This window comes from Methylocystis sp. (genome assembly GCF_046349115.1).
Lineage (GTDB): Bacteria > Pseudomonadota > Alphaproteobacteria > Rhizobiales > Beijerinckiaceae > Methylocystis.
In genome coordinates, this window is sequence record NZ_JAXMCX010000001.1 from 850,218 (window position 1) to 1,074,405 (window position 224,188).

Here is a 224,188-nt window from a genome sequence, read left to right on the forward strand (position 1 = left end):
GGCTCGACGAACTCAAGGGCGCCGGCCTCTTCGACGGGCGCCTCCCCAAGGGCTTCGGCGTGCCGCAGCCCTCGGATGACGCCGCTTTGCGGGACGACGAAGAGCCGCTCGAGGACGAAGCGCCGGCGCTGCTCGAGATGGAGTTTCCTGACGAGCCCGAGTTGCTGGAAGCGCCCGAGGAGCCGGACGACGACGAGCTTTGAAGGCGCCGGGGCGTGGCGCGCCCAGGCGATGAACCCTCCTGCATATTGTTAGACGCGAGCGGCGCAGCCGGCAGCGCTTCCAGTCCTTGTTTTTAAGGCAGTAGGCGCATAGTTTCCGGGCAAACGCCGGCCGTGCCGGTTTTCTCTCAAAAAAAGGATGCGCGCCATGGGCGGTCTGTCGATCTGGCATTGGATCATCGTCGGCGCCGTCGCCTTCATTTTCTTTGGCGGCAAGTTCAAGATTTCCGACGTGATGGGCGATGTCGCCAAGGGCATCAAGGCCTTCAAGAAGGGCATGGCGGAGGATGACGTCGCCGATGTGAAGGAAACGCCAAAGTCGCTGCAGCATCAGGCGGCGGAGAAAATCGGCGAAGAGAAGTCCTCCGAAACCAAAAAAGTTTAGCGTTGACTCCCTCCCCTTGAGGGGGAGGGTCGCGCTGAAAGCGCGGAGTGGGGCTAAAGCGCCCCTAAACCTCGCCGTCGTCACCCCACCCCGAAGCGCTTCGCGCTTCGACCTTTCCTCTCAAAGGGAGGGCGCAGGGCCCGAGCCACACGCATGTTCGATCTTGAACCCGGCAAGCTGATCGTCATCGCCATCGTCGCGCTGATTGCGATCCCGTCGAAGGATCTGCCGCGCGTTTTGCGCACGCTCGGCCAGTTCACCGGAAAGATGCGCCGCATGGCCTCCGAGTTTCAGGGTCAGTTCATGGAGGCGATGCGCGAAGCGGAACTCGACGATTTGCACAAGGAGGTCAGCGGGATGCGCGACGCCATCAAGGAGAGCGTGAAGCTCGACGCGGTGTTCGATCCGATGGCCGAGGCCCGCAAGCAGATCGTCGGCGCGATTGAAGGCGCGCCGCGCAGCGGCGTTGCGACGGACGACGACGCGTCCTTCGAGACGCGTCCTCCGGCCGCTCCTCAGGCTGAGCCCGTTGAATTTCCTGAAAACCACCAGTCGGATTTGTCGAAGAAGGCCGGCGCATGAACGAGGCCGACGAAGCCGAAATCGAGGCCAGCAAGGCGCCGCTGATCGAACATCTGATGGAATTGCGCGAACGCCTGATCAAGGCGCTGCTCGCCTTTCTGGCGATGTTCGTGATCTCCTTCTTCTTCGCCAAGGACATCTACAATCTGCTGGTCATTCCCTACACGCAGGTCGCCGGTCCCGAGGCCCGGCTGATCTATACTGCGCCGCAGGAATATTTCTTCACCCAGATCAAGGTGGCGCTGTTTACGGCGGCCTTTCTCTCCTGTCCGATCGTGTTCGCGCAGATTTACGCCTTCGTCGCGCCGGGACTTTATCGGCACGAACGCGCCGCCTTTCGGCCCTATCTTTTCGCGACGCCGATATTTTTCGCGCTCGGCGCGCTTGTCGTTTATTTTCTGGTGATGCCCAATCTGCTGCGCTTCTTCCTAGGCATGCAGCAGGCGAATGAGCCGGGCAGGGCGCAGATCGAATTGTTGCCGCGCGTCTCCGAATATTTGTCGCTGATCATGACGCTGGTGCTTGCCTTCGGCATCGTGTTTCAGCTGCCGGTGGTGCTGACTCTGCTTGGGCAGGTCGGCATCGTCACCTCGGAGTTTTTAAAAGAGAAGCGGCGCTATGCGATCGTGCTGGTCTTCATCGTCGCGGCGATATTGACGCCGCCCGACATTTTCTCGCAGCTCGCCCTCGCGCTGCCGGGCGTGCTGCTTTATGAGGCGTCGATCTACGCCGTGCGCATGGTCGAGAAGAAGCGCGCCGCGGCGCGCGCAACGTCATAGCGTGCAGGCGCCAGAGAGGCGAATGCCCGCTCCGCAAGGAGGAGCGGGCGTAACGTCATCCGCTAAGCGCCTCACTCGCAGGTGGCGCTGCAGCCCGAATTGCCGGTGCTCGCCTTGACCGAGCCCTTGCCTTCCGCGTCGATGCCGCCCGACAGCGTGTAGTTGCAGCCTTGGCTCTGACCGAAGGTCGAGTTTTTCAGTTTGCAGGTGATGCCGTCGATGACCAATGTGTGATGACCGCCCTGGCCGCCGATCGACCCATTGATCTGCACGGCGTCGATCGAATCCGCAAAGGCGGGTCCGCCAAGAAACGTCAAAGCCAGGATGGCGCGATTAAGCTTATTCATCTGATTTTCCTCCAAATTGCTTTCGCGGAAGCCGGAACTTGGATTTGCAGCCGGCCGCCCGCTTTGCCTGGACTGGCCGGCGGCGATGTAGACGGCGCCCGGCCATGAGCAGGAATACAACCATCGGTTGTAGTATTTGTGTCGAAGCCATGAGCGCGTCGGCGGTTTCTCGGCGCTTGACCGCCTCTCGCGCCTGCGGGAGAAGGTGGCGCGCTGAGCCTCCCGCGTCATGCCCGCGCTTGTCGCGGGCATCTACGCGGCGCCGCTGCGCATATTCCGTCATTTGACCGAAGCCGCTCGGCGTGGATGGCCGAGACAAGCCCGGCCATGACGGCCCGTTGTCACTCGATCACTGCCGAAGAGCCATGTACGACATCAAGTGGATTCGCGAGAACGCTGAAATTTTTGATCGCGGCCGCAAGCGGCGCGGGTTGGAGCCGCTGTCGGCGCAGCTTCTCGCGTTTGATGACGCCCGCCGCGCGGCGATCGGCGCCTTGCAGAAGGCGCAGGAGCGGCGCAATGCGGCGTCGAAAGAAATCGGCGCGGCAATGAAGGCGGGAGACAGCGCCAAAGCTGAAGCGCTCAAAGCTGAAGTCGCGTCGATCAAAGAGAACTGGCCGGCGCTTGAGGACGCCGAGCGCTATGCGATCGCCGAACTCGACAACGCGCTGGCGAGCATTCCCAACATTCCGCTCGATGAAGTCCCGGACGGCGCCGACGAGAACGACAATGTCGAGGTCGCGCGCTGGGGCGCGCCGCGCAATTTCGACTTTACGCCGAAAGAGCATTTTGAAATCGGCGAAGGTCTGTCGCTGATGGATTTCGAAACGGCCGCGAAAATTTCCGGCGCGCGTTTCGTCGTCAACAAGGGCGGTCTGGCGCGGTTGGAGCGCGCGCTCGCGCAATTCATGCTCGATCTGCACACGAACGAGCATGACTACATGGAGGTCAGCCCGCCGCTGCTGGTGCGCGACGACGCGATGTTCGGCACGGCGCAATTGCCGAAGTTTCGGGAGGATCAGTTTTCTGCCGGGCGAGGAATTTCCAATAGCGAGTTTTACACAAAGTTGGATGAATTAGCCCGAGAGGAAGCTGCTGCGGCGCTGGGAAAAAAAGCTAACGAAGTTGCGCTTGAGGAGAAGGTTAAATTCTACAACACGGTCGTTGAGCGGGTGCCTGCACAGGAGCAGTTCTGGCTTATCCCCACGGCCGAAGTGCCGCTCACCAATCTCGTGCGCGAATCCATTCTCGACGAAGCGCAATTGCCGATGCGTATGACCGCCGGCACCTATTGCTTTCGCGCCGAGGCGGGCGCCGCCGGCAAGGATACGCGCGGCATGATCCGGCAGCATCAGTTCTACAAGGTCGAACTGGTGTCGATCACGACGCCGGAGCAATCGCTCGTAGAACATGAGCGCATGACTGAATGCGCCGAGAAGGTGTTGCAGCTTCTCGAACTGCCCTATCGCAAGGTCGTGCTCTGCACCGGCGACATGGGCTTCGCCTCGCAAAAAACATATGACCTTGAAGTGTGGCTGCCGGGGCAGGGGAAATATCGCGAGATTTCCTCCTGCTCGGTCTGCGGCGACTTCCAGGCGCGGCGCATGAACGCGCGTTATCGCCCCGCTGAGAGCAAGGGGCCGCGTTTTGTCCACACGCTCAACGGCTCCGGCGTCGCGGTCGGCCGCGCCATGGTCGCGGTGCTGGAGAATTATCAGCAGGAAGACGGCTCGGTCGACGTGCCGCGCGTGCTGCGGCCCTACATGGGCGGCTTGTCGCGCATCTCGCGGTGAACGGTCTTGCGCTTGCCGCAGCGACCGCGTCGCGCGCCTCCACATTCGGGCTCGGGCGAGCTCCCTAAAACAGGCGTCCAGCCATAGCCGTAATCCGTGCGCGGCGCATAGCCGTCGCTGAGCAGGCCCGGCGCGGCGATGGGCAGCGACAGCGGCGCCGTCGGATCGGCGGGATTGGGCGGCGGCGCGCCGGGAATGACCAATTCCGCCGGGACATAGCCCGCCGTCCCGCCATATTGCACTTGGCACCAGCGGCCGCAGCCCATCACATTGAAGGGGATATTCGCGCCCAAGGTCGTCACCGGCCGCGCCTCGACATTGGGGCTTATCTGCAGCGGCATGTCCGCCGCCACATAGGCCTCGAAAGCGGCGGCGCGGCCTGGAGCGGCGGCGAGCAACGCCGCAATCATTAGCGACAGTCTTAAGCGCATCAAAAACCCCCCGGAGAATGAGGCTGAGCAATTTGGACCATTGTGGACGTTCGGCGTCGAATCGTCCAAAGAAACCTGGGCTTCGTCGGGTCGCCCCAAGCGCGAGCGGAACCGCTAAAACATGCGCATTCTCATCACCAATGACGATGGCGTTCACGCGCGCGGTCTGGCGATCGCGGAAGCGATCGCGCGCCACTTCTCCGACGACATTTTTGTGATCGCGCCGGAATTCGAGCAGTCCGGCGTCTCGCACTCGCTCTCGCTCAACGATCCGCTGCGGCTGCGCGAGATTTCGCCGCGACACTTTGCGGTCAAGGGCACGCCGACCGATTGCGTGATCATGGGCGTGCGCAAGCTGATGCTCGATCATCCGCCCGATCTCCTGATTTCCGGCGTCAACTGCGGCCAGAATGTCGCCGAGGACGTCTCCTATTCCGGCACCATCGCCGGGGCGATGGAGGGCACGATTCTCGGCATTCCGTCGATTGCGCTCTCGCAGGTCTATGATTTCTTCGCGAGCCGCCGCACCATCCACTGGGAATGCGCCGAGGCGCATGGCGCCGATGTCGTGCGCCGCCTGCTCGCCGCGGGAATCCCGAAGAACGTGCTGATGAATGTGAATTTCCCCCATTGTCCGCCGCAGGACGTCGCGGGAGTCGCGATCACCATGCAGGGCCAGCGCAGCAGCGACATTATGAGGATCGAGGACCGCAAGGACGGTCGCGGCAATCCCTATCACTGGATTTCCTTCCAGCGCGGCGACTTCAAGCCGGGCCGGGGCACCGATCTGATGGCGCTCGAGGAAAGGAAAATCTCGATCACGCCGCTGCAGCTCGATTTCACCGATCACCCGACCGTGACGCGGCTCGCGGCGGCGTTCGAGGACGAAAGATGACGGGCGAGCGCGGCGCGCAGAACGCCGTCGAATTCGAGGAGCGCGCGGCGCTGATGCTGACGCTGCGCCAAGGGGGCGTGCGCGATCTTTCGGTGCTGCGCGCGATGGAGGCGACCCCGCGCGAGGCCTTCGCGCCCTATCGGTTTCGCGATCTCGCCAATCGCAACCTTTCGCTGCCGATCGGCTGCGGCCAGACCATGTCGCGCCCGGTCGAACTCGCGCGAAGGCTGGAGGCGCTGAAGACCGGCCGCGGCCATCGGGTGCTCGAGATCGGGGCGGGGTCCGGCTATGGCGCGGCGGCGCTGGCGCAGCTCGCCCGCGAGGTCGTCAGCCTCGAGCGCTTCGAGACGCTGGCGATTGAAGCCTCGCGGCGCCTGGCCGTTCATGGCGCGGCCAACGCCAACGCCATTCATGCCGACGGACTCGATCCGCCTGCGGGGCTCGGGCGCTTCGACCGGATCATCGTGCAGGCCTCGGTCGGCGCCGCGCCGGCGGCGCTGATCCAATTGCTCGCGCCGGGCGGGGTCATGCTCTTCGCCCGAAAGGCGCATGCGATGGCCGGCGCTCGGGCGAAGGAGAGATTAATCAAACTTGATCTTAGCGAGGACGGCGAGTTGCGGGAGACCGATTTAGGCCCGTGCCGTCTGGGTTCGGCCATTCCCGGACTGGCGCAGGCGCTCTGAATTCCCGTCCGAATGCTGAAAATTTTCATAGTCGGCGACGTTTCGCGTTCATCTTAAACGCCTCCTTAACCGCCGCGCTGTAACCCATGAATGGTTCAATGTTGCGTTCGGGTGGGTCGCGTCATGGCTATCAAGCGTCGATTTGCTAATTCCCGCGCCGCTGTGCGCTTGCTGGCCGCCGCAGGCGTCGCCGCCCTTGTCGCCGGCTGCTCCGACGCTTCGCGTTTCGCGGGCGATCCCTTCTCCGATCCCTTCACAGGCTCGACCAAGACCGCGGCGCTCGGCGTCGACCGGGCGCCGGTCGGCGCCATCGCCAGCGCGCCCGCTCAGAGCGCGCCGTCGAGCGCGGTGGAATCCCGTCCGCTGCCGGCTCCTGTCGCCAGCGCCTCGGCGCCTCGCGCCCCTGCACCCGCCGTTCCGCAATCGCCGGGGCGCGTCGCCGCCGCTTCCGGCGCCGGCCATTGGAGCGCCGAGGGCGGCACCCCGATCGTCGTCGCCCAGGGCGAGACGGCGGGATTGATCGCCACCCGCTACGGCGTGCCCGCCGACGCCCTGCTGCACACCAACGGCTTCAATGTCGCGTCTCAGGTTCGGCCCGGTTCGCGACTGGTGATTCCGGTCTATCGCGCCGGAGCCGTTCCGGCCGTCGCGGCGCATGCGCCCGCGGCGCCGACGAAAGCGGCCGCCGTCGTTCCGCCGACCGCCAAATCCGCGACCGCGAAGACTTTGGCGCCGGCGAAGCCGGTGCGCAAAACCGAAGCCGAGCCGCTGAAGTCGAAGCCGGCAGAGGCGAAGCTCGCGGCAAAAGCCGCGCCTGAAAAGGCGCCGACGAAGGCCGAGGCGCGCGCCGCCGCCACAACGCCGGCGCGCGTCGTCAAGACCGAGCGGATCGCGCGCGGCGCGCCGGTCGAAGCCGAGGCGAACGCGCCCGCGGCGCCGGCGGAGGCCGCAAGCGCCCGCAAGGTCGATTCAACCGCGACCGCCTCCATTCCTCCGGCCAATGAGCCGAAAGCCGTCGCCTCCGACGAGGGGCGTCCGGAATTCCGCTGGCCCGCCCGCGGCCGCATCATTCAGGGCTTCTCGACGGGCGGCAATGACGGCATCAACATCGCCGTGCCCGAGGGCACGCAGGTCAAGGCGGTCGAAGGCGGCGTCGTCGCCTATGCCGGCAACGAGCTCAAGGGCTACGGCAATCTGGTGCTCATTCGCCACCCGAACGGATTCGTCTCCGCCTACGCCCATAACGGCGAGATCGATGTGAAGCGCGGCGATCAGGTCAAGCGCGGGCAGACGATCGCCAAGTCCGGCCAGTCCGGCAATGTCGGTTCGCCGCAGCTGCATTTCGAGCTGCGCAAGGGTTCGACGCCGGTCGATCCCACGCGCTATCTTGCCGGGCTGTAAGCGCTAAACGCCAGAACCCTCCGGCGTTCGCGAGACAAAAGACGCCGGAGTTCGGAGCGGCGGGTCCAAGGAAAGGCCCGCCGCTCTCGTCTTTTGATGCGTCTCGACCGACGAAAGTGCTATAGGCCGCGGGTCATATCCCGGAGGAACCCGCAAAAGTGACCTATCGTCTTGCTTTCGTTTTCCTAATCGCCGCAACGCCCGCCTTCGCCGTCGATCCGACCGGCGTGCCGCAATGCGACGCGCTGCTCAAGCGCTATGAGGCTTGTTCGGGACAATTGTCGCCGCGTCAGGTGCATGCGGCGCAAAAGGAACTGCTCGACGGCGCCATGGGCATTCGCGCCGCGGCGGCCGATCCCTCGAAACGCGCCGATCTCGAACGCTATTGCGTCGATCGTTTCGAACAGATGAAGCGCGAAAGCGACATCAAGGAATGCATGTCGAAGCCATGATCGGCGCGCGCGCCTGGACGTATTCCTTGCCGCGCATTTCGATCAATCGGGACGCGGCGCGTTCGAATTCGCGCGCCTCCGCGCCGAAGTCGCCCTGGTAGAGATCGCAAGGTTCGGCCGCGGCGGAAATGATCAGCAGAATGCGCGCCTCGTAGAGAACATCGATCAGCGTGATCAAGCGACGCGCTTCATTGCGCTGCTCGGGGGCGAGAATCGGAACGTCCTCGATGATGATCGCGTCGAACCTCTCGGCGAGCGCCATATAGTCGGTCGCCGACTGGGGCTGACCGCAGAGCGCCGAGAAGCTGAAGCGCGCGACGCGGCCGGCCGCCTGCGGAATGTCGATGCGCCGCCGCTTGACTTCGATCGTCGTCGGCGACTGGGGCGCGCCGTCGGCGAGCGTCTCATAGAGCGCATCGATCGCCGACTTGGCGCGCGAGTCGGCGGGGGCGAAATAGACCTGTCCGAGATCCTCTCCTCGCCGCCGATAGTCGCCCGACGCGTCGAGACGCACAATATCCATGCGTTCCTGCAACAGGGCGATGAAGGGCAAAAAGAGATCGCGGTTGCGGCCGCCTTCATAGAGCCGCGAAGGTTCGACGTTGGACGTCGCGACGACGATCACGCCCGACGCCAGCAGCGAAGAAAACAGCCGCGCCAATATCGTGGCGTCGGCGATGTCGTTCACGGCGAATTCGTCGAAGCAGAGCACGCGCGCTTCCTGCGCGATCTCGCGAGCGACGCAGGTCACGGGATCGGCGTCGGGGCCACGCGGGTTGCGACGCAGCCGATGCAGCCGGTCATGCACATCCGCCATGAAGGCATGGAAATGCGCGCGGCGTTTCCTGTCGAGCGTAAGTTCGCTGAAGAACAGATTCATCAGGAACGTCTTGCCGCGCCCGACCTGTCCCCAGAGATATAGCCCGCTCGGGCGCTGGCCGCGACGGCGGAAACTCGCAAGCAGCGCCAGAGTCGCACGGCTGCTGATCGGCCGGCGGCCGGATAACGCATCGGCGAGCGCCTGAAGCTTCTCGACGGCGGCGCGCTGCGACGCGTCGCGCTCCAACGCGCCTTTGGCGACGAGCGCGTCATATTTCTCGACGATGGGTTGCGCGCGCGGCGTCACAGGCGCCGCATCCGGCCATTGGTCTCGGCAAGCGCGCCGGGACGCAGTTCGAAATAGAGCAGGCGGTCGGGATCAACCGGCCCGGGCATTGTGATCTTGCCGCGCGGCACGCGGGCAAAGCCCAGCCGCGCGTAATAGTCCTCGTCGCCGACGAGCAGCACGAGGCCGTGTCCGGCGTCCCGCGCTGCGTCGAGCGAATATTTGACTAGCGTCTCTCCGACCCGCTGCTGGCGAAACGCCGGCTCGACGGTCAGCGGTCCCAGCAGCAGCGCCGGCGTCGATCCGACGAGGATCGGGGTCATGCGATTGACCCCGACGAGCAGCGTGCCGATCCGCGCGACGAAGGACAGCGAGCGATCCGGCTCGACGCCTTCGCGCAGCCGATAGGCCGTGCGCGCATATCGGCCCGGCCCGAACGCGCGTTCGTCGAGCTTCTCGATAGGCGCGTCATCGGCGGCGGAGAGCGGCGCGAATTTTACGGCGAGATCGATCATATGGCGGCTTGACCTTAGGGCGCAGGCCATATCACGCGTTGACGGCGCCGCAAAACGCCAGGTTGCGGCGCGATAAGCCGCATGCGAGCCTGCCTGACGGGGAGAAGCCCATGGCGGAATATTGTGTGCGCCGAGCGACCCTGGAGGACGCGCCGGCGATCGCCGGGGTCAACGCCGCAGCCTGGCGCGAGACCTACGCCGGTCTCATGCCGGCGGAAGCGCTGGCAGGCATCGACCTCGACGATTGGGCGCGGCGCTGGCGGGAGAGGATCGGTTCGGGTGAAATCGGCCAGGCCGTCTTCGTCGCTCTCGCGGACGGCGCGTCGGTCGGCTTCGCGCGCTGTAGCCGCCAGACCAACCCGAAGCTCGTTCCGCTCGGCTTCGACGGCGAGATCGACTCGATTTATCTGCTGCGGCGCGTTCAGCGCCTGGGGTTGGGCAGAGGCTTGATGGCGCGGCTCGCCGAACATCTGATGTCGGTCGGTTGCGCGAGCGCTGCGGTGTGGGTGCTCCGCGACGCGCCAAAGGCGCGCGGCTTTTACGAGGCGCTCGGCGCGGAGCCGCTTGGCGTCGAGGGCGTCTGGGAAGTTGCGGGCGTCGTCCTTCCCGATCTCGCCTATGGCTGGCGCGACATACGACTCTTGGCCGGCGTCGCCGACGCCCGGGAGACCTCACCAGTAAGGTGAAATCGGCGCCTGCTCCAGCGCCTCGGCGAGGCGCGCCCTCGTCGCGACGGTCGTCTCCGCCGGCAGCGCGTCGAGCGCGAAGAATCCGGCCTCGGCGATTTCGCGATCGGGCGCGCGCGGCGCGGTGATGCGATAGGAACGCGCCACGTAAAGCGCGACATGGTCGCGAACAGAGAAGCGGCGATTGAAATAGACGCCGAAAAGTTCTGGCGGCTCCTCGAGCAGGACGTTGGCTTCCTCATGGAGTTCGCGCTTTAACGCGTCGACTAGCGTTTCGCCGGTTTCAACGCCGCCGCCCGGCAGATAGAAACCCTCGACATAGGTGTGCCGGACGAGCAGCACGCGGCGCTGATCGTCGAGCACAAGGCCGCGCACGCCCAGCGTCATGGGACGCTGAAACCGCGCGCTAAAGGCGATGAACCTGCGCGTGAGACGAGATCGCGTCGAACGCCCTTCTTCCGTCTGCGCCTGCTCCGTCAAAATCGACTCCGATCGCTGAAACTCTGGCAAATGAATTGCGGAGGCCCTACTAATCGCCACCCCATCCTAGCAGGAAAGCGCCGCGGCTGAACGGGCGTGGAGGGATAAGAGGCTGTCTTGAATTTTCGGCTCGCTCATCTCTCCGACGCGCACATCGGTCCGATTCCGCGGCCAAATCTCGCCGAGCTGCTCGGCAAGCGCGTCACCGGCTATGTGAACTGGCTCTATAAGCGCGGCGCTCAGCACGACATGGGCGTGCTCGGCAGGATCGTCGCCGACATCAAGGCGCAGGCGCCGGACCATGTCGTCATGACCGGCGATATCGTCAATATCGGACTACCCGCCGAAATCGCGCTGGCCAAAGACTGGCTCGCCGCGCTCGGGGGGCCGAGCGACGTAAGCTTCACGCCCGGCAATCACGACGCCTATGTGGCAAGCGTGACCGATCTCGTTCACGAGGTTTTCGCGCCCTGGACGAGCAGCGAAGCAACAGCCGCGGGCTTCCCCTATTTGCGCCGGCGCGGCGGGATTGCGCTGATCGGTCTCGACACCGGCGTGCCGACCGCGCCTTTTGTCGCCTCCGGCCGGCTTGGGGAGGCGCAGCGCGAGGCGCTCGCGGCGTTGTTGGATTCCTCGAAGGCGGAAGGGCTTGCGCGCGTCGTCTGCCTCCACCATCCGCCGCATGTCGGCGGCGCGAGGCTGTTGCGCGGGTTAGAAGACGCGGCGGCGTTTGAAAGCGTGATCGCCCGCCATGGCGCCGAGCTCATCGTGCATGGGCATAATCACAAGCCGAGCCTATGTCGTCTGCCGGGCCCCGACGCCACGGCGCCGGTGGTCGGCGTCGCCTCGGCGTCGGCGCGCCCCGGCGGGCATTATCCGGGCGCCGCCTACAACCTCTACGACATCGCGCGCAAGGACGACGCGGTGAGCATCATTCTGCGCAGGCGCGGATTGAACGAGGCTGGAGAGATCGTAGAGCTTGAAGCGGTCGAATTGTGAAGCCTAGCTATGCGAAATAGGTCTGATAGGCCCAGGCCGCCAATACGGCCAGCAGCGCGAAGAAAGCGGCCGCGCCGAAAAATTCGGCGATGAAGGCCGCGGCGCGAGAGACTTTGCCTGAGAAGGATGCGTCGGCGTCGCGCGCTGGCGTCTTTTCGCGCGCCGCGGCGGCCCTGACGGCGAGCGCCTGCGCCGCGCCGCCGCTCGCATAATCGATCGCCAGCGCCTTTTCGCGTTCGATCAAACGATGCGCGATATAGGCGGTGATCGCCTCGACGAGATCGTCGGCGCTGTCGCTTTCGCAAAGCCCCACCCGGCCGTGGCGCGTGTCCTGAAGAAAACGATAGGTGCGCCGGTCGCGATCCATCTCGACAAAGCCGATCTGGTCGATGAACAGGCGTGGCCTTTCCCCAGGCGCGACGCCAACGTCGAAAATGTCGCAGTCATCGGGCAGCTGCGCCAGCACCGGCGCCAGCGCATCGGCGAGCATTTCCAGGCGGGCGATTTCCGCAGCCCGCAAATCAGAAATCGCGGCCGAGCGCTCGGCGTTCTCGAGCCGCGCGCGGCGCAGCGCGCCGGCAAGGCTCGCTATGCGCTCGTCGAGCGGACCCGCGTCCTTGCGGGCGAAGCGCTCACGCTCGACGCGCAGCGAGAGCCGTTCAGCGGGCGTTGGATCGGATGCGCCCTTCCGCTCGTCGTCACGAGTGTCGGCCGGCGGCGCGGGCAGGGGCTCTTCCATCTGGTCCACTCGCTGAAGCCCTCGTGACGCCGGGGCGATAAAGCATTGTAGACTATAGCGGCTCTCGACGGCGGTGCGAAGCGCCAGGGCCGCCCGGGCGAGGCGGGAGTCGACTTTTTCCCCCGCCTCCGGCAAGGGACTCCTTACGATCGCCGCTGATTCCGGCCATTAACGATAAAAACGCCGGATGCGACAGAGGCGCGGAGGGGATAGATGGCCGTCAATCGTGGCGAATCGGACGTGAAGAGCGCCGTGTTCGAACGCATCATCATCGGCGCCGGCTTCGCGGTCTTCGCGGCGCTGGAGGCGGCGGGCGGCGGCGAGCATGCGATCGTCGCCGGCTTTTTCGCCGGCGCCACGATTTTCATGCTGCGCCGCTCGTCCGAGAGCATGCGTCAGGCGGCCGATTTCGCCGTGGATTTCCTCGTCGTCGCGATTTTTACGCTGCTCTGCGACCGCTCGGGCGCGTTGTGGCGCGCGCCGGAAAACTTCGCCGAACTGTTCCGCTTTTCGCCTGTAGGCGCGGGGACCGCCACCATTCTCTATCTCGCCGGGGTGGTCACGCTGAGGGCGCGTTCACGCATGGCGGTGCGCGCGGCGCTGTTCGTTTTGCCGCTGCAGTTCTGCCTTCTGCTCGCGCTCGGCTCGCCAGTTGTCACAAAGATCGGCGACGCGCTGCTGCTTGGCCTCGACGTCCCGGAGGTTTTGAAAAAAACCGCTGGCCGAACGCTGGTGCTGTTTCTGCTCAATGAGTCGATCGTGGTCGGCGTGCCGCTGGCGCTTGGCCGGTTCCTTCCGCGACAATGGCGCCCGCACGGCATTCTCTTCGCTTCCGCCTTCGTCGCGTCGCTGACCCCCTATATCGCGACCTCAGTTTCTTACTTCGTTGCGCCTTATCTTCCCTATCCGGCGACGGCGGCGGTCGCGGCCGTGGCGGCGGCGCTCGCGCAGGCAGGCTTATGGGGCCAAACCTATCTCGTGACTCAGGCGATGGCCGGTCTATTGCGGGCGACGCCGTCGCTGCAGGTCGTGGTGTTTCATGACTGGCGATCAGGCGCCGAAAAGGGCGCCGTCTATGGCCTGGTGTTCATGGCGCTGCTTCTCGCGGCCGGACTGGTGGTGTCTTTTCCGCCGGCGATGGCGGTGATTTCCGCCTCGGGTCCGATCGGCGGCGCGTTGATCGGCGCGGCGCTGTTCCCGCTGGCGCGCGCGATCGTGGAGAGCACCGACTCGACGCCGCCGTTCTTTGCGCGGGTCGAAGAGCTTTATCTGCATCCGTCCAACTATTTTCGCGGCGCCGTCGCCGGCGCGGCCGTCGCGCTCGCCGCGATGATCGGGCTTCCGGCGGCGAGCGGCGGCAATCGGTTTCTGTTCGGCGCCGTCGCGGGCGCAATCGCCTATGCCGGCGTCGACGCGGCGATCGATTTCGCCGCGTTGACCAAAGGTCGCCGCCAGCATCTGCGCAGCTGGCGAGTCTATTCGCTCGGCGCGCTCCTTGGCGCGCTCGTCGCCGGCGCGATCGCCTGGTATCTCGACGCGGGTCAGGTCGAAACGATCGTCTCGAAATTCTTCGCCTATACGTCGCTCGACTATGCGGCGGACGGTCGTCCGATCAACGACTATGTCGTTCGTCCGCTCTTCTCCAAATGGGGCGCGACCGATCTCGGCAAAGTCGACGGCGGCGTGAGGCTGTTCTTCGACGAGTCGTTCTCCGGCGTCATTCAATGGGTGTTCGCGGCGCCGCTGTTTTCGATCAATCTGTTTTTCCTGACGGCGCTCGTCGAGCGCAGCCTGCGACCGCTTCGCACGCTCGCGAGCTGGCAGGGCCTCGACATGCTCGTCGAAAACGCCGTGCGGGTGTTGCGCTGGGGCCTGTGGATGGCGCCGGTGATCTATTCCTTCCTCAAGGCGTCGCCCGATCCCACTTGGTACAATCAGGACGGGTTGATCAGAACCGGAGTCGCGAGCTGGATGAATTACATCCTTCCCGACTCCGATTTCCGCGCCTGGAGCCTCGATATTTTCACCGCGCTCCTCGCCTATGACGCGCTGCGCGTGCTGATCTGGTTCGACCATATGGGCTTGCGGGTGGCGACGCTGGTCAATCTTTCTTTCGTCGGCGGCGACGTGGCGGACGAAAAAGCCGCGCGCTTTCTCGGCAAGTCGCAAACCAGCCGCGCCATTCCGGAAGGGATTCGCCGCTTCGGCACTTGGGCGCCGCTGTTGCTTCCCTTTTACATTCCGCGCGGCGCCGATTGGGACGGCGCATGGAGCGCCTCCGAGCAATTGGCGCATACGCGGCCGCCCTCATACGCCTATCTCGTTAGCGGCTATCTCATCTACGCCGGACTCGTCGCCTTCGGCCTGGTCATTTTCCTTCTCGGGCGGCTGGCGCGCGCCCAGAAAGTGACGATCAAAGGCATCACCGGCGCCGGCGGCGTGCCGGGCTCGCGTCCCTTGAAACTGACCAATGGGCTGATGACGAGCGAATGGTTCGAGGACGGGCAGGGCGCTATTCGCATCGAGGGCGTGGCGCGCGGCGGACCGCCGATCGATCTCACTCGGCGGCCGGACGATCACGCCCATCCGCGCGGGCGTTTCCTGTTTTTGCGCGAAGACGGCGGCGAGCTTTGGTCGATCGGCGAGGCGCCGACGCGCTGCAAAGCCGCTCAGGCGTCGCTCACCGACGCGGGCGAGAATTGCCTGTTCTTCATGGCGGAGCGCAATGGATTCGCGGTCGAAGCGCGGGTCTCGCTCGCCGCCGACGAAGCGGTCGAGATCACCCGCCTAAAAATCGTCAATCTCGAACAGCGCCACCGTAAACTGGCGCTGGCCTCGTTACGCGAATGGGTGCTCAACGAGACCGGCGTCGAGCTTCGCGACGCGGCTTACAACGCCATTCATGTCGGCACCTGGTACGTGCGCTCGCTCAATGCGATTTTCGCGCAGAACCGTTTGCTAAAGGGCGGCGCGCGCCGCCACTCCGATCGCCGGCTGTCGCCCGAAATCGGCTTTCACGCCATTGGCGGCGCCGCCGACGCGAAGATTTCAGTCCTCGGCTATGAGGACGTGAAGTCGCGCTTCTATGGCATGGGCTCGGTTCATGCGCCCGACAGCCTGCTCGGATTGGCGGCGCCGCGCGATCCGAAAGACGAAGGCCTGCTCTATGGCTTCGAGCCTTGCGCCAGTCTGCGCGTCGAAGTCGAACTCGCCGCCGCCGGCGCCACCGAACTGATCATCGTTGACGGCTGGGCCCGCGACATGGGCCGGGCGACCGATTCCATCGCACGTCATCTCGGCATTGCGCCTGCTGCGCCAGAAACGCTGAACAAGGCTCTGTCGCGCCGGCGCGGGCTCGTTCTGCCGCCGCCGCCCAAAAAGCCGCGCTACGCTTTTTCGCAAGATGGACGAAGCGTCACGCTCACGCCGGGCACGCCGCGTCCCTTCGCTCATGTCATCGCCAACGCCTTCGGGCAGGGCGCGGTGCTCACCAATGACGGCGATATTTTTTCCTTCCACGGCAATTCGCGGCTCAACAGTTTCACGCCGTTTCGCATGGGCGAGGGCCGCATGGCGCCGGCCGGGCAGAAGTTCTACGTCTATGATCTTGCCCGAACCGACGCGCATAGTCCGACCTTCGTGCCGCTGCGCCGCCGCGACGCCGACTATCAAGTGACATTTTCGCCGGGCGTCGCGGTGTTTCGCGCCGAGCGCGACCGTCTCGATCTCGAGATGACCGTATTTGTCAGTCCGACGCAGCCGATTGAGTTCAAAATTCTCAAGATCCGCAATAAGAGCGATCATGAGCGGCTATTGCAGATCACGCCTTCGATGGAAATCGTCTTGGCGGAAACGCCGAACGAAAGTCTCGGCGCGCTGGAGTCGGTCATCGACGAGAATGTCCGCTCCATCTACTTCCGCAACCCGCGCAATAATTTTGTGCGCGGCTGGGCCTTTGTCACGACCTCGATGCCGGCCGAATTCGCCGAGACGTCGCGCCGTCGCTTTCTTGGCCATGAGAGTCGCGATCCTTATTTGCCATACATGGTCGAGCACGGCCATCCTGACGCCGGCGCCCCCGCGCATGAACGAAAGGTCGCCGCTTTCAGCGCCGCCATCGACGTGCCGGCAGGAGAAGAAGCCGTCGTCGTCGTGGCGCTCGGACAGACGACGACGATCGAAGAAGCAAAACGGCTCGCCGATTACGCGCGCGAGCCTCAGCACGCCTATGCCGAACTCGCGGCGAACGCCCGCGCCTGGGACGATCAGCTGTCGGTGCTGCGCATCAAGACCAACCGCCCCGATTTCGACCGCATGATCAATGACTGGCTGCCCTATCAACTGCTCGCGGCGCGTCTCTGGGGACGCACCGGCCCCTCGCAGCGTTCCGGCGCGACCGGCTACCGCGACCAGCTGCAGGACGTCATTCCGCTGATCCATCTCGCGCCCGAGCGCGCCCGCGCGCAAATCCTCTTGCACGCCGCGCATCAATATATCGAGGGCGACGCGTGCAAATGGTGGCACCGCGCGCCCAATGGCGGCACCGGCCTCGCCGACCGCACCCATGCGTCGGACCCGCATCTCTGGCTGCCCTATGTGACGATCCGCTACGTCCGCGGCAGCGGCGACTACGCCATCCTCGATGAAGTCGAGACCTTCCTCGAGGCCAATCCGGTGCCGAAGGATCAGGAAGGTGAAGCGACCGTGCCGCTCACCTCGCGCGACAAGGACACGCTGCTCGGCCATTGCGCGCGCGCCATCGAATGGACTCTGGACCGCTTCGGCGCGCATGGCCTGCCGCTGATGGGCACGGGCGACTGGGACGACGGCATGAATCTCGTCGGCCACGAAGGCCGCGGCGAAAGCGTGTGGCTTGGCTTCTTCCTGCACGGCATTCTTCTCGACATCGCGCCGCTCTTCGAGGCGAAAGGCGATTCCGAACGCGCCGAGCGCTATCGGGCGCGCGCCGAGAAGCTTCGCGGCGCGCTGGAAGGCTGCTGGCGCGGCGACCGCTATATTCGCGCCTATGCCGACGACGGCGGGGAAGTCGCGCCGATGAGCGCGATGACCTCGTCATGGCCGACGCTGACCAACGCCGTCGACGCCGCGCGCGGCCGCGAGGCGATCGAGAAAGCCCTCGCCGTTCTCGGCCTGGGCGACAGGGTGCTGCTCGTCGCGCCGCCATACGACGAACATTCGCGGCCCTATCCGGGACGCAGCGCCGAATATCCGCCCGGCGTGCGCGAGAACGGCGGGCAATATTCGCATGGCGTGTCCTGGTTCGTCGACGCATTGGCGAAGCTCGCCGCGCAGGCGCAACAAGACGGCGATTCACGCGCCGCCGACGAATTGTTTCGTTCAGCGTTCGAGACATGGATCGCGATCTCGCCGATTTCCAAGCTCACGACGCCCGAGGCGGCCGACATTTACGGCCTGCCGCCGCATCAGCAGCCGGCCGACGTCTATAATGGCGAGGGCTATTACGGACGCGGCGGCTGGAGCTGGTACACCGGCGCGGCGGCCCGCATGTTGTCAGCGGCGTATGCGCTGCTCGGGCTCGAATTCGAGAATGGCGAATTGAAGCCGCGCCCTGACGCTTTCCATGCCAAGGGCGATTTGCGGCTGGAGAGCGTAGTCTATCTCGGCAAGACGTTCGAAGCGGAGAAACGTCGTCGCGTCTGGTAGCATGACTGGAGGCGCGGAGGACATGGCTGATCTCGTCGTCACGCTCAACGCCGGGTCGTCTTCGGTGAAGTTCGCTCTCTTCGCCGCGGATGCAGAATGGCCGCGGCTGATGGTCTCCGGCGCGGTCGAAGGGCTCGGCGCCAGGCCGCGCTTTCGCGTCGAAATCGTCGACGGAAAGGCGAGCGAGAGAAAGCTCGACGCGACGCTCGGTCACGGGCAGGCGATTGCAGAGATATTCAATTGGGTCGAAGATTCCTACCCGGCGGCGACGGTCAGCGCGATCGGCCATCGCGTCGTGCATGGCGGGCTGCGCTACTCCGCGCCCGTTATCATCGATGCGGAAACGCTCGCCGAGTTGAAGGCGCTCATCCCGCTCGCGCCATTGCACCAGCCGCACAACATCGCCGGCATCGAAGGCGCCTGCGAGGCGTTTCCGCATGTGCCGCAGGTCGCATGTTTTGACACCGCCTTTCATCGCGGACATGCTTTCGTCGACGACGCCTATGCGCTTCCCTATTCCTATTACGAGCAGGGATTGCGTCGTTTCGGCTTCCATGGCCTGTCCTATGAATATATCTCCCGGCGTCTGCGGATCATCGATCCGATTCATGCCGAGGGCGGCGTCATCGTTGCGCATCTCGGCAATGGCGCGTCGCTTTGCGCGTTGAAAGGCGGCCGCTCAATCGCCACCACCATGGGTTTCTCGGCGCTGGAAGGCCTCCCCATGGGCACGCGCTGCGGCGAGATCGATCCCGGGCTGCTGCTTTATTTGCTCCATAGCGAAGGGATGACTCCCAGCGAGCTTTCGCATCTTCTCTACGAGCGCTCCGGCCTTCTTGGCCTTTCCGGCGTGTCGCATGACATGCGCGTGCTAGAGGCGTCGAAGGAGCCACGCGCCGCGGCGGCGATCGCATACTTCATTCATCGGATCAAAATGGAGATCGCCGCGCTTACGGCGGTCATCGGCGGGCTCGACGCGCTGGTTTTCACAGCCGGAATCGGAGAGCGCTCGACGCGCATTCGGGCCGGCGTGGTCGACGGGCTCGGCTGGTTGGGGCTGGCGCTCGACAAGACGGCGAACGCGCGTCACGAATCGCTCATCTCGGCGCCTCAATCGCGCATTCCGGTTTTCGTGACGCCGACCGACGAGGAAGCGATGATCGCTCGCCATACGATTGAAGCGGCGGGATTGTCGGTCGCCGCCAGATAAAGCCGAGGTGGTCGGTTGAGGGTCAATTCGAGAGATGAATACAATCGTCCCGGCGCATGCGCGACAGACCCCCAAACCGAACGTTGAACGGTCAAAGCCCACAATTGAATAAAATCAATTGACCGAGCCGGCGCAAATCGCCAAGATGCAAACGATCAATTCCTTTTAAGGCATGGTTTCCCGTGGCGGCGCGGGTTCAATCCAACCGCGCAATTCGCCGTCAGTGTGACTGGCGCAGTGACGAGGTCTAGGTGCCGAACGTCAGAGCACATGCAAGCCAGACGTACGAAGAGGGCGGCCTGGTCGGCGCCATTGCTGGAAGAATTCCCGAAGTCATATCCCCCAATCATCTAACCTTCGTAGGGCTGGCCGGCGCGGCTCTCGTCGCCGCCGGCTTTATCGCAACCCGCTGGTCAAACTGGTTTTTGGCGCTCGTCGCCATTGGGCTCGCGATCAACTGGCTCGGCGAGAATCTGGAACGCGCCGTTTCTGTGCGCCGTGGCGTCAACTTCCATTACTATGGCTATTTCATCAATAATTCCGCCGACCTCGTCGCGCAAACGCTGATGATCATGGCGCTTGGGTTCTCGCCCTATTTCACCATTCCGTCGGCGCTGCTCGTACTATCCCTTTATCTGTTGCTCAGCTCGTATAAATATTTGCTCGTGGTGATCCATGGCGACGGCTATCCGCGCGGCGGATTCGAGCCCAAAGGCGTTCGGCTGCTGGTGATGGGCTGGTCGCTCTCCGCGGCGTTGATCGGACATGAACTCGCCGCGCAACGCATTCTCTCCTTCGCCGCGCTCGACGTCGTCGTCGGGGGGCTGTCGATATTCGCCTTTATCGTGTTCATTTTGATCGTTCGACGAGATTTGGCGCTGGTTCGGCTTCAGGAACAAGACGCCGCGGACGACGAATTATCGTTCGATCAGGACGAAATGAATTCGGACCAGGGCGAGATTACATCGGACCAAGACGAGAATTTTCCGATTGCCCCGCAATTGGCTTCGGTGCGCAACGGCCCTCCGGCGCGAGGCGACCGGAAAATATCGGCGGGCTAAGCCGCGCGTTGCGCCTGGGCTTCAGCGGCGCGCGTCTCGGCGAATACAGCCGGCGACGCCTCGCGGCGAACGGCCTTCCGCGCAAAATACGCCTCGAGCGATGGCGCTCATGCGCGCGGCGTCGGCGGCTCGCCGCGCCCACGCTGCACCGATCTCGCGCGCTCTCATCATTGCGCGAAGCGCAGCGGTTTCATCCTGCGTCGCTGGCGCTTGCGGGTGCGGTTTTTCTTACGGCTTCCTTTTGTTTGCCGTAATTCTGTAATTGACGTGCGAGACGGAAGAGAAAAATTCGAGCGTTTCTTGCTGGTCAAAGCTGAGGTGCAGGTTAACAGGAGTAGGCCGTGACGTACCCCAACAATGCAAAGCTTTCGACTGACAATCGGACCGTGGCGTTGCTTGAAGAGGCAGCGAACAAGTTTCGAACCTATTTCGAGCGGCAAGTGCTTGCCGTGCTGCCGGAATTCGCGCGCCGCGAACTCGAAAGCGAGTTGAACGCATTATCCGATTTGTCGGAGTCCGATCAGATTCCGGCCCTGGCGGAAACATCGCTCATTCGCGCCGAGCAATGCGCTCATGATTTGTTGAGCATGAACTATGACGGACCCGCCGGCGTGTTCCTTCGGCGCTCGGTGCGCGAAGCGGCGGCGGACATCAAAGGCGCGGTGATCGCCGCATCGCGGCAGAGCGGGAATGTCATCAACTTTCCGCGTAGAGTTTCCTGACCGAGAGGCCCCGCTCGCCGAGTCGGTCCCTGCCGACGCCATATTTCTCGGCGCCTTGATGAGTTCATATGCGCCACGCCGATGCGGCGGCGATCGGCGACCTGCCATATTCCGCTCGATGGCGGCCGTTCGACACAGTCTTCCTGGTCGAAAAATGAGCGGAGAAATAGTGAAATGCTGACCTCAATCGCCGGCCGGTCGGTCATCGTCACGGGCGGGAGCCGGGGCATCGGACGCGGAATCGCCCGCGTCTTTGCCGCAAAGGGCGCACAGGTGCTGGTCGTCGGCCGCGACCTCGCTCAGGCGGAGGCGACGGCGGGCGCGATCCGGGCGGAAGGGGGAGCAGCCAGCGGTTTCGCCGCCGACGTCGGCGATCCGGGCGATGTCGACCGCATGGCCGCCGCCGCGCTGGAGCGGCACGGCGGCCTCGATATTCTCTGCGCCAACGCCGGCGTCTTTCCGGCCGCTCGGCTGATGGAGATGACGCTCGAGCAATGGAACGAGGTGCTGTCGACCAATCTCGCCGGCGCGTTTCTATGCGTTCGGGCCTGCGCGCCGGCTCTGGCGCGCGGCGGCCGGGGTCGGATCGTGCTCACCTCCTCGATCACCGGCCCGATCACCGGTTATCCAGGCTGGTCGCATTACGCGGCGAGCAAGGCGGGACAGCTCGGCTTTATGCGGACGGCGGCGCTGGAGCTAACGCCGCTCGGGATTACGATCAACGCCGTTCTGCCGGGCAATGTGCGAACCGAGGGGCTCGACGCGCTCGGCGACGCCTATGCGGCCAAGATGGCGGCCTCGATCCCGCAGGGCCGTTTGGGCACCGTCGAGGACATCGCCAACGCGGCGCTGTTTTTCGCCAGCGACGAAGCGCGCTACATCACCGGCCAGACTCTGGTGGTCGACGGTGGGCAGGTTCTGCCCGAGTCGTTGATGGCGCTGCAGGAAATGGGGGAGTGAGGGGCGGCGCCCGCTCCAGGATTGACGGCTCGACGAGACCTGCGGAGGGATCAATGGCCGCCAGCGCAAGCCCCTGTCCAGTGGCGGATACCCCGCGCGGCCTCAACCGGACTGTTGGTCTGGAAGCAGTCGCCGGCGTGGCGCGTGGCGGCGCCCGAATCCGTCGCCGAGGGCGCCAGGGCATAAAACTCGGAGTAGCGGGCCTGGGCGCGTTCCGCCCGGCTAGCGGCCGCCGCCGGCGCGATCGCGGCGGCGAAGCCGACGATTGCAAAGGCCAGGGTTGCCGGACGGAGGAGGGCGCTTTCGATCATTTCATTCCCCTTCTCAACGGAAGTCTGCCGCTTCCATGAACAATTTGAGCCTACTGAATAATCAGTATGCATAATAAATATTCACGAGCTTTCGCTCGGCTAAAGAGCCACGCGGGGAGAAAGTGGTGAGGCCAACGCGAGCGGGGCAGGCTGCCGAGTCATAGCGGAGTTAATTGTTCATAATAATAACAATTATTTGTTGATTGGCGGTGGTCGATTTTGGGAGATTCGCACCGTTGGTCAGCGTTCTTGCGACAGGTGATCGATCTCGAACGAGGTGAAAACGCGCTCTGCCCATTTTCAAGGCGCCAAGACGCGCTGGCGGCGGCGCCCGCAATGCTTCAAGGAGAGCGGCGAAAAGGAGTCGGCGGATCATCGAGCGCGATGATCCGGTGATTCAGCTTTTTGGTTTAAGTCGTTGATTTTTATGGTGCCGCAAGAGGGATTCGAACCCCCGACCCCATCATTACGAATGATGTGCTCTACCAGCTGAGCTATTGCGGCGATTGCGTTGCGCGAAGCGCGCGCGGCGCGTCACTCTTATCGGCGCGCGGCGGCTTTTTCAAGCAGCCCGGCGCCTCGCGGGGCGGCGGCGCTCAGGATTTAAGGCGCGAAGGCGCGAAGGCCAAATAGGCCAGTGCAATTGCGCTAGCAATGTCGGGCGTCGCGTTGAAGGGCGCGCGCGCCCAGTCCTCCAGCCCGCCGCGCCACAGGCGGATGGCGCCGGCGTCGGCGAGCGCCGTGAGATAGGCGTCGATCCTGCGGGCGCGGCGCGGCGGCGCGACGACATAAACGGGGGCGCAAGTCGCGACCGCCTCTCCCACCATATTGACGCTGTCGCCAGTCACGAGGATCGCATCGGCGCCCGCCAGCATCGAGAGATAGGGGTTCTCTCGCTCGCCGTCCCAGAAGAAGCCGCGCGGCGCGCCGAGCGTCTTCTTCAGCGCATCGCGCAGTGCAACCGGCGTGCGGCGCGAAGCGGTGGCCATCACGGAGCGCCCGCTGGCGAGCAGCGAAGCGGCGATCTGCGCCAGTTCGGCGATCCGCGCGGCGCCATAGGCGCCATGCCGGCTGTCGCCGCCGATGAGCAGCGCGACGCGCGGGCGGGGCAGGGCGGCGACGCGCGGGTCGGGCGCGGCGCGCGCCTGCGCCAGGCGCTCCGGCTTTAAGCGGTTCGCCGGCGTCAGCGGCGAAAGCACATTGTCTCCGGAAAGTCCGTCATGGCGCGGCGCGATGATCAGATCGGCGGCGCCAAGCCCATTCGCCGGCCTGTTCACATAGACCGTGAACGTCCGCTCGCCCGAAGCGCGCTTCAGGCGCTGGAGCGCGGGGATCGTGCGGCGTCCGGCGGCGATGGCGATGTCGGGGCAGGGCGGCGCATAGGCGCGCGCGTCGCGCGGATCGGGCGGCGCGAAAGGCGCGAGCGCTGCATAGAGCGGGCGCGGCGCGACGCGGCGGATGTCGGGCGTCAGGCCCAAGGCTTCGGCGAGGCCGAGGGTTTGAGCCTCATGGCCGATGCGACCGTCGGAGAGGATGCGGAGCGTCGTGTGCGGCGGCAGGGCGGGGATGCTCGAAGCGCCCCCTCCCCAGCCCTCCCCCGCTTCGCGGGAGAGCGGGTTCGGTTCAGGCCCGTGCAACAAACCGCACAACCTTCGTGGTTAGGGTTCCCTCTCCCGCTTTGGCGGGGGAGGGACAGGGAGTGGGCGACGCCGCCCCTCACCCAAAGGCGACCTTGAGAATCTCGTAGTTCTTGCCGCCGCCGGGGGTCGTGACCTCGACCGTGTCGCCGACCGTTTTGCCGATCAACGCGCGGGCGATCGGGCTCGTGATCGACACCCGGCCGCTCTTCACGTCGGCTTCGGCCTCGCCGACGATCTGATAGGCCTTCTCCTCTTCGGTGTCCTCGTCGACGACGGTGACCGTCGCGCCGAATTTGATCGTCGAGCCGTTGAGCTTCGACACGTCGATGACTTCGGCGCGCGACAGCTTGTCCTCAAGCTCGGCGATGCGGCCTTCATTGAGCGACTGCGCTTCCTTGGCGGCGTGATATTCGGCGTTTTCCGAAAGGTCGCCGTGGGCGCGCGCTTCAGCGATCTGTTGAATGATGCGCGGACGGTCTTCCTGCTGCCGGCGACGCAATTCTTCGTTGAGCGCCGCGTAGCCGGCGGCGGTCATGGGCACCTTGTCGACCATTGCTCTCGCTTTTCGCCTTTCTTCAGTTTGGTCCGTGATGGGGAGACGGCGCAGTTGGCGCGCTGGTCGGCGCAGCCACGGATCAAGATCAAGTCGTCCGATCGCGGCTAAAAGTCGGCGCGCGGCCGACTGAGTCGCGGAATTCCTCAATGTTCAGTTGGTCGCGCTCGGCGGAAAATAATCCTGCAGCGCCCGGACCTTAAGGTCCCCTGAAACATAGGCGCGTATCCCCTGGGCCGCCGCGACCGCCCCTGCCAGGGTCGTGTAATAGGGAACCTTATGCAGAAGCGCCGCGCGGCGCAAGGAGCGCGAGTCGGCGAGCGCCTGCGCCCCCTCGGTCGTATTGAAAACAAGCGCGATCGAGCCATTCTTGATCGCGTCGACAATATGCGGCCGGCCTTCCGAGACCTTGTTGAGCTTCTGGGCGGCGATTCCGCGCTCAACGAGATAGCGCGCCGTGCCGCCGGTGGCGACGACGGAAAAGCCGACTTCCTTCAACAGGCGAACCGCCGGAATTATGCGGCCCTTGTCCGCATCCCTGACCGAAACGAACACCACGCCCTCGCGGGGGGCCTTGGTCCCGCCGCCGAGCTGGCTCTTGACGAAGGCGGCGTCGAACGAACTGTCGAGGCCCATGACTTCGCCGGTCGAGCGCATTTCCGGGCCAAGCACGGTGTCGACGCCGGGAAAGCGCGCGAAGGGAAAGACGGCCTCCTTCACGCCGACATGCGCCGGCTTCGTCTCCAGAGGATCGAAGTCGGAAAGCTTCGCGCCGGCCATGATCTGGGCGGCGATCTTGGCGATCGGCCGGCCGATGACCTTGGCGACGAAAGGCACGGTGCGGGACGCGCGCGGATTGACTTCCAATACGTAGATTTCGCCGTTCTTGAGCGCGAACTGCACATTCATCAGCCCGACGACGCCGAGCGCCTTGGCGAGGCTCGCGGTCTGCGCCTCAAGCGCGGCGATGGTTTCGGGGGCGAGCGAGCGGGGCGGCAGCGAGCAGGCGGAATCGCCTGAATGAATGCCCGCCTCTTCGATATGTTCCATGACGCCGGCGATGACCGCCTCCTCGCCGTCGGCGAGACAATCGACGTCGACTTCGATGGCGTCGGTGAGATAGCGGTCGAAGAGCAGCGGATTCTTGCCGAGAACCGTGTTGATCTGCCCGGTCTTGTCGTTGGGGTAGCGCGCCTTGACCTCGGAAGGCACTAGGCTCGGCAGCGTGCCGAGGAGATAATCGTCGAGATCGCTCTGGTCGCGAATAATCGCCATAGCGCGGCCGCCGAGCACATAGCTCGGCCGCACGACGAGCGGCAGGCCGAGCTCCTGCGTGACGATGCGCGACTGTTCCACCGAATAGGCGATGCCGTTCTTGGGCTGCTTCAACCCGAGCTTGTCGAGCAGCCGCTTGAACCGGTCGCGATCCTCGGCGAGGTCGATCGAATCGACCGGCGTCCCGAGGATCGGCGCGCCTGCCTGTTCGAGGCCATGCGCAAGCTTCAGCGGCGTCTGGCCGCCATATTGGACGATGACGCCAACAAGCTGGCCGTTGGACTTCTCGACGTCGAGGATTTCGGCGACGTCCTCATTGGTCAGCGGTTCGAAATAGAGTCGGTCGGAAGTGTCGTAATCGGTCGACACCGTCTCCGGATTGCAATTGATCATGATCGTTTCGAAGCCGGCTTCGCCAAGCGCGAAACAAGCGTGGCAGCAGCAATAGTCGAATTCGATGCCCTGGCCGATGCGGTTCGGGCCGCCGCCGAGGATGACGATCTTGTTCTTGTCGGTGGGGCGCGCCTCATTCGCCGGAACGCCGATGAAGGGCGCTTCATAGGTCGAATACATATAGGCGGTCGGCGAAGCGAATTCGGCGGCGCAAGTGTCGATGCGCTTATAGACGGGACGCACGTCGAGACGATGGCGCAAGTCGCGCACGTCCTCTTCCTCGAGGCCGGCGAGGGTCGCAAGACGGCTGTCGGAAAAGCCCGCGAATTTGAGCTTGCGAAGATTCTCGGCGTCCTCGGGCAGGCCGTAGCTCTTCACCTTCTTTTCGAGCGCGATGATTTCGGCGATGCGCTCAATGAACCAGATGTCGATCTTGCTGGCTTCATGAATGGATTCGGTCGTCATGCCGAGCCGCAGCGCCTGGCCGACGACGAGCAGCCGGTCTGGCGTCGCCGTGCCAAGCGCGCCGCGCAGCACATTCATGTCGTCGCCCTTGCCGAGGCTTTCGATCTCGATCTCGTCGAGGCCGCACAGTCCGGTTTCGAGCGAGCGCAGCGCCTTTTGCAGCGACTCGGCGAAATTGCGGCCGATCGCCATAGCTTCGCCGACCGACTTCATCGCTGTCGTCAAGATCGGTTCGGAGCCCGGAAATTTCTCGAAGGCGAAACGCGGAATCTTGGTGACGACATAATCGATCGTCGGCTCGAACGACGCTGGCGTCGCGCCGCCAGTAATGTCATTGGCGATTTCGTCGAGCGTGTAGCCGACCGCGAGCCGCGCCGCGACCTTCGCGATCGGAAAGCCGGTGGCCTTCGACGCGAGCGCCGAGGAGCGCGACACGCGCGGATTCATCTCGATGACGATCATCCGACCGTTCTTCGGATCGACCGCGAATTGCACGTTGGAGCCGCCGGTCTCGACGCCGATCTCGCGCAACACCGCGATCGAGGCGTCGCGCATGATCTGATATTCCTTGTCGGTCAGCGTCAGCGCCGGCGCGACGGTGATGCTGTCGCCGGTATGCACGCCCATCGGATCGACGTTTTCGATCGAGCAGACGATGATGCAATTGTCCGCTCTGTCGCGGACGACCTCCATTTCATATTCCTTCCAGCCGAGGACGCTCTCCTCGACCAGAACTTCATTGGTTGGCGAGGCGTCGATGCCGCGCTCGACGATCTCGATGAACTCCGCTTTGTTGTAGGCGATGCCGCCGCCGGTGCCCCCTAAGGTGAAGGACGGGCGGATGATCGCGGGGAGGCCAATGTCATCGAGCGCGTCGAGCGCTGCGGCGAGCGTCTTGACGTGATGCGAGCGCGGCGTTTCGAGACCGATCTTGGTCATCGCCTCGCGAAACAATTCGCGATCCTCGGCCTTGTCGATGGCGTGGGCGGTCGCGCCGATCATCTCGATGTCGAACTTCTTCAGCACGCCCATTTTTTCCAGGCTGAGCGCGCAATTGAGCGCGGTCTGGCCGCCCATTGTCGGCAGCAGCGCGAAGCCGCCGGGCGCCGCATAGCGCTCCTTCTCGATGATCTTGGCGACGATGTCCGGGGTGATCGGCTCGATATAGGTGCGGTCGGCCATGTCCGGATCGGTCATGATCGTCGCCGGATTGGAGTTGACCAGGACGATCCGGTAGCCCTCGGCCTTCAGCGCCTTGCAGGCCTGGGTGCCGGAATAATCGAATTCGCAGGCCTGGCCGATGACGATCGGGCCGGCGCCGATGATCATGATTGTGGAAATGTCGGTTCTTTTCGGCATGTGATCCTAATGGCCGCCAGCCAAGCTGGGGAGCGCGCATAAAAAAGGGCCGCGATTCCGGCCCCTGGACCGGAACGCGTCCCGAACTTGCCCGTCATGTCGTCGGCGGACCGCTGATGCGGGCGGCGAGCGGGTCGCGCCCGGCTCGAAAGTCGCCGCCTGTCTAGACGAGAATGACGGTGATGTGAAGGGCTGGGATCAAGTGACGGCGAATTGCGCTATCATTCCCTTCCGCGCCCTATCGAATCGAACGCCATGCGAATTTCGGCCTGTCTCATTTCGATCTTGCTTCTCGTTCCGAGCGCGAAGCGCGCCGATGCCGGCGATGTGTCAGAAGTTCTGGCGCAATGCGCGGCCTGCCATGGCGTCGAGGGAATCGCCAAAAGCGCCGACGTGCCGCATCTTGCCGGACAGCAGGAGCTTTACCTCTTCAATCAGATCAAAGCCTTCCGTTCCGGCGCCCGGCCGCATAAGGAGATGCGCTATATGAGCCGCCAGCTCTCGGAGGCCGAGATGCGGGAGATCGCGCGCTATTACGCCGGGATGCGGCGTTGAGCATGTCGACGGCGCGACAGCTTGCCGCTTATGCTTCGGTCGGCGCGGTCGCGACGGCGGCGCATTACGTCGTTCTCATCGGGCTGGTCGAAAACGCCGGCTGGCGGGCCGTGCCGGCGACGCTCTGCGGCTATATGGTCGGCGGCGTCGTCGCCTATGTCCTCAACCGCCGCCACGTCTTCGCGAGCGACCGTCCGCATGCCGAGGCGACATGGCGTTTCGCGCTGGTCGCCTTCATCGGCTTCTGCGTCACTTTCGTGTTGATGAGTCTCTTCGTCGATCGCTGGGGCGCGCCCTATCTGCCGGCGCAGCTTGTCACGACGGTCGCCGCCATGTTCGCGACTTTCGCGCTGAACCGGCGATGGACATTTGGATGACATGTTAGCCCGCGACAGGCGAGGGCATGCCGCGGCTGAGACGAAGAGCGCGCGCCTCAACCCGCGATCGATTTTCGGTTGAGTTTCGCGCCCGCGCCCGACCTTTTGGAAAGCGAGTTCCCATGCCCATCCCGATGGACATCCAGCATGCAACTGAAGAGTTCGAAGCCTTCCTCGCGGATGCGCGCGATCGCTCGGGCCTCACGACGCGCAATCAGACCTATACGATGGCGCAGGGCGTGCTGCAGACCTTTCGGCGTCGGCTCTCGATCGCCGACGCCATCCGCTTCGCCGGCGCGCTGCCGCCGGTGCTTAGGGCGATTTTCGTCGCCGATTGGGACCCGGAGGAGCCGCAGGCGCCCTTCGGCGATCGCGCCTCGATGATACGCGACGTTCAGGATTTGCGGCGCGATCATAATTTCTCGCCGGAGACCTGTATCGACGATGTCGCCGCCGCCTTGCGCGCGCGCGTCGACGAAGCAGAGTTCGAGCGCGTGTTAGCTACGCTTCCCGCCGGCGCGGCGGCGTTTTGGCGGGTCTAGGGCCACTCGCCAGCGGCGGCGCTGAGAAGAGGATCGGGTGGATGTCGCCGCCGGTCTTTAGTCGGCGCCGCGAATTAAATGCGCCAATAATGCGAGCCTCCAGGCTCGCCGAAGCTCCAGCGACCGATAGAGTTTTTTCATGGCGTCGCTTTAAAGCGGAGATCATCGCGGGCGCGCTATCGACAAGCACTGCTTTATTGAATCAGCCGCTCGATTGTCTCGAAATGCCATTCGGTGCCGCTGCGACGCATCTCGACGCCATCCTTGCCGTCCATGAACACGATCTGCTCGGTGTAGGACACGCGAGTCCGATCGCCGTCAGGTTGAAGGTCGAGGCTGGACAGTGTGACGGAGTGAAGCGCGCCGGAAAGGTGAAGATCATAAACATAGATAAGGCGGCTGTTCGGTTCGACGACGTGATAGCGAGCCTCGAAAAGCGTCGTAACGCCATTATCGAAACGCCCTTCAGCGACTTCGAGACCGCCGACGCGAACATCCATCGAGCGGCGCACTTCAGTCCATTGCTCGGGCGGCCCACGAAACCATTGCGCCTTCACTGCCGGATCAGACCATGCGCCGAAGATGCGTTCCGGCGTCGCCGTCCAGGAACGCTTTATCGTAAATGTGCCGTGAAACAACGGAAGCGCAGTCATTTCTCGCCTTTCTTCGTCGCGGATCTGGAATGCTTGGAATCGACCGGGTTTCCTTCGCTTTCGAGCAATCTTTCGAGCTGGTCGAAACGGCGCTCCCACAATTGTCGGCATTCGCTGAGCCAATGTTCCACGCGCAAGACGGCGTCGCTCGAAATGCGGCACTCGCGCGTGCGGCCGCGCTTTTGCGTGACGACCAGACCGCTCGCTTCGAGCACTTGGACGTGCTGTTGGATCGCCGCGAGCGATGACGCATAGGGCTTCGCCAACTCGCTGACGGAAGCAGGTCCGCGCGAAAGCTGCTCGAGAATGCCGCGTCGCGTCGCATCCGCCAGCGCGTGGAAGGCCCGATCCAGTTCGTTAGAATACTCAACCATGCGCTTGAGCATCGGCGCCGCGCACTGAAAGTCAAGTGGTCACTTAAGTGTTCAGAAAAACCGCGCGCGCATATATGGCGGCGGCGCGACCTTTGCCCGAAATGCAAGCCGATCGAAATTTAGTGGTCCGCAATTCCTGGGGCGAGTTGAAGATTGACCGGGAGTCGTTCCGCCAAAGTACATGGACTTGCCCTATTTTCGCTCACCCATCGCTTTTCGCCGACGGATTCGAATGGGGGAGGCAACTCGCCTTGAAGAGACCACAAATCGAAAGGCGTCTCATCGATGGAGATTTCCCAGTCGTATCCCCGATCCTTGACCCAAGGAGCGATGACTTCGTCGAGAGTCCTGATCCACCATTCTCTGAGGATGGGGCCGGGAACCGTCCTCGCGATTTGATCGATCTTGAAACGAACGAACTTGTTGTGGACTTCGCCGCCCACGAAGCAAGAGCCCGACGGAATCTCTTCAAAAATGATCACCGCATAAAATTTAGGAATCGGCACGCTTGCATAGACGGACGTGATGCGCTCAGCCAAAGCCTTTTTGTCTTCAGCGGTAAACGCCCCGACAGGGTGATAAATTTTCCATAGCGGCATTTTCTCGGTCCTCGTCGTCTTCACAGCCGCCTGCGCCAGGGGCTCGCGCGGTCAAGAGTTTAATAAGTCTGTTCATTGAACCGACAATAGATGATGACGAGTTCATTGACAAGACCTATCTTCGATCTTGGCGCAGAACTCTGCTATGTTTCGAACGGAGGCTTCGCGCACGCAGGTTCTCGCGCGAATGTCAGTGACGCGCCTCTCGGCGCGGCGACGGCTCGCTGGCCGAAGTCAAATGTTCGAATATTGACGAAGGGGGAATCAACCTTCATGGCGTTGGCGCAAAATTACGATCAGCAGGATTGTCCCGTTGCACGTGCGCTCGAACTTATAGGTGAGCGATGGACTATGCTTATCATTCGCGACTGCTTTTTGGGTGTTTCGCGGTTTAATGATTTCCTCGAACACCTCGACATTCCAAAAGCGACGCTCAGCTCACGCTTGGCCAAGTTGGTCGATTCTGGCGTGCTGAAGCGCAAAGAGTATAGAACTGGACAAAGCCACTATGTGCTGACCAAACAAGGCGAGGCCTTGTGGCCGATCTTGTACGGTCTCGCCGCATGGGGCGAAGCGTATCACGCGCCGCGACGTGGGCCGCGACGGATTTTCTCTCACGCCATTTGCTCAACTGTTCTCGACAGCTCGGGCGCATGCCCGAGCTGCAAAATCATTCCAGCCGCGAGCGATGTCGTAATTCAGCCCGGACCGGGCGCAATTCTAAATTTTCGAGACGACGCGGTCGAGCGAGCGCTACAGAAGCCGCATCGTTTTCTATCAAGACTGGCAAACTCGGAGCCGACGGCAAAGCGTCGAGAGTGACGACGGAGGTGGATGCCGCTTTGGGTCGACATGCATACCTGCGCCTCGCATCATCGCTTTTACGGCCACTTCACCAGCGGCGGCATCGAGGAGAGGATTGAATCGACATTGCCGCCGGTCTTCAATCCGAAAATCGTGCCGCGGTCGTAAAGCAGATTATATTCGACGTAGCGGCCGCGCCGCACGAGCTGCTCGTCGCGCTGCGCTTCGCTCCACGGCTTGGCGAAATTGCGCCGCACGAGCTCGGGATAGATGTCGACAAAGCTTTCGCCGACATCGCGGGTGAAGGCGAAATCATCGTCCCACGCGGAATTCCCCGCGTCGCCAGCGCTGTTGAAATAATCATAGAAAATGCCGCCGATTCCGCGCGGCTCATTGCGATGGGCGAGGAAGAAATATTCGTCGCACCATTGCTTGAACCGCGCATAGTCCGCGACCTTATGGCGCTCGCAGGCGCCGCGCATCGCGGCGTGAAAGGCGATCGTGTCTGGGTCGTCCTGGGTGCGGCGCGCGTCGAGCACCGGCGTCAGATCGGCGCCGCCGCCGAACCATGCTTTCGTCGTCATGACGAAGCGCGTGTTCATATGCACGGCGGGAACATTGGGGTTCCAGGGATGCGCGATCAGCGAAATGCCGGTGGCGAAAAAGCGCGGGTCTTCGGCGGCGCCCGGAATCTGCTTGGCGAATTCTGGCGCGAAATTCCCGAACACGGTCGAGCAATGCACGCCGGCCTTTTCGAAGACGCGGCCGTGGATCATCCCCATGCGGCCGCCGCCGCCCGGCGCGCCGCCGATGTTTTGAGCGGCGCTTCCTGAAGTCGCTTCGCTGAGATCCGTTCGGTTCCAGGGGGTGAGCTTGAACCGCCCCGGCCCCTCGGCGTCGGGCGCGAACGGCCCCGGCGCCTCATCCTCCAGCGCCTCGAAGGCGGCGATGATGCGCAGCTGCAGAGATTCGAACCAGGCGCGCGCGGCGCTCTTGCGGGTTTCGAGCTGATCCTGCGCGGCGTTCATGACGTTCTCCTTGAACGCCGCTTCATCACGCCAGCGCCGCGCTATGTCAATTTGGCGGACGCCTATCGGGCGATATTGGCGACCTTCAGCTTCGAACCGTCATGCGGCGCAGCCGGCGCTGCCGCCGCGGCCGCAAAGCCGGCGCGCAGGAACTGCACGAGCGCGGTCTTGACGTTTCTGCCGCGCTCGGTGAGCTCGGTGACGTAGCAGGCGCGGGGCTCGCCGTTCGGCCATTCATGATTGCGCGCTTTCGCCTGGCGCATCTCTTCGAGCACTTGCGCCTTTACTTCGCGCGAGTCCTTCATGGTGATCAGCCCATCGGCCGCCAAATGGCGATCGGCGTTAAGGTCCTCGCTCATTTTCTGATTGGCGAATTCGAAGTCGCACAGCTTGCCCTGATCGCCGACATAGAGAATGCGTTCCACCCAACCGGGCCGAAGCGACAAAATATCGTCGGGCAGCATTTCTTTCATATCCGCCGGCAAAGCCTGATAGATCGCCGACGACTCGGCGATCTGATCGACCTTGAACGCCGCTTTCACATTGAACCCTTCGATGCTTTCGATCTGGGTGAATTTGTCGAAGAGTTTGCCGGCGGCGCCTTCGGCCCGCGAAAAATTGGTCACCAGCGCATAAAGCCCGACGCAGAGAAGTCCGGTGAACAGCGCCGCGTTGAGAGATTTGAGCAGCTTGTCCCAGAGCGCCAGCGAGACGCGAATTGTTTGATGTGTCATGTCGCCCCTCCAGAAATTCATTAACATCGCCTTAAAAACTGGCGATGAATTCCAAAATGGAGGGTCTTTTTATAACGCGCTGTGCGACGCCGCACCTCATCAAAACGTGCGAAGCTGTCGCAACGCCTCGCTCATGACGATTCCCGCGGCCACGGCGACGTTGAGCGAACGCAGACCGGCCCGAATAGGAATGCGCAAGGCCAGATCGGCGGCGGCATGGACCTCTTCTGGCGCGCCGGCGGACTCCCGGCCGACAAGCAGAATATCGCCGTCGCGGTAGTCGCAATCGAGATAGGATACGCTCGCCCGCGTGGACAGCAACAGCAGGCGGCGCGTTTCGCCCGCCCGGCGGCAAGCGGCGCGCCAGTCCTGAAAGGCCGCGAAGGACGCATGTCGGTCAATCATCACGCGATCGAGATAGTCCATGCCGGCGCGCCGGAAGTCGCGGTCGCTGATCGGGAAGCCCGCCGGTCCGATAATCGCCGCGGCGACGCCGAGACAGGCGCAGCTTCGCAGCATGGTCCCGGCGTTCTGAGGGATGTCGGGCTGGTACAAAGCTAGCATTAGAGGAGCCATGCGCGCGTTCCGTCCGATGACATGGGCGAATTTGCGGCATATCGCCGCGAATGCCGCTTTGTCCTTGTGCGCCCGAGGGAATAGCCAAATTTCCCAGGCGCGGCTTGTGGACAGCGGCGGAGATTCGCGTAAAACGGTCGCCTTGGGCGCAGCCGCCGCCTCGGCCGCGAAGACTTGAGAGCGTTGGGAGAGGTTCGAGCGTGACAAGCAAAGACGCCGCCGTGAAACCGGCGGAGCCGAACCGGCGCGACATTCTCTATGTCGCGACGGGCGTCGCCGCCGCGGGGGCCGTGGCCGGCGTTGCGTGGCCGCTGATCGCGCAAATGAATCCCGACGCGTCCACCCTGGCCTTGGCTTCAACGGAAGTCGACCTGTCAGCGATTCCCGAAGGACAGATCGTCACGGTGAAATGGCGCGGAAAGCCTGTCTTCATTCGGCACCGCACGCCAGCCGAAATCAAGGCGGCCGAAGACGTTCCCTTGAGCGAACTGCCCGATCCTGAGCCCGACGCGAAACGCGTGCAAAAGCCTCAATGGCTCGTCATTGTCGGCGTCTGCACGCATCTCGGCTGCATCCCGACCGGCAAGGAAGGCGAATATAACGGCTGGTTCTGTCCTTGCCATGGTTCGGTCTATGACCTCTCGGGACGGATTCGCAGCGGCCCGGCGCCGACCAATCTGGAAGTGCCGCCCTACGCCTTCATCGCCGAAAACAAGATCAAAATCGGCTAGCCAGGCCAAGCGCCTGTTCGTTTTTTGCGCGAGATTGCGAGAGCACAAAGCCCATGGAAGGACATTCCCAATACACGCCCAAAAGCGGCTTCGCGCGCTGGTTGGAGCGCCGGCTGCCGATTCTGAGCTTCGTGCATGATTCCTTCGTCGCCTATCCGACGCCGAAGAACCTCAACTACATGTGGGTGTTCGGCGCGATATTGAGTTTCATGCTCGTCGCCCAGATCGTGACCGGCGTCGTTCTCGCCATGCATTACACGCCGGAGACGACGCTCGCCTTCGATTCCGTCGAGAAGATCATGCGCGACGTGAATTGGGGAACCTTTCTGCGCTACGCGCACGCCAATGGCGCGTCGATGTTCTTTCTCGCCGTCTATATCCATATCTTCCGCGGCATGTATTACGGCTCCTACAAGGAGCCGCGCGAGGTGTTGTGGATTCTCGGCGTCATCATCTTCATGCTGATGATGGCCACCGGATTCCTCGGCTATGTCTTGCCCTGGGGCCAGATGTCGTTCTGGGCGGCGACGGTCATCACCAATCTCTTCTCCGCTATTCCCGTCGTCGGCACGTCGATCACCACCTGGCTGCTCGGCGGCTATTCGGTCGACAATCCGACGCTGAACCGCTTCTATGCCTTGCACTATCTTGTGCCGTTCATCATCGTCGCCATCGTGATCCTTCACGTCTGGGCGCTGCATGTGACGGGCCAGAACAATCCGTCGGGCGTCGAGGTGAAGGACATCAAGAAGGACACCGTTCCTTTCACGCCCTATGCGACGCTGAAGGACGCGGTCGGCATCGTCGCTTTCCTGGTCGTCTATTCCTGGCTGACGTTTTTCGTTCCGAACTATCTCGGCCATCCGGACAATTACATTGAAGCCAATCCGCTGGTGACGCCGCCGCACATCGTGCCGGAATGGTACTTCCTGCCGTTCTATGCGATCCTGCGCGCGATTCCGAATAAGCTGCTTGGCGTCATCGCGCTCTTCTCGTCGATTTTGATCACCGCGGCCTTGCCATGGCTCGACACGTCGAAGGTAAAATCGGCGTCTTACCGCCCGCTCTTTCGCAAGGAATTCTGGCTGTTTCTGGCGGTGTGCATCGGCCTCGGCTATCTAGGCGCGCAGCCGGCCGAAGGCGCTTTCCTTTGGTTCGCGCGCGTGTTCTCGGCCTATTACTTCCTGCACTTCCTGGTGATTTTGCCGGTCCTCGGCAAGATCGAGAAGCCGGAGCCCGTGCCAGAGTCGATCGACGCTTCGATTGTGAGAGGGGAAACCTCCCATGTTTGAGGCGCATGAAATATCGCGCCGCTTCATCGCTTCGATGAAGCGTGGGGCGCTCATTCCCGTCGCCGTGGCCGCGACGCTGGCGCTGCTCAGCCCTGCCTGGGCGCAGGACGAGACGCCGCCAACCGCCGCTGATCAGAGTGCTGAGCCGTCCGCCGCCGATCAGGACAAAGCGCCGCCGGCGAAGGAAAGCGATCAGACCGCCGAGCCTTCCGCGAAGGAAGCCGACAAGGCCAACGAGCCTCCGGCCAAGGAAGCCGACAAGGCTGCCGAGCCTCCAGCTAAGGAAGCTGAGAAGACCGCCGCGCCACCAGCTAAGGAAAAGGAAGCGCATCACGAGGGCGTCAAGCATGAGGAGAAGCCCAAGCGCTTCGACTGGAGCTTCGCCGGCGCCTTCGGCCGCTACGACAAGGCGCAGCTGCGCAGAGGCTTCAAGGTCTATAAGGAGGTCTGCTCCTCCTGCCATTCAATCAAAATGCTCGCCTTCCGCAATCTCTCGCAGCCGGGCGGGCCCGAGTTCTCAGAAAAGGAAGTCGAGGCGCTCGCCGCGAGCTACAAGGTCAAGGACGGACCCAACGAGTCGGGCGAATATTACGATCGGCCGGCGCGTCCGAGCGACCGCTTTCCGCCGCCATTCGCCAATGAACAGGCGGCGCGCGCCGCCCTCGCCGGCAATTATCCTCCGGACATGTCGGTTCTTGCCAAAGCGCGCGGCTATTCGCGGGGATTTCCGCTGTTCTTGCTCGACGTCCTGCCGGGCTTCTCCTATCAGGAACACGGCGTCGACTACATCGTCTCGCTCATGGAGGGCTATGAGGACACGCCGCCAGACGTCAAAATGCCGGACGGCCAGTTCTATGATCCCTATATGCCGGGCCGGCGTCTCGGGATGCCGCCGCCGCTCTCAGACGGCGTCGTGACTTATGACGACGGGGCGCCGCAGACCATCGACCAATACGCCAAGGACGTTGCGGCCTTCATGATGTGGGTCGCCGAGCCGCATCTCGAATCCCGCAAGCGCGTCGGCCTCGGTGTCGTGGCCTTCCTGCTCGTCTTCGTTGGCCTGCTCTATTACACGAAGCGCAAGATCTGGACGGACGTGCCGCATTAAGGGGCGCGCTGTCCTGCGTGGGGCGCCGTTCAGCGGCGGCGCCGACATCGGCGATTTCTTGATCGAAGGCGCCAAATCGGGCACAAGGCGCTACGTCCTTTAGGCGTCGATTGCTCGCCGTTTTTCCCGGAAAGGTTGCAATGTCGGAGATTATGCGCGTCGGCATCGCGGGGCTCGGCACCGTCGGCGCGGCGGTGGCGCGTCTGCTCCGCCGGCAGGCCGAGGCGCTGACCGCCCGCACCGGACGGCGCATCGTTTTAGCGGGCGTTTCCGCGCGCGACGCCGCCAAGGAGCGCGACGCCGATCTTTCCGGCGCGGAATTTTTCCATGATCCGGTCAAGCTCGCGGCCTCGCCCTCGATCGACCTTTTCGTCGAATTGATCGGCGGCTCGGAAGGGCCGGCGCGCGCCAGCGTCGAAACGGCGCTCGCCCATGGCAAGCCGGTCGTCACCGCCAACAAGGCGTTGCTCGCTGCGCACGGCCTGCATCTCGCGTCGCTCGCCGAGGAGAAACACGCCGCGCTCGCCTTCGAGGCTTCGGTCGCGGGCGGCATCCCGATCGTCAAGACGCTGCGCGAAGGCCTCGCCGGCAATTCGATCGAACGCGTCTACGGCATTCTCAACGGCACCTGCAATTACATCCTTTCGCGGATGGAGCAGGAGCAGCTCTCCTTCGAGGAATGTCTGACGGAGGCGCAAAGGCTCGGCTACGCAGAAGCCGATCCGACCTTCGATATCGGCGGTTTCGACACGGCTCATAAGCTTGCGATCCTCACCTCGCTCGCCTTCGGCACGCGCATCGCCGCCGACGCCATCGACATCGAAGGCATTGAGAATGTGACTCTCGCGGACATCGACGCGGCGGCCGAGCTTGGCTATCGCATCAAGCTGCTCGGCGTCGCGCAGCGCACCGTTGACGGCGTCGAGCAGCGCGTCCATCCGACGATGGTCAGCAAGAAATCCTCCATCGCCCAGGTGATGGGCGTCTCGAACGCGGTCACGATCGACGCTGACGCGGTGCATGAGCTGACCCTCGTCGGCCCAGGCGCGGGCGGCGACGCGACGGCTTCGGCGGTCGTCGCCGACATCGCCGACATCGCCAAGGGCGTGCGCTCGGCGCCCTTCGGCCTGCCGTCGTCGAAGCTCGCCGAACTCACGCGCACGCCGATGCGCCGCCATGAGGGCGGCTACTACATCCGCATGTCGGTGCGCGACGTGGCCGGCGCTTTCGCCAAGATCGCGACGCGCATGGCCGAGCGGCGCATCTCGCTCGAGAGCATCGTGCAGCGCGGCAAGCGCGGCGCGCCAGGCGATTGCGTCGACGTGATCCTCATCACCCATGCGACAAGCGAACATCTCGTGCGCGAGGCGCTGGACATGATCTATCAGGACGGCGTCATCGTCTCGCGCGCCCAGGTCATCCGCATCGAACGCGAGTAGCGCGACATGACGCAGCAGCCCGAAACCGACGCGTCGCAGATCGACCGCTATCTGACCTTGGAGCTGGCGCGCGCCTCAGAACGCGCCGCGGTCGCGGCGGCGAGGCTACGCGGTCGCGGCGATGAAATGGCCGCCGATCTCGCGGCGGCGGCGGCGATGCGCGAGGAACTGGCGCGGCTTCCCGTGCGCGGGCGCATCGTGATCGGCGAGGGCGACGAGGACGCCGCGCCGCTGCTCTATATGGGCGAAGAAATCGGCGCGGGCGTCGGTCCCCGCGTCGACCTCGGCGTCGCCGCGCTCGAAGGATCGACGCTCTGCGCCAAGGACATGCCGGGTTCGATTTCCGTCGCCGCCATGGCGCCGGCGGGGTCGCTGCTCCATGCGCCCGACGTCTATATGGACAAGATCGCGATCGGTCCGGGATATGCCGAGGGCACGGTCGATTTAGACCGCGATCCGGGCGACAATGTCCGGGCGCTCGCCATCGCCAAGGGCGTGCGGCCGAGCGAAATTACCGTGAGCATTCTCGATCGGCCGCGCCATGCCGACATCATCCGCGCCTGCCGCAACGCCGGCGCCTGCGTGCGACTCATCACCGACGGCGATGTCGCGGCGATCATTCTCACCACCCATCCTTCCGAAACCGGGGTCGACATGTATCTAGGCCGCGGCGGCGCCTCGGAAGGCGTGCTTGCCGCCTGCGTGCTGCGCTGCGCCGGCGGTCAGATGCAGGGCCGGCTGGCGCTCGAAACGCGCGATCAGATCGCCAAGGCGCAGCGTTTCGGCCCGATCGATCCGCGCCGCAAATATTCGGTCGGCGACATGGCGGCCGGCGATGTCGTCGTTTGCGTGACCGGCGTCACCGCGGGACCGCTGGTCGGCGGCGTATCGCTCGGCCAGACGACGATCGACACCGAGACGATCGTTTATCGCTCGGCGACCGGCACGATCCGCCGCATCCACGCGATGCACCAGGCGGTGGGGAAGTTCGATTGAGGCGTTGCAGCTGGTTCTCGACGAGACCGTCGCATTGCAGACGAAACCAATTCGATTGCGAAAGGTAGCAGCGCCGCGCCAATGACTCCCGCCGCCCATGTCTCCGCCGCGATCGAAGTGCTCGACGACATTGCGAGGCGCCGCCGGCCGGCGGCTGATGCGCTGAAGGATTGGGGCATCGCCCATCGCTTCGCCGGCTCCAAGGATCGCGCCGCCATCGCCAGCCTCGTCTTCGACGCGCTGAGGAAGCGCGCTTCGGCGGCCTTTGTCATGGGAAACGATACGTCTCGCGCGATCATGCTCGGCGCGCTGCGCGAGGCGCGCGGCTTTGAGGCCGCGGCGATCGCGGCGGTCTGCTCGGGCGAACGCCATGCGCCGGCGCCGCTCTCGGATGCCGAGCGCGAGAGGCTGGAGACGGCGTCGCTCGACGCCGCGCCGGACCATATGCGCGGCGACTACCCCGAATGGCTCGCGCCGCGTTTCGAAGCGGCCTTCGGCGCCCGCGCGGCGGAGGAGGGCGCGGCGCTCGCCGCCCGCGCGCCGGTCGATCTGCGGGTCAATCTTCTCAAATGTTCGCGCGAACAGGCGCTGGAAAAGCTCGCGCATCTTGCGCCGGCGCCGACGCCGCTCTCGCCAATCGGTCTGCGTATCGACGTTGGGCGGGGGCGGGGGCCGGCGCTGACCGCCGAGACCGCTTATGTGAAAGGTCTCGTCGAGCTTCAGGACGAAGCCTCGCAGCTTGCAGCGCTGCTCTGCGCCGCCGCGCCCGGCGAACAGGTTCTCGACCTTTGCGCCGGCGGCGGCGGCAAGACGCTGGCGCTCGCGGCGCAGATGCACAATCGCGGGCAGATCTACGCCCATGATTCCGACGGACGCCGCCTCGCGCCGATCCATGAGCGGCTGGAGCGGGCGGGGGTCCGTAATGTTCAGGTCCGGGCGCCGCGCGGCAAGGCCGATGTGCTCGCCGATCTCGACGCGCGCTGCGATCTCGTTGCGATCGACGCGCCCTGCACCGGAACCGGCGCCTGGCGTCGCCACCCCGACGCGAAGTGGCGCCTCGCGCCGGGCGCGCTCGATGCGAGGCTGAAGGAACAGGCGGCGCTGCTGGAAGCGGCCGTGCGCTTCGTGAAGCCGGGCGGGCGGCTTGCTTACGTCACCTGCTCGGTCCTGCGCGAGGAAAATGAGGACCGGATCGCCGCCTTTCTCGCGGAGCACTCCGACTTCGCCGCGCTTTCGGGCGCCGCATTGGCGGAAAAGGCTGGCTTGCCCGACCTCGCCCGCTTCGCCTCGCCGCATGGGCCCGGCATCCGCCTCTCGCCGGCGACAAGCGGCACGGACGGGTTTTACGTGTGCGTGATCAGGCGCGCCGATCGTTAGCGTCGCGCCCGGTCCAGAAGGGGGGGCGCTGAGCCTTGCCGCTTCCATCCCACGTCTATCAAGCCCATATTGGCGCCATGGCCAAAACCCCCGGAAAGCCCAGAGACCCGGCGCGGCCGACGCGCGCCAAGGCGTCGAAGCCGGTGGTCGCGCCGCTCGCGCCGCATCTCGCGCAGCTGCTCAATCCGGCGCTCACGCCGGGATTCGGCGAGGCGCCCCAGGCGCCCTACGACGCTTCTTCGGTTCAAGGCCTCGATGAGGCGGACATCGATAAATACGCCATTGGCGAAGGGTTTTACGCGGGCGGCGCGACATCGGGAAGCGCCGCCCAGAACACCGGCGGGGTGCAGGCGACGGCCGACCGACTCGCCGAACTGCTGCGGCTCGGCGATCCCAATATTCGCGACAAGCAGCCCTGGGTCCCGCATCGGCCCGAGCGCCCGGAGAAATCCGAAGGCGGCGTCAGATTCGAGCTGGTCTCGGACTATACGCCGAAAGGCGACCAGCCGGCGGCGATCGACGAGCTGGTCAAGGGAATCACCGCGCAGGAACGCGATCAGGTGCTGCTCGGCGTCACCGGCTCCGGCAAGACTTTCACCATGGCGAGCGTGATCGAGCGCACCCAGCGGCCGGCGCTGATTCTCGCGCCGAACAAGACTCTGGCGGCGCAGCTCTATGGCGAGTTCAAGAGCTTCTTCCCGAAGAACGCCGTCGAATATTTCGTCTCCTATTACGACTACTATCAGCCTGAAGCCTATGTGCCGCGCTCGGACACCTACATCGAGAAAGAATCCTCGGTGAACGAGCAGATCGACCGCATGCGCCATGCCGCGACGCGCGCGCTGCTCGAACGCGACGACGTCATCATCGTCGCCTCGGTCTCCTGCATCTATGGCATCGGCTCGGTCGAAACTTATACGGCGATGACCTTCTCGGTGACGCTCGGCGAAAAGCTGGAGCAGCGCCAGCTCGTCGCCGATCTCGTCGCGTTGCATTACCGCCGCGTGCAGGCGGATTTCACCCGCGGCACCTTTCGGGTGCGCGGCGATACGGTGGATATTTTCCCGGCCCATTATGAGGACCGCGCCTGGCGCGTCGGCTTCTTTGGCGACGAAGTCGAGTCGATTTCCGAATTCGATCCGCTGACCGGCAAGAAGACCGTCGATCTCGAATTCGTGAAGGTCTACGCCAATTCGCATTATGTCACGCCGCGGCCGACGTTGCTGCAGTCAGTCAAGGCGATCAAGGAGGAGCTGCGGGTGCGGCTCGACGAATTATATCGTTCGTCGCGTCTCGTCGAAGCGCAGCGGCTCGAACAGCGCACCCGCTTCGATCTCGAAATGATGGAGGCGACCGGCTCCTGCGCCGGCGTCGAAAATTATTCGCGCTATCTCACCGGCCGCAAGCCGGGCGAGCCGCCGCCGACTCTGTTCGAATATCTGCCCGACAATGCGCTGGTCTTCGCCGACGAGAGTCATGTGTCGATCCCGCAGATCGGCGCTATGTATAAGGGCGACTTCCGCCGCAAGGCGACGCTCGCCGAATATGGCTTCCGCCTGCCGTCCTGCATGGACAATCGGCCCTTGCGCTTCGAAGAATGGGACGCGATGCGGCCGCAGACCGTGGCGGTCTCGGCGACGCCGGGGAATTGGGAGCTCAATCAGACCGGCGGAATCTTCGTCGAGCAGGTCATCCGACCGACAGGGCTGATCGATCCGCAGGTCGAGGTGCGGCCGGCGCGCGCCCAGGTCGACGATCTCCTCGACGAAGCGCGGGCGACGGTGCAGATCGGCTATCGCTCGCTGGTCACGGTGCTGACCAAGCGCATGGCCGAGGATTTGACCGAATATCTGCATGAGAACGGCGTGCGCGTGCGCTACATGCATAGCGACATCGACACGATCGAGCGCATCGAAATCATCCGCGACCTGCGGCTCGGCGCCTTCGACGTATTGGTCGGCATCAATCTCTTGCGCGAAGGTCTCGACATTCCCGAATGCGGCCTCGTCGCCATTCTCGACGCCGACAAGGAAGGGTTTCTGCGCTCCGAAACATCGCTCGTGCAAACCATCGGCCGCGCCGCGCGCAATGTCGACGGCCGCGTGATCCTCTACGCCGATCAGATCACCGGCTCGATGAAGCGGGCGATGGACGAGACCAATCGCCGCCGCGCCAAGCAGGAAGCCTATAATCGCGAGAACAACATCACACCGGCGTCGATCAAGCGCGGCATCGCCGACATTCTCGGCTCGGTCGCCGAGCAGGATCATGTAACGGTCGACACCGGCTATGACATCGCGCCCGGCCACAATCTCGCGGCGACGATCGCCGATCTCGAGAAGCGCATGAAGGAGGCGGCGGCCGATCTCGCCTTCGAGGAGGCGGCGCGTATGCGCGACGAAATCCAAAGATTGCAGCGGGCGGAGCTGCTCGGCGAGGCGAGCCCGATGCTGCGCATCCAGCTCTCGCGTCAGGCCCGCGCGGGCCGTGGGGGAGGGGATGTTCCCGGCACGCGCGCGCGAAAGCCGACCGACGCCGACATGGGGCCGCATAATTTCGGCGGCGGCGAAGCGCGGCCGCTGGGGCGCGCGCCGCCGCCACGTCCGGTCGGCCGCTCATCCGGTGGCAAGCCCGGCACGCGCACGGTGAAGGGCAAGCCGAAGTGAGGCGCCTCCCGGCGGGGGCGATGGCGCGGCGTTACTCGACCGGCAAGGCGACGAAATGGGCGTCGCCCTGGCCGTTGGCGACGATCAGCAGCGCGGTCTTCTTGCCGTCGGTCTTCAGCGCCTTGACCTTCTTGACCACATCGGCCGGATCGCTGACCGCCTCCTGATTGACCTCAAGCAGCACTTCGCCGGGCTGAAGTCGCTTCTCCGCCGCATCCGAGCGCGGATCGACCGCGGTGATGACGACGCCGCCCTTGACGGCGTCCTTGATCTGGAACCGCGCCCGCAACTCATCTGAGAGTCGCGACAGTTCAAGCCCCAGCACGCTCTGCGACGATCCGCCCGGGCTGTCGGACTTCTCCTTGTCGCCGTTCTTCGACGCGACTTTCTCGCCATCCTCGAGCCTGCCGAGCTTGACGGTCTTGGTCTGCTCCTTGCCGCCCCGCACGATGACCAGTTCGACATCCTTGCCGACCGGAGTCGCGGCGACGAGCTTAGGCAAATCGCGCGATTCCTTGATCGGCTTGCCGTCGAATCTGACGATCACGTCGCCGACCTTCAGCCCGGCCGGCTTTGACGGTCCCTTGTCGTCGACGCCGGCGACAAGCGCGCCGCGCGTCGCTCCGAGATTGAGCGTCTCGGCGATTCCGTCGTCGATATTCTGGATGCGGACTCCCAGCCAGCCGCGGCGCGTCTCGCCGAATTGCTGCAACTGCCCGATGACCGGCTCAACCGTATTGGCCGGCGTCGCGAAACCGATGCCGACCGAGCCGCCGGAGGGCGACAGGATCGCGGTGTTGATGCCGATGACCTCGCCGTCCATGTTGAACAGCGGTCCGCCGGAATTGCCCTTGTTGATCGAGGCGTCGGTCTGAATGTAATTGTCGTAGGGACCGCTATCGATATTGCGATTGCGCGCCGAAACGATGCCGGCGGTCACCGACCCGCCGAGCCCGAACGGGTTGCCGACGGCGAGCACCCAATCGCCGACCTTGGCCTTGTCGCTGTCGCCGAACTTGACCGCCTTCAACGGCTTTTCGGGCTTCACTTTCAGGACGGCGACGTCGACTTTCTGATCCTTGCCGAGAATTTCCGCCTTGAGCTTCTGGCCGTCGTTGAAAATCACCGTCACTTCATTGGCGTCGGCGATGACGTGATTGTTGGTGATGACGATTCCCGAAGGATCGACCACGAAGCCGGAGCCCAGCGAACTTGACCTGCGCTGACGCGGAATTTCCGGCACGCCCTGGCCGCGCCGGCGGAAAAACTCCTCGAAGAGATCGTCAAACGGCGCGCCGGGTCCGACTCCCGGCGGCAGCTGCGGGCCCTCGCCGCCCTTGTTGTGCTTGGCTTCGAAAGTCTGCGTCGCGGAAATATTGACGACGGCGTCCTGAACTTTCTCGGCGAGTTCGGACAGGGAATCCGGGCCTTTCGCGGCGGCTGGCGTCAATAATATCAGCAGGGCCGCAAAACCAGCGGCCACATAAGCCTGGAGCACCTTCATCCGATATCTCCAAAGATGAGAGGGAGCAGATATAGGCGCAAACGCCTTCGACAAAAAGAGGCGTCTCGGCTGGAGCTTCGGCGCGCGCTTTTGAAGCGGATATCTGCTCATTTGCATTTCTGTGGGCGCGAATTTTGCGGCGGAGTCGCCCCCAAATCGCGCATATGAACGAGAGTCATTTTCCTTCGAGGCGCCGGTCGACGAAATTCTCGCTCTTGCGCGCAAGCTGATGTGATTGCGCGCCATTTACAGCGGACGACGACCGCGCTCACCGTCGTCGAGGCCCGCGTTTGCGTTTTACTTGCCTTTCTCCGGAGACGGTCTGTCCGCGCTCGGCGCGGCGCTCGCCTCCGGAGCCGAGAAAAAACGGAAGAATTCAGAACGCGGACTGATCAGGAAGCGCGTCTCGCCCGGCTTGAAGGCGTTTTCATAGGCTTGCATCGAGCGATAGAAGGCGAAGAAGTCGGGATCACGGCCAAAGGCTTCGGCGAAAATCCGATTACGCTCGGCGTCGCCTTCGCCCTTGGTCTGGTCGGCTTGGCGCTGCGCCTCGGCTTTCAGCACGATAACGTCGCGATCAGCCTTCGCGGTGATTTTTTGCGCCTGCTCCGAACCCTGGGCGCGATATTCCGCGGCTTCGCGCTGGCGCTCGGTCTGCATGCGCCCGAAGACTTTTTCCGAAATCTGCTGGGGAAGATCGACGCGGCGAATGCGGGCGTCGACGACCTGCACGCCGAATTTGCGCGCCTCGCGATCCGCCTGCTCCTTGATTTTCACCATCAAGTCGGCGCGCTCGTCGCGAACGATCTGCTGCTGATTGGCTTCGCTCAGCACGCGGCGGACGGCGGAGTTCAATACCGATCCGAGCTGATTATTCGCGCCCATGACGCTGTTGACGGTCTGATAAAAGCGCAACGCATCGATGATGCGATAGCGGATGAAGCTATCCACTTCGAGCCGCTGATTGTCGGCGGCGAGCACTTCGAGATTGGGACTCTCGACGTCGAGAATGCGATTGTCGAAGGTCACGACATTTTCGATGAGCGGCAATTTGAAGTGGAGGCCGGGCTGGGTGATGAGGCCGCGGCCGGCGACCGGTTCGCCAAGACGGAGCACCAGCGCCTGCTCGGTTTGCGAGACGGTGAACAGGGCGCCGGCCAGACCAAGGACGGCCAGGAGCGCGACGACGGCGAGCGTGAACAGCAGGCCAGACTTCATTTGCGGCCTCCCTGAAAGGCCGGGAAGGCGGGCAATGGCACAAATGGCGCGACGCTCGCGCCGCCCTTGGAGGGATCGTCCAGAACCACCTTGTCGGCGCCGCCCAACACGCGCTCCATCGTTTCGATATAAAGGCGCTGCCGCGTCAGCGCCGGCGCATTCCGGTACTGTTCGTAGATTTTCTCGAAGCGGGCCGCCTGTCCGCGGGCTTCGGCGACCGTCTGCTCGCGATAGGCTTCGGCCTCCTGGAGAATCCGCGCCGCCGCGCCGCGCGCTTCCGGCACCACCCGATTGGCGTAGGCTTCGGCCTCATTGCCGAGCCGCTGCAAATCCTGCTGGGCGGCGGTTACGTCGCGAAACGCCGCGATGACCTGTTGCGGCGGATCGACGGAAAGCAGCAGCACCTGCAGCACCAGAACGCCGGCGTGATAGTCGTCGAGCACCTTCTGCATCAGTTGCTGACTTGCCGGCTCGATCAGCTTGCGGTCGGCGGTCAGAATTTTTTGGATTTGCGACTGGCCGACGATTTCGCGCATCGCGCTCTCGGCGACGGCTTTCACCGTCAGCGGCGGATTGGCGACATTGAAGGCGTAGTCTTCAGGCTTTGATGGATCAATCTGCCAGATGACCCGAAATTTGACGTCGGCGATGTTCTCGTCGCCGGTCAGCATCAGGCTTTCTTCAGGCGCTTCCGGCCCGCGCGGGGCCGAGGGCGAGCCGCGGCGCCGACCTTCGAGGACGATGCCCGACTCCTCCCGGAAGCCGACATCGGTGATGTTGCGGTCGGTGACCGCCAGCTTGAGCACCGACCCGATCGGACCTGGGAGATTGTAGTTCAGGCCGGCCTGGGTTTTTCCCATATATTTGCCGAAGATCAGATTGAGGCCGATCTCGTTGGGTCCGACCGTGTAGAGGCCGGAAAGCAGCCATGCGAGCACGGCGACCAGCACGAGGATCGCGAAGCCGCGTCCCCCAAATCCGCTCGGCAGAATCTGCTTGAGGCCTTCCTGGCTGCGGCGCAGCATCTCCTCGAGGTCCGGCGGCTGGCCGCCTGGGCCCTGTCCCCATGGCCCTCCGGGCTGACCCCAAGGATTGTTATTCTGATTGCGCGGCCCGCCTTGATCGCTCCAGGGCATATCGTCTCGCAGAAGGGAATTGGGCGGCGGTCGCGCCGCGTCGCCAATGTTATAGGCATTCGCCGCCGCCGCGGCAATGATCGGTCGTTATGGCCGTTGCGTAAGGGAGAACAGAAATGATTCGCGATTACAACAATGTCGCGGCCAATGAGCGAACTTTTCTTGCCTGGGTTCGCACCGGCGTCGCGGTCATTGCGCTCGGCTTCGTCATCGAGCGGTTCAATCTGTTTCTCTTGAGCATCGCCGGCGCATTGGCGGAAGACGCCGACCGGCTGCGCATCCATCGATTCGATAATCCGGCGGGACGTTATGGCGGGACGGCGCTCGTCGCCGCGGGCGTGACGCTCATCGTGATATCGACCGTCCGCTTCATTCATACGGCGCGGCTGTTGTCGCGCGATGAGCCCTATACCGCGAATTCCACCAGCGTCAGCCTGTATGTCCTGGCGGCGCTGCTGCTCGCCGTCGCCGGCTTCAGCGCCTATCTCGCGGCGATTTGATCTTTATTTCTGTTCCAACCGCCAGCGGCCTTCCCATCTAACGGGGGGCGTCCACCTTGCGCTGAAACCAATGAGATCGCCGCTCTCGTCGCATGTCGAGGCCAGCGTTGGACTTGTCGCGGAGCGCATCGACGCGCCGAAGGCCTTACGTTGCGCACGCAGCCTCAGCAATCTATCAATCTCATCGTCGAGACGACGACGCGATCCCGCCATGAGATGCTCGAGGCCGCCGTCGATGCGCAGAGGGGCATTCGCTTGCCCGAGTTGACGCCTGCGCCATCTGGTCGACATAGAAAGATTGCTGCTAGACTTGCCTATCTACCCCTTTGGAGCGCGCCCATGAAGAAATATGTCGCCCTCGCGCTGCTAGGTCTTGCTCTCGCCGGCGGTGCGGCCAGAGCAAGAGCCGAAGGATGCTGCGTCAAGACTCCTAAACAATGCGTGCCGATCCTCCGCATACCGCCAGAAGACTATGCTTACGGCGCAGCGATTTTTATTCCGCCGAACAAGCCGGTTCCCTATTCGGTTTGGTACTATGCCTTCTATCAATCATTTTGCTCCGGCAAGCCGGCGGACCAATGTATTTGGGCGTGCGGAAAGCCGCCGCCGCTACGCGGCGCCGCTTTGCGCGTCGGGGGCTAACAGGCCGCGAGGCCGTGGCCGAGCGTTGCCGCAGAAGGCGAAGACGGCGGCGATCAGGCTCGTTTGCGGAACTTTGCGAATTTTGCTGGTTCCGAAGCGCGTTCAGGCATTCCTTGGCCCGCCGAATGTTGCTCCTTGCCTGTTCGTCGATAATATGTCGCCGCCGCCTCAGGCCGATTTGGAGACATCGCGAAGATGGTCCAACCAGCATCTTATCCGGGCATCTGCAATATATGCGGGACGAAGGGAGAATTTGTCCGTGGCGAAGGCCGCTCGATTCGCGAATCCTTCGCCTGTCCAGGGTGCCGCGCGGCCTTGAGGTATCGCGATCAGGCGGCGTTGATCGTGGACGAGTTCGCGCGCGGCCGCTCGATTTTCCTGCGCAACCTCGTCTCGTCGGGAATGCTCAATGAGGTCGCGATTTTCGAGGCGGCGCTGCGCGGACCGTTCGTCAACGCCTTCAAGGGCCTCAAGGGATATGTGAAGAGCTATTTCTGGCCCGACCGCCCGCTCGGGGAAATCAACGCCGACGGCGTGCGCAACGAGGATCTCACGCGCCTGACGCTGCCGGCGAACAGTTTCGATCTCGTCATCACCAGCGACGTCATGGAGCATCTCTACGATATTCGAAGCGCCTTTTCCGAGATCGCCCGGGTTCTCAAGCCCGGCGGCGTGCATATTTTTTCGATTCCCAATGACTGGCCGTTTCCCGAGCGCACTGAGCCGCGCGTCGCGCTCGTCGATGGCGTAGAGGAGCATATCAAGCCGGCGCGCCATCACGTCAGCGGCGACGGAACACCCTGTCTCGTTTACAATGACTACGGAGCGGACATCGTTGATATCATCGCGGAGTTTGGTTGCCATACGCAGGTCGTGCGGCGGCATTCGCCGCTTGACCCCTGCTATGTCAACGCAACCTTCCTCTCCCGGAAAACTCGGTCAGCGATTTGAACGGTGATGACGCCTTGACGGTCACGCTGACATGCCCGGCCTGCGGTTCGAATGAATTTCTCGCATTCAATGGACGTGAGAATGCGCGCTGCGGGCGCTGCGGCTCGATGGAGCGAACGCGCCTTCTTTGGATGATGCTAGAGAAATTCGATCTGTTCCGAATGGGACAGCGGGTTCTGCACATTGCGCCTGAACTGGCGCTGACGAAGCGCTTCTCCGAGCTGAGCGGCGACCGATATCACGGCTGCGACATTGATCCTTCGCGATATGCGTCCAGAATTGCGCCGATCAGATCGATCGATCTTTGCGTTGATCTCGCAAAAATGCCGAGCCGCAGCTTCGATTTGATCATCCATACCCATGTCTTGGAGCACATCGCCTGCGACGTTGAGAATGCGCTACAGGAAATGGAGCGCATTCTGGCGCCTGGCGGACATCATTTTTTCTCCGTGCCGATCCGGGGAGAAATTACGCGCGAGGACATATCGGAAGATCTGACGCCGCAACATCGCGCCCTGATGTTTGGCCAAGAAGATCATCTTCGCATTTTCGGCTCGAAAAGCTTGGCCGAGATGCTTTCCCGCGTCTGGGGCGATGCGGGGAACCCGCTCGTCACGCCGAGCGAGATTTTTTCAGAAGAGAAGTTGCGCACCGCCGCGATCCCGCCCGCGGCATGGTCTGGCTATTCGAGCCATTCGATATTTCATCATGTTCGTCCCATCGTCGATCGTGAGCCGTCGAGTCCCGCGCCCAAGCCACGTCAGCGCGCGATGGAAAAACCCGCGGAGCCGGGTGCGTCGGGGCGAAAGCTGTTGCTGAATATCGGCATGCCTGGCGCGCATTGTGTTGCGATCCAGAAATGGACGTCCGAGCAACATGCCCAATTGTCCGCCAGCGGCGTGGCGTGCTGGCGTCACCCCGATCGGGAAAAACTCATGTTCATGGGTTTCGCCAGCGACCGTCGTATCGCGTCTGGCGATCTGCCATTCGCCCGATCGTTGCGGCAGGGCGAGAGCCCGCCAACTCAAGAAGCCGCCCGTGAAGCTCTGGAGACATTCCTGGAAACGCTGGACGGTCATATTGGCTATGTCGACGCCGTGTCGTTGTGGTCCTTCACCGCCGACGAAGTACGATTGCTGCAATCGCAGCTTTCGACCTGGGGCGTTGAGGCGCATGTGCTTTGCTTCGTTTATAAGCCCGACGCTTATTTTACCGCTTTGATTGAACGTCAGACCCGCACTGCGGGCCTCGCGCTATCCGATCTCGGCGTTGGCGTCGCTCGCAAGCTGCGTTTTTCCTATTCGCGTCTCACCGCATGGGCGGAGGCGTTCCAAGATAGATTTTCGATCGGCGATGCGGCCGACCGGCCGACTTCGCGGATCAGCGACCTGCTGATTGGGATGGGCGCCACGCCGATCGATCGTCCGGGGGAGGCGAGCGCCTCAAGCAAAGCCGCGAGCCTCACGTCGATCAAGGCGCTGCTCGCTCTGAACGAGACGCTGCGCAAAAATGGAGAAACCTCCCCGCGTTACGCGTCGTTGCTCACGTCGGCGCTCGCGAGCATGGAGGGCCCGAGGTTCGTGCCGCCCGAAACCCTGACTTTGCGGATGCATTCGTTGCTGACACAGGAAAACGCGCTGCTCTATGACCGTTTCGGCTTGTCTTCCAAAGAGGAGAACGCGTCCGAGCGAATGGACGACCATCGGTTCCTCTATTGGACGCCAGAGGAAGTCGGCGAGTTGCTTTCCGCGATCAATGCGATGCTGCTTGAGCGGGAAACAAAGAACTAAGCGTCAGCCGTCGACCGGACGAGTTTCAGGCGCTTTGCTCGGCAAAAGCACCCACGATTGTCGTTGGTTTCGAATTTCGAGGTTATGTTCCCTCGCGAAGTCCTTGACATGTTCCTGCATCCGCATGACGCCCGTTTCGTCCGGCCATAGCCAATCATCGCCGCAGAGAACCGCCTCGGGAAACAATTCGTGTGCGATGTCCAGATCATCGCGTTTCTTGCCGGCGTCGATGTAGATCATCTGCGGCTTGATTTCGCGCGCATGGAGATATTCAAGCGCTTCAGGCGAACGTTGACGCACCGGAATGAACCGGCTCTTGTAAAGGCGCACATTATTGAGCGCGATCGCAAAATTGCCATGGCGACGCAGATTGGCGACGATCGCCGCAATCTGTTCGTCCGTGAGATGAAATACCGTGCGCATTTGCAGTGGATCGACGGCGAGACGCTCGATATAGGCGGCCCAGTTGCTATCCCAGGGATCGATTCCGATGACCGTCAACTTGTCGGACGCGCGAAGCCATTGGAGAGTCGAGCCGCAAAGGAAGCAGCCGACTTCCACCATCAGCTCGACCTTTCTTGCCTTTATCGTGTCGATAATCAATTCACGGCCGCCGCCCCATTCGCAGCCTGCCCGCCGACCGCCGTCGAGCGGGAGGAAAAACGGTTCGATCTCGCCATAAATGAACTCGGGCCAGGGATTGTCGCGCCGCAACGCGTTGAGACCAAACAGGATACGGGAGACGGGCGCGGCCGGCGCCGGGGCCGGGCACGCTTTTTCAGTTTCGACGCTCTTGTTGATGCTCACGCGAAGTCACTCCAAACCGCGGAAAGTCGGGAGAGCAGCGATGTCGCCGTCACATTCGGCTTTCGACGCAGTGACACGAGATTGGTTTGTTGTTCGACGATATCGGCGACATCGAGCAGGCTGCGATAATTCTTGCGGATCGACAGGGCGTCGTAAAAGTCGTGCATGAGGATGGCTGTCGTCTCGGGGCAGACCAGAAACGACGCGAGCCCGCAGGCCGTGCGGAAGCGGCCGTCAATCAGCACGACTTCAGGGACCCAGTCCAACTTTTCCCAGACCGGCAGGAAGTAATTAGGCCAGAGTTCCAGGCGGCTGCGATTGGCCGGCATGCCCCAATCCATCACGGGTCCGATGTCCACGCAATTGATCGTTAGACGACCGTTCGATTCCGCTTGGCGAATGACAGGGTTTTGCCGCAATTTATCAACCCATGCCGGATCGCTTTCAACGCTTAAGCAGCGGCGCGCGCCGCGTTCAAGTGCGAAAATGGTGCTGCCGCCCGAACCGAATTCGAGATAACTGACGCCGGAAACGAGGTGACGCGAGAGCATTTCGATTTCTTCAGGCGTCATTGCCACTTTGAAATCGGTGTCCGGCGTATTAGGAGCGTCGCTGTTCATCGCGTGTTAGTTCTCTCGCTGACGGGGCTGAAGGCGGAGCGGCAGCGTTGCGAATTGACGGATTTCCTGCTGCTCCATCAGGCGCGCCGGCGCCTCGCCGGGGAGGATGGAATATCGCTGCAACAGAACGGTCAGAAAGCGCCGTGCTTGTCGTCGCGCGAACACGGCGCCGACGCATAAATGCGATCCGGCGCCGAAAGCCAAAGTGGGCGGGCCCCGGCGGGCGATATCGAATCTGTCGGGGTCGGGATACGCCTCGGGATCGTGATTGGCGCTTTCGATGACGACATGTACGAGAGCGCCTTCGGGAATCATTGTGTCGCCGAGCCTCAAACCGCCTTCGCCAACGACCCGCGAGCGCTGGCGAATGGAGCCGCAAAAGCGAAGCGCCTCCTCGACGAAAGCGGATGCAACCTCGGGCTTGCCGCGAAGCATATCCTGCAAATCCGGCCGGTTCGCCAGAAGATGCAAGACATTCCCAAAAAAGGCGGCGATGGTTTCATTGGCGATCGCGATGAGGAAAAACACGGCCGATTCCCTCTGCCGCGCCGGCAATGACAGATCAATTTCGTCGAGCCGCGCCTTCCCGCCAAGAATCGGACAGCCGTGACTGGCCCAGCGCTCCGTGAGACGATCATGGACATAGAGCGACAGCGACTGTCGACGCTCATATTCACGAAGCGGCATCGCTGGCTGCCAGTCTTCGAGCACTTGTCTGCCCGCAAGACGCAGGTCGCGCAATTCGTCGCGAGAAAACCCCAACGACTCTCCGAGCAGCCCGTCGGGAAGGTCGTAGCAGAGTTCGGTCATGCCGTCGATTTCTCCGGCAGAGCGCTCGAATAGGCGCGACGCGGCGCGATCGATTCTCGCGTAGGAATATGCTTTCGACATTTCCCGGATGATGACGTGCAGGAAGTCGCGCGACGGTCCGTGTTCGGGGGGATTTTGCAAGATCGGCAGGCTGCCGACGAGCGCGGCAAGATTCTCGAAAGATCCGCCCATCCGGTCGGAGACGCGCGCGGCCAGCGTGCTGGCTCCGGCGGCGACCGACACGTTGGGCGCCCGCAGCGCGCCGATCGCATCCTCGTAACGCGTTATGATCCACGCGTTGTCCGAAGGCCTGCAATAGGGCTTGCCCACCGGTTGATAGTCGATCGAAACTGGCATGCGGGCGCTTGCTCTTTGCGAGGCTCGGTTGGAGAATACGGGCGAGCATATATTCTTTCGAACCGTACACCAATGACGCCATCCTCCGCCACACGGAATTCCGCGACGGCGCGCATCCTTCGCCATGCGTCACGCGCGCCTGATCGCGAGGCGATCATCTTCCTCGACCGAGGCGAAACGGTATCGACGCGCTTGACTTATGAAAGTCTTGTTTCGCAGGTGGGCGGCATGGCCCGTCGCTTGGCGGCCGAAGGGTTTTCCGGCAAGGCGATCGTGATTGCGCTGCCGGCAGGAATCGCTTTCGTGAGGCTTTTCCTTGCCTGTCTCTGGGCGCGCGTCATCGTGATACCGGCGCCGTACCCTAGCAATGCGCGACTTCTGAATCGGCTTCATGCCTTGGTCGCCGACTCGCGGCCTGTCGCGCTCGTCACGGACGCGAATGGCGTCGCGAAAATTCCGTCCCTGCCGCAGACGGGCGCGCCTTTGAGGATATTGGACATTTCATCTCTCGCGGATGAAAATCTCTCGCCGCTCGAGCCGCTCGCTGGAGCAGGCGACGCGCCGGCGATTATCCAATATACATCGGGGTCTACAAGCGAACCGCGCGGCGCGGTCATCACCCATGACAATCTTTTCGCCAATCAATGCATGATCCAGTCCGCCTTCGGCCACGACGAGCGTTGCGTGGGCGCCAATTGGCTTCCGCATTTTCACGACATGGGCCTTCTCGGCGTCATCCTTCAGCCTTTATTTGTCGGCGGATCGACCGTCCTCATGGACCCGCTTGCCTTCATCCAAAAGCCGATTCGCTGGCTTCGCGCGATCGACCGATTTCACGCGACGACGGCGGGCGGACCATGCTTCGCCTACGACCTCTGCGCGCGACATTGCGCGCCAGAGGACATCGAGAAGCTGGATCTATCCTCTTGGCGGGTCGCCTTCTGCGGCGCGGAGCCGATACGCCGCGCGACCCTCGACGCCTTTGCGGCGACGTGCGCCTCAGCGAGCTTCGACCCTCGCGCATTGACGCCCTGTTATGGCCTCGCCGAAGCGACGCTCATTGTTTCTTCGGCGAACCCCGGCAATGGCGCGCGAGAACTTCCGGCGTCGGGCCTGGGATCGAAGGGGACGACGACTTTGGCGGTCGGTTGCGGTTATCCGGCGCCGGAATGCAAAATTCTGGTGCGCGCCGCCGACGGCGCGCCATTGCCCGACGGGGAGGCGGGGGAAATCTGGGTCGCCGGGCCGCACGTCTCCCCCGGCGTCTGGAACGGAGAAGAGGGAGGCGTGAATCCCTTCAACGACTCCTTCGTCGATGAGGCGGGAGATCGTTACATCGCCACCGGCGATCTTGGGGCGCTGGTGAACGGCGAACTCGTGCCGCTGGATCGGCTGAAGGACATCATTATCGTCTATGGTCAGAAGCTCCATTCGGCGGATATTGAAGCAACCTTGCTGTCGCATCGCTTGTCGGCCGAACTGCTTGCGGCCTGCGCCTTTTCGATAGAGACGGCGAAGGGCGATCAGCTGGTCGTTGTTTGCGAGATGGATCGCAAGCGATTCCGGGAGGGAGCGGCACTTGAACTCGCCGCGCAACTTAAGAAAATCATAGCGGAGTCTTTTGGCGTCTTGCCGCAGTTGGCGATTGTTCCGTATGGTGCGTTGCCTCGCACGACCAGCGGAAAAATTCAGCGTTCCGTGAGCAAGTCCGAATGGCTCGCCGGCAGGATCGCGGAGGCGTCGAGGCTCACCAACGCGTGATTTTGGAAGAATGGAGGGGAGACATGCAGGATCCGGTCGTGACGCAAACGGATCGTGAGCGCATTGTTGATTGGATGGTGCGGCATATCGGCTCGGTTCTCGAAATGCCGAAAGACGACTTCCCGATCGAAGAGCGCTTCGACGCTTATGGGCTCGACTCCATCGAGGCGGTGATCATGGCGGGACTTATGGAGGAGGAATTCGGCGTCCCGATCGACCCGATGACCTTGTTCCAAAATCCGAGCGTCGCAAAATTCGCGGATTTCCTCGCGCCGGTCCTCTCCGAACGGCGCTGATGGCATGTCCCTTGACGCGCCGGAGATTTCCCTCGTCGTCGTCTGTTATGAAATGGCGCGAGAGCTGCCGCGCACGTTGCAATCTCTCTCCACTCCTTACCAGCGCGGCGTCGATCCCGGCCAATATGAGATCGTCATCGTCGACAACGGCTCCCGCTCTCCGCCGTCTCTCGCCGATTTTCCCGACATCGTCCCTCGGACGACGATTATTTCCTGTTCCCGCAAAACGACTTCGCCCGTGCCGGCGATAAACGAGGGACTGACGGTCGCGCGCGGAAAATTGATTGGCGTGTGGATCGATGGCGCGCGCATGGCCTCGCCGGGGTTGTTGCGATCCTGCCTTGAAGCGTCGCGCTTGCATTCGAGACCGATAATCGCGACGCTCAACTACCAGCTTGGCCCGGCCCGCCAGGCGATCAGCGCGGACCTGGGCTATGACGTCGCCGCCGAGGACGCGCTCCTTTCCGACATCGGATGGTTTGAAAACGGATATCGCCTCTTCGACATTGCGACCCCAGAGATCGCCGAGCCGACCGCGCCGATGCTCGAGAGCAACGCATTGTTTCTGCCGCGCGCATTGTGGGACGAACTTGGCGGGTATGACGAAGCCTTTACGTCCAAGGGCGGCGGCATGGCCAATCCGGACATATTTATTCGCGCCGTCGGTCTTCCCGCCGCACAGCTGATACGCATCGCCGGCGAGGGAACATTCCATCAAATCCACGGCGGATTGACCACGGCGGGACTGAAGCCGACTCTGGATTACGTCAAGGAAGCGAGCAGGGAATATCGCGCGATACGTGGTCGCGCCCTCGCGCCCATCCGCGCCCCGGGCTGGCTGTACCGATCCCCCGAAGCGGAGCGATGAGCGTCAAAGGCGGCGCCCGCCAATCGTCCTCTTCTTTCTCGGCGAACACGTTTGCTTCGTCGAGCCGGTGGGCCTCTAATTCAGATAGGGCCGAAGAAAGGTGAGAATTTCGTCGACCCGTGTTTTCCAGCTGATCTTGTCGAGGACGTCGCGATGGTCTTCCGCGTCGGCCTTTCGCGACGCCTTCGCCAGGCAGTTCTCGATCGCCGCGGCGAACTCCTCCGGTCCGTCGGCGGTGGAAATCAAATCGGCAAGCTCGTTCAAATTCGGAATCGCCGTCGATACGACCGGGACGCCGGCCGCGAGGTAATTATATACTTTGAGCGGATTCATCGAATTGGTCAGATCGTTCACCGTATGGGGAACAACGCCAACGTCGATCGAGTTTAGAAACGACGGTAGGTCATGATATTCAACAACGCCTAGAAACCTGACGTTTTCATACTTCGCGATTGAGGCGATATTCGAATTATTCTCCGCCGAACCTGCAAAAACGAACGACCATTCGGGTCGCATGCGCACGAGTCCTTCCAAGAGTTCCCAATCGATGCGGTCACGAAGATTTCCCACATAGCCAATGGTTGGCCGACCTGGCTGTGCAATACCCTCAATTGGGGCCAATTTGTCGGCGATGGCGTCGAAGCGTTCCGCACCATTCGGCACGATCCGTATCGGGTTCGCGACATAATTTTCGAAATTGGCGGCGACCGGCGCGCAATTCGCGAACGTCACCTGCGCGAAAGAAAGCGTCTGTCGGTAGATATCGTCCAGTCGCTTTCGGTAACCGTCGTCAATATCCCAGGATCGCTGGTCGTCGATGATGTCCGCGACGCACGTCTTGAAGCCAAGTTCCGAAAAGATTTGCGGGAACTGCCAGACCACCGGACACACCCAGGCGATCGTGTCTTTCGGATCAAAGCCCGCCTCCTGCATCTCTCGGGCGACGAAGGCGGGAAAATCCGCTTGTTCAGGCAAATCGCGCCCCAAAAGCCGCGATCGCGACGCGCTCTTGTGGATGAAACTTCGTTGCAGGAGACGGTCCGTGTCGAGGCGTCGTTCGAAACGCGCGATGGTGTTGCGCAAGACGAGCGCGGACTGATCCTGCGGCGCGGCGTTGGCATTCTGGGCGAGCGCGTCAAGAGTAGCGGCCCCGATTGGGGCGTCGAAAAACAGAATCCTGTCGATTTCGTCGGAAAGCAAAAGATGCTTGGCGATCATGTCGGATCGCCGGCCGTAAATCCCCGTGTCGTTCTGCTTCCAGAAAAAAACGACATTCGCGCAGGGCCGCGGCGATCTGGCGAGCGCCGGAATCGGAAAATGTGATTTAGCGGTGTGCGCGGCCGCTTCGCCGATCGCTTCCGACATCAATGCGCGCACGTCGTGAAACACTTGCGGCAACGGCTTGACGCTCTTGATTTCGCCGATTGCGAGCTGCAAGCGCGCCCTGTTCACGGCTTCGCTGAATTCAGTAAGGAAGCCGCTTCGAATTTTGCTCCTGTCGACTTCGTCTTTGGCAGCTTTCAGTTCGAGAAGTTTATCCTTCAGCGTTTCGTGACGAACTAGGTGAAGGCCAGGCAGTTCGCGCAGATCCAGCAGCGGCGGAACGTCGGTAATGAGCACGGGAACGCCCATCGCCGTCGCATCCGAAATCTTCGATGGAATTTGATAGGCGGCGACGGGATGGTCCGGGTCTTGAAGCAGCGGAATGCAGTCGGCCGCGCAAAGCAGCCATGGCAGATTGTCAAATGACCAGCTCGGATGCTGTACGACGCGCGTGCGCTGGAAGCGCTTCAGCATTTTGCCCAAATCCGCGGGCGCGCCGTCGCCGACGATATGGAGACTGATCTTGTCGTCGGCGATCTCGTCGATCGCCTGCAAAACTTCGATCACGCCCTTGTGCGGCCGGACCGTTCCGACAAAAATTAGCGCGAACTCGTCGTCGGCCACGCCCAGCTCGCGACGAACCGACGCTCGGTCGAAGCGCGTGGGGTCGAAGGCGTTCTCGTCGCGGGCGTGCCGAACGATCGAGCCTCCATAACGGTCTCGAAGCGCGACGTTCGAAACCGTCAGAACGTCAGCGCTTTCAATGAAATTTTCAGCAAAGCGCGTGGCGATCTCTTCATAAGGCTCCATCAGCGCGGCGGGGCCGGCGTTTCGGACCTCGGCAAGATCGGCGCGCAACCGGTTCTCGAAGAAGGAAAGTTCGTGGTCGTCGATGTCGAGGACGAGCGGGCATCCCGAGTGCTCCTTGATCAGGAAGCCGAGAAAGAGCGATGGCAGCCTCGGTTTCGAGACATATACGAGATCGAAGCGCTCTTTGGTCGCCTCCAGCGCCGCGCGCGGATAAAAATCCAGCAGCGTGCGGCACGGAAAGACACGCGCCTCTAACCCGCTCTCCACTAGCGGCGGCCACAGACCATTGCCGTAGCGTCGCCAACCAGGACCAATAACGACGGGACTCCAGTCTTGCGACAGAAGGCGCTGCAAGACATAGGCGCGCCCGACGGGGTTGTGTCCCATGTCCCAGGAGATGATCGCCGCGCGCCCTCCGGCAGAGGCGCGTTTGACCGCAGCGGCGTCGTTGTGCGCCCGGGCGACATTGGCGAGGCGCTCGGTTCGCGCCGATCTCAGGTCGTTTTCCAAACGCAGGATATGACGTTCGAGATCGTCGGCGTGGCGCATTTCGGCGCCAAGCGTCGACATCAGCAGTTCGATATTTTGTGAAAGCCGACGCCCCGCCAATTATACGGTCCTCTTGCGCCGCTTGGCGAGCAAGGGAATAACTCCTTCAAGCAGCCAAGGCGAAATCCGGCTCTCGTCGAGCAGGACGGAGGCGATCACGCCCAGAAGCCTGAGGTCGGACGAATTCGAATGGTCTTCGTTCGCGTCCGTGGAAATGCGGATGCGCCGCCTTCCGCGCTCAGGCCGGATCGGCGGCGGCTTCACGATCTCTCCGCGCGGAATGTCGACAGAAATTTGTCCACCCTCCCATTCGAAGGACACGACTTTGCCCGGCGCGTTGCGTTCCGGCAAATAAAGTTCGAATTCGACCAAGGTCGCATCGACAACTTCGATTTCCGCCTCGGTTGCGATCCATTGATCGTGAAAAGCGCCGTATAACCAGTCCGCGAAGGGCGCGTCGGCATAGTCGGACTTTAGTTCGATCATCTCGTCGATGTCGTGGGCGCACAGCCGCACCAGGGCTTTGGTTTCGTCTGTAAACATGACATCCGCAACGCCCTGAACCCGTTGCAGAGGATTGTTATTTCCACGCGCGTCGATCAGCGTTATCGGCACATAGGGCGCGAGACGCGACGCCGTCTCCGCCGAGGAAACCAGATAAAGCTTGTTCCTGAAGGACAAGAACGTCGAATGGGCGACCGGCGCCATGAGCAAACGTGCCGATGTGCAAGCGTCTTCCAAGCTCTTACCCATTCCGGCCGGCGAGGGCTTTGATCGTTAATCTCCTGCGACAATTTTTTTGTTAGTGGCCTCTTCAACGTCGGTCAATGGGCGAAAACTTAAGCGGCCCATGCGACTAGAGCCGCCTTATGGAAATAAGTCGTTGGCTGGAATTGAGAAAATTTCAGTTGGACTTGCCTGACCTCGAGGCGCGGACTGGAAATTTTGTTGCGAAAAAATTCAGGCGCGCCGTTTGCTCACTTCCCCCGAAACCATGCGCATCCATTTCCGAACGATATCTGGATGACGCTGCAGGGCGGCAGGATGAAATTCGTCCTCGGGCGCCGATTCGAGATCGAAGCCGCCATGGTCGCGTCCGCTCACGAGCGTCGCCGAAACGCGCTCGCTCCCGGTTTGCGTCAAGTCGCCGGCGATATAGCGAATGGCAAAGCCGACCCGGCGCGTCCCGCCGGCGTTTGGTTTCGAGCCATGAATCAACAAGAGATGGTGCAGCGACATTTCTCCCGGCCTCAGGATAATGTCGACGGCCTGCGATTCATCGACGTTGAACGCGATTTCTTCCCGGCCGGGCAGCATGTTCCACGCATCGTTGCTATCGCGGTGAGGCGCCGTTCCGGCATGGGAGCCGGGAAGGACCCGCATGCAGCCGTTCTCTGATCCGCTTGCGGAAAAAGCAACCCATGCCGTCAGGGCGCGCGGCTCGGAAAGTCCCCAATATGTTGCGTCCTGGTGCCAGGGAACATGCTGTGGCTCGCCGGGCTCCTTCATGAAGAAACTTGCGGCCCAGCACAGCAGATCGGGTCCAAGAATGTCCTGGACAGGTCGTAAGATGCGCTCGTCGCGCACCAGATCCCACAGTTGAGGGATCAGTAAGTGCGCCTTGATATTGAATGTTGGAGACAGCCGTCCGCCGCGCTTGGCCTGAATCGCGTCGAGCCGCGCCAAATGATCGGCCATTTCATCGGGCTCGAAGGCGCTCAGCGGAGTCAGATAGCCGTCGCGGCGGTAGGCCTCAATTCGGCCCGCGTCGAGTCGCGTCATTCCAGCCACTTGGTCCGATCCCTCTCTCCACTGAAAATCAGTCGCTGGCGCGGCTCTCCGTTTTGATGGCGCTGGGCGCGCCATCGAAGATGATTCTCATCCCGTCGCGGACGATGCCGATGTGACGAGCGACGGCGGCGGGATGAAATTCCCCTTCCGGCTCCTTCTCAAGCGCGAAGCTCCCGAGATTGCGGCCTCGCACGAGCGTCGCGGAGTTTCGCTTCCCGTCCCTCGGCATGGTTGCGCCGGACATATAACGTATCGCGAAGCCGACGCGGCGCAGGCGCGAATTGTTGCGCGCGGAGCCATGGACAGCAAGGCAATGATGCAAGGACATTTCTCCTGGCGCGAGCGCTAAATCGATCGCGTCGGAAGCTTCGACCTGCGCGACCATCTTTTCTCCGCGACCGAGCAGATTGGCGCTGTCCCCGGAGTCTGTGTGCGCCAAGCTGTGGCGATGGGTTCCGGGGACAGCCCGCACACAGCCGTTTTCTGGGACGCTCGGCGTCAGCGCCAGCCAGGCGGTCACCGCATCCGTCGTGCTTAGGCCCCAATAAGTGATGTCCTGGTGCCAGGCGACGTAGCGCGAACCGCCAGGCGATTTGGAAATGAAACTCGTTCCAAAACACAGAATATCCGGTCCAAGCAGAGCTTCGATTCGCTCGACAATTCTGGGGTCGTGCACGAGGTCCCACAGCCACGGGACGAGCAAATGCGGCTTGGCGTTGAAGACAGGCGAAAGCCGGCCGGCGCGCCGCGCTTCCATCGCTTCGAGCCGCGCCAGGCAATCGCTCGCTTCCTGGGGTTCGAGAACCTTGATCGGAAAAACGAACCCATCGCGCGAAAAGCGATCGAGTTCATCCTGGGTTAGACGATTGGCAACGCTCATTCGCCCTCTCCCTGCGATCGCCAATCCGTACCGACGCCATCATTGGCAAAAGCCGAGGCCCCGAGCACTCGCATGAAGTAAGGCTCCGATGCAATATGCGGATTCAGCTGGCGGCCTTGGCGTTCGATGACGGACTCACTTCCTGATCGCGGCAAAGTCGGCCGCACGGCGCACAACCGGCTGCATCGCCCATTGGGGGCCAAGTTCGCGGAGTCCAAAGGCGAATATCGCCGACAGGAAGCGCCGGCGCGCTTCCGAGAACTGTTCAGGGGTCGCGATGGCGTCTTCAATGCGCCGCCAGTGCCGATCAAGCGCGTCAAACGTCCTTTGGGGGATGCGGCAGGCGAGCGCTTCGCCCTTCCGGGCAGCGCCCGCGCCATACGCGGTCGCCCAGTCGCGCGCGAGATCTTCCATTCGATCGATGTGCTCCAGGAAACCGGCGAACTTACGATAGGCAGGCCTGGCGACGAGTATTCCCGGAACGCCATAGGCGGCCGCGGTGATATAGCCATGTAGCGACGCTCCAACATAAAATCTGGAAAAGGCAATCGCCGCGGCGACTTCTCGAAGGCTCGCGGGATCATCGAGCAAGATGTGCGGAATCGGGAGATGGAGAGAGATCGCTCGCGCCAAAACGTCGTCGTCATGGGCGCGCCCGATGGCGCTCAGGATCGGCGTAAGCTCCATTTCCTTGGCGAAGGCGGACAGCATCGCCGCGGCTTCCTGGGGCGTTTGCCCGGCGAGCGACCGGTTGCGAAAGTGAACCGCGACGAAGTTGGTTCGCCCTTGGAATCCCTTGCGCGCAAGGAAAGACTGGAAAGGTTCCTCGAGATCGCGCGTTGTCCAGAGTCGGCCGAGCTCCGCGATCGGATCGGGCACGATTTCGACCGGAAGGCCTTCCGGCGCCGCCAGGAGTTCTGCTCCGCCGCGGTCGCGCACCGAAACATAGGAAGATGACCTCAACGCGGCGTCGACGAGCGCGCGTTGCGATTGCGGGATTGGATGGGGCACGCCGGGGGCGTTCCAGGCGAGGGGAACATCGCGCAGAGCGGCGGCAAGCGCGGCGCCGAGCCACAGGCCGGCGCCGGCCCATTCTCCGACATTCGTTCCTTGATATTCGCGCAGAATATCCATCCGGTGCGTGTGAATGAGATAGCCGCCGCCGATGACGATGCCGTCGACCCTCAAGTCGCCGCTCAGCATTTCGGCGATGTCGAGAGGCGAAAGAGCGTCGGGCACGCCGGCATGCGCTTTCGTCGGCGCGATGGGAACAACCTCGACGCCGAGAGCGCTTAGGCGCCGCGCCGCGACCAGGGGGAACAGGAGATCACCGTAATTCTGCATGTCGAAGACGCCAGTCAGAAAAATTCTCTTGGCGCCGTTAGACGGGACAGGAGGCATCGAGCTCTTCCGGTTTGGAGCATCGCGATTCTACGTTATCATAGCCAAGGATTGCGGGTTCGGCGCGACGCCGCCAAAGCGGGCCCGTCACGCCTCGACTCATTCGCGCAAAATGAGGAGCCCAATGGACTGCACGGAATCCCCAAGCGCCGAAACGTCAGTAACCGCGGTCAAGGATCCGGAAGCAGCGAATGCCGAAATCGTCCAGGCGATGGAAGCGGGCGAGGGGGACGAGGCGACGCGGCTCATACGGGAGGCGTTGGCGCGCTGGCCAAACTACACCCGCCTCCAATTGACGCAAGGCGAGGTGTTCCACAAATTCGCCGGCGCCGCGCAGGCTTCGAATTATTATTCCACCCTTCTTGATGAGCGGCCCGCTCATCCTTGGGCGCTCGCGCGTCTCAAGGCGGTATTGAACGGCGAGGCGCTCTCGGCGCAGGACGCAACGCAGATCGCAGACGCGCTTTTCGCGGCCAAACTGGACGGCCCCGAACGCGATTCGGTTTTCGATGCGCTCGCAAAGGCGGTTCGTCCAGAAGAGAGGCGGGCTTTCCTGCGAACGGTAGCGCCACACTCGAAGGTTTTCCGTCTCGAATGGAAGCTCGCCGTAGCGGAAACCGAAGCGGCGGACGCCGAAGCGGCGATCCGCATTCTCTCTAGCGCATATGACGAGGGGCGTTACAACGAAGCCGCGATCTCACTTCTGTCGGAGCTTTTGGCGGTCTGCGGGCGTGAATCCGAAGCGGTCGAAGTGCTGTGTAAGGAAATCGCGCGCGCCCCCGACCGGCCAGACCCCTATCGAAAATTGGTGAGCCTTCTTCAGCGCATCGGCGCCTTCAAGAAGGCCGGAGAAGTCATGCAGGAGGCGCTTGAACGCTGGCCGTGCGACTGGCTTCTGCTTTTTCGACTGAACCGGCTTCCTGTCGAACCGAAGCGCCTGACGTCTATCTTTCACACGATCCGCACAGCGGCCGACGCTGAAGCGCTCCGCGATGAGCGATTCAGATATCATTATGCGCTCGCCTGCCTTCACGCAGGGGAGTTGGAGCGCGCGCGCGACTTGTTCTCGGCGCCGTTCGCGCCGCCGGTCGACGATCTCGCGGCCCCGGTCGCCAAGGCTTTCCTTTCGCGACCGATCGATTTTTGGAAACGCCGATCGCGTCTTATGGACGACCGCACGCTGGACGTTCAAATCACGCGGTCCAAGGGCGCGCGTTTGACTGTCGTGCTTCCGACCGGAATCGCCTTCGGCTTTCTGCCGCCCGCGATGATCGACGCTTTGTTCGCCGAGCACGCGATCAACGTCATTTACCTGCGAGATTTCCGCAAGCGGGCGTATACCAGCGGCGTCGCCAGTCTCGGGCGCGACGAGGCGGAAACCATCGGCGCGCTCAAGGAGATTGTCGCAAGCCTCGGCGCGCCTCGAATCGTGACCATTGGCGCTTCCATGGGCGGATTCGCGGCGTTTCGCTATGGCGCGTTGCTCGACGCATACGCCGCCTTATCCTTTGCAGGGCCGACAGAACTGCATTCCGTTTACGACACCGCCAAGAGTTCCGTTTGGAATCCGAGCTACTTCGTGAAGCTTCAATTGCAACGCGAAAGTGAGATGCCGGTCGATCTGGTTCCGCTGCTTCGTCGCGGCGGAAAGACTAAGTTTTTTCAGATTTTCGGCGAGGACGCCGCCGAAGACGCGCATCAGGCGCGACGTCTCAAGGAACTCGACAATGTCACCCTGATGCCGGTTCGCGGCGTAAAGGACCATTTGGTCATCGATCACGCGATCGCCGATGGGTCATTCGATGCAATGCTTCAGCTGTTGCAGGAATGAAAGCCGCGACCGAATTCGCGCGCGTAAGCTCGAATCGATGCCGGCCGCGCCGCTTCTTGGCGATCGACCATCCCGCGGATGCGGGTTTGGCCCCGGGCGTGGGTTTCTGAGCGCACGCTCTGGTTGCCGGTTTCGACAATGACTTAATCGTGGGCGAGGCGGCCACGCCGCGCGATTGTCGTCTTAACGCTATCGGATATCGGAGAACGAACCGATCCCTGAACGGTTGAGGTGCGTGATCTCAGCCCTGATTCGCGGCATTCGCTTTACGAGGGAAGACAGAGTTTCGCCGCAATGCTACCAGGGCGGCGGTCTTCGGCCCAATCCTTAAGCACGCGTCTAGGCGGCGATGCTGTCAAAGTCGTCGCACTCGGCAATTGCGCCGTTCGAAAACCCGCAGAGCGACGCTCAGTCGAAGCGTAACGGACGAACGATCGCGCGAATCGGAAACGTCGAGAAGCGCTCGACATGCATCTTCTGATGAGATGTTTTTCGAACGCGGCGCAGTCAGGGTTCTTGGCGGCTCCATAATCTGGCCGCCGATCGGAAATCGCGCAGTTCGTGATCCATAAATCCCTTCTACCCCTTCGTTTTCTCCCTAATGGCTTGATCCAAGCTATTGTCATGCGACGAGCAAAACGATAGAAGCCTAGCTGGCTAGACGAACGATTGAGTCGTGCCGGTTCTTGTGTCTTGAGCTTGAGTGCGATGCGTGCAATTGACTCGTTTAGAGACAGGGGGCCAGGGAGGCAACGTAATGCCGCGTCTACCGTTCAAGGTTCAGTTCGGCGCGTCTGGAGATTATAAGCTGTGGGCTGCGGATGGCTGGCATCACGACGCGAATGATCGCGAGCACACTTGGGCTAACCACCTCGCCAAGTTGCGGGTTATGCTTGAGTTCACCAACAATGACCTCCTACTGGAAGTCGATGTAATTCCGCTACGCGCAAGGGGCGTGGATCAAGAACTGTTCGTGTTCATGAATGGCGCGTTCGTGGCGTACTGGCCGGTGGCGCAGTCGGGCATAAAAAAGGCGCGAATCGAATCCACGTTCCATGGAGCCCGTGATAGCGTCATTTCTTTACTAATGCCAAAAGCATTATGTCCGCGCGACGTCGGCGTAAGCAACGACGAAAGAACACTTGGTTTGGCGTTTCGAACTCTGTCGATTTCTGCGATCGACTGAATCGGTACGCGAGGAGGCCCAATCCATCGCATTGAGGGCATGATGCAGGATCTGGAGAGACTTATGCCAGACCTCGTCGAAGCGACAGTTTGCAAGATTCGTGATTTTTGTGCGTTTAGTGGCGATCTTGTCCGCGGAAAGCAGGTGCGTGATGCGGCTTGCTGACCGAATATTGCGCTGGGCTTCCCGACTGCAAGATGAAGATGAAGCGCCGCGACAGCGCGACGATGAGGCGCCACGAGCGAAGACCAGTGGGGAACCCGCCCGATCTCGTAAACGAGCCGAGACGGAAGTCAGCCGACTGACGAAGGGCTATGCCGAGGAAAAAATCCGAGGGCTCGGCGGCCGCGAAGAAGCGCTCAACCCGCGGCGAGCGTTGACAGCGCAGGAGAGCGAAGCGCTCAAAGCGCTGGAAAATCTCGCCTGTGTTGAGCAGCAGCTGCTGACGGCAAATTCGCAGCTGGAAAAATATGAGTCGCTGTTCAGCCAGCAGCGCGACAGGCTGCGGCTGTTCGAGCGACAGCTGGGGATTGTTAACGCGAAGCACGCGGTCGATCTGCAATTGGTCAAAGCGGCGCGGGCGACGCGGAACGCTTTGTCCCAGGCCCCCCTCGGCCTTGTGATGCACCGCGGGCGTCTGCGCGCCATATTCGCCGCTCCCGCCCCCAGCAGGCCGCTAGATCGCGCCGATCGCAAGGAGATTGAGCGCAGTTATTTGTTCGATCCACAGTGGTATTTGGATCAGAATCCAGATGTCGCCAGGCACGGTATAGATCCAATGGCGCACTATGTGCGCAACGGATTCATCGAGGATCGCGACCCTCATCCGCTGTTCAACGCCGCTTGGTACCGCGCGATATATCGTCGTGAACTAGATGGCGTATCGCCGCTTATTCATTTCCTGCGCAACGGCGGCGGTCACAAACGCGCCGCGCATCCTCTGTTCGACTCGGCGTTCTATCTGCGTCAAAACAAGGAAGTCGCGGCGCGCAATCTCGACCCGCTCAAGCATTTTATCGAGGTTGGCGAAGCTGAGAGGCGCGACCCGCACCCGCTGATTTGGATGGATCGTCTGGCCGTTCAACCTGGCCTAGAAGGCGTCGATCGGCCATTACGAGCATATATCAGCGATTCCCGCTTTTACCTCGCCAGCGTTCATCCATTATTCGATGGCGACTTCTATCTCCATGAGAATAAGGACGTACGCAAGCACGACCTATGTCCGCTGCTGCATTATTGCGCGGTGGGCTGGCGCGAAGGCCGTCAACCGCACCGAGCCTTTGCCGGCGATTGGTATCTCGAACAAAATCTCGACGTTCTATCGGCGCAGATCAATCCATTGCTCCATTTCGTTACGTTGGGGGCATGGGAGGATCGCTCGCCGCATCCGCTCTTCGACACGAGGTTCTATCTGCGTCAGAATCTCGACGCACGCACTGGAAAACACGACGTGCTGACGCATTACGTCACCGTCGGAGCCGAGGAACGGCGCGAAACGACCGAGAAAATCAAAGTCGACGACATGAAGGAGATCGTGCCGACGGCATACTGGAATCGGTTTGATCCGATCTCCGCTTTTACTTTTTTTGGCGAGACGCGCATCTCGGTGCCAGCGCAGGTAGATATTGGCGGCGATCAGCTCGATTGTGCTTGGCCGCCATGTCCGGAGGTTGCTTATTGGCTCCCGCAGCAGCTACGCGATTACATCATCGAACGCTATGGCGAAGAGGAAATCCCGTTTTACCTCTATTTGATGTCGATCATCGACCGCTATGGAGATCGGCCTGAGGCTTTCGCGGAATCGAACGAGCTGGTTACGCTTAGAAGTCGGCTGCGGAGATGCTGCTCTCGCGCCAGGCGAGTCAAACAGCCAGACGTCTCGATCATCATGCCCGTCTACAATAATCTGGCGTTTACGCTTACGAGCGCCCTGAGTCTGCTGGAAAACAAGTCGCGCTACGCGTTCGAAGTCATCGTTGCGGACGATCGTTCCAGTGATCTGACGCAGGACGTGTTTTCGTCGGCTGGCCCGCCGATCGTCTATGTAAGGCAAGAGAAAAATCTTGGCTTCCTAGGCAATTGCAACGCTGCCGCACAACGCGCGAACGGCCGTTATGTCGTGATGCTCAACAATGACACCATCACGCTGCCCGGCTGGCTTGATGAATTGATTGCGCCGATGGAGAAAGACGCTCGCGTCGGCCTAACCGGCTCCAAGCTGATCAACGCGGATGGCACGTTGCAGGAGGCTGGAGGCATTTTCTGGAATGACGGCTCCGCCTGGAATTTTGGCCGCAACAGCGATGCCCGCCTTCCTGAGTTCAACTATCTCAAGGAGGTCGATTATATTTCGGGCGCTTCGATCGCCTTGCCGACGAAATTATGGAACGAGCTAGAAGGCTTCGATCCGATTTATTCTCCGGCCTACTGCGAAGATTCGGATATTGCGTTTCGGGTCCGAGACAAAGGGTTGCGCACGATCTATGCGCCCCGTTCGGCGCTCGTGCATCATGAGGGCAAGAGCCACGGCCGCGACACGAGCGGCGGCGTCAAGGCCTATCAGATCTCCAACCAGAAAAAATTGCTCGATCGCTGGCGAAGCGTTCTGGAGAAGGATCATTTCCCCAACGGCGAAAATGTCTTTTTGGCGCGCGATCGATCGCGCAACCGCCCACACGTTCTCGTGGTGGACCATTACATTCCGCAATGGGATCGGGATGCAGGGTCTCGCACTGTCTATCATTTTCTGCGCATGTTCATCGACGCCGGTTTTCAAGTGAGCTTCTGGCCCGATAATCTCAACGAGGATCGCGAATATTGCGCGATGCTCCAACAAGCCGGCGTGGAGGTGATCTATTCCGCCGCCTATGTCGATCGTTTTGACGCGTTCATGGCGGCGAACGGATCTTATATCGATTACGCGCTCGTCAATCGTCCGCATATCGCGCCCAAATATTACGATTCGATCCGCGCTAACTCGCGCGGCGTGATTCTCTACTATGGTCATGACATCCACTATAAGCGGCTCGAATCGGAACGACTGACCAGCGAGGATCCTCGACTTCCGCAAGAAATCGAACAATATCGCAGGCTGGAGCTTGAAAACTGGCGGAAGACGGACGTGGTCCTCTATCCCAGCGACGAGGAGCGCGTCGAAGTCGAAAAGGCATTGCCGGGCGCGGTGGCCAGCGCCGTGCCGATGCTTGGCTATTTTCCTTCAGAACTCGGCGTAGCGCACGCCAATATAGCGCAATTCGACGCTCGGGATTTTGATCAGCTGTTGTTCGTCGGCGGCTCTCATCCGCCAAACGTCGACGCGCTGCTCTGGTTCGCTAAGGAAGTCATGCCCCTGATCATCGCCGAGCGTCCGCGGACCAAGCTCAATATCGTCGGTTCGTCGCGCGTCCCTGAAATTGCCGCGCTGGAGTCGGAGGAGATCATCATCAAGGGGCGCATCAGCGATGAAGAGCTTGATAGACTTTATGCGACTGCAGGCGTCGCGATCATTCCGCTTCGTTTCGGCGGCGGGGTAAAGGGTAAAACCATCGAGGCGCTTTTCCACGCCATACCGCTTGTCGCGACGTCAGTTGGCATGCAAGGGCTCTATCCGCAACAGCCGATCGCCTATGTCGCCGATGAGGCGGAGAGTTTCGCCAAAGCGGTGATTTCAGCCCAGACAGATCGCCAGACCGCAAAATTGCATGCAGAGCGGGGCGCTTCCTTTATTGAAGAACATTATTCGCTCGACGCGATGCGGCGCGCTTTTTTGCCTTTTATTCCAAAACTGGGCGCGCGGGAGAAGACCGACGCGGCGGCGACGGCGCCGTAACGACCCAGAAGCTGGTGGGGGATGGGGAGGTAAATTAGGGATCGGACCGATGGGTAGAGGCGACGGAAAAAACGGGTTGATCCGCGCACGAGCGCCGCTTCGCCTTGGTCTCGCCGGCGGCGGCACGGATTTGTCGCCCTATTGTCAGCTCCACGGCGGCGCGGTTCTCAACGTCACCATCGACCGGCACGCATATGCTTTCATCTCATCGCGCAGCGACGGTAAAACCAGCTTCGCCGCGCTGGACATGGGCGTGGAAGAAATCTTCGATGTCGACGACTCTTGTTCGGCGTCCACCTCGCTGCTGTTGCATCAGGGCGTCTACCGAAGAATCTGCAAGGATTACCTCGGCGACGAAAAGCCGGCGTTGTCGATCCAGACGACGGTCGACGCCCCAGCCGGGTCTGGTCTCGGTTCCTCGTCCGCGCTCATGGTGGCGCTCGTCGAAGCCTTTCGCGCGCGCTACGAATTGCCGCTCGGCCGCTATGAAATTGCGCATCTGGCATGGGAGATCGAGCGCATCGATCTTGGTCTTGCCGGCGGTCGGCAAGATCAGTATGCGGCGGCCTTCGGCGGGGTAAATTTCGTCGAATTTCTATCCAACGATCGCGTCATTGTGAATCCTCTGCGGCTGGTTCCCGGCGCAATGGAGGAAATCGAGTCATCCATCGTGATCTGCTTTACCGGCCAATCGCGCAGCTCTCACGACATTATCCTTCAGCAGACGAGCGGAGTCGTCTCCGCCGACGCCAACGCCATGGAAGCCATGCATCAGCTCAAAGCGGACGCGCTCGAGATGAAATTGGCTTTCGTTCACGGCGACATGCCCCGAATGGCGGAAGTCATGCGTCGCTCCTGGATCGCCAAGCGCGCCACAGCCAAGGGCGTTTCCACCACCGCGATTGACAATTTCCATGCTTTGGCTGTTGAGAATGGCGCTCTGGCGGGCAAGATTTCCGGGGCCGGCGGCGGCGGTTTCATGATGTTTTTCGTACGCCCGGAGGATCGCCAGAAATTGGTCGTCGCCCTGCGTGCGGCCGGCGGCGACGCGAGCGCCGTGGCGTTCACTCATACGGGGAGCGTGACGTGGAAGGCGACAACTTGAGCCGCATCGAGGGTTATTTAGCCCGTTCCGTCGCAGCGCTCGACGCGGCGGCTCAGGACGAGAAATTTAAGCGGGCGTTGCTCGATATCTCGGACTGCATTGTCGCGAGTCTCAAGAACGGCGGCAAGGCGCTGTTCGCGGGCAATGGCGGCAGCGCGGGGGACGCGCAGCACATCGCCGGCGAATTTGTCTCGCGGCTCAATTACGACCGCGCGCCGCTCGCCGGATTGGCGCTTTCGACCGACACGTCGGTGCTGACCTCGATCGGGAACGATTATGGTTATGCCGACGTATTTTCTCGTCAGGTCAAGGGGCTCGGGCGAAAGGGCGACGTCTTTGTCGCCATCACGACCTCCGGCAATTCTAAGAATATTCTCGATGCGGTCGAGGTCGCGCGCAGCATCGGCGTCACTACCGTCGGTTTCACCGGAATGAGCGGCGGCAAGCTCTCCGGAGCCGTCGATCTCTGCCTGCACGCGCCGAGCGACTGGACGCCGCTGATTCAGCAGATCCATATTGTCGCGGCTCATATCATCTGCGGTCTGGTGGAAGACGCGATGTTTCCCGAAGCGGCGGAAAAATATCACGGCGCGGGCGGGTGATCCGACAGGCGGTCATACTCTGTGGCGGGCAGGGGACGCGGCTCGGCGCGCTGACGGCAAGCACGCCGAAGCCGCTGCTGCCGGTCGCCGGCGCGCCTTTCCTCGACGTGCTGGTGGAGGAAGTCGGTCGCTGCGGCTTCAACCGCGTGCTGCTGCTTGCCGGCCATCTCTCGCAGGAGATCGAAGCCTTTGTGCGGTCATCGGCCGCCGCGAAGCGGCGTAGCGTCGAGATCGACCTTTCCGTCGAGCCGCTACGCGCCGGCACGGGCGGGGCGGTGCGCTTTGCCGAAGCTAAGCTCGACGATGTCTTTCTGCTGATGAACGGCGACTCCTGGTTCGACGTGAATTTGCGGAGCCTCACGGCGTTTGCGCAGGCCCGCGGCGAAAGCGCGATGGTTCTGGCGCTGCGCGCGATGCCTGATGTTTCACGCTATGGCGCGGTGACGCTTGCCGGCGACAAGATCACGGGCTTTCGGGAAAAAGCGCAGGGTCTCGGCGCGGGGCTGGTCAACGGCGGCGTTTATGTGTGCCGCAAGGCCGCCTTGTTCGAAGCGATGGAGGCTTTGGCGCCGAACCGGGAGATGGCGCTGTCGCTCGAAACGGATGTCATGCCGGCGCTGTCCGCGCGCGGCGCGCTCGGCGGCCTGGCGTGCGACGGCTATTTCCTCGATATCGGCCTGCCCGAGTCCTATGCGGCGGCGCAAACCGAAATTCCGCGCCATCTGCGCCGGCCCGCCGCTTTTTTCGATCGCGACGGGGTCTTGAACGTGGACCTGCATCATGTCGGGACGGTCGATCGCTTTCGCTGGGTCGATGGCGCGATCGACGCGGTGCGCGCCTGTAATGATCGCGGCTTCCTGGTGTTCGTCGTCACCAATCAGGCGGGCGTGGCGAAGGGTCTCTATGAAGAGCGCGATGTCGATCGCCTGCATGAATTCATGCAGGAAGAGCTGGCGCAGGCGGGCGGCCATGTCGACGATTTCCGATACTGCCCCTACCATATCGAGGCGGCGCGGCCGGAATATCGCTCGGATTCGCCGTGGCGGAAGCCGGCGCCCGGCATGCTGCTCGATCTCCTGGCGCATTGGCCGGTCGATGTCGAAGGGAGCTTCCTGATCGGCGACAAGGACAGCGACCTCGCCGCCGCGCGCGCCGCGGGCGTTCCGGGCTATCTTTTCGAGGGGGGAGATTTACGCGCTCGGCTTGACGCCGTGCCGCAATTTGCGGGTTCGGCGCGTGGCGAGCCGGTTTCCCCCATCAGTGAAAAAGGTTAGAAAGACTGGCGATTAGCGCGCTGGCGGCGTCAACGCTCATCGTTCGAGCGGCCCCCTTGATCAACGAAAGCTGCGAATATGTCCGACTACCTTCCTGTCCTCGGCGGCAAGAAAAACGAATTGAGGGGCGGCCGTAATGTTTACGACGGCTATCAACGTGGTTGGGGCCTCGAGTTCGGCGACCTGAAAGCGCGCGTCAGCGAGGACCCCGACTATCGCTACGCGGCGGAGATCGCCAAGGCGCGCTCCGTGCTGCTGCTTGAGCGCATGATGAATCTTTTTCTGTTGTGCAAATTCTTCCTGCCGCGATTGCCCCATGGGCATATCGTCGAATATGGCTCGTTCCGGGGCGGCTCGGCGATGTTCATGGCGGCGTTGGCGCAGCGATTCCTGCCAGGCGCGCAGGTCTATGCGCTCGATACATTCGAGGGCATGCCGGCGACGGATCGCGCGATTGATGCGCACTCCGCCGGCGATTTCGCCAACACGAATATGGAAGAGATTCGTCAGGCGGCGGACAAGCTAGGCTTGAACAATCTCCACCTCGTCAAAGGCCTGTTTCAGGACACGGCGCCGACGCTTCTCCCGCAGATCGGTCCGATCGCTCTCGCGCATATCGACTGCGACATCTATAGCGCCGTGAAATATTCCTACGAAGTCTCAAAACCGCATATGCTCCCGATGGGCTATTATGTCTTCGACGACGCCACAACGTCGAGTTGCATCGGCGCGACAGAGGCGGTCGAGGCCTTCGTGATTCAGCGCGACGGGCTGTTATCAGAACAAATCTATCCGCATTTTGTCTTCCGCCATCCGCCGGCTTGACCCGACGTCAAATGCCGCAACTGCCGAAAATTGCGACTGACCCCAATCACCAAGCGAAAGTAGAGCAGCAACTTCGGCAATTAGCCGAAGGCTTCGATATACTCCGACCGCGAATCAGGCCGCCTTCTCTCCCTCCGAAGGACCGTATCCGAAGATTTCAAAATCCTTCCTATACCGGTTGCTAATCTTTTCGATAGAAGACTCAGATAACTGAATCGTATCTTCGGTCGTCTTGTTACTATGAATTGAAAGAGGAGCCAGATTTAGGCCGAGTCGGCAATTAAGTTCTTTTACATCAGCGCTTATTGCCTCGACCTTTCCAATATAGTTTGCTAAATGTACACCGCTTTCGTCATAGAGCCAGCGCCATTGTGGCTGAAATATTCTTTCAATCCCTGGGTTTTCCCAATATGGACTGCCTATCATATCATTGACATTATCGAATTGGCGAAACACATTAGCGTGCTCAACAAGCGCGCTACCTGGCAGCCACTTTTTGAGAAATTTAAAAGTAGAAATCGTCCTATCAAATGGGTTTCTAACGAAAGAGAACCTAAAATATTGATTGAAAACGCTCATACCAAGCGCTGTTTTGATTTCGAGCGCCGTTGCGTGTTTTGTTATTTTAAATCGTTTCATGTAGAATGCTTGGACAGCCTCACCCATAGCCGACCCGCCGATTTCAACATCGGCGATAGTTGAACACTGCTGGCTATAATATTGGGATAAAGATGTACCAGCAGCCTTGGGGATGTGAATAAATATAAACCGGTGGGTATTGTTGATGATTGCCACAGGCGCACTCCTCCTATTTCCTCTATATACCACGGACCCATGTCGTGGTGCGCGCTAGCCAACTTTGGTTATTCCATCATGCAGCCGTATGCTTGGCCATTGCGCCCGCCGCCGACAACCCAGCCCCATCCGCGGTCTTTAGCAACAAGTCCCCACCGCCCGTAGTTAACCACCTGCCCATCCGGCTCACCATTGGGCCCAGTACTTCCGGATGATCCGAGTGTCCAGCCATGCGAAGTATCCCACCAAGCTTCGGACCGTTTGATCGCCGGCCGTTCTTCTGCGCCCTTTCCATGCAAGCATGGGCTATGCGAAGGTCGGTCCAATGACACGGCATGCTGCCAAAAGAATCGCCTTCCGACCGTTACTCCGTTGGGCCTAATAATCTCTCCCCAGACCCGAAGACTATAGGGAGCCGACATCACGTCGTACAGTGCGTACGGTTGACCATCGGTACCACAACTTCCGCCACTTGTAATATCGAACCAACCTTCATTATTTACCTTGATTTCTGCCCTAGTGGTTCGAATTGCGAAGCGGTGACTCGTACTGTTATCGAGAGCTTCATTTCTGTAGGCATTTAGCCAGACAAAATTCGCCCCCCCAGCGCAATTACGCTTAATGGCCCACTCTTCGATCCTCTCTGGTTTGTTCGGGCTCCGAGGGTCCTCCCATATGACGTCCACAGTATCTGTGCCTGTCGGTTCAGTTCTCCATTTCGACATCGGACGTCCATCTTTGAGACTGAAAATAACCCCGCTCTCGGGCTTTCTAAGCGGGTAGTATTCGTCTAGCGTTTGTCCCGTAGGTTGCAAAAAATCGAAAGGTCTGATTCCACCGCTTTGCGCGGCCGCTGGGCAGATCACAACAATGCAAACCGCCAAGAGGCTGACTACCGTAGAAGGGCAGACATCCAAAATTGATTCGTAATTTTTCGTTGACGGCATTTCCGAGCGACCCGTTTCTTGCGGTACCTTTGGATCGTCGCGATGATCATTCCCGTAAGTTGGGGCGAGCCGGCACAGACCCATTGCGAAGTCAAAGATAGTCTACTTTCTTTGCGCCAGAAAAAGGAGAATACCGCATATCTCCGCGCCCAAAATCCCGTGCCGGCGTGACGATATGAATCTGATACGCGGGTCGGGAAAACCTGAGTTGCGCGCCTGGTCGAGAATGTCCCAGGCTGGAATGTTGAAGACAAGGCTTCCGCCCGAAGGATCGATTGGATTGCCGTGATATTCTGGCTCCGTTAGATGAACAATTTGACCGTCCCTTAGTTCGGCTTTCCTGACCGTTCTTGCCGACGCATACGCCATCGGGAACGTTCCAAAAAACAAGCCGCCCGGCGCGAGAATTCGATTTGCCTCAAGCAACGCGGCTTCGACGATCGGCACGTGTTCGAGCACTTCGTTTGTAATATAGGCGTCGAAACTGCCGTCAGCGAAAGTGGTCGCCATCACGTCTTCGTGGCGAATCTCCGGATGCTTGGCGCGGTCTTCCGGCGTCGGCAAATATTCGCTGCCCTGATAAGCCACGAATCTGCGCATGACATTCGCGAAAGGCGACACCCATTCGGAAGCGTAAACGCTCAGTCGCGGGCCTTTGACGAGCATTTCCTCGACGAGCGCCAGGCACACGGCGCGCAGCCGCGAATTCAGGCCTTCGGCGATCAATCCCTCGCGGTAATTGGCGCCGCCGATATCGATTTTATCCGGAGGAATATAGCCCCAAAGGGGATCGATCAGACCGCCGCGCCGGATGTCGGCGACAATATTCGCGATATGCTGACTGTCGATCGCCCAGGCATTGTCTCGCCGCCAGGCCATCCACTCGCCGAAAGAGCGAAACTCTAACGAAACTTCCATTGGGATCGTCGACGGAGCAGCATTCATTACTGTTTCTCCCCCACGCGTTCTTTCAGTTCGGCGAGCGGAAGATTGTCATAAGGGGCGCCAATGTCGATCGGCATTCTTGGGCATCCTGTTCAATGCGTCCTGACCGGTCGATGAGCGCCGACGTCAAGCTCTGTTCCTATAGTAAGCGACCAACCGCAAGGACGCCGGCGACGACATAGCCAGGTATCGCGGAATGCCTCCTCTTCCGCGATACCGTCGATAGCCGCAACTTCTGGTACATTCTCCGCCGGTAGACGATCGGCGCCGCTCTCTTAAGCGTCGCCGGCCGCGTCCAGCTGTCTAGCGAATTTCGTTCAAAACTCAGCGCCGTCAACATCAGTCGCGTCGAGCCTTGTAAGCGCTCCCCGGCGACCGGCGCTCGTCCATCTATAAAACTTTCCTAATCTCAGTTACTTGCATGTGTTTCTGGCGGAGACGGTGGGATTCGAACCCACGATAGGGTTTCCCCTATAACGATTTAGCAAACCGTCGCCTTCAGCCTCTCGGCCACGTCTCCGGCGTTCCGCGGTTTTCGGCGAAACGGCGCACGACATATGGCAAAGGTCCGGCGGGATGGCAAGCGAAGCGCCTTCGGCGGCGGCGCGGCGCATCGCCGGGATCGGCGCCATGCGCACGCCATATCTTTTCGATAATATTTGGAAAGTCGACGGTTCGCCGTCGCAAGCGAACGCCCCGACCTCGGATGTAAAGGCGGGGCGTTTTGCGTTGGACCGGGGCGCGCCGGTCGTCGCCGCCTCGAAAACAGAAAGGCGGGCCGCGAAGGACCCGCCAGGAGTTGGCCGCAGGCGACCGCTGCTTGGAAGCGACGCCCGCGGCGCGACGCACGATCTGAGTGCGCATCCTTGATAGCAGAGCCAGCTCTTGGCGGATTTGCTGCACTGTGTCTCGATTGTTGCCGACGCCGCCTTCGAGCGAAATCGCCGCTTTGCGCGCGAGCGCGATTACTCGATGCAGCGCGCCTGCGCGCCTGTGCGAAGATCCCTGAGTTGAGCGGTGACGCGTTCGCCGTCGTCGAGACGGAGGCTGACGATATTGTTGTAAAATCCCCAGCGGTAGTCGGTTTTCATCGGATACGACCGACCAGCGGAGACATAGAAGCAATAGGTGCTGTATTGCGGATTGGCGCGCAGTGAAATCGAACAATGGATCGAATAGCGCAGCGGCGCGCAGGTCAAGGCCACGTCTTTCGACGGCAGCATGAAATTATTGGCGCTCATCGCCCCGGCGGCGGCCGGTCCCGCCGTCATGCTCAGGGCTGCGCAAACCGCCGCGGTCACGGACATTTTTCGCATATGAGGCCTCCACGATGACGCGCTATGCCGACACAGCGCCGGCGACGGTCCCTCGCTCGGTCGAGCGCGCGCAAGCGTTGCGCTGGAAACCGATTCTGCTCCTCCCGGACGTTTCGAACAAGTCGTCGCCGCGCTCGAGCTTCGCGCACTGGCGGCGCGGAGCTGCCAGCCTGCTCGAATTATGCTAAAATCACTCTCTGGCGCGCCTCGCGCCGGGCAAGTCAGCCCGAGGGGGCGACGATGAAAAATGCGTTGTGTTCTTGCGTACCGCCGCCGGTTGGGTGGAGCGTCAACCGGCGAACGCATCCCGCGATCGCTCAAGCGATTTTCGCTCTGTCCAGCGACGCACGAAGTCCCGAAGCGATTTGGGAGACGCCGACGCCGGACGAATGGCGAAAGATTTCCGAACTCGTGGCCGAATATGTCGAGGATGGCGATTTCGCCTTCGACAATGGCAAATTCGCCTGGGGACCGTTCGAAACTCTTCGCCTATGGCCGATGCGGCGCGATGGTTGAGATAAGCCCAGTCGCCGGCGATCAGTAAGGCGGGAACATCGGCGGCGGCGGGAAGGGACGCGGCATGAATCCATTGAGCTCCCGAGCGAATTGACGCTGGCGCGGCGGCGGAGCATGCGACTGCCCATTTGCGTTCCCGATAATTTCGCCGCTCTCGGTGACGACGATCCAGCGGCCGGCGCGCTCCTTGATGGCGATGACGCGCCCCACGCCGGGCACGACTTCGCCGGGTTCGACGCCGATCATGCCGCTGTCGGATTCAATCAGCGCGGCGCCCTGAAATACGTCGCGCACTCTGTAGCCGCTCACCACTTTCGGGGCCGGCGCGATCGACTGGACGGGCGTCATGTCGATCTTGGCGCTCTCCAGCTTGGCGGCGCGAGCGACTTTCGCATCGGGCTTTTCTGACGGACGCTGCGGGGAGGCGGCCGCTTCCGACGCGCCGACGGCGGCCTTGTCCTGCGCAGGCGGCGGCGCGCTGGCGGCCTGGGCGCTGAGCCGGTCGGCCTGTTGCCGTTTCTCCACGGCGTCGAGTTTCGCGCGCAGCTCCTGCACTTCGCCCTGGAGAGACGCGATTCGATTTTTCGTCGCTTCGTCCAGCGCCGGAGTCGCCGCCTGGGGCGCACGCGCCTCGACTTTTTCGGTCGCCGGCTGTTTGGGACGGTCGGCGGGATAAAAATGCGTGGCGGCTACTCCGGCCAAGCCGATCGCAGCCGCGATCAGGCCATAGCGGAGCGGCCGACGCTGACGGCGATCGATGACGATTTCAACCGGCACTTTGGCCGGCGCGCGGCTCCCTTTCGGCTGCGGCGGCTCCGGCGGAATAATGAGGTCGTTCATACGCGAGTCCTGCCGTCGGAAACGAAGGAAATCGCAAGCTGCGCCTCAATCGCGGCGAAATGTCGTCAATCCTCGCCGGTGCGCGGCGAGCGGCGCGGCCGCGTATCGCCTGGCGATTATTTCACCGGATACGGGGCGGGCCGGGCGAGCGGCGGCGGACCCGGCGACGCCGTGATCACCGTCAGGAGTCGCTCCATGAAGCAGTGCGAATCATATGGCTCGACGCCCCGGTTGCAATCTGGATCGGGAATATAGAGCGGGGGCTGCAGCCTGTCGGAGAGGGCGGTGCAGACAGGGTCCGTATAGGGGCTTCCGACATTGTCCAACACGATCGGGTGGCCGCATCGGTCGACGGTCGGCGCCGGCGCCGCGCCTGCGGGCGTCGGCGCGGGGATCGCCTGCCTTTGCTTCGCCTCGGCGGCGCCGGACAGCGCGACCGCGAGCAGAATGGCGGCGAGCGCGCCGCTGTTGAGGCCGATCCAGGCGCCTTGAAGCTTGAGTCTTCCGACGCGCCCGGCCGAGGCCTTAAGTCGCGCGCGGTTCAGCGGGATGCTCATGACGCTCCTCTCGAAATCGCGCGCCGGTCAGGATCGGCGGCGCCGTTCTCGCTCAGCCAATATAGCCGATATTCGGCCGCGCCTCGTCAAGACCGGCCTCTCCTCGGCACGACGTCGCTGCGGCGCCAAAAGCGCTTCCTCCACGGGAGCGTCGACCCAGCGTCCATTGTTGCGCGGCTGCCACAGTCGCCCAGAAAGCGCGCTTGGGGGGCTAAAAACCAGTCATATCCTTTGACTGTGTAGCAGGTTTCTTTCTACCAACTTGGCCTCAGGCGAATCTCGCCGCGCGCTCAAATTGATAACTCATTAGGAGGAAGGTACATGAAAAAGGCAATCCTTGCTGCCTCGGCCTTAGCGCTGATAGCCGGATCGGCGATGGCCGCCGACCTTCCGTCTTACAAAGCGCCCCCGCCGCCCCCGCCGCCGCCGCTTATCACCTGGACGGGCCTCTATGGCGGTTTGAACTTCGGCGTCGGTTTTTACGATACCAATTCGTCGAATGCGTGGGGCGCCGGCTTTAACAATCATGGCGGCAGCCGCGCGGGCGTCGTCGGCGGCGGCCAGATCGGCTACAATTACCAGGTCACGCCGATGTTCCTCGTGGGCGTCGAGACCGATTTCCAGGGCACGAGCATCGGCTCCGGCGCCGGCGGCAACACCTACAACTGGTTCTTCGGCCTGCCTCCGGTGACGACGGCGACGCTGAACTGGTTCGGCACGGTTCGCGGCCGCGCCGGCCTGACGCTGCTCAATTCGAAGGTGCTGATCTACGGCACGGGCGGCTTCGCCTATGGCGAAGTGCAGCGCAACGGCTGGTGGAACCAGAACAGCGCGGTGCAGACGGGCTGGACCGTCGGCGGCGGCGGCGAGTGGATGGTCATTCCGAACTGGTCGCTCAAGCTCGAATATCTTTACACGCAGATCAGCGGCAACGGGAACAACAACGGCGGCTGGTTCTTCAACCCGGGCTGGGGCCTCAACAGCACCAACAACCGCACGCGCTTCCACACGATCCGCGCCGGCGTGAACTATCACTTCAACTTCGGCGCCCCGGCGCCGGTGCTGGCGAAATACTGATCGATTGCTTCGAGTAGATTGATCGAGGAAAGCCCGGCCCGACGGCCGGGCTTTTCTTTTGTCGACGGCTTTCTGTGAAGAATGGCGATCGTCGCGCCGCGGCCGGATTTCGAAAGGCCGCAGGCGGCAGCGACGAAGGCGGCCAATCTTGCGGGCGGGTGTTCACGGCTGCGCCGCTTTTTTTCCAGTGTCGACGACGGCGCCGCGCTCAGCCTGACTTGCGCGTTTCGAACTGCGCAAGCAATCGACGGCGAATCCTCTGACAACCGAAATGAATCACGACATTGGGCTTATTGCGCCGAATGGCGCGCCTGAGGCGCCGATCAACTCCGTTGTCGGGGGAGCTTCTCAGCAGATTAATTTGGACGACGCCAGCTCAGGAGATCGGCCGGATGCTGACCTCGATGCGGTCGTGCGCCCATGCGCGAAATCGAAAGACTTCATTGGGTTCGCGCATCGATGCAGCCGATGGAGCGTTCACGGCTTCCGGGCGCTGATCGATTCGAGTTCGAAGCGGGTAGTTCTGAAAAATCCCCTTCCTCCCGCACGCGTTAGATATTTTTGGCCGATGGCTGAGCAAAGCAATTTGAACCAATCATCTTCGCTCAAAAGGGGGGGAAGGTTGCTGATATGCCCGATCGATCCGTCCGGTCGGAAACGGATGTGAACAAGAACAGGATTGGCGGCCTCGCTCTCATCGCCTTTTGGTGCGGTTGGCGACGTCTCGGCGCTGACGCGAAGTGAGCTGATTGCAGCCATCTCGTGTGGTCTCCTACCGCGGCTCTCAACCGCCGCTCATCGTTAAGTAGTAAGTGTATATAACGATGCTCCGTAAACAAGCTTAATTTTTAGGCGGTTTGTTTCGTTTGAAGGGGAAAATGACGCGGGGATTCTTCTGTCGCAGCTCATCGTGGCGATCTTCTCGAAAAGCTGAGTTCCACCGGTCGGCCCTTGGATTGCCCGCCGTCGGCGCGTGCCGTCGAGCAATGATGTGGGGGGGGCCGTCTCGCACTTGCGAGTGAAAGACGCTCCGACCAATCGAAGCATCAGCAGCCCGTTGTTGCAGCGGTTCCGTGTCAGCTCTTCGCCGATCAATATTGAATCGGCGCTGACGCGACGGCCGATTCCTCGCGTCGAGTAAAACATGGGCGATTTGCCTGCGCGAACGACATAATGTTGCGGTTCGGCAACACTCATAAACAACTGAAAGAAGCTCGAATTATATGCTTGCGGCGCAGCCTCGGATCGCGGTGTATATATGAAATATATAGCGTATAATAAATACGCGACCGAGGGGCTCAAATGGTTCGCATCCGAAAACTCCGTAAACGCAATATCGGCGCCGTCGGGGCGGCCGTTTCGCTCGTGGCGCTGCTTTGCGCACAGGGCGCGAGGGCGCAATCGACTTTGCCGACGATCACCATCGGCGCGAGCGGCGGCGAAAACGACGCCGCTCCTGCGCCTCAGTCCGGGTCACGCGGTCCAACCCCGAAGCGAAGTCCGATTATCGGCGTCGCGCCGGAGTCGCCCTCGACGACCTATCGCGTCGATAGTCGGGGCATTCAACTTGCGACGGGCGGCGGCGGAACCAATCCAATCCGAGCGGTCGGCTATCTTCCATCCGTGGATGCGCCGCCGATCGATCCCTACGGACTTGCGAATCTACCCGGCAGCTTCAAAGGCATACGCATCCGCGGCGAGGTGAGCCAGCATGGCAACAGCATCACGCTCGTCGACGGACTGCCGATTAACGGCATCAATCCCGGACCTGGCTCGACGATGATGATCGACAGCGAAAATCTGTCGAGGATTGAACTCTACCAGGGACCCGTGCCGTCAAACATCAATTCCTACTTCACGCTGCCCGGGGTGATCGACACGCGCATCAGATGGAGTTCCGACAAATTCGGCGCCGAAGCCTCTCAGTCCGTCGGTTCGGTGAGTTTTCTGAGAACTTTTGCGCGCATCGACTCGGGGGCGTTCCTCAATGGCACGACCAAGTTCTTTCTTTCCGGCTCCTGGACGGACGCCCATGCCTGGCGCGGGCCGGGCAAAGCGCCGCAGGGAAAGGCCAGCTTCGCAGTGGGCATTGAAACGCGGCCGACCGATTTTTTCGAGGCCAAGGTCTTCATCGCCAAGAGCAATTATAACGCCAATACCTACGCCGGTCTGAACTACAATCAGGTGACCTTCCTCGGCGCCAACCGTTTCTATAATTTCCTTCCCGTATCAAGCAGCGTTCCGGCCTGGGCCGTCAACTACTACAACTACAATATGCAGTCCTTCGACAGTTGGACCGCGCTCGGCGAATTCACGGTGAGGTTCAATGATGCGACGCGTCTCGTCGTCAAGCCCTATTATTTCCGGGAGGATGGATACTATCTCGACGGCATGGCGAACGGCATGGTTCGCAATTGGCTGATCAATCACGACAGCTACGGGGTCACGAGCGAGCTGCAATCGCGCATTCTGGAAACGGACGTCACGATTGGCCACTGGTATGGCGTGCAGAACCTGCCAGGACCGCCGAACGCCTGGCAGATGTATGCGCCGAACGCGTTTGGCGGATTGACGAACCCAAATTGGTCAATCCTCGCCCAGCAGACGGGGTCTCATGTCAATAACTCGGCCTATGGCGTCGCTACGCGTAATTTCGGGCCGCTGCGCGCCACCGGGGGCTTCCGCTATAATTGGGAGACGATGGCCGGCATAGACGAGCGCACGGCGACGGGACTTGGCGCATTTCCCTACAATCTGGCGCTCGCTCTGTCGCCAAGCATCATTCCGACGCGCAGCGTCGACAGCTTCACCGTCGGAACGGCGCTGCCCTTCGGGGCGCTGAGCTACGACGTCACCGACAATCTGCAGTTCAGAGTAAGCGGCGGCGGCGGCTATGGCGGGCCCTCCTTCGATGTGTGGCCTGCCTATCAGCAGAACTCCGCCACTTTCCTCAAGAACGGATTAACCGCCAATCAGGTTTGGCGGTCGATGCGGCCGGAAACGGCGGCAATGGTCGACGCCGGCGCGCGTTGGACATTCGATGAATGGTTCGGAGCGGGCTATATCCAGCCGATCGCGTATTATTCGCGCAATCACCACAAGGCCGTCATCTACGACCCCGGCATCGGAACCCCATATGGGCAGAACGTCGGCGAAAGCGAAAATTACGGCGCCCAGGCCATCGGGCAAATTTCTCCGATCGAGGGAATCGACCTGTTCGGCTCCGTCGGCTATCAGCGCGCCGTCTTTGTCCAGGATCTTCCCTCCTTCGCGACCGCATCCTTGCTCACGCGCTTCAATAACCAGGTGAACGGACGGCAATTGCCTGACGTTCCCCACTGGATTTCAACGGTGGGCGGCAATCTGAGGTTTTTGGACTTTATCGTCACCCCGATCGTCCACATCGTCAGTTCGCGTTCCGGCGACACGACCGGGCTCCAGCCGATCGCCGGCTATGCGACGCTGGATCTAAATTTCGGCTATGAAAAGAACGTGGGCTTCGGGACGCTTAACGCCAGTCTGGCTGTCTTAAACGTCTTCGACACGGCCTATATCGGACAGATCAGCAACGGTTATTATCAGCAGACGTCGAGCTCGGGAATTTACTTTCCTGGCGCGCCGCGCACGATCATGGCGAAGATCGGATATCGCTTCTGAGGCGGCTCGTAGGGCGGCGAGCTCGACCAATGCGTGAGCCGGCGGCGCGGCAATGACCGCGCCGGCCTGCGGCGCCTAACGCAAGGCTGGGGTTTTAGACCGCGGACGCTTTGGTGTGAACGATCGTCCCGACATGCTCGCCGCGCAGCGCGGCGGTAAGTCGGCCCGGCACGAGACCGTTGACGACTTGCACATGTTCGAGGTGGCGAGCGGTCCGCATAACTTCGACGAGCGCCCGGTCGAATGGCAATGGGCCTTCCTGTTGCGCGAGCTGCGCGGCGGTCGTCTCGCGGAGCAACTGCGCCTTTTCCCCGCCTGGCCCCTTGGGATCGGTCGTGTAAACGCCGTCAACGTCCTCCACGATCGTCAGTCCGGCGGCGCCGAGCGCGTCTGCGAGCAGAAACGCGCCGGTATCAGCCTTGTGAGGCGGAATTCGCGAGGTCGGAAATTCATGGTGGTGATAGGGAGGAAAAGCGCTGCCCACGACCGCTCGGGCGGCGGACAGGTGGATGGCGAGCCGACTTGCGATGGTCGGGTGCTCGATATAGGAGACCCCCTCCGGCGCAAGCAACGACGCGAGTATGTGGCCGTTCTGGCCGGCCTCGTTGGCGGCGAGGGGGGCGAGCGACCCGACCGGCAGGCCGAGGTCGAGTCCAACGCTGTAGAGATGGCGCGCCCGCACGCCGGCGCCGGTGAGAATGAGCAGACGGTGCTCGGGCAGCAGCTTTCTGATCTCCTCCACGATCGGGAGGATCGCGTCTCGGCCGCGATCCATGATGGATCGGCCGCCGATCTTCACGACTTGCAACCACGGGAGGAGCCGGATCGGACGTCCGCCGGCGACCGGGCGTGTGAGCTCATTATCGAGGAGCGTCTGGCGCGCGAGCGGGGAAGCCACGTGCTTGATGCTATCGTCTGTATGGGTCATGGCGGAAACTCTTAGCGGGCTGTGATGATGGTGCCGACATGCTCCCCGCCGAGGGCGCGGGTCAGATTGCCGGGGATGAGGCCATTCACGATCTGCACCTGCGGGATATGGCGCGCAGCCTTCAGCAGATCGAGCACGGGGAATTCGATGATCGAGTCGTGCAGTCCCTGCGCCTTCATTTCGTCGACCGAAATTTTCGGGATGAATTTCGCGTTCTTGGACGTCTTCGGATTGGCGGTATAGAGCCCGTTCTCGTCCTTCACGAAAACCATCGCCTTGCAGCCGAACTGCTCTGCGATAAGGAAGCACCCCGCGTCCGTGCGGTAGGGCGGGATGACGCCATCGGGCGCGAGGCGCGTCCAGAGGCCGTAAGGCGGCATGCCGCTGAAAACCACGGCGTTCACCTCGGCGAGGTAGAGCGGCACGGCCGAGAGCCCGGCGCTGGCGACGACGGAGATGCCATATTTCGCGAGGAGCTGACCGATCATCGCGGCGTTCTGATCGGCGACTGAGGCGCCGAGTTGCGTGAGCACGCCCGCGGGCAGATTAAGTCCCGCCGCGATCGAGTAGAGATGCCGGGCTCTTGTGCCGGCGCCGGCGCCGATAAGCATCTGGTGCGACTTGCGAACGGCGACAATCTCCTCCACCAGCGGGTAAAGCGCCGCGCGGCCGCGGTCGATGACGCTTTGTCCCCCGATCTTGATGACCGTCGCGTCCGGGAGAATGCGATAGTCCGCCGCCGCCTCCGCCGCCGCCAAAAGCTGCGGGTCGCTGAGCGACCGCTGCATCAGGAGCGCCTCGAGTTCTGTCGTCGTATTGGCCATCGAGATGCCTTTCGTCGCTTCTGAGTTTGTCTTTCGAGTGACTGGGCGCAGCTTACGTAACCGCCCGACAAGAATAGCGAGCAGCGCGCTAACTCAACTTAGTCTTGGCAGAGCCATAGCGCTCGCTCGCCGGGAAAACCAGTCCGACGAACCGCGGTCGATCCTGGCGCCGATGGCATCGGATTTGCCGTTACTGGTGCCGGTTGCAGGATTCGAACCCGCGACCTACTGATTACAAATCAGTTGCTCTACCAGCTGAGCTAAACCGGCCCTGGCGTCGATCAGCGCGTCGCGCGACTACTCTATGCGTCCAAGCCAGCAGAGAGGTCAATCCCGCGCCGGGCGCGTTCATCCGAGCCGTGTCGTCACGACGCTCAAGGCGGAGGCGCAGGCGTTCGATACGTTGAGGCTCTTGATCGGACCCGGCAGATCGAGCCGCGCGACGGCGTCGCAACGCTCGCGGGTGAGACGCCGCAGTCCCTTGCCCTCGGCGCCGAGCGCCAACACAAGCGGTCTCGACAGCGCGACGGTCGACAGCGATTCGGCGCCTTCCGAATCGAGTCCGATGCGGGCGTAGCCGCGCTCGGCGAATTCGTCGAGCGCGCGGGCGAGATTGACCACCGCGACGATCGTCACGAATTCCAAGGCGCCCGACGCCGCCTTGGCCAGCGCGCCGGAAAATTCCGGACTGTGACGCTCGGTGACGATCACCGCGTCGACATTGAAGGCGCAGGCGGTGCGCAGAATCGCGCCGACATTGTGCGGATCGGTGATCTGATCGAGCGCCAGCACGATTCCGCTGTTGCTGACGATGTCGGATATATCCGCTTCCGGCAACGGCCGCGCTTCGAGCATCAGGCCTTGATGCACCGCCTCGGCGCCGAGTCGGCGCTCGAGATCGCGCGCGTCGACGAGGCGCGGTTCGAGCCCCGCCGCATGGGCGAGATCCTTGATGCGCGGCAGCGCCGTCTCAGTCGCGTAAAGCGTCAGCAGTTTGCGCCGGCGCGCATTCAGCGCGGCGCGCACCGGATGCGCGCCGTAAAGCGCGACGACGTCAGGCAAGGCCGGGCGGAACGGACCGCGCGCGTCCGACGGCGGGGCAGGGGCGTGGCGGCGCTTCTCGGGCGCGCCGCGGTCCTTGGGCGGCGGCCGGCGCGTCATCGCAGCATGGCGGTCTTGACCCACCACGCCGGATGCTGGTCGCGAATGACGCGGGCCGCGCGCACGGCGTCTCGCCGCGTCGCGAACAGCGCGAAACATGTCGCGCCGGAGCCCGACATGCGCGCCAGCCGGCAGCCGCGCGCCGCGCGCAGAATCGCGAGCGCGCCGACGATTACCGGCGCCTGCAGGCAGGCGGCGTCTTCGAGATCGTTGCGGCATTTTGCCAGCGCGGCGAGAAGCTGCGCTGCGTTGGGCTGGGCCGCGATCTCAATATGCGCGCCGTCGCCGCGCGACGCGCCCGGCTGCAGTCCGAGCGCGGCGAAGACCGGCGCCGTCGCGACCGGAACGCCGGGATTGATCAGCACCGCCGGCAGCGACGGAAGATTGAGCGGCGCGCCGAGACTTTCGCCGGCGCCGCGCATCATCCGCGCCCGGGGCTCAAGGCAGACCGGCACGTCCGAGCCGACAGCGCGCGCCGCCTCGCGAAGGCGCGGGTCGTCGAGCGCAAGATCATTCGCTCTGGCCAGAAGGCGCAGCGCGGCGGCGGCGTCCGAGGAGCCGCCGCCAATGCCGGCCGCCACGGGCAGGCGTTTCTCGAGGCGAAATCGCCCCAGCCGCAGCCCCTTTACGTCTTCGGCGAGGCGGCGGCTGGCGCGCAGCACGAGATTGTCGTCGCCGGCGCCGGCGGCGGAAGAGGTCGGTCCCGAAATATCCAGCGACAGCGGTTCGCCGGGCGTAAGGGACAGCGTGTCGCCCGCGCCGGAAAAGGCGACGAGGCTTTCGAGGTCGTGATAGCCGTCCGGCCGGCGGCCGCGCACATGAAGCGTGAGATTGATTTTCGCGGGGGCGCGCGTCGTCAGCATCGAACCCCGGCCTCCGCATATGGGGAAATTGCGGAGCCTCTCAAATTGGAGCGGGCGAAGGGATTCGAACCCTCGACCCCAACCTTGGCAAGGTTGTGCTCTACCCCTGAGCTACACCCGCATCCGTCGCGCCGGCAAAGCCTGTCGCCGAACCGTCGCGGGCGTCGTTATGCCGGAAACGAATTTGCTTTGCAACTGGCGCGAAGCGCCTGAACCCAGGGTGCGCGCTCGCGACGGCAGCTATTTGCATTCCTGCACGGCGCGGGCCAGCGCTTCCGACAATCCCTTGAGCGAATAGCTGTCGGTGGTGCTTGTGCCTTTCGACGAAGAGGCCTTCACGATGAGCTTGGAGCCGCCGCGCAGTGCGCCGACGAATTCCTGCTCCCGCGTCTGATCCTTCACCCAGGCGTTGGTTCCCTTGGTGATCAGCTCATAACCGTCGCCGTCAATGTCGGCGACCGCGGCTGAACCGTCCTTCGTCGGATAGCCCAGATTGATCGCCACTTCATTGTGGATTTTTTCCGCCGGCCGCGTCGAGATGAAGATGTAGGCTGCGGAGTCCTTGAGCTTCGTCTTCGGCGCGCGCTCTTTGGGCTGTCCAAGCGCGTAGCAGGTGCGGTTGCGTCCGCTCTGCGCGACGTAGGCCCCCCATTCCCCGAAGCTGCCGAGCTGCTCCGGTTTTTCCGACCCTTTGTCGAATGAGGTCTTTTCGGCCTTTTCGCTTTTCGCCTCGGTCTTCGCCGGCTTGCGCTTCGCGACGGCCTTTGCGCCGGCGTCTTCAGCCGGCGCTTCTTCTCCCGGCTTGGGCTTCGCTTCCGCCGCATTGAAGGCGAAGGCCGCGGCCAGCGCGGTCGCGGCGAGAATGACGAAAAATCTGGAGCGCGGATATTTTCTATGCATAGGCCGAGAGACTAGCGGCGGCGGCAGGCGCGAACAAGAGCTTCAGCGCCATTGTAGACGCTTCTCCCGCGTCGAGCCTAGTCTGCTTTCCGCGCCGCCATCAGATAATTGACATCCGTGTCGTGGCTCTTGCGCCAGCGTCTGGTCAGCGGCTGGAAGGTCATCCCGGCCCGGTCGATTTCCCGCATGCCGCCCTGGCGCAGCCAGGACGAAAGCTCGTCCGGACGGATGAATTTATTATGATTATGCGTGCCTTTTGGAACCCAGCCAATCACATATTCGGCGGCGACGATGGCCAGCAGATAGCTCTTCATCGTCCGGTCGATCGTCGCTAAAAAGAGGAGGCCGCCGGGTTTCAACAACCGCCCGAGCATGGCGACGAATTCCCGCGGCCCTTCGACATGTTCGATGACTTCGAGCGCCGCCACCGCGTCGAACTGCTCGCCGGCTTCGGCAAGGTCTTCGGCGGTGATGTTGCGGTAGTCGATGTCCAGTCCGGATTTTTCTGCATGTCGCTTGGCGATGGCGATGTTGTTGGGCGCCGGATCGACGCCCGTAACCTGCGCGCCGAGCTCCGCCAGAGATTCGCTCAATATGCCGCCGCCACAGCCGATGTCGGCGATGCGCACGCCAGCGAGCGGCAGGTCTCCCGGCTCATTGAGCGCGCCTGAATCATGACGGATGAAGCGGCGCACGTGGTCGCGGATATAAGCGACGCGCAGGGGATTGATCTCGTGCAGAATCCCCATTTTGCCGCTTCTGTCCCACCAGAGCTCGGCCAGTCGGTTGAAGCGCGCGACGTCTTCGGGATCGACGCTGGCGGAGTGGGGAGCAGACCGTTCGGGCAAAAGGAAGCCTCGTGAAGATGCGGAGAAATTAGGTAATTGCGCCGGCCTCGTCCTTCGCGGCGCCGCCGTTGACAGGCCTGCCGGCGCGGACACATATAGCGCCGCTTCCCGCGGGACGCGAGAGTTCCGCTTAATTCCCGGTCTGCATGTCACGCCTGGTCATGAAATTCGGCGGCACGTCGGTCGCCACTGTCGAACGCATCCACAATGTCGCGCGCCACGTCAAACGCGAGGTCGACGCCGGGCATCAGGTGGCGGTCGTCGTTTCGGCGATGGCCGGCAAGACCAATGAACTCGTCGCCTGGTGCAAGGAGGCGGCGCCGCTGTGCGACCAGCGCGAATATGACGCCGTCGTCGCCTCGGGAGAACAGGTGACGGCCGGGCTTCTGGCAATGGCCTTGCAGCAGGCGGGCATGCCGGCGCGCTCCTGGCTCGGCTGGCAGGCGCCGATCTACACGAACGATACGCATGGCGCGGCCCGCATCGAGTCGATTGACGGTTCGGGCATTGTCGAAGGTTTCGACCGCGGCGAAGTCGCCGTCGTCGCCGGCTTTCAGGGCGTGCATCGCGACAGCGGGCGGATCACGACGCTCGGGCGCGGCGGCTCGGATACCAGCGCGGTCGCGCTCGCCGCGGCGATCAGAGCCAATCGCTGCGACATCTATACGGATGTCGACGGCGTCTACACCACCGATCCCCGCGTCGTGCCGAGGGCGCGCCGCATGGACAAGGTCGCCTTTGAAGAAATGCTGGAGATGGCGTCGCTCGGCGCGAAGGTTCTGCAGGTGCGCTCGGTCGAAGTCGCCATGGTGCATGGCGTGCCGACCTATGTGCGGTCATCCTTCGATGATCCGGAGAATCCGGGACAGGGCACGCTGATCTGCAACGAGGAGGACATTGTGGAAGCCCAGGTCGTCACAGGCATCGCCTTCTCGCGCGACGAGGCGCAGATCACGCTTCGCCGCGTCGCCGACAAGCCGGGCGTCGCCGCCGCGGTGTTCATGCCGCTGGCCGAGGCCGGGATCAATGTCGACATGATCGTCCAGGTCGTCTCCGAAGAGGGCATGACCGACATGACCTTCACCGTCGGCACGGCCGACTATGAGCGCGCCTTCGCCATCATCGAAAAGGTCAAGGACCAGGTCGGCTTCGCGCATATTACCGGCGAGAAGGACGTCGCCAAGATTTCGGCGATTGGCATCGGCATGCGCAGCCATGCCGGCGTCGCCGCTGAGGCGTTCCGCGCCCTTTCCGAAAAGGGCGTCAATATTCGCGCGATTACCACATCGGAGATTAAGTTTTCGGTGCTGATCGACGAGGCCTACACCGAACTCGCTGTTCGTACGCTGCATTCGCTTTACGGGCTCGACGCCGCATAGCTTGCAAATATAGCCACGCTTGAAGCCGAGCCTCGCCGCGACATCTTTCCCTGCAAACGCAATGCTTGCGCGGAGGATGTCCAATGGAAGAACTTGCCTCAAACGTCGTCGCCGATACGAAGCTCGATCCTGCGATCGCCAAGGCCGCGCTCGGCCTCGTGCTTGGTTTCCTGCGGGACAAGGACAAGACCGGCAATATGGAGGTCATGATCGCCAAGATGCCGCGCGCCCTGGAGGTCATCGAGGCGTCGCAGTTTGTCGGCGACGGCGGCGTCACCCAGGTCATCGAAGGCATGTCAAGCTTCATCGGCCACGGCCGCGCTGACCTGAACATTCTAGCTGGACAGCTCGAAAAGCTGGGAATCAGCGAAGAGCAAACCGACGCTCTGGTGCGCCAGGTTCTGAAGCGCGCCGAGAATATCCTTGGCGCCGAAGGCGCCGAGAAGATCCGCAACATGCTGCCCGCCCTGCGCGAGCGCACCGATTCGCCGACGGATTTGCGTCGATCGGCGTAATTGTCGAGCTGGCGCGCGAGCCGCGCGCCAGCCTTTCCCCGGTCTCGTAGGCGCCCCAAACGTGAGCGCGGCGGCGCTTGATTTTCCTCTCCGTCGCGGCGACAGTCCTCGCGTTTTCGGACTGCGAAATGGGAGCCCGGGCTATGGATGAACTGGCAGCGCGCGTTTCCGCTGCGCTTGGCGTTGACGCGGAAGTTGCGCGGACCGCGATCGGGCTTGTGCTGGGCTTCCTGCAAAAGGAGTCGCCCAACGGCGCGGTCGCCCAATTGCTCGACAAGCTTCCTGGCGCGCGCGAGGCGATTGAGTCAGCCGAAGCCGCAGGCAATGGGGGCGGTCTTGGCGGATTGATGGGCGGCATGGGCGGGCTGATGGGGCTCGGCGTCAAGCTCAATGGCGCCGGCATCGCCATGAACCAGATCCCGGCGCTCGGTCACGAGATTTTCGCTTATGCCGAAGCCGAACTCGGCCCGGAAAAGCTTCGGGAAATTGTCGATTCAATCCCCGGTCTCGCGCAATTCGTTTAACGCCTGAGGCTTCGAATCGTCACGCCGCCGGCGCGCAGCGCGCCGATGAGCGCGCCGGCGTAGACGAGCGCGCCGGCGAAGCCGAGCGCCGCAAGCGCGACGAGATTGGCGAGAACGCCAAAATGCGCGCCGAGCGCCAGCGCCGAGGAACGACCGAAAATCGCGACGCCGGTCAGAAAGGCGCAGGCGACGAATGTCGCGCCGAGCGTTTTGACGAAGACGGCGTCGAACCGCATCCAGTGCTGGCCGAGCGCGACGCCGACCAGCGCGGCGAGGTTGATCCACAGTCCGACGGATGTCGCCGTCGCCAGTCCGACGGCGCCGAGCGGGCGAAACAGCGCGACTTTCAACGCGACATTGGCGGCGAGCGCCGCGAGCGCGATGAGCATCGGCGTTCTCGTGTCGCCGCGCGCCTGGAAACTCGCGCGCGCCGAGGCGATCAGCACCAGCGCCATCAGGCCGGCGCCATAGGCGGCGAGCACATCGCCGGCGGCATAGGCGTCGGCCGCCGAGAATTTTCCACGCTGGAAAAGCCCCGCGACGATCAGTTCCGGAATCGTGTCGAAGGCGATGAAGAACGGCGCCGCCAGCGCGACGGTGAGCGCCATGGTTCGACTTTGCGCGTGATGGGCGCCGTCTTCGTCGCCCGCGGCGAGACGCCGGCTCATTTCCGGCAGGAGCACGGTGCCGGCGGCGATGCCGATCACGCCGACCGGAAGCTGATAAAGCCGCTCCGCATAGGAGATCGACGAAACCCCGCCGTCCGGCAGCATCGATGAAAGAATCGTATCGGCAAGCACGGCGATCTGCGGACTAGCCGAGCCGATGATCGCCGGTCCGAGGCGGATGAAGAAATCGCGCACGCGCGGCCAATGCGGCGCGCGCAAGCGCTTCAGAACGCCGATGCGTCGCGCCTGCCACATCAACAGTCCGAGCTCCAGAACGCCGGAGACCGTAATCCCCCAACTCGCCGCATAGCCGGCGTTGGGAAAGAGAAAGGCGACGGCGAGCGCCGCCATCACCGAAAGATTCATCAAATTGGGCGCGAAGGCCGGAAGCGCGAAACGACCGCGCGCGTTCAACGCGCCCTGATGCAGAACGAAGAGCGTGATGAGGAGCAAGTAAGGAAAGGTGATGCGGGTCAGATTGACGGCCAGCGCGAATTTTTCGGGACGGTCGTCGAGGCCCGGCGCCAGCAGCGAGACGAATTGCGGCGCAAACATCCAGACGATCGCGAGCAGGATGATCTGCGAGGCGAGAAGCAGCGTATAGACTTCGCCGGCGAACTCCTCCGCCGCCGCATCGCCTTCCTGCTCGATCGCCATGGAATAGGAGGGAACGAAGGCCGCATTGAAGGCGCCTTCGCCAAAAATCGCTCGAAAGCTGTTGGGCAATCGCTGGGCGATAAAAAACGCGTCGGATATCGCGCCGGCGCCCATGATCGCCGACTGCATGGCGAGCGACAGAAAGCCTGTCACGCGCGAGAGCAGGGTGAAGCCGCCGACCGAGAGCAGATTGCGAATCATCGCAATCGTCCTAGCAGGATTCCGTTAAGCCCGCGCTCTCCTCAATGCTCGGGACAATGCAGGGAATAGCCGCCGGTGATCGTCGCGAGTTCGTCGCCTTCGCCGCGCGACCAGCGAATATTGGCGCTGCGGCGGCATTTGTCGGAAATGCCCGCGCCGCGCTCATAGGTGGCGATGTCCTTATCGGCGTCGACCGTAAATCCGTCCGCGCGCAATTCGTCGATGAGATCGTCGACCTCGGTCGATCCGACGTGAAAGCGCTCGGCGAGCCGCGACTGGAAGATTTGCTGGTCAGCCTCGGTCTTCGACTGGGGCAGGCCCTCGAGCAGGCTCGGGACTTCTCCGCTCAGCGCGAAACGCAACATGCGCACGCCGAAGGCGGCGAACAGGGCGATCAGCGCCGCCGCGATGATGAGGTTCTTTCCCGGCAAGGACGAACGGCTGGCGTTGGAACTCATGAATGTGCGCCTCGTCTATAATTTGCGGCGGCGCGTTGCGGCGATACGAGCCTGAAGGCTCGCGGTCCCAGGATGCGCCACCTTGAAACGCGAGTCTCCAGACTCGCCCAAGCTTCCACGACCGAAATCCGGCCCCTGCGCCTACTGTGACGGATCGCCCGCCTTTGCGTCAGCCTCCCTAGCGCCCAGCTTCTCGGCGACGAGATAGAGCGGTCTTCCCTTTACCTCATTAAAAATGCGCGCGACATATTCGCCGAGCACGCCGAGCGAAATCAGCTGAATGCCGGAAAAGAAGGCGATCGACACCACCAGCGTCGGAAAGCCCGGCGTATCGACGCCAAACAGCATGGTGCGGGTCCAATAATAGCCGGCCAGGGCGAGCGCGAAGGCCGAAATCAACAGGCCGACATAAGTCCAGACCTTCAGCGGAATCGAGGAAAAGGACATCAGCCCGTCGAGCGCGAAACGCGTCAGCCGAGCGAAGTTGAACGTTGACTTGCCGCCCGCGCGCTCGTCGACGTCGAAGGGCACGCCGATCGATTTGAACCCGATCCAGGCGAAAAGCCCCTTATTGAAGCGGGCGCGTTCGCGCATGGTCAGCAGCGCGTCCACCGCCTGCCGGTCGAGGAGGCGGAAGTCGCCGGCGCCGGGCGGCAGCCGCACGTCGCCAAACTTCTCCAGCAAACGGTAAAAGACGCCAGTTAGCGCCGCGCGCAGCTTGGGATCGGTCGCGCGATCGATGCGCTGACCATAGACGTTCTTATAGCCTTCCCGCCATTTTTCGATGAACTGGGCGATGACTTCCGGCGGGTGCTGAAGATCGGCGTCCATGATCACCACGGCGCGCCCTCTGGCGTGATCGAGCCCGGCCGCGATCGCGACCTCCTTGCCGAAATTGCGCGATAGCGCCAGGGCGCAAAAACGCGGCTCCTCGGCGCAAAGCTCTCGTAGAATGTCCAGGCTCTCGTCGGCCGACCCGTCGTCGACGAAAATGGCCTCGTAGGAGACATCGCAGGCGCCAAGTGCAGCCTCGATTCGGGCGGCCAGCCGCCGAAGGTTTTGAGCTTCGTTAAAAAGAGGGATGACAAGCGATACGTCTGGGCTGTTCATGGATGGGTTAAACCAATATTTAATGGTGCGGCATAGGGATTATCGCCGAATTCGGAGAGGCGGGCCGATGGCTAGGGAGCAGATTGTTGCGCTGTGCGCTGACGATTATGGCCTGTCTTACGGGGTCAGCGCCGGCATTTTGGAGGCGCTCGACGCGGGAAGGATCACCGCCGTTTCGGCGCTGGTGAACGGTCCGCGCTGGCCGGCGATGGGGTTGGAGCTGGTTCGCCACGGTCGCGACGCCGACGTCGGCCTGCATTTCAATCTCACCTTGGGGCGGCCGCTTTCGTCGATGCCGAAATTCGCGCCCAATGGCGAGTTCCCGCCGCTCGCCCAAGTCGTCAAGATGGCCTACGGCCGGCGGTTGCCGATGGACGAAATCCGCGTGGAGATCGACCGGCAGTTCGACAGGTTCGAAGCCGTCATGGATCGCCCGCCTGATCATGTCGACGGCCACCAGCATATCCACGTCCTTCCCGGCATCAGAACCGCGCTGCTTGACGCCATGGCGGCGCGGCGGCTTGGCGGCCGAGTCTGGCTTCGCGATGCGGGAGACGGGGTGCATCGCATTCTGGCGCGCCGCGCCAACGCCCGCAAGGCGCTCTCCGTGCTTTCGCTGGCCAGCGGCTTTCGCCGGGAGGCGCGCCAGCGCGGCTTTAGCGTCAACGACGGCTTCGCGGGATTTTCGGATTTTCATCCGAGCTTCGATTACGCGAGAATCTTTCAAAGCTATCTTCGGGCGCCCGGCCGCCGGCATCTTATCATGTGCCATCCGGGCCATGTCGACGAGGACCTGCGGCAGCTCGATCCGGTGACGATCACCCGCGAACAGGAACTCGCTTTCCTTCTATCGCCGAAGCTTCCGGAAATGCTCGAGCAGCGCGGCCTTAGACTGGCCCGTCTGTCGCAAACGGACAGAAGGCCGCCGGAGGCGCAAGCCGCCGCGGCTCAGTAGATTCCCTCGAAGGAAATCGGCGCCCGCTTCTTTCCGTCCTTGAGATAGATGTCCTTCAGGAAGGACGCGCGCCGGCGGTTGAAGTCCTGAAGCCACCAGCCATCGCCCAACGGATCGAAGACCGGGGCGTCGGTGCGGCGAAATAGGCCGGTCGAGCCGACGAACTCGACCTTCTCAAACATGCGATCTTCGCTCAGAAAGTCCGCGAGCCGGCTGATCGTCGGAATATGGATGTCGTCGACGACCAGCAGCCCGCCGGGCTTCAGATGCGGATAGAAGTAGTAATATTCGAGTTCGGGGAACGGAAAGCCGTGCGGTCCGTCGATCAGGACGAGATCGTAAGGCAGGTGATCCTCGTAGCGCGGCAGCGTCAGCTGAGTCGGACCGAAGACAAGGTCGAGACGATCTTGCCGCGTCGCCGGACAGTTCAAGAAATAATCGACGCTGGAGTTTTCCTGTCCGCGATCGTCATAGCAGAACACCTTGTGGCGGTCGGCGATGCGCGACAGGAATATTGTCGACTTGCCGCAACCCGTTTCAGCCGAAACGATCGACGTTCCGGTCAGCAGCCGCTCGATGCGCAACAAGGTGCGCAGCGGCATCGATCCCGCGCTGTGCGCGAAGCCGTAGTCGCGCTCATAGTCGCCGATTTCGGCCGCGAGCGTTTTGTCGCGAATCGCCTCTGCCCGCAGCGGGCCCGGCATTGACGAGATCGGGGAGCTCCAAAGCCTTCGCCGTGCTCGGCTGATCAGCTTGCGAACGAAGGAAGGCATGGCTCCTGAGGGTTTTCGAGGTACCGGGAGAGGGTTTATAGCAGCGCGCGCGATCCCAAGAAAGCGACCGGCGACTTTGCGCCGCGATCGTTGACTTAACAGGAAATCATCTGCTGATTTCAATATCTAAGCCGAAGTCGAAACTTGGCGCGGAATGGGTGAGCGCCCCGACGGAGATGAGATCGACCCCGGTTTGGGCGATTTCGGCGACATTCGCGAGCGTGACCCCGCCAGAAGCTTCGCAGATCATTCGACCGCCGACGAGCGCGACGGCGCGGCGCAGATCGTCGAGCGTCATATTGTCGAGCAGCACGGCGTCGGCTCCCTCGTCGAGAACTTCCCGCAGCTGGTCGAGCGTATCGACCTCGATTTCCACCTTCACGAGATGGCCCACATTCGCCTTCGCCGCCCTGAGCGCCGGAATAACGCCCCCGGCGACGGCGATGTGATTGTCCTTGATGAGCACGGCGTCGTCGAGGCCGAAGCGATGATTGACCCCGCCGCCGCAGCGCACCGCGTATTTCTCCAGGGCGCGCAACAGCGGCGTGGTTTTGCGGGTGTCGCAGATGCGCGCCGACGCTGCCGCAACCGCTTCGACATAGCGGGCGGTAAGCGTGGCGACCCCCGAGAGCCGGCCAAGAAAATTAAGCGCGACGCGTTCGGCGGTAAGGATCGCGCGCGCCGGGCCTGACACAAGCGCGATCAGCAATTCTGGCGCGATTTGGTCGCCGTCGTTCGCCTGCGCCTCGAACATGATGCCCCCGTCGGCGAGAGCGAAGGCGGCGCGCGCCGCCGCAAGTCCGGCGACGACGCCGCGGTCGCGGGCGACGATGGCGGCGTTCGCCTGGGCGTTCGCCGGAATGGTCGCCTGCGTCGTGACGTCGCCGGCGCGGCCCAGATCTTCGGCGAGCGCGGCGCGAACAATTTCTTCGACCAGCATCGGCGGCAATTCGTAAATCATGCCGCAACCTCGTCAGCGATTCGAAGCACAGCGTCGAGCGTAATGTGGGAGCGTCGCGCGAGCGCGGCGTCCGACTGCGGAAAGTCCGATCGGAAATGCGCGCCGCGACTCTCGCGCCGCGCCAGCGCCGCAGATGCGACAACGAGGCTCGTCGTCAGCATATTATGCGCCTCGATGTCGCGCGCGTGCGACATCATCCGGCGGATCGATCGCACTGCGGCGGTCAGTCCCGCGCCGCTGCGGATGACGCCGACATTCGCGGACATCAGATCGCGCAACTCCTCGATCGCGGCGAAATCACGCTCGCGCGGCGCCGGTTCGATCCGATCCGCCTGCGGTCGCCATTCGACGGGCGAGACCGGCGTCGCGCGCACATCCGCCGCGACGCGCGCGCCGAATACGATCGCTTCGAGAAGAGAATTCGACGCGAGGCGGTTCGCGCCGTGAACGCCGGTCGACGCAACTTCGCCGACCGCCCAAAGCCCGTCGAGGCTGGTGCGTCCACGCGCGTCGGTCCAGACGCCGCCCATATGGTAATGCGCCGCCGGCGCGATCGGGATCAGTTGGCGCGACGGATCGATTCCGGCGCTCACGCAGCTTCCGTAAACTGTTGGAAAGCGTGTCGGGAACTCAGCGCCGACCGCCGACCGGGCGTCAAGGAAGGCGCCATTGCCGGCCTCGATGCTGGCGAAGACTCCTCTTGCGACGATGTCGCGCGGCGCGAGTTCGCCGGCCGGATCAATGTCGAGCAAAAAACGTCGTCCATTGCGGTCGACGATCGCCGCGCCTTCGCCTCGGAGCGCTTCGGTCGCGAGCGGCGCGGGATCGGCGTCGATGTCGATCGCCGTCGGGTGAAACTGGACGAATTCCGCGTCGGCGATCGCTGCGCCGGCCCGCGCCGCCATCGCGACGCCGATGCCGCGCGCCTCCAGCGGATTGGTCGTGACCCGGTAAAGATGGCCGATGCCGCCGGTCGCGAGAATGAGCGCCGCGCAAGGCATGTCATGGATCATGCCGTCGTTGTCGCGGGCGCGCACGCCGATCGCCCGGCCGGCGCGCATCACGATTTCCTGCGCGAAATAGCCTTCGAAGACGCGGATCGACGGGGTTCTGGCGACTTCCTTCGCCAGCGTGTCCATGATCGCCCGCCCGGCGACGTCGCCTTGGACGCGAACGATCCGCCGGCGCGAATGCGCCGCCTCCTGCGACGGGAGAAAGCCGCCGAGGACCGATCGATCGAAGGGCGTTCCCATCGCGGCCAAATCTTCAACGCGGGCGCGCGCTTCCCGCGCCATGCCGAGCGCGATGTCGCGCTCGACGATGCCGCCGCCGGCCGCCACCGTGTCATTGGCGTGGTTTTCAGGCGTGTCGCCTTCTTCGACGGCGGCGGCGATGCCGCCCTGCGCCCAAAAGGATGCGCCGCTGATTCCGATCGGAGTCGGCGCGAAAATCGCCACCGGAGTCGGCGCCAGCTTTAGCGCGCAGAACACGCCGGCGAGCCCGCCGCCGACGATGATGATGGAAGGCAAATCCTCGCGCATCGACCGCTAATCGATCGCGACCGCCGCGAGCCGCGCGAGCGCTCCGGCTTCGCGGGCGATGGCGGCTTCGACAAGCCCGCGCGCGCGTGGGGGAAATGACAGGGTCAGCGCCGCCGCATGTCCCTTGGGCGACATTTTGCACAAGGTCTTGCCGAGAATGTCGACGAGCTTGTCGTCGGGGTAATCGCGGTGCTTTTCTAAAAAATCGTCGAAGTAATGTTCGAGGAAGACGATCGCGGCGATGTTTTCCAGCGCCTGCGACTCAGGGTCCTTCTTGAGCTGCTCCTTGCGGATCAGCGCGCCGACATGGGCGATCGCCGGCGCGTCATAGCCATGCGCGCGCATGATGTCGGCGACGAGATTAGCGTGATGGATGCGGCAGGCGCGTCGCCAGTCGTTGTAGCCGCGACGGCCTTCGTCATAATCCGCGCGGTCGATCTCCCAGCGGCGCACATGTTGCGCCCGCGTCGCGATCTTGAGCAGATCGGAAGCGTCGGGATAGAGCGCGGCGAGCCGCGCGCTCATGCGCTCGGCATAGACCAGTTCGAAGGCGCGGCCCTCGATCTGGCGGGGGTCGTCGGCATTGGCGGCGTCGATGGCCGCAATCGTCGCATCGAGCGCCGGCATGGTTCGCCCTGTTCAAGAGAGGCCGAAGCGGCCAGCAGTCTAGCCCAGATCGATCATGCGCTGCACGCTGCGGCGCGCGCGCGCGGCGATTGCGGGATCGACGGTGACTTCTTCGCGAACGTAAAGCAGGCTGTCGAGGATTTTCGGCAGCGTGATCCGCTTCATATGCGGGCAGAAGTTGCAAGGCCGTACGAATTCGACGTCCGGCGTTTCGGCGGCGACATTGTCGGCCATCGAACATTCGGTGACGAGCAGCACGCGGGCCGGCTTTCTGCTGCGCACAAAGTCGATCATCGCCGCCGTCGAACCGGCGAAATCGGCGACCTCGACCACTTCGCGCGGACATTCCGGATGCGCCAGCACCTGCACGCCAGGATGATCGGCGCGATAATTCTCGATCTCCTCGGCGGTGAAGCGCTCATGCACTTCGCAGGCGCCATGCCAGGCGATGATTTTCACCTTGGTCTGCGCGGCGACATTCTGCGCCAGATAGCGGTCGGGGACCATGATCACGCGATCGGCGCCGAGACTTTCGACGACTTTGACCGCGTTCGACGAGGTGCAGCAGATGTCCACTTCCGCCTTCACGTCGGCCGAGGTGTTGACATAGGCGACGACGGGAACGCCGGGATATTGCTTGCGCAAGGAGCGCACGTCGGCGCCGGTGATCGACTCCGCGAGCGAACAGCCGGCGTTGAGGTCCGGCATGAGCACGACCTTATCGGGATTAAGCAGCTTCGACGTTTCCGCCATGAAATGCACGCCGCCCTGCACGATGATCTCGGCGTCGGATGTCGCCGCGAGCTTGGCGAGCTGCAGGCTGTCGCCGATGTGATCGGCGACGCAATGGTAAATTTCCGGCGTCATGTAATTATGCGCGAGAATGGTGGCGTTGCGCGCGAGTTTCAGATCGTTGATCGCCTTCACGTAAGGCGCGTGAAACGGCCATTCGACAGGCGGAATGACTCGCGCCACGCGCTCATAAAGATGCGCGGTGGCGGCCTGAACCTCAGGGGTCCATTCTAGAGCCGGGCGGGGCAGGATCGGAAACCGGCCGTTCGGGCCGACGCCAAGCGCGTTTGCCAAAGGCTCGCGCGTCATGCTCGATACGCCGCGCACATCGCCAGTCAGGTGAGTCATGGTTCAATGCCTCCTACTTATACTCAAAGTGAGTATAAGTAGACCCGATAAAATCTCCGAGACGGGTCCCCGCCCGGAGCGCTCAAGCCTTCAAGACTAAGCCGCGATTAACGATCTCGCAACCGTCGTTGCGCATGACATGTGCTCGCCGCGAGCATATGTCAAGCGAAACACTGGCGCGGGCGACCCTGAACGAGGCGGCGGCGGACGCTTCCGGCGCCGGGCAAAGCTGCTATAGACGGCGCATGGAAACTGGGAAGACGCAGGCTTTATTCCCGCACCGGCACCTTCTCGGCATTGAAGGGCTGAGCCGTCCAGACATTGAGATTCTTCTCGACATGGCCGAGGAGGCGATCGAAGTGTCCCGGCGGGTCGATAAGAAGCGCTCGAATTTGCGCGGACGCACGCAAATCAATCTGTTCTACGAACCCTCGACCCGCACCCAGGCGTCCTTCGAGATCGCCGGCAAGCGTCTCGGCGCGGACGTGATGAACATGTCGGTGGCGCGCTCCTCGGAATCGAAGGGCGAGACCCTGATCGACACGGCGGTGACGCTCAATGCGATGCGGCCGGACATTATCGTCGTTCGTCATGCGCAGGCGGGGGCGGTCCATCTTCTGGCGCGCAAGGTCGATTGTTCGGTGGTCAACGCCGGCGACGGCGCGCATGAACACCCGACGCAGGCGCTGCTCGACGCGCTGACGATCCGGCGCAACAAGGGCCGCATCGAAGGGCTGACGGTGGCGATCTGCGGCGACGTTCTGCATTCGCGCGTCGCCCGGTCGAACATTCTGCTGCTCGGCGCGCTCGGCGCCGTTGTCCGCGTGATTGGGCCCTCGACGCTCGTCCCGGACAGTCTCTCTCGGCTCGGCGTCGACGTGTTTCACGACATGCGGCGCGGGCTCGAGGGCGCCGACATCGTCATGATGCTGCGGCTTCAGCGCGAGCGCATGGCCGGCGCGCTGACGCCGAGCGCGCGCGAATATTTCCATTTCTTCGGACTGGATGAGGAGAAGCTCGCCTGCGCCGCGCCGGACGCGCTGGTGATGCATCCGGGGCCGATGAATCGCGGGGTCGAAATCGACAGCGCCGTCGCCGACAGCGCCCGCTCGCTTATTCGCGAACAGGTCGAGATGGGCGTCGCGGTGCGCATGGCGGTGCTGGAAGCGCTCGCGCAGCATCTGCCGAATGTGTAAGCTCGCCAAAAAACAAATGATCCGAGGGGAGTAAGATGGTCAAGCTCGTCCGCTTCGTAGGACTGATCATACAGTCGATCCTAGTCGAGTTCTTGCATGTGTTCGGGCTTGTCGCCTTTCTCGTCGCAGCGGCGCTCGGCTATTTCCGGCTGCCGTCCTGGCTCGTGCCGATCGTCGGCATCATCTGCGGCGTCATCGCCGACAAATACGTCGATCAAAGTGAAGTAGTCAGCATTCTGGAAAAGGCGGCGTCGGCGAATATGCGCGGCGGCTTCCTGGTGATCGTCTATATCGTGATCGTCGCGGTCGGTTATGTCATCGGCGCCTATTCGCGACAGTGGCTGTATCAACGCAAGAGCGCTCAAGCCGCGCCGGCCCCGGCGCCAAAGCCGAGCCCCGCGCCAAAGCCGCAGCAAAAGCGCAATAGAAGCGGTTCGTCGAAAAGCTGAAGGACGCGCGCCGGCGCCGGCGCGCTTACAGCCCCTCGAACAGCGCGGTCGAAAGATAGCGTTCGGCGAAGGAGGGGATGATGATGACGATATTCTTGCCGGCGGCTTCGGGTCGTCCGGCGATTTCCAGCGCGGCGGCGACCGCGGCGCCCGACGAGATGCCGACCGGAATGCCTTCGATGCGAGCCAGCAGCCGCGCCGTCTCGAAGGCCGTCTGATTGCCGATGGTGACGATTTCGTCGATCACGCTGCGGTCGAGAATTGGCGGCACGAAGCCCGCGCCGATGCCCTGAATTTTGTGCGGACCGGGCGGCCGTCCGGAAAGCACCGCCGAATCCTCAGGCTCCACGGCGACGACGCGCAGGGCGGGGCGGCGCGCCTTCAACGCCTGGCCGACGCCGGTGATCGTGCCGCCAGTGCCGACGCCTGAGACGAAATAGTCGACTTCGCCATTGGTGTCGTTCCAGATTTCCTCCGCCGTCGTGGCGCGGTGAATCTCGGGATTGGCGGGATTCTCGAACTGCTGCGGGATGATCGCGTCCGGGTTCTCGGCGGCAAGTTCGCTGGCCTTGGCGAGCGCGCCCTTCATGCCTTGCGAGGCCGGGGTGAGCACCAGTTCGGCCCCGAGCAGCGCCAGCATCTTGCGCCGCTCGAGCGACATCGACTCGGGCATGACGAGAATCAGCCGATAGCCGCGCGCCGCCGCGACGAAGGCGAGCGCGATGCCGGTATTGCCTGACGTCGGCTCGATCAACACCGATTTCCCCGGCGTGATCCTGCCGCTCTTTTCAAGCGATTCGATCATGCTGACGCCGATCCGATCCTTGACGCTCGCGATCGGATTGAAGAATTCGAGCTTGGCGAGGAGACTGGCCTCGACGCCGCGCTCTCGCGCCAGCCGGTCCAGCCGAACCAACGGCGTATCGCCTATCGTCTGGGTAATCGAATCATAGATTCGGCCTCTGCCGGGTTTTGTCGGCGGGGTGAACTTTGGCGCTGCCTGCAACATATCCAACTCCTGAGCGAAACCTCGATTAGATGGAGAGCTTGATTCCAACGAGCGCCATGACGCTCGCCAGCGCCGGGCGCAGATAGCGATCTGGAACGCGCGCGGCGAAATGGGCGCCGATGGCGATGCCCGGAAGCGAACCGATCAGCAGCGAAAGCAGCAGCAGCCAGTCGACGCCGCCCATCAGCCAGTGTCCAAAGCCGGCGATCAGCGTCAGCGGCACGGCGTGGGCGATGTCGGAGCCGACGAGGCGCGCGGTGGGCGTATGCGAATAGAGCGCCAGCAGCACGGTCATGCCGATCGCGCCGGCGCCGACCGAGGAAATCGACACCAGAACGCCGAGAAAGGCGCCGAGCGTCACCGTCAGCCAGAGCAGGCGTCTGTCGCTCATCGCGTTGGTGTGTTTCGCGATATGATCGAGCAGCCAACGACGAAAGAGGATGGAGAAGGCGGTGAGCAGAAGGGCGAATCCAAGCGCCGAGGTGATCAGCCCGTTGGCCGCCTGGCCGCCCGACTTTCCGAGCCAGGAGAGCAGAACGAGGCTCGCGATGGTCGCCGGCACGCTGCCATAGGCCAGCCGGCGGGTGATGCGCCAATCGACCGTGCCGTGCAAGGCGTGAACCAGCGTGCCGTTGGTCTTAGTGATCGCGGCGTAGAGCAGGTCGGTGCCGACCGCCGTCGATGGCGCTATGCCGAAAAGGAGCACCAGGATCGGCGTCATCAGCGAGCCGCCGCCGACGCCGGTGAAGCCCACAAGCGCGCCGACGCCGAAACCGGAAATCGAATAGAGCGGATTGATAGCGCTCAACGCGTCAAAAATTGCCGCCATTTCGCTTTTCCTGCCGAGACCCAAGTCATACTCTATAAAGCGGGTCGACTTTGTCAATTCGACGACCCGTCGGGCGGTCCACTTCTAAATTATAGAAAACCTGCAGACTTGCCGTAGTATGCCGGCGCAGCGGGCAAACCGCGCGATCGGCGCTCACCCCGAAGGCCATGAGGAATGCTGACGAAGAAAGCCAAATACGGCCTCAAGGCCATGGTTCACCTCGCCGGGGTGCGGCCGGGGGAGACCGCCCTGGTCGCGGACATCGCCGCCTCGAACCAAATTCCAAAAAAATTTCTCGACGCAATTTTAGGCGAACTCCGCAACGCGGGCTTCGTCCATTCGAAAAAAGGCAAGGGCGGCGGCTATATGTTGGCGCGCCGGCCCGAGGACATCGGCATCGGCAATATCGTGCGCGCGCTCGACGGGCCGCTGGCGCCCATCCAATGCGCGAGCAAGACGGTCTACCGTCGATGCGACGACTGCGTCGATGAGACGCGCTGCGCGGTGCGTCTCGTCATGTTGCGGGCGCGCGAGGCGATCGCCGAGGTTCTCGACAAGACGTCGCTTGAACAAATGCGCCAGTTGGGCGTGGGCGGCGAAGGCGTTCAGCTGCTCGTCGGCGCGGAGGTGTAACGCGGCCCGCGTTGGACTGGCCATATGGACATGTCGCAAGACGGCGCCTATAAAGCGCCGGCGGCGTTTCCTGCGCTGCAGCATCTGCCTTAAGGGGACGGCCGGCGGCCGGACATCGAATGTTGGACTTGGTGGCGCGAGTGGCGAAGACTGGCGAGGGGACGGCGACGCTCCGGCGCACAATGGTTGAGCGCCAGCTCCGTCCCTTCGACGTGACAGACGTCCCCTTGCTGCAACGATTCCTGGACATTCCGCGCGAAGTTTTCCTTTCCGACGCGCTCGCGCCGCTCGCCTATTCGGATCTCGCGATCGCCGCGAGGTCCGCCGGCGGCCGCAAGCGCCACCTGCTGCCGCCGCTCGTGCTGGCGCGCATGCTTCAGGCCGCGGAGATCAAGGCGACCGACAAGGCGCTCGTTATCGGCGGCGCCGGCTATTCCGCGGCGTTGCTCGCCGGACTTGCCGAGAAGGTCGTCGCGCTCGAATGCGATCCCGATCTGTTGGCGCGCGCCAAGTCAGGAATCGACGCGCTCGGGTGCGAAAACGTGCAGTTGGAGCTGGGGCCGCTGGAGGCGGGCTGCCGCGCCTCCGCGCCCTATGACGTCATCATCGTCGAGGGCCATGCCGAGGCGGGCCTCGACGCCTTGTTCGAGCAGCTGACGCCCGATGGGCGGCTTCTGGCCATCGTCAGGCCGGAGCCGCGTGGCGGCCAGCAAGCGGTGCGTTTCGAGCGACAAGCGGGTCGCGCCGCCGGAGAGCGGCCTCTGTTCTCGGCCAATGCGCCGGTTCTCGATGGTTTCGCCAAAGCGCCGGGATTCAGTCTTTAGCGCCGCCAATTCGCCTAAATTTTAACTAGCGTTGTATTCGGCGTTCATCGTTGCGACTCATCCAGCCGCAGAGCGGCCGCGCGAGGATAGGTTCGAGAACCATGGCGACTGACGGGCATGGCTTCGCAGGGCGGCGATCAGCCGCGCTCCTGCCTTGTTCATCCGCCATGTTGGCGCTTGCGTTCCTGTGCGCCGCGCCCGAGCCGGCGTCGGCCGAAAGCCTGATGTCGGCTTTGGCCCGCGCATATTACGGCAATCCTGACCTCAACCAGAGCCGCGCCAATGTGCGGGTGCGGGACGAGGATGCGCCGAAAGCCAAGTCGGGCTTGCGGCCGAAGGCGAGCATCACGGCTCAATACGGCGCGCAATACGCTGCGGTTAGAATTCCCTTTGGCGTCCTCGCCAATCAGCAGTCCGGCACGCAGTCGGGCGCCAGCGGAGATATCCAGGGTACCTATGTCGGTTATCCGCGCGGCGCGACGTTGAACGTCTCGCAGACATTGTTCGATGGCTTCCGCACAGAAAATTCGGTGCGTCAGGCGGAATCCGGCGTGCTCGCGGCGCGCTCGACGATGCGGCTGACTGAGCAGGCGACGCTTCAGAATGGCGCGACCGCCTATATGAACGTGCTGCGCGACACGGCGGTCCTGTCCCTGCGCAAGAACAACATTACGGTGCTTGAGGAACAGCTCAAGCAGACGCGCGACCGTTTTCAGGTCGGCGAAGTGACGCGAACCGACGTCGCCCAGGCGGAAGCCTCGGTCGCTTTAGCCCAATCGGAATTTTACGCCGCGCAGGCGCAGCTCAAGAACAGCATGGCGAATTATCGCCAGATTATCGGCGCCGAGCCAAAACGTTTGCAGCCCGGCCGCAGTCTGGAGCCTTTGCTGCCGAAGTCGCTGGAGGCGGCGATCGCCATCGCCCTGGTGGAACATCCTGGCGTGACGGCGGCGCTGCATCAGGTCGACGCCGCCGAACTCGCGGTCAAGGTCGCGGAAGCCGCCTTAATGCCCAATCTCTCGGTCAATACACAGGTTTCGAATCAATTTGATTCATTTCTGGGCCTCCCGGGCTCCAGGCAGTTTACCGCCTCAGCGACGGGCCAGTTGAACGTTCCCCTCTACCAGGGCGGAGCGGAATACGCATCGATCCGTCAGGCGAAGGAGCAACTCGGGCAGGCGCGGCTCAACGCGGACGTTCAGCGCGACAGCGTGCGCGCCAGCGTCGTATCTAGCTACGGATTGCTCGACACCGCGAAGGCGTCGATCATCTCTGGCCAGGCGGCGGTCAAGGCCGCCGAGACCGCGCTCGCCGGCGTGCGCGAGGAGGCCAAGGTCGGTCAGCGTACGACGCTCGACGTATTGAATGCGCAGCAGTCGCTTTTGAACGCCAGGGTCAATCTCATCATCTCGCAGCGCGATCGCGTCGTCGCCTCTTACGCCGCACTGGGTTCGATCGGGCGCTTGTCGGCGCAAGAACTCGACCTCGCCGTCGCCCTCTATGATCCGAACGTTCATCTCGATCAGGTGCACGAGAAGTGGTTTGGTATCGATACGCCCGACGGCCGATAAGAATTTTGCGAATGCGGATGACATCTTAGCGCGAAGCGTGTCGAATTCATTCAGGTCGAGTCGATTCGCCGTATGGCGCAGTCTGAGATCCGGTCCCCTCTCATGCGCGGCGCTTTCCGCGCAAAGCGGCAGAATTCCATGAGCGCAGCGCAGGCCTCCGCGACATCGCACACGCTTCCGGATGACGCTGGCGCAAATGAGCCGTCGATGGAGGAGATTCTTGCCTCCATCCGTCGAATCATCGCCGACGATGAGAGCATGCCGGGCGTGCTCCGCGACGTCCGTCGCCGCGCGCGCGTTGATATTGACGCGGCGTCCACGGCGCGCGGCGCCTATCCGGCGCCGGCGCTCGAGCGCGGTCAGGATGAGCCGCCGCTGTCGATCGCCGACGGCGCGCGCGACCAAAAAGGCGACGCAGCCGCGCTGCGGCCGCTGGTTGGCGCCGACGACGCCGGACAGGCGCGCGAAGAGGCTTCTTCGAACATCGGAACGCCGTCGAAAGCCGAAAGTGCAACCCAAATGGACAATCTCGACCCAGACATCGTCGGCTTGGCGTCTGGGCAGGACGCGCCGCTACTGTCGGCCGAAGCGGCCGCGACGGTCGCGTCGCAGTTTCAGACCCTAGCCGCGGGCGTGGCGTTCAGCGAAAGCGACATTCTCGACCGATGCGCGCAAGATTTGCTGCGGCCGATGGTGGAGAACTGGCTCAACGACAATCTGCCGTCGCTCGTGGAGCGGCTCGTGCGCGGCGAAATTGAACGCATCACGCGGGCGGGAAGTCGCATTCCGGCCTCGGCCGGGAAATCCATTCAGCCTTAACGGCGCATAAACGCGTGGCGGCTAGGGTGGCGGTCATGCATCGTCTTCGAGTTCTCGTTCGCGCGCTCGTTCTTCCGCTCAGCCTCTACACGGTGGCGGGCGTCATGGCCGCGTATTTCGTCTGGCATGGCGTCCATGGCCAGCGTGGGTTGAAGACCGGCGAGGAATATGAGCAGAAGCTCGAACAGCTGCGTCTGGAGCGCAATATCCTCAAGCTTCAACGCATGCTTTGGGAAAGCCGTCTCGCGCTCATCAAAGGCCAGACGGTCGACGCCGACATTTTGGATGAAGAGGCCCGCAAGCGGCTGGGGCGCGCCCACAAGAACGACGTCGTGATATTGCTCCCCGCTTCGGGCCAGCCCTAAACTGAACGACGCCAGTAACGCGCCTCGAGGACCGGCTGTCCCGCGCAATCGACAAGGCCGCGGGCGATCAAATCTTCAAGATGCGCCAGCGCGGTCATCGCCGCGGCCGGATGGAGGCGTTTGTCGACGCCCTCGTAAATATGCGCGACGATCTCGGCGATCGTCTCGTCTCCTGCCTCTAGACGTCGGAGAATCGCGGCTTCGCGCGCACGGCGATGGTGAATCAACGCGCGCAGAAAGCGCGGAGGATCGCGCACCGGCCCGCCATGCGCGGGCCAATAGATAAGGTCGTCTCGCTTGAGCAGCCGCTCGACCGAAGTGAGATAGTCGCGCATCGAGCCGTCCGGCGGCGCGATCACGGTCGTCGCCCAGGCCATGACATGGTCGCCGGTAAAGAGCGCGCCCTCCTTGGCGAGCGCGAAGCAGAGATGGTTCGCCGTGTGGCCTGGAGTCGCCACAGCCAGAAGCGATATGTCGCCGATCGCCAGTTCGGCGCCGTCATCCAGCACGATATCCGGCGCGTAGGCGAGATCATGGGCGGCGTCGAGATTGGGGCCGCCGACGCTTGATGAATCGCAAGGCGCGTAGGGAGCGCATCCGGCGATCGTGGCGCCCGTCGCTTCCTTCAAGACTCTCGCCGCCGGCGAATGGTCGCGATGCGTATGGGTGACCAGAACGTAGCGCAGTCTCTCGCCGCTAATCGTGGCAAGCAGCGCTTCGATATGACGCGGATCGTCAGGACCGGGATCGATGATCGCCACATCACCAGATCCGACGATATAGCTGCACGTTCCCGTATAGGTGAAGGGGCCGGGATTCGGCGCGAGCGCACGCCGGGTCAGCGGCGCGATCCGCTCGGCGGCGGCTCGGGAAGTTTCGGTTCGAATGAGGGGCCCTCGCTGCGGCCATAGATCCGCAAGCCATCATAGGGCGCGAGGAAAGGTTAGGATAGGGCGGCGCGGCGATGGCGAGGCCCATCGCCGCGGCTCAAAATCACATTGGGAAAAGCGCGTTCTGGCGCTGCAACTCAGACTGGATGGCGTAGCCGGTTTTGCCGCCGTAGGTGACCTTGCACCAGACGGCCTCGCCCCAGCCGTAAACGCATGCGCCCTGGTTGACCGTTTGATTTTCGGGAATCTTTCCAATAATTTTGAAATTGACGCCAGGGCCCTTGTAGATCGCGACGTCATTATTGGTGACGACCGGCGCGACGAGGACGTTGTTTCCCTGCGTGCCGAGCACGCCGGCGGCGACGAAGCCGTGGACGGCGCCCGCCTGAATCTCGCACCAGTCGCGCTTCCAGCCGGCGCCGCAGTCGATCACCGTCACATCGGTTCCGGCCGGCAGGCTGGCGACGACGCGCCACTTCGGGCCGGGGCCGGACCTGACATTGGCGGGACTGGTCACCGGGTCGGCGAACGCGGCGCTCCCGAATAGAACGGCGGCCGCTGCAGCGAAGCCAAGAACTTTATTCATTTTTTTCCTCCCAGTTGAAACTTGGCCTTATCAGCGCGAGGCTTTGGCTTTGAGGAGTAACGAAATTCGAACCAAACGGTTCCGCCCAAGGACAAAAGCCTTGCGGGATTCTGATATTCCCACGCGCCGATCTAACCAAGCCGGAGCCGGAAGCGCTAGACGCAATTCGATTTAAGGTTATCTGCTGGGCTGTGGAGAATTGCCGCGGCTTCCGCAAAAAAAGCGGCTTCGCCCTCAACGAAGGCTAAGCCGCCCAGTTTTTCACGCGCGAAACTCAAAAACACGCACGCTTCGAGCTGGACCCCACTTCTGCATGTGGCCCGGCGCGAACTCCTGATCAGTCGAACACAGCGCCCAGCGCGACGCCGAGCAGACCAACGACGACCGCCGCCGGCAGCACGGCGTAACCGCCGAGCAGCAACGCGCCGATTACGCCGCCGATCGCCGCCGCGACGACTCCGCCAACGATCTTGCCGGTGTAGCTCTCAGCCTTTTCCGTCGCCGAACCGCCGGCGTTCTGCATCGCCTCTTTCGACATGGAATCCTCCCGCGACATCGAATGACCGCCGCATCAATGGGTCGGTACCAAAGTCATGTGAGGGCGTGATGAGAGTTTCGTGAAGGCGCCGTCATCGCGCCGCCATCATAGGTTCATCATGGCGCGACGAGCGAAGCGTCGCCGTCGCCGCGAGCGAGCGGCGAAAACAAAATCCGTCGACGCGAATTCAAAAGCGCTAGAGCGCCATGCCGCGCACCACCAGCACCGAACATTGTGCGTGATTGACGATCGTCGTTGCGTTGGAGCCGATGAGAAACCGATCCATGCCGGGCCGATGCGAGCATAAGACGATGAGATCGGCGCCCCATTCCTCAGCTTCGGCCAGAATCCTCTGGTAGACCGGTCCAAACAGCACCACGGTGGACACGCGTTCCGGCGCGCAGTCGATCTTGGCGGCGACCGCCGCGATCTCCTTTTCGAGTCCTTGACGCACCTGCAGGTCGAAATTTTCGGGCACGTAGTCGAGAAAGGCGATCGGCAGGAGCGACTGCACGTTGACGAGCCGCAGTTCGCTGTCGAAGGGTTTCGCCAATGCTTGCGCGACGCCGACCGCGCGGTCGGTCATCGCGGATTCAGTGATGTCGATCGGCAGGAGAATTTTGCGATACATCAGCGTGCTCCGGGGAGATGCTCTCACCGGATATGGCGCAGGATCGCCGCGAAGCAATCGATAGGCGTTCAGCCCTTTTCCGATGCAGCGACGGCGGGCTGGTCGCCGGTCGCCGCGTCATCCGGAATGCGCTGCGCGGCCACCGCGGCCGCCAGCCGGGCGACCTCCGCGCAAACCGCCGCCAGCCGTCCCGAGAGCGCGGTCCGCTCGGCGATCGCCAAGTCTCGCTCGGCGGCGCGCGCATCAGCCTGAAATTGTTGTTCAGCGGCGTCCGTCGCTAGCCGGTCGCGCTCTGCGCAAACCGCTTTCAGCTGTTCCGCGAGCGCGTCGCGCTCGGCGACAGCAAAGTCTCGCTCGGCGCACAGCGTGTCCGCTCGATTACGCTCGCTGGCGGCTTGTTGACTGAACTTGTCCGCTTCCGTACGCGCTTCAACTGCGTATGCCAAAATTCGCGCGACATTCTCTTCGATGTCGACGAACAACCGGCCGAATAGTTTGGAGGCCCTGCCAAATTCCGCTCTTACATCGTCAAGCGTTTGTCGCTCGTTAGGCGACGTCGGGTCCTTTGCCAGCGCGGTCATCGCGCAATAAGTGGCCTGCACCCAATCATTTATCTCGGGATGAACGAGCGTCGCCTCTGCCTCCGCAACCTCGTGCCGCAACTCCGATGAAATGAACTGTTCAATTTCCGCAATGGATGACTCGCAAAGGTTTGGCCAGATCAGACCGGTCTGTTCGGCCGCCCGAGCCATTGTCGCTTGCCAGTCCGTCAGAAAATCAGGCCATTGAAAAATTGCCCTGGGCAAGTGGCGGCTCGCTGCTTCAGCATCGAGAATATGACGTAGCCACAACAGCAATCCCTTGCTGATAAAAAACCCATTTCTTGTTCTTAGTGAACGCGCGACCTCGAGCGGCGATCGCACCGGCAGGAGCACTCGCACAGCATAACCGGCCCGATCGAATATGCGCATCCAAAACGGCAACATTCGTGAAATGCGCGGGTCCTTGACCGCAATGAAACTGCCGTCGTCATATTCTTGCGTAAGCGTCGCAACGCCCTTCGCTTCCCACTCGCCTGCCTCGGCGCTGGCCGCCCACTCCTCGTTGAATGAGCGCCAGTCGTCCCAGACGGACCCCGCCGAGGCCAAAATCTCGTCGTTTAGGCGCATAAGCGCAACTGACTCGAAATAGCCCCTTACGTTAATCGAATCGGGTCCCATGAGCGATTTGGGCGCTTTTGCCCCCAGCCCAACGAGCGCGCCGGCCACGGATGAAGTTCCGCTCGAATGCATGCCAAGCACGAGAGCGGCGGTTTTCGTAGAAGACGGAATTAATGTTGCTTGGCGGCCGGCGAGCGAACCCGCGACCTCCTGCGGGGGAGTTGAATCCGCACGCGGAGCTTCCGCATCGGCGAGCGAGGCTGGCTCTGTCGTTGTCGTCAAGAGCCGTCCGCCGCTATCGAAGCCGACATCTCGCGCCGCGACTTGCTATGATGCGAAGCGGGGGAACAACGCCGAGTGGACGCGCCCTCCGGTCCGATCATCCCGAGGACGGGGCGCTCGCATGAGCCGATATGAAACTCTTCAAGTTTCGAAGCCAATTTTAGTCCAATCGATAAAATTCTAAAGGCAGTTTAAATCTTATCCGCGCCGTTGCAAGGACGGACGACAATCTCGTTCAGCGAGCGACATGTCTCGCCGACGCTTTAGATGGCGTTGCGCCGCCGCACATGGAGCCGCCGCGCTTGGAAATATCACGAAAGGGCCGAAGCCGATGCGCGATCCGAGCGAAGCTTGCCGGGATCGATAATCGCGGGTGCGCCAAGAACGCGGGCGTCCTCCGAAGGCGTCCGATTTTGGTGGAGCTGGGGGGATTCGAACCCCCGACCTCTGCAGTGCGATTGCAGCGCTCTCCCATCTGAGCTACAGCCCCGCTCCGGCGCGTGGGGTACACGGGGGGCGATATCCTGTCAATCGAATGCTGTGCGCCGAAGCGCGCCGGACCTGGACGCCGTTCAGGATTGCCGCGGCCGGGCAGGGAGGTTAGACAGTCGGCGGTCTCTTTCCCGCTGGAAACCGGTCATGTCCTACGCTGTGGTCAAGCTCCTTCTGACGATCATCGATATTTACTGGTGGATTCTGCTCGCCACGGTGGTCGTGTCCTGGCTCATTGCCTTCGATGTCATCAACATGCGCTCGAACGCCGCCTATTCGATCTGGAAATGGCTGAACGCCGTCACCGAGCCGCTGCTCGGACCGATCCGGTCGGTGCTGCCGAGCGTCGGCGGGCTGGACATTTCGCCGCTGATTCTGCTGCTGCTCATGCAATTCCTGCGCGATCTGATCGCGGGCGCCGCCGGCGGCCTTGCATACGGCTAAGCAGCGGGACGCCTGGGCGGCGGAGCCTGACGGCGTCGCGCTTTACGTGCGGCTCACGCCAAAGGGCGGACACGACGCCATCGACGGCGTCGAGACTCTGGCCGATGGCCGCAGCGTGTTGAAGGCGCGGGTGCGCGCCGCGCCGGAAAACGGTCGGGCGAATGACGCGCTGATCGCACTGATCGCGTCGGCGTTGCGAGTCCCCAAAAGCGCGGTCGCGATCCGCGCCGGCGCGACCAGCCGGGTCAAGACAGTTTTCATCGCGGGTCCGCCCGCGCTCTATCTCGACGCGCTGGCGAGGCTGGCGCCAACACATGGTTAGGACATGATGAAGTCGAAGATCAACGTCGGCAATTTCTTCGAAGACTTCAAGATCGGGCAGGTCATTCGCCACGCCGCGCCGCGCACGGTCACGGTCGGCGAGGTCGCGCTTTATACCGCGCTCTATTTGCCGCGCTTCGCCGTCCAGTCGTCGACGGCCTTCGCGCAGGCGATCGGCTATGAAGGCGCGCCGATCGACGATCTTCTGGTCTTTCATCTTGTGCTCGGCAAGACAGTGCCGGACGTGTCTCTCAACGCCATCGCCAATCTCGGCTATGCGGACTTCAAATTTCTCACGCCCGTCTATCCTGGCGATACGTTGTCGGCGACTTCCGAAGTCATCGGCTTGAAGGAAAACTCCAACAAGGAAACCGGCGTCGTCTATGTGCGCACGACGGGCGCCAACCAGCGCGGCGAGACCGTGCTGAGCTATGCGCGATGGGTGATGGTCAAGAAGCGCGACAAGGACGCGCCGGTCGGGCCGGATGTCGTTCCCGATCTGCCGAAGTCCGTCGATCCGTCGGCGCTCGGCAAGGCGGCGCCGCCGATCGACGTCGGCGCCTATGACATGGCGCTCGCCGGCTCGCCCTATGTGTGGGGCGATTATGAAAAGGGCGAGAAGATCGACCATATCGATGGCATGACGGTCGAGGAGGCTGAGCACCAGCTCGCGACCAGGCTCTATCAGAACAACTCAAAGGTTCATTTCAATCAGTATTACGAGGCGCAGGGCCGGTTCGGCAAACGCATCATCTACGGCGGCCATGTCATATCGCTCGCCCGGGCCCTGTCGTTCAACGGGTTGGAGAATGTCTTCCATATCTCGGCTGTGAACGGCGGGCGCCACGTCAATCCGCTGTTCGCCGGAGGGACGGTCTTCGCCTGGTCGGAAGTGCTGGATAAGGCGGAGATTCCCGGGCGCAAGGATATTGGCGCGCTGCGGCTGCGGCTCGTTGCGACCAAGGACAGGCCCTGCGCGGACTTCCCGCTCCAGGGCGCCGACGGCAAGCCCGACCCGGCGGTGCTGCTCGATCTTGATTATTGGGGCGTGCTGCCGCGCTGAATCAGCTATGATGCGCGGTCCTATCAGCGATCTGGGGGGATTAGTCGAATGAACAAGACTCTGCTCGTTGCGTTTTCCTTAGGCGTGGCCATGGCGGTCGCCCAGCCGGTTGTCGCCCAGACGCCTGCGCCGGAAATTAAGCTCTCCGTGCCCATGGAAGCATTGCCGCGCTATGGTTCGCTCGTATCCGCCTGGTACAAGAAGCCGGTCTACGACACCAATGAAAAGAAAGTCGGCATAATCACCGACATGCTGTTTTCCGGCGGCGAGGTCAACGCGGTCATGCTCGACGTCGGCGGCTTTCTCGGCATCGGCGCGAAGCATGTCGCCATTCCGGCGAATGACATCACGGTCACCGAAAAGAACAACAAGACCTGGCTCACCATCAACACGACGAAGGACATCGTGAAGAAGGCGACCGGTTACAAATATGACGCGAAGGAACACGCCTGGAAGAAAATCTAGGCGGCGCCCGCGCGCGAGCTTCGCTCACGCCCAACCCGCGCCTCGTCAGACCTTTCGCGAGAGGATTTTTTCATGTTGAAACGAACCATCATCGCAGCCTCGCTCGCTCTTGTCGCTTTCACGCCTTTGCCGGCTGGCGCGGAACCGGCCGAATCCGAAACCATGGTCATCGTGCCGCTCGAGCGGCTTCCGGTCTATGGTTCGGTCGTCTCTGCCTGGTACAAGCAGCCGGTTTACGATCCCAATGAAAAGAAGCTCGGCACGATCGCCGACATGCTGTTTTCCGCCGACGGCTCGATCAATGCGGTGATGCTGAACGTCGGCGGCTTTCTGGGAATCGGCGTGAAGCACATCGCCATTCCGGTATCCGCGATCACCATCACCCAGAAGAACAACAAGACTTGGCTGACGATGAACACGACCAAGGAACTGCTCAAGAAGGCCGTCGCATACAAATTCGACAAGGCCACGGGACTTTGGGATCCGATCTGAATCGCCGCCGCCCGAAACGCGCGCATTTCGCGTCTGCCTCACATCCGCGCCGGCAGTTTGTCCTCATCGGCGAGGTTTGAGAAGCGCGTCACCTCCGCCTCGAAGGCGAGTTGCACCGTTCCGGTCGGACCGTGACGCTGCTTGCCGATGATCGCTTCGGCGCGGCCATGGGCGCGCTCCATTTCCGCCATCCATTGGATATGTTCTTCGGTGCCTTCGCGCGGCTCGCGGTTGCGCAGATAATATTCCTCGCGAAACACGAACATCACGACATCGGCGTCCTGCTCGATCGAGCCTGACTCGCGCAGATCGGAAAGTTGCGGACGCTTGTCGTCGCGGCTCTCGACCTGGCGGGAGAGCTGCGACAGCGCGATGATCGGAACGTTCAATTCCTTGGCGAGCGCCTTGAGGCCGGTGGTGATTTCTGTGAGTTCCTGCACGCGATTGTCGTTGCGAGTGCGCGAGCCGGCCAACAATTGCAGATAGTCGACGACCAGAAGGTCGAGGCCTTTTTGGCGTTTCAGGCGCCGCGCCCGCGCGGTGAGTTGCGCGATCGAAATGCCGCCGCTCTGATCGATGTAGAAGGGAATGCTCTGCATGTGCCGGGCGGCGTCGGCGATGCGGCGAAAATCGTCTTCGTTGATGTCGCCGCGCCGGATTTTATAGCTCGCGACGCCGGACTGTTCGGCGATGACGCGGGTCGCTAATTGCTCCGCGGACATTTCCAAGGAGAAAAAGCCGACGATGCCGCCATTGACGGTCTTTTGCGCTCCGTCCGGTTCGGTTTCGGCACGATAGGCGCTCGCGACATTGAAGGCGATATTGGTGGCGAGCGCCGTCTTGCCCATGCCGGGACGTCCGGCGACGATGATAAGGTCGGATTTCTGCAGGCCGCCCATCTTGTCGTCGAGATCGAGCAGTCCGGTGGCGACGCCCGAGAGATGGCCGTCGCGCATATAGGCGCTGCTCGCCATGTCGAGCGCGGTGGTGAGCGCATCGGCGAAGCGTTGAAATCCGCCGTCATAGCGGCCGGTCTCGGCGATCGAATAGAGCTGGCGCTCGGCTTCTTCGATCTGCGCGCGCGGCGGCGAGTCGATCGGCGAATCATAGGCGGTGTTGACGATGTCCTGGCCGATGACGATGAGCTCCCGGCGCACCGCGAGATCATGCACGGTGCGCCCATAGTCTTCGGCGTTTATGATCGTCGTCGCCTCGGCGGCGAGCCGCGCCAGATAGGCCTGGATCGTCACGCCGGCCGGAAGCTCTATGTCGGCGAGAAACGTCTTCAGCGTCACCACGGTCGCGAGCTTGCCGGCGCGAATAAGCTGCGCCGCGACCTCAAAGATGCGGCGATGCAGCTCTTCCGAGAAATGCTCGGGCTTCAAAAAGTCCGACACGCGGTCGAACGCGTCATTATTGACGAGAATGGCGCCGAGCAGCGCCTGCTCGGCTTCGATATTGTGGGGCGGGGCGCGATAGGCGGGCGCTTCTGGCTGCGCGATCTGAATCGCGCGCCGGCCCGCCAATTGTTCGATCGGCGGCATGGAACTTTTGACTGTGCGAGTGTGCGCCTCTCAACTCCGAACGCGACGCGCGAGTCGTCGAGGCGTGATCAACGATACATTAAAACGCGTCCGCCGCCAGCGGGTTTTGGAGGCGCCGCGGGTCGACGCCGGGTTGCGAGTCCTTTGCACATTCGTCCACATCGCAAAAAAAGAATCTTGGCTTGTCGCCCGCGTCGCTCTTGCATCGCTCGAATCGATCCGCAAACAAAAACGGCGGCCGAGACGGCCGCCGTTTGAATTCTCGAAAAGCGTGAGATCTTCTTACAGTTCGACGTCGCCGGCTTCGGCAAGCGCCGCGCCGACTTCGAGGCCGAGATCGTCCATCGACGTCTCTTCCTTGAGCGTGACGCTCTCGCCGCGCGCCTGACGTTCGGCTTCTTCCTCCGAGCGGGCGATGTTCATCGTGATGCTCACATCGACTTCCGGATGCAGATGCACCGGGATCGAATGCAGGCCGAGCGTCTTGATCGGGTGAATCAGGACGATCTGATTGCGATTGACCGAGAAACCGCCGGCGGTGGCCGCCTCGGCGATATCGCGCGCCGATACCGAGCCGTAGAGCTGGCCGCTCTCGCCCGCCTGCCGAATGATGATGAAGCTCTGGCCGTTCAGCTTCTCGGCGACGGCCTCGGCCTCCTTCTTCGCTTCGAGATTGCGCGCCTCGATCTGAGCCCGCTGCGTCTCGAAATGCTTCTTGTTGTTTTCCGTCGCCCGCAGCGCCTTGCCGCGCGCCAGCAGGAAATTGCGGGCGTAGCCGTCGCGCACCTTCACGGTGTCGCCCATCTGGCCGAGCTTGGCCACGCGTTCAAGCAAAATGACGTCCATCTGTCCTATTTCTCCAGGATTGCGGGCTATGTCGAGAAAAACCGGGCGAAAGTCAATCCGGTTTTTGCATCGCGGCGGGGCCGGCGTCGGCCCTCCGGGCCCGATAGTTGAAGATGAGGTCGGCTAATCCGAGCGCGGCGAAAATCAGGATCGGCCAGCCGAGGAACCCCAGTGTGAAATAGATGATCGCGAGGACAAGGGCGCTCGAGCGCGAACCGCGCAGGAAAATATGGGCGACGGCCAGTCCCTGGAAGGCGAGAAGCAGTCCTGCGGTGGTCGCGAGCACCATTCCGACCGGTCCGGCGACGCCTTCGAAAAAGGTGAGCGCGATCCCGCCCAGGAAGAGGCCCCCGATCGCCTTCGGAACCCGGAATTCCTTGGCGATGTCCGGCCAGGGACGGCCAAGCAGCTTGGAGGCTTCAGCGATCCTCGCGGCAAGCCACAGATTGACGACGTGGATCAGGAGGCCATAGCTGGCGAGAAAGGCCGGAATGGCGCGCGCCACCGAGGCGGAAAGCGTCGTCGGGTCGATCTTGTCGCCAAGGTCGCGCTCCTTGACCATGAGGTCGAGCAGGATGAAGACGCGCGCCCGGATCGGGTTGAGCGCCTCGTCGAGCGAGCCGAAGATGACGCTCGCGACAATCAGCCAGAATATGACCGCCGTCGCCAGAAAGATCGCCGGTGCGAGCGCCGCCCAGCCCGGCAGATTGCTCGTCAGCAAATCCCTGCCGCCGCGCGGCGCGCCTGACGCCGCATAGACCGCGGACCAGGCCGGCGCCGCGACGAGAAGGGCATAGGCCATGCCGATCACCGGGTTGGGCCATAAGGACAGGATCACCGAGGCGAGGATCGCCGAGGTCGCGCCATGGATGAGACCGAAGGCGAAGGCGACGATCATGATCGGCAGCGGCGCGAGATGCGCCAGAAGCAGCCCGCCGAGGCCGCCACGGATGACGACGGCGAAAATCACGGCCGCCGCGACGCCGCCGAGTATCGACACGGCGAAATTCGGCCAGGAAAGGACGCTCTTGTCGGTCACGGGCGATCGGGCTTTCGGGTTGACGTGGCCGGGCGCGGACAGGGCAGGCGCGCTAGAAGCGCCGAGAGGCGGAGCCGTCCGGGCGCGCTTGCTTTTAGGCCGTGAGGGCGGGAAGGGCAAGCCTTGGAAGGCGTTGCGTTCTCGCCCAAGGCCTTGCGTGATATGATGCCGCCAAGGAGCCGACCATGCCCTCCGCCTTGACCAAAGCCGCCGAAGGCTACCCCCGCCGCGCCTTTACGGTCGATGAGATCATCGCCATGCAGGACGCCGGGATCATCTCGGAAGAAGAAAATTTCGAATTGATCGAGGGGGATATTGTCCCGATGGGGCCGAAATATTCCGCGCATGAGCGCGTCAAGTCGAAAATCGCGATGGCGCTCGTTCGCGCATGTCCGTCCGATCTGATCGTTGGGTTTGAGACTTCAATCTTCCTCTCGCCGAACACCTTCGTCGAGCCCGATATTTCGCTCTATGCCGAGCGCCTTCGCTCGCAAGAAGTGCGCGGGCCGGATGTGCAGTTGGCGATCGAGGTCGCGGCGTCGAGCCTCGCCTATGATCTCGATCTCAAGGCCAAGCTCTATGCGCTGCACGGCGTGCAGGAATATTGGGTCGTCGACGCCAATGAACGGATCGCCTTCATCCACCACGGACCAAGCGAGACCGGCTGGGCGAGCGTGACGCGCAGAGGACCGGACGAACCGCTGAGCTGCGCGGCGGTTCCCGAATTCAAATTTAGGCTCGCGGACGCGTGACGTATTTCTCTGACTTTTTTTGGCTCTCCCAGGCTCCATGAATGCGAATTTCAGACTTGAACGCGCCCGTAACTGCTTGCAAGGCCGACTGGCTGCCGGGAACAACGTGGCTTGGGTTCACACCGAGAGCGGACAATCAGGAAGCTCGCAATAAGTGCCAGAGCACAATTCGACGCCAGCTTAGAAACGGATATGTAATCGAATACGTCAAGAATCTATGCCTTCACCGAATGTTGGTTTTGAAAATCACCAAGAGTATCTGAGGGAACGTTCCGAACACAAAGAGCTGGCAGGCCGCTTTACCGCCGTTCATAAGATCCGAACAACATCGCGACCTTTAGAGAAAATCATTGGTGCAAAAGAGTTTGGAACCCTCCAAGATAGGTGGGCAAAAACGGGCGCGCGACACAGGTGGTCGGTGGCGTTCCCGATCGTGGACAGCTTCAGGATTATAGAAAGACCGAAGGCAAAGGGATTACTTGGGGAAGAGGCTTACTCAAGACTCATTCGTCAGTCCAGTACTTTACTGCCGCTGGAGGAATCTGATCGGCAGGCAATAGCTAATCTGGAGATTGAGCGAATTCCCGCGACAAATGCGCTGATTGCAGTCGAGGATATTTGAGGCAGCTGAACGAAGCCCAATCTATCGGCGTATCTCGCGTTTGATCAACATCGACATACCTGAGCGGGCAGCTGAGGGGATGACGGGAGAGCGTTTGTTAAAAATTCGAATCAGGGCTGCTTGGATGGCTGAGCATTTTATTCGCGAAAGGGCTCGCTCGAATTTACTTGTTTGCGATAACTGTGGTTTCGACCCGGCGAAAAGGCCAGACTTGGCATTCTTGAAACTGCGGTCACTATTTGACGTGCATCATAAGGACCCTCTTGCGGAGGGGTTTCGGTATACGACGACGGCGGACTATTTGCTCTTATGCCCAACGTGTCATCGTATTGAACACACACAACTGCGAATGAAAGAGGAAATCACCAGTTAATTGGTTTCTTCACAACTCCCGCAGTTCCGGTCCCGGCCTTCGCGACAGCACGCGCCAGGTTCCGGCGAGTCCGAGCGTAATGGTGACGATGATCGTTGCGAGCGTGATCAGCGCCGCCGTCGCGGGCGGAAAGACGAAGTCGATCTTCATCAACATCGTTGTCATCGCATAGGCGGCGCCGGCGCCGGCGGCGAGCGCGATCAGCGAGGCGGCGAGACCGACGAGGCCGAACTCCAGCGCATAGGCGCTCGCGAGCCAAGGGCGGGTCGCGCCGAGCGTTTTCAGCACCACCGCATCATGCAGCCGCGCCCGCTGGCCGCTCGCCAGCGCGCTGGCCAGCGCCAGCACCGCCGTGACGATGGCGAGTCCCGCCGCGGCGCGGGCGGCGAGCGCCAATTGGCCGGCGATTTTGTCGATCGCCGCCAGCGCGTCCTTCACCCGCACCGAGACGACGTTCGGGAAGCGCTTCGCCGTTTCTCGGATGAGCCTCGTATCCTTGGCGTCGCGCGCCGCGACCGTCGGCGCGCCGTAAGCGACGGTGAAAAGCTCGGTGTAGGGGGCGCCGACGAAGGCGTTCGGCGAAAACACCATGACGAAATTGATCGCGTAGCTGCGCCAGTCGACCTTGCGCAGACTGGCGATTTTCGCCGTGATCTCGCGGCCGAGCACATTGACGCGAATGGAGTCGCCGATCGTAAGGCCCATGCCTTCGGCGATTTTCTGCTCCAGCGAGACGAGCGGCGGACCGGCGTAGTTCGCCGGCCACCATTCGCCTTCCGCCAAGGTGGAGTTCGCGGGAAGGGCGGAGGAGAAGGTCACGCCGCGGTCGCCTTCGAGCGCCCATTTGGCGTCGTCGGCGACGGCGATTCTGTCCACCGGCGTATCTTTCACGGCGATAATGCGGCCACGCATCATCGGCACGTGCTCGATGCGGGCGCCGGGCGCTTCAGCCGAAACGAAATCGGCGAAGGCCTGGGTCTGGGCCTTGGGAATGTCGATGAAGAAGAAATTGGGAATTTCCCCGGCGTCGGCCCGCGCCAGCTCATTGTGGATGGCGCCTTCGACGAGCGCGAGCGCGATGAGCAAGGTCTGCGTCAGGCCGATCGAAATCATCAGCGCCGGCGTCAGGCTCTTCGGCCGCCAGATATTGGCGAGCGCGAACCGCAACCGCGCGTCGCGCAGGCGGGGCAGGGCGCGCGCCAGCCGCATCGCGGCCCAGGCGGCGCCGCGCAGCAAAGCGAAGGCGGCAAAGGCGGCGCCGACATAGGCCGCCCCGAGTTTGATGTCGAAGGATGTCGCCATGACCAGCGCGGCGAGCGCGATCGCCGCCGCCCCGGCGCCGGCGCGATAGCGCGTCAGAGTCGCGCCCCTGGAATCGTCGCGCAGCAGCGCCGCGACAGGAGTCGCATGGGCGCGCCCGAGCGGAATGAGCGCGAAAATGAGAACGACGAGAAAGCCGTAGAGCGCGCCGACAATGGCGCCGCGCGCGTCGAGGGCGGCGGATATCGGCAGATCGGCGAGGTCGCGCAGCGCCTGCGCCCCCGCCATGGGAATGAGCGCGCCGACCACAAGCCCGATCACAATGGCGAACGACGCCGCCGCCAGAACCTCGGCGAGGGCGATCCCGAAGACGCGCGTGCCTTGCGCGCCGAGCGCCTTCAGGATCGCGAATTGCGCGCGCTTGCGCTCGACGAAGCCCTGAACTGCATTGGCGACGCCCGCGCCGCCGGCGACGAGCGCGGTGAGCGCGACGAGGGTCAGCAATTGCGCGAAACGATCAAGATTGCGCGAGAACTGCGGGGAGACCGCGTCGCGCCGGCGTTTTTCCCATCCCGCCAGCGGAAAGGCGCGTTCGGCGTCTTCGGCGAAGGCCTTCACCTCGGCGTCGCTCGCCTCGCCTTTGAGCGCGACTCGGACGACATTTCGGAAAATCGAGCCCGGCGAGGCCAATTGCGCGCCGGCGAGCGCGGCGCGGGTCATCATCGCGCGCGGGCCAAAGCCGATTCCGCCCGCGAGCTTGTCGGGTTCGCTGCGCAGCATCGCCCGCAGCATGAAGCGCGAAACGCCGATCGTCACAATGTCGCCGAGCCTGGCGTCGAGGCGGGCGAGCAGCATCGGGTCGACCGCGAGACCGGGAACGCCGTCCCGCGTCGCCAGCGCCTCCGCCAACGGCATGTCGGGTTCGAGCGCCACCGCCCCGAAGGCGGGATAGGTAGCGGGATCGACGGCCTTGATTTCGACCAGCGCCGCGTCGCCGTCGTCGCGCCGCGCCATCGCCCGCATCAGGGAAATTTCGGACAGCTTTCCGCGGGCCGCGAAAAACTCCCGCTGCTCGGGCGAAAACTCCCGAGAAACCAGGCTGAAGGAGGCGTCGCCGCCCAAAATCGTTCGGCCCTCGCGGGCGAGCCCCTCCGCCAGCGAACGCGAGAGGCCGGAGACGCCCGAGATCGCCGCGACGCCGATGACGATGCAGGCGATGAACACGCCAAAGCCGCGCGGATCGCCCAAGAGGTCGCGCAGGGCGAAGCGCAGCGCGAAGGGCAGGGCGGCGAAGCGCAGCGCCCTCATGACGCCGCCGGCTCGCGCGCCTCGATCCGGCCCGAGCGCAGCCGCACCCGCCGGCTGCAGCGCGCCGCGAGCGCCGGGTCATGGGTGACGAGCACCAGCGTCGTTTCGCGGCGCCTTTGCTGCGCAAAAATAAGATCGATCACCGCCGCGCCGGTTTCGGAATCGAGGTTGCCGGTGGGTTCGTCCGCCGCGAGGATGAGAGGGTCGGGGGCAAGCGCCCGAGCGAGCGCCACCCGTTGCTGCTCGCCGCCCGATAGCTGCGCCGGATAATGGGACAGGCGCTCGGCGAGTCCCACGGCCGAAAGCTCGGCGGCGGCGCGCTCGAAAGCGTCCGATTTTCCGGCCAGTTCCAGCGGAACGGCGACATTCTCCAGCGCCGACATGGTTGGGATCAGCTGGAAAGACTGGAAGACGATTCCTATGTTTTCGCCACGGAAACGCGCCAGCGCGTCTTCCGAAAGCGCGCCGAGATCGCGCCCGTCGATCCTGACGCTGCCGGCGTCAGGCCGCTCCAGTCCGGCGAGGGTCATGAGCAACGTCGATTTGCCCGAGCCGGATGGACCCAAAAGAGCGACAGTCTCGCCCTGCGTCACGTTCAAGCTGATACTCTTGAGCACATGCACGCGGGCGGCGCCTTCGCCAAGCGTGAGATCGACGCCCTCGACTTCGATAATTTGTCGCCGCACGGAGCCTTGCCTTGATTGACGCGCCGCCTTCGACGCCCCTGGTCCAGTCGCCTTATGGCGTTTTCCGCCGTTCTCTCCAAGCGGCGCTTGCCGCCATTGCGCTGCTGACGATCGCGCTTTCGCCGGCGCGGGCGCAACCCGTCCGAATTCTGGCCTTCGGCGACAGTCTGACGGCCGGCGCAGGCATCGCCGCCGAGGATTCGCTGCCGGCGCAGCTCAAGCGGCGTCTGAGCGCAGATGGGTTCGACGTCGAAGTCGTGCAAGGCGGGGTTTCCGGCGACACGACGACGACCGGTCTCGCGCGCCTGGATTATACGCTGGACGCCGGTCCGTTCGACGTCGCCGTGGTCGAACTGGGCGCCAACGACATGCTGAACGGGCACGACCCGAAGACGACGCGCGCCAATCTCGATCAAATTCTTACCGTGTTGCAGCAAAAAGGCGTTCGTCCGATCCTGACGGCCATGGCGTCGAGCACGAATCACGGGCAAGCTTACAAGCGGGATTTCGATTCGATTTATCCGGAGCTTGCCGCCAAACATCAGGCGCCGCTCGTGCCTTTCATCCTGGAAGGCGTCTGGGGAACGCCTGCGCTGCTCATCTGGGACGGTGTTCATCCGAACGCGGCCGGCGTGACGAAAATCGTGAATAAGATTGCGCCCTATGTCGAAAAAACGCTCGTCTCCATGGGGGCGAGAAAGAATTCGCGCGCGCAATGAGGCGGCGCGATCCCGCTCGGGGGAGAAAGTCATGCCCAGACTGTTCACGGCCTTGGAGATTCCCCGAGAGATCGCGGAGAGCCTGGCGCGGCTGCGCGGCGGAATCCCCGGCGCCCGCTGGATCGACGTTGAGAATTATCATGTCACCTTGCGCTTCATCGGCGACGTGGATGACGCTTTCGCGCGCGACGCGGCGAATGCGCTCTCCTTCGTCCGACGCCCAGAAGTCACGGTGACCTTCGATCAGTTGGGCTCCTTCGGCGGCGACAAGCCCCGCGCCATCGTTGCGCGCGCAAGGCAGGAGGCTGCGCTCATCGAGATGCAGGCGGAGCAGGAGCGGTTGCTGCGCCGGCTTGGCGCGCCGCCCGAGCCGCGCAAATTCGTCCCGCATGTCACGCTGGCGCGGCTGCGCGGCGCCAGCGCCGTCGCCGTCGCCGCCTATCTCGGGACGCGCGGCTATTTCCCGCCGCTGCGCTTCACCGCCGAGCGCTTCGTGCTCTATTCGTCGCGCGATTCAGTCGGCGGCGGCCCCTATATCGTCGAGGCCGAATATCCGCTGAGCGCGGCGCCGCAGGCGCTGACGGGAACGGCCGGCGGTTAAGGCGCGGCGGACGCGTCACCGCAACGCGAGCTTGCGGCCCTCCTTGCGGCCGAACAGCTCATAATGGGCGAGAGGATTCATCCCTTTCTGCGCCACGTCGGGATTTTGTCGCAAATAGCCGTTGGTCGAGAAGAACGGACCCGGGTCGACGCCTTCGTTCGCCCCGTGGAGCAGATAATGCATCGCGGCGTCGCCCTTGAACCAGACGCGTTCGGCATAGAAGGCGGGATCGAAGAGGACGGAGCTTCTGAGGGCGAAAAAAGGTTTGACGAGTTTCAGTTCGCGCCGGCGCAGCAATAATTCGAAGGCTCTCGGCGCCGCTAGGACTTGGCTGACGCGCGAGCGCGCATAACGCTGCGACATGTTCTCGAAGATTTGAGCGATGCGCTCGGCCTCGAGGACATTCGCCTCATCGACGATGATTTGCTCAAGGATTTTCTGGCGTTCGGCGTAATGCGCGGCGGTCTCCTGCGCCAAGAAGGTTCGGTACGAGTCGAGGCGCAAATGCGCGTAAAATCCGCCCTGAACTCTATCGTCGATCACTTCCTCGACGACGAAAGGCGACAGGCCGAGAAAATACGCGTCAGTCAACAGAAGTCTGAAGCTGTTCGGTGTAAAGGTCGAGCAATGAACGTCGAAATAGGTTTCGTCTTTTTCCAATTTCCTTCTCGTCCAGTCGTCGAACGCTTCGCGCAACTTCCGTTCGGCGACGAAGCTGAAGGAGGCGGCGGACGCGTCGTCGCCGGCGCCGCGCGCGATCATGCTGACCTGTTCGAATATCTGAGCGTCTGTCGGACGCGTCCTTTCCTCGAAAAAAGCTTCGATCCAGGCGGCGAGACTCGTGCGCGGCCGATAGAAATCGAGGCATCCGCTTTTGTCGGGAACGACGATCGAGAGATAGCCGCCCTGTTTGAGCACGCGCCCGCAGGCCTGCAGGAATTTGATCGGATTGGGAGAATGCTCGAAATTATTGGCGGAGATGATGTAATCGAACGGCTCGGTCTCGCCGGCGTCGCGGCATAAGTCGTCGAGGCGCATCGCGTCGCCGACAAGATCGACGGATTCGACCTGGGCCGCCCGATCTGGCGTCAAAAAAGGATCGGCGGCGGCGCGACGCTTGAGAGTCTCCGTGTCGAACACATCGAGATAGAGGCAATTATAGCCGTCGCGCTTTGCGGCGAGGGGCGAGAAATAGGGGCCGAGCTCGATCCCCCGCGCGTCTTTCGCGGCGTGTTTGAGAATTTCTTCCCGGCGGCTCATCGTTTACTCAATCGCTTTGGCGGCGAAGATTTTCTGCGCGCGAAGACGCTGGCCCTGCGATGAGAAAGCGCGCCGGTCAAGTTTCCGGCGCTTCCTTCACCGTCCGCCCGGCCGCCGCCTTGGCGCGGCCCATTTCGACGACCGCCGCGAGCGACGGGTCTTTCGCCACCGCCTCCTCGATCAGCCGGTTTGACGTATCCTCGATCTCACTCGTTAGCCGATCGAAAAAATCGCGCGCCGCCATGCCCGGCGCGATCAGCGGCAGGAATTCGATCACCGCCGTTCCGGGCCGAACGATGAAAGACCGGCGCGGCCAAAACAGACCCGAATTCACCGCGACCGGCAGGACCGGCGTATCCGTCGCGGCGTAAAGCTGGGCGACGCCGAATCTGTATTGCGGCGGCGCGCCGGCCGGTCGGCGGGTGCCTTCGGGGAAGATGAAGAGCTGGCGCCCCTGCGCGAAGATTTTCTTCGATTTGGCGATGAGCTGCGGCAGCAGCTTGCCGCCCTTGGCGCGATCGATGGCGATCTGCTCGGCGGCGAGAAGATACCAGCCGAAGAAGGGCAGCCAGATCAGCTCATGTTTCAAGATGTAGCTGAAGTCGGGAAAGCGGATCGGCAGAACGAAGGTCTCCCAGATCGACTGATGCTTGCAGGCGACGATCACCGGCCCCTTCGGAATGTTTTCGAGCCCGCGCCAGTCGATCTTCAAGCCGCAGATTTTATCGAGCAGCCACAGCGTGGTGCGCCCCCAGGTGCGCCCGAGCTCCTGATTGATCTGCCGGCGCATCGGCATCGCCGGCAGCCAGATGATCATGATGGCGATGGTGTTCAGGAAGAACACGATCTGAAAAACGAGCGAGCGCAGGAAAAGCATGGCGAGGCCGGGGCGAGGAGAGGTCGCGGGCTTTTTAGGGCGCCTGGGCGCGCCGAAACAAGGCTTATGACGGTCGCGCCGACGCCGATCCGCGGTCGTGGGTCGATTTGAATTTCCGACTCGCGCCAAGAGTGGACGTTTCGGGGCTCCATATGAGGGCGCAAAGTTCTTGTAACAGTGTTTCAACGCTATAGAGTAACATTGCTCCTGAAATTTAGGGAAACAGAAACTTCGGGGAGGGCGGCATGTATCCTAAGCCAACCCAAATATTGGGCCTCATTTTAGGTGCAATATCACTGTCTGCATGCGGCAGTGGAGAAAAAGACGAAGCGCTCGGACGTTTAATTACAGATTGCCAGATGTCGGCACAATATGCGATGGCGGATTCGCCTCTAACCGACGAAAAGAAGCACGTTGCGATTGGAGCGTACGTTGAACGATGCTTGAGAGATGGCGGGCTGCAACCACAGTTGGACGACTCTTGCGTTGAAACTCCTCAATCGGCGGAAGACGGCAAGAGTTTTGTCAAGCCTCTGAAAAAATGTTGGAATTATAGCAAGTCCTCCAACTGAAACGGTCTCATTCAGATTGTCGTCGAGCGGGAGTGATAACGAATAGCAGGCGTTTCTATCGCCGAGGCGAAACGACCCAACATGCCAAAGTCCGCCTACCCGACGCGATGAAGGCCAAGCTTCAACTTCTGCATCGGCGCATCCGCGCGATTGGCCGAGGCGTCACAGTTCCTGAACGAGGCAAATCGATCCACGATCCGCGCCTTGTCCGCAGCACAATCCGTGGAGCGGGCTGAAGCGGATTGGTGTACGTCACGTCAAAAACATTTCTGTTGCAACAACGAGTAGGACTACTGCAAATATTCTCCGAACGGCGCGTTCAGGTAGCATAACTGCGATATCCGCTCCCACGAATGCTCCGATAGCGAAGGAAACAGCTATAATTGTGGCGCTCTTAATATCGACGTATCCATGCTTATAATAAGTCCATGCTGCAAAAGCGCCTATAGGCGGCACAAGTAATGCTAACGTTGTGCCCTGCGCCGAGTGCACAGAGTAGTGAAAGATATACACCAGCGCCGGAACGATGATAACGCCCCCTCCTATGCCGGTTAGTCCGCTCAATGCGCCTGCAAGGATACCAAGCAAAGCGAGGCCGACGAATTTCATGGAACGCTCCTGTCCCCGGAATTCTTCAAGCACCGGTTTTTAGCAGGGCCGAACGGCGTCGAGTGGCGTGGCAGCCACGCGGTCCTGCATGGTTCGCTTGCCCTATATTTAAGGGACGCCGTTGCGCCTCGGCCTCTCGAATATGGTCGTTTCTGAGAAATCGTAGAAAGAATCCTTCAATGCAAAAGCTCGCCAAAAGGCGGGCTTTAGGTTTTCCATTTTGGGTCTACGGGACTGCGCTTAGAAGCGCACAACCTTGAAGCACGAGGGCAACGACGGCGGCATAGATGTTTTCAAATATCGTTACGGTGATTGTTGCCTCGCAGCCGCTCTCCTTTAGGCGGGCGATTGCGCTGAACGACAAATCGTGATCTTCAGCGCCGCCCTGGCTTTACCATTCCGCCGACGCCTGTCATTTGCCTTCGGCCTGAATGATGCTAAGAGCACCCGCCAACCCCTGACGGCGCCGGCCGTCAAATGACCCTCCGCGGCTGGCGCGTTCGCGCCGCCGCGCAAAGGAGTTGGCGCCAATGGCCATATCGCCCGTCACGTTGACCGAAGCGCTGACCTTCGATGACGTGCTGCTGCGGCCCGGCCATTCGCGGGTAATGCCGTCGGGCGTCGACGTCACCACCCGCCTGACCCGCGAAATCTCGCTCAATCTGCCGATCGTCTCGGCCGCCATGGACACCGTCACCGAGGCGCGTCTCGCCATCGCCATGGCGCAGGCGGGCGGCATCGGCGTCATTCATCAGAACCTGTCGCCGGCCGCTCAGGCGGCGGAAGTGCGCAAGGTCAAGCGCTATGAAAGCGGCATGGTGATCGACCCGATCACCATTTTCCCCGACGAAACGCTGGCCGATGCCCTCGCCCTCATGGCCGGCCATGGCATTTCCGGCATTCCGGTCGTCGAGCGCGCCGGCGACGGCGGCAAGGGCAGGCTGGTCGGCATTCTCACCAATCGCGACGTGCGTTTCGCCCAGGACCGCAGCCAGCCGGTGGCCGAGCTGATGACCAAAAAGCTCGTCACGGTGCGGGAGGGCGTCGGGCAGGCGGAGGCGCAACGTCTGCTCCACGAACATCGCATCGAGAAGCTCCTCGTCGTCGACGAAGATTACCATTGCGTCGGCCTCGTCACCGTCAAGGACATCGAGAAGGCGACGCTCCACCCTCACGCCTGCAAGGATCATGAAGGGCGATTGCGCGTCGCCGCGGCCTCTACCGTCGGCGATCATGGCTTCGAACGCGCGCTCCAGCTCATCGACGCCGGCGTAGACTGCGTGGTGATCGACACCGCGCATGGCCATTCGCAGGCGGTGATCGACCAGGTGGCGCGGGTGAAGAAAGCCTCGAACAAAGTGTCGATCATCGCCGGCAATATCGCCACCGCCGAAGCAGCGAAGGCGCTGATCGGCGCCGGCGCCGACGCGATCAAGGTCGGCATCGGCCCCGGCTCGATCTGCACCACGCGAATCGTCGCCGGCGTCGGCGTGCCGCAGCTCACCGCGATCATGGAGGCGTCGGAAGAGGCGCGCAAAGCCGACGTGCCGGTGATCGGCGACGGCGGCGTCAAATATTCCGGCGACCTCGCCAAGGCGATCGCGGCGGGCGCCGATGTCGTCATGATCGGCTCGCTCTTCGCCGGCGCCGAGGAATCGCCCGGCGAGGTGTTTTTGTATCAGGGCCGCTCGTTCAAGGCCTATCGCGGCATGGGATCGGTGGGCGCGATGACAGCCGGATCGGCGACCCGCTATTTTCAGGGCGATGTGAAGGAACAGCTCAAACTCGTGCCGGAGGGCATCGAGGGGCAGGTGCCTTATCGCGGCCCGATCGCGCCGATTCTATACCAGTTGGCGGGGGGCCTGCGCGCGGCGATGGGCTATGTCGGCGCCCCGACGATCAAGGAGTTTCAGGAGCGCGCACAATTCGTGCGCATAACCAACGCCGGCTTGCGCGAAAGCCATGTCCATGACGTTGCGATCACGCGCGAAAGCCCGAACTATCCGACAGGCGTTTAAGGCGCGAAAAATTGGGGCCGCGCAACGGCCCCTAAAGTTATGGTAGAAAAGTGAAGGAGGAAAGTATGGTTAGCAATAAAAGTTGAAACATAAGCGTTGAATAGGTGAACAATGAAAGTATGTGCGCTTGTCAAATGCCTTGCGCCCCTCACTGTTCATCTCGAAACTACAACGAGAGCAACCACTGCGCGTCACTCGAATTGGTGATGAAGGCAAATTTTTTTTAACTAAACGGAGCCCTCTTTGGTAAGTTGTAGAGAGGGCCTCGCGAGGGCCCTCCAAATTTCAGTCAGAAAGGGCTGCTCGTAGAATTGCTCAAAAAGCCGTTGAAAATTGAGCGGGTAGTGTGGAACCCCGAGTTACTGAAGCGTCCGCGGCAATTACGACCGCCCCCCCCCGACGTTCGAAACAAAAGTTAAGACAATGGAAATGGGACGGCATCATCCAAATGGATGAGACAGCGTCATAATTAATCTAAATCAATTGTATACGCTTAGTCGTTCCCGGACCCGCTGAGCGCGGCGAGTCCGCCGAGAAGCGCAACCACTTCCGCCTGCCGGTTGCATCCGGTCTTCTCCATCACGCCGCGCAGATGGGTGCGCACGGTGTTGCGCGAAACGAACTGTTCGGCGGCGATTTCCTCGAGGGTCTTGCCGGCGACGAGGCCGCGGGCGACCCGCGCCTCGGCGGGCGTGAGATCATAGAGCGACTGGACCAGTTCGACCGCGGGCGCCTGGGGCGATCCGACCGGCGTCATCACCAGAACCGCCGCGCAACGCACGAATATGTCGCGCGCCGCGCCGCGGATCGGCACGAGATTGGCGATCATCGGAACCGCGTCTTCGCCCGAGCGGGCCGCGAAGGACCTCGGCGCGCCGACGATGTCGTGGTCCAGCGCATCCATCGCCTGGCGCAGAAGGCTGTCGGCGGCGGCGTCGACGAGCGACACGCGGTCATGCGCGCGCCAGCGGACATATCTGTGCAGCGAGTTGCTGGGGTCATTGGCCGAAATGACCCGCCCATCGTCGTCGAGCACGAGCGCCGGAAGACCGATGAGCGCGAAGGTCTCGCCGGCGACGCGGGCGCGTTCGAGCTGCAGCCGCGTCGCGAGAAACGCCGCGCGGGCCAGATGCGGGCGCAATTCGTCCAGTCGCCGGATGATCGACGGCTCGACCGGTCCGCGATTATGCGAGCGTTCGAGGCAGATAATGCCGGTGTCGCCGGTAGGCAGCGCGATCGCCGTCGCGGCGCTGAATCCCAGCCCGCGCGGCCGCAGGAAATCGCAGTAATTGGGGTCGCGTTCGAGCTCTTCCGCCGTATAGACGTCGTCGTCGGTGAGAAAGCCCGGATGGCGGCGGCTGAACAGCTTGCCGCCGCGCGTGCAATTGCTCAGCCAGTCGCCGCGCATGAAATTCTCAACATGCTCGCTGAGCGCTGGAGACGCGGTCCAGCGCGAGACTTTCTCGCGCGCGGCGAACAGCACGCCGCCCTGCGCTTCGGCCAGATGCGAAAGCTCGTCGAGGACATCCGGCCACATGTCCGGCGCAAAGGAGCATTCGTAAATGCGATCGATGAGCTGCTGAACCATCCTCAATATCTCATGTTAGGCGCCCGCGCTTAAGACGTGAGCGCTTGCAATAAACCCTATGCAAACGTGCGGCCGGCGAGATGGTTCCAGCCGGCCGCCGAATTGGCGAGGGATCACGCTGCGTTTCGACCGTATCGACCAAAATCAGCGAACGTGACCGATTCCAAAAGGTTAGAGCACGCTTTAGTGCTTGCCGGCGTCGATCGCGACGCCTTTGCGCTCCTTATGGATATAGGCGATGAACGCCGTCATCTTCGGATCGTCCGCCGCCAGAGCCGTTCCCTGCAGCGGATTTTTGATGCACCAGTTCACCATTTCAAAGAGCTGCGCGACCTTGCCGAGCTGCTTCTGGAACTTCGGATAGGTCTCCGGATGAGTGTTGGCGGCGTTCGGGTGGCACTGGGCGCAGGCGACGCCATTCGTGCCGACCGCGCCGCTCGTCCATAGATCGCGGCCCTTCTTGGCGACGGAATCGAATTCGCCCTGCCAGCGGTCAACGTCCGTCGTCGTAAATTCATCGGCGCGCGTTGCCGGCGACAGCAGTGCGGCGCCCAAAACAAGCGCAATCATATAGCGGCGCATATTCTTTCTCCTCGACTTAGTAGTGCTGTTGCGGCGCCTTGCGAATGATCGCCTCTTGATATTTCTTGTCGACCGGCTTGCCGAACCTCGGATCATAGCCGACGACGCGCTCTTGATTGTCCCACAGCTGATAGCGCGCGGTGACGCGGCCGGAGTTGACGTCGATCATCTGCCAGCCGGTGGCGTCGCGTTCGAAGAAGGGATCGGCGCGGTTCATCGGCACCGTCAGCACCGGCACATGCGCGCCGGCCTGCGCGTAAGTGTCGGGATAGGGCCAGGGCCAGGCCGTCGCCATCACCGCGTTGAAGGAAATATTGCCGATCTGATTATACTGGATCTGGTGGACATGGCCGTAGATGACGCTGACGTTCTTGAAGGGCTGCAGCAACGCCTGCACCTGTTCGGCGTCGTCGGTCCAGAAATTCCAGCCCTTATAGATTTTCTGCAAGGGCGAATGCGAAAAGACGATGAGCGGCGTGTCCTTGGACACTTTGTCGAGATCGCTCTGGAGCCAGGCGCGCTGCTTGTCGCCGACCATGAACGGCGAGCCGTTGGGATTGTCGAGGCCAGCCATTTCGAGCATGCGCTGCTCGGCGCTCGGCCAGCGATGAAACGTCCAGTCGTCGGTCGTGAGAATTGAATTCAGCACGACGAAATGCACGCCCTTGTGATCGAAGCTGTACCACTGCGGGCCGTAGAGTTTCGACCAATAGTCGCCGAGGTCGAGATAATAGTCGTGCTCGCCCATGACGCAGTGGAGCTTGCTCTTGAGATGCGACAGCATCTCGCCGCCATGGTCGAGCTCCTCCTTCTTGCCGAGCTGCGCAAGGTCGCCGCCGAACATGACGAAATCGGCTTCCGGCGTGATCAGATTGGCTTCCGCGACGGCGCGCTTGAGGCCCATGTCCCAATTGCGCACGAAACTCGCGCCTTTGATCTGCTGAATGTGCGAATCGGAAATGTAGGTGAAGCTGAAATCCTCGCGGGTTCCGCCGAAGGCGAGGCGCACCATGGAGATGGGCAGGGTCGTCAGGGTCCCGGCCGCGGCGCCGGCGGCGATCACGCTGCGCCGGGTGATCAGTCTGGTCATTTCATCCTCCCTCGCCGCGTCGCCTTTGCGCGGGCGACGCCGCTTGCTTTTCTTGCGTCTTATTTCATCTGCGCCGTCGCATAGGCGGGGCTTGTCAGCGTCTCCAGGAAGGCGACCAGGTCGTCCACCTGCTGATCGGTGAGGTTCAGCGGCCGGATGCCGCCCGAGAGATAGGGATTGACCGGCGTCGGGTCGCCGGGGCTCTTGCCGCCCTCATTGTAGTGTTTGACCACGTCCTTGAGCGTCTTGAGCGATCCGTCATGCATATAGGGCGCGGTCATCGCGATATTGCGCAGCGTCGTGGTCTTGAAGGCGCCGATTTCATCGAAGGCGTTCGTCACGGCGAAGCGGCCGAGTTCGGAGACCTTCGGATCGGCGAGCACGGATTTGTCGACGGAGGCGCCGGCCGCTTTGGCCTTGAGGAATTCGGCGGCGAGGCGCGGCACGTCGCTTTGAATGCGATTGATGCCGACGCCGATATTGTGGAAACGATTGTCGGTGAACAGCGCCTGCGTCTCTTCGATGACATGGCAGGAGACGCAGCGCGCCTGGCCGACGTAAAGGTCGAAGCCGCGTTTCGCCTGATCGCTGATCGCGTTGCGGTCGCCGCCGAAATACCATTTGTCGAAGGGGGAATCGCCCGAGACGATCGTGCGCTCGAAACTCGCGATCGCCTTCTGTACGTCGTCCATCGTCACGTCGCGCCCGCTCTTGCCGAACGCTTTCTTGAAGCCGTCGACATAGGCCGGATCTTCGCGAACGATTTTGAGCACCGGGTCGTGATTGGGCATTCCCATTTCCACGGGATTGACCATCGGATGCTGCGACTGGTCCTCGAGCGACGGCGAGCGCCCGTCCCAGAACTGCGAGGTGTAATAGGCGGCGTTGATCACCGTCGGCGCGTTGCGCGTGCCGGTGAGCTTGTGATGGCCTTCCGAAACGCGCAGCGGACTATCGGTGAAGGCCTTCTTGTCATTGTGGCAGGTGGAGCAGCTCACCGTCCCATCGATCGAGAAGCGCGCGTCATGGAAGAGCTTGTCGCCGAGCGCCACCTTGTCGGGCGACTGCGGATTGTCGGCCGGTATGGGGACCCTCGGCAGCCCAAGCGGCTCGGCGAGCGCCCAGCCGCCGGCGAGCAGGGCCGCCAGCGGAAGCGCGACAAGCGTCGTCTCAACGGATTTCCGGACATTAGGAATGCGCGCCATGAGCTCCCTCCGCTGCCGCTCGGCTTTTCGCCGGCTCTTGTTTTCACATTAAGTTTGCGCTGGTTTTAGCGACAGGGCAAGTCATCGTTGTGACGCCCGGCAGGGAATACGAAGAATTCGAAAGCGGAATATTCCCCGTTCATCAGTAATGATTGTGCGTTGCACTAAAGCTGCGCAATAAATTGCTCGTCTGTTCGGTTGATCTGCAATTCGTCATTTTCCCGGCGTCTGTCACGTTCATGCTACATCAGATTGTTTTTAAAGAGCGTCGCTTCGGCGCGGCCTTCCGCCGCCGATGCGGCTGTGATAGCTCACGGCCGAGAGAGGCCTGCTTCGCGCTGCGAAATCGCCTCGGCAAAATCCACTGGAGGAGGAAGCAATGCATTTGACACGGTTCGCCGCGCTCGCAGCGGCTCTGCTCGCGCCGACCCTGGCCGCGGCGGGCGATCTGCGCGCCGACGCCAACGCCGTCTTCAAGCCGATCGACGCCGCCAGCGTCGCGGCGGTCGTCAAGAATAATGAGATCACGCCCGCCAAGATCGAACTCGGCGGCAAGCTGTTTTTCGATCCGCGGCTTTCGAAGAGTCAGATCATCAGCTGCAATTCCTGTCACAATCTTGGAACGGGCGGCGCCGACGCGGGTCCGACGTCGATCGGCCATGGCTGGGCGAAGGGGCCGCGCCGCGCGCCGACGGTGCTCAACGCCGTATTCAACGTCGCGCAATTCTGGGACGGGCGCGCCGTCGACCTCAAGGCGCAGGCGAAAGGTCCGGTGCAGGCCGACGTCGAGATGAACAATACGCCGGCGCAGGTCGAGAAGACGCTCAACAGCATTCCCGCCTATGTCACAGAGTTCAAGGCGGCCTTTCCCGCCGATCCGAACCCGGTGAGCTTCGACAATATGGCGAAGGCGATCGAGGCTTTCGAGGCGACGCTGACGACGCCCAATTCGCGTTTCGACAAATTCCTCAGGGGCGACGCGAGCGCGCTCAACGATGTGGAGAAGAAGGGGCTGCGCCTGTTCCTCGACAAGGGATGCGCCGGCTGTCACGGCGGCGTCAATATCGGCGGCAATGGCTATTTCCCCTTCGGCGTCGCGCAAAAGCCGAGCGTCGAGATTTTGCCTGTCGCGGATAAGGGCCGCGCCAAGGTGACGAATGACGCGGCGGATGAATTCGTCTTCCGCTCGGCGCCGCTGCGCAATGTCGCTCTGCGCGCGCCTTACTTCCACACCGGCGCCGTCTGGACGCTCGAAGAAGCGGTCGACCTCATGGCGAAAGATCAGCTTGGCGAATCTCTCTCCGATCAGGACGTCAAGGCGATCGTGGCCTTCCTGGGAGCGTTGACCGGCGATCAGCCGAAAATCGTCTATCCGATTCTGCCGCCGCGCGCGTCGGGCACGCCGCTGCCGCAGTAAGCCGCGAACCACGGTTAGAGAAGCGAAAAAGCGAGCGCCGACTCCGGTCGATCGGCGCTTGCGCCCTTGTTTGTCACAATTGTGGATTGGCGCTTCGCCAATGGTCGTTCGCCGCACAAGATGCGAGACAAACGCCGTCAAATGAAATTCGCAGATTGCTTTAGAATTTTGTTTGCGGGAGTTTTGCTTGCGGCTGTCATGACGTCGGCCTGCGCGCCCGTCCTGGCGCAGGAACAGCCGGTTCGCTTCTCGCGCATTTGCCATATAAGCGAGACGCCAACGCGAAGGACTTGAGCAACGCGTAGACTAAACCTTGAGCGCGTCGAGCGGGGAAAAAGTCTGTCTGTCCGTCTGGCGAGGATGACGCTCAAATGGCCACATTTGCGCCAAAAAATTGCCGGGGTCGCCGTCTGGCCTAGGCAAGCAGTTGGTTTTTTGACAGATTTCTTTGCCATGACGAAGACGCATCTGCGTCATAACCCGATTGATCAGGTAGCTCTCTTCCCACCCAGAATGGTTGTATTGGCTATTCGATAGATTGTGATTCTCTATACCAAGGGGTATTGTGTGTAGGAGGGGTTATTGGAATTGTTGCGGCACGCTGAGCTGGGTCTGCGATCTGCTTCTTTAGGGGGCGGGCGGGAGATTTTGGCTTAGGCGGCGACGTCGGTGTTCGTCCGATAACAACAAGCAGCCGGGTTCTGGGATTTTGGGAGAGGGTCTTTGCTTTCGGGCGGGACGGTTTCTTGAAATTTTGGGAAGGCTGCGCGAGAGACAAGGGCGGGTTTGCGTGTTTTTTGGAAGAAGACGCGCTTTCGCTTTGCTTGAGAAACGAGGACGAAGCGGCTCCGTTGTGGGAGGCGGAGCGATACCGGTCACGCGCAATTCCCTGGGAGCACATTAGGAGGAGAAAGGTATGAGCTCGACGACTGACACAGCGGCCCGGGCGGCTGCTGGCTCGGAAGCTGTAGTAGACCTTAAGGGCATGTGGATTGGCCTTGCGGTTCTGAACGGCTTTTATCTTGTGGTCCGGATTTACGAGCAGATTTTTGGCTGGCGCGCCGGCCTTGATTCGTTTGCTCCGGAATTCCAGACCTACTGGATGGCGATTCTTTGGACGGAGATTCCGCTTGAGCTGATCTCTGGCATTGGCCTTGCGGGCTTTTTGTGGAAGACGCGCACGCGCGACTTCTCGACGCTGACGGCGCGCGAAGAGATGCGCCGGATTGTTGTCGAAATCCAGTGGCTGGTTGTTTACGCCGCGGCCATTTACTGGGGCGCGTCGTTCTTCACCGAGCAGGACGGCACCTGGCACATGACGGTGATTCGCGACACGGACTTCACGCCGTCGCACATCATCGAGTTCTACATGAGCTACCCGATCTATTCGGTGATCGCGGTTGGCGGCTTCTTCTATGCGAAGACTCGTCTGCCGTATTTCGCGAAGGGCTATTCGGTGGCGTATCTGATCGTGGCGATTGGCCCGTTCATGATCATCCCGAACGTCGGCCTGAATGAGTGGGGCCACACGTTCTGGTTCATGGAAGAACTGTTCGTTGCGCCGCTTCATTGGGGCTTCGTGTTCTTTGGCTGGATGGCGCTTGGCGTGTTCGGCGTCGTGCTTCAGCTGCTGAGCTGCATTGGCCGCCTGATCGGCAAGGAAGGCGTCGCCCTCCTGACCGAGTAATCGGCTGAACGAATGAGACATGGCGCCGCCCGCCCTGGGGCGGGCGGCGTCTGGCTCCGGGCTTTTCGCGAAAACAGGAAGCATTTGCCTTATCGCCATGGCGAGCGGGTTGGTTTTCTGCGGTCTTTTGACGGGGCTTTGAGGGCTCCGGGGGATCCTCGGGCGCGAAGGGTTTTAAGGGATGCGGGCGGCGGAATATCCGCCGTCCGGGCGCCGGCCGGGGAGGCTGGGGCGACTAAGGAAAGAGCTCGGGCTTTTTAAGGTTCGAGAAACACCAAGGAGAAGAGTGATGTCACAATCGAAAAGCGGGGGGGCGGTCGGTCCGTTCAACTCCGTCGCCGAGGCGGCGGGTTGCGTACAGGCGGTCGACTGGATGCTTCTGGTTCTTCTGTTCTTCGCCGTTTTGGGCGGCTATCACGTCCACTTCATGCTGACGGCGGGCGACTGGGACTTCTGGATTGACTGGAAGGATCGTCGTATGTGGCCGACGGTCGTGCCGATTCTTGGCGTGACCTTCTGCGCGGCGACGCAGGCGTTCTGGTGGGTGAACTTCCGTCTGCCGTTTGGCGCGGTGTTCGCGGCTCTTGGCCTTCTGATTGGCGAGTGGATCAACCGCTACGTCAACTTCTGGGGCTGGACCTATTTCCCGATCAGCCTTGTGTTCCCGTCTGCTCTGATCGTTCCGGCGATCTGGCTTGACGTGATCCTGCTTCTGTCTGGCTCCTATGTGATCACGGCGATTGTCGGTTCGCTGGGTTGGGGTCTGTTGTTCTATCCGAACAACTGGCCGGCGATCGCGGCGTTCCACCAGGCGACGGAGCAGCATGGCCAGCTGATGACGCTTGCGGATTTGATTGGCTTCCACTTCGTCCGCACGTCGATGCCTGAATATATCCGCATGGTCGAGCGCGGCACGCTGCGCACCTTCGGTAAGGACGTTGTGCCGGTCGCGGCGTTCTTCTCGGGCTTCGTCTCGATGATGGTTTACTTCCTGTGGTGGTTCATGGGTCGTTGGTATTCGACGACCAAGGTCATCGACACGATTTAAGCGCCTCGTCGCGGACTGCGGCCCCTTGGGCGGGGCCGCGGCCAGCAAGGAAAGAAGAGAGCGGCGGGCTTTGGGCTTTTTTGAGGGAGCCTTTGGTCCGCTGCGAGAGAAGCAAGACCGGTTGGCGCGCGAGGCGGCGGCCGGGAAGAGGAACCTGGGAGGTTTATCGATGAAAAAGTTCGTCAAGCTGGCCGCGATTGGCGCGGCGGCGGCTGTGGCGGCGACCCTTGGAGCTGTCGCTCCTGCGTCGGCGCACGGCGAGAAGTCTCAGCAGGCGTTTCTTCGGATGCGCACGCTGAACTGGTATGACGTTTCGTGGTCGAAGACGACGGTTAACGTCAATGAAGAGATGGTGCTGTCGGGCAAGATCCATGTGTTCTCGGCCTGGCCGCAGGCGGTCGCCAATCCGCGCGTTGCGTTCATGAACGCCGGCGAGCCCGGTCCGGTTCTGGTGCGCACGGCGCAGTTTATCGGCGAGCAGTTTGCGCCGCGTTCGGTGTCGCTGGTTCCTGGCAACGACTACGCCTTCTCGATTAACCTGCGCGGTCGTCGCGCCGGCCGTTGGCATGTTCATGCGCAGATCAACGTCGAGGGCGGCGGACCGATCATCGGCCCGGGCCAGTGGATTGAGATCAAGGGCGACATGAAGGACTTCACCGATCCGGTGACGTTGCTTGACGGCTCGACGGTCGACCTCGAGACCTATGGCATCAGCCGCGTTTATGCGTGGCATCTGCCGTGGCTTGCGGTTGGCGCGGCGTGGATCCTGTTCTGGTTCGTGCGTAAGGGCATCATCGCCTCTTATCTGCGCGTCGCCACGGGCAAGGTCGACGAGCAGGTGACGGACGACGACAAGCGGATTGGCGCGATTGTTCTGGCGCTGACCATTCTTGCGACGATCGTCGGCTATGCCGTGACGAACTCGACGTTCCCGCGCACGATCCCGCTTCAGGCGGGCTTGCAGAAGCCTCTGACGCCGATCCAGACGGACGGCACGGCGGGCGTCGGCAAGGAGCGGGTGACGGCTGAGCTGAACGGCGGCGTCTACAAGGTTCCTGGCCGTGAGCTGACGATCAACGTCAAGGTCACGAACACGACCTCCGAGCCGCTGCGTCTTGGCGAATACACCACGGCCGGCCTGCGCTTCCTGAACCCTGACGTGTTCACGACCAAGCCCGACTTCCCGGACTATCTGTTGGCCGACCGCGGTCTGTCGACGGATCCGACGCCGCTGGCGCCGGGCGAGACCAAGGAAATCGCGGTTAAGGTGCAGGACGCGCGTTGGGACATCGAGCGTCTGTCTGACCTGGCTTACGACACCGACAGCCAGATCGGCGGCCTGCTGATGTTCTTCTCGCCGACGGGACGCCGCTTCGCGGCCGAAATCGGCGGTCCGGTGATTCCGAAGTTCGTCGCCGGCGATATGCCCTAAGCGATACGACGGTTGAAACCAAAAGCCCCCGGCCCGCAAAGCCGGGGGTTTTTTTTATCTTCGGCGCCAGTCGCTGTGTGCGGCGAGGAACTGTTCGACGTCGCCTGATAGGAATTCCGCTTGACCCGGTTGCTCGGAGCTTTTCACCCGCTATCGGTTGGGTCGCTTCGTGCGAGTCGGCGGCTCGCGGTCCAGATCACCCGGGAGCGCGAGCCCGCGGTTCGCCTGTGTTGAGAACAGACCAAACGGAATGACGCCATGCCAGCGAACGGTTCGGCCGGAGACCATACGATGCCCGCGCGCGTCGAACGAAGGAGCCAAAAAAAGATATCGTGACGCGATGTATTGCGCGCGAAAGTCATGGTGCGTCTTTTCGACGCAAATTTCGCCGACGATTTCGCTCGCGTCATTTTGTGGCTTTTGTCAAAAGTGGACGATCAGAGGTCGGCGTCGCGAGGAGCTGACGGCGACGACAAAGATGGAGCCGAGAGCCAAAAATCCGCTATAGAGGAGACAGGGCTCATAAAGATCGCCAAGATGAGCGATGGGCCCGAAATCACAATCGATAGAGGGATGGAAATGAAGAAATGGCGTAGCCTCGCAGCCGCAGTTCTCGGCGCGCTTTTCTCGCAGGCGTGGTCGGCCCCATCATGGGCGGAAGGCGGCGCCGGCCCCGAAGCAATGACGATGGGCAATATGTGCATGGTCATGTTCGGCTATGACATGATCCACATCACGGCCTATCAGCCCGGCAAATCGCGCAGCGAATATTGCGCTGAAATCCCGACCACCGGCCCGACCATTCTGGTGTTCGATATCGAAAATCCGGCGTTCCGGGACATGCCGCTCGAACTGCGGATCATTCGCGATCCATTGACGCCGATCTCCAAGGACACCGATCTTGAGGCGCTGACCGAGGTCTATCGCCCTGCGACGAAATACACCAAGGGCACCTTCAATCTTCAGCATGACTTCAAGAACAACGGCCATTACATCGGCCTTGTCACCCTGACGCGTCCGAACGGTTCGCAGGAGACGTCGGAGTTCAAATTCATGGTCGGCGAAACCCTTTGGGCCTGGGTGCCGCAGATCGCCGGCGCGGTGCTGATCGCCGGCATCGTCTTCGTCTATTGGAAACATACCCATCCTTCGTCCAAGAAGAAGGACGCCGCCGGCGTCGCCGCGTCTTGAACGCGGCGCGGCGCGGCAACATCTCAAAAAACGAAAGAGGAGGCGCAAGCCTCCAGGGAGGCGCCATGACCAATGCTGACAAGACTTCGCCAATGGGCGCGCGCCGTCAGGCGGGCGTGAATTTCGTCGCCGGCTGCGCTTTCGCCATCGTCCTCTCGGTCGCGGGGCCGACGTCAGCCTTGGCGCATTCCTTCCTGGTCGATGCGACGCCTTCGTCGAAGGAGCATGTGGCGGCGCCGCCAAAGACCATCAAACTGAAGTTTGGCGGCGGAGTCGAGCCGCCTTACTCGAAGATCACCGTCGAAACGCCCGATGGAAAAGTTCTTGGCGAAGGCAATACCGGCGTTCCAGGCAAGCCGCGGGAATTGACGGCGAATGCGCCGGACCTCGCGCCCGGCAAATATATCGTCCGCTATCGCGTGCTCTCCAGCGACGGCCATATCGTCGAGGGAAACTACGAATTCACGGTCGACGCCAAATAGGATCTCTTCCGCGTGACGAGCCGGCGCGCGGCAAATGAAGCGACGCGCCGCTATTGCTCGCATCTTGGCGCGAGCTGAGGAGTTGAACGCCACTGCACTTCGGGCGAAAGAAAAATGTATCTGTCACTAGCGGCCATCCGCCTCCTTCTGAGCCTGCCTTCCGCCCTTGCGGTCGGGCTTCTTCTCCTGCCGCGTCTCATCGGCGAGGATGGCGCGCGTTTCAAACTGGCCGTGGCGGCGCTGGCGATCATGCGCGCCCTGCTGGGATTCGCGCTGCTTTATGTCACCGCGCTCGCGATCTTTCCCGCCGATCGTCAGATCGATTTCGGCGCGTTGTGGGAATTTGCCGCCAGCACCACTGTCGGTAACGCCTGGTTCGCGACGCAGCTGATCGCATTCCTTTTCGCCGGCCTCACGGTGGCGCGGCTGTTCGTCGCCTCTGAATTGCTCGATCGGGTGACACTGTGGGTCGGAGTCGTCGTCGTCGCCGTCGTTTCGGTGACTGGCCATGCCGTCGACGACGGATTGCCGCGCTGGACGCAGGCGAGCTTCCTTCTGCACACCGCCGCCGGCCTCACCTGGCTTGGCGGATTGCTCGGGCTGGTATGGTGGATGTTCACGGCGCGCGGCAAGTCGCCGGAAGTCGCGGCGCAGCTCGCGGAACGCTGGTCCTTGATCGCCAAAGTAGCGATGGCGATCGTCGCGATCACCGGCTTCGCGATCGCCTGGGAGAATGTCGGCAGCATTCCCAACATGCTGGCGACGAGCTACGGCCGGCTGTTGACGCTGAAGCTACTATGTCTGTGCGGCGTTTTGCTCGCGGCGCTGGCGCTTGCGCGTTACATCACCCGACGGCCAGAGGGCGAATTCGATATGGCCTGGTACGGAAAGGTCGGGGCAGGGGAGTCGGTTTTCGCGCTGCTGCTGCTGTCGATCGCGGGCTATATCGCGGTCATTACGCCGGCCGCGCATGAGACGAGTCTTTATTGGCCGCTGCCGTTTCGCCTGTCCTATATCGCGACGTGGGGACAAGGCCCGACGATGTCCAGCCCGATTTGGTGGTGGGGCATCGCCGCCGTCGTTCTCGCCATCATCGCCGCGCTGATCTGGTGGACTCCGAGAACCCGCGAGTATCGTCTTTACGCGACGCCGGCGGTCTCCGCCGCGGCGTTGATTTCGCTCGCCGTCTCCTTCGCGACGGAGGCCTATACCGACACTTACGACGATCCGACGCAGGACTACACCGCTGAATCTGTCACGCGCGGGCTGGCGCATTTCAAGGAAAACTGTATCGCCTGCCACGGCGATCAGGGCGAAGGCAATGGTCCGCTCGCCAAGGATCTCAAAAACGCGAAAGGGCTTCCGGTGCAGCCGGCCGATCTGACGGCGCCCCATGTCGGCACGCATACGATCGGCGATATTTTCCACTGGCTGACTCATGGCGGGCAAAGCGGAGTCATGCCGGGATTTGCCGATCAGCTCGACGTCGACGATCGTTGGGACGTGATCAACTTCCTGCTGATGATCTCCTATTCGAACCGCGCCCGCTTCATGAATGCGCAGCCGATGATTCAATGGCTGATCGCGCCCGACTTCGCGCTGATCGATCCTCAGGAGGAGGTGACGTCGCTCTACCGGCTGCGCGGCGCGCCGACGTTGATCTCCTTCGCGCGCTGCGGGTCGCCGAACGGCGATCCGAAGGCGCGCGCCGAAAGCGTGAAGCTCGCGCATGACGCCGCGAAAGCCGCGGGCGCCGCCCATGTGACGATCTATGACGCCGCCTGTCCGCAGGAGGCGAAAGGCCGGGAGCCGGTTCACCCCAAGGCGGTCGAGACCGCCTATTCGGTGATCAATCGCTACCCCAATGTGCTGCCGTCAGAGGAGATTGAAGAGGCGCATTTTGTCGTCGATCGGTCGGGCTATATTCGGGCGCGTTTTCGCACTTTCGCGCCTGACGACGGCAACTCCCAGAAATTGGCTGGACTTGTCGCCGAATTCGTCCGCGAACCCTTCATCGAAATCAGTTTGCATTCGCATTAGGTCGCCCTTTTGGGCTCTTCGCAGCGCGTTCCGGCGCGCCACATTGTCGCAAGCGCGACTGTCGCGCGACGGTTTCGGAGGGTTGAGTCGTTCATCATGATGCAGTGAGGCCGGCGGAGAACAGTCCGGCGCAGAAAGGGAGAAGCCAGATGCTAAAGCGGCGTGATTTTTTGCTGACCGGAGGGACTCTGCTGACGGGGACGGCGTTTGGGCTCTTCGCCTCGCGCGGTCCGGCCTCCGCTCATGAATATGACGTGGGCCAATTAAAAGTGGAGCATCCCTGGCTGCGCGCCCCGGTCGACGGCGACAACAAGGCGCAGTTCTACGCGATGCTGCACAACAATGGCGCGACGCCCGACAAGCTGATCGCCGTCAAATCGGAAAAATTCGGCAAGGCCGAGATCCACGGCGACGCCAAGAAGCTGGACCTCATCACGCCGATCGTTCTGCCGCCCAAGTCGAAGCTCACGCTCGCGCCCGGCGGCGCCTATGTCGCGCTCCTCGACATCAAGAAACATCTGGAAGTGGGCTGGGGCCTGGAGATGACGCTGGTCTTCGAAAAAGCCGGCGAAGTGGAAATCGATGCGGCGATCGACGCGCCGGACGCCGCGCATGCCCATGACGCCGAAGCCATGGAGCGCTGGCAGAAGGCGCATGGCCAGGATTCGGCCGGTCCCAAGGAGGGCGCCGCCCACCAGGATCACGAGCATCACGAGCATCACATGGATAAGAAGTGATCGCTCGCTTTAAGAGCGGTCGATCGACGTCCTGCAAAGCAAAAACCGGCCGCTCGAAAGGCGGCCGGCTTACTGGGCTGGATCGCGAAAAAAGAGTGCGCGCGTCACTGAACGCGCGCCTTCCTCAGTTTGCTGCGAAATCCAGGAACTGATTAACGGTCGATCGTCACCAGTCGACCGGCGAAGACGCCGCCGTCGGTCGCGACGGGCGTGGCCTTCTGCGCAGGCGAACTGATGGGCAAGGCGAAGCCGAGGACGAACGCGGCGGTCGCCATCGCGGCAACAAGAAGCAGTGAAACTCGGAACTGGCGGCGCGCCGACTCCCTGTCGAAGCTGCGCGTGAAGGCCGGCTCCATCTGATCTTCAAATTTATCAACGAGCGACATTGTCCCTGATCCTCTCGCATTCGCCCTTTGTAACGCTTGCGCCTCTCCCCAGGGCGCGCGCACGATTAACTCGCGTCGCTGCGTTCTCAAGACAGAAACGAGGATGGGCTAAAAAAGTTGCATGACTTTTCAGAAATTTTATAAATTTTTAAGCAATCCGTGAAACCAGGTTAACGTTTGGCAATATTGGTTCGCTCAAGTTTATCCAAGTCTTCGTCGCGGATTCCGTCGTATTCGGCCAAATCCATTGATTTTCCAGATAAAAGCTGACAAGCGGCTTATAGGCCAAGCGCGTCTGCCGCATGGCCAAGCTAACTCTCCCTCACGCCAATCCGCGCGTCCAGAAAAATTTCGAAACTCTTCGTCGACCGGCCCGAAATGGCGCGCCTCGCAAATCTCCGAGCCCAGTAAATCTCATTGCGGCGTTTGGGCGCGCAACTTATGGTGCGGCGCACTCTCCCTTCGCAGGAAGCCCACAACCATGACCCTTCTCGCCCACGCCCTGTCGCGCGTGAAGCCCTCGGCGACCATCGCCGTCACTCAGAAGGCGCGCGACTTGCGGGCCCAGGGCCGGGAGGTGATCAGCCTCTCAGTCGGCGAGCCGGACTTCGACACGCCCATGCACATCTGCGACGCCGCGAAAGCCGCGATCGATCGCGGCGAAACGCGCTATCCGCCGGTTCTCGGCATTGCGCCGCTGCGCGAGGCCGTCGCCAAAAAATTCAAGCGGGAGAACGGGCTGGACTACAAGGCGTCCGACACGATCGTCGCCACCGGCGGCAAGCATATTCTGTTCAACGCCTTTCTCGCGACGCTCAACCCGGGCGATGAAGTCATCGTCCCGGCGCCCTATTGGGTGAGCTATCCCGAGATGGTGGCGATCTGCGGCGGAACCACGGTCTTCGTCGACACGAGGATGGAGGACGGCTTCAAGCTCCAGCCGGAGGCGCTCGAGCGCGCCATCACGCCTCAGACCAAATGGCTGGTGCTCAACTCCCCGTCCAACCCTTCCGGCGCGGCCTACGCCTTCGACGAGATGAAGAAAGTGACTGACGTTCTCCTGCGCCATCCGCAGGTGCATGTCCTCACCGACGACATCTACGAACATCTGGTCTATGGCGATTTCAAATTCGTCACCCCGGCCCAGGTCGAGCCGGCGCTGATCGAGCGCACGCTGACGATGAACGGCGTCTCCAAGGCCTACGCCATGACCGGGTGGCGGATCGGCTATGCCGCCGGGCCGAGCGCCCTGATCAAGGCCATGGACCTGCTCCAGGGGCAGCAGACCTCGGGCGCCTGTTCGATCGCGCAATGGGCCGCGGTCGAGGCGCTCGAAGGGCCGCAGGACCATCTGGCCGTCTTCCGCCAGGCCTTCCAGGAACGCCGCGACCTCGTGGTGTCGATGCTCAACCAGGCCAAATATCTGAAATGCCCGACGCCCGAGGGCGCCTTCTATGTCTTTCCGTCCTGCGCCGACGCCATCGGCCGCAAGACGCCCAACGGAAAGGTCATCGAAACCGACGAGGATTTCGTGACCGAACTTTTGGACACGCAGGGAGTCGCCGTGGTGCAGGGCTCGGCCTTTGGCGTCGGCCCCAATTTCCGCGTCTCTTACGCCGCGTCGAATGCTCTGCTCGAAGACGCCTGTCGAAAAATCCAGACCTTCTGCGGAAGCCTGGTTTAATCCTGACAATCCGTTGCGCGTGGCGCGCGCCGGCCTAAACTGACGCGCGGCGCGTCAGGCGGCGGCCGTGCGCGAGCGCTTCGTCAAAAGAGCGAAGTCTTGCGCCAGGGAGCGCGAAACCGGGTCGCCGGCTGGTCGGCCTTCGGCCGGTCAGGCGGCGCCATCTTGCGGGAGACCTGCATATGACGATTTTCGCTCTCCTTTTCCTCGCTCTGCTTAGCGCGCTGGTCGCCTATATCTCCCTCCTGCCAGATAGTTTCCGCATCGCGCGCTCAACGACGATCGACGCGTCGCCGGAGACCGTTTTCCGTCACATCTACGACTTTCACAATTGGCGCGACTGGTCGCCCTGGGCCAAGCTCGACCCCAATATGACGAGCGAATACGGAGGCACGCCGCAGGGCTATGGCGCGACCTATTCCTGGTCGGGGAACAAGCAGGTCGGCGTCGGCCGCATGGAGATCGTCGAGAGTCGTCAGGGCGAACGCATCCGCATCAAGCTCGATTTCGAGAAGCCGTTCAAAGCCAAGCACGACGTGCAATTCGATCTCAAGCCGCTGGGCGAAGATCGAACGGAAGTCACTTGGGCGATGTCGGGCCGCCACGAATTCATCGGCAAGGCGATTTATAAATTCTATAACGTCGACAAAGCGGTGGGCGGGCAGTTCGAAAAGGGCCTCGCCGACCTCAAGCGGGTCGTCGAATCGCAGCCGAAGATCGCCGCGGGTTGATCCGCATAAAAAATTCGCGGCGCGCCGTTTAAGACGCGCCGCGCGAAGAGCGGAATGGGGGTCGCGCTACGACGCAGCGTCGAACATTTCCTCGACATGCTCCCAATTGACGAGATGATCGAGGAACGCCTTGAGATAGTCGGCGCGACGATTGCGATAGTCGATGTAATAGGAGTGCTCCCAGACGTCGGCGACGAGAATCGGCGCCGCGCCGTGGATCAGCGGATTCTCGGCGTTCGGCGTACGTCGAATGGCGACCTTTCCATCCTTCGCTTCGAGCCACACCCAGCCCGAACCGAATTGCGCCAGTCCCTCCTTCTGGAAGTCTTCGCGGAACTTGTCGACCGAACCGAAGGAGTCGATGATCGCTTTCTCGACCTTGCCGGGAATGGTGCCGCCGCCATTCGGCTTCATCCACTTCCAATAATGGTGATGGTTGTAGTGCTGGGCGACGTTATTGAAGATCGGCGTGTTGCGATTATAGGCGGTGACGATCACCTCCTCGATCGGCTTGCCTTCGTATTCCGTGCCTTTGATCAGATTATTGGCGTTGGTGACATAGGTCGCGTGATGCTTGTCGTGATGATACTCAAAGGACTCGCGCGAAAGATAAGGCTGCAGAGCGTCGTAGGGATAGGGCAGATCTTCCAGAGTGAAGGACATAATTCTCTCCCGAATAAGTTAGCCGAGCATAGCCTTTCAGCCTCAGCTGCATGCGTTAACTAAACCCCCGCGCGACAAGCGGCAATATCGCGCAATCGGCGACGGCGCCGCTATGTTGGCTTTTTTGGCGACAAAAAAAGCATGGCTCGGCGAGGGCCGAGCCATGCTGCAATCTTCGGGCCGCTTTTTTAAGCGATTGCGTCGCTGGTTTGCGCTTTCTTTTTGGCGCTGGCGCGCAGCGCCCACCACAGCAGTCCGACCAGCGAAAAGAAGCCGACGCCATAGAGGATGTATTCGATCATTCCCCAGAAGGTGTAGAGCCCTACCGAGAACGGAAAGCGCGACACCCATTCATTGCCGAGATCGTCGCGCACCGTGACGATTCCCACATAATGTCCGGCCTGTTTGAAGTCGTGCTCAAAGGTCATGGCGCCGTTGCGATAGACCTTCGGCGCAATGTAGGCGACGGTGACCGCGTCGAGGTCGGCTTTTTCCTTTTCCTCGCCGACAGCCTTGATGATGCGGATGCCCACCGCCATGTCGCGCAGGTCAGGCGAAACCGGGGTGAGCGCGATTACCGTCGGCCCGGTATTGGCGATGTCCTCGCAAAATTCCGCCTCTTCTCCCGAGCGCTGATAGCCGATGAAATGCATCGTGTTCGGACCGATCCGCAGCACGCATTCGTCTTGCTCAAGCGCGACGCCGCCATGCGCGACGGCGCTTGTCGGCGCAGCGAAACAGGCCGTGGCCGCAATCACCGCGCCGGCGAACAGGCCGCGCATCCAACTTACACTCGACATTTAGATTCTCCCCACGATCGCCGACGTCGCTCCGGCCCATGCCGGATGCATCTCCCGCCGCATGGTCGGTCGGCGCTTGTGACGATGAGGTTTGTATTGGTCGACGAAAATACCATGCGTCATCTTGACACATCTTAATGTTGATTATAACATATTGAAAAGTAAAGAATTAACATAATGACTTGGACGATCGTACGAATTCGTTTGCATCTATATATTGATGTAAGATATCTGAACATACATATATATGCGTTTTTTCGTTCTGCGACGACGACGGCGCTTTTTGTCGAGTTGAAGTATTATTCTGAGCTTAATTCTTGTGATATCCGACGTTCGTCAGGATTATGGCCATGAACCCGGATTGTGATAGTTTCCTGGCCGAATGAAAAAGTGAAGGATGACGATGAAACGTCACGGCCTAGGCGTCACCGTCCTCGGTCTCGCGCTTGCGCTCGCCGGCTTCTACGGCATGTGGACGGGCTGGGACTATATTCAGCTCGAACGCGGTTGGAGCCTGTTCATCGGCGGCGCGACGGCGGTCTCGGGCGGCGTGGTCACGATCGCGCTTGGGCGGGCGATTGGCGTGCTGGGCCGCATCGCCGATGGCGCGCCGAAGTCGCAAGCGACCGCCGAGACAAAATCGCCGTCGACGGCGGAATCGATCGAAGGCGCGCCGTCGGCGGATCGGGAGCCGGCCGCCGCGTCCGCGCCGCCGAAGCCGCCCGTCGAAGTCGACCGCTACAGCGCCGGCGGCTCGGTCTATGTGATGTTTTCCGACGGTTCGGTGGAAGTGCAGACCGAAGGAAGTTCGCACCGATATCCTTCGCTCGCGGCGCTGCGCGCCGAAACTGGCGTGCGCGGCGAATAACCGCGCTCAATTGCGGGCCGCGCTCCACATCAGGAACAGCGCCGCGTCGCCCGGCAGGCCTTCGGGAAAATCGACGATTTGCGCCGCGATGCGAAAGCCGCGCGGGTGCAGTTCGTTGCGCCAGCGCTGAAAGACGTCAGCCGGCTCGCCCCGCAGAGTCGCCGGCCAATTGGGATCGGGCGCATTGATCGCGCGGCCGCCGTCGACGCAAAGTTGCGACGGAAAGCGGATCAGCAGATGTTCGGTGAGCCCGGCGCTCGCGCTGCGCCGCGCCTGCTCCAGCATCTCCCGCCATTGCGCCTCGGTCAGCCGCTGACTTGCGAGTTCGCGGATGCGTTGATCGCGCAGTTCGAGCGCCGTGCGTCGACGCTCGGCGCGCTCCTCTTCGAGTTGGCGCTCATGCGCCGCCACGAGTTCGCGAAATTCCGAAGCTGTCGCCACCGCGCAGCGGTCGCTCTCTTGCGGAATGGAGATCAGCGGCTGGCGTCGATGCGCCTCGAGCGCCATCGCCGCGAAGCCGCCGGCCATCGCCTCGGTGACTTCTTTGCGCAGCAGGAGGCCGATGATTTTATGGCCTTCGACCACAGGGATGCGTTTGAGGCTGTGGCTCTCCATGATCCGCGCGATGTCGGGAATTTTGGCGACGTCGGGAATCGATATCGCCGGAGTCGTCATCACTTCGCGCAGCGCGCGCCCATTGGCGTGAAACGCGGGCTTAGGCCTGTCGCGCAGAAGAAACGCCGGAATGGCGCCGAGGTCCGGCGGCGATTGAAGGCGCGGCTCTTCGAGATTGCTGCGCGTGACGATGCCGATCGGCGTCAGGTCGTCGTCGACGACCGGCACGGCGCCGAGGCCGCAGTCAGCGAGCAGTTTCGCGACGAAATCGAGGTCCGCATCCGCCGTGACATAAGGAAAGTCGCTGTTCATCAGATCGCGCGCGATCATGCCGCCGTCTCGCCTCCCGATCCTTGTTGCGCGCTCAGCCCGACAGTTCGATCGTCACCGGCACATGATCGGACGGCCGGTTCCAGCTGCGCGCGTCGCGCAGCACGTCGAGACGTTCAAGTCCGCCTGCGAGCGCCTCGCTCACCAGAATATGGTCGAGCCGGCGTCCCCGGTTCGAAGCCTGCCAATCGGCGGCGCGGTAGCTCCACCAAGTATAAAGCTTTTCTTCAGCCGGCACGAAATGCCGCATCGCGTCGATCCAAGCGCCGTCCCGAAATACTCTTGTGAGTTTTTCGACCTCGACGGGCGTGTGGCTCACGACCTTCAGCAGCGCCTTGTGACTCCAGACATCATGTTCGAGCGGCGCGACATTTAGATCACCGACCAGCACCACCCGTCCGCGCGAAACGCCCTCGGCGACAATCCAGTCGCGCATTTCGTCGAGGAAATCGAGCTTGTGCTGAAATTTCGGATTGATGTCGACGTCCGGCTCGTCGCCGCCCGCCGGCACATAAAAATTATGCAGCGCTATCGGGCCGCCCGCGGCTTCAATCTCAACGCAGATATGACGGGCGTCGCCCTTGTCACAGAAGTCGCGCTTCTCGACAAATCGCAAGGGACGTTTCGATATCACGGCGACGCCGTGATAGCCCTTCTGGCCATTGATCGCGACATGTTCATAACCGAGCGCCTGCAATTCCTTCATCGGGAATTCGGCGTCCCGGCATTTCGTCTCCTGCAGGCAGAGCACGTCGGGCGCCCAGCTCTTGAGAAATTCCGCGACGAGCGGCAGCCGCAGCCGCACGGAATTGATGTTCCAGGTGGTGATCTTGAGGTTTTTCGATTTCAATGATGGTCAGCTCTTGGTCTTGTCGGCGCGGAAGAGGAAAGGGGCGACGTCGCTGACGCCCGGCTGCTTCTCGGCGATGAACGGCGTCGGGCGGCAGACGGCCATGGCGGAGAGGCCGACTCGCGCGGTGAGAAGCCCGTTTAGCACACCTTCGCCGAGCTTTGCGGAAACCCGGGCGGCGATCCCATGGCCGAGCGCTTGTTGAAGCAGAGAATCGCCGACCGCCATGCCGCCGGTGATCGCAAGATGCGCGCCGACCGAGCGGGCGAGTTTGAAGAAGCCGAACAGCCCAGGCCGGCCGCCATAAATTTCCGCGATTTTTCGCATCAGCACGATCGCCTGGCCGACGACGAACAGAACGTCGAGGAGCGCGCGCGGGCTGATCGCGGTCACGACCGAAACGCGCTTGGCGGCGCCGGCGATCTCTCGCCGCGCCGCTTCGTCGAGCGGCGCGACGAGATTGCGCTCGGCCAACGTGATCAGATCGCGGCCGTCGATGATCTGCTTCAGATAGTCCTTGATCAGCGCGCGCGCCCGGCCGGTGTCGGGACGATCGTCGTAAAGCTTGCAGAGTTCGCCGACGTGCTCGCGCGCCGCCTTCCCATCGTCGCTGGCATGCGCTTCGGCAAGCGCGGCATGCAGCTTGGCGATGCGGTTCTGCCGACTCATCGCGCGAAATTCGCGCCCAAAGAAGATGACAGTGGCGACGGCGGCGAGACCGGCAAGACTTAATCCTATGGTCCCGAGCATGGCCGAGCGGCGGAACAGATCTTCGACGAAGCTCCACAGCCACACCGAGAACGCCAGCGAGATCAGCCCGGTGACCGACGATAGGAACACGCCGCCCCAGGAGAAGACGTATCGGCGCAGCATGCCGTCAGCCTGGGCCGCTTCGACAGCCGCTTCATCGCCGGTCATCCCGTCGGCGAACTCCGCCGCCTCGCGGGCGAAAACGTCGAATTCGGCTTCGACCACCTCGACCGACGGCGGCGCCGATTTGGCGGTGACCGTCTGGTCGCCTTCGAGGCGGAAAGCTCGTGGACGCGGCCGTCGTTGCTCAGTCATGGCAATCCTGGTTTGGCCTTCCATAGCCCCTCGCGCGGCAAAAGGCGAAGCGCATCTTGTCGCCGGAGCTTTAGAGCGGCGATCGTACGTCAGAAAGGCCCCGCCAGGGCGTTAGGGTCTGAAGAAATAGGCGAAGTTGCCGCCCAAAACGCTTGTTGCGGCGCGATTGCGGCTCCTTTAGCATTCCTGCGCCTTTCGCTGTCGAGAAGTATCGCGTTTTAGCGCATGACCCCCATCATTTACGACCTCCTTGCCCTTGCGATCGGCTATTTGCTGGGCTCGATTCCATTTGGTCTGCTGCTGACGCGTCTCGCGGGCACGATCGATCTTCGCTCGATTGGCTCGGGAAATATTGGCGCGACCAACGTCTTGCGCACCGGCAGGAAGGATTTGGCGGCGGCGACGCTGCTACTCGACGGGCTGAAAGGGACGGCGGCGGCGCTCATCGGCGCGTCGCTGACGCCGGAAGGCGGCATGATCGCCGGACTAGCCGCCTTTATCGGCCATGTCGCGCCGGTCTGGCTGCAATTTAGGGGCGGCAAGGGCGTCGCGACCTTTCTTGGCGTGCTGTTTGGCCTCAGTTGGCCGACGGCCCTGATTTTCTGCGCCGTCTGGCTGACGGCGGCGGCGCTGACGCGCTACTCCTCGCTTGGCGCGCTGACGGCGAGCGCGGCGGCCCCGCTGGCGCTGTTCCTGTTTGGCCACAGCGGCGAAGCCTTTGCCGTCGCGATCATGACCGCGATCGTCTATTACCGGCACAGAGACAATATCGCCCGTCTGCGCGCCGGCTCCGAAACGCGGATCGGACAAAAGGCGTGAGCGAGGCTGCGCCAGCAGGTCGGTTGAGCGAGGCGCAGCTCGTCGACTGGCTGAGGCTCATTCGCAGCGAGAATATCGGGCCACGCACTTTCAGGCAGCTGGTCAATCGTTTTGGCGGCGCCGGCGCGGCGCTGGACGCGCTGCCATCCTTGGCGGCGCGTTCCCTGCGCGGACGGACGATCCGCATCGCGACGCGCGAGGAGGCGATGCGCGAGATCGAGACGGCGCAAGCGCTCGGCGTGCGCTTCGTCACCACGGTCGATCCCGACTATCCGCCGCTCCTGAAGGAAATCGCCGATGCGCCGCCGCTGATCGCCCTGCGCGGCGCCTCCTGGGCGGCACAACGCGACGGCGTCGCCATTGTCGGTTCGCGCAACGCTTCCGCTGCGGGCCTCGCTTTCACGGAGCGGCTCACACGCAGTTTGGCGCAGGAAAATTACGTCATCGTCTCGGGTCTGGCGCGCGGCATTGACGCGGTCGCCCATCGCGCCGCGCTCGACACCGGAACGATCGCCGTGCTGGCCGGCGGCCATGCACGGCCTTATCCCGCCGAACATACGCAGCTTGTCGAGGAAATCGCCGAGAGAGGACTAATCGTATCCGAAATGCCGATCGAATGGGAGCCGCGCGGCCGCGACTTTCCGCGCCGCAATCGGATCATTTCGGGGCTGAGCCGCGGGACGATCGTCGTCGAGGCGGCGCGCCGTTCGGGGTCTTTGATCACCGCGCGCTTCGCCAATGAACAGGGGCGCGAGGTCTTCGCCGTTCCCGGCTCGCCGCTCGATCCGCGCGCGGAAGGCGTCAACGATCTTATCCGCCAGGGCGCGACCTTGTGCGCGCGACCCGAGGACGTGATTTCGGTTCTTGCCGAGAACGCCGGCGCGCCCTCGCGCCGGACTCTCTTCGATGACGAGGCGCTCCAAAGCGAGGAAACGCTGATCGACGAACTGGACCTTTTTCCCGCCCTCGACGAGTCGGCGTTCGAGGAGAGAGCCGCGCCGACGCGTTACCCGGCGGCGGCGGCGGAATGCGGCCCCGGGCTCGACGCCGGCGGGCAGGGCGAGCCCTCGCTGCGACAGGATGCGCATGAAATCATCGTCGCTCTGCTGGGGCCCGCGCCGATTTTGGTCGATGATCTCATCCGTGTCGCCGGACTGACGGCGCGCGAGGTGCAGGGCGTGCTGGTCCAACTCGATGTCGAGGGACGGCTGCAGCGTCATGGCTCCAACCGGGTTTCTCTTGTATACAATTATAAGTTGTGATTTAGGCGGGGCGATTGATCGGATAGCCGCCAAGCTCGCGCGCCCGCATTTCCGCCTCGGCGCGCGCCAGATTCAGGAAATAGCATAGCATGGGCATGTCGCAGCGACTGGCGATCTTTGCCATTTCATCAGTCATATCAGCGATATAAGCCGCGATTGAGGCTGCTTCCTGGTTGGCTTTTGCGTCCTCCGCGGTCGTTTCGCGGGGGTTGTCGGAGTCGTGTTTGGAAGAATCCGGCCGGGACATCGTTATCGGTCTCCACGGACCACAAGGCGGTTATGAATTAGTTAAACATCGGACTTTCTTGCATTTTCTTCCACCGCGCCCATCCCATGTCAAGGCCAAAATTCTATCAAAGGTTGTAATTGTTCCGACGAAGCCGCGCTAGAGCCGTTTCAGACGGTCAAGCGCCCCCTGCAAAATATAGGCGGCGGCCATTCGGTCCACGACTTCCGCGCGCTTGGCGCGGGAAGCGTCCTGCGCAATAAGTTCGCGGGTCACCGCCGCCGTCGAAAGGCGCTCGTCCCAAAAGGCGAAGGGCAGTGACGCAAGCTTCGACAGATTGCGCATGAAGGCGCGCGTCGCCTGCGCGCGCGGCCCCTCCGTGCCGTCCATATTGAGCGGGAGACCGACGACGAGCGCGCAGACCTCGAAATCGGCCGCGCGCTTGAGCAGCCCGGCGGCGTCCTGGGAGAATTTCACGCGCGAGATCGTGTCGAGCGGCGAGGCGAGCCGCCGCTCAACGTCGGAAAGCGCCAGACCGATGGTCTTGGTCCCAAGATCCAGGCCCATCAGCCGGCCCTTCGCCGGCAGAAGCGCCGCTAAATCTTCCAAACATGTCGCGCGCATGGTCACCGCGTCTCCGCTATCACGCCGCCATCGCGCCTCAAACCGGCAGGGTTGCGGGCTTCCCCTTTTTGAGCCCCCGACGGACCGCCAACATTGCGCCGCGATAGGGCAGGCGCTATAGCGCCGTCGAGACCTTTCTTGCGGAGACCTAATGTCCGTTGATTCCGCGACCGTCCGCCGGATCGCCCATCTCTCGCGCATCGCCATCGACGACGGCGAGGTCGAGCGGCTGCGCGGCGAACTCAACGCCATTCTCGCTTTCGTCGAGACCTTGAGCGAGGTCGACGTTGACGGGGTCGAGCCTTTGACCTCCGCACTGCCGATGCAAATGAAGAAGCGCGTCGATGTGGTGACCGACGGCGGCATCCCTGACGACATTCTCGCCAATGCGCCGCTGTGCGAAGATCATTATTTCGTCGTGCCCAAGGTCGTCGAATAGCGCTTCCCGCGCAGCCGCCGCGCCTGGAGCGTTCTCAGAAATAAAGGGACAAATGTCCGACCCCACGAATCTTTCATTGGCCGAGGCGCGCGACGCGCTCAAATCGAAACGGCTTTCCGCGGTCGAGCTGACGCAGGCGCATGTCGTTGCGATCGAGAAGTCGCGCGCGCTCAACTGCTTCATTACGGAGACGCCGGACCTTGCGCTATCCCAGGCGCGCGACAGCGATGCGCGGATCGCGCGCGGCGAAGCGCGCCCGCTCGAAGGTCTGCCGCTCGGCATAAAGGATCTCTATTGTTCGAAAGGCGTGCGCACGACGGCCGCGAGTCGCATTCTCGACGAGTTCACGCCCACTTATGAATCGACCGTCTCGGCCAATCTGTTGCGCGACGGCGCGGCGACGCTCGGCAAGCTCAATCTCGATGAATTCGCGATGGGCTCGTCGAATGAGACGAGCGCCTTCGGTCCCGTCGTTTCGCCATGGCGGCGCGCCGGCGATCCCGACGCCAAGATTGTGCCGGGAGGATCATCGGGCGGCTCCTCCGCTGCGGTCGCGGCGCATCTTTGTCTCGGCGCCACCGCGACCGACACCGGCGGTTCAATCCGTCAGCCCGCCGCCTTCACTGGGACGGTCGGCGTCAAGCCGACCTATGGCCGCTGTTCGCGGTGGGGCATCGTTGCGTTTGCCTCTTCGCTCGATCAGGCGGGTCCGATCGCGCGCAGCGTGCGCGACGCCGCGATCATGCTGAGGTCGATGGCGGGTCATGACCCGAAAGACACGACCAGCGTCGACGCGCCAGTTCCGGACTATGAAGCCGCAGTCGGCGCATCGGTGAAAGGGCGCCGCATCGGCGTGCCGAAGGAATATCGCATCGATGGCATGTCGGCGGAGATCGCCGCCCTGTGGGATCAAGGCGCCGCATGGCTGAAGGACGCAGGCGCGGAAATCGTCGAAATTTCCTTGCCGCACACCCGCTACGCCTTGCCCACGTACTATATCATCGCGCCGGCCGAGGCGTCGTCCAATCTCGCGCGCTACGATGGCGTGCGCTATGGCCGTCGCGAGCAGGGCCGCGACATTATTGATATGTACGAGAAGACGCGCGCGAGCGGATTTGGCTCCGAAGTGCGGCGGCGCATCATGATCGGCACCTATGTTCTGTCGGCCGGCTATTACGACGCTTATTACGTGCGCGCGCAGAAAGTCCGCAGCCTGATCAAGCGCGACTTCGACGAAGCCTTCGCCTCTGGCGTCGACGCCGTGTTGACGCCGGCGACGCCGTCGACGGCCTTCGCGCAAGGCGAGAAGGGCGCGGCCGACCCTGTTGAAATGTATCTCAACGACGTGTTCACCGTCACGGTGAACATGGCCGGCCTTCCCGGCGTCGCGGTTCCCGGCGGTCTCGCGGCGAATGGCTTGCCCTTGGGGCTGCAGCTCATCGGCCGGCCCTTCGACGAAGAGACGCTGTTTTCTCTGGCGGCGGCGGTCGAGCAGGCGGCGCCGACGATCGAACGTCCTCGGCCATGGTGGCGCGAGGGCTGAAGATGACCACGCCGGGCGCTCAAAAAGATATCGCGCAACGCTCCGAAAAGGAGCTGCAGGACGAGATGTCCGACGTCCGCCGTCTGATAGACGAATTGGACGAAGAACTGGTTGCGCTTCTCGCCAGGCGCCAAAGACAGATCGAGCGGGCGGCGAAGGTCAAACCGGCGCTTGGGATTCCCGCCAATGTGCCCGAGCGCGTCGACGAAGTCCTCGCGCATGTGCTTGGCGTCGCGCGCCGGGAGGGTCTCTCGGTGGAGCTCACGATGAATCTTTGGCGCGCGGTGATCGACTGGTCGATCCAATATGAAGAGCGGCTGATGGGCGACCGCGCGCCCACGCGCGATTCTCAGTCCTCTTCAGGCGGCGGCCCGGCATCCTGATCGCCGTTGCGCGGCGTCGTCTTGATGCGCACGAAGCCGTGGCGGATCGACCACCGCAGGCATTTGATTGACCACCAGTGAAAGCGTCGCGACAATCTATGGGCGCCGGGCGAGTGCGGGGCGAGGATCGCGAGGCCGAGAGGGAACATCCAGACGCCGAAGACAGGCAGCGGCGCGAGAATGGTGCCGCCAAGGATCAAGCCGACGCCGACGGGAATGCTCACATGGCGTGGCGCGTTGCGCATGCGCGCAATCAGTCCCTTTCCGCGCTTGTCGTCTGAATTCCGCTTGATGGCCATTTCGTCGCTTGTCCTTCGCCTTGCGCCGGCCGTTCCGCTCCCGCCAAGCGTGGTTTATATAAAAGAAGCAAGTTTAGCGAGGCAGATATGGCGACAGAGGCGGCTCCAACCAAGCTCATCAAAGGCGCGACCGGCGACTGGGAAGTCGTGATCGGCATGGAAATTCACGCCCAGGTGACGAGCAACGCCAAGCTCTTCTCGGGCGCTTCCGCCGAATATGGCGGCGCCCCAAATGATCACGTATCGCTTGTCGACGCGGCCATGCCGGGCATGCTGCCGGTGATCAACGAGGAATGCGTCAAGCAGGCGATCCGCACCGGCCTCGGCTTGGAAGCGAAGATCAACCTGCGTTCGGTCTTCGACCGAAAGAACTATTTCTATCCCGATCTGCCGCAGGGCTATCAGATTTCGCAGTACAAGCACCCGATCGTCGGCGAGGGCGCCGTTGTTGTCGACGTATCGCCGAGCGAGCGCATCACCGTCGGCATCGAGCGTCTGCATCTCGAACAGGACGCCGGCAAGTCGCTGCATGATCTTTCGGCGACGGAAAGCCATGTCGATCTCAACCGCAGCGGCGTCGCTTTGATGGAAATCGTCTCAAAGCCGGACATGCGTTCGGCCGAGGAGGCGCGCGCCTATGTGTCGAAGCTGCGCACCATCCTGCGTTACATCGGCTCCTGCGACGGCAATATGGAGCAGGGCTCGCTGCGCGCCGACGTCAATGTCTCGGTGCGCCGCCCCGGCGCCGCGCTCGGCACGCGCTGCGAAATCAAGAACGTCAACTCGATCCGTTTCATCGGCCAGGCGATCGAGGTCGAGGCGCGCCGTCAGATCGGCATTCTCGAGGACGGCGGCAAGATCAATCAGGAGACGCGGTTGTTCGATCCCGGCAAGGGAGAGACGCGATCGATGCGCTCCAAGGAGGAAGCGCATGATTATCGCTACTTTCCCGATCCTGATCTTTTGCCGCTCGAATTCGATCAGCCCTATGTCGACGCGCTGAAGAGCGAGTTGCCGGAACTCCCCGACGCCAAGCGGGCGCGCTTCATCGCGCAATATGGTCTGCCGCCCTATGACGCCGGCGTGCTGGTGATGGAGCGGGCCACGGCCGACTATTTCGAGGAGACGGCGAAAGGCCGCGACGCCAAGCTCGCCGCCAATTGGGTGATCAATGAACTGTTCGGCCGCCTGAACAAGGAAGGCCTCGACGTCACGCGCTCGCCGGTGTCGTCGGAGGCTCTCGGCGCGATCATCGATCTCATCTCGCAGAACGTCATTTCGGGCAAGATCGCTAAGGATCTTTTCGAGATCGTCTGGACCGAGGGCGGCGACCCGAAGGAGATCGTCGAAACGCGCGGCATGAAGCAGGTGACCGACACGGGCGCGATCGAGGCCGCCGTCGACGCTGTCATCGCCGCCAATCCCGACAAGGTCGAGCAGGCGAAGGCGAAGCCGACGATGCTCGGATGGTTTGTCGGACAGGTGATGAAGCAGACCGGCGGAAAGGCGAATCCGCAGGCGGTGAACGAGCTCCTGAAGCGCAAATTGGGCGTTTGACGCGCGCCTTCGCCGCCAAAAACGAATCAGTTTTCGACGCACGCTGCGCGATTCCTCTCCAAAGGGAGGCGTTGCGCGGCGATTTTTTTCGGTCCGTCAACGCTAGCCACAATTTTTTTTTTGTCCCAATGCGCCTTCGCGACGCGTTGTGCAGGCGCGTGCGACTCTCGTCGCGTTTGACGCGCGCCGCTTCTCGACGGAGGTTGATTCGCGCATCCGCCTAAGCGGTCGCCGGCGCAGTTTCATCGTGTATCGATATATTTTCGGATGGGCGCTTGCGGTCAGCGACGGCGGCTTGCGGTCGTTGGCGGATGCAAAATTAAATCAAGTAATTGAAGAAGGGACGCGGCGTATCGCCCAGCAAGCGCGCGCATTTGTCGAAGGCTCGTGCGAGGACATGTCGCGCGCGGAATCGGCGCTTCAATCGTCGCAATAAAACGCAAGACGCAAACCTGTCGCGACAGTCTCGACAAAGCGTTCGCAAAGCAGCTTCGCGAGCGTTTTGCTTGTCGTTCGACAGCGCTCAACATGCCTCGTCATGCGTAGCGTCGATGACTTCTGCGCGCTTAGCTCTTGAACGACTGATTAACCGCGTTACGCTATTTGCGCGTATTGTCGGTCGAGCATAGTTCCGGCAATTCGGATCAAGGGGACTTATTATGGCGAGAGCTACAACGAAGCGTAAGCCGGCCAAGAAGGCTGCGGCGAAGAAGGGTGCGCGTAAAACCGCGAAGAAGGCCGCGACAAAGAAGTCGGCGGCAAAGAAAGGCGCCCGCAAGGCTACGCGAAAGACCGCTGCGAAGAAGACGGCTCGCAAGGGCGTCCGCAAGGCGGCGACCAAAAAGCGCGGCGTGAAGAAGGCAGGCGCCAAGAAGGGCGCTCGCAAGGCGACCGCAAAGAAGCGCGCGCCGCGAAAGGCGAAGGCGCCGGCCCCGTCCGCTCCGCCGGAAGCCATGTAGGCGAAGCGCCTTCGCATGCGCGATTGATCATATCGCGTGTCGCGGCAGCGCTTCACGCACTCATCGCCCGAGGGCGCGTCAACCGAGGCGCGTCCCGGGCGATAGCTGTCACAGCTGATTGCTTTATGCGCGCGCCGCCGACGCGCCGGGCGATTCTTTGCAGGCCTACCGCGTCAGGCACTCCGTCGCGAAATCGCGCCAAATCGGCAAGCCCTTATTCGACTCGCGCTTCATCCTGTCCCATTCCTCGGCGCAGGCGCGCATCTTCGCGCGCGGGGCGCGCGGAAGCGACGGCGGCGGTTGACTCGTATCGACTGGAGGCGGCGCTTGCGGCGGCGGCAGCGCGCTCACCCCGGGCGGCTGTGTCGGTTGCGGAGCAGGCGTTGCGTTTGGCGGCGCGGCGTCTTGGACCGGCGGACGCGCTGGCTGCCGGACATTCTGTTCAGGCGCCGGCGCGTTTCGCTTTGGCGGCGTCGGAATGGTACGGCTGGCGGGCGTCGGCGCTGCGGATTTGACTTGCGCCAGGGTCGCGCTGGCCGCGACAAGCGCGGCGACGCCGATCGCGGCGGCAGGCGCCGATCGCCGCAATGAAAAGTTGCGCGAGCCGATTTTCAATGGTTTTTCCTCGCGCATGCGCAACGGCCGTCGATCCTCTATAGCCTGAAGTTCATTCGCCTCGAAAGCGGATGAAGGAGATGAGCGGCGAAACAGCGCTACACGGCGGAGGCCCCATGAAAGACGCAGAACGGCGGATCGACGCGACGGCGCGGCTGAGCCTGCTCCGGCGCCCGCGCCGAAATCGCAAGAGCGTGTGGGCGCGGCGCCTCGTCAGGGAAAACGCGCTCGAGGTTTCCGATCTGATCTGGCCGCTCTTCTTGATCGACGGCGCGGATCGGCGCGAGCCGGTCTCGTCGATGCCGGGCGTCTTCCGTAATTCGATCGATGCGGCGGTCGAAGCCGTGGGGCAGGCCGCCGCGCTGGGGATTCCCGCCGTTGCGCTTTTTCCCTATACCGATCCGGACCTGCGCGACGAGCGCGCAAGCGTGGCGCTTGATCCCGAGAATCTCGTCTGTCGCGCCTGCCGGGCGATCAAGCGCGCCGTGCCCGACATCGGCCTCATCACCGATGTGGCGCTCGATCCATACACGAGCCACGGCCATGACGGCCTTCTCGTCGGCGACGAGATCGTCAATGACGCGACCGTCGCCGTGCTGGCGCGACAGGCGGTGACCCAGGCGCGCGCCGGCGCGGACGTCATCGCGCCTTCGGACATGATGGACGGACGAGTCGAAGCGATCCGCAAGGCGCTCGACGCCGAGGGTTTCGAGAATGTCCAGATCATGAGCTATGCGGCGAAATATGCATCAGCCTTCTATGGGCCGTTCCGCGATGCGATCGGCACAAGCAAGACGCTACGAGGCGACAAACGGACCTATCAGATGGATCCCGCCAATTCCGACGAGGCGCTGCGCGAAGTGGCGCTCGATCTCGAACAGGGCGCCGACATGGTAATGGTGAAGCCGGGCATGCCCTATCTCGATGTGGTGCGACGCGTCGTCGAGGCGTTTCGCGCGCCGACATTCGCCTATCAGGTGTCCGGCGAATACGCGATGATCACGGCGGCGGCGCAAAACGGCTGGATCGACGGCGATCGGGCGATGCTGGAAAGCCTGCTTGCTTTCAAGCGCGCGGGCGCGTCGGGCGTCCTGACCTATTTCGCGCTTCGCGCCGCGCAGGCGCTGCGAGAAAAAGACTGACGCGCGCCGGTTGGCGGCAGGACTGCGGCGTCGCGGGGTGGACAAAGCCTCGAAGGCATGGTTTGCAGAACCGCCTGCCGCGCCGATCTCGCGCCGGCGCCAGCGACCCGTCTTCAGCCCCTCCAGGCAACGCTAATACTATGATTGGACGCGCCCTTCTTGTTGCCGCTCTATCATTTTGCGCCGCCGCCCCGGCGCGCGCCGACTTTCGCCTCTGTAACAATACGAGCGCCCGCGTCAGTGTCGCCATCGCCTATACCGACGGCCGCAACTGGCTCTCCGAAGGCTGGTGGAACCTACGGCCGAGCGTTTGCGAAACGCTTCTGCGCGGGCCGCTCGCCGCACAATTTTATTATGTCTATGCCATGGATGAACGCGGCGGCGAGTGGAAGGGCAAGGCGTTCATGTGCACGCGCGACCGGGAATTTCGCATCGACGGAAGAGAAGATTGTTTCGCGCGCGGGTTCGACCGCACCGGATTCTTCGAAATCGACACGGGACGGGACGCGAAGAGCTGGACGGTTCAGCTCACCGATCCCAATGCCGCGCCCACGCAATAACTTGAGCTCAGGAACGTCTTCGCCATGAGAAGGTCGCGGCGCGTCAAGATCATCGCAACGCTTGGACCGGCGACGGTCGACAAGGCGGTCATCGCCGGCCTCGTGCGCGCCGGCGCCGATGTGTTCCGCATCAATATGAGCCATACGGATCACGCGGGGCTTGCAAGCTATGTGCGGATGATCCGCGAGATCGAGAGCGACATGTCGCGCGCGATCGCTGTGCTTGTCGACCTCCAGGGCCCGAAGCTGCGCATCGGCGCCTTCGAGGAAGGCTCGGTGCATGTGCGCAAGGGCGACGTGTTCGTCTTCGACAGCGACCCCAAGCCCGGCGACGCGACGCGCGTGCGCCTGCCGCATCCTGAAATTCTCGCGGCGCTCAAGGTCGGTGACTCGATCCTCATCGACGACGGGCGGGTGCGACTTCATGTCGTCGAAACGACGCCCGAGCGTGCACATGCCGTCGTCGATGTCGCCGGACGCCTGTCGAACCGTAAGGGCGTCAGCCTGCCGGATACTGAGATTCCGATCACGTCGATGACGAACAAGGATCGCGCCGATCTCGACGCCGCGCTGAAAGAGGGCGTCGACTGGGTCGCGATTTCTTTCGTCCAGCGGCCCGAAGACGTGATCGAGGTGAAACAGATCACCCAGGGCCGGGCGCTGGTCATGGCGAAGATCGAGAAGCCTCAGGCGATTTCGAGGCTCGAGGATGTGATCGAGGTTTCGGACGCGCTGATGGTCGCCCGCGGCGATCTCGGCGTCGAAGTGCCGCTCGAACGCGTGCCGGGGCTCCAGAAACGCATCAACCGTTCGGCGCGGCGCCTCGGCAAGCCGGTGGTGATCGCCACGCAAATGCTCGAGTCGATGATCCTTTCGCCCCTGCCGACGCGCGCCGAAGTGTCTGACGTCGCCACGGCGGTGTTCGAGGGCGCGGATGCGGTGATGCTCTCCGCCGAAAGCGCGGCGGGACAATATCCGCACGAAGCTGTCGCGACGATGAGCCGGATCGCGGAAGAGGTCGAGACCGATGCGATCTATCGCTCGATCATCAACGCCCAGCGCGGCGAATTGCCCAATCCGACGTCGGCCGACGCCATCGCCGTCGCGGCGCGCGACGTCGCGCAGACGCTCCACTCGAAGGCGATCATCGCCTGGACGTCCTCCGGTTCGACGGCGCTGCGCATTGCGCGCGAACGGCCGCAATCGCCGATTCTGGCGTTGACTCCGAAACGCGACACCGCCCGTCGCCTGGCGCTGGTCTGGGGCGTGCATGCGCTTGAAACGCGCGACGCGGTCGACATCGAGGATATGGTGGGGCGCGCCTGCGAATATTCGGAGAGCGAGGGGTTCGGCGTCGCCGGCGACCGTGTAATCATCGTCGCCGGCATGCCGTTTGGCACGCCGGGCGCGACCAATATGATCCGCATTGCGCATCTCGGCGAGCAGGCCAGCCCGCCGCAAGCCTGATCCTGCAGGCGCTCCTCGACCACGACGGAGTCAGCGCGGCGGCCGCCATTCCATCATGATGGTTTCGCGCCCAGACAATGTGTTGGCGCCGCGTCCAACGCGCGAAAATCCGTCGCGTTCGTAAAATCGAATGGCGCGAAGATTATCGGCATTGACGTCGAGTCGGATCACGCTCGGCGAGACATTGCGCGCGGCCGTCAGCAGCGACGCGCCAAAGCCGGCGCCGAAGCGGTCCGGCGCGACGCAAATCTGATCGAGCCAGCCATCCGCCGGATTGATCACGACGAAGCCGGCAAGCGTCGAGCCTGCGTCGAACAGGCAGAGCGTCACCCCGCCCACGGCTTCCAGCTCGCGAACGTGGCGCATCAGCCAGTCACGGCGCGCGTCGAAGTCGATTTCCGGATAAGTGGCGCGCCACGAGGCGACCCACACGTCGAGAATCGATGGCCAATCGTCTTCGACGCGCAGGCGCAGTTTCACCGAGGCGGGTGGAGCAGGGGCGTTCACGCCTTCCTCATCACGTCGAGGAGTTGGCGATGAATTGTTTCGTTGCCGGCGCATATCTCGCCCTTCATAAGCATGTCGGCGCCACCCGAAAGGTCGCTGACGAAGCCCCCGGCTTCGCGCACGAGCACGATGCCCGCCGCGACGTCCCACGAGTTGATGCCGCGCTCCCAATAGCCGTCGAAACGCCCGCAGGCGACCATGGCAAGATCGAGCGCGGCGGCCCCCATGCGCCGAATATTGGCGATCTTGCCCATGCCGGCCGCGAGTTCGCGCTTGAACGACTCATGGTCGCGGGCGCGCGCCAGCGGCGGGATTCCGCAGGCCACCATGGAGTCCGAAAGCGAGCGGCGCGCCGCGACCCGCATGCGGCGATTGTTGAAATAGGCGCCCTGGCCGATCTCGGCGACGAACATGTCGTCGGTGGCGGGATTGTATACGAGTCCGGCGACGAGACGGTCCTCGCGCTCCAACCCGATCGAGATGGCGAAGACCGGAACGCCGTGGAGAAAATTCGAGGTGCCGTCGAGCGGATCGATCAGCCAGCGGTGGCTCTTGTCGGAGCCCTCGACGACGCCGCCCTCCTCAAGAACAAAGCCATAGCCGGGCCGCGCCTTCGACAGTTCCTCGAATAAGGTTTTCTCGGCGCGCCGGTCTGCCGCGGTGACGAAATCGCCTGGACCTTTGACCGAGACTTGCAGATTCTCCACCTCGCCGAAGTCGCGTTTAAGGCCGCGGCCCGCTTTGAGAGCGGCGGCGGTCATCACATTCATCAAGGCGGAGCGAATCATTCAGGGAGAGCCTAGGAGGACAGTTGCGGGGAGATCAACGCTTTCCAGCGCGGCGGGACGTTCCGAAGAACGCGGCGGGAGACTTCAAATGCGCCAGTTTTCGTCCCAGGGCCAGCCTCTTTTTGCTTCGCCGACAGAGCCTTGCGCTGATGAGCTAGGCGGGCGGCCGCCGATGGCTCCCTATTCGGAATAACCTATTGGCCGAGTTGAATTTTGGCATGTCGTTCAACACAAAATTGTGCCGGCAAGCGTCCATCGGGAGCGGGCGTTAACCTCATGTTAATGATTGCCGTCTTACGCTGGGCGTATCCCTTCAGTGGGATGTCCGAGTGGCTTCTTCTCCACTCGTCCTTGATGCCTCCCTGTTAAGAAGCCTTGAGAGCCGCCCTGCGGCTCTCTTTTTGTGGGCATGGCGAGGCGCGATCCCATTAAGGTTAAAGAAAGGCTAAGCGCGCGAAGGCCTGCCGCCTGCGTTACTGTTCGCAGATCAAAGGCGCCGTCGCGCCGAATTTGCGTGAGCGTCGTATGGCTCGAGTCACCGGCAGCGCCGGAGAAAAGCAGCAGCCGGTCTCTTTCATCGAGAAACTGGCGGGATCCGAAGGATTTTGCGCGCTGTTTCGCGAAGGCATGAGCCTGGTCGAGGAGGCCGCCTCCTATCTCGATGGGGAGGGGCGCTCAGAGTCTAGGGAACTGGCCAAGGCCGAAGCCCTTGCCTATGCGGCCGAGAGCATGCGGCTGACGACCCGGCTGATGCAGATTGCATCATGGCTGTTGCTGCAGCGGGCGGTCAATCAGGGCGAACTGACGCGTCATCAGGCGGCGAGCAATCGCCATCGCGTGAAGCTGCGCGAACAGGAGCTGGCGTCGGCGGCCGATATTTTCCAGCGCCTGCCGGAGCGCCTGCGCGAGCTCGCGCTGCACTCGCTGCGCCTGCAGGCCCGGATCATCCATCTCGACCGGCTGATCTATGCGCCCGAGCCGGCTTCCGCCGAGCCAGCGCCGGCTTCAAGTCCGGTCGAAGCGCAGATCGCGAAATTGCGCGCCGCCTTCAGCCAGTAAAATTCTTCAGGCGAACCAACTTGAGGCGGCGGTCGAACCGCCGCCTTCTTTTATTTCTTGCCGAAAGAGAGATTGCCGAAGCGCGAGTTGAAGCGCGACAGCCGGCCGCCGCGGTCGAGGAGCTGGGTCGATCCGCCCGTCCAGGCCGGATGGGTCTTGGGGTCGATGTCGAGATGCATCGTGTCCCCATCCTTCCCCCAGGTCGAACGGGTCGTATATTCCGTGCCGTCGGTCATCACGACCTTGATCGTGTGATAGTCGGGGTGGATGTCCTTTTTCATAACGACGCATCCTTTATGCGATGGAAACGGCTGAAGCCCCGCGCCGCGGCGGCGCGGGGTCGGCCGGTCGAAACAAGCGAATTTGACGGCGCTGATAGCGCAACGCGGGAAAATGGGCAAGTTGGCCGGCGCGACAGCTGATGGCGGCGCGCCATCGACGACCAGGAGGCGGTCGATTTCGATTGGGCCTACGGACAGGCTTTAGGATTCAGGCCGCGAGCATCCGCTGCACCTCGGTGACCAGCTCCCGCAGATGGAACGGCTTGGAGAGGATTTTCGCCTGCCGCGGCGCCTGATTGTCCGGATTAAGCGCCACGGCCGCGAAGCCGGTGATGAACATGACCCTGATGTCGGGATCAAGCTCGGTCGCCCGGCGGGCGAGTTCGATCCCGTCCATCTCGGGCATGACGATGTCGGTCAACAGCAGTTCGAAGGGCTCGACCCGAAGCTGATCATAGGCGGAAAGCCCGTTGTCGAAGGACGTGACCGAAAAACCGGCCTGTTGCAGCGCCTTGACCAGGAAACGCCGCATGTCGTGGTCGTCTTCGGCGAGCAGAATTCGTGCGGCGGGACTATCGTTCATCGCCATCCTCTCTGGTTTTTCCCCATATGGACCGAGCTTCGTAAATTTCAGGTGAAACCGAGGCGGCGCCGCGTTAACGTAACGGTTCAATATAGCGGGAGGGGTCGTCAATTTCGAGCGCCTGCCCGCAGCGCCGGCGCTAATTTGAAGTCCGCGGCGGCGCGGAAATGAGATGAGCGAATGAACGAGGGCATGCGCGAGCGGCGCGAAACGAATGTGGCGGCGCCCTGTTGCGAACCGGAATTCGAGCGCGCCTTCGACATTATCGAGCCGAACGCGCTCGCTTCGCCGCTGGTGTTTTCCTCGCCGCATTCGGGGCGGATCTATCCCGCCCGTTTTCTGGCCTCGACGCCGCTCGACGCGGCGACCCTGCGCCGTTCCGAAGACGCCTATGTCGACGATCTTTTCGCTTCGGCGCCGTCGATCGGGGCGCCTTTGCTGCGGGCGCGCTTTCCTCGCGCCTATCTCGACCTCAATCGCGAGCCCTATGAACTCGATCCGAGGCTCTTCGACGGCGCCTTGCCGGCCTTCGCCAATGCGCGTTCGTTGCGCGTCGCGGCGGGGCTGGGGACGATTCCGCGGGTGGTCGCCGACGCGCGCGAAATTTACGAAAAGCGGCTCTCGCTCGAAGAAGGCTTGCGCCGCATCGACGCCCTCTACAAGCCCTATCATACGGCGCTGCGCGGCTTGATGGAGCGCGCCGCCGCCCGTTTCGGCGTCGCCGTGCTGATCGACTGCCATTCGATGCCCTCGACCGGCGCGCGCGATCCCGTCCTCGCGGCGCGAGGCGATAAGCGGCGCATCGATTTCGTCATCGGCGATCGCTACGGCGCGAGCGCTTCCACCAGCCTCGTCGACATCGTCGAGGACCGGCTGCGCACCCGCGGCTATCACGTCATGCGCAACCGGCCTTACGCCGGCGGCTTCATCACCGAACATTACGGCAAGCCGGCCGCCGGCTGGCATGCGTTGCAGATCGAAGTGTCGCGCGGGCTTTACATGGACGAGTCTACGCTCCAGAAGAATGAGCGCTTCGACGCCGTCGCCCGCGATCTCGGCGACGTGCTGGCGGCGGTGGCGCGGCATGAAGATTTGGCCGAGATTCTGGGCGGCGAGCGACGGGCGGCGGCCGAGTAGCCGGAGCTTCCGCCGCTCGGCCGTGGAGATCGTATGACCGCCGTTGATTTCGAGAAATTCGTGGATCGTCTCGCCGATGTTTCGGCCGAAGCGATCATGCCCTTCTTCCGCACCGCGCTCGCCGCCGACGACAAGGCGCATGGCGGGGCCTTCGATCCCGTCACCGAGGCAGACCGCGCCGCCGAACTCGCCATGCGGCGCCTGATCGAATCGACCTTTCCCGGCCACGGCATTTACGGGGAGGAGTTCGGTCCCTTACGCGAAGATGCCGAATATGTCTGGGTGCTCGATCCGATCGACGGCACCAAGAGCTTCATCTGCGGCCTGCCGCTGTGGGGCACGCTGATCGGGCTCGCCCATCGCGGGCGTCCCTGTTACGGGCTGATGAGCCAGCCCTTCACCCGCGAGCGCTTCTATAGCGATGGCGAGGCCGCCTATTGGCGCGGTCCGGCGCGAGGGGCGGGGGGCGCGCGCGGCGCCTTCGAGACTCGACGGCTGGCGACCCGCGCCTGCGCCAAGCTCGACCAGGCGACGCTGATGACGACCTCGCCATTGCTGATCGACCCGTCGCTGCGCGAAAATTTCCATCGCGTCGAGCGGGCGGCGCGGCTGTCGCGCTATGGCGGCGACTGCTACGCCTATTGCGCGCTGGCGTCCGGCCATGTCGATCTGGTCGTCGAGACCAATTTGCAGCCTTACGACATCGTCGCGCTGATCCCGATCATCGAGGGCGCTGGCGGCGTCGTCACCAATTGGAGCGGCGGCGCGGCGGCCCAAGGCGGCGCGATTGTCGCCGCCGGCGACCCGGCGCTGCACGAAGCAGCGTTGACGCTGCTCGGCGCGTAAATCACGCGACGTAGGCTTCTCCCGGAACGAAGGCGTCGAAGGCGCGCCAGAACTGGCTGCGGAACTCGTCGCGCTCCATCAGCAGTTCATGCTTGGCGCCCGGGATCATCGCGAGCGCGCCGCTGTCGAGATGTTGCGCGAAACGTTCGATCGCGGCGTTGGAGACGACCATCTCCCGCCCGCAGCCGAACATCAGAATGGCGGCGCGGATGCTTCGCGCATAGTCCGGCGATTCAAATCCCCTCATCAGCCGAAAGGCGGCGTTGATCCAGCCGATCGTCGGATCGCCGATCGCGAGCTGCGGCGCGACCCTGAGAATCGCCGCGTTTCTCTCGAAGCGAACCGGATCCGAGGTCAGCAAATTCCCTTCAAAAGGCTTCTCGATAAAGGAGGCGCCTTTCCCGCCGGGGACGTACATGCCGCCGAAGCCGCACATGTCGAGCGTATCGGCGAGCCATCGCGTCGCGCGCGGAAAGCGCAAATTGGCGAGATCGATCATCGGGGCGGTCAGAACGAAACGCTGAAAGGGCGTTCGTTCGGAATGCGCCGCCTCGAGCATGATGGCGGCGCCCATCGAATGGGCGAGCGCGAACCAGGGTTGCGGCCGGTCGCACAATACTTGCGCGATCAAGACTTCGAGGTCGCGCTGATATTGCGAGAAATCGTCGATATGGCCTTTGCGACGGTCGGCGAGTTCTCGCTCCGAGCCGCCCTGGCCACGCCAGTCAAGCGTAACGACGTCGAAGCAGCGCTTGCGCAAAGCCTCGATCGTCTCGAAATACTTCTCGATGAACTCGTTGTGGCCCTGAAACAACGCCACCGTGCCGCGCGGCTTTTCGCGGCACGGAAATGCGGCGGCGCGCACTCTTCGCCCGTCCCGCGTCGTCAGCATGTAAACCGAGGCGCCTTCAGGAACGGGATTGTTGGGCGACGCAATAAGTTCTCGCATGGGGCCTCCTCGGCGCTCGAGGCCGATTCTTCACGCGAAGATAATGCATTTTGGCGACGAGGCCGAACCGCGAGGTTTTTCAGTCGGCGCAGAAGGCGGCGAGGCGTTGCGGCTCCTCAAAGTGCAGCCTGCCGCTGACGATGGCGTCGACTTGTCCGGACGCGCCGACAAAATAGTGCAGCGGGGTGACCACGCCGCCGTCTGCGGTCGCGCCATAAAAGGCGCGCGCGCTTTTCGCTTTCGCCACATCGGTTTTCGTCGAATCGCCGACACGGAAGATTTTCCATGGGAGCCCGTAGGTCTTGAACTTCGCCGCGTCCCTGGCGTTGTCGCTCGCGCGCGCCGAGACGAAGACAATGTTCCAGCGCTCGGGGCAGGTCGCGGCGATCGCCTTGAAGCCCTTCATTTCGGCGAGGCAATTGGGACACCAATGCGCCCAGAGGCTGATGAGCGTCGGCCGGCCGTTCGCCATCAGCGCCCGCAGGTCGACCGGCGCGCCATTGGCGCCGACGAGGTCAATCTCCCGAAGCGAAGCCTTCATCTCCTCCTCGCTGACCGAGCGCGGCGTCGGCGCGCCGATAATTTCGCCCCGCGCTAGGACGGAAGATATGCAAAGCAAGATGGCCAGACCAATAGAGCGCCACATCACAAGCGTCCCAGAAAAGGGCGGCGCATCGGCGCGCCGCCATCCACTTCGTCGCGGTCAGAACTTCACGGTGAGGCCAGCATAGAAATTCCGGCCCATTCCCGGCACCTGACGCACGCTCGCAAGCCCCGCGTTGCGACCGTAAACGAACGCATTGTAGGAATAGTTCGACAGGTCAAATCCGCCAAGCGGCAGAGAGTAGAGGGCGTTTGTGAGATTATCGACGCCAAGGTCGATGCGCATGTTGCTCCACTCATAGGCCGTGCGCAGATTGAGCAGCGCGTAGGCGGGCGTCCTGAACTCGCCTTTATTCGCCGACACGTGATCCTTGGGCGCGACCAGCTGCGTTTCAGCCGCCATGCTCAGCCCGCCGATCTGATGTTCGAGCCCGACGCGCGCATTGGCCGGCATCAGGTTCCACAGACCGTCGCCTTTCTTGATCAGGAATGACGCGACCGAGCACAGACCATTGCCCGGCAGACAATATTGCGGATTGCCGATGTCGAGATTTCGCCCATAGACGAAACTGACCACGCCGACCGCCTGCAGCCTGCCGTATTCCGGCGATTCATGCAGCTTGATCCTGCCCGAGCCGTCGACCCCGTAAAGCTCCGCCTTGAAGTTGCGGAACTGCATGATCTGGAAAATATAGGAATTCGCCACGGGAAAGGTGTTGAACGTGCCGCCGGTCCGCGCGCCGTCGATATAATTTTCGACATAGGTATAGAAGGGCGAAATCCGGGCTTCCCAATTGTTGGCGCCAGACATGTCGCGCCATGCGCCGGTGATCGCGACATTATGGGCGACTTCCGGCTTGAGATTGACATTGCCGATATAGCCGTTGCCGTCGCCGAACCAGTTGAACATCGCGGTGAACGGACTGAACACCGGCCAGATATAGCGTTCATAGAGATTGGGAGAGCGCGTCTTTCGCGAATAGCCGAATTCGTAAAAGCTGCCCGGCTCTGGTTGGTAGTGCCCGAGCGCGGTCATGTCGAAATTGACGTCGGTGCGGGCGCGATTTTGCGCGTTGAATAGATTGACCGCGATGACATTGGGATTGGCGAAGGCGAAGGGCGTATAGCTGCGGCCGGGGCCCGTATCCATCCAGACCACGTCATTGCGCAAGCCAATCAGGCTCGACCATTCCTGAGTCCAGCGGCGTTCCCATTCGGCGTAGGTTCCGATGCGATTGCGCTGGCCGCCGTTGATGTTGATCTGGGCGAACTGCCGCGGCATCCCGGCGAAATTGGGGAAGCCGGAGAGATCGGACGGCCAATAGTCCTGCAGCCGAAATCCATGGAGCTCATTGCCGATGCGGAACGTATCCTGCTCGCTGTATGGAATTTCCGCCCTGACCGAATAGCCGAAGTCGCGGCCAAGCGCGATCATCGGATGGTTCAAATAGAAGCGATCCTCCAGGAATCCCATCTTGTGGAAGACCTGATGCCAATAGACATGCGCATCGAGCGTGCCCCAGGCGTAAGCGCCCTTGTAATTGGCGTCCAGCGTATAGGAACGGTTGCGAATCATATCCATGCGCTGGTTCGGGAAGCCTTGATAGGGGATGTTCTGATAGGCGCCTCGGAACGTGAACAGATGTCCGTTGTTCTGGTAGCCGAGCGTCACCGCATGGTTCTCCGAGATGAAGCTCGTGGAGAGAACTTTGTCGCCATTGCCGCCGGCGTGATAGTCGGTCGCCCTCTGCCAGGACCCGTTGTAGAGCAGGCTCCAATGGTCATTGGCCATGTTGATGTTGGCGGAAACGCCGACGCCATTGTTGTTGCCGCGAAAGAAGGCCGAGATCGCTCCCGTGGTCAGCACTTCATTGTTCGGGCCGAAACGCAGCATCCCTGGAACCGGCAGCGGCAGATAGGGGACTGGACCATAGGGGCTTGCCGCGACAATCGGCGATATTGGCGCGCCAGGGCCGACGACCGCCGGCGCGGCGGGGCTCACAAACACCGGCGATATCGGGGTGACCAGAATCGATCCGCCGATCGAATCGCCGCCCTTGCTGACTGACGACACCGCGGTCACGACTTCAACCCGGCCAATCGTGTTGGGATCCGTGTAGCTCAGCGGCGAATTCATGTGATTGGCGCAGGTGGCCGTCGTCTGCGCGCCGCCGACGACAATTTTCAGCCGGTCGTCGGCGAGGCCGCGGATCGCCGGCAGGCCGGAAACGCCGCCGCCGGTCTGCACGCTCACGCCGGGTTGGCGTTCGAGCATCTTCGCCGTGTCGGTCACGTCCGGCTTCTCGGCTTCGATTTGCTTCGGCGTGACCACGGCCTCGTCGCCCGCCTTTTCAGGGGGCGGCGCGGTCGGCGCCGGCGCCGCGCCGACGACGATCTGAGGAAGAGACACTTGAGCCTCGGCGTTGGCGACCGACGCGAGCAAAAGAGCGCAGGCGCTGGCGCCGCGTGAAAGAGCGGTGAAAGTCATGTTGCAGTTCTCCTGATCCGCCGAACGGCGGTTGAAACAATGCGAGTTGTTGTTTCGTCAGGAGAGGAGGGGAGGCGCGCGCGACCGCGTTTCGCCCGCACGGCGTCTTTCTTGGGGATTGAACGACCAGGCGTCGAAATAATCCAGCGATGTCGACGTCTGCTCGACGCGCGCAATCAGCGGCTTTTCGGGAATGAACGGCGCCGTGGCGATCGGACAAGCGCCGCAATGCGCCTGTCCGCCGAGCGCGGGGAGGCCGTTCGGCGCTTTGCCGTCGGTCGACGCGTGGTCGTCGATACAGAGTTCGAAAGTCGTTGAGAGAGTCGCGTGCGGCGCGATCGCCGCGTGCATAATCGCCGAGACGACCAAAAGCGTCGCGACGAGAAGGGCGCGCAGGCCCGTCCGTCTTGCGTCCGTCTTGCCGGTCTTGATTGATGTTCCGCGTAACATGGCGTCGCTGGATTCGTTTTTTTGAAACTTACTTGCAGCGCATTTCTTCGTTTCCCCCCGATTGGGAGGGCCATCACGCAACTTTGCGCAAATTCCTGTAGTTGTTGCAGTCGCGCAACACAGAAGCTAACATGCATTGAATTGGCGTCCTTGAAATTTTGCTGATTTTTCTGGGGCTCCAGGGCAATTCGACAGCTCGCCGCGCGGCGCGCGCCATCGCAGGAACCGGCTTTGCGAAGGTGTGGCGAGAGGTCGCACCGGGTGAAGAGATGACGCTTTCGCAAGATGGGGACGCGCGCGTCGCCGCGGCGATAAAAGCCGCGGGCTCCGACGCGCGATGCTGGCCGGACGCGCTCGACGAGATCGCGCATGCCTTGAATGCGCGCTTCGCCGCCCTGCTGTTCGAAGACCGCGCTTCGGCGCTGCTGGAGCTCAAATATTCGACGCATGCGGAAAAGGCGTGGATCGTCGAATATCTGCGCAATCATCGCAAACTCGATCCGGTCAAGGCGCGCGTGCTGACCGAAATCGTGATCGGTCGGGCGTTCTCCTCTGTAGACTTCGTCTCGCTTAAGGCGCTTCATCATAGCGGCGCCTATCAACGTTGGATGGCGCCCTTCGGATTGGCGGATGTGATCGGCGGAATCATTCACCGATCCGAGACGGGCGTTTGCCTAATCGTGGCGTTTCGGGACGAATGCGCTGGCGTGGCGGACGCCGAAACAAAGGCGCGTCTCGACGGGTTTTTGCCGCTGCTCGCCGGCGCGATCGCCGATCACGCGGCGGCGTCAGACCCATCCGTGCTGGCGGAATTGTTCGACGAGTTGACGACGCCCGTGCTGATCGTCGACGGCAAGATGCGCATCCTGCGCAGAAACCGCAGCGCGGATGACATGCTCGGCGAAGGCGATGCGCTTGCGGCCGTCGGTGAATCATTGACGATGCGCGATCCGCGCGCCAAGGAGGCGCTGGAGCGCGCCGTCGCCGGAATTCCCGGCGCCGACGGCGAAGCTTTCGCGATCATGGTGAAGAGCGGCGAGTCCCGCTGCTGCGTAATGCATGTGCTGCCCCTGCCGAATGGGCTCTCGGCGCTGTTCCTGCGCCGCTTGGCGGCCGCCGCGGACGACGGCGGCGCCGTGGCCGCGGAACTGTTCGGGCTGACGGCGCGCGAGCGTTCGGTGCTGCTGGCGATCGCCGAGGTTGGCGGGGTTCCGGCCACGGCGCGCGCGCTTGGCCTGAGCGAGGGAACGGTCAAGGGCTATCTCAAGAGCATTTTCCAGAAGACTGGCGCGACCCGCCAGGCAGATCTCGTGAAGCTCGTGCTTGCGCTCGAATCGCCGTTCCGCGCGCCGGAGCGCCATTCCCTGCCGGCTTGAGGTTTCCGCGCCACATCGCCGCCGCCCCTTGAACGACGCTTTTCCGCTTCCTAGATCGTGGCCAGCGCGGGCCGTAACGGACGCGCGAAGAGGCGCGGCGCGGTCACGCAAGCGCGCCGCATGTCGCTCAACTGGAGGATATGTCATGCGTCAGTTCGATCTCTCGCCGCTGTATCGTCAGACCGTCGGCTTCGACCGTCTGTTCAATTTGCTCGATCAGGCCAGCGGTTTCGAGACGTCACAAAGCTACCCGCCCTATAACATCGAGCGCACCGGCGAAAACGCCTATCGGGTGACGCTCGCGGTCGCGGGCTTCTCGCGCGACGAATTGTCGGTCGAGACCAAGGAAAACACCCTGTCGATCAAGGGGTCGAAAGAGGCGGCGCAGCCCGCCGACGGCCGCGAAGTCCTGCATCAGGGCATCGCCGCGCGGGCCTTTGAGCGTCGGTTCCAGCTCGCCGACCACGTCGTGGTGACCGGCGCGAGCCTCGTCAACGGCTTGCTGCATGTCGATCTCGTGCGCGAAATCCCGGAGGCGCAGAAGCCCCGCCGCATCGACATCGGCGTCAGCGCGCCCTCGGCGAAGATCGTCGAGTCGAAGGCCGCGTAACGGCGAAAATCAGGGTTGAGTTAGAGAGGCGCCCCTCGCGGGCGCCTTTTTCTTTATCCGCCGGCGTTCGGCTTTCCGCCGTCGTCAGGCGCAATGGCAGAGCCATTTGCGCCCGGAACTGGGGGCGCGGAGGCAGCGGGCGCCATGACTGTTGTTCCGCCCGCATCCTTCGGCGGCACGATCGCCCGGCGCGCAGAGGCGGCGCGCGCCGCCGCCGCCCGCTTCGCAGGCGCGCTACGCTCCGCCGAGGCGGCGGGTTGCGCCGGCGATTGCGCCGCCGGCGCGGCCGCGCTGCTGTCGGAAGTCTTCTCGGCGACGGCGGGAGCCTGCGGCGCAGCGGCGCCTTCGGCCTCAGCCTTTGGCGCTTGGGCGGCAGGGGAGGGAGCGCTTGCCGGCTCGGAACTGGCCGACTCCGGTTTAGCTTCGCTGAACGCCGGGGTCGGCGCTTGGCTCTTGGTGTTCTTGGCGCTCTCGGCGTCAGCCGAGGACTCCGGCGCTGCGTTGGCCGGCGCCGGCGAGGCGGACGCCGGATGATCTGCGTGAACCGCAGGCCCGACGCCAGGTTTGGGCGGCGTGATCGCGCGCGAGGCCCTCGAAGACGCTCCAACCTTAGCGGCTGCTGCTCGCTGCGGGCCCGGCCCGTTAGGCGCGCCGTTCAGCCGCGCGCCCTCTTGGGCCGCTTCGGGAACGCCGGCATGATCGAAACCGGGACCGGCCGGAGCGGGACCGCCGGCCATCGGCGGCGAATAGGGCGCTCCCCGGTTCGGCGCCCGTCCGAGCCGAACAGCGCGCAATATCCGTCCCTCATAGGGATCGATGATGAAGCGCATCTCGCCCTCGCGGCGGCTGACGCCGGTTGCGAGGATCTGATCGCCCCGGCGGCCGAGCGGTCCGACCAGCTGAAAGCCGGTGCGCCCGAGAATGGCGGCGACGGCGGGACGGGAGGCGTAGGCGGGCGGTCCTTCGCTGGGAATTTGGGCGCGAAAGACATTGGCGAAAGGTCGGAAGAAAAATTGGGCGAAGGCGTGCTGCGGCGCGGCGGCGCTCGCCGCGAGCGCCAAGGCGATAGTCAGACCCGCTTTCCGATCGAATGACCGCATCGATTTTTCCTTGTTCACGCCTCTTGGCCGCTGGCAGGATGCTCTGACAACAATGCGGCGAGCGTTGGACTGCCCCGGCGCCCAAGGAGCATTCAAGTCGCGTCGGATTGCTTGTCACTTCAGCGCAAATCTGGCAGTAAGTTAGCCCCCAGATATGTCAGCGATGCTGACCTTAAAACGGGGCTCGCTTTTGGAAGCCTTTGTTTCATCTCGGTGGTCGGCGCTCGACAGGACGCCGTAACCCACGAGAACTGAAAGGGCTCGTAAGGGTGGCGCGTCCCTTGCCTTGCGCGGAATCGCGAGACAAGAACGCAAGGGCTCGCAACACGCCGTTGCGGGACCTGCTCTGACGGCGAGAGCAGAAACAGGGCCGTGACGATTTCGGTCACGCCGGCGACAGTTTTATGGTTCGATGAACGGGCGGCAGGCGCGCGTGAAGAAGCGCGCGATCCGTCGAGGAGACGCCGAGATGACGAAAGCCGCCGAGCATTTCGCTGAAGCCGGAGCGCAGCCGCTCGGCCGCGATCCCGCTCTTCCCCCGGCGCAGGGACTTTACGATCCCGCCAAGGAGCACGACTCTTGCGGCGTCGGCTTCGTCGCCAACATGCGCAATGAGAAGTCGCATGCGATCGTCGAAATGGGATTGCGCATCCTGCTCAATCTCGACCATCGCGGCGCCGTGGGCGCCGATCCCAAGCTCGGCGACGGCTGCGGCATTCTCGTGCAGATCCCGCATGAATTCTTCAAGGCGGAATGCGCAAAGCTCGGCATAGAGCTTCCCGCCGCCGGCGATTACGCGATCGGTCAATATTTCATGCCGCGCGATCCCGAGATCCGCGCCAAAGCTTGCGGCATTATCGAGTCGGCGGCCAAGGAAGAAGGGCTCGTCGTCCTCGGCTGGCGAGACCTTCCGGTCGATTCGAGCGATCTCGGCGCGGCGGTGAAGTCGGTCGAGCCGCATCACGCGCAGATTTTCCTTGGCCGCGGCCCCAGCGTCGCCGACGCCGACGATTTCGAACGGCGCATCTATCTCGCGCGCAAGGCCGCTTCGAACGAAATCTACGCGCTCGGCAACGGCGGACGGGAATTTTACGCGGTTTCCCTCTCGTCGCGGACCATCGTCTACAAGGGGATGGTGCTCGTTTCCCAGCTCGGCGAATATTTCCTCGACTTGAAAGACGAGCGTTTCATTTCGGCGCTGGCGCTCGTGCATCAGCGCTTCGCGACCAACACCTTCCCGTCGTGGCGGCTGGCGCATCCCTATCGCTTCGTCGCGCATAATGGCGAAATCAATACGCTGCGCGGCAATCTGAACTGGATGGCGGCGCGCCAGGCGTCGGTCTCCTCGCCGCTCTTTGGCGACGAGATCAGCAAGCTGTGGCCGATCTCTTATGAGGGCCAGTCCGACACCGCCTGTTTCGACAATGCGCTCGAATTCCTGGTGCGCGGCGGCTATTCCCTCGCCCATGCGGTGATGATGCTGATCCCCGAGGCTTGGGCCGGCAATCCGCTGATGGACGCCGACCGCAAGGCCTTCTACGAGCATCACGCCGCGCTCATGGAGCCGTGGGACGGTCCCGCCGCAATGGCCTTCACCGACGGGCTGCAGATCGGCGCGACGCTGGATCGCAACGGGCTGCGGCCGGCGCGCTATCTCGTCACCGACGACGGCCTTGTCGTCATGGCGTCCGAAATGGGCGTGCTGACCATTCCCGAAGAGAAGATCGTCGCCAAATGGCGCCTCCAGCCCGGAAAAATGCTGCTCGTCGACCTCGAGCAGGGCCGCATCATCTCGGACGACGAGATCAAGAAGGAGCTGTCGGGCTCTCATCCCTACAAGGAGTGGCTGGCCCGCACGCAGATTCAGCTTGAGGATTTGAAGCCCGTCGATACCCGTCCGGCGCGCTGGGACGTGTCGATGCTCGATCGCCAGCAAGCCTTCGGATACACGCAGGAAGATCTCGACCTTCTGCTCTTCCCGATGGCCGTCACCGGCCAGGAGGCGGTCGGCTCGATGGGCACGGACACGCCGGTCTCGGCGCTCTCCGACAAGGAGAAGCTGCTCTACACTTATTTCAAGCAGAACTTCGCGCAGGTGACCAATCCGCCGATCGATCCGATCCGCGAAGAGCTGGTGATGAGCCTCGTGTCCTTCATCGGCCCGCGGCCCAACATCCTCGACCATGAAGGCTCGGCGAAGAAGAAGCGCCTGGAAGTGCGCCAACCGATCCTGACGAGCGAAGACCTCGAAAAAATCCGTTGGATCGGCACGGTCGAGGACAGTTTCGACACCAAGACGATCGACGTGACCTATGACGCCAAGAAGGGCGCCGAGGGCATGCGCGCGGCGATCACGCGACTGTGCGAACGCGCCGAGGAGGCGGTCAGCGGCCGCTATAACATCATCATTCTCTCAGACCGAATGGTGGGGCCCGATCGCATTCCGGTGCCCGCGCTGCTCGCCACCGCGGCGGTGCACCATCATCTGATCCGCAGAGGGCTGCGCACCTCCGTCGGCCTTGTCGTCGAGACCGGCGAGGCGCGCGAGGTCCATCATTTCTGCTGCCTCGCGGGCTATGGCGCCGAAGCGATCAATCCCTATCTCGCGTTTGAGACGCTGATCGCCTCGGCGGCCGAGTTTCCCCCCGACGTCGATGGTCCGACGGCGGTCAAGCGCTTCATCAAGGCGGTCGACAAGGGACTGCTCAAGGTGATGTCCAAGATGGGCATCTCGACCTATCAGTCCTATTGCGGCGCGCAGATTTTCGACGCGGTCGGACTTGCGCAAAGCTTCGTCGACGAGTTCTTCACCGGCACGACGACGCGCGTCGAAGGCGTCGGGCTCGAGGAGATCGCCCGCGAGACCGTGCGCCGCCATCGTCTCGCCTTCAGCGACGCGCCCGTCTACAAGGAGGCGCTGGATGTGGGCGGCGATTACGCCTTCCGCATTAGAGGCGAAGCGCACAGCTGGACGCCGCAGACCGTCTCGCTGTTGCAGCATGCGGTGCGCGGCAATGCGCAGGATAAATATCGCGCCTTCGCCAAGCTGTTGAACGAGCAGGACGAGAAGCTTCTCAATCTGCGCGGTCTTTTCCGCATCAAGAGCGCCGAAGAGGACGGCCGCACGCCGGTTCCGCTCGATGAGGTCGAGCCGGCAAGCGAGATCGTCAAGCGCTTTTCGACCGGCGCGATGTCGTTTGGCTCGATCTCGCGCGAGGCGCATACGACGCTCGCCATCGCCATGAATCGCATCGGCGGCAGGTCGAACACCGGCGAGGGCGGGGAAGAGCCCGACAGATTCAAGCCGCTGCCGAACGGCGATTCGATGCGCAGCGCCATCAAGCAGGTGGCCTCGGGACGTTTCGGCGTGACAACCGAATATCTCGTCAACGCCGACATGATTCAGATCAAGATGGCGCAGGGCGCGAAGCCGGGTGAAGGCGGTCAATTGCCCGGCGACAAGGTCGACGCGGTCATCGCCAAGGTGCGTCACTCGACGCCGGGCGTCGGCCTGATCTCGCCGCCGCCGCACCATGACATTTATTCGATCGAGGATTTGGCGCAGCTGATCTTCGATCTCAAGAACGCCAATCCGAAAGCCAATGTGTCGGTGAAGCTCGTCTCGGAAGTGGGCGTCGGCACCGTCGCCGCGGGCGTCTCGAAGGGCCGCGCCGACCATGTGACGATCTCCGGTTTCGAGGGCGGCACCGGCGCATCGCCGCTGACCTCGATCAAGCACGCGGGTTCGCCCTGGGAAATCGGCCTCGCCGAAACCCATCAGACGCTGGTGCTGAATAATCTGCGCTCGCGCATCGCCGTGCAGGTCGACGGCGGCCTGCGCACCGGCCGCGACGTGGTGATCGGCGCGTTGCTTGGCGCGGATGAGTTCGGATTTGCGACGGCGCCGCTGATCGCGGCGGGTTGCATCATGATGCGCAAGTGCCATCTCAACACCTGCCCGGTCGGCGTCGCGACTCAGGACCCCGTCCTGCGCAAGCGCTTCGTTGGCCTGCCGGAACATGTGATCAACTATTTCTTCTTCGTCGCCGAAGAAGCGCGCGAACTCATGGCCGCCATGGGCTACCGCAGCTTCGACGAGATGACCGGGCAGATGCAAATGCTCGACAAGGAGGAGGCGATCGCGCATTGGAAGGCGCGCGGGCTCGACTTCTCCAAACTGTTCTTCAAGCCGCAAGGAGAGGGCGCCGCCATTCGGCACAGCGCCGCGCAGGACCATGGACTGGACAAGGTCCTCGACAACAAGCTTATCGCCGAAGCGCGCGCGGCGCTCGATCGCGGCGCAAAGGTCTCGATCGAGACGCCGATTCGTAACGTCGATCGCGCCACCGGCGCGATGCTCTCCGGCGAGGTCGCGCGAATCTATGGCCATGCGGGACTGCCCGAGGACACGATCGACATTCGCGCGACCGGAACGGCGGGCCAGAGCTTTGGCGCCTTTCTCGCGCGCGGCGTGACGCTGCGTCTCGAAGGCGAAGCCAACGACTATGTCGGCAAGGGCCTCTCGGGCGGAAAGCTCATCGTCCATCCGTCGCGCGCGGCGAAGCAGATCGACCCGGCGAATTCGATCATCGTCGGCAATACGGTGCTCTATGGCGCCATCGCCGGCGAATGCTATTTCCGCGGCGTCGCCGGCGAACGTTTCGCGGTGCGCAACTCTGGAGCGATCGCCGTCGTCGAGGGCGTCGGCGACCATGGCTGCGAATATATGACAGGCGGCGTCGTGGTGGTGCTCGGCCAGACCGGCCGGAACTTCGCCGCCGGCATGTCGGGCGGCATCGCCTATGTGCTGGACGAGGACGACGCTTTCTCAACGCGCTGCAACCTCGCGATGGTCGATCTCGAGCCGGTGCGTAGCGAAGAGGCCGTCATGACCGAGACCTATCACCAGTCCGGCGATCTCGAAGGCCATGGCCGCGTCGACGTGATGAGCGATATGACGCGCTTCGACGCCGAACGTCTGCGCCAGCTGATCGCCAATCATCTGCGCTATACCGGCTCGACGCGGGCGCGCGACATTCTCGAGGACTGGCCAAATTACATGGGCAGGTTCCGCAAGGTGATGCCGGTCGAATATCGGCGCGCGCTCAACGAGCTGAATGCGCGCAGGAAACAGCCTCAGCAATTGAGGGCCGCCGGCGAGTGACGCCGGCGCAGTGAGACTAGCGAGGCGGCGCGCGAGCGCCGCCTTGCGTTTTTTGGCAAGAATTGCAAAATAGGCGCGTTTAGCTAAGTCGATTTAAACTCGGCAGTTTTCCTTAACGGCGGCTGGGAAGCCTGATGCGAGACGACTCCAGGGTTTACAGCATGCCGCGCTGGGATGCGATGCGCTGGCTCGTTAGCCCGAGTCCAGGCGCTCCCGTTGAGATCCAGCTGAAACTGATCGGCGGTCTTTTCGGGACTCTTCCTGTGTTCTTCGGCGGAATCGTCAACACGATCTTCGTCGCAGGAGCGATCGCCGCGCGCGAACAGACGATGCCTTTCATCGCCTGGTTCGTTTTCGAAATCGCGCTCGGCGCCATGCGTCTGATCGTCTTGGTCGTCTCCCGTCGCGCCGCGCTCGCGCATCGCCCCACGCCGACCGATCTTTATCTTCTGCTCCAGCTTTTTTGGAGCAGCGGCGTAGGCTACGGCGCATTCATCAGCCTTGCGAGCGGCGACTGGGTTTGTGCGACTCTCGCCTGTCTTTCTGGAACCGGCATGGCCGGCGGTATTGGATTTCGCAATTTTGGCGCGCCACGTCTCGCTGGCGCAATGATCCTCACCAGCCTCGGCCCGTTTCTGCCGGGCGCCGCTCTCTCCGGCGAACCCTTATTTTACCTCGTGTTCCTTCAGATTCCGTTCTACCTCGCCGCTATGATCGCCGCTGCCTACAATCTAAACAAGATGCTTGTCGCGACGATGCTGGCTGAACGCGAGAACGACCACCGCGCCAAGCACGACGCGCTCACCGGCCTGTCGAACCGGGTCGGCCTTGCCGCCGCCGTCGACGCCGGCCTGCAAGGCGCGCCCCCGCATGGCGGCGATCTCGCGGTTCTTTTCCTCGATCTCGATAATTTCAAGAGCGTCAATGACACCTATGGTCACGCCACCGGAGACAAGCTTCTCAAACTGGCGGCGGAGCGCCTTCGCCAGTCCTTACGCGCCACCGACGTGGCGGCGCGGATCGGCGGAGACGAATTCGTGGTCCTCGCCAAGGGCTTTACCAGCGAGCAGGCGGCGGAGCTCAGCCAGCGGCTGACCAATTCCATATCGGCGCCGTATGATCTGGGCGACGGCGTTCGCGCAACCATCGGCGTGAGCGTCGGCGTCGCTCTGGTGCCGGAATACGGCGCGGACGCCGAGGCGCTGCTCGCGGTGGCGGACGAAGCGCTGTATGAGGCGAAGGCGCAGCGGCAGGTGAAATTGCTGCATAGCCGCGTCAAGGAGGATCAGCTTCGCCGCGTCGCGCCTGTCGTCGGCGGCATGAGGCCAGGACCCAATAGTTTCGCGTGACGGCGCGGTTCGCTTCGAAGCTTCGCGGCTTGACGCCGACGCCTCGAAAGCGTTTAGAAAACATCCAAGATTGCGGCGGCTCCGGGCGCTTTTGCCGGAATGCGAATTCGCTTGCGGCGGAAGACCGCCGCGCCGTTATGAAATGCCGTCGCCTCCGCGGTCGAGGCGCGAAAGGTGCGAGAAAAAATGGGTAAGGTGACCGGGTTTCTCGAGATTGACCGGCAGGACCGCAAATATAAGCCGGCGGCCGACCGCATTCGCCACTATCGCGAATTCGTCATTCCATTGTCTGATGAAACGACGCGCAACCAAGCGTCGCGCTGCATGGATTGCGGCATTCCCTTTTGTCACAACGGATGCCCGGTCAATAACCAGATTCCCGACTGGAACGACCTCGTCTACCATGGCGAATGGCGGCGCGCGCTGGTCAATCTGCACTCGACCAACAATTTCCCTGAATTTACCGGCCGCGTATGCCCGGCGCCCTGCGAGGCGTCCTGCACGCTGAATCTCCAGGACCAGCCAGTCACGATCAAAACCATCGAATGTGCGATCGTCGACCGCGGATTTGAGCACGGCTGGGTCGTTCCCGAACCACCCAAGCGCAAGACGGGCAAGAAAATCGCGGTCGTCGGCTCCGGACCGGCGGGGCTCGCCGCGGCGCAGCAACTCGCGCGCGCCGGCCATGACGCGCATGTCTATGAAAAGCACGCGAAGCCCGGCGGCCTGCTGCGTTACGGCATTCCTGACTTCAAGATGGAGAAGAGTCTCATCGATCGCCGCGTTCAGCAGATGGAGGCGGAGGGCGTCGCGTTTCATTGCGGCGTCCATGTCGGCGTCGATCTCTCAGCCGACGAACTCGTCGCCGGCCATGACGCGGTGGTGCTCGCCGGCGGCGCCGAACAGCCGCGCGATTTGCCGGTCCCCGGCCGCGAATTGCGCGGCGTTCATTTCGCGATGGACTTTCTGCCTCAGCAGAACCGTCGGGTCTCTGGCGAGCCGCTCTCGACCAATGAGCCGATCCTGGCCACCGGCAAGCATGTCGTCGTCATCGGCGGCGGCGACACCGGCTCGGACTGCATCGGGACGTCGGTGCGCCAGGGCGCGCTTTCGGTGACTCAGCTCGAAATCATGCCGCGCCCGCCGGAGAAGGAGCATAAGCTGCTCACTTGGCCCGACTGGCCGCTGAAGCTGCGCACCTCTTCCTCACACGACGAGGGGTCGGCGCGGGAATTTTCGGTGCTGACTCGCGAATTCGAAGGCAAGGACGGCGCGGTGAAGGCGCTACGCTGCGTGCGCGTCGACGGCAAGATGCAGGAAGAGCCCGGAAGCGACTTCAAGATCAGAGCCGATCTCGTGCTGCTCGCGATGGGTTTCGTGTCGCCGGTGCGCGAAGGTCTGCTGGAAGGGCTCGGGGTCGCGCTCGATTCCCGCGGCAATGTCGCCGCCGACACGAGCGCCTATCGGGCGTCCGGCGAGAAAATCTTCGCTTGCGGCGACATGCGGCGCGGTCAGTCGCTCGTCGTCTGGGCCATTCGCGAAGGCCGCCAATGCGCCCATGCGGTGGATGAATTCCTGATGGGCGAAACCAACCTGCCAAGGTGAGAGTAATGGTCAGCGAGAAACTGAATCTCTGGTATTGCGACACTTTCGTCAGCACGCCCTGGCAGTTCTTCTTCCTTATCCTGCCGCTGATCGGCGCGTTTCTTTACGGCCGCGAGAAATACAGACTCGCCTGGACGCTGATCGGCATATGGATATTCGTCCAGGTGACCTTTTCGGCGCTCACCAACCTCGTATTCAATTGCTCGTTGGAGTAGGCGCAAAAAAGGCCCCGAAGACCGGAGCCTTTCTTTTTGACGCAGGGCTCGCCTACAGAACGACGACCGTCGTGCCCACCTTCACGCGGCTGAAGAGATCGGTCACGTCATTGTTCAGCATGCGGATGCAGCCGGAAGACACCGCCTGACCGATCGTCCAGGGCTCGTTGGAGCCGTGGATTCGGAACATCGTGTCGCGATCGCCCGAATAGAGATACATGGCGCGCGCGCCGAGCGGATTGTCCTCGCCGCCGGCCATGTGGCGGGGCAGGTCGGGCCGGCGCTTCAACATCGCCGCCGGGGGCGTCCAGCCGGGCCAGGCTTCCTTGCGGCCGATATGGGTGCGGCCTTTCCAGGTGAAGCCCTGACGGCCGACGCCGACGCCGTAGCGCACCGCCTGTCCATTCGCCATCGAGAGATAGAGGTAGCGGTTCCTGGTGTCGACGGTGATGGTGCCGGGACGCTCATTGGTCGGGTCCGGCACGATCTCGCGCGTCGTGGTCGGATATTCGCGGGCGAGCCGCGCCTCGTCCTGGTCGCCGTAATAGGCTTGCGGGTCCTGGGAAGCGTAATAGGCCTGCTGGTCCTGAGAGCCGTAATAGCCCTGCTGCGGTTCTTGGGTGGCGTAGTAGGACCGCGGATCCTGCGCGGCATAGTCTTGCTGTTCCCTGCCGTCATAGGCCTGCTGCGCGCGCGCGTCATAATAGGCGGCGCTCGAGTCCTGCTGAGTCCCGTCCGCCAGACCGAACAGCGCCATGAAGGAGCGTTCCTGGGCGTTTGCGGCGGTCAATGAAAGACCCGCGAAGGCGGCGACGGCGGCGACCTTCAGAAAGCGACGGGCGGCGAACTCAAGGTGGGACATAACGGGGGCTCCACAATTTCCCTGTTGTGCAGAGACAATGCAGAACCCCCGAAAAGCGTTCCGTGCGCAAACGCACAAATCGTTAATTGGGCGGCGTAGCGGCGTTCGCCGGCGGACGCCAGCTGTAGTCGTCGGCGCGATTGTCGCGCGGGCTTTGATCGCCGCCCTCGACGAAGACATGTCGAACGAGCGCCTGCGCCGGCGCGCCGGGGTCGACCGGCCTGACGGCCGGCGTTTTTTTGGCGAGTTCGGTCGCCGAGCCGACGCCCGTCAGCTGTTGAGCGGGGCCGACCGCCGGCCGTTCAGGCAAGGTCGGGGCGGCCGAAGGACCGCCCACGGGAGAGCGGAAGATGATCGGCTGGCCATTCGCCGGCGCCGCCGCCACCGGCTGTTGCGGCGCGGCCGCGTCCTTCGACTCCTCGGAGGGCGTCGCCGCGGGAACGCCGGCGACCGGCGCCTGTTGCCGATAGGCGTCGTAATATTTCTTGATCTCGCCTTCGACGAAATGCGCCACGCTGCGCGCGCCGGCCTCGGTAAAATGCACGCCATCGGCCGAGCGCAGCTTAACGATCTGACCGTTGATGTCCGGCCCGAACGCGCTGTACTGCCCATGTTCGTCGGTCAGCGCGTCCCAAAGGTCGACATAGGGAATGTCGGCGTGGGCCGCGCGGGCTTTGAAAATTTCGTTGAGCTGCGCCATGTCGGCGGACAGGCGCTCGTTTTTCATGACCGGCAGACCGACCCAGATGACCGGAATGTTCTTTTCCTTGAAGGCCGCGATCACCGCGTCGACGCGCGCCGCATAGATTTCCCGCCAGCGCGGCGACAGCGGCTCATAGGATTCCTGACCCTGCTGAATCGCCTGACGATCATTGCTGCCGAGCATTACCACGGCGACATTGATCTTTTGCGCGTCGGCGGCGATCTCCTTCGCCGACTTCGGCCAATCATAGAAGTCGTCGCGGACAAGGCCGCTGCTTTCCTTGCCCATTCGCAAGATCGCCACGTCGGGGCGATCCGAGAATCCTTCCTTAAGGCCGTCGGCGAGAAGCTGGCCCAGCGTATCGCCGACCGTCGCGACGAAGAATGTCGGCTGCGTGGCGGCGGCGGTCTGCGACTGGTCTGTCGTCGCGCCGTCCGTGCGCTTGGCGGCGCGGCGAGGGTTGTCGGTCTGGCCGTGCCAATAGGTGGGCCCGCGATTTTCCCGATGCGGCATGATCCGCCGGACCCGCGGCTCGCCGCGATGCCCATAGCCGTGCGGCGGACCGCCGAAAAGCCCGCCGAAGAATTCCGTAAAGGGGTCCTGCGCGAAGGACGCGTCGGGCGCCGCAATCGTCAGTAATGCGCCAATAAAGAGCACGAGGACGCGGCGCAGGCTCTGTACGCTGATCGACATGCGGGCCATTATAGCGCGTCCCGAGCGCCTTGACATCCTCGTAGCAATGCTTCGGTTAATTGCGAGGCTGACGGCGTTGACGCCGTGTTCCACGGCCTTGACGCGCGGGGCCGTTTTGGCGTCAATCGTCAGCGATTTGGCGGGACCGAGGAGAAGCGAGATGCGGCGCGGCAATCCCGGAATGGGCAAGGTCTGGGCGCGAGCGGCGGCGGGCGCGCTTCTCGCGTTTGGCGCGGCGACCGCGGCTGCGCAGCCCGCGCGCGAAGAAAATCCGCCGGCGGAATATCGAATCCTGCCCTACTCGGGGCAAACGCCTTATTGCGCCGATCCGATCATTCTCGCCCGAATTGTCTACGATTTCGCCGCGAGAGAGGCCGGGTATTGGAATTCGCCGCTGGCGATCGTGAGTTTCGAAGGCGTCGCCGAGGCGGGCGTGCGCAACAACGGGCTGAGCTATATTCCGCGGCGGTATTGTCGCGGACGCGCCCTGTTCAACGACGGCGTCGGACGCGAGGTCGTCTACAATATTGGCGAAGGACTGGGCTTTATCGGCGCGGGACCGGGCGTCACATGGTGCGTCGTCGGTCTTGACCCCAATCACGCCTTCAGCCCCAATTGCCGCGCCGCAGGGCCGTAGGCGTCCAATTTGCAGAGTCGCTCGACATGAGAAGAGCTTTCAAGAGCTGCGCGGCGATGGCCTTTCTTATGGCTTCCTGCGCTTGGGTTGGCGACGCCGTGGCGAAGGAAGGCGAATGCGCTGCGGAGGGTTGCGGGAATCGTGGCGCTTCACCGACCGGCGCCGCCGCGCGCGACTTCGACTTCTATGTTCTGGCGCTGAGCTGGTCGCCGGGGTTCTGCGAAAACGTCGAGGGCGCGCGCGACCAATGCGAACCAGGAAAGGGACTTGGTTTCGTCGTCCACGGACTTTGGCCACAATTGGAGCGGGGCGGCTCTCTCGGCGAATGTCCGGGCGCGCGCTCGCCATCGCGCGTCGCGCTGGAAAAGGCGGGGGGGTTATTTCCCGACGAAGGGCTCGCCCGCCATGAGTGGCGAAAACACGGAACCTGCGCCGGCAAAAGCCCAAGCGACTATTTTTCCGACGTGGCGCGCGCGAACGCCGCGGTCACCATCCCGCCGCTCTTCGTCAAACCTGCACGCGATCAGAAGATTACGCCGATCGACGTGGAGCGCGCATTTTATGAAGCCAATCCCAGGCTGCGTCCCGGCATGATGGCGGTGTCCTGCCGCAAGGGAATCATGGACGGCGTGCGCATCTGCCTGTCCAAGGATTTGCGCGAATTTCGCGCCCGTCCGGAAGTCGCGCAGCGCGGCTGTCACATTCGCGAAATCAGCGCGCCCGCGCCGCTATAGCGCATATGAACTATCGCCACGGGTTTCATGCCGGCAATTTCGCCGATGTCTTCAAACATGCGCTGCTCGCGCGGCTTTTGGTCTATCTCAAACGCAAGGAAGCGCCGTTTCGCGTGATCGACACCCATGCGGGCGAGGGCGCCTACGACCTTTGCTCGGATGAGGCGCGGCGCACCGGCGAATGGCGCGGCGGCGTCGGCCGTCTCGCGGCGCTGCCCGACGCGAGCGAAGCGGTTCGCGAACTGCTCGCGCCTTATCTCGCTTGTCTCGGACCGCTCGATCCGGAGGGCAGGCCCGCGCTCTATCCGGGTTCGCCGACGATCGTGCAGAAATTGATGCGTCCGCAGGACCGCGCCATATTCTGTGAATTAAGGCCTGACGCCTTCGCCGCGTTGCGCCGCCGGTTCGCGCGCGACGCGCGCATCAAGACGATTCAGATCGATGGCTATATGGGGCTTGGCGCCTATGCGCCCCCCAAGGAGCGGCGCGGGCTCGTTCTGATCGATCCGCCTTTCGAACGCGAAGACGAGTTCGACGCCGCCTTCGACGCCTTCACGAATGCCTATGCGAAATGGAGTTCCGGCATTTACGCGCTGTGGCATCCGTCGAAAAGCGAATCCGACGTTCGCAACTTCTATCTTCAGCTGACGGGTAGCGGCATAAGACGCATCTTGCGGCTGTCGCTCAGCATCGGCGGCGGCGAAGAGGGCTTGCGAAGCTGCGGCATGGTCGTCGTCAATCCGCCCTTCGTTTTCGAACAGGAGGCGAAGACGATTCTCGGCTTTCTCGCCGAGCGGCTGGCGCAGGGAGATGACGCGGGCGCTCAGGCGGCGTGGCTCGCCGGCGAGTGACGCGATAAGAATTCCGAGGCCGACCGCGCCGGTCTCGGAAGGACATTTTGCGCAGACTCGCGTCCTTGCGGCTAACTCAGTACCAGTAACGGCGACGCCAGTACCAGCGACGTCGCCAACCCCAATAGGGCCGCCGCCATCCCCAGCGCCGCCAACCCCAGCGACGTCGCCACCAGGTTTTTTCGACCTGCGCTTTCGCCATGTCTTCCGGCGTCGCGACGCCGAACTCCGGCCGCGCTGGCGTCATTCCCTCCTTGACGGGCGGCGCGAGCCCCGAAAGCGCCTGCGCCTGCGTGGCGACAAAAGTTGCGCCAAGACCAGCAATCAGCGCTGTGATGAAGGTGCGGCGTTCCATTTCAGCCTCTCCCAGCAAAAGGATTCATCGCCGCACGCGGCCCCGAGCGTCCGGCCTTTCGACATCTGGCTCATCCCGCGCCGTTATCAAGTGTGCGAGGTCCACAAGGTTAATTGGCGAAATTCAACGCTGTTGTTGGTTCGATAAGCGAATGATAGGAACCGCCTATGCTGATCCTCCGCTCTTCTGTGGCCTCGCCCTATGCCCGCAAGGTTCGGATCGCCGCCGACCTGCTCGGTCTTTCAGAAAGAATCGAAGTCGCCGCCGCCGACGCGACCGATCCGGCCGACAGTCTGCGTCGACAAAATCCTCTCGGCAAAATCCCGACTCTGATTTTGGAGGACGGTTCGGCGCTCTACGACAGCCGGGTTATCGTCGAATATCTGGATCATCTCGCCGGCGGCGGCGTTATTCCCGCCGATCCGTCGGCTCGCTTCACCGCATTGCGCTTGCAGGCGCTCGGCGACGGCGTCAACGACGCGGCGCTACTGATCCGCTATGAATCCGTCAGTCGGCCCGAGGCCTTGCGCTCTGGCGAGGCGATCGCGCATCAGCAGGGCAAGATCGACCGCGCGCTCGACGCGCTCGAAGCGGCGCCTCCGGCGGGTCCCGTCGATATCGGCCATATTTCGGTCGCCTGTGCGCTGGGCTATCTGGATTTGCGCTTCGTGGGCGAATGGCGGACGAAACATCCGGGTCTCGTCGCCTGGCTCGAAAAATTCATGCGCGCCGTCCCCGCCTTCGAAGCGACGAAGGCGTGATTGTCGTCCATGGGCCGTCCGGCTCGGCCTGACTCAGCTCTCTCAAAAGTCGACGGCGCCGTTTAACTCTGCTTGCCGGCGATTTCGGATGGAGGCTGCCACTCGCCGGCGGCCACGGGTCCGGCCGCAGCATGGGGAATACGCAAGCGCTGACCGGGCTGGATCTTGTCGGGATCGCTCAGCAACGGCCGATTGGCTTCGAAAATTTCCATATATTTGGCGCCCTTGCCGGCGCCGTAGTGCGTTTCGGCGATTTTCCAGAGCGTGTCGCCCTCCTTGACGACGTAGAAGGTCTCGGCCGCAGCGGCGCCGCCGTCCGCAGGCTTCTCTTGCGCCGCCGGGGTCGCCGCGGCCGACTGTTGGGGCGCGCCGGAAGCGGGCGCCTGTTTGCCCTTGCCGGTCAGAAAATCCAAAAGTCCCATCCTGGAGTCTCCTTCGCAGGCGTCCGGGATCTTTTCGCCGAACGCGCCGGACTATTGTAGCGCTCCATTCTCAGCCAGGGAGTGCGAGCGGCGCCGAATTGCAGCGTTTGGCAAGTCCTGGCGCGGGAGGCCGGCGGAAGAGCCGACCGCGCCCCGCCGCCTCGCGGAAGGCGACGAAATCCCCTATACCGCTGCGATGACCGCCGCCCCTGCCACGACCGCGCGGACCGCGCTTTACGCCGGCTCTTTCGACCCGCTGACCTTCGGCCATCTCGACGTGATGGCGCAGGCCGCGGCGCTTTTCGATCGGATCGTCGTCGCGATCGGCGTGCACCACGGCAAGAAGCCTTGGCTTTCGTTCGAGGAGCGCGCGGCGGCCATTCGCGACGCCTGCGCCGCGCTTTGTTCGGGTTGCGCCTTCGACGTGGCGGGCTTTGACGGCCTCGTCGTCGAGGCCGCGCGCCAGCATGGCGCCTGCGCGATTTTGCGCGGTTTGCGCGACGGCGCCGATTTCGACTATGAGATGCAGATGGCGGGGATGAACGGGACGCTCGCGCCCGACATTCGGACGATTTTCCTGCCGGCTTCGCCAGGGCTACGCCATGTCAGCGGAACCTTCGTGCGCCAGATCGCGGCGCTTGGCGGCGACGTGTCGGCCTTCGCGCCGGCCGCTTCCGTCGCAGCGCTCGAACGCGCCGTCAACAGGCGCAACAATACTTAGGGAGGCTTCATGAAACTGACCCGCCGTCTCGTTCTCGCCGCCGCGGCCGCCGCCGCGCTTTACGCCGCGCCCGCTACGGCGGCCGACGATCACCTTCTTTATCTCGACACCAAGGATGGCCGCATCACCATCAAGCTTCGGCCTGATCTCGCGCCCAAACATGTCGAGCGGATCGAGAAGCTCGCCAAGGAGCATTTCTACGACGGCATCGTGTTTCATCGGGTGATCGACGGCTTCATGGCGCAGGCCGGCGACCCGACCGGCACCGGCATGCAGGGTTCGCGCTATACTGACCTGAAGGCGGAATTTACCGATACGCCGTTCAAGCGCGGCACGGTTGGCATGGCGCGCGAAGGCGGGGACGTGAATTCCGGCAATTCGCAGTTCTTCATCTGCTACGCGGACGCGCCGCAGCTCAACGGCAAATATACGGTGTTCGGCGAAGTCGTGTCGGGCATGGATGTCGTCGACAAGATCAAGAAGGGCGAGAAGTCGAACAACGGCATGGTCGACAATCCCGACAAGATCATCAAGATGCGCGTCGCCGGCGACGAGAGCTGAGATTGAAAGAGCCGCCAAGAAACGAAGGAAGCGCTAATGACCGAAGCCGCCGACACACTGACGCTTGAGACGACGAAAGGGCCGGTCGTCATCAAATTTCGTCCAGACCTCGCGCCCAACCACGTCGCGCATATCAAGAAGCTGGTTTCGGAAGGCTTCTATGACGGCATCGTCTTTCACCGGGTGATCGACGGCTTCATGGCGCAAACCGGTTGCCCGCACGGCACCGGCAGTGGCGGTTCGAAATATCCGGACCTAAAGGCCGAGTTCAACAGCGCGCCGCATGTGCGGGGAACCTGCTCGATGGCGCGCGCGCAAAGTCCCGACAGCGCCAATTCGCAATTCTTCATCTGCTTTGACGACGCACGCTTCCTCGACAATAAATATACGGTGTGGGGCGAGGTCGTCTCCGGCATGGAGAATGTCGACAAGATCAAGCGCGGCGAGCCGGTGAAAGATCCCGACAAGATCGTCAAGGCGACGCTGGGCTAGCGTCCTTGCTACAATGGACGCGCGATATGGCCGGGCCCGTCCCGGCCATCTTTATCTGAGCCTCGATGCGCGTCGATCTCTTCGACTTCGAGCTTCCCGCGGATCGCATCGCCTTGCGGCCGGCAAGCCCGCGCGACAGCGCGCGGATGCTGGTCGCGCCGTCGACTGGCGACTTCGAAGACCGGCGCGTGCTGGATCTGCCGGACTATCTGCAGCCGGGGGACGCGCTCGTCGCCAATGACTCCCGCGTCATTCACGCGCGCCTTGCCGGCCGGCGACTGCGCGGCGAATTGAGCGCCAATGTCGAAGCAACGCTGATCGAACGGCTCGACGCCCTACGCTGGCGGGCGCTGATGCGCCCGGCGAAAAAGCTTAGCATTGGCGATCGCGTTCGGTTTGTCGGCCATGGCGGCGAACTCGACGCCTGCGTCGAAGCGAAGGGCGACGACGGCGAGATCATGCTCGCTTTCGAGCTTCACGGACCGGCGCTCGATGCGGCGATAGAGCAGGCGGGCGTGATGCCCCTGCCGCCCTATATCGCCGGCAAGCGCGCGGCCGACGCGCGCGATGAAACCGACTACCAGACGATGTTCGCGCGCGAAGCTGGCGCCGTTGCGGCGCCCACCGCCGGCCTGCATTTCACGCCGCAACTGCTCGAAGCGATCGATGCGCGCGGCGTCAGCCTGCATCGCGTGACGCTCCATGTCGGCGCCGGCACCTTTCTTCCCGTGAAGGCGGAAGACACGGATTTGCATAGGATGCACGAGGAATTCGCGCGGGTCGACGCGGCGACGGCTCAGGCGCTCAACGACGCGCGGGCGAAGGGCGGCCGGATCATCCCGGTCGGCACGACGGCGCTACGCGTTTTGGAAAGCGCGGCGGACGACGCCGGCCGGATTATACCTTATGCCAATCGCACCGGCATTTTCATCACGCCGGGATATCGGTTTCGCGCCGTCGACATGCTGCTCACCAATTTCCATCTGCCGCGCTCGACGCTGTTCATGCTGGTCGCCGCCTTCGCCGGCCTTGAGCGCATGAAGTCGGCTTATGCGCATGCGATCGAAAGCGACTATCGCTTCTATTCCTATGGCGACGCCTGTCTGCTTGAGCGTTGCGACACATGAATGATTCTAGTGATCGGCGCATCCTGGCGCTCTGGCGCGACGATCCAAGAGAAGCGCCGATGACGATCGACGCGCGGATCGAGGAGACGCGCATCGTTTCGACATGGGACCTTTTCGGCGCCTTCGCGCTCGACAGCGATAGCGCGCGTCCCTTTATCCTGCGTCGCGACGGCGGGATCGACTTCGGGCGCGGCGAAAGCTGGCGAACGAATCTGCGCGAAGCGACGGTGAAGGTCGGGTCTGAATTCGTCATATGGTTCAATGAGCGCGACAGCGGCCTCTACCGCATCGTGAAGATCGCCGCGCTCGGCGCAAAGGACGACAAATGATAGGAATTGCGCCTGATCGGTTCGCTCGGGCCTTGTCATTCCCGGCAGGCCGAAGGCCTGACCGGGAATCCAGAGCCAATCCAGGAACGCTGGTTTTGCTCTGGATTCCCGATCGCGCGCCTTGCGCGCGCGTCGGGAATGACAGCCGAGCCGTTCAAACGGCTGTCGTATGACGCAGGATTTTTTCTTCTCCGTTCACGCGACCGACGGTTTGGCGCGCCAGGGCGAGATTATGACGCCGCGCGGCGCGATCCGCACCCCGGCCTTCATGCCGGTGGGCACTGCGGCGACGGTGAAGGCGATGTTCGCCGAGGATGTGCGCGCCGCCGGCGCCGACATTCTCCTCGGCAATGTCTATCACCTCATGCTGCGGCCAGGCGCGGAGCGGATCGCGCGGCTTGGCGGCCTGCATCAATTCATGCGCTGGCCCTATCCGATCCTGACCGACTCTGGCGGCTTTCAGGTGATGTCGCTGGCCAAGCTGCGCAAGCTCGATGAAAGCGGCGTCACCTTTCAATCGCATATCGACGGATCGCGCCATCAGCTTTCACCCGAGCGCTCGATGGAGATTCAGGAACTGCTCGGTTCGGACCTTCAGATGCAGCTCGACGAATGCGTGCGTCTGCCCTGTTCCGAAAGCGAAGCTGAGCGGGCCATGCGCCTGTCGTTGCGTTGGGCCGAGCGTTCGCGCAAGGCGTTTCGCGAGCGGCCGGGCAGGGCGGTTTTCGGCATCGTGCAGGGCGGCGAGTCGAAGCGCCTTCGCATCGAAAGCGCCAAGGCGCTCGCCGCCATGGACTTCCACGGAATCGCCGTCGGCGGCCTTGCTGTCGGCGAGCCTCAGCACGTTATGCTCGACATGTTGGAGACGACCGCCCCGCATTTGCCCGAATCGAAGCCGCGTTATTTGATGGGCGTGGGGACGCCGGACGATATCGTTGAGGCCGTCGCGCGAGGAATCGACATGTTTGATTGCGTGATGCCGACTCGCGCCGGCAGACATGGCCTTGCTTACACTCGGTACGGCAGAGTGACGCTGCGCAATGCGCGCCACGCCGACGATCCGCGGCCGCTCGATGAGAAATCGTCCTGTCCCGCCGCTCGCGACTATTCGCGCGCCTATCTGCATCACCTCGTCAAAGCTGGGGAAATTCTCGGCATGATGCTGCTGACCCAGGCCAATGTCGCCTATTATCAGGAATTGATGGCCGGGCTGCGGGCGGCGATCGCCGCCGGTCGTCTTGCTGACTTCATCGCCGAAACTAAGTCCGGATGGATCGAAGGCGAAAGCGCGTAGCGCGGGAGAAGATTTACGGGCCGGATAATATGGTTTACGCAAACTATATTCGGCGGGGGCGGAGCATGGGCCGCTATCATGAAGAACTCACCAGGAGATTTTTGAGCGGCGTAAGGGGGGAAGCGCCCGAAAGCGCACGCCGCGTGACGCGGCTGCGACGCCAGAGCGTTCGCGCGCGTCCGGTAAAGCCCAAACTGGCGTCGATGGAGATTGGAATGTCGCACCCCGGCGAAATTCTTGCCCGTCATTTGCAGGACCTCGGACTGACGGCGTCTGACCTGGCGCGCGATATTGACGTGCCGGTCAATCGAGTCACCGCCATCATCAACGGGCAGCGCGGCGTCACCGCCGATACGGCGCTGCGGCTCGGACACTGGTTCGGGGTCGATCCCGAGGATTGGCTTGATTTGCAAACTCAATATGAGCTGTCGCTCGCGCGCCGCGCGGCCGGCGCGAGGATCAAGTCGTTGCCGAGTCTCGCCGATCGTCGGCGCGAGTGAGGCATGAGCGCCGCTCTAGAATTCACCGATTCCGGATTTTTTCTGGAGCTGCGTCGGTCCGATTTCGGCGCGCCGACAAGCGTCGTCATCGCCGAAGCCATTCCCTATTACGTCAACGCCTTTTGGACCTCGGCGCAAAGGCGCGCGAATCCGCTGCATGAGATCAGCTATCGCGCCTGTTTCAAGCCGCAACTGCCGGCGTTCTTCATCGATCGGCTGACGCAGCCGGGAGACGTCGTCTGCGATCCGTTCATGGGCCGCGGCACCAGCATTCTGCAGGCGGCGCTGATGGGCCGACAGGCGATCGGCTCCGACGCCAACCCGCTGTCGCTGCTGCTGACGCGGCCGCGGCTGAACCTTCCCGCGCTTGACGAGATCGAGGCGCGGCTCGCGGCGGCGCCCTGGGGCCGCGGCGAGATCGAGCGCGACGATCTTCTCGCCTTCTTTCATGTTGAGACGCTGCGTCGGATTTGCGCGCTGCGCCGCTATTTACTCGCGCGCGAAAAGGACGGCGGCCTCGACGCCGTCGACGATTGGATTCGAATGGTGGCGCTCAATCGATTGACTGGCCACTCATCGGGGTTCTTTTCGGTCTATACGATGCCGCCGAACCAGGCCGTGTCGGTTAAGGCGCAACTGAGGATCAACGCGCGCCGCGCACAGACGCCGCCGCGTCGCGACATCGCTGAGCTGATTTACAAGAAATCGCGCGCGCTGCTCGCGCAAGGCGCGCCGCACGCCTGCGACGCGCGGCTCGCGGTGGCCGACGCCGCCTCTTTGACGCATATCGCCGACGCGACCGTCGATCTCGTCGTCACCTCGCCGCCCTTCCTCGATGTCGTCGACTATCGCGGCGACAATTGGCTGCGCAACTGGTTCGCCGGGATCGACGGCGTGCGCATCAGCCTGTCGCAGCTTCGCGCGCCGCAGGACTGGAGCGCGATGACGCGGACGGTTTTCGAGGAACTTGCCCGGGTCCTAAAGCCCGGCGGCCATGTCGCTTATGAGGTCGGCGAAGTCAGGGGCGGCGCGCTTCCTCTTGAGCAATTGGTCTGGCGCGCTCTCGACGATCTTCCTTTCGAAAGGCTTGGCGTGCTGGTCAATGCGCAAAGCTTCACGAAGACCAGCAACTGCTGGGGCGTCGCCAATAATGTAAAGGGCGTCAACAGCAACCGGGTGATCGTCGCGCGTCGGATTTGATGTTTGCGTCTTTGCGAGGAGCGCAGCGACGAAGCGATCCAGCAATCGTCGCGCGGTGCTGGATTGCTTCGCTTCGCTCGCGATGACGGCGCAACGTCAACCGGCGCGCAGGAGGCGGACGGCTTCGTCGCGTTCGAATAGATAAAGCAGGGCGCGCAGCGCCTGGCCTCGCTCGCTCGAAAGCTCGGGATCGCGGCGCAGGATCAATTCCGCGTCGTCGCGGGCGATGGCGAGGAGCCGCGCATGAGCGGCAAGATCGGCGAGACGAAAGCTCGGCAAACCGGCCTGACGCACGCCGAGTATCTCGCCTTCGCCGCGCAGGCGCAGATCTTCCTCGGCGATGCGGAATCCGTCTTCAGTTTGGCGTATGATCATCAGGCGCGCCTTGGCGGCTTCGCTTAACGGGCCTTTGTAAAGCAGCAGGCAAGACGATTCCGCCGCGCCGCGCCCGACGCGCCCGCGCAATTGATGGAGTTGCGCAAGGCCGAAGCGCTCGGCGTGTTCGATGACCATGATGGTCGCTTCCGCAACGTCGACGCCGACCTCGATCACCGTGGTCGCCACCAGAATTTTGATGTCGCCGAGCTGGAAGCCTTCCATCACGGCGTCTTTTTCGGCGGATTTCATCCGGCCGTGAACGAGGCCGACCGCCGGTCCAAACAGCTTCGCAAGATCGGCGTGGCGCTCCTGCGCGGCGGCGAGGTCGAGGTCCTCATTCTCTTCGACGAGCGGGCAGACCCAATAGGCGCGCGCGCCTTGCGTCAAGGCGCGCCGAAGTCCGGCGACCACCTCGTCGATTCTTTCGGCTGGAAGCGCGCGCGTCGAGACCGGCGTGCGGCCGGGCGGCTTTTCGTCGAGCGCGGAACAGTCCATGTCGCCGAAGGCGGTCAGCGCCAAGGTGCGCGGAATCGGCGTCGCGGTCATCACCAGAACGTCGACCGCGTCGCCCTTGGCGCCGAGCGCCAGCCGCTGCTCGACGCCGAAGCGATGCTGCTCGTCGACGACGGCGAGGCCGAGGTCGCAAAAGGCGAAATCGCTTTGCACGAGCGCATGCGTGCCGATGACGATATCGACCTCGCCGTCTCCGATGGCCGCATGGAGCGCCGCGCGCTCGCTTGTCTTGATCCGGCCGGTCAGTAGCGCGACGCGCAATCCCGCCGGCTCGAGCAGCGGTGCGAGCCGTTCATAATGCTGGCGCGCGAGGATTTCGGTCGGCGCCATCAAAGCGCATTGGCGGCCGGTCTCGGCGACGCTCGCCATGGCCAGCGCTGCGACGACCGTTTTGCCGGAGCCGACATCGCCCTGCACCAGCCGCAGCATGCGCTTGTCCGACGCGAGGTCGGCGCGAATCTCTTCGAGCGTGCGCTGCTGCGCGCGCGTCAGGCGAAAGGGCAGCGCCGACTCGATCGCGCCGGCGAAGCGGCCGTCGCCCTTATGCGCACGACCCTGCGGTCGGCGCATTTTGGCGCGAATCAGCCGCAGCGCGAGCTGGCTCGCAAGCAACTCGTCGAGCGCGAGACGCTGGCGGGCCGGATGCTCCGGCGAGAGCGCGTCGGCGCCAGCGGGCCGGTGCGCGGCGCGCAGCGCCTCGGCGAAGGTGGGAAGCTTGTTGGCGGAAAGAACGCTTACGTCCTGCCATTCGGGAAGGCTCGGCAGGCGCGCCAGCGCCTCTTCGCTCGCGCGCAGGACATAGCGCGCCTGCAACCCTTCGGTGAGTCCATAGACAGCTTCGAAGGCGGGGAGTTTTGCAAATCCGGCTTCATCCAGCACGCGGTCCGGATGCACGATTTGGCGGCGGCCGTCGTAAAGCTCGATGCGTCCCGATACCCAGCGCGTCGCGCCAAGCGGCAGGCTGCGCTCGATCCAGTCGGGATTGGCGAGAAAGAACACAAGTTCGACATCGCCGGTGTCGTCCTCGACGAGCACGCGATAGGGCGATTTCGAAAAGCGGCCTTGGGGTCGGCGATGTTCGGTGACGCAAGCCTTCAGCACGACCATCGTATCGAGCGGCGCGGCGGCGATCGTCGGCCGGGCGCTGCGGTCGATGACGTTCGACGGAAGGTGGAACAGCAGATCGACGAGGCGCGCCTCGGCGCCCGGCCTGGCGAGCAGCCGGTCGAAAAGCTTAGCGGTCTTGGGCCCGACGCCGGGCAGCGCGGCGACGCGGCCGAAGAGAGGATCGAGCAGTGACGGACGCATAAGGGTTCAGTTCAACCAGACGGCGCGCGCCGACTCACTTAATCTCGACATCATAGCTCGGCGCGCCGTCGGCGCCCTTGTAGGTGAAATGCCACCATTCGCGCGGATAATTCTCAAAGCCGTGGCGGCGCATCTGCGCGACCAGCGCGTCGCGATGCTCGCGCGCCGTTGTCGAGGTTTTTGCCTTCGTCCATGAGCTAGGGTCGAAAAAGTCGAAGGGCGTGCCGAAGTCCCAGCCCTTCACGCCGAGATCGACGGCAAGCCCGGTCGAATGTGTGGAATGTTCGGCGATATAGCCCTCAGGAAAGAGCGCGCTTTTGTCGAGATGCGGATAATGCGTCGGTTTCGTCCGCTGGTCCGGATTGCGCGACCAGTCGACGAAGGCCGAAACCGCGCGTTGCGGCCGATAGCAGTCATAGACGACGAGCGACACGCCCTGCGCGCTCGCGTCCTGCTGCGCGGCAGCGAGCGCCTTGGCGGCCTCGGCGCGCAGCCAGCATTGCGGGGCGTCATAACCGGGCACGGGCGCGCCGGTGAAATTTTTCGGGCCGGCGTAGCGCATATCCTGAATGATGCCTGGCGCCACGTCGGCGAGGCGCGCGAAGCCCGGCGGCGGGTCGTCGGCGCGCGCTTGGGAGGCGGAAAGCGCGGCGAAGAGTGAAATCGTCAATCTGCGCATGCAGGCTCCGTGTGTGCTGGCGCAATTGAGGGTCGCCAAGCCTTGACTATAGGTCTCTCCAACTCAATCAGGAGCCCTCAGATGCGAGAGAGATACGCCCCTTTCACCGGCCTGACGATCGCCGCGCTCGCCGCGGGGGTCGCCTGGGGCGCGACGGCGCTCGCCGGCGACCGCTGCGTCGCGACCGATGTTCTCGGCGCTTCCATCGCCATCCGCGACCAGCAAAAGACGGTGATCGGCGCGATCGAGGACGGCAAGCCGATCGTCGTGCAGCGCTATGGCGAGGACGATCACGGCAAGCCCTGGGCCTATGTGGCGAGCCCCGGCGGCATACGTCTCGGCTGGATCTATCGCGAATTCATCAGCTGCTCTTGAGTCATGGGGCTGATTGGCCGATGATCGTCTGGCAAGCGCGCTGTCCGGAGGACGGGCATGACGAAGCGGTTGGACCGACGCCGATTTCTCGCTGCTTCCGCCGCCGCTGGCGTCGCGCTTGACATGAGCGCCGCCGAGGCGAAAGCCGAGGGAGCTGCAGCCGTCTCGCGCGCGGCCGCGCTCAATGCGCCGCAGCCTTTGCCGTTCGATCCCGCCAAGATCAAAGGGCTGTCAGAGAAGCTCCTCCTTTCGCATTACGAAAATAACTATGTCGGCGCGGTCAAACGCCTCAATGCGATCGCTCAAGAACTTGCGGCGCTCGATTTCGACAAGGCGCCGGGATTTCAGATCAACGGATTGAAGCGCGAGGAATTGATCGCGACAAATTCGATGATCCTGCATGAAATCTATTTCGCCGGGCTCGGCGAGGGGAACGCGCCGGGCGCTGATTTGGCGCAGGCGATCGATCGCGATTTCAGCGGCTTCGAGCGTTGGCGCGCCGAATTCGTCGGCATGGGAAAGGCGCTCGGCGGCGGTTCCGGCTGGGTGATCCTCGCCTATGACAAGCATGGCAAGAGGCTCGTCAATTCATGGGCCAGCGATCACACTCAAAATATCGCTGGCGGCGAACCGCTGCTGGTCCTCGACATGTTCGAGCACGCCTATCAGATGGATTTCGGCGCGAAGGCCGCGAACTACGTAAAAGTCGTCATGGAGGCGCTCAACTGGTCGAACGCCGATCGGCTCTACGCCAGATACAGCAAGGCTTAGGCGGCCGGGAACGTCATTCTCTTCGCTCGGCGGGCAATGCGGCTTCGACCGGTCGAAAGACGCCGCGCCGCTACAGCCTACTTCGCCTCGCCGCGCTCCGCCGTCTCGCCGAAGAGGATTTCGCGCTCCAGCGCGGTAAAATCCAAACGCCGCCGCTCGTAGGGCGCGCCCGCCGCATAGGCGCGGATCACCGCCGGCCGCGACCGGATCGCCTCGAACCAGCGCTTGAGATGCGGGAAGTCGTGCAGGTCCTGGCCCTGATCCTCATGCGGGACGATCCACGGATAGCAGGCGATGTCGGCGATCGAATAGTCGCCGGCAAGATAGGGCGTCTTGGCGAGCTGGCGGTCCATGACGCCATAGAGCCGCGCGGTCTCGCTGCGGTAGCGCTCGATCGCATAGGGAATTTTCGCCGGCGCATATTTGGCGAAGTGGTGGTTCTGTCCAGCCATCGGGCCAAGCCCGCCCACTTGCCAGAACAGCCACTGCAGCGTTCGCGCCCGGCCATGAAGGTCGGCGAGGAGGAGCCGGCCGGTCTTCTCGGCGAAATAGACCAGAATCGCGCCTGATTCGAACAGCGCGACGGGCGCGCCGCCGTCAGCCGGCGCGCGGTCGATGATCGCCGGCATCCGGTTGTTGGGAGAAATCGCCAAAAACTCGGGCTTGAACTGGTCGCCTTTGGTGATGTCGACCGGCTTGATCCGGTAGGCGAGCCCGGTTTCTTCCAGAAAAATCGTAATCTTGTGGCCGTTGGGCGTCGGCCAGTAGTGAAGATCGATCATGAAGGCATGTCCGAAGGGAGACCAAACCGTGTTGTAAGCTCTCTCGCCCCAAGATCAATCGATCAGGTCATGCTAGGCTGGGCCGTGGGGAGTGGCTCGACATGTTGATCAGATATTCGAAAATATTGCTGTCCGCCGCGCTTGGCGTGCTCATACTGCTTGTCGCGATCAATAATGTGACGGACTACGACACTAATTATCAGGTCGTCAGCCATGTGATGTCGATGGATCAGGTGCCGGCCGGCAGCCCGCTGGAGTGGCGCGCCGTCACCAGCGTAACGACGCATCGCCTGCTTTACGCCTTCATTATCGCGGTCGAATTCGCCGCCGGCGCGCTGATCGTCGCCGGCGTGTGGCGGCTCATGCTGATGCGCAAGGCCGAAGCGGCGCGTTTCAACGCCGCCAAGAATGTCGCGATCGCCGGGCTGGCGCTCGCCGTCGGCCTTTATCTCTTCGGCTTCATGGCGGTAGGCGGGGAATGGTTCCAGATGTGGCGAGTCGGAACCGACCTGCAGCAGGCCGCGTTCCGCTTTATCGGCTGCGCGGCGCTGGTCATGCTTTTCCTTGGTCAGCCCGACGCCTAAGGCGTCACAGCCGCTTCAGCATATTGTAGCCGAGGAGGCCGCCAAGCCCGGCGCCGACAACGGCGATGAGCGGGCCACCGATCGCGACGCCGGTCAAGCCGCCGAGAATGGCGCCGACTCCGGCGAAGAGATATTTGTTCTTCTGGACTGTGGGGTTTTCATCGTCAGCCATGGCAAAATCCTTCTGAAAGCGCCCGCAAGGGCGAGTTATGGAGGCCGGCGCTAAAATCAAGGGCGGCGGCGCGTCGCGGTCAGGTTGAAGTCCGTGCGGGGCTCGCGGATCGCCCGCGCTCGGCGTCCCAAGCTTTGAATTTGCTGTTTCACGCCCGCTGAAATGGGCGTGAAAGGCGCTATTAGCGTCAATGCCGCCGCTGTTCGGATCGCCGGAGCTCGGCGCGCCAAATTACATCACTGATTGACGCCGGTGGAGCGCTCGCGGTGCGCGGGAAGGCGCGCCGACCCCGCCCGACCTCGCGCCTTGAGGAGTTTCAACAGAATCTCCAGTCGCTTTTGGCGGTAGAAGGAATGCAAGTCGGAATCGGCGGGCGCAAGGCCGGCAATCCATTCAGGCGTCTTTCTCCGATAACCCAGCAAACGTGACGACAGGCGCGTCGCGCCGGCAATGTCCGTCACGCCATAGCTGCTCGCGTCGAGAAATAAACGCTCGCCGTGAATCCCTTCCAAGTTGGGGCGATAACTGTCGCGGGGCGACGGGCGCGGCGTAAAGTTTTCAATGCGCTTGTCAAACCACGAAACCAGCGCAGGATCGTCAGACAGGGATCGCCGCAATTCCTTCTCTATTCCCGGCCATTCATCAATCTCGTCGATTGGCAAGGACGCTAAAAACCTCTCCACCATCGCCTGGCGATCGAGGGTTATCGGATCGTCTGGAAAAATATCCGCCTTGGCGTGAAGAAAGGAGTCCGCGACGCAAACGAATCCGGTAGGCAGATCGGGAATGCTGGGGTGCAGGCGTAGGCCCGCGGCGTCGTTTTCGGCGCGCAACGTCTTGGCGATCTTATTTTTGCTGCGAAGGAAACTAAACGCGATGTGGTTGCTTGATGCGGAGAATCCGCTGATCGACAACGGCGCTGAGAGCGACAGATGTTCCTGCGCCAGATAAGCGACGGCGAAGCTGGAATAGGTGTCGCAGTGGAAGCTTTCGAAAACCTTTCCCGTCGTCGCGCGGATCCGTTCGAGCGTTTCGCGCGCGACGCAGCCGTGATAGATGTTCGGCAACAGTGTCGCGGGCGCGCGTCCCGCCAGAACTTCCTCCATCGCCCTGCGGCCATTGATCCGTTCGACCTTTCGTGTGAGCGGCGCCTGCAGATGGTTCGCAAGATCGTCGCGGGCGATGTTCGGCCATGAGTAGATGGCGCTGTCCCAGCGGATCGCCTTCACATTCTGGCGTGCGAACAGGCCGCGAAGCGTCGAAAAGGCGAAGGGCATGAGCGAGTCGTCGTCGCCGATGTAGATGACATATTTGCCGCGCGTGAGGCTGTAGGCGAGGTTCCAATTGTCGCGCATGCACAAAATTTCGGGCGCGCGGTGGTAGACTATTTTCGGCGAGCCGATCTCCTCGACGACCTGGCGGGTCGCCGGCGAACTGCAATTGTCGCAAACGACGATCTCATAGGAGTCGAAATCGCTTCGCAAACAGGCTTGCAGCGTATAGCGCAGCGAATGGGCGCGCTCCCGTGTCGGAATCACCAGGCTGAATTCGACCTCGCTCATGTCCGATCGCCTTTTGGCCCGATGCGTTTGATTTCGACCCGCGCTTCGTACGCTACGCCTTGATCTTCGAACCGACAAGCAGGGTAGGGCGCGAAGGTGCGCGCGCGCAGGCGGTTGAGCAGCGAGCGGCCCGTCGTCGGCGCGTCGAGATCGATGCAAGACGCGGGATCGAGCTCGGCGCGCTTGTGGAAGCTGCCGCCTGCCAGGTCTTGCGCGATTCGCGGTATTTCGCCTTCGCGGATCGCGGGCCAGCTCTGCGCGACGAGCGCCACCATGGCGCGTTCGGCCGCATGATAAAGGCTTGCGCCCGTATCCTCCCATCCGATCTCGATTTCCTTTTGAAAGGCGATCGGACCGGCGTCGATCTGCGCCTCGACATGATGGATCGTGACGCCGAATGGCGATCCTTCCGCGAGCGCCCAGAAGTTCGGATCCTTTCCGCGGCAAAAGGGCAGCAGGCTCGGATGCGTGTTCAAAATTACCGGCGCCAAATCCAGATCGGCTCCCTTCAGCAAATAGGGCCACCAGCCCAAGAGCAAGACATCCGGCTTGTGGTCGATAAGCGCGCGGCGCTCCGACCACCGCAGCGTCGCCACGCCGCCATTCGCGCATAGGGCGGCGATTTCCTCGGCATGAACGCCGGCGTCGGTCACCACCACGGCGCTCAAGTCATGCGCGTGGCGCGACAGGACGAAGGCGATGATATCTCGACCGACCGGCCCGTCGGCCATGATTGCGACAGCCATCCGCGCGGCCTATTTCACGCGCCTGAGGAATCCTCCCGGCGAGCTGGACATGATGAGCTTGTCATTGATCGGATCGACGACGAAGGCGTCGGTTTCCTTCAGGAACTCGTCAACTGCCGCCAGTGGTTCGTCGCCTTTCACGAGGAGCTGCGAGTAATAGGTCGGCGCCTGTTCCGGCTTGAAATAGCCAAGAATCGTATCGGCCGCGATCAAGAACTGGCCGGGAGACACGAGGGGCGAATAGGCGCGCAATTCGGCAAGCACGTGATCGCGGGCATGATTTGAATCGAGCACCACCATCGTCTTGGCGCTGGGAGGAATCAGCATGCGCACACTCTCCACCGTCTCAGGCGCTATCGATGAGCCCTCGATCAACCGAATGTGCGGCGCCATGACGTGCTTTTCGATCGTGTCGCGATTATGGGCGCGAATGTCGATGTCGACGCCGATGACGAGTCCGTCCTTCTTGCCGATCATCTGGAGCAAAGCCGCTTGATAGACGACGGAGCCGCCCCGCGCCACGCCGGTTTCGACGATCACGTCCGGCTGGGTTTCGAATATGACTTCCTGCAACGCCGCCATATCTGCCGGACGCTGGATGATCGGAACGCCCATCCAACTCCATACATAAGAGTAGCGGTGTTCGTCGGATTTCCGGATCAAATCGAGCGAGGCTTCAAACATCGCCTCGTCCTTCCCCATATCGGCGATGGACTGCGCCTTCTGCCGCTCGAAATCGACGCGATCGTCATTGACCATGGCCTGTCCCCAAATCAGCGAGCGTCATCCGCGGCCCGCAATAATTTCGCGCACCGCCGCGGCGACGATATCGACCTTGTCTTCAGTCATATTGTAGCCAGACGGCAGATTAACGCCGTAGGCGGCGATGATTTTACCCGCATCTTGCGGCGTCACAAAGCGCGTGGCGGACGGTCGTTCGTCAAAGGCCGGAAGGCTCGACAGAGGCGAAAAAAACGGCCGCGAGTCGATATTTCGCTTGTCGAGCTCGGCCATCATCGCGAATTTGTCGAGGCCGAGCGAAGGGTCGAGAATCATCGTGACCATCCAGTAACTGTTTTGCGTATCAGCGGGCTCGGCGTTCAGCGTCAGGCCGTTCACCCCCGACAGGCGGTCGTGGTACCACTTAAAGATCGCGCGCTTATGGGCGATCAATTCGTCGATCCGCTCCATTTGCGCGACGCCGAGCGCCGCCTGCACGGCGCTCATCCGGTATTTGAACGCGATTTCCGTGTTGAGGAAAAAGCGGTCGCCCGGGTTGCGTCCATGGTCGCGCAGGAAAAGCACGCGGTCGAATAGTCCCTTGTCGTTGGTGGCCAGCATGCCGCCTTCGCCGGTGACGACGGTCTTGGAGCCGTGAAAGCTGAAGGCGGAGACGCGCCCAAACGCGCCAGCCCGCCGGCCGTGATGGACAGACCCGAGCGCCTCCGCGGCGTCCTCGATCAGCGCCAGTCCATGACGATCGGCGATGTCCTGCAATCGGGCCCAATCGCAGGTTGAACCATAAAGATCGACGCCGATAATCGCTTTCGTGCGCGGACCGATCGCGCGTTCGACGGCGTCAGGATCGAGACACCAGGTCACGGGATCGATGTCGACGAGCACGGGTTCGGCGCCGACATAGACGATCGGCGCGACAGAGGCGATCCAGGTCACATCCGGCGCGATCACTTCATCGCCGGGGCCGACGCCGAGCGCGGCCAAAGCCAAATGTAGGGCTGCCGTGCAATGGGGGGTGGAGACGGCATGACTCACGCCGACATAGTCGGCGAGCATGCGCTCGAAGCGATTGTTGAATTCGGCGTGATTCTTGTACCAGGCGTTGCGCGCGGCGTCGGCGACCAGTTCGACCTCGCGATCGGAGATCGACGGCCCGGCGACCGGAATGCGTTCAGGGGCGACGATCATTCAACCTCTCGCGATCTTTGCCCGAAAGATCGCTTCCTTCGGGCCGCCTTGGCGCCTTGTTGGTAAAGTGTCGCCTATTCGGGCACAACCCCGCCGTCATGGGGTCTACGGACTTGGCGTCCATGGACTTGGCCAGGCGAGATCGACCTCGCCGATCACGGCGGGAACGGCTGGCCAGCTAATCGCAAATCCCGGATCGTCGTAGCGCAGCCCGCGGGCCTGGCCGCCGACATAGGGCCGGCCCATCTGATAGAGCACGTCCGTATCGGGTTCGAGGGTCAGAAAGCCGTGCGCGCAGCCTTCGGGAATGAACAGCGCGCTGGCGCGATCGGCGTCGAGGCGCCGGGCGATCCAGCGCCGGAATGTTGGGCTGTCGCGGCGCAAGTCGATTACAACGTCATGGATCGCGCCGCGCGTCACGCGCACCAGCTTGGCCTCGGCGTAAGGCGGGTCCTGCCAATGCATGCCGCGCAGCGTATGGATACGATCGTTACGCGAAAGATTGATCTGCGTCGATGTGAAGGAAACGCCGGCGGCCGCAAATTCTTGCGGACAATAGATGCGCGCGAAAAAGCCTCGCGCGTCAGCGCGCGGCTCGGCCGCGACTTCGATCACGTCCGGTATTTCGGTCGGCGCGAATCTCAAGCGTCGAGAACTCGCGTTTCAGGGACCGCGGTGACGAACTTGCCGCCCCAGCTGCGTATGTCGGCCATCTGACCCATGATTTCCTCCCTAAGGTTCCACGGAAGGATCACCAGATAATCGGGGCGCGTCTCGCCGATCGTTTCGGGCGCGCGGATTGGAATATGGCTCCCCGGCAGGAGCTTTCCCTGCTTGGCGGCGCTGCGGTCATAGACGCAGACGATATCATTCGCGTTCACGCCGCAGACATTGAGGAAAGTGTTGCCCTTGGCCGCCGCGCCATAGGCGGCGACCGTCTTTCCCTCCGCCTTGGCGCGCGCAAGAAAATTCAAGAACGACGCTTTCACGGCTTCGACCTTTTCTGCAAAGCCCGCATAGCCTTCGATCGCATCGAGACGCGCGGCGCGCTCAGCGCTTCGCGCCGCCTCCAGGCGCGGCGTCGGCGCATGAGAGGCGCCTTTGCGGCACACGTAAAGGCGCAGGGAGCCGCCATGCGTCGGCAGTTCTTCGACATCGAAGGCGACAAGGCCGTTCGCGGCCAGAACGCGCTCCACCGCCACGAGCGAGAGATAGGAGAAGTGCTCGTGATAGATCGTGTCGAATTGCAGTTCGCGGATGAGGTTTAAGACATGAGGAAATTCGAAGGTCGCGACGCCGTCGGGCTTGAGAATTTCCGCAAATCCGGCGACGAAATCGCCGATATCGGGAACATGCGCCAACACATTGTTGGCGGCGGTGAGATCGGCGGCGACGCCGCGCGCCGCCAGCTTGCGGGCGGTCTCCTTGCCGAAAAACGCGACTTCCGTCGGCACGCCTCTGGCGCGCGCCGCCTCGGCGACATTGGCCGCCGGCTCGACCCCCAGCACCGGCACGCCGCGCGCGATAAAATGCTGCAGCAGATAGCCGTCATTTGACGCGACTTCGATGACGAGCGAGCGCGGGCCAAGTCCGAAACGTTCGATCATCGCGTCGGCGTAACGCCGGGCATGCGCGACCCAACTGTCCGAATAGGAGGAAAAATAGGCGTAATCAGAGAAGATTGCCTCGGACGACACCGGCGCATCCACCTGCACCAAGAAGCAGGCGTCGCAAACCCGCGCATGGAGCGGAAAGCTCCTGTCGAGACCGCGGGCGATTTCCTCCTCCGTGACATAGGAGTTGGCGAGCGGCGTCGAGCCGAGATCGACGAAGTCATGATTCAGCGGTGCGCCGCAAAAACGGCAGGCTGGCATTTGCATTTTCTTATCCAGGAAGTTTCTCGAAGGCGTCGATCTGCGCGAGCGTTGTCGCCAGAGGGCTCCTTCCCGCGACGGCGTCGCGGTACCAGTTCGCGGTCCAATCGATCGCCATCCGGCCGGGCAACCGGTCGCGCCAGTTAAGAAGCGCGCGGGCGCGCGAGGAATCGACCGCGAGAACGTTCATTTCGCGCGAATCCGCCGGCTGATGCTCATAGCTCGCGTCGCGGCCGAGCGCCTTGAGCATTTCCTCGGTGAGTTCGCCCACTGTGATCGGCGTTGTCGGATCGGGCCCGAAATTCAATGTTTCCGGAAGGCTCTGGCCGCGTTCGAGCGCGTCGACATAGGTCAGATAGCCGTGAAGGCAGTCGAGCACATGCTGCCAGGGACGCGTCGCATGCGGCATGCGCAGCACGGGACGTTCGTTCTTCTCGGCAGCGCGCACGATGTCGGGAACGATGCGGTCGGCCGCATAGTCGCCGCCGCCGATGACATTGCCGCCCCGCGCGGTGACGAGTTTCACGCCCGAGTCCTTGAAGAAGGACTGAGCGTAGGAACGCGTCACCAGTTCGGCCGCCGCCTTGGAGGCCGAGTAGGGGTCCTTGCCGCCGAGCGGCGCGTCCTCCGCGAAGGCGGCGCCTTGCTCGTCATTCGCATAGACCTTGTCGGAGGTGACGACTAAAATCGTCGAAACGTCGGGCGCGCGGCGCAGCGCCTGCAGCAAATGCGCGGCGCCCATGACATTGGTCGCGAGCGTGCCGAGGGGATCGACATGCGACCGGCGAACGATCGCCTGCGCGGCAAGATGAAAAACGATGTGCGGGCGGGCCTTTGCAACGGCGGCCTCAACGGATTCGAGATCGTTCAAATCGCCGAACGTCGAATTCAGACGCTCGCCGACCCGCGCCATCTCGTAAAGATTTGCGTCGCCCTCGGGCGGCAGCGCAAAGCCGAAAACTTCGGCGCCTAATCGATCAAGCCAGAGCGCGAGCCAAGCGCCCTTGAAGCCGGTATGGCCGGTCAAAAGAACCCGCCGGCCGGCCAAGGTCTTCGATTTATCCACGCTTTAATCCCGCCAGTCCCGCTTCATATTCCCTCGATTTCGCGCTCGTCGGCAAAATACCGTTCAGCTCCATACCTTCCATGGCGCGCGCCCGCTCTCCCACAAGGCTTCGAGTCGATTCTTGTCGCGCAGCGTATCCATCGGCTGCCAAAATCCCTCATGCTTATATGCCCGTAATTCTCCCTCCGCCGCCAGACGTTCGAGCGGCCTTTCCTCCCAGGGCGTCGCGTCGCCGTCGATATAGTCGATTACGGAAGGTTCCAGAACGAAAAATCCACCGTTGATGAGGCTCTGATCCCCGGGCGGCTTTTCGATGAATTTGGTGACGGCGTCGCCTTGCAAAGACAAGGCGCCATAACGGCCGGGCGGCGTCACGGCGGTGAGGGTGGCTTTGCGCCCATGCGCGCGATGAAAATTGATCAGCGCCGCGATATCCACGTCGGCCACGCCGTCGCCGTAAGTGAAGCAGAAAGGCTGCGCCTCTCGAAGGTAGCCGCGGACTCTTTTGAGGCGCCCGCCGGTCATCGATGAGTCGCCGGTGTCGACGAGCGTGATCTTCCAGGATTCGCTTTTGCGATTATGAAATTCGACCTGTCCGGTTTCGCCGTCGACGGTAATGTCGGCGTTATGCATGAAATAATTCGCAAAGTATTCCTTGATCATATAGCCTTTATAGCCGAGGCAGACGACGAAGTCGTTCACGCCATGGTGGTGGTAGATTTTCATAATATGCCACAGGATCGGACGGCCGCCGATTTCGATCATCGGCTTCGGGCGGAGATAGGATTCCTCTGAAATTCGCGTCCCCATGCCGCCTGCTAGAATCACGACCTGCATTTTGTCTCCTCAACCGTCGCTGACGGCGCCCGTAAATGATCATTCACAATATAGTTTGTCCATACTCCTATACGTGTTCGCCAAATTATTGGTTGGACTAGCGTCTCTTAAGCAATCTGTTTTTTATTGGCAAACGTGGCTCAAATCGCATGATCGGCTCCCAGAGACAAGTCCGGCTTAAATGAGAGTGAGCCCGAGCCCATCTCGACCAAGCCGTCGAGTCGGATATCTGGGCGCCAAGCTATCGCGCCAAGGGCCAAGAGGCCGCTGGACGCGCGGCCAATCGCGCAATCCGATTGAAATTACAAATTGAGCATCGCTATCGGCGGCGCGAGCCGGCGTTCAACTGATAGGATTGAGTTCGTATCATATCCAACAATGTGTGAGTCGATTGCTTCCAGGTTGCAACCTCAATTTTTGGGGCCTGTTTTTCTGTGGACACGGCCGCTCGCAATTGCGTAGCGAGAGCTGAGCTGTCCAACTTCTTGAAATAACTTATGTGCTCCGCGGCCAATTCTCGAAAAATCGGAATGTCGGAGGCAATGACGGGCAGTCCATGGTTTGCGGCCTCCATGATCGGTAGACCAAATCCTTCTGCAAGCGACGGATAGACAAGCGCGCGCGCGTTCCGGTACAGACAAATTAAGTCGGCGTCGTTTGCGTTTGCCAACCAATGAAGACGCTTCCCGTACTGTTCGTGCTCAAGAATTCTCTGCTGCAAGGCATTGCTCGCCCATCCATAGCGGCCGACCACGACAAAGCGAGCGTCGATATCCGATCTCCAGAGTTCCTCCATTGCGTCGAGCGCAATATCATATCCTTTGCGCGGCTCTAAAGTGCCCACGCCAAGGAAGAATGGAGAATTTACCTGGGTGATGGCGGCTACGTCGCGTGATACGGATTGGGTGAGATCGCACCGAAAATCGCCGCCGAGATGAAACCAGCCTATCGGCATTTGACGCGGTTCTGGTAAGGCGGCCAAGTGCGCCTGCAACTCATTTGCGACGTTTTCCGAGATGCAAACCACCGCATCGCAATTGCAGACGACGGCGCTGAACCAATTGTCGTAATGCTCTCGTTGCTCGGGACTGAAAGCCCACGGAATCGTTTTCGGCAGAAGGTCGTAAACGCAAGCGACGGCTTGACCGTTCTGCTTTTTGACTTGGTCAATGATCGCCGAATAGGTCGCCAACATCCCCGATGGCGCATCGATCATCAGAAAGACGTCTCCAGACTCAGGTTCGATCGTTTCGGTAGCGGACGCATTTTTGAAATAGGGATGGAGCTTGGCGTTATACTGGAACACAGGAAGCGCCAGCCCCATTTCGGCGGCGGCGAAAGCGACTTCTTTAACGACTCGCTGGATCCCCGTATTCTTGCCCGAAAAATGAGTCGACGTGACGTCGATCAATATTCTTGGACTGTGGGAGCGGTCTTGGACGGCTGTAGGGAGCGAGGGGCGTTCGGCGAGGGCCTGTCGCAATCGTCGTTCCGATCGCCATCGGCCATCGTGGAGGAAGCCCAAACCCATCAGTCTGGTGATCGTCCAGAGCAGCTCCAGCAACCGCGTCCGAATATATTCTGCGAGCCGGTTTTTTCTTGGCTCCTGTTGGAAAAAAAGTTCACGGTATAGCTTTTCCAAGAAATAATGCTCATCTGGATAATTATCTTTCACCAATATTCTCCATGGCGTCAACAATAATTCGCTTCTATTCTTACGAATTGGCTGGTTGAATCCTGCTGGTCGAATTTGAACATCAAATTCGAATTACGAGCGCTACTGGTTGGGGCTGTCCTTGACCTCGCGCCCCCGGTCCCCATCGGCGTTGTCGCTCTTCGAAAATGAGTTCACGACGCTCTCAATCTTGGCGGTTTCCAGCCGACATTGACGCTGGCGATCGTTGGGAGAACTGGCGGAAGCGGCGATTTTGACCACACATTCTGGCGAGCGCGCTGAACTGCTCGAACAAGGCGCAGGCGTCGCTGCACTCGTTCAGGGAGAAGGCGCGCTCCTGAAAGTTCGCTGACCCGATCATATGCGCCTTCCTAGGTGAAATAGTCGCATTTATGACGGCGCATGGCGATTTCCCGGTTTCTTTGCCTCTGCATCGCGTCCGTCAGAGGCAAAACGAAGCGTCGCTTGTCGAAATTAGCAAGCGCGGCGTCGACGGGTCAATAGCTCTCATTTAATGGAGTTAGCGACCGCGAGGACATCATCCAAGCTTCATTTTCGAATGACCTAAGCTTAAAGATAGGTTAATGTAGCCTGTTCATTTTTTTATGCAGAATTGTAACAGACGGCTTTCCTTGAGAAATTTTCAGTAAGCCCCTGGTCGCGTCCTGAAGCGCCGCGGATAACTAGAGTTGCTCTTTCGGAGGGGGTTCGCTAATATTACATCTTGGCGTATAGGGACTTCGGATATGAATAAAATAGAAACCGTCAAGAAAAAACCAAGCGCCGCGGTCGTTCTCGCCTTTTACGTTATTATGACGCTGCTTTGCATTGCCGGCATAGAAATCATACTTAGATTGCAGCAGATATTCGGGCCAATTTATGAATTGGAATTCATCAGTTTGATCAATCAGACGCCGTCGGACGTCGTCAATCATGCGCCCAATACGAGCGCCGCCATCGCCGGACGGAAATTCGACAAGTTGGGCGTCCGGCAATATTCATCGCTTGAACGACCGGAAAAATGCGCGCAATCCAAGAAGATGCTCTTTCTCGGGGATTCGTTCATGGAGGGCTACGATGAGGCGCATACCATCCCGTATCTGATAACGAAATTCTTCGCCAAGGAAAATATTTGCATTGAGCCGTTTAATGCTGGACTATCATCTTATTCTCCGGCAATATTTGTTGCGCAAATAAGGCTATTGTATCCGATAATAAAGCCTGATTACATCATAATAGACATTGACGAGACGGATTTCTATGATGATAATGTTCGTTACAAGGAGTATATCAGCAGAGACGCGCAGGGTCGAAATATTGCTGTAAAATCTGGAAGCGCTTATCGAGAGGTCATGAGTGAATTGGATGGCGTCAGAGCGCATAACTCCTACATCATGAGATTAATCAAAATTAAGCTCTCTAAATATTTGAACATTTTGAGCTCATCTTCCGGACAGACCGCAAAGGAAAATGACGCGATTTTCGAATTATCCAAACTCGACGCCGAGTCGGCGCGCGCCAAGTTCAAAGACGAATTATCTTTTTTCAAAGGCAATGTTGAAGAGATCATCGGCGCGCTCAAGGAATATGACTTCGACTTGGATCGCCTTATTTTTATCAGGCACCCGCATCTCGAACATCTGAGCGGCGCCAGCGGACCATCGTTTAACAATGTGATTTTTGAGGCCGTTCAGGAGGTCGCCACAGCCAATAACGTCAAAATCTACGACTCTCTGGCCGATCTTCAGGCGGCATTTAACGGCCATCCCGAAAAGTATTATTTCAAGAATGATATGCACTTCAATTATAAGGGCATGGAGGCCTACAGCGCGGCGGTGAGCGCGACGCTAGCGCCAATGCTCGCAAAATAGATTATTCGGTTCGTCGCAATAAATTCGAATGCGGCGCCGGCGTATTGCCGACACGGAATCAGAAGGGGTGGTACTGGTAGAGCCAGTTCTCCGAAAGCGTTTCGTCGCCGTTCTTGAGGTACAGACGCATTTCGACAGGTTCGGCTCCTTGAACCGTCAGGTCGAATTGCGCTCGCCAATGGCCGGGCACATTGTCGAACACCGCTTCGGTGAAGACATAGGAGAAGGTTCCGCGCGAGGCCCATAAAACAGGTTCCGGCTTCACGCCGAAGGGGAGTTTCGCCAGCGGCTCGCCGAGAAACTCGACCATGAATTTGCGCACGCCCTTGGGGCGCGGCTTGCCGGGCTGTCCGCCATTGCCGAGCCTGGTCGCGACGCAACGCGCGAGCTTGGTCGGATTGGGTTCGTCGGCGAGCCAGTGCAGCCGATAGGAATATTCGAAGGAGGCGCCGGGAACGGCAGGCTTTTCTGGCACCCAGACGACGACGATATTGTCGTGGATTTCGTCGTCGGTCGGAATTTCGATCAGTTGAATCGCGCCCTTGCCCCAGTCGCCCTTGGGTTCGATCCAGACGCTGGGGCGGCGATCGTAAAAGACATTATCGAGATAATGGTCGTAGTTGCGGTCGCGCTGCATCAGGCCGAAGCCCTTGGGATTAACATCGCCGAACGCCGACGCCATCACCCGGTTCGGATTGTTCAGCGGTCGCCAAAGCCGCTCGCCGGCGCCGGTCCACATGCTCAGCCCGTCGGAATCATGCACTTCCGGCCGCCAGTCGATCGCCGTCGGCTTGGCGGTCTCCGAGAACCAGAACATCGAGGTGAGCGGCGCGACGCCGAAGCGGGTGAAGGCGCCGCGCAAATGGAGCGAGCAGTCGATGTCCATGACGACGCCCTTGCCGCGCGTCATCAGAAAGCGATAGGCGCCGACGATCGACGGCCCTTCGAGCAGCGCATGCAGAACGACGCCGTCGGCCGTCTCGGGTCCGATGTAAATCTCGGTGAAATCGGGGAACTCCTCATTCGTTCCGCTCTGCCAAGTATCGAGCGCGACGCCGCGCGCCGACATTCCATATTGGCGCAATTCGCCGATCGCCCGGAAATAAGAGGCGCCGAGAAAGGCGACCCAATCGTTTCGCTTCCAGTCGAGCGCGCCGTCCTTCGCCTCCTGAATGCGAAATCCCGCAAATCCAGCGCCGGCCGGAAGCTGCCGCGCGATCGAATCCTCCGGCATGTTGAAATAGCTGGTGTCGTAAAGAACCTCGCGCGCCTCGCCGTTTTCGACGACATGCATGCGCACGGCTTTTTTGAAAAACATGCCGAGATGGAAGAACTCGATCGGGAAACGCTCGTTCGTATTGGCGAAGAGCGCATGGTCGGTGTTGTAGGTGATCTGTCCCCACTTCTCGTAATCGATCTGCGAGGTGATTTCCGGCGAGGGGATATTCGGCTTGCGGTAGGGTTCCTTGATCAGCCGTTGCGCCGTCTGCTTCAGCGTCTCGAAGGAGAAGGATTGCGGATCGCCGAGCCGGAGATTGGTCACGCTGGTCGCCGCCTCGCTGCGGGGCGCGCCGACGGCGCCTAATGCGCTCGTGGCCGCCGCCGCCTTGAGAAACGAGCGACGATCCTGCTTCTCGACCATCTCGGCGTCCTTGTTACGAAGTTTGGGAGAGGTGCGCTTGGGCCTGCGTCCGCCGCGAGTCTGCCGTGGGGCGCGAGACATCAGGGCGCGAGACCCTTTATTCAGCCGCGGATCGGCTCATTGCGGAGGGCGGTCCGCATGAAGAAATAGAGTCCGATCAGGCCGGCGAACGAGAAGATGATTTCCAGCGCCCGGCTGACGAGGGGATCGAGCTGGAACAGGCCGCCGAGCGCCCAGCCCGCGGCCCAGGACGCGCCGACGAGCTCGGTGCCGACGAGGATCGCGACCGCGACGAGCGTCGACAGGTGCAAATAATTGATCGGCTTTTGGCTCATGACGCCATTCTCGAGCAGGCCTCTTAAAAAGCGGCCGCGCCGCGCTTGAGCCGTGCTATCGCAAAGAACGGCCCAAAGCAAGCCGCGCCAGGCTAGGGCGGGCGCGATCAGTAACGATAAGCCAAGGATGTCGAAGGCGAATCTGGCGTTGCGCCGCCGTTGCCGCGGGGGCCTCAAACCTTTCCGCTTGTATGTTTTGGCGCCGCATTGATAATCGGCGCCAGCAAAGGCGCGGGCGCATGGCCGTCGCGCAGCGCGAAAGGGCGAAGCTTGTCGCAACCCGCCAGCAAGGTCTACCTCACCCGCAAATCCGTCTATCTGATCATCGCCGAACACAACGCCGCCGAGGGCGACGGCTTGAAGCGCGCGCTTGGCTGGGCGTCGCTGATGTCGCTTGGCGTCGGTGGAATCATCGGCGCCGGCATTTTCGTCCTGACCGGCACGGCGGCGGCGAATTACGCCGGCCCCGGCGTGATGATCTCCTTCCTTCTGTCGGGGCTCGCCTGCGCCTTTGTCGCCCTCTGTTACGCGGAGCTTGCGGCGCTCATTCCCGTCGCCGGAAGCACCTACACCTATACTTATGTGACGCTCGGCGAGATTTTCGCCTGGATTATCGGCTGGAACCTCATACTCGAATACGCCGCCGGCGCCGCGACGGTCGCGGTCGGCTGGGCCGGCTATTTCAATCGCGTGATGCAAGGGTTCGGCATCCACCTGCCGCCCGAGCTCACCACCGCCTATTTCGCTGATCCGACGGCGCATGGGGCGCCGCCCGGCGCCGTGCATGGGCTCTTCAACGTTCCCGCCGCAGGGATCATCGTGCTGTTGACGGCGCTGCTGGTGCGCGGCACCACCGAGTCGACGCTGTTCAATAACATCATCGTCGCGATCAAGGTCACCGTCGTGCTGATGGTGATCGTCTTCGGCGCAGCGCATATCGACTACGCCAATTGGACGCCGCTCATTCCCGACAATGCCGGTGAATTCGGCGTCTTTGGCTGGAGCGGGGTGGTGCGCGGCGCGTCGGTCGTCTTCTTCGCCTATATCGGATTCGACTCGGTCTCGACCGCGGCGCAGGAGGCGCATAATCCCCAGCGCGACGTGCCGATCGGCATCATCGGCTCGCTCATCGTCTGCACGATTCTCTATATCCTGGTCGCGGCGGTCGCGACCGGCGTCGTCAATTACAAGGAACTCGGCGTCCCCGACCCGATGGCGCTGGTGATGGATCGAACCGGCGTAGCCTGGCTCGCCTGGGCGGTGAAACTTGGGGCGCTGGCCGGACTGACGACGGCGATCTTGGTGCTGCTTTATGGGCAGACGCGCATCTTCTTCGCGATGGCGCATGACGGGCTGCTGCCGCCGATTTTCGCCAGACTTCACGCGGAATGGCGCACGCCCGCTGTCAGCCAGATACTCGTCGGCGTCGTCGTCGCGCTCGCGGCGGGCCTGCTGCCGCTGGATATTCTCGGCGAGATGGTGAGCATCGGCACGCTGGCCGCCTTTGCGCTCGTCTGCATGGCGGTGATTCACCTGCGCCGGATGTATCCAGAGATCGCCCGGCCATTCCGCGCGCCGGGCATCCCCTGGCTGCCGATCGCCGGCATTTTGTCCTGTTTCGCGCTGATGGTCGCGCTGCCGCTCGACACATGGCTGCGGCTGCTGATCTGGACCGCGATCGGGATAGGAATCTATTTCCTCTACGGGCTCAAACACGCCAAACGGCTCGGCTGACCGGGCGACGCGCCGAGGTTGAGGTCGGACGGCGCGGATGATGGAACTCTATGCTCCCGGAAAGGTTACGATTTAAGTCAACGATCGTTCGCCGACGCGGCGCGGTCGGCGTAACCTTTTGGAAGAGTCGAACTGGCTTCGTTCAACATGAATGCCCCGGCGATTGTCTGGTTTCGCAATGACTTGCGGATCGCGGACAATCCGGCCCTCGCCGCGGCGGCGCGAAGCGGCGCCCCGCTGGTCGGGCTGTATATTCTGGACGACGCGAGCCCCGGCCAATGGCGGCCCGGCGCGGCGGCCGATTGGTGGCTGCACCATTCTCTCGCGGCGCTGACTGAGACGCTCGCCGAACGGGGCGTTCAGCTGACGCTGCGCCGCGGGCGCGCGCAATTTGTGTTCGAGCAGATCATCGCCGAAACCGGCGCCGGCGCCGTCTTCTGGAACAGACTTTACGAACCCTGGGCGATGCGGCGGGACGAGGAAATCATCGCGCAGCTGCGTGATGATGGCGTTAAAGCCCATTGCTTCCACGAGTCCCTGCTGTTCGAGCCGGGGACGGTCCGCACCAAGCAGGGCGAGAGCTTCCGGACGTTCACGCCCTTCTGGCGGGCGTGTCTCGCCGCGCCGCCGCCCGATCGCCCGCTGCCGGCCCCGAAAAGTCTGCACGCCGCGCCGCTCACGCCCGACAGCGAAGACCTCGACGCTTGGCGGTTGCTGCCGCAGAACCCGGACTGGGCGGTCGGCCTACGCAACGCCTGGCTCGTCGGCGAGACGGCGGCCCGCGCCGAGCTGTCGGACTTCGCCCGCAACCATGTCGCCGACTACAAATCGGAACGCGACTTCCTGGGACGGGTAGGCGTCTCGCGACTCTCCCCGCATCTTCATTTCGGCGAATTGTCGCCACGGGAAGTCTGGCGCGCGATCAGCGAGCCGGCCAGCATCGGCGGCGAAGCCTATCTGCGCGAACTCGGCTGGCGCGAATTCTGTCATCACTTGCTGATCGCCCATCGCGACATGCCCGACTGCCCGCTCGACCGGAGTTTCGAGCGCTTTCCCTATCGCGACGACGAGGCCGCGCTCGACGCCTGGAGAAGAGGCCAGACCGGCTATCCGCTGGTCGACGCGGCGATGCGCGAATTATGGATCACGGGATGGATGCATAATCGCGCGCGGATGGTTTCGGCGAGCTTTTTGATCAAACATCTGCTGATCGATTGGCGGAAGGGCGAGCGCTGGTTCTGGGACACGCTGGTCGACGCCGATCTCGCCAACAACAGCGCCAATTGGCAGTGGGTCGCGGGGTGCGGCGCCGATGCCGCGCCCTATTTCCGGATTTTCAATCCGGCGCTGCAGGGCGAGAAATTCGATCCGGACGGCGCCTATGTGCGCCGCTATGTGCCGGAATTGGCTGGGCTCGACGCGCGCTACATTCACCGCCCCTGGGCGGCGCCCGAGGATATTCTGCGCGCGGCCGGCGTGCGGCTCGGCGTCACCTATCCCCATCCGATCGTCGATCACGCGCAGGCGCGCGAACGCGCGCTGGCGGCATTCGAGCATATGCGAAGCCTCGCGGCGTTGCGGGAGGCGTAAGCGCTCGCCAATCGCGACGCGACCCGGTAAAGCCGGCGGCATGGTCGAACACATCCGTCCCTTCGAAGAAATCCGCATCTTGCTGGCGGCGCTGCCCGGCCCCGATCTGGAAGCCGCGGCGGCGGCGCGGGCGCGCGATCGCCTGCTCACCAAGCCGCCAGGCGCGCTCGGGCGTCTCGAGGAGATCGTCGAATGGCTCGCCGCCTGGCAGGGCAGGGCGGCGCCGGCGATCGAACGGCCGCTGGTCGCGGTTTTCGCCGCCAATCATGGCGTCGTCGCCCAGGGGGTTTCCGCCTTTCCGGCGAGCGTCACGGAGCAGATGGTGGCGAATTTTCTCGCCGGCGGCGCGGCGATCAACCAGATCTGCAAGGCGCATGGCGTCGGCCTGAAAGTCTATGAACTCGCGCTCGAACGGCCGACGGCGGATTTCACGCAGGCGCCGGCCATGGACGAGCGCGAGGCGGCGGCGACCTTCGCCTATGGGATGGAGGCGATCGACGGCGAGATCGATCTTCTGGCGCCGGGCGAGATGGGCATCGGCAATACAACGAGCGCGGCGGCGATCTATGCGGCGCTCTACGGCGGACCGGCGTCGCGCTGGACGGGACGCGGCACGGGGCTCGACGACGTCGGCCTTGCGCGCAAGAACGCCGCGATCGACGCCGCTCTGGCGTTGCATGGTCCGCATCTCGCCGATCCTTTGGAGATTCTGCGCCGGGTCGGGGGACGGGAAATCGCCGCGATAATGGGCGCCATTGCAGCGGCAAGGCTGAACCGCATCCCCGTCGTGCTCGACGGCTATGTCGGCTGCGCCGCGGCGGCGCTGCTGCATGCGATCGCGCCTGACGCGATTGCCCATTGCGTCGCCGGCCATATGTCTGCGGAGGGGACGCATGGCGAGGTCCTGGCGCGGCTCGGCAAGCGTCCGCTGCTCGATCTCGACATGCGGCTGGGCGAAGGCTCCGGCGCCGCGCTCGCGATCGGCCTGATCAAAGCTGCGCTTGCCTGTCACTGCGACATGGCGACCTTTGAAAGCGCTGGCGTGTCCGAGAAGTCGAAATAATCGCCCATGGTTCGGTTCCGCGAGCAAGAAACTGTCACATGCACATGCGCATTGAAGTCAAAAGGCCCAATGCCGGCCGCTGAACCGCTAAGGAGCGCGGTTTCATGATCTCACTTCCTTCGCCTTATCTCGCTGCGATTCTGATCGCGGCGCTCGTCGCGGCGCTTGTCTTTCATCTCAGCCGGACGCTGGGACGGCAGCGCTGGGTTCATGCGGCCTATGCCGCCGCCGCCCTGGGGCTTATCTATTTGCTGGGCGCGGGCGCCTTCGGCTGGGATTTTAGCGGCCAGGGCGCGCTGCTCTGGGCCTATCTCGCGCTTTTTGTCTTGACCCTCGCCAATGCCGCGCGTCGGCGTCTGGCGCTCGGCGCCGTCGGCTTGCCGTGGCTCTCGGCGCTGATCCAGCTCGGCGTGGTCGCCTATATGTTCGCGCCCGAGCCGTTCCGCAAACCGCCGGTGACGGCGGCGCTTTTCCTGTATTTCCTGTTCGAGGCCG

General features: G+C 62.5%; 220 protein-coding genes, 5 tRNA genes and 2 pseudogenes (2 of these 227 only partly in view). 118 read left to right on the top strand and 109 right to left on the bottom strand.

The annotated features are described in order from the left end of the window. From scpB to tatC, 4 genes are all read left to right on the top strand, one after another. Positions 1-203, top strand: the 3' end of a protein-coding gene (gene scpB, locus U1E20_RS03985) for an SMC-Scp complex subunit ScpB (RefSeq protein ID WP_409979289.1). 553 nt of this gene lie to the left of the window's left edge; only the last 203 of its 756 coding nucleotides appear in the window; its start codon lies beyond the left edge, outside the window; it ends in the stop codon at positions 201-203. A 166-nt stretch (positions 204-369) separates the two neighbouring features. Then, on the top strand, positions 370-606 hold the full coding sequence (locus U1E20_RS03990; protein WP_409979290.1) for a twin-arginine translocase TatA/TatE family subunit: 237 nt from the start codon (positions 370-372) through the stop codon (positions 604-606). Positions 607-759: 153 nt separating this feature from the next. Further along, positions 760-1,188 carry a preprotein translocase subunit TatA gene (locus U1E20_RS03995; RefSeq protein ID WP_409979291.1) on the top strand — a complete coding sequence of 143 codons (429 nt, stop codon included), beginning with the start codon at positions 760-762 and terminating at the stop codon, positions 1,186-1,188. Continuing rightward, the gene (tatC, locus tag U1E20_RS04000) at positions 1,185-1,967 is read left to right on the top strand and encodes a twin-arginine translocase subunit TatC (RefSeq protein ID WP_409979292.1); all 783 of its coding nucleotides are present in this window, start codon (positions 1,185-1,187) and stop codon (positions 1,965-1,967) included. The genes U1E20_RS03995 and tatC overlap by 4 nt, the downstream gene beginning before the upstream one ends. 71 nt (positions 1,968-2,038) lie before the next feature. Here tatC and U1E20_RS04005 read toward each other — a convergent pair whose 3' ends face one another. After that, positions 2,039-2,314 (bottom strand): hypothetical protein, encoded by a 276-nt coding sequence (locus U1E20_RS04005; protein WP_409979293.1) that lies wholly within the window; start codon positions 2,312-2,314, stop codon positions 2,039-2,041. A 365-nt stretch (positions 2,315-2,679) separates the two neighbouring features. Between U1E20_RS04005 and serS the strand changes: the two genes are divergently transcribed. Then, positions 2,680-4,107, top strand: a complete 1,428-nt coding sequence (gene serS / locus U1E20_RS04010) for a serine--tRNA ligase (RefSeq protein WP_409979294.1) — start codon at positions 2,680-2,682, stop codon at positions 4,105-4,107. Here the strand turns inward: serS and U1E20_RS04015 are convergent. Then, positions 4,074-4,517 (bottom strand): hypothetical protein, encoded by a 444-nt coding sequence (locus U1E20_RS04015; protein ID WP_409979295.1) that lies wholly within the window; start codon positions 4,515-4,517, stop codon positions 4,074-4,076. The two genes, serS and U1E20_RS04015, sit on opposite strands and share 34 nt — an antisense overlap. A 142-nt stretch (positions 4,518-4,659) precedes the next feature. Between U1E20_RS04015 and surE the strand changes: the two genes are divergently transcribed. The 4 genes from surE to U1E20_RS04035 all read left to right on the top strand — a co-directional run bounded on the left by surE (position 4,660) and on the right by U1E20_RS04035 (position 7,969). After that, on the top strand, positions 4,660-5,433 hold the full coding sequence (gene surE / locus U1E20_RS04020; RefSeq protein WP_409979296.1) for a 5'/3'-nucleotidase SurE: 774 nt from the start codon (positions 4,660-4,662) through the stop codon (positions 5,431-5,433). Then, on the top strand, positions 5,430-6,116 hold the full coding sequence (locus tag U1E20_RS04025; protein ID WP_409979297.1) for a protein-L-isoaspartate O-methyltransferase family protein: 687 nt from the start codon (positions 5,430-5,432) through the stop codon (positions 6,114-6,116). Before surE ends, U1E20_RS04025 begins: the two co-directional genes overlap by 4 nt. Before the next feature lie 162 nt (positions 6,117-6,278). Next, positions 6,279-7,517 (top strand): peptidoglycan DD-metalloendopeptidase family protein, encoded by a 1,239-nt coding sequence (locus tag U1E20_RS04030; RefSeq protein WP_409979298.1) that lies wholly within the window; start codon positions 6,279-6,281, stop codon positions 7,515-7,517. 158 nt (positions 7,518-7,675) lie between these two features. Beyond that, complete coding sequence (locus U1E20_RS04035; RefSeq protein WP_409979299.1) at positions 7,676-7,969, top strand: hypothetical protein; 294 nt, start codon at positions 7,676-7,678, stop codon at positions 7,967-7,969. On the opposite strand, the gene zapE is transcribed toward U1E20_RS04035, so the two are convergent. Beyond that, positions 7,944-9,095 carry a cell division protein ZapE gene (gene zapE / locus U1E20_RS04040; RefSeq protein ID WP_409979300.1) on the bottom strand — a complete coding sequence of 384 codons (1,152 nt, stop codon included), beginning with the start codon at positions 9,093-9,095 and terminating at the stop codon, positions 7,944-7,946. The genes U1E20_RS04035 and zapE overlap by 26 nt on opposite strands. After that, positions 9,092-9,589, bottom strand: a complete 498-nt coding sequence (locus U1E20_RS04045; RefSeq protein WP_409979301.1) for a GNAT family N-acetyltransferase — start codon at positions 9,587-9,589, stop codon at positions 9,092-9,094. Before U1E20_RS04045 ends, zapE begins: the two co-directional genes overlap by 4 nt. Positions 9,590-9,699: 110 nt before the next feature. On the opposite strand from U1E20_RS04045, the gene U1E20_RS04050 reads away from it, so the two are divergent. Further along, the gene (locus tag U1E20_RS04050) at positions 9,700-10,275 is read left to right on the top strand and encodes an N-acetyltransferase family protein (RefSeq protein WP_409979302.1); all 576 of its coding nucleotides are present in this window, start codon (positions 9,700-9,702) and stop codon (positions 10,273-10,275) included. On the opposite strand, the gene U1E20_RS04055 is transcribed toward U1E20_RS04050, so the two are convergent. Then, the gene (locus tag U1E20_RS04055; RefSeq protein WP_409979303.1) at positions 10,261-10,662 is read right to left on the bottom strand and encodes an NUDIX domain-containing protein; all 402 of its coding nucleotides are present in this window, start codon (positions 10,660-10,662) and stop codon (positions 10,261-10,263) included. The genes U1E20_RS04050 and U1E20_RS04055 overlap by 15 nt on opposite strands. Before the next feature lie 210 nt (positions 10,663-10,872). Between U1E20_RS04055 and U1E20_RS04060 the strand changes: the two genes are divergently transcribed. Then, positions 10,873-11,754, top strand: coding sequence for a metallophosphoesterase family protein (locus U1E20_RS04060; protein WP_409979304.1), 882 nt, complete (start codon positions 10,873-10,875; stop codon positions 11,752-11,754). A gap of 7 nt (positions 11,755-11,761) precedes the next feature. Here U1E20_RS04060 and U1E20_RS04065 read toward each other — a convergent pair whose 3' ends face one another. Continuing rightward, complete coding sequence (locus tag U1E20_RS04065) at positions 11,762-12,493, bottom strand: hypothetical protein (protein ID WP_409979305.1); 732 nt, start codon at positions 12,491-12,493, stop codon at positions 11,762-11,764. 213 nt (positions 12,494-12,706) lie between these two features. Here U1E20_RS04065 and U1E20_RS04070 point away from each other — a divergent pair, with 213 nt between their 5' ends. The 5 genes from U1E20_RS04070 to fabG all read left to right on the top strand — a co-directional run bounded on the left by U1E20_RS04070 (position 12,707) and on the right by fabG (position 22,131). Beyond that, complete coding sequence (locus U1E20_RS04070) at positions 12,707-18,178, top strand: GH36-type glycosyl hydrolase domain-containing protein (protein ID WP_409979306.1); 5,472 nt, start codon at positions 12,707-12,709, stop codon at positions 18,176-18,178. A gap of 22 nt (positions 18,179-18,200) precedes the next feature. Beyond that, on the top strand, positions 18,201-19,388 hold the full coding sequence (locus U1E20_RS04075; RefSeq protein ID WP_409979307.1) for an acetate/propionate family kinase: 1,188 nt from the start codon (positions 18,201-18,203) through the stop codon (positions 19,386-19,388). Between the two features lie 251 nt (positions 19,389-19,639). Further along, the gene (locus U1E20_RS04080) at positions 19,640-20,449 is read left to right on the top strand and encodes a hypothetical protein (protein WP_409979308.1); all 810 of its coding nucleotides are present in this window, start codon (positions 19,640-19,642) and stop codon (positions 20,447-20,449) included. Positions 20,450-20,790: 341 nt separating this feature from the next. Continuing rightward, complete coding sequence (locus tag U1E20_RS04085; RefSeq protein WP_409979309.1) at positions 20,791-21,171, top strand: hypothetical protein; 381 nt, start codon at positions 20,791-20,793, stop codon at positions 21,169-21,171. Between the two features lie 174 nt (positions 21,172-21,345). Continuing rightward, positions 21,346-22,131 (top strand): 3-oxoacyl-ACP reductase FabG, encoded by a 786-nt coding sequence (gene fabG / locus U1E20_RS04090; RefSeq protein ID WP_409979310.1) that lies wholly within the window; start codon positions 21,346-21,348, stop codon positions 22,129-22,131. Positions 22,132-22,181: 50 nt separating this feature from the next. Here fabG and U1E20_RS04095 read toward each other — a convergent pair whose 3' ends face one another. From U1E20_RS04095 to carB, 5 genes are all read right to left on the bottom strand, one after another. Next, positions 22,182-22,442 (bottom strand): hypothetical protein, encoded by a 261-nt coding sequence (locus U1E20_RS04095; RefSeq protein WP_409979311.1) that lies wholly within the window; start codon positions 22,440-22,442, stop codon positions 22,182-22,184. Positions 22,443-22,870: 428 nt separating this feature from the next. Further along, positions 22,871-22,946, bottom strand: a tRNA-Thr gene (locus U1E20_RS04100). Between the two features lie 92 nt (positions 22,947-23,038). Then, positions 23,039-24,079, bottom strand: coding sequence for a mitochondrial fission ELM1 family protein (locus tag U1E20_RS04105; protein ID WP_409979312.1), 1,041 nt, complete (start codon positions 24,077-24,079; stop codon positions 23,039-23,041). Positions 24,080-24,158: 79 nt separating this feature from the next. Continuing rightward, a complete protein-coding gene (gene greA / locus U1E20_RS04110) occupies positions 24,159-24,635 on the bottom strand; it encodes a transcription elongation factor GreA (RefSeq protein WP_409979313.1) in 477 nt (158 codons plus the stop codon). A 153-nt stretch (positions 24,636-24,788) separates the two neighbouring features. After that, the gene (carB, locus tag U1E20_RS04115; protein WP_409979314.1) at positions 24,789-28,127 is read right to left on the bottom strand and encodes a carbamoyl-phosphate synthase large subunit; all 3,339 of its coding nucleotides are present in this window, start codon (positions 28,125-28,127) and stop codon (positions 24,789-24,791) included. 255 nt (positions 28,128-28,382) lie between these two features. Between carB and U1E20_RS04120 the strand changes: the two genes are divergently transcribed. The 3 genes from U1E20_RS04120 to U1E20_RS04130 all read left to right on the top strand — a co-directional run bounded on the left by U1E20_RS04120 (position 28,383) and on the right by U1E20_RS04130 (position 29,601). Beyond that, positions 28,383-28,682 (top strand): c-type cytochrome, encoded by a 300-nt coding sequence (locus tag U1E20_RS04120; protein WP_409979315.1) that lies wholly within the window; start codon positions 28,383-28,385, stop codon positions 28,680-28,682. Positions 28,683-28,684: 2 nt separating this feature from the next. After that, positions 28,685-29,059: a GtrA family protein gene (locus U1E20_RS04125; RefSeq protein ID WP_409979316.1), complete on the top strand. Its 375-nt coding sequence runs from the start codon at positions 28,685-28,687 to the stop codon at positions 29,057-29,059. 122 nt (positions 29,060-29,181) lie between these two features. Then, entirely contained in the window at positions 29,182-29,601 is a 420-nt protein-coding gene (locus U1E20_RS04130) for a DUF2267 domain-containing protein (protein ID WP_409979317.1), read from the top strand. 194 nt (positions 29,602-29,795) lie between these two features. On the opposite strand, the gene U1E20_RS04135 is transcribed toward U1E20_RS04130, so the two are convergent. The 3 genes from U1E20_RS04135 to U1E20_RS04145 form a co-directional block, all read right to left on the bottom strand. Next, positions 29,796-30,254, bottom strand: a complete 459-nt coding sequence (locus U1E20_RS04135; protein ID WP_409979318.1) for an SRPBCC family protein — start codon at positions 30,252-30,254, stop codon at positions 29,796-29,798. Next, a complete protein-coding gene (locus U1E20_RS04140; RefSeq protein ID WP_409979319.1) occupies positions 30,251-30,628 on the bottom strand; it encodes an ArsR/SmtB family transcription factor in 378 nt (125 codons plus the stop codon). Before U1E20_RS04140 ends, U1E20_RS04135 begins: the two co-directional genes overlap by 4 nt. A 119-nt stretch (positions 30,629-30,747) precedes the next feature. Next, positions 30,748-31,227, bottom strand: a complete 480-nt coding sequence (locus U1E20_RS04145; RefSeq protein WP_409979320.1) for a tautomerase family protein — start codon at positions 31,225-31,227, stop codon at positions 30,748-30,750. Between the two features lie 90 nt (positions 31,228-31,317). On the opposite strand from U1E20_RS04145, the gene U1E20_RS04150 reads away from it, so the two are divergent. Continuing rightward, positions 31,318-32,049 carry a winged helix-turn-helix transcriptional regulator gene (locus U1E20_RS04150; RefSeq protein WP_409979321.1) on the top strand — a complete coding sequence of 244 codons (732 nt, stop codon included), beginning with the start codon at positions 31,318-31,320 and terminating at the stop codon, positions 32,047-32,049. A 59-nt stretch (positions 32,050-32,108) separates the two neighbouring features. Here the strand turns inward: U1E20_RS04150 and hemF are convergent, their stop codons facing one another. From hemF to U1E20_RS04165, 3 genes are all read right to left on the bottom strand, one after another. Next, positions 32,109-33,059, bottom strand: coding sequence for an oxygen-dependent coproporphyrinogen oxidase (gene hemF / locus U1E20_RS04155; protein ID WP_409979322.1), 951 nt, complete (start codon positions 33,057-33,059; stop codon positions 32,109-32,111). Between the two features lie 62 nt (positions 33,060-33,121). Next, the gene (locus U1E20_RS04160; protein WP_409979323.1) at positions 33,122-33,793 is read right to left on the bottom strand and encodes an rRNA methylase; all 672 of its coding nucleotides are present in this window, start codon (positions 33,791-33,793) and stop codon (positions 33,122-33,124) included. 99 nt (positions 33,794-33,892) lie between these two features. Beyond that, the gene (locus U1E20_RS04165; protein ID WP_409979324.1) at positions 33,893-34,357 is read right to left on the bottom strand and encodes a tRNA (cytidine(34)-2'-O)-methyltransferase; all 465 of its coding nucleotides are present in this window, start codon (positions 34,355-34,357) and stop codon (positions 33,893-33,895) included. 212 nt (positions 34,358-34,569) lie between these two features. On the opposite strand from U1E20_RS04165, the gene petA reads away from it, so the two are divergent. From petA to uvrB, 7 genes are all read left to right on the top strand, one after another. Continuing rightward, a complete protein-coding gene (gene petA, locus U1E20_RS04170; RefSeq protein WP_409979325.1) occupies positions 34,570-35,100 on the top strand; it encodes a ubiquinol-cytochrome c reductase iron-sulfur subunit in 531 nt (176 codons plus the stop codon). A gap of 53 nt (positions 35,101-35,153) precedes the next feature. After that, the gene (locus U1E20_RS04175) at positions 35,154-36,392 is read left to right on the top strand and encodes a cytochrome b (protein ID WP_409979326.1); all 1,239 of its coding nucleotides are present in this window, start codon (positions 35,154-35,156) and stop codon (positions 36,390-36,392) included. Then, positions 36,385-37,500 (top strand): cytochrome c1, encoded by a 1,116-nt coding sequence (locus tag U1E20_RS04180; protein ID WP_409979327.1) that lies wholly within the window; start codon positions 36,385-36,387, stop codon positions 37,498-37,500. The genes U1E20_RS04175 and U1E20_RS04180 overlap by 8 nt, the downstream gene beginning before the upstream one ends. A gap of 140 nt (positions 37,501-37,640) precedes the next feature. Then, positions 37,641-38,939: a homoserine dehydrogenase gene (locus tag U1E20_RS04185; RefSeq protein ID WP_409979328.1), complete on the top strand. Its 1,299-nt coding sequence runs from the start codon at positions 37,641-37,643 to the stop codon at positions 38,937-38,939. A 6-nt stretch (positions 38,940-38,945) separates the two neighbouring features. Continuing rightward, positions 38,946-39,935 (top strand): class II fructose-bisphosphatase, encoded by a 990-nt coding sequence (gene glpX / locus U1E20_RS04190; protein WP_409979329.1) that lies wholly within the window; start codon positions 38,946-38,948, stop codon positions 39,933-39,935. A gap of 81 nt (positions 39,936-40,016) precedes the next feature. Next, positions 40,017-41,312, top strand: a complete 1,296-nt coding sequence (locus U1E20_RS04195; protein ID WP_409979330.1) for an RsmB/NOP family class I SAM-dependent RNA methyltransferase — start codon at positions 40,017-40,019, stop codon at positions 41,310-41,312. Positions 41,313-41,389: 77 nt separating this feature from the next. Next, positions 41,390-43,978 (top strand): excinuclease ABC subunit UvrB, encoded by a 2,589-nt coding sequence (gene uvrB / locus U1E20_RS04200; RefSeq protein ID WP_409979635.1) that lies wholly within the window; start codon positions 41,390-41,392, stop codon positions 43,976-43,978. Positions 43,979-44,009: 31 nt separating this feature from the next. Here uvrB and U1E20_RS04205 read toward each other — a convergent pair whose 3' ends face one another. From U1E20_RS04205 to hflK, 3 genes are all read right to left on the bottom strand, one after another. Next, positions 44,010-45,482, bottom strand: coding sequence for a Do family serine endopeptidase (locus U1E20_RS04205; RefSeq protein ID WP_409979331.1), 1,473 nt, complete (start codon positions 45,480-45,482; stop codon positions 44,010-44,012). A 297-nt stretch (positions 45,483-45,779) separates the two neighbouring features. Continuing rightward, positions 45,780-46,700 (bottom strand): protease modulator HflC, encoded by a 921-nt coding sequence (hflC, locus tag U1E20_RS04210; RefSeq protein WP_409979332.1) that lies wholly within the window; start codon positions 46,698-46,700, stop codon positions 45,780-45,782. Then, complete coding sequence (gene hflK, locus U1E20_RS04215) at positions 46,697-47,836, bottom strand: FtsH protease activity modulator HflK (RefSeq protein ID WP_409979333.1); 1,140 nt, start codon at positions 47,834-47,836, stop codon at positions 46,697-46,699. Before hflK ends, hflC begins: the two co-directional genes overlap by 4 nt. Positions 47,837-47,952: 116 nt before the next feature. Between hflK and U1E20_RS04220 the strand changes: the two genes are divergently transcribed. The 5 genes and pseudogenes from U1E20_RS04220 to U1E20_RS04240 all read left to right on the top strand — a co-directional run bounded on the left by U1E20_RS04220 (position 47,953) and on the right by U1E20_RS04240 (position 51,719). After that, positions 47,953-48,336, top strand: coding sequence for a YidH family protein (locus tag U1E20_RS04220; RefSeq protein WP_409979334.1), 384 nt, complete (start codon positions 47,953-47,955; stop codon positions 48,334-48,336). A gap of 150 nt (positions 48,337-48,486) precedes the next feature. Continuing rightward, on the top strand, positions 48,487-48,978 hold the full coding sequence (locus U1E20_RS04225; protein ID WP_409979335.1) for a hypothetical protein: 492 nt from the start codon (positions 48,487-48,489) through the stop codon (positions 48,976-48,978). A 345-nt stretch (positions 48,979-49,323) separates the two neighbouring features. Next, positions 49,324-49,929 (top strand): class I SAM-dependent methyltransferase, encoded by a 606-nt coding sequence (locus tag U1E20_RS04230; protein ID WP_409979336.1) that lies wholly within the window; start codon positions 49,324-49,326, stop codon positions 49,927-49,929. A gap of 161 nt (positions 49,930-50,090) precedes the next feature. Beyond that, positions 50,091-50,501 (top strand): annotated as a pseudogene (locus U1E20_RS04235) (class I SAM-dependent methyltransferase); the annotation flags it as partial. A 72-nt stretch (positions 50,502-50,573) separates the two neighbouring features. Beyond that, positions 50,574-51,719, top strand: coding sequence for a hypothetical protein (locus U1E20_RS04240; RefSeq protein WP_409979647.1), 1,146 nt, complete (start codon positions 50,574-50,576; stop codon positions 51,717-51,719). 3 nt (positions 51,720-51,722) lie between these two features. Here U1E20_RS04240 and U1E20_RS04245 read toward each other — a convergent pair whose 3' ends face one another. From U1E20_RS04245 to U1E20_RS04255, 3 genes are read right to left on the bottom strand one after another with little or no spacing between them, the layout of a single operon-like run. Beyond that, positions 51,723-52,526, bottom strand: coding sequence for a hypothetical protein (locus U1E20_RS04245; RefSeq protein WP_409979337.1), 804 nt, complete (start codon positions 52,524-52,526; stop codon positions 51,723-51,725). Then, positions 52,523-53,146 (bottom strand): hypothetical protein, encoded by a 624-nt coding sequence (locus U1E20_RS04250; RefSeq protein WP_409979338.1) that lies wholly within the window; start codon positions 53,144-53,146, stop codon positions 52,523-52,525. The genes U1E20_RS04245 and U1E20_RS04250 overlap by 4 nt, the downstream gene beginning before the upstream one ends. A gap of 6 nt (positions 53,147-53,152) precedes the next feature. Beyond that, complete coding sequence (locus U1E20_RS04255; RefSeq protein ID WP_409979339.1) at positions 53,153-54,313, bottom strand: cytochrome P450; 1,161 nt, start codon at positions 54,311-54,313, stop codon at positions 53,153-53,155. Between the two features lie 72 nt (positions 54,314-54,385). On the opposite strand from U1E20_RS04255, the gene U1E20_RS04260 reads away from it, so the two are divergent. From U1E20_RS04260 to U1E20_RS04270, 3 genes are read left to right on the top strand one after another with little or no spacing between them, the layout of a single operon-like run. After that, positions 54,386-56,074, top strand: coding sequence for a fatty acyl-AMP ligase (locus tag U1E20_RS04260; RefSeq protein WP_409979340.1), 1,689 nt, complete (start codon positions 54,386-54,388; stop codon positions 56,072-56,074). A 23-nt stretch (positions 56,075-56,097) separates the two neighbouring features. Then, complete coding sequence (locus tag U1E20_RS04265) at positions 56,098-56,370, top strand: acyl carrier protein (protein ID WP_409979341.1); 273 nt, start codon at positions 56,098-56,100, stop codon at positions 56,368-56,370. A gap of 4 nt (positions 56,371-56,374) precedes the next feature. Next, the gene (locus U1E20_RS04270) at positions 56,375-57,238 is read left to right on the top strand and encodes a glycosyltransferase family 2 protein (protein WP_409979342.1); all 864 of its coding nucleotides are present in this window, start codon (positions 56,375-56,377) and stop codon (positions 57,236-57,238) included. Between the two features lie 75 nt (positions 57,239-57,313). On the opposite strand, the gene U1E20_RS04275 is transcribed toward U1E20_RS04270, so the two are convergent. The 5 genes from U1E20_RS04275 to U1E20_RS04295 all read right to left on the bottom strand — a co-directional run bounded on the left by U1E20_RS04275 (position 57,314) and on the right by U1E20_RS04295 (position 63,935). Continuing rightward, on the bottom strand, positions 57,314-59,980 hold the full coding sequence (locus U1E20_RS04275) for a glycosyltransferase family 4 protein (RefSeq protein ID WP_409979343.1): 2,667 nt from the start codon (positions 59,978-59,980) through the stop codon (positions 57,314-57,316). Further along, positions 59,981-60,628 carry a hypothetical protein gene (locus U1E20_RS04280; RefSeq protein WP_409979344.1) on the bottom strand — a complete coding sequence of 216 codons (648 nt, stop codon included), beginning with the start codon at positions 60,626-60,628 and terminating at the stop codon, positions 59,981-59,983. It abuts the gene before it with no gap. 252 nt (positions 60,629-60,880) lie between these two features. After that, positions 60,881-61,702: a phytanoyl-CoA dioxygenase family protein gene (locus U1E20_RS04285; RefSeq protein WP_409979345.1), complete on the bottom strand. Its 822-nt coding sequence runs from the start codon at positions 61,700-61,702 to the stop codon at positions 60,881-60,883. 37 nt (positions 61,703-61,739) lie between these two features. Continuing rightward, positions 61,740-62,591 (bottom strand): phytanoyl-CoA dioxygenase family protein, encoded by an 852-nt coding sequence (locus U1E20_RS04290; protein ID WP_409979346.1) that lies wholly within the window; start codon positions 62,589-62,591, stop codon positions 61,740-61,742. A gap of 135 nt (positions 62,592-62,726) precedes the next feature. Beyond that, the gene (locus U1E20_RS04295) at positions 62,727-63,935 is read right to left on the bottom strand and encodes a polysaccharide pyruvyl transferase family protein (RefSeq protein WP_409979347.1); all 1,209 of its coding nucleotides are present in this window, start codon (positions 63,933-63,935) and stop codon (positions 62,727-62,729) included. Positions 63,936-64,116: 181 nt separating this feature from the next. On the opposite strand from U1E20_RS04295, the gene U1E20_RS04300 reads away from it, so the two are divergent. Together U1E20_RS04300 and U1E20_RS04305 are read left to right on the top strand one after the other, a co-directional pair. Further along, on the top strand, positions 64,117-65,823 hold the full coding sequence (locus tag U1E20_RS04300; protein WP_409979348.1) for a hypothetical protein: 1,707 nt from the start codon (positions 64,117-64,119) through the stop codon (positions 65,821-65,823). Between the two features lie 757 nt (positions 65,824-66,580). Next, complete coding sequence (locus tag U1E20_RS04305; RefSeq protein ID WP_409979349.1) at positions 66,581-67,009, top strand: hypothetical protein; 429 nt, start codon at positions 66,581-66,583, stop codon at positions 67,007-67,009. A 115-nt stretch (positions 67,010-67,124) separates the two neighbouring features. Here the strand turns inward: U1E20_RS04305 and U1E20_RS04310 are convergent, their stop codons facing one another. Beyond that, positions 67,125-67,637, bottom strand: a complete 513-nt coding sequence (locus U1E20_RS04310) for a hypothetical protein (RefSeq protein ID WP_409979350.1) — start codon at positions 67,635-67,637, stop codon at positions 67,125-67,127. 150 nt (positions 67,638-67,787) lie between these two features. Between U1E20_RS04310 and U1E20_RS04315 the strand changes: the two genes are divergently transcribed. The 5 genes from U1E20_RS04315 (at position 67,788) to U1E20_RS04335 (ending at position 74,644) form a co-directional block, all read left to right on the top strand. Further along, positions 67,788-70,838, top strand: a complete 3,051-nt coding sequence (locus tag U1E20_RS04315; RefSeq protein WP_409979351.1) for a glycosyltransferase — start codon at positions 67,788-67,790, stop codon at positions 70,836-70,838. Between the two features lie 49 nt (positions 70,839-70,887). Then, positions 70,888-71,943 carry a hypothetical protein gene (locus U1E20_RS04320; protein WP_409979352.1) on the top strand — a complete coding sequence of 352 codons (1,056 nt, stop codon included), beginning with the start codon at positions 70,888-70,890 and terminating at the stop codon, positions 71,941-71,943. After that, positions 71,925-72,545, top strand: a complete 621-nt coding sequence (locus U1E20_RS04325; RefSeq protein ID WP_409979353.1) for an SIS domain-containing protein — start codon at positions 71,925-71,927, stop codon at positions 72,543-72,545. The genes U1E20_RS04320 and U1E20_RS04325 overlap by 19 nt, the downstream gene beginning before the upstream one ends. Next, a complete protein-coding gene (locus tag U1E20_RS04330; protein ID WP_409979354.1) occupies positions 72,542-73,819 on the top strand; it encodes an HAD-IIIA family hydrolase in 1,278 nt (425 codons plus the stop codon). The genes U1E20_RS04325 and U1E20_RS04330 overlap by 4 nt, the downstream gene beginning before the upstream one ends. 78 nt (positions 73,820-73,897) lie before the next feature. After that, entirely contained in the window at positions 73,898-74,644 is a 747-nt protein-coding gene (locus U1E20_RS04335; RefSeq protein ID WP_409979355.1) for a TylF/MycF/NovP-related O-methyltransferase, read from the top strand. A gap of 114 nt (positions 74,645-74,758) precedes the next feature. Here U1E20_RS04335 and U1E20_RS04340 read toward each other — a convergent pair whose 3' ends face one another. The 4 genes from U1E20_RS04340 to U1E20_RS04355 all read right to left on the bottom strand — a co-directional run bounded on the left by U1E20_RS04340 (position 74,759) and on the right by U1E20_RS04355 (position 78,647). Continuing rightward, positions 74,759-75,439, bottom strand: a complete 681-nt coding sequence (locus U1E20_RS04340; RefSeq protein ID WP_409979356.1) for a sulfotransferase family 2 domain-containing protein — start codon at positions 75,437-75,439, stop codon at positions 74,759-74,761. Positions 75,440-76,488: 1,049 nt separating this feature from the next. Then, the gene (locus U1E20_RS04345) at positions 76,489-77,304 is read right to left on the bottom strand and encodes a class I SAM-dependent methyltransferase (RefSeq protein ID WP_409979357.1); all 816 of its coding nucleotides are present in this window, start codon (positions 77,302-77,304) and stop codon (positions 76,489-76,491) included. Between the two features lie 457 nt (positions 77,305-77,761). Next, positions 77,762-77,851 (bottom strand) — tRNA-Ser (locus tag U1E20_RS04350). A gap of 445 nt (positions 77,852-78,296) precedes the next feature. After that, positions 78,297-78,647, bottom strand: coding sequence for a hypothetical protein (locus tag U1E20_RS04355; RefSeq protein WP_409979358.1), 351 nt, complete (start codon positions 78,645-78,647; stop codon positions 78,297-78,299). Positions 78,648-78,887: 240 nt separating this feature from the next. Here U1E20_RS04355 and U1E20_RS04360 point away from each other — a divergent pair, with 240 nt between their 5' ends. After that, positions 78,888-79,163, top strand: a complete 276-nt coding sequence (locus U1E20_RS04360; RefSeq protein WP_409979359.1) for a hypothetical protein — start codon at positions 78,888-78,890, stop codon at positions 79,161-79,163. Between the two features lie 21 nt (positions 79,164-79,184). Here U1E20_RS04360 and U1E20_RS04365 read toward each other — a convergent pair whose 3' ends face one another. Then, positions 79,185-80,003, bottom strand: a complete 819-nt coding sequence (locus U1E20_RS04365) for a hypothetical protein (RefSeq protein ID WP_409979360.1) — start codon at positions 80,001-80,003, stop codon at positions 79,185-79,187. Between the two features lie 116 nt (positions 80,004-80,119). Next, positions 80,120-80,560, bottom strand: coding sequence for a hypothetical protein (locus tag U1E20_RS04370; protein ID WP_409979361.1), 441 nt, complete (start codon positions 80,558-80,560; stop codon positions 80,120-80,122). 321 nt (positions 80,561-80,881) lie between these two features. Here U1E20_RS04370 and U1E20_RS04375 point away from each other — a divergent pair, with 321 nt between their 5' ends. Both U1E20_RS04375 and U1E20_RS04380 read left to right on the top strand, forming a co-directional pair. After that, positions 80,882-81,637: an outer membrane protein gene (locus U1E20_RS04375; protein ID WP_409979362.1), complete on the top strand. Its 756-nt coding sequence runs from the start codon at positions 80,882-80,884 to the stop codon at positions 81,635-81,637. Positions 81,638-81,718: 81 nt separating this feature from the next. Further along, positions 81,719-81,952, top strand: coding sequence for a hypothetical protein (locus tag U1E20_RS04380; RefSeq protein ID WP_409979363.1), 234 nt, complete (start codon positions 81,719-81,721; stop codon positions 81,950-81,952). A 162-nt stretch (positions 81,953-82,114) separates the two neighbouring features. Here U1E20_RS04380 and U1E20_RS04385 read toward each other — a convergent pair whose 3' ends face one another. Further along, positions 82,115-82,396, bottom strand: a complete 282-nt coding sequence (locus U1E20_RS04385; protein ID WP_409979364.1) for a hypothetical protein — start codon at positions 82,394-82,396, stop codon at positions 82,115-82,117. Positions 82,397-82,939: 543 nt separating this feature from the next. Here U1E20_RS04385 and U1E20_RS04390 point away from each other — a divergent pair. Continuing rightward, positions 82,940-85,294: a TonB-dependent receptor gene (locus tag U1E20_RS04390; RefSeq protein WP_409979365.1), complete on the top strand. Its 2,355-nt coding sequence runs from the start codon at positions 82,940-82,942 to the stop codon at positions 85,292-85,294. 94 nt (positions 85,295-85,388) lie between these two features. On the opposite strand, the gene U1E20_RS04395 is transcribed toward U1E20_RS04390, so the two are convergent. From U1E20_RS04395 to ubiG, 8 genes are all read right to left on the bottom strand, one after another. Continuing rightward, positions 85,389-86,222 carry a molybdenum storage protein subunit alpha gene (locus U1E20_RS04395; RefSeq protein WP_409979366.1) on the bottom strand — a complete coding sequence of 278 codons (834 nt, stop codon included), beginning with the start codon at positions 86,220-86,222 and terminating at the stop codon, positions 85,389-85,391. A gap of 11 nt (positions 86,223-86,233) precedes the next feature. Next, positions 86,234-87,046: a uridine kinase gene (locus tag U1E20_RS04400; protein WP_409979367.1), complete on the bottom strand. Its 813-nt coding sequence runs from the start codon at positions 87,044-87,046 to the stop codon at positions 86,234-86,236. Positions 87,047-87,240: 194 nt separating this feature from the next. Next, positions 87,241-87,316 (bottom strand) — tRNA-Thr (locus tag U1E20_RS04405). 78 nt (positions 87,317-87,394) lie between these two features. Continuing rightward, the gene (locus U1E20_RS04410) at positions 87,395-88,207 is read right to left on the bottom strand and encodes a TrmH family RNA methyltransferase (RefSeq protein ID WP_409979368.1); all 813 of its coding nucleotides are present in this window, start codon (positions 88,205-88,207) and stop codon (positions 87,395-87,397) included. After that, positions 88,204-89,070, bottom strand: coding sequence for a 4-(cytidine 5'-diphospho)-2-C-methyl-D-erythritol kinase (locus U1E20_RS04415; protein ID WP_409979369.1), 867 nt, complete (start codon positions 89,068-89,070; stop codon positions 88,204-88,206). The genes U1E20_RS04410 and U1E20_RS04415 overlap by 4 nt, the downstream gene beginning before the upstream one ends. A gap of 46 nt (positions 89,071-89,116) precedes the next feature. Further along, positions 89,117-89,191 (bottom strand) — tRNA-Gly (locus U1E20_RS04420). 119 nt (positions 89,192-89,310) lie between these two features. Beyond that, positions 89,311-89,970 (bottom strand): invasion associated locus B family protein, encoded by a 660-nt coding sequence (locus U1E20_RS04425; protein ID WP_409979370.1) that lies wholly within the window; start codon positions 89,968-89,970, stop codon positions 89,311-89,313. Positions 89,971-90,047: 77 nt separating this feature from the next. Beyond that, on the bottom strand, positions 90,048-90,818 hold the full coding sequence (ubiG, locus tag U1E20_RS04430) for a bifunctional 2-polyprenyl-6-hydroxyphenol methylase/3-demethylubiquinol 3-O-methyltransferase UbiG (RefSeq protein WP_409979371.1): 771 nt from the start codon (positions 90,816-90,818) through the stop codon (positions 90,048-90,050). Between the two features lie 146 nt (positions 90,819-90,964). Between ubiG and U1E20_RS04435 the strand changes: the two genes are divergently transcribed. The 3 genes from U1E20_RS04435 (at position 90,965) to U1E20_RS04445 (ending at position 93,236) form a co-directional block, all read left to right on the top strand. Continuing rightward, the gene (locus U1E20_RS04435; protein ID WP_409979372.1) at positions 90,965-92,197 is read left to right on the top strand and encodes an aspartate kinase; all 1,233 of its coding nucleotides are present in this window, start codon (positions 90,965-90,967) and stop codon (positions 92,195-92,197) included. Between the two features lie 83 nt (positions 92,198-92,280). Then, entirely contained in the window at positions 92,281-92,712 is a 432-nt protein-coding gene (locus U1E20_RS04440) for a hypothetical protein (RefSeq protein WP_409979373.1), read from the top strand. Positions 92,713-92,855: 143 nt separating this feature from the next. Next, on the top strand, positions 92,856-93,236 hold the full coding sequence (locus U1E20_RS04445; protein ID WP_409979374.1) for a DUF2267 domain-containing protein: 381 nt from the start codon (positions 92,856-92,858) through the stop codon (positions 93,234-93,236). On the opposite strand, the gene murJ is transcribed toward U1E20_RS04445, so the two are convergent. The 3 genes from murJ to U1E20_RS04460 form a co-directional block, all read right to left on the bottom strand. After that, on the bottom strand, positions 93,233-94,762 hold the full coding sequence (gene murJ, locus U1E20_RS04450; RefSeq protein ID WP_409979375.1) for a murein biosynthesis integral membrane protein MurJ: 1,530 nt from the start codon (positions 94,760-94,762) through the stop codon (positions 93,233-93,235). The two genes, U1E20_RS04445 and murJ, sit on opposite strands and share 4 nt — an antisense overlap. 41 nt (positions 94,763-94,803) lie before the next feature. Further along, positions 94,804-95,220 (bottom strand): hypothetical protein, encoded by a 417-nt coding sequence (locus U1E20_RS04455; RefSeq protein WP_409979376.1) that lies wholly within the window; start codon positions 95,218-95,220, stop codon positions 94,804-94,806. A gap of 141 nt (positions 95,221-95,361) precedes the next feature. Continuing rightward, positions 95,362-96,330, bottom strand: a complete 969-nt coding sequence (locus tag U1E20_RS04460) for a glycosyltransferase family 2 protein (protein WP_409979377.1) — start codon at positions 96,328-96,330, stop codon at positions 95,362-95,364. A gap of 67 nt (positions 96,331-96,397) precedes the next feature. Here U1E20_RS04460 and U1E20_RS04465 point away from each other — a divergent pair, with 67 nt between their 5' ends. Next, positions 96,398-97,285, top strand: a complete 888-nt coding sequence (locus U1E20_RS04465) for a ChbG/HpnK family deacetylase (protein ID WP_409979378.1) — start codon at positions 96,398-96,400, stop codon at positions 97,283-97,285. Here the strand turns inward: U1E20_RS04465 and U1E20_RS04470 are convergent. From U1E20_RS04470 to nadA, 5 genes are all read right to left on the bottom strand, one after another. Next, a complete protein-coding gene (locus U1E20_RS04470) occupies positions 97,279-97,989 on the bottom strand; it encodes a class I SAM-dependent methyltransferase (protein WP_409979379.1) in 711 nt (236 codons plus the stop codon). The genes U1E20_RS04465 and U1E20_RS04470 overlap by 7 nt on opposite strands. 175 nt (positions 97,990-98,164) lie before the next feature. Then, entirely contained in the window at positions 98,165-99,019 is an 855-nt protein-coding gene (nadC, locus tag U1E20_RS04475) for a carboxylating nicotinate-nucleotide diphosphorylase (protein WP_409979380.1), read from the bottom strand. Further along, positions 99,016-100,560 (bottom strand): L-aspartate oxidase, encoded by a 1,545-nt coding sequence (locus tag U1E20_RS04480; protein WP_409979381.1) that lies wholly within the window; start codon positions 100,558-100,560, stop codon positions 99,016-99,018. The genes nadC and U1E20_RS04480 overlap by 4 nt, the downstream gene beginning before the upstream one ends. A 6-nt stretch (positions 100,561-100,566) precedes the next feature. Then, a complete protein-coding gene (locus U1E20_RS04485) occupies positions 100,567-101,187 on the bottom strand; it encodes a DUF4202 domain-containing protein (protein WP_409979382.1) in 621 nt (206 codons plus the stop codon). Between the two features lie 39 nt (positions 101,188-101,226). Next, on the bottom strand, positions 101,227-102,288 hold the full coding sequence (gene nadA / locus U1E20_RS04490) for a quinolinate synthase NadA (RefSeq protein ID WP_409979636.1): 1,062 nt from the start codon (positions 102,286-102,288) through the stop codon (positions 101,227-101,229). Between the two features lie 284 nt (positions 102,289-102,572). Here nadA and U1E20_RS04495 point away from each other — a divergent pair, with 284 nt between their 5' ends. Then, complete coding sequence (locus U1E20_RS04495) at positions 102,573-103,523, top strand: aspartate carbamoyltransferase catalytic subunit (protein ID WP_409979637.1); 951 nt, start codon at positions 102,573-102,575, stop codon at positions 103,521-103,523. A 35-nt stretch (positions 103,524-103,558) separates the two neighbouring features. Further along, positions 103,559-103,972 (top strand): hypothetical protein, encoded by a 414-nt coding sequence (locus U1E20_RS04500; protein WP_409979383.1) that lies wholly within the window; start codon positions 103,559-103,561, stop codon positions 103,970-103,972. 25 nt (positions 103,973-103,997) lie between these two features. Here U1E20_RS04500 and cysK read toward each other — a convergent pair whose 3' ends face one another. Further along, complete coding sequence (gene cysK, locus U1E20_RS04505; RefSeq protein WP_409979384.1) at positions 103,998-104,981, bottom strand: cysteine synthase A; 984 nt, start codon at positions 104,979-104,981, stop codon at positions 103,998-104,000. A 25-nt stretch (positions 104,982-105,006) separates the two neighbouring features. Continuing rightward, complete coding sequence (locus U1E20_RS04510; protein ID WP_409979385.1) at positions 105,007-105,810, bottom strand: sulfite exporter TauE/SafE family protein; 804 nt, start codon at positions 105,808-105,810, stop codon at positions 105,007-105,009. A 174-nt stretch (positions 105,811-105,984) separates the two neighbouring features. Between U1E20_RS04510 and U1E20_RS04515 the strand changes: the two genes are divergently transcribed. From U1E20_RS04515 to U1E20_RS04535, 5 genes are all read left to right on the top strand, one after another. After that, positions 105,985-106,443 (top strand): RrF2 family transcriptional regulator, encoded by a 459-nt coding sequence (locus U1E20_RS04515; RefSeq protein ID WP_409979386.1) that lies wholly within the window; start codon positions 105,985-105,987, stop codon positions 106,441-106,443. A gap of 119 nt (positions 106,444-106,562) precedes the next feature. Further along, a complete protein-coding gene (locus U1E20_RS04520; RefSeq protein WP_409979387.1) occupies positions 106,563-107,267 on the top strand; it encodes a protein-L-isoaspartate O-methyltransferase family protein in 705 nt (234 codons plus the stop codon). A gap of 101 nt (positions 107,268-107,368) precedes the next feature. Further along, positions 107,369-108,838 carry a TolC family outer membrane protein gene (locus U1E20_RS04525; protein ID WP_409979388.1) on the top strand — a complete coding sequence of 490 codons (1,470 nt, stop codon included), beginning with the start codon at positions 107,369-107,371 and terminating at the stop codon, positions 108,836-108,838. A gap of 207 nt (positions 108,839-109,045) precedes the next feature. Next, entirely contained in the window at positions 109,046-109,657 is a 612-nt protein-coding gene (locus U1E20_RS04530) for a PopZ family protein (protein ID WP_409979389.1), read from the top strand. A gap of 35 nt (positions 109,658-109,692) precedes the next feature. Beyond that, a complete protein-coding gene (locus U1E20_RS04535) occupies positions 109,693-110,022 on the top strand; it encodes an FtsB family cell division protein (RefSeq protein WP_409979390.1) in 330 nt (109 codons plus the stop codon). On the opposite strand, the gene U1E20_RS04540 is transcribed toward U1E20_RS04535, so the two are convergent. From U1E20_RS04540 to U1E20_RS04565, 6 genes are all read right to left on the bottom strand, one after another. Further along, positions 110,019-110,909: an MBL fold metallo-hydrolase gene (locus tag U1E20_RS04540; protein ID WP_409979638.1), complete on the bottom strand. Its 891-nt coding sequence runs from the start codon at positions 110,907-110,909 to the stop codon at positions 110,019-110,021. The genes U1E20_RS04535 and U1E20_RS04540 overlap by 4 nt on opposite strands. A 106-nt stretch (positions 110,910-111,015) precedes the next feature. Continuing rightward, positions 111,016-111,498 carry an SH3 domain-containing protein gene (locus U1E20_RS04545; RefSeq protein ID WP_409979391.1) on the bottom strand — a complete coding sequence of 161 codons (483 nt, stop codon included), beginning with the start codon at positions 111,496-111,498 and terminating at the stop codon, positions 111,016-111,018. 337 nt (positions 111,499-111,835) lie between these two features. After that, the gene (locus U1E20_RS04550) at positions 111,836-112,036 is read right to left on the bottom strand and encodes a hypothetical protein (RefSeq protein WP_409979392.1); all 201 of its coding nucleotides are present in this window, start codon (positions 112,034-112,036) and stop codon (positions 111,836-111,838) included. Positions 112,037-112,232: 196 nt separating this feature from the next. Further along, on the bottom strand, positions 112,233-112,667 hold the full coding sequence (locus U1E20_RS04555) for a universal stress protein (RefSeq protein ID WP_409979393.1): 435 nt from the start codon (positions 112,665-112,667) through the stop codon (positions 112,233-112,235). 68 nt (positions 112,668-112,735) lie between these two features. After that, a complete protein-coding gene (locus tag U1E20_RS04560) occupies positions 112,736-114,109 on the bottom strand; it encodes a sulfotransferase family protein (protein WP_409979394.1) in 1,374 nt (457 codons plus the stop codon). A gap of 414 nt (positions 114,110-114,523) precedes the next feature. Further along, positions 114,524-114,599 (bottom strand) — tRNA-Ala (locus tag U1E20_RS04565). Between the two features lie 149 nt (positions 114,600-114,748). Here U1E20_RS04565 and U1E20_RS04570 point away from each other — a divergent pair. From U1E20_RS04570 to U1E20_RS04590, 5 genes are all read left to right on the top strand, one after another. After that, positions 114,749-115,045, top strand: a complete 297-nt coding sequence (locus tag U1E20_RS04570; protein WP_409979395.1) for a YggT family protein — start codon at positions 114,749-114,751, stop codon at positions 115,043-115,045. After that, positions 115,032-115,367 carry a DUF167 family protein gene (locus U1E20_RS04575; protein ID WP_409979396.1) on the top strand — a complete coding sequence of 112 codons (336 nt, stop codon included), beginning with the start codon at positions 115,032-115,034 and terminating at the stop codon, positions 115,365-115,367. The genes U1E20_RS04570 and U1E20_RS04575 overlap by 14 nt, the downstream gene beginning before the upstream one ends. A gap of 3 nt (positions 115,368-115,370) precedes the next feature. Beyond that, entirely contained in the window at positions 115,371-116,429 is a 1,059-nt protein-coding gene (locus U1E20_RS04580; RefSeq protein ID WP_409979397.1) for a MaoC family dehydratase, read from the top strand. Between the two features lie 48 nt (positions 116,430-116,477). Next, the gene (locus U1E20_RS04585; protein ID WP_409979398.1) at positions 116,478-116,894 is read left to right on the top strand and encodes a PRC-barrel domain-containing protein; all 417 of its coding nucleotides are present in this window, start codon (positions 116,478-116,480) and stop codon (positions 116,892-116,894) included. 72 nt (positions 116,895-116,966) lie between these two features. Next, positions 116,967-117,386 (top strand): PRC-barrel domain-containing protein, encoded by a 420-nt coding sequence (locus U1E20_RS04590; RefSeq protein ID WP_409979399.1) that lies wholly within the window; start codon positions 116,967-116,969, stop codon positions 117,384-117,386. Positions 117,387-117,424: 38 nt separating this feature from the next. On the opposite strand, the gene U1E20_RS04595 is transcribed toward U1E20_RS04590, so the two are convergent. The 3 genes from U1E20_RS04595 to U1E20_RS04605 form a co-directional block, all read right to left on the bottom strand. Then, a complete protein-coding gene (locus U1E20_RS04595) occupies positions 117,425-118,930 on the bottom strand; it encodes a replicative DNA helicase (RefSeq protein ID WP_409979400.1) in 1,506 nt (501 codons plus the stop codon). Between the two features lie 282 nt (positions 118,931-119,212). Beyond that, the gene (rplI, locus tag U1E20_RS04600) at positions 119,213-119,776 is read right to left on the bottom strand and encodes a 50S ribosomal protein L9 (RefSeq protein WP_409979401.1); all 564 of its coding nucleotides are present in this window, start codon (positions 119,774-119,776) and stop codon (positions 119,213-119,215) included. Positions 119,777-119,828: 52 nt separating this feature from the next. Further along, the gene (locus U1E20_RS04605) at positions 119,829-120,815 is read right to left on the bottom strand and encodes a DUF2232 domain-containing protein (RefSeq protein WP_409979402.1); all 987 of its coding nucleotides are present in this window, start codon (positions 120,813-120,815) and stop codon (positions 119,829-119,831) included. A gap of 185 nt (positions 120,816-121,000) precedes the next feature. Between U1E20_RS04605 and U1E20_RS04610 the strand changes: the two genes are divergently transcribed. The 3 genes from U1E20_RS04610 (at position 121,001) to U1E20_RS04620 (ending at position 122,562) form a co-directional block, all read left to right on the top strand. After that, complete coding sequence (locus tag U1E20_RS04610) at positions 121,001-121,567, top strand: Uma2 family endonuclease (RefSeq protein ID WP_409979403.1); 567 nt, start codon at positions 121,001-121,003, stop codon at positions 121,565-121,567. A 217-nt stretch (positions 121,568-121,784) separates the two neighbouring features. Next, the gene (locus tag U1E20_RS04615) at positions 121,785-122,189 is read left to right on the top strand and encodes a hypothetical protein (protein ID WP_409979404.1); all 405 of its coding nucleotides are present in this window, start codon (positions 121,785-121,787) and stop codon (positions 122,187-122,189) included. A 124-nt stretch (positions 122,190-122,313) separates the two neighbouring features. Next, positions 122,314-122,562 carry an HNH endonuclease gene (locus U1E20_RS04620; RefSeq protein ID WP_409979639.1) on the top strand — a complete coding sequence of 83 codons (249 nt, stop codon included), beginning with the start codon at positions 122,314-122,316 and terminating at the stop codon, positions 122,560-122,562. A gap of 9 nt (positions 122,563-122,571) precedes the next feature. On the opposite strand, the gene U1E20_RS04625 is transcribed toward U1E20_RS04620, so the two are convergent. After that, complete coding sequence (locus tag U1E20_RS04625; RefSeq protein WP_409979405.1) at positions 122,572-125,130, bottom strand: ABC transporter permease; 2,559 nt, start codon at positions 125,128-125,130, stop codon at positions 122,572-122,574. Continuing rightward, positions 125,127-125,816, bottom strand: coding sequence for an ABC transporter ATP-binding protein (locus tag U1E20_RS04630; protein WP_409979406.1), 690 nt, complete (start codon positions 125,814-125,816; stop codon positions 125,127-125,129). Before U1E20_RS04630 ends, U1E20_RS04625 begins: the two co-directional genes overlap by 4 nt. Before the next feature lie 11 nt (positions 125,817-125,827). Between U1E20_RS04630 and U1E20_RS04635 the strand changes: the two genes are divergently transcribed. Both U1E20_RS04635 and thpR read left to right on the top strand, forming a co-directional pair. Beyond that, positions 125,828-126,535: an arylesterase gene (locus U1E20_RS04635; RefSeq protein WP_409979407.1), complete on the top strand. Its 708-nt coding sequence runs from the start codon at positions 125,828-125,830 to the stop codon at positions 126,533-126,535. Between the two features lie 31 nt (positions 126,536-126,566). Beyond that, a complete protein-coding gene (gene thpR / locus U1E20_RS04640; RefSeq protein WP_409979408.1) occupies positions 126,567-127,136 on the top strand; it encodes an RNA 2',3'-cyclic phosphodiesterase in 570 nt (189 codons plus the stop codon). A 15-nt stretch (positions 127,137-127,151) separates the two neighbouring features. On the opposite strand, the gene U1E20_RS04645 is transcribed toward thpR, so the two are convergent. Both U1E20_RS04645 and U1E20_RS04650 read right to left on the bottom strand, forming a co-directional pair. Then, positions 127,152-128,396 (bottom strand): class I SAM-dependent methyltransferase, encoded by a 1,245-nt coding sequence (locus U1E20_RS04645; RefSeq protein ID WP_409979409.1) that lies wholly within the window; start codon positions 128,394-128,396, stop codon positions 127,152-127,154. Positions 128,397-128,472: 76 nt separating this feature from the next. Then, positions 128,473-129,273 carry a lysophospholipid acyltransferase family protein gene (locus U1E20_RS04650; RefSeq protein WP_409979410.1) on the bottom strand — a complete coding sequence of 267 codons (801 nt, stop codon included), beginning with the start codon at positions 129,271-129,273 and terminating at the stop codon, positions 128,473-128,475. 245 nt (positions 129,274-129,518) lie between these two features. On the opposite strand from U1E20_RS04650, the gene U1E20_RS04655 reads away from it, so the two are divergent. Next, on the top strand, positions 129,519-129,845 hold the full coding sequence (locus U1E20_RS04655; protein WP_409979411.1) for a hypothetical protein: 327 nt from the start codon (positions 129,519-129,521) through the stop codon (positions 129,843-129,845). Between the two features lie 252 nt (positions 129,846-130,097). Here the strand turns inward: U1E20_RS04655 and U1E20_RS04660 are convergent, their stop codons facing one another. Further along, complete coding sequence (locus tag U1E20_RS04660; protein WP_409979412.1) at positions 130,098-130,454, bottom strand: sulfite exporter TauE/SafE family protein; 357 nt, start codon at positions 130,452-130,454, stop codon at positions 130,098-130,100. 530 nt (positions 130,455-130,984) lie between these two features. Between U1E20_RS04660 and guaB the strand changes: the two genes are divergently transcribed. Further along, on the top strand, positions 130,985-132,472 hold the full coding sequence (gene guaB / locus U1E20_RS04665) for an IMP dehydrogenase (RefSeq protein ID WP_409979413.1): 1,488 nt from the start codon (positions 130,985-130,987) through the stop codon (positions 132,470-132,472). A gap of 493 nt (positions 132,473-132,965) precedes the next feature. Here guaB and U1E20_RS04670 read toward each other — a convergent pair whose 3' ends face one another. The 4 genes from U1E20_RS04670 to U1E20_RS04685 form a co-directional block, all read right to left on the bottom strand. Further along, the gene (locus U1E20_RS04670) at positions 132,966-134,060 is read right to left on the bottom strand and encodes a helix-turn-helix transcriptional regulator (protein ID WP_409979414.1); all 1,095 of its coding nucleotides are present in this window, start codon (positions 134,058-134,060) and stop codon (positions 132,966-132,968) included. Positions 134,061-134,243: 183 nt separating this feature from the next. Further along, positions 134,244-134,642, bottom strand: a complete 399-nt coding sequence (locus U1E20_RS04675; RefSeq protein ID WP_409979415.1) for a c-type cytochrome — start codon at positions 134,640-134,642, stop codon at positions 134,244-134,246. Positions 134,643-134,658: 16 nt separating this feature from the next. Continuing rightward, positions 134,659-135,732, bottom strand: a complete 1,074-nt coding sequence (locus U1E20_RS04680; RefSeq protein WP_409979416.1) for a metallophosphoesterase family protein — start codon at positions 135,730-135,732, stop codon at positions 134,659-134,661. Positions 135,733-135,791: 59 nt separating this feature from the next. After that, positions 135,792-136,937: a cytochrome-c peroxidase gene (locus U1E20_RS04685; protein ID WP_409979417.1), complete on the bottom strand. Its 1,146-nt coding sequence runs from the start codon at positions 136,935-136,937 to the stop codon at positions 135,792-135,794. Positions 136,938-137,316: 379 nt separating this feature from the next. Between U1E20_RS04685 and U1E20_RS04690 the strand changes: the two genes are divergently transcribed. From U1E20_RS04690 to U1E20_RS04725, 8 genes are all read left to right on the top strand, one after another. Beyond that, positions 137,317-138,354 (top strand): cytochrome-c peroxidase, encoded by a 1,038-nt coding sequence (locus U1E20_RS04690; protein WP_409979418.1) that lies wholly within the window; start codon positions 137,317-137,319, stop codon positions 138,352-138,354. Between the two features lie 916 nt (positions 138,355-139,270). Continuing rightward, positions 139,271-140,041 carry a bacterial ammonia monooxygenase, subunit AmoC gene (amoC, locus tag U1E20_RS04695; protein ID WP_409979419.1) on the top strand — a complete coding sequence of 257 codons (771 nt, stop codon included), beginning with the start codon at positions 139,271-139,273 and terminating at the stop codon, positions 140,039-140,041. 289 nt (positions 140,042-140,330) lie between these two features. Continuing rightward, positions 140,331-141,089: a bacterial ammonia monooxygenase, subunit AmoA gene (gene amoA / locus U1E20_RS04700; RefSeq protein ID WP_409979420.1), complete on the top strand. Its 759-nt coding sequence runs from the start codon at positions 140,331-140,333 to the stop codon at positions 141,087-141,089. 169 nt (positions 141,090-141,258) lie between these two features. Continuing rightward, a complete protein-coding gene (gene amoB, locus U1E20_RS04705) occupies positions 141,259-142,521 on the top strand; it encodes a bacterial ammonia monooxygenase, subunit AmoB (protein WP_409979640.1) in 1,263 nt (420 codons plus the stop codon). 537 nt (positions 142,522-143,058) lie between these two features. Next, a complete protein-coding gene (locus U1E20_RS04710; RefSeq protein ID WP_409979421.1) occupies positions 143,059-143,712 on the top strand; it encodes a hypothetical protein in 654 nt (217 codons plus the stop codon). Positions 143,713-143,777: 65 nt separating this feature from the next. Further along, a complete protein-coding gene (locus U1E20_RS04715) occupies positions 143,778-144,194 on the top strand; it encodes a copper resistance protein CopC (protein WP_409979422.1) in 417 nt (138 codons plus the stop codon). 114 nt (positions 144,195-144,308) lie between these two features. Next, complete coding sequence (locus U1E20_RS04720; protein WP_409979423.1) at positions 144,309-146,234, top strand: c-type cytochrome; 1,926 nt, start codon at positions 144,309-144,311, stop codon at positions 146,232-146,234. A 149-nt stretch (positions 146,235-146,383) separates the two neighbouring features. Then, positions 146,384-146,971, top strand: a complete 588-nt coding sequence (locus tag U1E20_RS04725; RefSeq protein ID WP_409979424.1) for a copper chaperone PCu(A)C — start codon at positions 146,384-146,386, stop codon at positions 146,969-146,971. 152 nt (positions 146,972-147,123) lie between these two features. On the opposite strand, the gene U1E20_RS04730 is transcribed toward U1E20_RS04725, so the two are convergent. Continuing rightward, positions 147,124-147,357, bottom strand: a complete 234-nt coding sequence (locus U1E20_RS04730) for a hypothetical protein (RefSeq protein WP_409979425.1) — start codon at positions 147,355-147,357, stop codon at positions 147,124-147,126. A gap of 481 nt (positions 147,358-147,838) precedes the next feature. Here U1E20_RS04730 and U1E20_RS04735 point away from each other — a divergent pair, with 481 nt between their 5' ends. Both U1E20_RS04735 and U1E20_RS04740 read left to right on the top strand, forming a co-directional pair. Further along, positions 147,839-149,041 carry a pyridoxal phosphate-dependent aminotransferase gene (locus U1E20_RS04735; RefSeq protein WP_409979426.1) on the top strand — a complete coding sequence of 401 codons (1,203 nt, stop codon included), beginning with the start codon at positions 147,839-147,841 and terminating at the stop codon, positions 149,039-149,041. Positions 149,042-149,223: 182 nt separating this feature from the next. Next, the gene (locus U1E20_RS04740; protein ID WP_409979427.1) at positions 149,224-149,772 is read left to right on the top strand and encodes an SRPBCC family protein; all 549 of its coding nucleotides are present in this window, start codon (positions 149,224-149,226) and stop codon (positions 149,770-149,772) included. Between the two features lie 66 nt (positions 149,773-149,838). Here the strand turns inward: U1E20_RS04740 and U1E20_RS04745 are convergent, their stop codons facing one another. Then, positions 149,839-150,435: a superoxide dismutase gene (locus U1E20_RS04745; RefSeq protein WP_409979428.1), complete on the bottom strand. Its 597-nt coding sequence runs from the start codon at positions 150,433-150,435 to the stop codon at positions 149,839-149,841. A 188-nt stretch (positions 150,436-150,623) separates the two neighbouring features. Beyond that, positions 150,624-151,235 (bottom strand): hypothetical protein, encoded by a 612-nt coding sequence (locus U1E20_RS04750; RefSeq protein WP_409979429.1) that lies wholly within the window; start codon positions 151,233-151,235, stop codon positions 150,624-150,626. A 403-nt stretch (positions 151,236-151,638) separates the two neighbouring features. Here U1E20_RS04750 and U1E20_RS04755 point away from each other — a divergent pair, with 403 nt between their 5' ends. Further along, positions 151,639-152,103 carry a hypothetical protein gene (locus U1E20_RS04755; protein WP_409979430.1) on the top strand — a complete coding sequence of 155 codons (465 nt, stop codon included), beginning with the start codon at positions 151,639-151,641 and terminating at the stop codon, positions 152,101-152,103. A 6-nt stretch (positions 152,104-152,109) separates the two neighbouring features. Here the strand turns inward: U1E20_RS04755 and U1E20_RS04760 are convergent, their stop codons facing one another. Genes U1E20_RS04760 through U1E20_RS04770 form a run of 3 tightly spaced genes read right to left on the bottom strand, consistent with a single transcriptional unit; the run spans position 152,110 to position 154,963 of the window. Next, positions 152,110-153,048: an HPP family protein gene (locus U1E20_RS04760; protein WP_409979431.1), complete on the bottom strand. Its 939-nt coding sequence runs from the start codon at positions 153,046-153,048 to the stop codon at positions 152,110-152,112. Between the two features lie 34 nt (positions 153,049-153,082). Further along, positions 153,083-153,898, bottom strand: coding sequence for an exodeoxyribonuclease III (locus tag U1E20_RS04765; protein ID WP_409979432.1), 816 nt, complete (start codon positions 153,896-153,898; stop codon positions 153,083-153,085). A 6-nt stretch (positions 153,899-153,904) separates the two neighbouring features. After that, positions 153,905-154,963, bottom strand: coding sequence for a YcjF family protein (locus U1E20_RS04770; RefSeq protein ID WP_409979433.1), 1,059 nt, complete (start codon positions 154,961-154,963; stop codon positions 153,905-153,907). A 225-nt stretch (positions 154,964-155,188) separates the two neighbouring features. Here U1E20_RS04770 and plsY point away from each other — a divergent pair, with 225 nt between their 5' ends. Both plsY and dprA read left to right on the top strand, forming a co-directional pair. Then, positions 155,189-155,782 carry a glycerol-3-phosphate 1-O-acyltransferase PlsY gene (gene plsY, locus U1E20_RS04775; RefSeq protein WP_409979434.1) on the top strand — a complete coding sequence of 198 codons (594 nt, stop codon included), beginning with the start codon at positions 155,189-155,191 and terminating at the stop codon, positions 155,780-155,782. Further along, on the top strand, positions 155,779-157,044 hold the full coding sequence (dprA, locus tag U1E20_RS04780; RefSeq protein ID WP_409979435.1) for a DNA-processing protein DprA: 1,266 nt from the start codon (positions 155,779-155,781) through the stop codon (positions 157,042-157,044). Before plsY ends, dprA begins: the two co-directional genes overlap by 4 nt. Before the next feature lies 1 nt (position 157,045). On the opposite strand, the gene U1E20_RS04785 is transcribed toward dprA, so the two are convergent. Both U1E20_RS04785 and ruvX read right to left on the bottom strand, forming a co-directional pair. Further along, positions 157,046-157,291, bottom strand: coding sequence for a hypothetical protein (locus U1E20_RS04785; RefSeq protein WP_409979436.1), 246 nt, complete (start codon positions 157,289-157,291; stop codon positions 157,046-157,048). A gap of 138 nt (positions 157,292-157,429) precedes the next feature. Continuing rightward, on the bottom strand, positions 157,430-157,894 hold the full coding sequence (gene ruvX, locus U1E20_RS04790; protein ID WP_409979641.1) for a Holliday junction resolvase RuvX: 465 nt from the start codon (positions 157,892-157,894) through the stop codon (positions 157,430-157,432). 151 nt (positions 157,895-158,045) lie between these two features. On the opposite strand from ruvX, the gene gatC reads away from it, so the two are divergent. From gatC to U1E20_RS04805, 3 genes are read left to right on the top strand one after another with little or no spacing between them, the layout of a single operon-like run. Further along, on the top strand, positions 158,046-158,333 hold the full coding sequence (gatC, locus tag U1E20_RS04795) for an Asp-tRNA(Asn)/Glu-tRNA(Gln) amidotransferase subunit GatC (protein ID WP_409979437.1): 288 nt from the start codon (positions 158,046-158,048) through the stop codon (positions 158,331-158,333). A 52-nt stretch (positions 158,334-158,385) separates the two neighbouring features. Continuing rightward, the gene (gatA, locus tag U1E20_RS04800) at positions 158,386-159,876 is read left to right on the top strand and encodes an Asp-tRNA(Asn)/Glu-tRNA(Gln) amidotransferase subunit GatA (RefSeq protein ID WP_409979438.1); all 1,491 of its coding nucleotides are present in this window, start codon (positions 158,386-158,388) and stop codon (positions 159,874-159,876) included. A gap of 2 nt (positions 159,877-159,878) precedes the next feature. After that, on the top strand, positions 159,879-160,259 hold the full coding sequence (locus U1E20_RS04805) for a chorismate mutase (protein WP_409979439.1): 381 nt from the start codon (positions 159,879-159,881) through the stop codon (positions 160,257-160,259). On the opposite strand, the gene U1E20_RS04810 is transcribed toward U1E20_RS04805, so the two are convergent. Next, entirely contained in the window at positions 160,226-160,558 is a 333-nt protein-coding gene (locus tag U1E20_RS04810; RefSeq protein WP_409979440.1) for a hypothetical protein, read from the bottom strand. The two genes, U1E20_RS04805 and U1E20_RS04810, sit on opposite strands and share 34 nt — an antisense overlap. A gap of 87 nt (positions 160,559-160,645) precedes the next feature. Between U1E20_RS04810 and gatB the strand changes: the two genes are divergently transcribed. From gatB to pyk, 4 genes are all read left to right on the top strand, one after another. Then, positions 160,646-162,115, top strand: a complete 1,470-nt coding sequence (gene gatB, locus U1E20_RS04815; protein WP_409979441.1) for an Asp-tRNA(Asn)/Glu-tRNA(Gln) amidotransferase subunit GatB — start codon at positions 160,646-160,648, stop codon at positions 162,113-162,115. A 1,690-nt stretch (positions 162,116-163,805) separates the two neighbouring features. After that, positions 163,806-164,831, top strand: coding sequence for a porphobilinogen synthase (gene hemB, locus U1E20_RS04820; RefSeq protein WP_409979442.1), 1,026 nt, complete (start codon positions 163,806-163,808; stop codon positions 164,829-164,831). Between the two features lie 140 nt (positions 164,832-164,971). Further along, positions 164,972-165,391 (top strand): DUF1036 domain-containing protein, encoded by a 420-nt coding sequence (locus tag U1E20_RS04825; RefSeq protein WP_409979443.1) that lies wholly within the window; start codon positions 164,972-164,974, stop codon positions 165,389-165,391. 24 nt (positions 165,392-165,415) lie between these two features. Then, positions 165,416-166,858 carry a pyruvate kinase gene (gene pyk, locus U1E20_RS04830; RefSeq protein WP_409979444.1) on the top strand — a complete coding sequence of 481 codons (1,443 nt, stop codon included), beginning with the start codon at positions 165,416-165,418 and terminating at the stop codon, positions 166,856-166,858. Between the two features lie 30 nt (positions 166,859-166,888). Here the strand turns inward: pyk and U1E20_RS04835 are convergent, their stop codons facing one another. Together U1E20_RS04835 and U1E20_RS04840 are read right to left on the bottom strand one after the other, a co-directional pair. Continuing rightward, positions 166,889-167,365 (bottom strand): GNAT family N-acetyltransferase, encoded by a 477-nt coding sequence (locus tag U1E20_RS04835; RefSeq protein ID WP_409979445.1) that lies wholly within the window; start codon positions 167,363-167,365, stop codon positions 166,889-166,891. After that, the gene (locus U1E20_RS04840; RefSeq protein ID WP_409979446.1) at positions 167,362-168,153 is read right to left on the bottom strand and encodes an inositol monophosphatase family protein; all 792 of its coding nucleotides are present in this window, start codon (positions 168,151-168,153) and stop codon (positions 167,362-167,364) included. Before U1E20_RS04840 ends, U1E20_RS04835 begins: the two co-directional genes overlap by 4 nt. Before the next feature lie 525 nt (positions 168,154-168,678). Between U1E20_RS04840 and U1E20_RS04845 the strand changes: the two genes are divergently transcribed. Beyond that, complete coding sequence (locus U1E20_RS04845; RefSeq protein WP_409979447.1) at positions 168,679-169,212, top strand: DUF1465 family protein; 534 nt, start codon at positions 168,679-168,681, stop codon at positions 169,210-169,212. Between the two features lie 50 nt (positions 169,213-169,262). Here the strand turns inward: U1E20_RS04845 and rpmE are convergent, their stop codons facing one another. Together rpmE and cpdR are read right to left on the bottom strand one after the other, a co-directional pair. Then, positions 169,263-169,493, bottom strand: coding sequence for a 50S ribosomal protein L31 (gene rpmE / locus U1E20_RS04850; RefSeq protein ID WP_409979448.1), 231 nt, complete (start codon positions 169,491-169,493; stop codon positions 169,263-169,265). Positions 169,494-169,701: 208 nt separating this feature from the next. Further along, positions 169,702-170,076: a cell cycle two-component system response regulator CpdR gene (cpdR, locus tag U1E20_RS04855; protein WP_409979449.1), complete on the bottom strand. Its 375-nt coding sequence runs from the start codon at positions 170,074-170,076 to the stop codon at positions 169,702-169,704. A gap of 180 nt (positions 170,077-170,256) precedes the next feature. Here cpdR and U1E20_RS04860 point away from each other — a divergent pair, with 180 nt between their 5' ends. Next, positions 170,257-171,213, top strand: a complete 957-nt coding sequence (locus tag U1E20_RS04860) for an N-formylglutamate amidohydrolase (RefSeq protein ID WP_409979450.1) — start codon at positions 170,257-170,259, stop codon at positions 171,211-171,213. 33 nt (positions 171,214-171,246) lie between these two features. Beyond that, positions 171,247-172,059, top strand: coding sequence for a histidinol-phosphatase (gene hisN, locus U1E20_RS04865; RefSeq protein WP_409979451.1), 813 nt, complete (start codon positions 171,247-171,249; stop codon positions 172,057-172,059). A 1-nt stretch (position 172,060) separates the two neighbouring features. Here the strand turns inward: hisN and U1E20_RS04870 are convergent, their stop codons facing one another. The 4 genes from U1E20_RS04870 to U1E20_RS04885 form a co-directional block, all read right to left on the bottom strand. Continuing rightward, positions 172,061-173,008 (bottom strand): alpha/beta fold hydrolase, encoded by a 948-nt coding sequence (locus tag U1E20_RS04870; protein ID WP_409979452.1) that lies wholly within the window; start codon positions 173,006-173,008, stop codon positions 172,061-172,063. Positions 173,009-173,087: 79 nt separating this feature from the next. Further along, positions 173,088-173,549 carry a TlpA family protein disulfide reductase gene (locus tag U1E20_RS04875; protein ID WP_409979453.1) on the bottom strand — a complete coding sequence of 154 codons (462 nt, stop codon included), beginning with the start codon at positions 173,547-173,549 and terminating at the stop codon, positions 173,088-173,090. A 162-nt stretch (positions 173,550-173,711) separates the two neighbouring features. Next, positions 173,712-176,099 carry a TonB-dependent receptor gene (locus tag U1E20_RS04880; RefSeq protein WP_409979454.1) on the bottom strand — a complete coding sequence of 796 codons (2,388 nt, stop codon included), beginning with the start codon at positions 176,097-176,099 and terminating at the stop codon, positions 173,712-173,714. Positions 176,100-176,156: 57 nt separating this feature from the next. Beyond that, complete coding sequence (locus U1E20_RS04885; RefSeq protein WP_409979455.1) at positions 176,157-176,549, bottom strand: hypothetical protein; 393 nt, start codon at positions 176,547-176,549, stop codon at positions 176,157-176,159. Between the two features lie 269 nt (positions 176,550-176,818). Here U1E20_RS04885 and U1E20_RS04890 point away from each other — a divergent pair, with 269 nt between their 5' ends. Beyond that, entirely contained in the window at positions 176,819-177,925 is a 1,107-nt protein-coding gene (locus tag U1E20_RS04890; protein WP_409979456.1) for a helix-turn-helix transcriptional regulator, read from the top strand. A gap of 145 nt (positions 177,926-178,070) precedes the next feature. Beyond that, complete coding sequence (locus U1E20_RS04895; protein WP_409979457.1) at positions 178,071-178,535, top strand: Hsp20 family protein; 465 nt, start codon at positions 178,071-178,073, stop codon at positions 178,533-178,535. Between the two features lie 53 nt (positions 178,536-178,588). Here U1E20_RS04895 and U1E20_RS04900 read toward each other — a convergent pair whose 3' ends face one another. Continuing rightward, a complete protein-coding gene (locus tag U1E20_RS04900; RefSeq protein ID WP_409979458.1) occupies positions 178,589-179,635 on the bottom strand; it encodes a hypothetical protein in 1,047 nt (348 codons plus the stop codon). Between the two features lie 469 nt (positions 179,636-180,104). Between U1E20_RS04900 and gltB the strand changes: the two genes are divergently transcribed. The 4 genes from gltB to U1E20_RS04920 all read left to right on the top strand — a co-directional run bounded on the left by gltB (position 180,105) and on the right by U1E20_RS04920 (position 187,968). Further along, on the top strand, positions 180,105-184,799 hold the full coding sequence (gene gltB / locus U1E20_RS04905) for a glutamate synthase large subunit (RefSeq protein WP_409979459.1): 4,695 nt from the start codon (positions 180,105-180,107) through the stop codon (positions 184,797-184,799). Between the two features lie 134 nt (positions 184,800-184,933). Further along, positions 184,934-186,148 (top strand): diguanylate cyclase, encoded by a 1,215-nt coding sequence (locus U1E20_RS04910; RefSeq protein WP_409979460.1) that lies wholly within the window; start codon positions 184,934-184,936, stop codon positions 186,146-186,148. A gap of 186 nt (positions 186,149-186,334) precedes the next feature. After that, positions 186,335-187,753, top strand: a complete 1,419-nt coding sequence (locus tag U1E20_RS04915) for a glutamate synthase subunit beta (protein ID WP_409979461.1) — start codon at positions 186,335-186,337, stop codon at positions 187,751-187,753. A 5-nt stretch (positions 187,754-187,758) separates the two neighbouring features. Further along, a complete protein-coding gene (locus U1E20_RS04920; RefSeq protein ID WP_409979462.1) occupies positions 187,759-187,968 on the top strand; it encodes a hypothetical protein in 210 nt (69 codons plus the stop codon). Positions 187,969-188,020: 52 nt separating this feature from the next. Here U1E20_RS04920 and U1E20_RS04925 read toward each other — a convergent pair whose 3' ends face one another. Then, positions 188,021-188,830 carry a L,D-transpeptidase gene (locus U1E20_RS04925; protein ID WP_409979463.1) on the bottom strand — a complete coding sequence of 270 codons (810 nt, stop codon included), beginning with the start codon at positions 188,828-188,830 and terminating at the stop codon, positions 188,021-188,023. A gap of 82 nt (positions 188,831-188,912) precedes the next feature. After that, positions 188,913-190,235, bottom strand: coding sequence for a DUF459 domain-containing protein (locus U1E20_RS04930; RefSeq protein WP_409979464.1), 1,323 nt, complete (start codon positions 190,233-190,235; stop codon positions 188,913-188,915). 151 nt (positions 190,236-190,386) lie between these two features. On the opposite strand from U1E20_RS04930, the gene U1E20_RS04935 reads away from it, so the two are divergent. The 3 genes from U1E20_RS04935 to U1E20_RS04945 are packed head-to-tail and all read left to right on the top strand — an operon-like array spanning position 190,387 to position 192,448. After that, a complete protein-coding gene (locus U1E20_RS04935; RefSeq protein WP_409979465.1) occupies positions 190,387-190,863 on the top strand; it encodes a hypothetical protein in 477 nt (158 codons plus the stop codon). Between the two features lie 56 nt (positions 190,864-190,919). Next, complete coding sequence (locus U1E20_RS04940; protein ID WP_409979466.1) at positions 190,920-191,597, top strand: ribonuclease T2 family protein; 678 nt, start codon at positions 190,920-190,922, stop codon at positions 191,595-191,597. Between the two features lie 5 nt (positions 191,598-191,602). After that, the gene (locus U1E20_RS04945) at positions 191,603-192,448 is read left to right on the top strand and encodes a 23S rRNA (adenine(2030)-N(6))-methyltransferase RlmJ (RefSeq protein WP_409979467.1); all 846 of its coding nucleotides are present in this window, start codon (positions 191,603-191,605) and stop codon (positions 192,446-192,448) included. A 76-nt stretch (positions 192,449-192,524) separates the two neighbouring features. Here the strand turns inward: U1E20_RS04945 and U1E20_RS04950 are convergent, their stop codons facing one another. Continuing rightward, a complete protein-coding gene (locus tag U1E20_RS04950) occupies positions 192,525-192,803 on the bottom strand; it encodes a hypothetical protein (protein ID WP_409979468.1) in 279 nt (92 codons plus the stop codon). Positions 192,804-192,970: 167 nt separating this feature from the next. On the opposite strand from U1E20_RS04950, the gene U1E20_RS04955 reads away from it, so the two are divergent. Further along, a complete protein-coding gene (locus U1E20_RS04955) occupies positions 192,971-193,564 on the top strand; it encodes a glutathione S-transferase family protein (protein WP_409979469.1) in 594 nt (197 codons plus the stop codon). Positions 193,565-193,626: 62 nt separating this feature from the next. Here the strand turns inward: U1E20_RS04955 and U1E20_RS04960 are convergent. Beyond that, positions 193,627-193,902, bottom strand: a pseudogene (locus U1E20_RS04960) (LysM peptidoglycan-binding domain-containing protein); the annotation flags it as partial. A 280-nt stretch (positions 193,903-194,182) separates the two neighbouring features. Here U1E20_RS04960 and coaD point away from each other — a divergent pair. The 8 genes from coaD to U1E20_RS05000 all read left to right on the top strand — a co-directional run bounded on the left by coaD (position 194,183) and on the right by U1E20_RS05000 (position 200,210). After that, on the top strand, positions 194,183-194,707 hold the full coding sequence (coaD, locus tag U1E20_RS04965; RefSeq protein WP_409979470.1) for a pantetheine-phosphate adenylyltransferase: 525 nt from the start codon (positions 194,183-194,185) through the stop codon (positions 194,705-194,707). A 9-nt stretch (positions 194,708-194,716) separates the two neighbouring features. Beyond that, complete coding sequence (locus tag U1E20_RS04970; protein ID WP_409979471.1) at positions 194,717-195,268, top strand: peptidylprolyl isomerase; 552 nt, start codon at positions 194,717-194,719, stop codon at positions 195,266-195,268. Positions 195,269-195,304: 36 nt separating this feature from the next. Further along, positions 195,305-195,760 (top strand): peptidylprolyl isomerase, encoded by a 456-nt coding sequence (locus U1E20_RS04975; RefSeq protein WP_409979472.1) that lies wholly within the window; start codon positions 195,305-195,307, stop codon positions 195,758-195,760. Between the two features lie 65 nt (positions 195,761-195,825). Then, a complete protein-coding gene (queA, locus tag U1E20_RS04980; RefSeq protein WP_409979473.1) occupies positions 195,826-196,887 on the top strand; it encodes a tRNA preQ1(34) S-adenosylmethionine ribosyltransferase-isomerase QueA in 1,062 nt (353 codons plus the stop codon). Beyond that, on the top strand, positions 196,884-197,216 hold the full coding sequence (locus U1E20_RS04985) for a hypothetical protein (RefSeq protein ID WP_409979474.1): 333 nt from the start codon (positions 196,884-196,886) through the stop codon (positions 197,214-197,216). The genes queA and U1E20_RS04985 overlap by 4 nt, the downstream gene beginning before the upstream one ends. A 169-nt stretch (positions 197,217-197,385) precedes the next feature. Continuing rightward, positions 197,386-198,510, top strand: a complete 1,125-nt coding sequence (gene tgt / locus U1E20_RS04990) for a tRNA guanosine(34) transglycosylase Tgt (RefSeq protein WP_409979475.1) — start codon at positions 197,386-197,388, stop codon at positions 198,508-198,510. 65 nt (positions 198,511-198,575) lie between these two features. Further along, positions 198,576-199,010: a HigA family addiction module antitoxin gene (locus U1E20_RS04995; protein WP_409979476.1), complete on the top strand. Its 435-nt coding sequence runs from the start codon at positions 198,576-198,578 to the stop codon at positions 199,008-199,010. 3 nt (positions 199,011-199,013) lie between these two features. After that, complete coding sequence (locus U1E20_RS05000; protein WP_409979477.1) at positions 199,014-200,210, top strand: DNA methyltransferase; 1,197 nt, start codon at positions 199,014-199,016, stop codon at positions 200,208-200,210. Between the two features lie 96 nt (positions 200,211-200,306). Here the strand turns inward: U1E20_RS05000 and recG are convergent, their stop codons facing one another. Further along, entirely contained in the window at positions 200,307-202,409 is a 2,103-nt protein-coding gene (recG, locus tag U1E20_RS05005; protein WP_409979478.1) for an ATP-dependent DNA helicase RecG, read from the bottom strand. Positions 202,410-202,443: 34 nt separating this feature from the next. Then, on the bottom strand, positions 202,444-203,088 hold the full coding sequence (locus U1E20_RS05010) for a M15 family metallopeptidase (protein ID WP_409979479.1): 645 nt from the start codon (positions 203,086-203,088) through the stop codon (positions 202,444-202,446). Between the two features lie 81 nt (positions 203,089-203,169). Here U1E20_RS05010 and U1E20_RS05015 point away from each other — a divergent pair, with 81 nt between their 5' ends. Both U1E20_RS05015 and U1E20_RS05020 read left to right on the top strand, forming a co-directional pair. Further along, a complete protein-coding gene (locus U1E20_RS05015; RefSeq protein WP_409979480.1) occupies positions 203,170-203,463 on the top strand; it encodes a peptide-binding protein in 294 nt (97 codons plus the stop codon). 57 nt (positions 203,464-203,520) lie between these two features. Further along, positions 203,521-204,234 (top strand): superoxide dismutase, encoded by a 714-nt coding sequence (locus tag U1E20_RS05020; RefSeq protein WP_409979481.1) that lies wholly within the window; start codon positions 203,521-203,523, stop codon positions 204,232-204,234. 77 nt (positions 204,235-204,311) lie between these two features. Here U1E20_RS05020 and U1E20_RS05025 read toward each other — a convergent pair whose 3' ends face one another. Further along, entirely contained in the window at positions 204,312-205,016 is a 705-nt protein-coding gene (locus tag U1E20_RS05025) for a glutathione binding-like protein (RefSeq protein WP_409979482.1), read from the bottom strand. Positions 205,017-205,117: 101 nt separating this feature from the next. Here U1E20_RS05025 and U1E20_RS05030 point away from each other — a divergent pair, with 101 nt between their 5' ends. Beyond that, a complete protein-coding gene (locus tag U1E20_RS05030; protein ID WP_409979483.1) occupies positions 205,118-205,600 on the top strand; it encodes a DUF2165 family protein in 483 nt (160 codons plus the stop codon). A 4-nt stretch (positions 205,601-205,604) separates the two neighbouring features. Here U1E20_RS05030 and U1E20_RS05035 read toward each other — a convergent pair whose 3' ends face one another. The 10 genes from U1E20_RS05035 to U1E20_RS05080 form a co-directional block, all read right to left on the bottom strand. Next, entirely contained in the window at positions 205,605-205,772 is a 168-nt protein-coding gene (locus U1E20_RS05035; protein ID WP_409979484.1) for a hypothetical protein, read from the bottom strand. A gap of 236 nt (positions 205,773-206,008) precedes the next feature. Next, the gene (locus U1E20_RS05040; RefSeq protein ID WP_409979485.1) at positions 206,009-207,334 is read right to left on the bottom strand and encodes a glycosyltransferase family A protein; all 1,326 of its coding nucleotides are present in this window, start codon (positions 207,332-207,334) and stop codon (positions 206,009-206,011) included. Continuing rightward, entirely contained in the window at positions 207,331-208,080 is a 750-nt protein-coding gene (locus U1E20_RS05045; protein ID WP_409979486.1) for a formyltransferase family protein, read from the bottom strand. The genes U1E20_RS05040 and U1E20_RS05045 overlap by 4 nt, the downstream gene beginning before the upstream one ends. Before the next feature lie 9 nt (positions 208,081-208,089). Continuing rightward, on the bottom strand, positions 208,090-208,839 hold the full coding sequence (locus U1E20_RS05050; protein WP_409979487.1) for a cephalosporin hydroxylase family protein: 750 nt from the start codon (positions 208,837-208,839) through the stop codon (positions 208,090-208,092). A 24-nt stretch (positions 208,840-208,863) separates the two neighbouring features. After that, a complete protein-coding gene (locus U1E20_RS05055) occupies positions 208,864-210,006 on the bottom strand; it encodes a DegT/DnrJ/EryC1/StrS family aminotransferase (protein WP_409979488.1) in 1,143 nt (380 codons plus the stop codon). Between the two features lie 105 nt (positions 210,007-210,111). Further along, positions 210,112-210,651 carry a dTDP-4-dehydrorhamnose 3,5-epimerase family protein gene (locus U1E20_RS05060; protein WP_409979489.1) on the bottom strand — a complete coding sequence of 180 codons (540 nt, stop codon included), beginning with the start codon at positions 210,649-210,651 and terminating at the stop codon, positions 210,112-210,114. Beyond that, entirely contained in the window at positions 210,648-211,886 is a 1,239-nt protein-coding gene (locus U1E20_RS05065) for a methyltransferase domain-containing protein (protein ID WP_409979490.1), read from the bottom strand. Before U1E20_RS05065 ends, U1E20_RS05060 begins: the two co-directional genes overlap by 4 nt. Before the next feature lie 4 nt (positions 211,887-211,890). Beyond that, positions 211,891-212,946, bottom strand: coding sequence for a CDP-glucose 4,6-dehydratase (rfbG, locus tag U1E20_RS05070; RefSeq protein ID WP_409979491.1), 1,056 nt, complete (start codon positions 212,944-212,946; stop codon positions 211,891-211,893). A 63-nt stretch (positions 212,947-213,009) separates the two neighbouring features. Further along, positions 213,010-213,783 (bottom strand): glucose-1-phosphate cytidylyltransferase, encoded by a 774-nt coding sequence (gene rfbF / locus U1E20_RS05075; RefSeq protein WP_409979492.1) that lies wholly within the window; start codon positions 213,781-213,783, stop codon positions 213,010-213,012. Between the two features lie 319 nt (positions 213,784-214,102). After that, positions 214,103-215,458 carry a glycosyltransferase family 4 protein gene (locus U1E20_RS05080; RefSeq protein ID WP_409979493.1) on the bottom strand — a complete coding sequence of 452 codons (1,356 nt, stop codon included), beginning with the start codon at positions 215,456-215,458 and terminating at the stop codon, positions 214,103-214,105. A gap of 746 nt (positions 215,459-216,204) precedes the next feature. Between U1E20_RS05080 and U1E20_RS05085 the strand changes: the two genes are divergently transcribed. Beyond that, on the top strand, positions 216,205-217,329 hold the full coding sequence (locus U1E20_RS05085) for a hypothetical protein (protein ID WP_409979494.1): 1,125 nt from the start codon (positions 216,205-216,207) through the stop codon (positions 217,327-217,329). A gap of 58 nt (positions 217,330-217,387) precedes the next feature. Here the strand turns inward: U1E20_RS05085 and U1E20_RS05090 are convergent, their stop codons facing one another. Continuing rightward, positions 217,388-218,971 (bottom strand): glucan biosynthesis protein, encoded by a 1,584-nt coding sequence (locus U1E20_RS05090; protein WP_409979642.1) that lies wholly within the window; start codon positions 218,969-218,971, stop codon positions 217,388-217,390. Positions 218,972-219,072: 101 nt separating this feature from the next. Beyond that, positions 219,073-219,306: a hypothetical protein gene (locus U1E20_RS05095; RefSeq protein WP_409979495.1), complete on the bottom strand. Its 234-nt coding sequence runs from the start codon at positions 219,304-219,306 to the stop codon at positions 219,073-219,075. A 270-nt stretch (positions 219,307-219,576) separates the two neighbouring features. On the opposite strand from U1E20_RS05095, the gene U1E20_RS05100 reads away from it, so the two are divergent. From U1E20_RS05100 to U1E20_RS05115, 4 genes are all read left to right on the top strand, one after another. Then, positions 219,577-221,040, top strand: a complete 1,464-nt coding sequence (locus U1E20_RS05100) for an amino acid permease (RefSeq protein ID WP_409979496.1) — start codon at positions 219,577-219,579, stop codon at positions 221,038-221,040. Between the two features lie 147 nt (positions 221,041-221,187). Then, positions 221,188-222,630 carry a cryptochrome/photolyase family protein gene (locus tag U1E20_RS05105; protein WP_409979497.1) on the top strand — a complete coding sequence of 481 codons (1,443 nt, stop codon included), beginning with the start codon at positions 221,188-221,190 and terminating at the stop codon, positions 222,628-222,630. 40 nt (positions 222,631-222,670) lie between these two features. Further along, positions 222,671-223,693 carry a nicotinate-nucleotide--dimethylbenzimidazole phosphoribosyltransferase gene (cobT, locus tag U1E20_RS05110; protein WP_409979498.1) on the top strand — a complete coding sequence of 341 codons (1,023 nt, stop codon included), beginning with the start codon at positions 222,671-222,673 and terminating at the stop codon, positions 223,691-223,693. A gap of 104 nt (positions 223,694-223,797) precedes the next feature. Further along, positions 223,798-224,188 carry the beginning of a hypothetical protein gene (locus U1E20_RS05115; protein ID WP_409979499.1) on the top strand. Its footprint extends 593 nt past the window's final position, so 391 of the gene's 984 nt are visible here — the first part of the coding sequence; it begins with the start codon at positions 223,798-223,800; its stop codon lies beyond the right edge, outside the window.

Excerpts from the sequence above, each read along its gene's own strand:
- U1E20_RS03990 (WP_409979290.1), top strand. The coding sequence starts at position 370 with ATGGGCGGTCTGTCGATCTGGCATTGGATCATCGTCGGCGCCGTCGCC.
- U1E20_RS03995 (WP_409979291.1), top strand. The coding sequence starts at position 760 with ATGTTCGATCTTGAACCCGGCAAGCTGATCGTCATCGCCATCGTCGCG.
- tatC (WP_409979292.1), top strand. The coding sequence starts at position 1,185 with ATGAACGAGGCCGACGAAGCCGAAATCGAGGCCAGCAAGGCGCCGCTG.
- U1E20_RS04005 (WP_409979293.1), bottom strand. The coding sequence starts at position 2,314 with ATGAATAAGCTTAATCGCGCCATCCTGGCTTTGACGTTTCTTGGCGGA.
- serS (WP_409979294.1), top strand. The coding sequence starts at position 2,680 with ATGTACGACATCAAGTGGATTCGCGAGAACGCTGAAATTTTTGATCGC.
- U1E20_RS04015 (WP_409979295.1), bottom strand. The coding sequence starts at position 4,517 with ATGATTGCGGCGTTGCTCGCCGCCGCTCCAGGCCGCGCCGCCGCTTTC.
- surE (WP_409979296.1), top strand. The coding sequence starts at position 4,660 with ATGCGCATTCTCATCACCAATGACGATGGCGTTCACGCGCGCGGTCTG.
- U1E20_RS04025 (WP_409979297.1), top strand. The coding sequence starts at position 5,430 with ATGACGGGCGAGCGCGGCGCGCAGAACGCCGTCGAATTCGAGGAGCGC.
- U1E20_RS04045 (WP_409979301.1), bottom strand. The coding sequence starts at position 9,589 with ATGATCGATCTCGCCGTAAAATTCGCGCCGCTCTCCGCCGCCGATGAC.
- U1E20_RS04050 (WP_409979302.1), top strand. The coding sequence starts at position 9,700 with ATGGCGGAATATTGTGTGCGCCGAGCGACCCTGGAGGACGCGCCGGCG.
- U1E20_RS04055 (WP_409979303.1), bottom strand. The coding sequence starts at position 10,662 with ATGACGCTGGGCGTGCGCGGCCTTGTGCTCGACGATCAGCGCCGCGTG.
- U1E20_RS04065 (WP_409979305.1), bottom strand. The coding sequence starts at position 12,493 with ATGGAAGAGCCCCTGCCCGCGCCGCCGGCCGACACTCGTGACGACGAG.
- U1E20_RS04070 (WP_409979306.1), top strand. The coding sequence starts at position 12,707 with ATGGCCGTCAATCGTGGCGAATCGGACGTGAAGAGCGCCGTGTTCGAA.
- U1E20_RS04075 (WP_409979307.1), top strand. The coding sequence starts at position 18,201 with ATGGCTGATCTCGTCGTCACGCTCAACGCCGGGTCGTCTTCGGTGAAG.
- fabG (WP_409979310.1), top strand. The coding sequence starts at position 21,346 with ATGCTGACCTCAATCGCCGGCCGGTCGGTCATCGTCACGGGCGGGAGC.
- U1E20_RS04095 (WP_409979311.1), bottom strand. The coding sequence starts at position 22,442 with ATGATCGAAAGCGCCCTCCTCCGTCCGGCAACCCTGGCCTTTGCAATC.
- greA (WP_409979313.1), bottom strand. The coding sequence starts at position 24,635 with ATGGTCGACAAGGTGCCCATGACCGCCGCCGGCTACGCGGCGCTCAAC.
- carB (WP_409979314.1), bottom strand. The coding sequence starts at position 28,127 with ATGCCGAAAAGAACCGACATTTCCACAATCATGATCATCGGCGCCGGC.
- U1E20_RS04120 (WP_409979315.1), top strand. The coding sequence starts at position 28,383 with ATGCGAATTTCGGCCTGTCTCATTTCGATCTTGCTTCTCGTTCCGAGC.
- U1E20_RS04125 (WP_409979316.1), top strand. The coding sequence starts at position 28,685 with ATGTCGACGGCGCGACAGCTTGCCGCTTATGCTTCGGTCGGCGCGGTC.
- U1E20_RS04130 (WP_409979317.1), top strand. The coding sequence starts at position 29,182 with ATGCCCATCCCGATGGACATCCAGCATGCAACTGAAGAGTTCGAAGCC.
- U1E20_RS04135 (WP_409979318.1), bottom strand. The coding sequence starts at position 30,254 with ATGACTGCGCTTCCGTTGTTTCACGGCACATTTACGATAAAGCGTTCC.
- U1E20_RS04140 (WP_409979319.1), bottom strand. The coding sequence starts at position 30,628 with ATGGTTGAGTATTCTAACGAACTGGATCGGGCCTTCCACGCGCTGGCG.
- U1E20_RS04145 (WP_409979320.1), bottom strand. The coding sequence starts at position 31,227 with ATGCCGCTATGGAAAATTTATCACCCTGTCGGGGCGTTTACCGCTGAA.
- U1E20_RS04150 (WP_409979321.1), top strand. The coding sequence starts at position 31,318 with ATGATGACGAGTTCATTGACAAGACCTATCTTCGATCTTGGCGCAGAA.
- hemF (WP_409979322.1), bottom strand. The coding sequence starts at position 33,059 with ATGAACGCCGCGCAGGATCAGCTCGAAACCCGCAAGAGCGCCGCGCGC.
- U1E20_RS04160 (WP_409979323.1), bottom strand. The coding sequence starts at position 33,793 with ATGACACATCAAACAATTCGCGTCTCGCTGGCGCTCTGGGACAAGCTG.
- U1E20_RS04165 (WP_409979324.1), bottom strand. The coding sequence starts at position 34,357 with ATGCTAGCTTTGTACCAGCCCGACATCCCTCAGAACGCCGGGACCATG.
- U1E20_RS04175 (WP_409979326.1), top strand. The coding sequence starts at position 35,154 with ATGGAAGGACATTCCCAATACACGCCCAAAAGCGGCTTCGCGCGCTGG.
- U1E20_RS04180 (WP_409979327.1), top strand. The coding sequence starts at position 36,385 with ATGTTTGAGGCGCATGAAATATCGCGCCGCTTCATCGCTTCGATGAAG.
- U1E20_RS04185 (WP_409979328.1), top strand. The coding sequence starts at position 37,641 with ATGTCGGAGATTATGCGCGTCGGCATCGCGGGGCTCGGCACCGTCGGC.
- glpX (WP_409979329.1), top strand. The coding sequence starts at position 38,946 with ATGACGCAGCAGCCCGAAACCGACGCGTCGCAGATCGACCGCTATCTG.
- U1E20_RS04195 (WP_409979330.1), top strand. The coding sequence starts at position 40,017 with ATGACTCCCGCCGCCCATGTCTCCGCCGCGATCGAAGTGCTCGACGAC.
- uvrB (WP_409979635.1), top strand. The coding sequence starts at position 41,390 with ATGGCCAAAACCCCCGGAAAGCCCAGAGACCCGGCGCGGCCGACGCGC.
- U1E20_RS04205 (WP_409979331.1), bottom strand. The coding sequence starts at position 45,482 with ATGAAGGTGCTCCAGGCTTATGTGGCCGCTGGTTTTGCGGCCCTGCTG.
- hflC (WP_409979332.1), bottom strand. The coding sequence starts at position 46,700 with ATGAAGTCTGGCCTGCTGTTCACGCTCGCCGTCGTCGCGCTCCTGGCC.
- hflK (WP_409979333.1), bottom strand. The coding sequence starts at position 47,836 with ATGCCCTGGAGCGATCAAGGCGGGCCGCGCAATCAGAATAACAATCCT.
- U1E20_RS04220 (WP_409979334.1), top strand. The coding sequence starts at position 47,953 with ATGATTCGCGATTACAACAATGTCGCGGCCAATGAGCGAACTTTTCTT.
- U1E20_RS04250 (WP_409979338.1), bottom strand. The coding sequence starts at position 53,146 with ATGAACAGCGACGCTCCTAATACGCCGGACACCGATTTCAAAGTGGCA.
- U1E20_RS04255 (WP_409979339.1), bottom strand. The coding sequence starts at position 54,313 with ATGCCAGTTTCGATCGACTATCAACCGGTGGGCAAGCCCTATTGCAGG.
- U1E20_RS04260 (WP_409979340.1), top strand. The coding sequence starts at position 54,386 with ATGACGCCATCCTCCGCCACACGGAATTCCGCGACGGCGCGCATCCTT.
- U1E20_RS04265 (WP_409979341.1), top strand. The coding sequence starts at position 56,098 with ATGCAGGATCCGGTCGTGACGCAAACGGATCGTGAGCGCATTGTTGAT.
- U1E20_RS04270 (WP_409979342.1), top strand. The coding sequence starts at position 56,375 with ATGTCCCTTGACGCGCCGGAGATTTCCCTCGTCGTCGTCTGTTATGAA.
- U1E20_RS04280 (WP_409979344.1), bottom strand. The coding sequence starts at position 60,628 with ATGGCGCCGGTCGCCCATTCGACGTTCTTGTCCTTCAGGAACAAGCTT.
- U1E20_RS04285 (WP_409979345.1), bottom strand. The coding sequence starts at position 61,702 with ATGACGCGACTCGACGCGGGCCGAATTGAGGCCTACCGCCGCGACGGC.
- U1E20_RS04290 (WP_409979346.1), bottom strand. The coding sequence starts at position 62,591 with ATGAGCGTTGCCAATCGTCTAACCCAGGATGAACTCGATCGCTTTTCG.
- U1E20_RS04295 (WP_409979347.1), bottom strand. The coding sequence starts at position 63,935 with ATGCAGAATTACGGTGATCTCCTGTTCCCCCTGGTCGCGGCGCGGCGC.
- U1E20_RS04300 (WP_409979348.1), top strand. The coding sequence starts at position 64,117 with ATGGACTGCACGGAATCCCCAAGCGCCGAAACGTCAGTAACCGCGGTC.
- U1E20_RS04305 (WP_409979349.1), top strand. The coding sequence starts at position 66,581 with ATGCCGCGTCTACCGTTCAAGGTTCAGTTCGGCGCGTCTGGAGATTAT.
- U1E20_RS04315 (WP_409979351.1), top strand. The coding sequence starts at position 67,788 with ATGGCGCACTATGTGCGCAACGGATTCATCGAGGATCGCGACCCTCAT.
- U1E20_RS04320 (WP_409979352.1), top strand. The coding sequence starts at position 70,888 with ATGGGTAGAGGCGACGGAAAAAACGGGTTGATCCGCGCACGAGCGCCG.
- U1E20_RS04335 (WP_409979355.1), top strand. The coding sequence starts at position 73,898 with ATGTCCGACTACCTTCCTGTCCTCGGCGGCAAGAAAAACGAATTGAGG.
- U1E20_RS04345 (WP_409979357.1), bottom strand. The coding sequence starts at position 77,304 with ATGGAAGTTTCGTTAGAGTTTCGCTCTTTCGGCGAGTGGATGGCCTGG.
- U1E20_RS04355 (WP_409979358.1), bottom strand. The coding sequence starts at position 78,647 with ATGCGAAAAATGTCCGTGACCGCGGCGGTTTGCGCAGCCCTGAGCATG.
- U1E20_RS04360 (WP_409979359.1), top strand. The coding sequence starts at position 78,888 with ATGAAAAATGCGTTGTGTTCTTGCGTACCGCCGCCGGTTGGGTGGAGC.
- U1E20_RS04365 (WP_409979360.1), bottom strand. The coding sequence starts at position 80,003 with ATGAACGACCTCATTATTCCGCCGGAGCCGCCGCAGCCGAAAGGGAGC.
- U1E20_RS04370 (WP_409979361.1), bottom strand. The coding sequence starts at position 80,560 with ATGAGCATCCCGCTGAACCGCGCGCGACTTAAGGCCTCGGCCGGGCGC.
- U1E20_RS04375 (WP_409979362.1), top strand. The coding sequence starts at position 80,882 with ATGAAAAAGGCAATCCTTGCTGCCTCGGCCTTAGCGCTGATAGCCGGA.
- U1E20_RS04380 (WP_409979363.1), top strand. The coding sequence starts at position 81,719 with ATGGCGATCGTCGCGCCGCGGCCGGATTTCGAAAGGCCGCAGGCGGCA.
- U1E20_RS04385 (WP_409979364.1), bottom strand. The coding sequence starts at position 82,396 with ATGGCTGCAATCAGCTCACTTCGCGTCAGCGCCGAGACGTCGCCAACC.
- U1E20_RS04390 (WP_409979365.1), top strand. The coding sequence starts at position 82,940 with ATGGTTCGCATCCGAAAACTCCGTAAACGCAATATCGGCGCCGTCGGG.
- U1E20_RS04395 (WP_409979366.1), bottom strand. The coding sequence starts at position 86,222 with ATGACCCATACAGACGATAGCATCAAGCACGTGGCTTCCCCGCTCGCG.
- U1E20_RS04400 (WP_409979367.1), bottom strand. The coding sequence starts at position 87,046 with ATGGCCAATACGACGACAGAACTCGAGGCGCTCCTGATGCAGCGGTCG.
- U1E20_RS04410 (WP_409979368.1), bottom strand. The coding sequence starts at position 88,207 with ATGACGCGCCGGCCGCCGCCCAAGGACCGCGGCGCGCCCGAGAAGCGC.
- U1E20_RS04415 (WP_409979369.1), bottom strand. The coding sequence starts at position 89,070 with ATGCTGACGACGCGCGCCCCCGCGAAAATCAATCTCACGCTTCATGTG.
- U1E20_RS04425 (WP_409979370.1), bottom strand. The coding sequence starts at position 89,970 with ATGCATAGAAAATATCCGCGCTCCAGATTTTTCGTCATTCTCGCCGCG.
- U1E20_RS04435 (WP_409979372.1), top strand. The coding sequence starts at position 90,965 with ATGTCACGCCTGGTCATGAAATTCGGCGGCACGTCGGTCGCCACTGTC.
- U1E20_RS04440 (WP_409979373.1), top strand. The coding sequence starts at position 92,281 with ATGGAAGAACTTGCCTCAAACGTCGTCGCCGATACGAAGCTCGATCCT.
- U1E20_RS04445 (WP_409979374.1), top strand. The coding sequence starts at position 92,856 with ATGGATGAACTGGCAGCGCGCGTTTCCGCTGCGCTTGGCGTTGACGCG.
- murJ (WP_409979375.1), bottom strand. The coding sequence starts at position 94,762 with ATGATTCGCAATCTGCTCTCGGTCGGCGGCTTCACCCTGCTCTCGCGC.
- U1E20_RS04455 (WP_409979376.1), bottom strand. The coding sequence starts at position 95,220 with ATGAGTTCCAACGCCAGCCGTTCGTCCTTGCCGGGAAAGAACCTCATC.
- U1E20_RS04460 (WP_409979377.1), bottom strand. The coding sequence starts at position 96,330 with ATGAACAGCCCAGACGTATCGCTTGTCATCCCTCTTTTTAACGAAGCT.
- U1E20_RS04465 (WP_409979378.1), top strand. The coding sequence starts at position 96,398 with ATGGCTAGGGAGCAGATTGTTGCGCTGTGCGCTGACGATTATGGCCTG.
- U1E20_RS04470 (WP_409979379.1), bottom strand. The coding sequence starts at position 97,989 with ATGCCGGGCCCGCTGCGGGCAGAGGCGATTCGCGACAAAACGCTCGCG.
- nadC (WP_409979380.1), bottom strand. The coding sequence starts at position 99,019 with ATGATTTACGAATTGCCGCCGATGCTGGTCGAAGAAATTGTTCGCGCC.
- U1E20_RS04480 (WP_409979381.1), bottom strand. The coding sequence starts at position 100,560 with ATGCGCGAGGATTTGCCTTCCATCATCATCGTCGGCGGCGGGCTCGCC.
- U1E20_RS04485 (WP_409979382.1), bottom strand. The coding sequence starts at position 101,187 with ATGCCGGCGCTCGATGCGACGATTGCGGCCATCGACGCCGCCAATGCC.
- nadA (WP_409979636.1), bottom strand. The coding sequence starts at position 102,288 with ATGACGCGCGAGCCTTTGGCAAACGCGCTTGGCGTCGGCCCGAACGGC.
- U1E20_RS04495 (WP_409979637.1), top strand. The coding sequence starts at position 102,573 with ATGGAAACTGGGAAGACGCAGGCTTTATTCCCGCACCGGCACCTTCTC.
- U1E20_RS04500 (WP_409979383.1), top strand. The coding sequence starts at position 103,559 with ATGGTCAAGCTCGTCCGCTTCGTAGGACTGATCATACAGTCGATCCTA.
- cysK (WP_409979384.1), bottom strand. The coding sequence starts at position 104,981 with ATGTTGCAGGCAGCGCCAAAGTTCACCCCGCCGACAAAACCCGGCAGA.
- U1E20_RS04510 (WP_409979385.1), bottom strand. The coding sequence starts at position 105,810 with ATGGCGGCAATTTTTGACGCGTTGAGCGCTATCAATCCGCTCTATTCG.
- U1E20_RS04515 (WP_409979386.1), top strand. The coding sequence starts at position 105,985 with ATGCTGACGAAGAAAGCCAAATACGGCCTCAAGGCCATGGTTCACCTC.
- U1E20_RS04520 (WP_409979387.1), top strand. The coding sequence starts at position 106,563 with ATGTTGGACTTGGTGGCGCGAGTGGCGAAGACTGGCGAGGGGACGGCG.
- U1E20_RS04525 (WP_409979388.1), top strand. The coding sequence starts at position 107,369 with ATGGCGACTGACGGGCATGGCTTCGCAGGGCGGCGATCAGCCGCGCTC.
- U1E20_RS04530 (WP_409979389.1), top strand. The coding sequence starts at position 109,046 with ATGGAGGAGATTCTTGCCTCCATCCGTCGAATCATCGCCGACGATGAG.
- U1E20_RS04535 (WP_409979390.1), top strand. The coding sequence starts at position 109,693 with ATGCATCGTCTTCGAGTTCTCGTTCGCGCGCTCGTTCTTCCGCTCAGC.
- U1E20_RS04545 (WP_409979391.1), bottom strand. The coding sequence starts at position 111,498 with ATGAATAAAGTTCTTGGCTTCGCTGCAGCGGCCGCCGTTCTATTCGGG.
- U1E20_RS04550 (WP_409979392.1), bottom strand. The coding sequence starts at position 112,036 with ATGTCGAAAGAGGCGATGCAGAACGCCGGCGGTTCGGCGACGGAAAAG.
- U1E20_RS04555 (WP_409979393.1), bottom strand. The coding sequence starts at position 112,667 with ATGTATCGCAAAATTCTCCTGCCGATCGACATCACTGAATCCGCGATG.
- U1E20_RS04570 (WP_409979395.1), top strand. The coding sequence starts at position 114,749 with ATGTCCTACGCTGTGGTCAAGCTCCTTCTGACGATCATCGATATTTAC.
- U1E20_RS04580 (WP_409979397.1), top strand. The coding sequence starts at position 115,371 with ATGATGAAGTCGAAGATCAACGTCGGCAATTTCTTCGAAGACTTCAAG.
- U1E20_RS04585 (WP_409979398.1), top strand. The coding sequence starts at position 116,478 with ATGAACAAGACTCTGCTCGTTGCGTTTTCCTTAGGCGTGGCCATGGCG.
- U1E20_RS04590 (WP_409979399.1), top strand. The coding sequence starts at position 116,967 with ATGTTGAAACGAACCATCATCGCAGCCTCGCTCGCTCTTGTCGCTTTC.
- U1E20_RS04595 (WP_409979400.1), bottom strand. The coding sequence starts at position 118,930 with ATGCCGCCGATCGAACAATTGGCGGGCCGGCGCGCGATTCAGATCGCG.
- rplI (WP_409979401.1), bottom strand. The coding sequence starts at position 119,776 with ATGGACGTCATTTTGCTTGAACGCGTGGCCAAGCTCGGCCAGATGGGC.
- U1E20_RS04610 (WP_409979403.1), top strand. The coding sequence starts at position 121,001 with ATGCCCTCCGCCTTGACCAAAGCCGCCGAAGGCTACCCCCGCCGCGCC.
- U1E20_RS04615 (WP_409979404.1), top strand. The coding sequence starts at position 121,785 with ATGCCTTCACCGAATGTTGGTTTTGAAAATCACCAAGAGTATCTGAGG.
- U1E20_RS04620 (WP_409979639.1), top strand. The coding sequence starts at position 122,314 with ATGGCTGAGCATTTTATTCGCGAAAGGGCTCGCTCGAATTTACTTGTT.
- U1E20_RS04625 (WP_409979405.1), bottom strand. The coding sequence starts at position 125,130 with ATGAGGGCGCTGCGCTTCGCCGCCCTGCCCTTCGCGCTGCGCTTCGCC.
- thpR (WP_409979408.1), top strand. The coding sequence starts at position 126,567 with ATGCCCAGACTGTTCACGGCCTTGGAGATTCCCCGAGAGATCGCGGAG.
- U1E20_RS04645 (WP_409979409.1), bottom strand. The coding sequence starts at position 128,396 with ATGAGCCGCCGGGAAGAAATTCTCAAACACGCCGCGAAAGACGCGCGG.
- U1E20_RS04650 (WP_409979410.1), bottom strand. The coding sequence starts at position 129,273 with ATGCTTTTCCTGCGCTCGCTCGTTTTTCAGATCGTGTTCTTCCTGAAC.
- U1E20_RS04655 (WP_409979411.1), top strand. The coding sequence starts at position 129,519 with ATGTATCCTAAGCCAACCCAAATATTGGGCCTCATTTTAGGTGCAATA.
- U1E20_RS04660 (WP_409979412.1), bottom strand. The coding sequence starts at position 130,454 with ATGAAATTCGTCGGCCTCGCTTTGCTTGGTATCCTTGCAGGCGCATTG.
- guaB (WP_409979413.1), top strand. The coding sequence starts at position 130,985 with ATGGCCATATCGCCCGTCACGTTGACCGAAGCGCTGACCTTCGATGAC.
- U1E20_RS04670 (WP_409979414.1), bottom strand. The coding sequence starts at position 134,060 with ATGGTTCAGCAGCTCATCGATCGCATTTACGAATGCTCCTTTGCGCCG.
- U1E20_RS04675 (WP_409979415.1), bottom strand. The coding sequence starts at position 134,642 with ATGCGCCGCTATATGATTGCGCTTGTTTTGGGCGCCGCACTGCTGTCG.
- U1E20_RS04680 (WP_409979416.1), bottom strand. The coding sequence starts at position 135,732 with ATGACCAGACTGATCACCCGGCGCAGCGTGATCGCCGCCGGCGCCGCG.
- U1E20_RS04685 (WP_409979417.1), bottom strand. The coding sequence starts at position 136,937 with ATGGCGCGCATTCCTAATGTCCGGAAATCCGTTGAGACGACGCTTGTC.
- U1E20_RS04690 (WP_409979418.1), top strand. The coding sequence starts at position 137,317 with ATGCATTTGACACGGTTCGCCGCGCTCGCAGCGGCTCTGCTCGCGCCG.
- amoC (WP_409979419.1), top strand. The coding sequence starts at position 139,271 with ATGAGCTCGACGACTGACACAGCGGCCCGGGCGGCTGCTGGCTCGGAA.
- amoA (WP_409979420.1), top strand. The coding sequence starts at position 140,331 with ATGTCACAATCGAAAAGCGGGGGGGCGGTCGGTCCGTTCAACTCCGTC.
- amoB (WP_409979640.1), top strand. The coding sequence starts at position 141,259 with ATGAAAAAGTTCGTCAAGCTGGCCGCGATTGGCGCGGCGGCGGCTGTG.
- U1E20_RS04710 (WP_409979421.1), top strand. The coding sequence starts at position 143,059 with ATGAGCGATGGGCCCGAAATCACAATCGATAGAGGGATGGAAATGAAG.
- U1E20_RS04715 (WP_409979422.1), top strand. The coding sequence starts at position 143,778 with ATGACCAATGCTGACAAGACTTCGCCAATGGGCGCGCGCCGTCAGGCG.
- U1E20_RS04720 (WP_409979423.1), top strand. The coding sequence starts at position 144,309 with ATGTATCTGTCACTAGCGGCCATCCGCCTCCTTCTGAGCCTGCCTTCC.
- U1E20_RS04725 (WP_409979424.1), top strand. The coding sequence starts at position 146,384 with ATGCTAAAGCGGCGTGATTTTTTGCTGACCGGAGGGACTCTGCTGACG.
- U1E20_RS04730 (WP_409979425.1), bottom strand. The coding sequence starts at position 147,357 with ATGTCGCTCGTTGATAAATTTGAAGATCAGATGGAGCCGGCCTTCACG.
- U1E20_RS04735 (WP_409979426.1), top strand. The coding sequence starts at position 147,839 with ATGACCCTTCTCGCCCACGCCCTGTCGCGCGTGAAGCCCTCGGCGACC.
- U1E20_RS04740 (WP_409979427.1), top strand. The coding sequence starts at position 149,224 with ATGACGATTTTCGCTCTCCTTTTCCTCGCTCTGCTTAGCGCGCTGGTC.
- U1E20_RS04745 (WP_409979428.1), bottom strand. The coding sequence starts at position 150,435 with ATGTCCTTCACTCTGGAAGATCTGCCCTATCCCTACGACGCTCTGCAG.
- U1E20_RS04750 (WP_409979429.1), bottom strand. The coding sequence starts at position 151,235 with ATGTCGAGTGTAAGTTGGATGCGCGGCCTGTTCGCCGGCGCGGTGATT.
- U1E20_RS04755 (WP_409979430.1), top strand. The coding sequence starts at position 151,639 with ATGAAACGTCACGGCCTAGGCGTCACCGTCCTCGGTCTCGCGCTTGCG.
- U1E20_RS04760 (WP_409979431.1), bottom strand. The coding sequence starts at position 153,048 with ATGATCGCGCGCGATCTGATGAACAGCGACTTTCCTTATGTCACGGCG.
- U1E20_RS04770 (WP_409979433.1), bottom strand. The coding sequence starts at position 154,963 with ATGACTGAGCAACGACGGCCGCGTCCACGAGCTTTCCGCCTCGAAGGC.
- plsY (WP_409979434.1), top strand. The coding sequence starts at position 155,189 with ATGACCCCCATCATTTACGACCTCCTTGCCCTTGCGATCGGCTATTTG.
- U1E20_RS04785 (WP_409979436.1), bottom strand. The coding sequence starts at position 157,291 with ATGTCCCGGCCGGATTCTTCCAAACACGACTCCGACAACCCCCGCGAA.
- ruvX (WP_409979641.1), bottom strand. The coding sequence starts at position 157,894 with ATGCGCGCGACATGTTTGGAAGATTTAGCGGCGCTTCTGCCGGCGAAG.
- gatC (WP_409979437.1), top strand. The coding sequence starts at position 158,046 with ATGTCCGTTGATTCCGCGACCGTCCGCCGGATCGCCCATCTCTCGCGC.
- gatA (WP_409979438.1), top strand. The coding sequence starts at position 158,386 with ATGTCCGACCCCACGAATCTTTCATTGGCCGAGGCGCGCGACGCGCTC.
- U1E20_RS04805 (WP_409979439.1), top strand. The coding sequence starts at position 159,879 with ATGACCACGCCGGGCGCTCAAAAAGATATCGCGCAACGCTCCGAAAAG.
- U1E20_RS04810 (WP_409979440.1), bottom strand. The coding sequence starts at position 160,558 with ATGGCCATCAAGCGGAATTCAGACGACAAGCGCGGAAAGGGACTGATT.
- gatB (WP_409979441.1), top strand. The coding sequence starts at position 160,646 with ATGGCGACAGAGGCGGCTCCAACCAAGCTCATCAAAGGCGCGACCGGC.
- hemB (WP_409979442.1), top strand. The coding sequence starts at position 163,806 with ATGAAAGACGCAGAACGGCGGATCGACGCGACGGCGCGGCTGAGCCTG.
- U1E20_RS04825 (WP_409979443.1), top strand. The coding sequence starts at position 164,972 with ATGATTGGACGCGCCCTTCTTGTTGCCGCTCTATCATTTTGCGCCGCC.
- pyk (WP_409979444.1), top strand. The coding sequence starts at position 165,416 with ATGAGAAGGTCGCGGCGCGTCAAGATCATCGCAACGCTTGGACCGGCG.
- U1E20_RS04840 (WP_409979446.1), bottom strand. The coding sequence starts at position 168,153 with ATGATTCGCTCCGCCTTGATGAATGTGATGACCGCCGCCGCTCTCAAA.
- U1E20_RS04845 (WP_409979447.1), top strand. The coding sequence starts at position 168,679 with ATGGCTCGAGTCACCGGCAGCGCCGGAGAAAAGCAGCAGCCGGTCTCT.
- rpmE (WP_409979448.1), bottom strand. The coding sequence starts at position 169,493 with ATGAAAAAGGACATCCACCCCGACTATCACACGATCAAGGTCGTGATG.
- cpdR (WP_409979449.1), bottom strand. The coding sequence starts at position 170,076 with ATGAACGATAGTCCCGCCGCACGAATTCTGCTCGCCGAAGACGACCAC.
- U1E20_RS04860 (WP_409979450.1), top strand. The coding sequence starts at position 170,257 with ATGAACGAGGGCATGCGCGAGCGGCGCGAAACGAATGTGGCGGCGCCC.
- hisN (WP_409979451.1), top strand. The coding sequence starts at position 171,247 with ATGACCGCCGTTGATTTCGAGAAATTCGTGGATCGTCTCGCCGATGTT.
- U1E20_RS04870 (WP_409979452.1), bottom strand. The coding sequence starts at position 173,008 with ATGCGAGAACTTATTGCGTCGCCCAACAATCCCGTTCCTGAAGGCGCC.
- U1E20_RS04875 (WP_409979453.1), bottom strand. The coding sequence starts at position 173,549 with ATGAAGGCTTCGCTTCGGGAGATTGACCTCGTCGGCGCCAATGGCGCG.
- U1E20_RS04880 (WP_409979454.1), bottom strand. The coding sequence starts at position 176,099 with ATGACTTTCACCGCTCTTTCACGCGGCGCCAGCGCCTGCGCTCTTTTG.
- U1E20_RS04885 (WP_409979455.1), bottom strand. The coding sequence starts at position 176,549 with ATGTTACGCGGAACATCAATCAAGACCGGCAAGACGGACGCAAGACGG.
- U1E20_RS04890 (WP_409979456.1), top strand. The coding sequence starts at position 176,819 with ATGACGCTTTCGCAAGATGGGGACGCGCGCGTCGCCGCGGCGATAAAA.
- U1E20_RS04895 (WP_409979457.1), top strand. The coding sequence starts at position 178,071 with ATGCGTCAGTTCGATCTCTCGCCGCTGTATCGTCAGACCGTCGGCTTC.
- U1E20_RS04900 (WP_409979458.1), bottom strand. The coding sequence starts at position 179,635 with ATGCGGTCATTCGATCGGAAAGCGGGTCTGACTATCGCCTTGGCGCTC.
- gltB (WP_409979459.1), top strand. The coding sequence starts at position 180,105 with ATGACGAAAGCCGCCGAGCATTTCGCTGAAGCCGGAGCGCAGCCGCTC.
- U1E20_RS04910 (WP_409979460.1), top strand. The coding sequence starts at position 184,934 with ATGCGAGACGACTCCAGGGTTTACAGCATGCCGCGCTGGGATGCGATG.
- U1E20_RS04915 (WP_409979461.1), top strand. The coding sequence starts at position 186,335 with ATGGGTAAGGTGACCGGGTTTCTCGAGATTGACCGGCAGGACCGCAAA.
- U1E20_RS04920 (WP_409979462.1), top strand. The coding sequence starts at position 187,759 with ATGGTCAGCGAGAAACTGAATCTCTGGTATTGCGACACTTTCGTCAGC.
- U1E20_RS04925 (WP_409979463.1), bottom strand. The coding sequence starts at position 188,830 with ATGTCCCACCTTGAGTTCGCCGCCCGTCGCTTTCTGAAGGTCGCCGCC.
- U1E20_RS04930 (WP_409979464.1), bottom strand. The coding sequence starts at position 190,235 with ATGGCCCGCATGTCGATCAGCGTACAGAGCCTGCGCCGCGTCCTCGTG.
- U1E20_RS04935 (WP_409979465.1), top strand. The coding sequence starts at position 190,387 with ATGCGGCGCGGCAATCCCGGAATGGGCAAGGTCTGGGCGCGAGCGGCG.
- U1E20_RS04940 (WP_409979466.1), top strand. The coding sequence starts at position 190,920 with ATGGCCTTTCTTATGGCTTCCTGCGCTTGGGTTGGCGACGCCGTGGCG.
- U1E20_RS04945 (WP_409979467.1), top strand. The coding sequence starts at position 191,603 with ATGAACTATCGCCACGGGTTTCATGCCGGCAATTTCGCCGATGTCTTC.
- U1E20_RS04950 (WP_409979468.1), bottom strand. The coding sequence starts at position 192,803 with ATGGAACGCCGCACCTTCATCACAGCGCTGATTGCTGGTCTTGGCGCA.
- U1E20_RS04955 (WP_409979469.1), top strand. The coding sequence starts at position 192,971 with ATGCTGATCCTCCGCTCTTCTGTGGCCTCGCCCTATGCCCGCAAGGTT.
- coaD (WP_409979470.1), top strand. The coding sequence starts at position 194,183 with ATGACCGCCGCCCCTGCCACGACCGCGCGGACCGCGCTTTACGCCGGC.
- U1E20_RS04970 (WP_409979471.1), top strand. The coding sequence starts at position 194,717 with ATGAAACTGACCCGCCGTCTCGTTCTCGCCGCCGCGGCCGCCGCCGCG.
- U1E20_RS04975 (WP_409979472.1), top strand. The coding sequence starts at position 195,305 with ATGACCGAAGCCGCCGACACACTGACGCTTGAGACGACGAAAGGGCCG.
- queA (WP_409979473.1), top strand. The coding sequence starts at position 195,826 with ATGCGCGTCGATCTCTTCGACTTCGAGCTTCCCGCGGATCGCATCGCC.
- U1E20_RS04985 (WP_409979474.1), top strand. The coding sequence starts at position 196,884 with ATGAATGATTCTAGTGATCGGCGCATCCTGGCGCTCTGGCGCGACGAT.
- tgt (WP_409979475.1), top strand. The coding sequence starts at position 197,386 with ATGACGCAGGATTTTTTCTTCTCCGTTCACGCGACCGACGGTTTGGCG.
- U1E20_RS04995 (WP_409979476.1), top strand. The coding sequence starts at position 198,576 with ATGGGCCGCTATCATGAAGAACTCACCAGGAGATTTTTGAGCGGCGTA.
- U1E20_RS05000 (WP_409979477.1), top strand. The coding sequence starts at position 199,014 with ATGAGCGCCGCTCTAGAATTCACCGATTCCGGATTTTTTCTGGAGCTG.
- recG (WP_409979478.1), bottom strand. The coding sequence starts at position 202,409 with ATGCGTCCGTCACTGCTCGATCCTCTCTTCGGCCGCGTCGCCGCGCTG.
- U1E20_RS05010 (WP_409979479.1), bottom strand. The coding sequence starts at position 203,088 with ATGCGCAGATTGACGATTTCACTCTTCGCCGCGCTTTCCGCCTCCCAA.
- U1E20_RS05015 (WP_409979480.1), top strand. The coding sequence starts at position 203,170 with ATGCGAGAGAGATACGCCCCTTTCACCGGCCTGACGATCGCCGCGCTC.
- U1E20_RS05020 (WP_409979481.1), top strand. The coding sequence starts at position 203,521 with ATGACGAAGCGGTTGGACCGACGCCGATTTCTCGCTGCTTCCGCCGCC.
- U1E20_RS05025 (WP_409979482.1), bottom strand. The coding sequence starts at position 205,016 with ATGATCGATCTTCACTACTGGCCGACGCCCAACGGCCACAAGATTACG.
- U1E20_RS05030 (WP_409979483.1), top strand. The coding sequence starts at position 205,118 with ATGTTGATCAGATATTCGAAAATATTGCTGTCCGCCGCGCTTGGCGTG.
- U1E20_RS05035 (WP_409979484.1), bottom strand. The coding sequence starts at position 205,772 with ATGGCTGACGATGAAAACCCCACAGTCCAGAAGAACAAATATCTCTTC.
- U1E20_RS05040 (WP_409979485.1), bottom strand. The coding sequence starts at position 207,334 with ATGAGCGAGGTCGAATTCAGCCTGGTGATTCCGACACGGGAGCGCGCC.
- U1E20_RS05045 (WP_409979486.1), bottom strand. The coding sequence starts at position 208,080 with ATGGCTGTCGCAATCATGGCCGACGGGCCGGTCGGTCGAGATATCATC.
- U1E20_RS05050 (WP_409979487.1), bottom strand. The coding sequence starts at position 208,839 with ATGGTCAATGACGATCGCGTCGATTTCGAGCGGCAGAAGGCGCAGTCC.
- U1E20_RS05055 (WP_409979488.1), bottom strand. The coding sequence starts at position 210,006 with ATGATCGTCGCCCCTGAACGCATTCCGGTCGCCGGGCCGTCGATCTCC.
- U1E20_RS05065 (WP_409979490.1), bottom strand. The coding sequence starts at position 211,886 with ATGCAAATGCCAGCCTGCCGTTTTTGCGGCGCACCGCTGAATCATGAC.
- rfbF (WP_409979492.1), bottom strand. The coding sequence starts at position 213,783 with ATGCAGGTCGTGATTCTAGCAGGCGGCATGGGGACGCGAATTTCAGAG.
- U1E20_RS05085 (WP_409979494.1), top strand. The coding sequence starts at position 216,205 with ATGAATAAAATAGAAACCGTCAAGAAAAAACCAAGCGCCGCGGTCGTT.
- U1E20_RS05090 (WP_409979642.1), bottom strand. The coding sequence starts at position 218,971 with ATGGTCGAGAAGCAGGATCGTCGCTCGTTTCTCAAGGCGGCGGCGGCC.
- U1E20_RS05095 (WP_409979495.1), bottom strand. The coding sequence starts at position 219,306 with ATGAGCCAAAAGCCGATCAATTATTTGCACCTGTCGACGCTCGTCGCG.
- U1E20_RS05105 (WP_409979497.1), top strand. The coding sequence starts at position 221,188 with ATGAATGCCCCGGCGATTGTCTGGTTTCGCAATGACTTGCGGATCGCG.
- cobT (WP_409979498.1), top strand. The coding sequence starts at position 222,671 with ATGGTCGAACACATCCGTCCCTTCGAAGAAATCCGCATCTTGCTGGCG.